This window comes from Mucilaginibacter sp. NFX135, assembly GCF_048565145.1.
In the GTDB taxonomy this organism is placed as follows: domain Bacteria; phylum Bacteroidota; class Bacteroidia; order Sphingobacteriales; family Sphingobacteriaceae; genus Mucilaginibacter.
The window spans coordinates 3,746,852-3,977,537 of record NZ_CP183412.1; the positions used below are offsets into that span (position 1 = coordinate 3,746,852).

149 protein-coding genes, 1 tRNA gene, 1 other RNA gene and 1 riboswitch (2 of these 152 cut by a window edge) are annotated in these 230,686 nt (G+C 41.5%); of the genes, 62 read left to right on the forward strand and 89 right to left on the reverse strand.

The features are described 5' to 3' along the window. Positions 1–140, forward strand: partial view of a cellulase family glycosylhydrolase gene (locus ACNURT_RS15710; protein ID WP_419698495.1) — the final stretch only. 1,558 nt of this gene lie to the left of the window's left edge; 140 of the gene's 1,698 nt are visible here — the last part of the coding sequence; its start codon lies beyond the left edge, outside the window; the stop codon is at positions 138–140. Between the two features lie 272 nt (positions 141–412). On the opposite strand, the gene ACNURT_RS15715 is transcribed toward ACNURT_RS15710, so the two are convergent. The 6 genes from ACNURT_RS15715 to ACNURT_RS15740 form a co-directional block, all read right to left on the reverse strand. Continuing rightward, complete coding sequence (locus ACNURT_RS15715) at positions 413–1,315, reverse strand: AraC family transcriptional regulator (RefSeq protein ID WP_419698496.1); 903 nt, start codon at positions 1,313–1,315, stop codon at positions 413–415. Between the two features lie 297 nt (positions 1,316–1,612). Next, on the reverse strand, positions 1,613–2,854 hold the full coding sequence (locus ACNURT_RS15720) for an NAD(P)/FAD-dependent oxidoreductase (RefSeq protein WP_419698497.1): 1,242 nt from the start codon (positions 2,852–2,854) through the stop codon (positions 1,613–1,615). Positions 2,855–2,898: 44 nt separating this feature from the next. Then, positions 2,899–3,900 carry a 4-hydroxyproline epimerase gene (locus ACNURT_RS15725; RefSeq protein WP_419698498.1) on the reverse strand — a complete coding sequence of 334 codons (1,002 nt, stop codon included), beginning with the start codon at positions 3,898–3,900 and terminating at the stop codon, positions 2,899–2,901. A gap of 8 nt (positions 3,901–3,908) precedes the next feature. Continuing rightward, the gene (locus ACNURT_RS15730) at positions 3,909–4,847 is read right to left on the reverse strand and encodes a dihydrodipicolinate synthase family protein (protein ID WP_419698499.1); all 939 of its coding nucleotides are present in this window, start codon (positions 4,845–4,847) and stop codon (positions 3,909–3,911) included. A gap of 433 nt (positions 4,848–5,280) precedes the next feature. Further along, positions 5,281–6,666, reverse strand: coding sequence for a SusD/RagB family nutrient-binding outer membrane lipoprotein (locus tag ACNURT_RS15735; protein WP_419698500.1), 1,386 nt, complete (start codon positions 6,664–6,666; stop codon positions 5,281–5,283). Positions 6,667–6,692: 26 nt separating this feature from the next. Next, positions 6,693–9,728 (reverse strand): SusC/RagA family TonB-linked outer membrane protein, encoded by a 3,036-nt coding sequence (locus ACNURT_RS15740; RefSeq protein WP_419698501.1) that lies wholly within the window; start codon positions 9,726–9,728, stop codon positions 6,693–6,695. Between the two features lie 363 nt (positions 9,729–10,091). Between ACNURT_RS15740 and ACNURT_RS15745 the strand changes: the two genes are divergently transcribed. From ACNURT_RS15745 to ACNURT_RS15755, 3 genes are all read left to right on the forward strand, one after another. Further along, positions 10,092–12,443 carry a beta-L-arabinofuranosidase domain-containing protein gene (locus ACNURT_RS15745; protein ID WP_419698502.1) on the forward strand — a complete coding sequence of 784 codons (2,352 nt, stop codon included), beginning with the start codon at positions 10,092–10,094 and terminating at the stop codon, positions 12,441–12,443. 27 nt (positions 12,444–12,470) lie between these two features. After that, on the forward strand, positions 12,471–14,873 hold the full coding sequence (locus ACNURT_RS15750; protein WP_419698503.1) for a glycoside hydrolase family 127 protein: 2,403 nt from the start codon (positions 12,471–12,473) through the stop codon (positions 14,871–14,873). 117 nt (positions 14,874–14,990) lie between these two features. Then, on the forward strand, positions 14,991–16,550 hold the full coding sequence (locus tag ACNURT_RS15755) for an MFS transporter (RefSeq protein ID WP_419698504.1): 1,560 nt from the start codon (positions 14,991–14,993) through the stop codon (positions 16,548–16,550). Here ACNURT_RS15755 and ACNURT_RS15760 read toward each other — a convergent pair. Then, positions 16,545–19,112 (reverse strand): M1 family metallopeptidase, encoded by a 2,568-nt coding sequence (locus ACNURT_RS15760; protein WP_419698505.1) that lies wholly within the window; start codon positions 19,110–19,112, stop codon positions 16,545–16,547. The two genes, ACNURT_RS15755 and ACNURT_RS15760, sit on opposite strands and share 6 nt — an antisense overlap. Positions 19,113–19,178: 66 nt before the next feature. Next, a complete protein-coding gene (locus tag ACNURT_RS15765; RefSeq protein WP_419698506.1) occupies positions 19,179–20,033 on the reverse strand; it encodes a LysR family transcriptional regulator in 855 nt (284 codons plus the stop codon). A 179-nt stretch (positions 20,034–20,212) separates the two neighbouring features. On the opposite strand from ACNURT_RS15765, the gene ACNURT_RS15770 reads away from it, so the two are divergent. The 4 genes from ACNURT_RS15770 (at position 20,213) to ACNURT_RS15785 (ending at position 22,556) form a co-directional block, all read left to right on the forward strand. After that, entirely contained in the window at positions 20,213–21,082 is an 870-nt protein-coding gene (locus ACNURT_RS15770) for an alpha/beta fold hydrolase (RefSeq protein WP_419698507.1), read from the forward strand. A gap of 146 nt (positions 21,083–21,228) precedes the next feature. Beyond that, positions 21,229–21,450 carry a hypothetical protein gene (locus ACNURT_RS15775; RefSeq protein WP_370997921.1) on the forward strand — a complete coding sequence of 74 codons (222 nt, stop codon included), beginning with the start codon at positions 21,229–21,231 and terminating at the stop codon, positions 21,448–21,450. Positions 21,451–21,656: 206 nt separating this feature from the next. After that, positions 21,657–22,133, forward strand: a complete 477-nt coding sequence (locus ACNURT_RS15780) for a VOC family protein (RefSeq protein WP_419698508.1) — start codon at positions 21,657–21,659, stop codon at positions 22,131–22,133. 30 nt (positions 22,134–22,163) lie between these two features. Next, complete coding sequence (locus ACNURT_RS15785; RefSeq protein WP_419698509.1) at positions 22,164–22,556, forward strand: iron chaperone; 393 nt, start codon at positions 22,164–22,166, stop codon at positions 22,554–22,556. Positions 22,557–22,607: 51 nt separating this feature from the next. On the opposite strand, the gene ACNURT_RS15790 is transcribed toward ACNURT_RS15785, so the two are convergent. Continuing rightward, positions 22,608–22,796, reverse strand: a complete 189-nt coding sequence (locus tag ACNURT_RS15790; protein WP_419698510.1) for a hypothetical protein — start codon at positions 22,794–22,796, stop codon at positions 22,608–22,610. Between the two features lie 156 nt (positions 22,797–22,952). Beyond that, positions 22,953–24,680, reverse strand: coding sequence for a glycoside hydrolase family 9 protein (locus tag ACNURT_RS15795; RefSeq protein WP_419698511.1), 1,728 nt, complete (start codon positions 24,678–24,680; stop codon positions 22,953–22,955). 439 nt (positions 24,681–25,119) lie between these two features. On the opposite strand from ACNURT_RS15795, the gene ACNURT_RS15800 reads away from it, so the two are divergent. Beyond that, positions 25,120–25,461: a hypothetical protein gene (locus ACNURT_RS15800; RefSeq protein WP_370997927.1), complete on the forward strand. Its 342-nt coding sequence runs from the start codon at positions 25,120–25,122 to the stop codon at positions 25,459–25,461. 34 nt (positions 25,462–25,495) lie between these two features. Here ACNURT_RS15800 and ACNURT_RS15805 read toward each other — a convergent pair whose 3' ends face one another. The 7 genes from ACNURT_RS15805 to ACNURT_RS15835 all read right to left on the reverse strand — a co-directional run bounded on the left by ACNURT_RS15805 (position 25,496) and on the right by ACNURT_RS15835 (position 36,339). Beyond that, positions 25,496–27,214, reverse strand: a complete 1,719-nt coding sequence (locus tag ACNURT_RS15805) for a beta-N-acetylhexosaminidase (protein WP_419698512.1) — start codon at positions 27,212–27,214, stop codon at positions 25,496–25,498. A 205-nt stretch (positions 27,215–27,419) separates the two neighbouring features. Further along, positions 27,420–28,841 carry an efflux transporter outer membrane subunit gene (locus ACNURT_RS15810; protein WP_419698513.1) on the reverse strand — a complete coding sequence of 474 codons (1,422 nt, stop codon included), beginning with the start codon at positions 28,839–28,841 and terminating at the stop codon, positions 27,420–27,422. A gap of 136 nt (positions 28,842–28,977) precedes the next feature. Continuing rightward, complete coding sequence (locus ACNURT_RS15815; RefSeq protein WP_370997930.1) at positions 28,978–32,175, reverse strand: efflux RND transporter permease subunit; 3,198 nt, start codon at positions 32,173–32,175, stop codon at positions 28,978–28,980. Between the two features lie 24 nt (positions 32,176–32,199). Beyond that, positions 32,200–33,342 (reverse strand): efflux RND transporter periplasmic adaptor subunit, encoded by a 1,143-nt coding sequence (locus ACNURT_RS15820; protein WP_370997931.1) that lies wholly within the window; start codon positions 33,340–33,342, stop codon positions 32,200–32,202. Between the two features lie 288 nt (positions 33,343–33,630). Continuing rightward, positions 33,631–34,236: a TetR/AcrR family transcriptional regulator gene (locus ACNURT_RS15825; protein WP_370997932.1), complete on the reverse strand. Its 606-nt coding sequence runs from the start codon at positions 34,234–34,236 to the stop codon at positions 33,631–33,633. Positions 34,237–34,427: 191 nt separating this feature from the next. After that, the gene (locus tag ACNURT_RS15830) at positions 34,428–34,952 is read right to left on the reverse strand and encodes a DinB family protein (RefSeq protein WP_419698514.1); all 525 of its coding nucleotides are present in this window, start codon (positions 34,950–34,952) and stop codon (positions 34,428–34,430) included. A gap of 217 nt (positions 34,953–35,169) precedes the next feature. Further along, complete coding sequence (locus tag ACNURT_RS15835) at positions 35,170–36,339, reverse strand: MFS transporter (protein WP_419698515.1); 1,170 nt, start codon at positions 36,337–36,339, stop codon at positions 35,170–35,172. Positions 36,340–36,572: 233 nt separating this feature from the next. Between ACNURT_RS15835 and ACNURT_RS15840 the strand changes: the two genes are divergently transcribed. After that, the gene (locus ACNURT_RS15840) at positions 36,573–37,733 is read left to right on the forward strand and encodes a putative sensor domain DACNV-containing protein (RefSeq protein ID WP_370997935.1); all 1,161 of its coding nucleotides are present in this window, start codon (positions 36,573–36,575) and stop codon (positions 37,731–37,733) included. A gap of 21 nt (positions 37,734–37,754) precedes the next feature. Here ACNURT_RS15840 and ACNURT_RS15845 read toward each other — a convergent pair whose 3' ends face one another. The 7 genes from ACNURT_RS15845 to ACNURT_RS15875 form a co-directional block, all read right to left on the reverse strand. Continuing rightward, complete coding sequence (locus ACNURT_RS15845; protein ID WP_419698516.1) at positions 37,755–38,255, reverse strand: hypothetical protein; 501 nt, start codon at positions 38,253–38,255, stop codon at positions 37,755–37,757. Positions 38,256–38,279: 24 nt separating this feature from the next. Further along, positions 38,280–40,868 (reverse strand): hypothetical protein, encoded by a 2,589-nt coding sequence (locus tag ACNURT_RS15850; RefSeq protein ID WP_419698517.1) that lies wholly within the window; start codon positions 40,866–40,868, stop codon positions 38,280–38,282. 51 nt (positions 40,869–40,919) lie between these two features. Beyond that, entirely contained in the window at positions 40,920–43,274 is a 2,355-nt protein-coding gene (locus tag ACNURT_RS15855) for a GAF domain-containing protein (protein ID WP_419698518.1), read from the reverse strand. A gap of 298 nt (positions 43,275–43,572) precedes the next feature. Further along, positions 43,573–44,466: an SdiA-regulated domain-containing protein gene (locus ACNURT_RS15860; protein WP_419698519.1), complete on the reverse strand. Its 894-nt coding sequence runs from the start codon at positions 44,464–44,466 to the stop codon at positions 43,573–43,575. After that, positions 44,453–46,498 carry a polyphosphate kinase 1 gene (ppk1, locus tag ACNURT_RS15865; RefSeq protein ID WP_419698520.1) on the reverse strand — a complete coding sequence of 682 codons (2,046 nt, stop codon included), beginning with the start codon at positions 46,496–46,498 and terminating at the stop codon, positions 44,453–44,455. The genes ACNURT_RS15860 and ppk1 overlap by 14 nt, the downstream gene beginning before the upstream one ends. A 25-nt stretch (positions 46,499–46,523) precedes the next feature. Then, complete coding sequence (locus ACNURT_RS15870) at positions 46,524–47,756, reverse strand: Pycsar system effector family protein (RefSeq protein ID WP_419698521.1); 1,233 nt, start codon at positions 47,754–47,756, stop codon at positions 46,524–46,526. Between the two features lie 462 nt (positions 47,757–48,218). Then, the gene (locus ACNURT_RS15875; RefSeq protein WP_419698522.1) at positions 48,219–51,236 is read right to left on the reverse strand and encodes a DUF2723 domain-containing protein; all 3,018 of its coding nucleotides are present in this window, start codon (positions 51,234–51,236) and stop codon (positions 48,219–48,221) included. A gap of 333 nt (positions 51,237–51,569) precedes the next feature. On the opposite strand from ACNURT_RS15875, the gene ACNURT_RS15880 reads away from it, so the two are divergent. Then, the gene (locus ACNURT_RS15880; RefSeq protein ID WP_419698523.1) at positions 51,570–53,195 is read left to right on the forward strand and encodes a gliding motility protein RemB; all 1,626 of its coding nucleotides are present in this window, start codon (positions 51,570–51,572) and stop codon (positions 53,193–53,195) included. Positions 53,196–53,294: 99 nt separating this feature from the next. On the opposite strand, the gene ACNURT_RS15885 is transcribed toward ACNURT_RS15880, so the two are convergent. The 4 genes from ACNURT_RS15885 to ACNURT_RS15900 form a co-directional block, all read right to left on the reverse strand. Further along, the gene (locus ACNURT_RS15885) at positions 53,295–55,424 is read right to left on the reverse strand and encodes a hybrid sensor histidine kinase/response regulator (protein WP_419698524.1); all 2,130 of its coding nucleotides are present in this window, start codon (positions 55,422–55,424) and stop codon (positions 53,295–53,297) included. Between the two features lie 343 nt (positions 55,425–55,767). Continuing rightward, a complete protein-coding gene (gene aqpZ, locus ACNURT_RS15890) occupies positions 55,768–56,475 on the reverse strand; it encodes an aquaporin Z (RefSeq protein WP_419698525.1) in 708 nt (235 codons plus the stop codon). A 414-nt stretch (positions 56,476–56,889) separates the two neighbouring features. Then, entirely contained in the window at positions 56,890–58,578 is a 1,689-nt protein-coding gene (locus ACNURT_RS15895) for a sodium:solute symporter family transporter (RefSeq protein WP_370997946.1), read from the reverse strand. Between the two features lie 150 nt (positions 58,579–58,728). Beyond that, positions 58,729–59,610, reverse strand: coding sequence for an inositol oxygenase family protein (locus ACNURT_RS15900; protein WP_370997947.1), 882 nt, complete (start codon positions 59,608–59,610; stop codon positions 58,729–58,731). Positions 59,611–59,880: 270 nt separating this feature from the next. On the opposite strand from ACNURT_RS15900, the gene ACNURT_RS15905 reads away from it, so the two are divergent. Then, the gene (locus ACNURT_RS15905) at positions 59,881–60,915 is read left to right on the forward strand and encodes a LacI family DNA-binding transcriptional regulator (RefSeq protein WP_419698526.1); all 1,035 of its coding nucleotides are present in this window, start codon (positions 59,881–59,883) and stop codon (positions 60,913–60,915) included. Positions 60,916–60,929: 14 nt separating this feature from the next. On the opposite strand, the gene ACNURT_RS15910 is transcribed toward ACNURT_RS15905, so the two are convergent. After that, positions 60,930–63,218, reverse strand: coding sequence for a GH92 family glycosyl hydrolase (locus tag ACNURT_RS15910; RefSeq protein ID WP_419698527.1), 2,289 nt, complete (start codon positions 63,216–63,218; stop codon positions 60,930–60,932). A gap of 329 nt (positions 63,219–63,547) precedes the next feature. Continuing rightward, positions 63,548–63,657: riboswitch (SAM riboswitch) on the forward strand. 120 nt (positions 63,658–63,777) lie between these two features. On the opposite strand from ACNURT_RS15910, the gene ACNURT_RS15915 reads away from it, so the two are divergent. The 13 genes from ACNURT_RS15915 (at position 63,778) to ACNURT_RS15975 (ending at position 89,378) form a co-directional block, all read left to right on the forward strand. Beyond that, a complete protein-coding gene (locus ACNURT_RS15915; protein ID WP_419698528.1) occupies positions 63,778–64,347 on the forward strand; it encodes a peroxiredoxin family protein in 570 nt (189 codons plus the stop codon). Between the two features lie 365 nt (positions 64,348–64,712). Further along, positions 64,713–67,895 (forward strand): SusC/RagA family TonB-linked outer membrane protein, encoded by a 3,183-nt coding sequence (locus ACNURT_RS15920; RefSeq protein WP_419698529.1) that lies wholly within the window; start codon positions 64,713–64,715, stop codon positions 67,893–67,895. A gap of 5 nt (positions 67,896–67,900) precedes the next feature. After that, the gene (locus ACNURT_RS15925; RefSeq protein ID WP_419698530.1) at positions 67,901–69,340 is read left to right on the forward strand and encodes a SusD/RagB family nutrient-binding outer membrane lipoprotein; all 1,440 of its coding nucleotides are present in this window, start codon (positions 67,901–67,903) and stop codon (positions 69,338–69,340) included. A gap of 801 nt (positions 69,341–70,141) precedes the next feature. After that, positions 70,142–77,197, forward strand: coding sequence for an SDR family NAD(P)-dependent oxidoreductase (locus ACNURT_RS15930; RefSeq protein ID WP_419698531.1), 7,056 nt, complete (start codon positions 70,142–70,144; stop codon positions 77,195–77,197). Between the two features lie 29 nt (positions 77,198–77,226). Beyond that, positions 77,227–81,510 (forward strand): beta-ketoacyl synthase N-terminal-like domain-containing protein, encoded by a 4,284-nt coding sequence (locus tag ACNURT_RS15935; RefSeq protein WP_419698532.1) that lies wholly within the window; start codon positions 77,227–77,229, stop codon positions 81,508–81,510. Further along, positions 81,498–81,797 (forward strand): acyl carrier protein, encoded by a 300-nt coding sequence (locus ACNURT_RS15940; protein ID WP_419698533.1) that lies wholly within the window; start codon positions 81,498–81,500, stop codon positions 81,795–81,797. Before ACNURT_RS15935 ends, ACNURT_RS15940 begins: the two co-directional genes overlap by 13 nt. Continuing rightward, on the forward strand, positions 81,788–82,549 hold the full coding sequence (locus ACNURT_RS15945; protein ID WP_419698534.1) for an alpha/beta fold hydrolase: 762 nt from the start codon (positions 81,788–81,790) through the stop codon (positions 82,547–82,549). Before ACNURT_RS15940 ends, ACNURT_RS15945 begins: the two co-directional genes overlap by 10 nt. Positions 82,550–82,575: 26 nt before the next feature. Continuing rightward, entirely contained in the window at positions 82,576–83,781 is a 1,206-nt protein-coding gene (locus ACNURT_RS15950) for a glycosyltransferase (protein ID WP_419698535.1), read from the forward strand. A 14-nt stretch (positions 83,782–83,795) separates the two neighbouring features. Next, positions 83,796–85,001 (forward strand): glycosyltransferase, encoded by a 1,206-nt coding sequence (locus ACNURT_RS15955; protein WP_419698536.1) that lies wholly within the window; start codon positions 83,796–83,798, stop codon positions 84,999–85,001. 34 nt (positions 85,002–85,035) lie between these two features. Next, the gene (locus ACNURT_RS15960) at positions 85,036–86,319 is read left to right on the forward strand and encodes a condensation domain-containing protein (protein WP_419698537.1); all 1,284 of its coding nucleotides are present in this window, start codon (positions 85,036–85,038) and stop codon (positions 86,317–86,319) included. Next, positions 86,316–87,596 (forward strand): condensation domain-containing protein, encoded by a 1,281-nt coding sequence (locus ACNURT_RS15965; RefSeq protein ID WP_419698538.1) that lies wholly within the window; start codon positions 86,316–86,318, stop codon positions 87,594–87,596. Before ACNURT_RS15960 ends, ACNURT_RS15965 begins: the two co-directional genes overlap by 4 nt. Continuing rightward, positions 87,593–88,864: a condensation domain-containing protein gene (locus tag ACNURT_RS15970; protein ID WP_419698539.1), complete on the forward strand. Its 1,272-nt coding sequence runs from the start codon at positions 87,593–87,595 to the stop codon at positions 88,862–88,864. Before ACNURT_RS15965 ends, ACNURT_RS15970 begins: the two co-directional genes overlap by 4 nt. Next, complete coding sequence (locus tag ACNURT_RS15975; protein WP_419698540.1) at positions 88,857–89,378, forward strand: hypothetical protein; 522 nt, start codon at positions 88,857–88,859, stop codon at positions 89,376–89,378. Before ACNURT_RS15970 ends, ACNURT_RS15975 begins: the two co-directional genes overlap by 8 nt. 3 nt (positions 89,379–89,381) lie before the next feature. Here the strand turns inward: ACNURT_RS15975 and ACNURT_RS15980 are convergent, their stop codons facing one another. The 9 genes from ACNURT_RS15980 to ACNURT_RS16020 all read right to left on the reverse strand — a co-directional run bounded on the left by ACNURT_RS15980 (position 89,382) and on the right by ACNURT_RS16020 (position 108,800). Then, a complete protein-coding gene (locus tag ACNURT_RS15980) occupies positions 89,382–92,657 on the reverse strand; it encodes a GH92 family glycosyl hydrolase (protein WP_419698541.1) in 3,276 nt (1,091 codons plus the stop codon). A 29-nt stretch (positions 92,658–92,686) separates the two neighbouring features. Further along, complete coding sequence (locus ACNURT_RS15985) at positions 92,687–93,814, reverse strand: acyltransferase family protein (RefSeq protein WP_419698542.1); 1,128 nt, start codon at positions 93,812–93,814, stop codon at positions 92,687–92,689. Between the two features lie 12 nt (positions 93,815–93,826). Further along, positions 93,827–96,772, reverse strand: coding sequence for a beta-galactosidase (locus ACNURT_RS15990; RefSeq protein WP_419698543.1), 2,946 nt, complete (start codon positions 96,770–96,772; stop codon positions 93,827–93,829). Between the two features lie 3 nt (positions 96,773–96,775). Continuing rightward, positions 96,776–98,977, reverse strand: a complete 2,202-nt coding sequence (locus tag ACNURT_RS15995; protein WP_419698544.1) for an alpha-N-acetylglucosaminidase — start codon at positions 98,975–98,977, stop codon at positions 96,776–96,778. Positions 98,978–99,156: 179 nt separating this feature from the next. Next, on the reverse strand, positions 99,157–100,632 hold the full coding sequence (locus ACNURT_RS16000; protein ID WP_419698545.1) for a RagB/SusD family nutrient uptake outer membrane protein: 1,476 nt from the start codon (positions 100,630–100,632) through the stop codon (positions 99,157–99,159). A gap of 4 nt (positions 100,633–100,636) precedes the next feature. After that, the gene (locus ACNURT_RS16005) at positions 100,637–103,903 is read right to left on the reverse strand and encodes a TonB-dependent receptor (protein ID WP_419698546.1); all 3,267 of its coding nucleotides are present in this window, start codon (positions 103,901–103,903) and stop codon (positions 100,637–100,639) included. Between the two features lie 285 nt (positions 103,904–104,188). Beyond that, the gene (locus tag ACNURT_RS16010) at positions 104,189–105,283 is read right to left on the reverse strand and encodes a FecR family protein (RefSeq protein WP_419698547.1); all 1,095 of its coding nucleotides are present in this window, start codon (positions 105,281–105,283) and stop codon (positions 104,189–104,191) included. Positions 105,284–105,375: 92 nt separating this feature from the next. Next, complete coding sequence (locus tag ACNURT_RS16015; protein ID WP_419698548.1) at positions 105,376–105,915, reverse strand: RNA polymerase sigma factor; 540 nt, start codon at positions 105,913–105,915, stop codon at positions 105,376–105,378. A 149-nt stretch (positions 105,916–106,064) separates the two neighbouring features. Further along, complete coding sequence (locus ACNURT_RS16020) at positions 106,065–108,800, reverse strand: alkaline phosphatase family protein (protein ID WP_419698549.1); 2,736 nt, start codon at positions 108,798–108,800, stop codon at positions 106,065–106,067. Positions 108,801–108,910: 110 nt separating this feature from the next. On the opposite strand from ACNURT_RS16020, the gene ACNURT_RS16025 reads away from it, so the two are divergent. Continuing rightward, a complete protein-coding gene (locus ACNURT_RS16025; RefSeq protein WP_419698550.1) occupies positions 108,911–109,372 on the forward strand; it encodes a DinB family protein in 462 nt (153 codons plus the stop codon). Positions 109,373–109,398: 26 nt separating this feature from the next. Here the strand turns inward: ACNURT_RS16025 and ACNURT_RS16030 are convergent, their stop codons facing one another. From ACNURT_RS16030 to ACNURT_RS16040, 3 genes are all read right to left on the reverse strand, one after another. Beyond that, complete coding sequence (locus ACNURT_RS16030; RefSeq protein ID WP_419698551.1) at positions 109,399–110,127, reverse strand: esterase family protein; 729 nt, start codon at positions 110,125–110,127, stop codon at positions 109,399–109,401. 32 nt (positions 110,128–110,159) lie between these two features. Then, a complete protein-coding gene (locus ACNURT_RS16035; RefSeq protein ID WP_370997975.1) occupies positions 110,160–110,771 on the reverse strand; it encodes a GDSL-type esterase/lipase family protein in 612 nt (203 codons plus the stop codon). 115 nt (positions 110,772–110,886) lie between these two features. Beyond that, positions 110,887–111,978: a phosphatidylinositol-specific phospholipase C1-like protein gene (locus tag ACNURT_RS16040; RefSeq protein WP_419698552.1), complete on the reverse strand. Its 1,092-nt coding sequence runs from the start codon at positions 111,976–111,978 to the stop codon at positions 110,887–110,889. A 222-nt stretch (positions 111,979–112,200) separates the two neighbouring features. Here ACNURT_RS16040 and ACNURT_RS16045 point away from each other — a divergent pair, with 222 nt between their 5' ends. Then, positions 112,201–113,079 (forward strand): nucleoside phosphorylase, encoded by an 879-nt coding sequence (locus ACNURT_RS16045; RefSeq protein WP_419698553.1) that lies wholly within the window; start codon positions 112,201–112,203, stop codon positions 113,077–113,079. 5 nt (positions 113,080–113,084) lie between these two features. On the opposite strand, the gene ACNURT_RS16050 is transcribed toward ACNURT_RS16045, so the two are convergent. Then, positions 113,085–113,714 (reverse strand): HAD family hydrolase, encoded by a 630-nt coding sequence (locus ACNURT_RS16050; protein ID WP_419698554.1) that lies wholly within the window; start codon positions 113,712–113,714, stop codon positions 113,085–113,087. Positions 113,715–113,778: 64 nt separating this feature from the next. Here ACNURT_RS16050 and ACNURT_RS16055 point away from each other — a divergent pair. Continuing rightward, positions 113,779–113,852: transfer RNA gene (locus ACNURT_RS16055), tRNA-Ile, on the forward strand. Between the two features lie 330 nt (positions 113,853–114,182). On the opposite strand, the gene ACNURT_RS16060 is transcribed toward ACNURT_RS16055, so the two are convergent. From ACNURT_RS16060 to ACNURT_RS16070, 3 genes are all read right to left on the reverse strand, one after another. Continuing rightward, complete coding sequence (locus ACNURT_RS16060) at positions 114,183–115,808, reverse strand: RagB/SusD family nutrient uptake outer membrane protein (RefSeq protein WP_419698555.1); 1,626 nt, start codon at positions 115,806–115,808, stop codon at positions 114,183–114,185. An 18-nt stretch (positions 115,809–115,826) separates the two neighbouring features. Further along, a complete protein-coding gene (locus ACNURT_RS16065; protein WP_419698556.1) occupies positions 115,827–118,871 on the reverse strand; it encodes a SusC/RagA family TonB-linked outer membrane protein in 3,045 nt (1,014 codons plus the stop codon). 380 nt (positions 118,872–119,251) lie between these two features. Next, on the reverse strand, positions 119,252–123,316 hold the full coding sequence (locus tag ACNURT_RS16070; RefSeq protein ID WP_419698557.1) for a hybrid sensor histidine kinase/response regulator transcription factor: 4,065 nt from the start codon (positions 123,314–123,316) through the stop codon (positions 119,252–119,254). Positions 123,317–123,576: 260 nt separating this feature from the next. On the opposite strand from ACNURT_RS16070, the gene ACNURT_RS16075 reads away from it, so the two are divergent. Then, positions 123,577–124,398, forward strand: coding sequence for a family 16 glycosylhydrolase (locus tag ACNURT_RS16075; protein ID WP_419698558.1), 822 nt, complete (start codon positions 123,577–123,579; stop codon positions 124,396–124,398). A gap of 382 nt (positions 124,399–124,780) precedes the next feature. Here the strand turns inward: ACNURT_RS16075 and ACNURT_RS16080 are convergent, their stop codons facing one another. From ACNURT_RS16080 to ACNURT_RS16155, 16 genes are all read right to left on the reverse strand, one after another. Continuing rightward, complete coding sequence (locus ACNURT_RS16080) at positions 124,781–127,552, reverse strand: glycoside hydrolase family 2 TIM barrel-domain containing protein (protein ID WP_419698559.1); 2,772 nt, start codon at positions 127,550–127,552, stop codon at positions 124,781–124,783. 266 nt (positions 127,553–127,818) lie between these two features. Beyond that, the gene (locus ACNURT_RS16085) at positions 127,819–129,741 is read right to left on the reverse strand and encodes a beta-L-arabinofuranosidase domain-containing protein (protein ID WP_419698560.1); all 1,923 of its coding nucleotides are present in this window, start codon (positions 129,739–129,741) and stop codon (positions 127,819–127,821) included. A 399-nt stretch (positions 129,742–130,140) separates the two neighbouring features. Beyond that, on the reverse strand, positions 130,141–130,578 hold the full coding sequence (locus ACNURT_RS16090; RefSeq protein WP_419698561.1) for a hypothetical protein: 438 nt from the start codon (positions 130,576–130,578) through the stop codon (positions 130,141–130,143). A gap of 41 nt (positions 130,579–130,619) precedes the next feature. Next, positions 130,620–132,092, reverse strand: a complete 1,473-nt coding sequence (locus ACNURT_RS16095) for a sialate O-acetylesterase (RefSeq protein ID WP_419698562.1) — start codon at positions 132,090–132,092, stop codon at positions 130,620–130,622. A 44-nt stretch (positions 132,093–132,136) separates the two neighbouring features. Next, on the reverse strand, positions 132,137–133,720 hold the full coding sequence (locus ACNURT_RS16100; RefSeq protein WP_419698563.1) for a glycoside hydrolase 43 family protein: 1,584 nt from the start codon (positions 133,718–133,720) through the stop codon (positions 132,137–132,139). 46 nt (positions 133,721–133,766) lie between these two features. Continuing rightward, complete coding sequence (locus tag ACNURT_RS16105; RefSeq protein ID WP_419698564.1) at positions 133,767–135,881, reverse strand: alpha-L-arabinofuranosidase C-terminal domain-containing protein; 2,115 nt, start codon at positions 135,879–135,881, stop codon at positions 133,767–133,769. A gap of 161 nt (positions 135,882–136,042) precedes the next feature. Beyond that, positions 136,043–138,199: a glycoside hydrolase family 3 C-terminal domain-containing protein gene (locus ACNURT_RS16110; protein WP_419698565.1), complete on the reverse strand. Its 2,157-nt coding sequence runs from the start codon at positions 138,197–138,199 to the stop codon at positions 136,043–136,045. A 55-nt stretch (positions 138,200–138,254) separates the two neighbouring features. Beyond that, positions 138,255–138,485 (reverse strand): hypothetical protein, encoded by a 231-nt coding sequence (locus tag ACNURT_RS16115; RefSeq protein ID WP_419698566.1) that lies wholly within the window; start codon positions 138,483–138,485, stop codon positions 138,255–138,257. A 564-nt stretch (positions 138,486–139,049) separates the two neighbouring features. Further along, a complete protein-coding gene (locus ACNURT_RS16120; RefSeq protein WP_419698567.1) occupies positions 139,050–140,822 on the reverse strand; it encodes a family 43 glycosylhydrolase in 1,773 nt (590 codons plus the stop codon). Positions 140,823–141,148: 326 nt separating this feature from the next. Next, positions 141,149–142,621 (reverse strand): cellulase family glycosylhydrolase, encoded by a 1,473-nt coding sequence (locus ACNURT_RS16125; protein ID WP_419698568.1) that lies wholly within the window; start codon positions 142,619–142,621, stop codon positions 141,149–141,151. A gap of 428 nt (positions 142,622–143,049) precedes the next feature. Further along, on the reverse strand, positions 143,050–143,601 hold the full coding sequence (locus tag ACNURT_RS16130) for a hypothetical protein (RefSeq protein WP_419698569.1): 552 nt from the start codon (positions 143,599–143,601) through the stop codon (positions 143,050–143,052). A gap of 184 nt (positions 143,602–143,785) precedes the next feature. Then, on the reverse strand, positions 143,786–145,300 hold the full coding sequence (locus ACNURT_RS16135; RefSeq protein ID WP_419698570.1) for a glycan-binding surface protein: 1,515 nt from the start codon (positions 145,298–145,300) through the stop codon (positions 143,786–143,788). A gap of 24 nt (positions 145,301–145,324) precedes the next feature. Next, entirely contained in the window at positions 145,325–146,914 is a 1,590-nt protein-coding gene (locus tag ACNURT_RS16140; RefSeq protein ID WP_419698571.1) for a RagB/SusD family nutrient uptake outer membrane protein, read from the reverse strand. Positions 146,915–146,945: 31 nt separating this feature from the next. Then, a complete protein-coding gene (locus ACNURT_RS16145) occupies positions 146,946–150,080 on the reverse strand; it encodes a SusC/RagA family TonB-linked outer membrane protein (protein WP_419698572.1) in 3,135 nt (1,044 codons plus the stop codon). Between the two features lie 600 nt (positions 150,081–150,680). Then, complete coding sequence (locus ACNURT_RS16150) at positions 150,681–154,892, reverse strand: two-component regulator propeller domain-containing protein (protein WP_419698573.1); 4,212 nt, start codon at positions 154,890–154,892, stop codon at positions 150,681–150,683. 393 nt (positions 154,893–155,285) lie between these two features. Next, positions 155,286–156,059: a helix-turn-helix domain-containing protein gene (locus ACNURT_RS16155; protein WP_419698574.1), complete on the reverse strand. Its 774-nt coding sequence runs from the start codon at positions 156,057–156,059 to the stop codon at positions 155,286–155,288. Between the two features lie 106 nt (positions 156,060–156,165). Here ACNURT_RS16155 and ACNURT_RS16160 point away from each other — a divergent pair, with 106 nt between their 5' ends. After that, positions 156,166–156,639, forward strand: coding sequence for a YybH family protein (locus ACNURT_RS16160; RefSeq protein ID WP_419698575.1), 474 nt, complete (start codon positions 156,166–156,168; stop codon positions 156,637–156,639). 108 nt (positions 156,640–156,747) lie between these two features. On the opposite strand, the gene ACNURT_RS16165 is transcribed toward ACNURT_RS16160, so the two are convergent. Beyond that, positions 156,748–157,725: an efflux RND transporter permease subunit gene (locus tag ACNURT_RS16165; protein ID WP_419702132.1), complete on the reverse strand. Its 978-nt coding sequence runs from the start codon at positions 157,723–157,725 to the stop codon at positions 156,748–156,750. 383 nt (positions 157,726–158,108) lie between these two features. Here ACNURT_RS16165 and ACNURT_RS16170 point away from each other — a divergent pair, with 383 nt between their 5' ends. The 13 genes from ACNURT_RS16170 (at position 158,109) to ACNURT_RS16230 (ending at position 175,295) form a co-directional block, all read left to right on the forward strand. Then, a complete protein-coding gene (locus ACNURT_RS16170; protein WP_419698576.1) occupies positions 158,109–158,696 on the forward strand; it encodes an RNA polymerase sigma-70 factor in 588 nt (195 codons plus the stop codon). Between the two features lie 98 nt (positions 158,697–158,794). Beyond that, complete coding sequence (locus ACNURT_RS16175) at positions 158,795–159,934, forward strand: FecR family protein (protein ID WP_419698577.1); 1,140 nt, start codon at positions 158,795–158,797, stop codon at positions 159,932–159,934. Between the two features lie 229 nt (positions 159,935–160,163). Continuing rightward, the gene (locus tag ACNURT_RS16180) at positions 160,164–163,637 is read left to right on the forward strand and encodes a SusC/RagA family TonB-linked outer membrane protein (RefSeq protein ID WP_419698578.1); all 3,474 of its coding nucleotides are present in this window, start codon (positions 160,164–160,166) and stop codon (positions 163,635–163,637) included. Between the two features lie 27 nt (positions 163,638–163,664). Next, on the forward strand, positions 163,665–165,590 hold the full coding sequence (locus ACNURT_RS16185; protein WP_419698579.1) for a RagB/SusD family nutrient uptake outer membrane protein: 1,926 nt from the start codon (positions 163,665–163,667) through the stop codon (positions 165,588–165,590). A gap of 39 nt (positions 165,591–165,629) precedes the next feature. Next, positions 165,630–166,859, forward strand: a complete 1,230-nt coding sequence (locus tag ACNURT_RS16190; protein WP_419698580.1) for a DUF5000 domain-containing lipoprotein — start codon at positions 165,630–165,632, stop codon at positions 166,857–166,859. A gap of 52 nt (positions 166,860–166,911) precedes the next feature. Beyond that, on the forward strand, positions 166,912–168,117 hold the full coding sequence (locus ACNURT_RS16195; RefSeq protein WP_419698581.1) for a DUF4998 domain-containing protein: 1,206 nt from the start codon (positions 166,912–166,914) through the stop codon (positions 168,115–168,117). Positions 168,118–168,373: 256 nt separating this feature from the next. Further along, on the forward strand, positions 168,374–168,739 hold the full coding sequence (locus ACNURT_RS16200; protein ID WP_419698582.1) for a transmembrane 220 family protein: 366 nt from the start codon (positions 168,374–168,376) through the stop codon (positions 168,737–168,739). Between the two features lie 78 nt (positions 168,740–168,817). Continuing rightward, a complete protein-coding gene (locus ACNURT_RS16205) occupies positions 168,818–169,627 on the forward strand; it encodes an EboA domain-containing protein (RefSeq protein ID WP_419698583.1) in 810 nt (269 codons plus the stop codon). A gap of 91 nt (positions 169,628–169,718) precedes the next feature. Then, on the forward strand, positions 169,719–170,624 hold the full coding sequence (locus tag ACNURT_RS16210; RefSeq protein ID WP_419698584.1) for a TatD family hydrolase: 906 nt from the start codon (positions 169,719–169,721) through the stop codon (positions 170,622–170,624). Between the two features lie 34 nt (positions 170,625–170,658). Then, positions 170,659–171,516, forward strand: a complete 858-nt coding sequence (gene eboC / locus ACNURT_RS16215) for a UbiA-like protein EboC (protein ID WP_419698585.1) — start codon at positions 170,659–170,661, stop codon at positions 171,514–171,516. A 7-nt stretch (positions 171,517–171,523) separates the two neighbouring features. Continuing rightward, positions 171,524–172,741: a 3-dehydroquinate synthase gene (locus ACNURT_RS16220; protein WP_419698586.1), complete on the forward strand. Its 1,218-nt coding sequence runs from the start codon at positions 171,524–171,526 to the stop codon at positions 172,739–172,741. Next, positions 172,738–173,949: a metabolite traffic protein EboE gene (eboE, locus tag ACNURT_RS16225; RefSeq protein ID WP_419698587.1), complete on the forward strand. Its 1,212-nt coding sequence runs from the start codon at positions 172,738–172,740 to the stop codon at positions 173,947–173,949. Before ACNURT_RS16220 ends, eboE begins: the two co-directional genes overlap by 4 nt. Next, a complete protein-coding gene (locus tag ACNURT_RS16230; protein WP_419698588.1) occupies positions 173,946–175,295 on the forward strand; it encodes an alkaline phosphatase family protein in 1,350 nt (449 codons plus the stop codon). The genes eboE and ACNURT_RS16230 overlap by 4 nt, the downstream gene beginning before the upstream one ends. A 30-nt stretch (positions 175,296–175,325) precedes the next feature. On the opposite strand, the gene ACNURT_RS16235 is transcribed toward ACNURT_RS16230, so the two are convergent. Both ACNURT_RS16235 and ACNURT_RS16240 read right to left on the reverse strand, forming a co-directional pair. Beyond that, complete coding sequence (locus ACNURT_RS16235) at positions 175,326–176,711, reverse strand: DNA/RNA non-specific endonuclease (RefSeq protein ID WP_419698589.1); 1,386 nt, start codon at positions 176,709–176,711, stop codon at positions 175,326–175,328. Between the two features lie 284 nt (positions 176,712–176,995). Next, a complete protein-coding gene (locus tag ACNURT_RS16240) occupies positions 176,996–178,198 on the reverse strand; it encodes a proline dehydrogenase family protein (protein ID WP_419698590.1) in 1,203 nt (400 codons plus the stop codon). Between the two features lie 58 nt (positions 178,199–178,256). On the opposite strand from ACNURT_RS16240, the gene ACNURT_RS16245 reads away from it, so the two are divergent. The 8 genes from ACNURT_RS16245 (at position 178,257) to ACNURT_RS16280 (ending at position 186,706) form a co-directional block, all read left to right on the forward strand. After that, positions 178,257–178,463 (forward strand): RNA-binding S4 domain-containing protein, encoded by a 207-nt coding sequence (locus tag ACNURT_RS16245; RefSeq protein ID WP_419698591.1) that lies wholly within the window; start codon positions 178,257–178,259, stop codon positions 178,461–178,463. Positions 178,464–178,465: 2 nt separating this feature from the next. Next, on the forward strand, positions 178,466–179,524 hold the full coding sequence (aroB, locus tag ACNURT_RS16250; RefSeq protein ID WP_419698592.1) for a 3-dehydroquinate synthase: 1,059 nt from the start codon (positions 178,466–178,468) through the stop codon (positions 179,522–179,524). A 1-nt stretch (position 179,525) separates the two neighbouring features. Then, positions 179,526–180,425, forward strand: coding sequence for a sterol desaturase family protein (locus ACNURT_RS16255; RefSeq protein WP_419698593.1), 900 nt, complete (start codon positions 179,526–179,528; stop codon positions 180,423–180,425). A 236-nt stretch (positions 180,426–180,661) separates the two neighbouring features. Continuing rightward, positions 180,662–181,564: a prephenate dehydratase gene (locus ACNURT_RS16260; RefSeq protein WP_370997784.1), complete on the forward strand. Its 903-nt coding sequence runs from the start codon at positions 180,662–180,664 to the stop codon at positions 181,562–181,564. Between the two features lie 84 nt (positions 181,565–181,648). Next, entirely contained in the window at positions 181,649–182,776 is a 1,128-nt protein-coding gene (locus ACNURT_RS16265; protein WP_172333190.1) for a chorismate mutase, read from the forward strand. A 12-nt stretch (positions 182,777–182,788) separates the two neighbouring features. Continuing rightward, positions 182,789–184,099, forward strand: coding sequence for a 3-phosphoshikimate 1-carboxyvinyltransferase (gene aroA / locus ACNURT_RS16270; RefSeq protein ID WP_419698594.1), 1,311 nt, complete (start codon positions 182,789–182,791; stop codon positions 184,097–184,099). 165 nt (positions 184,100–184,264) lie between these two features. Continuing rightward, the gene (aroC, locus tag ACNURT_RS16275) at positions 184,265–185,359 is read left to right on the forward strand and encodes a chorismate synthase (RefSeq protein ID WP_419698595.1); all 1,095 of its coding nucleotides are present in this window, start codon (positions 184,265–184,267) and stop codon (positions 185,357–185,359) included. A gap of 111 nt (positions 185,360–185,470) precedes the next feature. After that, positions 185,471–186,706 (forward strand): MFS transporter, encoded by a 1,236-nt coding sequence (locus tag ACNURT_RS16280; RefSeq protein WP_419698596.1) that lies wholly within the window; start codon positions 185,471–185,473, stop codon positions 186,704–186,706. Here ACNURT_RS16280 and ACNURT_RS16285 read toward each other — a convergent pair. Then, positions 186,703–187,218, reverse strand: coding sequence for a DinB family protein (locus tag ACNURT_RS16285; protein WP_419698597.1), 516 nt, complete (start codon positions 187,216–187,218; stop codon positions 186,703–186,705). The two genes, ACNURT_RS16280 and ACNURT_RS16285, sit on opposite strands and share 4 nt — an antisense overlap. A gap of 368 nt (positions 187,219–187,586) precedes the next feature. After that, entirely contained in the window at positions 187,587–189,098 is a 1,512-nt protein-coding gene (locus ACNURT_RS16290; protein ID WP_419698598.1) for an alpha/beta hydrolase-fold protein, read from the reverse strand. 311 nt (positions 189,099–189,409) lie between these two features. Between ACNURT_RS16290 and ACNURT_RS16295 the strand changes: the two genes are divergently transcribed. Then, positions 189,410–190,954, forward strand: a complete 1,545-nt coding sequence (locus tag ACNURT_RS16295; protein WP_419698599.1) for a L,D-transpeptidase family protein — start codon at positions 189,410–189,412, stop codon at positions 190,952–190,954. A 110-nt stretch (positions 190,955–191,064) separates the two neighbouring features. Here the strand turns inward: ACNURT_RS16295 and ACNURT_RS16300 are convergent, their stop codons facing one another. From ACNURT_RS16300 to ACNURT_RS16310, 3 genes are all read right to left on the reverse strand, one after another. Next, the gene (locus ACNURT_RS16300; RefSeq protein ID WP_419698600.1) at positions 191,065–191,850 is read right to left on the reverse strand and encodes a murein L,D-transpeptidase catalytic domain family protein; all 786 of its coding nucleotides are present in this window, start codon (positions 191,848–191,850) and stop codon (positions 191,065–191,067) included. Between the two features lie 588 nt (positions 191,851–192,438). Further along, positions 192,439–193,020 carry a nitroreductase family protein gene (locus ACNURT_RS16305; RefSeq protein WP_419698601.1) on the reverse strand — a complete coding sequence of 194 codons (582 nt, stop codon included), beginning with the start codon at positions 193,018–193,020 and terminating at the stop codon, positions 192,439–192,441. 212 nt (positions 193,021–193,232) lie between these two features. Next, the gene (locus ACNURT_RS16310; RefSeq protein WP_370997798.1) at positions 193,233–195,665 is read right to left on the reverse strand and encodes an alpha-ketoacid dehydrogenase subunit alpha/beta; all 2,433 of its coding nucleotides are present in this window, start codon (positions 195,663–195,665) and stop codon (positions 193,233–193,235) included. 158 nt (positions 195,666–195,823) lie between these two features. On the opposite strand from ACNURT_RS16310, the gene ACNURT_RS16315 reads away from it, so the two are divergent. Both ACNURT_RS16315 and ACNURT_RS16320 read left to right on the forward strand, forming a co-directional pair. Beyond that, positions 195,824–196,222, forward strand: coding sequence for a DUF1573 domain-containing protein (locus ACNURT_RS16315; RefSeq protein WP_076370587.1), 399 nt, complete (start codon positions 195,824–195,826; stop codon positions 196,220–196,222). 120 nt (positions 196,223–196,342) lie between these two features. Then, a complete protein-coding gene (locus tag ACNURT_RS16320) occupies positions 196,343–197,569 on the forward strand; it encodes a pyridoxal phosphate-dependent aminotransferase (protein ID WP_419698602.1) in 1,227 nt (408 codons plus the stop codon). A 78-nt stretch (positions 197,570–197,647) separates the two neighbouring features. Here ACNURT_RS16320 and ACNURT_RS16325 read toward each other — a convergent pair whose 3' ends face one another. From ACNURT_RS16325 to ACNURT_RS16340, 4 genes are all read right to left on the reverse strand, one after another. Then, a complete protein-coding gene (locus ACNURT_RS16325; RefSeq protein WP_370997808.1) occupies positions 197,648–198,040 on the reverse strand; it encodes a nuclear transport factor 2 family protein in 393 nt (130 codons plus the stop codon). Between the two features lie 69 nt (positions 198,041–198,109). Further along, the gene (locus ACNURT_RS16330) at positions 198,110–199,003 is read right to left on the reverse strand and encodes an MBL fold metallo-hydrolase (protein ID WP_370997809.1); all 894 of its coding nucleotides are present in this window, start codon (positions 199,001–199,003) and stop codon (positions 198,110–198,112) included. 83 nt (positions 199,004–199,086) lie between these two features. Beyond that, positions 199,087–199,668: a Crp/Fnr family transcriptional regulator gene (locus tag ACNURT_RS16335; protein ID WP_419698603.1), complete on the reverse strand. Its 582-nt coding sequence runs from the start codon at positions 199,666–199,668 to the stop codon at positions 199,087–199,089. Positions 199,669–199,964: 296 nt separating this feature from the next. Further along, positions 199,965–200,885 carry an NADP-dependent oxidoreductase gene (locus ACNURT_RS16340; protein WP_419698604.1) on the reverse strand — a complete coding sequence of 307 codons (921 nt, stop codon included), beginning with the start codon at positions 200,883–200,885 and terminating at the stop codon, positions 199,965–199,967. A 276-nt stretch (positions 200,886–201,161) separates the two neighbouring features. Between ACNURT_RS16340 and ACNURT_RS16345 the strand changes: the two genes are divergently transcribed. Continuing rightward, complete coding sequence (locus ACNURT_RS16345; RefSeq protein WP_419698605.1) at positions 201,162–203,561, forward strand: ABC transporter permease; 2,400 nt, start codon at positions 201,162–201,164, stop codon at positions 203,559–203,561. Between the two features lie 23 nt (positions 203,562–203,584). Here ACNURT_RS16345 and ACNURT_RS16350 read toward each other — a convergent pair whose 3' ends face one another. Both ACNURT_RS16350 and ACNURT_RS16355 read right to left on the reverse strand, forming a co-directional pair. Continuing rightward, positions 203,585–204,769 carry a DUF1624 domain-containing protein gene (locus ACNURT_RS16350; protein ID WP_419698606.1) on the reverse strand — a complete coding sequence of 395 codons (1,185 nt, stop codon included), beginning with the start codon at positions 204,767–204,769 and terminating at the stop codon, positions 203,585–203,587. A gap of 218 nt (positions 204,770–204,987) precedes the next feature. Then, entirely contained in the window at positions 204,988–205,740 is a 753-nt protein-coding gene (locus tag ACNURT_RS16355) for an SDR family NAD(P)-dependent oxidoreductase (RefSeq protein ID WP_419698607.1), read from the reverse strand. Positions 205,741–205,855: 115 nt separating this feature from the next. Here ACNURT_RS16355 and ACNURT_RS16360 point away from each other — a divergent pair, with 115 nt between their 5' ends. From ACNURT_RS16360 to ssrA, 4 genes are all read left to right on the forward strand, one after another. Then, a complete protein-coding gene (locus tag ACNURT_RS16360; RefSeq protein ID WP_419698608.1) occupies positions 205,856–206,218 on the forward strand; it encodes a winged helix-turn-helix transcriptional regulator in 363 nt (120 codons plus the stop codon). 12 nt (positions 206,219–206,230) lie between these two features. Next, complete coding sequence (locus ACNURT_RS16365) at positions 206,231–206,986, forward strand: DUF6882 domain-containing protein (RefSeq protein ID WP_419698609.1); 756 nt, start codon at positions 206,231–206,233, stop codon at positions 206,984–206,986. A gap of 124 nt (positions 206,987–207,110) precedes the next feature. Further along, positions 207,111–208,172, forward strand: a complete 1,062-nt coding sequence (locus ACNURT_RS16370; protein WP_419698610.1) for an acyltransferase — start codon at positions 207,111–207,113, stop codon at positions 208,170–208,172. 87 nt (positions 208,173–208,259) lie between these two features. Further along, positions 208,260–208,628, forward strand: a transfer-messenger RNA (tmRNA) gene (gene ssrA / locus ACNURT_RS16375). Positions 208,629–209,121: 493 nt separating this feature from the next. Here the strand turns inward: ssrA and ACNURT_RS16380 are convergent. Genes ACNURT_RS16380 through ACNURT_RS16390 form a run of 3 tightly spaced genes read right to left on the reverse strand, consistent with a single transcriptional unit; the run spans position 209,122 to position 211,292 of the window. After that, entirely contained in the window at positions 209,122–209,880 is a 759-nt protein-coding gene (locus tag ACNURT_RS16380; protein WP_419698611.1) for an SDR family NAD(P)-dependent oxidoreductase, read from the reverse strand. Between the two features lie 13 nt (positions 209,881–209,893). Beyond that, complete coding sequence (locus tag ACNURT_RS16385) at positions 209,894–210,523, reverse strand: NADPH-dependent F420 reductase (protein WP_419698612.1); 630 nt, start codon at positions 210,521–210,523, stop codon at positions 209,894–209,896. Positions 210,524–210,539: 16 nt separating this feature from the next. Further along, positions 210,540–211,292 carry a glucose 1-dehydrogenase gene (locus tag ACNURT_RS16390; protein ID WP_419698613.1) on the reverse strand — a complete coding sequence of 251 codons (753 nt, stop codon included), beginning with the start codon at positions 211,290–211,292 and terminating at the stop codon, positions 210,540–210,542. A gap of 108 nt (positions 211,293–211,400) precedes the next feature. On the opposite strand from ACNURT_RS16390, the gene ACNURT_RS16395 reads away from it, so the two are divergent. Then, positions 211,401–211,763: a winged helix-turn-helix transcriptional regulator gene (locus ACNURT_RS16395; protein WP_370997856.1), complete on the forward strand. Its 363-nt coding sequence runs from the start codon at positions 211,401–211,403 to the stop codon at positions 211,761–211,763. A gap of 471 nt (positions 211,764–212,234) precedes the next feature. On the opposite strand, the gene ACNURT_RS16400 is transcribed toward ACNURT_RS16395, so the two are convergent. The 11 genes from ACNURT_RS16400 to ACNURT_RS16450 form a co-directional block, all read right to left on the reverse strand. Then, a complete protein-coding gene (locus ACNURT_RS16400; protein WP_419698614.1) occupies positions 212,235–214,391 on the reverse strand; it encodes a GH92 family glycosyl hydrolase in 2,157 nt (718 codons plus the stop codon). A gap of 207 nt (positions 214,392–214,598) precedes the next feature. Then, positions 214,599–215,711 (reverse strand): bile acid:sodium symporter family protein, encoded by a 1,113-nt coding sequence (locus ACNURT_RS16405; RefSeq protein WP_419698615.1) that lies wholly within the window; start codon positions 215,709–215,711, stop codon positions 214,599–214,601. A 24-nt stretch (positions 215,712–215,735) separates the two neighbouring features. After that, a complete protein-coding gene (locus ACNURT_RS16410; protein ID WP_419698616.1) occupies positions 215,736–216,659 on the reverse strand; it encodes an RraA family protein in 924 nt (307 codons plus the stop codon). After that, positions 216,656–217,969 (reverse strand): amidohydrolase/deacetylase family metallohydrolase, encoded by a 1,314-nt coding sequence (locus ACNURT_RS16415; RefSeq protein ID WP_419698617.1) that lies wholly within the window; start codon positions 217,967–217,969, stop codon positions 216,656–216,658. The genes ACNURT_RS16410 and ACNURT_RS16415 overlap by 4 nt, the downstream gene beginning before the upstream one ends. A gap of 105 nt (positions 217,970–218,074) precedes the next feature. Further along, a complete protein-coding gene (locus ACNURT_RS16420; protein WP_419698618.1) occupies positions 218,075–219,286 on the reverse strand; it encodes an aminotransferase class V-fold PLP-dependent enzyme in 1,212 nt (403 codons plus the stop codon). 18 nt (positions 219,287–219,304) lie between these two features. After that, the gene (locus tag ACNURT_RS16425) at positions 219,305–219,760 is read right to left on the reverse strand and encodes a RidA family protein (RefSeq protein ID WP_419698619.1); all 456 of its coding nucleotides are present in this window, start codon (positions 219,758–219,760) and stop codon (positions 219,305–219,307) included. 58 nt (positions 219,761–219,818) lie between these two features. Beyond that, positions 219,819–221,351 carry a SusD/RagB family nutrient-binding outer membrane lipoprotein gene (locus ACNURT_RS16430; RefSeq protein ID WP_419698620.1) on the reverse strand — a complete coding sequence of 511 codons (1,533 nt, stop codon included), beginning with the start codon at positions 221,349–221,351 and terminating at the stop codon, positions 219,819–219,821. A gap of 18 nt (positions 221,352–221,369) precedes the next feature. Then, positions 221,370–224,618 carry a SusC/RagA family TonB-linked outer membrane protein gene (locus ACNURT_RS16435; RefSeq protein ID WP_370997864.1) on the reverse strand — a complete coding sequence of 1,083 codons (3,249 nt, stop codon included), beginning with the start codon at positions 224,616–224,618 and terminating at the stop codon, positions 221,370–221,372. Between the two features lie 322 nt (positions 224,619–224,940). Further along, on the reverse strand, positions 224,941–225,909 hold the full coding sequence (locus ACNURT_RS16440) for a FecR family protein (protein ID WP_419698621.1): 969 nt from the start codon (positions 225,907–225,909) through the stop codon (positions 224,941–224,943). 184 nt (positions 225,910–226,093) lie between these two features. Beyond that, positions 226,094–226,666, reverse strand: a complete 573-nt coding sequence (locus ACNURT_RS16445) for an RNA polymerase sigma factor (protein ID WP_419698622.1) — start codon at positions 226,664–226,666, stop codon at positions 226,094–226,096. Between the two features lie 144 nt (positions 226,667–226,810). Beyond that, complete coding sequence (locus ACNURT_RS16450) at positions 226,811–226,936, reverse strand: hypothetical protein (RefSeq protein WP_370997867.1); 126 nt, start codon at positions 226,934–226,936, stop codon at positions 226,811–226,813. Between the two features lie 61 nt (positions 226,937–226,997). Between ACNURT_RS16450 and ACNURT_RS16455 the strand changes: the two genes are divergently transcribed. Further along, positions 226,998–227,657 carry an adenylate/guanylate cyclase domain-containing protein gene (locus ACNURT_RS16455; protein ID WP_419698623.1) on the forward strand — a complete coding sequence of 220 codons (660 nt, stop codon included), beginning with the start codon at positions 226,998–227,000 and terminating at the stop codon, positions 227,655–227,657. Between the two features lie 251 nt (positions 227,658–227,908). Next, positions 227,909–230,686, forward strand: partial view of a SusC/RagA family TonB-linked outer membrane protein gene (locus ACNURT_RS16460; RefSeq protein ID WP_419698624.1) — the 5' portion only. 303 nt of this gene lie beyond the right edge of the window; the window shows 2,778 of its 3,081 coding nt (coding positions 1–2,778); it begins with the start codon at positions 227,909–227,911; its stop codon lies off the right edge, out of view.

Below are 230,686 nucleotides of genomic sequence, written 5' to 3' on the forward strand. Positions count from 1 at the left end.
ATGGATATTATAAGATCATTAACGCAAATAGCGGAAAAGCTTTGGATGTTTCGGGATCATCGCTTAATAACGGTGTTGCAATAGACCAATGGACTTACTCCGGAGGCCGCAACCAACAGTGGGCGTTTGTGAAAATCTAAATTAAAATACAACTACATTATTTTACAAAAATAAAATCTCTAATGCCTTTATTTCAAATAAGGTATTAGAGATTTTACATTGTTATACTACTATTCCATTATTTAATCGCATGGCAGAATGCGTACTGGCTAAAACTTCGGCCAACTCCATGACCGCCTAAATCTCGAATAACCGTATACCCGCTAATCTGAGAAATCGCCTCCAATAATATCTTTTGTAAAGTATCAATAAAGTGTTGTATGTCCTGAATATCCTCTCCTACTGCTATGTTTTAGCTGGCGGCCCTGTTCAGGTTTACCAAATTGCTGTGATAGGTATCCAGATAGCCGCGCGGCGAACTGCCAATAACGTATTTAAACACCCGGTTAAAATTGGTTATGCTGTTAAATCCACATTTATAGGCAATGGAGTTGATGCTTTCAAATTTATGGGCGATCAATTTTTTGCAAGCCTCATTAATCCTGATCTCATTTAAAAATGAAATAAAAGTATGACCAGTATGTTTTTTAAAGTAACGGCAAAATGACTCTGGCGTCATATAAGCTACTTTGGCTACATCTTCCAGCGTAATGGGATCGCTGTAATGCTGCATAATAAAATTATATATCTTCCCTATGCGTATACCCTCGTTTTCGGTAATACCGGGTAAATTGCCGTAGGAAGATAGCGGATCTAATTTATCTTTTAGATTTGTTAAGCCCTTCAACAGATATAAAAACTGTACAAGCTGATCGGAGCCTGAAGCATTTTTTAAGTTGATCATTATTTTTGTTATCTCATCAGTACTGTCAACCGGAATTTTAAACCCTTGCTGATGTTGTTGCATAAATATCCTGCCTTGAGCCATTTCCGGCAGATCAAACAAAGAGGCCAGCGCCCCTTCCGGATCAAAAAATATGGTTAAGGCTTCTACTTGCTTATGGGTATTCTGAGCAAAGTATTCAGGATTGCTTTTAAATACATGCGGCAAGTTTGCACCTAATAAAAACATATCACCCGCCGAATAATCATGCATATTGTTTCCAGCTATCAAAGTACCCTCCCCTTGCCGTATCCAGGTGATCTGGATCTCCTTATGCCGGTGCAGATATGGGTAATGATGAGGCAGACAAACTTTTTCTACTATCACACTTTTATCGTGGGGCAACGGGATGGTAAATTGCAAAACTTTCATCTTGATATGAATTAATTCTTCCTGAATTTACATTTACTTAACTTAAAAAACTAATAATTTGGAATAATAGGATAATATTAGGTTACTATTTGATAATTTATTGTGATAGGCAGATAAAAATTGCTTTAAAAATGAATGATCAATCCATTTTTTATTGTTAAATAAACAATTTTAAAACATACAATACTGAATATCAAATATGCATATTTATAATTGTATATTAAACAATTGTAAATACGCTATTAGTGGATACATCCTCAATAAAAGTATAAATAGTACGGATATTTTGAATTTACCCTACCGTTCGGGAGCAAATTCGTTGATGTTGATGGATGTTGGTTTGCCCGAAATAACCTCGGTCACCAGTAAACCTGTGGCTGCACCCAAACTTAAACCCATCATGCCGTGCCCGGTGGCTATGGTAAGGTTTGCGTATTTATTACTGCGACCAATGTAGGGTAACCCATCAGCTGAGGATGGCCTGAAGCCAAACCAGATATCTTTTTGCTGTGGAACTGACGGTTTAAGTTCGGGAAAATACTGTGGTACAGATTCCACTATCCCTTTTACCCTGCTCATGTTTACAAGGTTGTTCATCCGGTCAAGCTCCATGGTCCCGCCGTAGCGCAAGCCGCCGTTCATAGGTGTAATGGCAACTCTGGCTTCGGCCAGTAAAGCTGGGATCTGCATCATTTCCGTATTATCCTGAACATTGAAGGAGTATCCTTTGCCTGGCATCAGCAGAATTTTCAGTCCCAACAATTTGCCTATCGAGGGCGACGATGAACCACCAGCTACTACATATTCATCGGCAATAAATTCTTCTCCAAATGATAGTACACGGCTTACTTTGCCATTGAAAGTCTCAATTTTTGTAACCTCTTTATTGGTAACCAGGTTAACGCCTACAGTTCGTAAATACTTTAATAAAGCAGCCATTAACTTATTGGGCGAAAGATGCGCATCGCAACCATAATGTACGGCGCCTAATACATCCAGCTTAAGTTTGGGTTGCAGCTTCATGCAATCAGCAGGGCTAAGCAACTTCATATCCAAACCTAACTGTCGTCCCTTTTCAGCCATGTGAGCTTCTTCCTCCCCGGCTTTTTCGGTTTTATAAAACATCAGGATACCTTTTTCAACCAGATCAAATTCAAAATCAGGCTCCTTGCTCAATTCCTGATAAAGTTTTTTACTGAGTAAGGATAGTTCTGTTAAAGGTATAGCGGACTTTTCTACATGCGTCGCATTAGCCTTTTTCAGAAATTTAAGCCCCCATGATATTAATTCCGGATTTAGCGAGGGTTTCACATAAAACGGACTTTTACTGCTAAACATCCAGCGGATACCCTGGCTTACCATGCCGGGTGTGGCCAAAGGAATAAAATGGCTTGGTACAATCATACCGGCATTTCCATAGGAGCAATTATCGGTCATATCCCCTTTATCAACCACAGTAACCTGGTGCCCTGCTTTATGTAAATAATATGCAGAGCTCAAGCCAACAATCCCGCCGCCAATGATCAACACTTTAGCCATAATATATTTTGAGCTTTTGAAATATTTGATTTAGAAACAAAAGGTTATATCACTTGGAAACCATGTGCATATGGATCATCATCATCAATTTTGATGGTGTTGTATCCATAAACTTTGGCCCAGCCTTCCACACTTGGAATAATGGCATCTATATTATTGATTTTAACCACCTCTTCCACCCTGCCTGTGAATTTACTACCGATAATACTTTCATGTATAAATGGTTCGCCAACCTGTAGTTTTCCTTTGGCATGCCATTGCGCCATACGAGCAGACGTACCCGTGCCGCAAGGCGACCTATCGATAGCCTTATCGCCATAAAATACGGCATTCCTTGCGGTGGCATCATCGGATAATGTTGCCCCTGCCCAAAGGATATGTGTACAGGTATTGATGGTAGGATCCTGCGGATGCACAAACGTATATTTTTCATTGATGCGCTTGCGTAATACCTGACTCCAGGCAATCAATTGCCCGGCCGTATAATGTTCGATTCCGCCGAAGTTGGGCTGCGGGTCAACTATGGCGTAGTAATTTCCACCGTAGGAAACATCAATAGTGAGCATACCCAGATCAGGGCACTCTACCTGCAGATTTGTTGCCGCAAGATAAGCTGCCACATTTTTAAGCTTTACAGAGGTAACCTTTTTCCCCTCCTGTTTATACTCAATTAACACCAGTCCCGCTGGTGCTTCCATACGGATTATACCAGGTACTTTGGGTTGTATCAGGCCTTCTTCTACAGCAATGGTAATGGTTCCGATAGTGCCATGACCACACATGGGCAAGCATCCGCTGGTTTCAATAAACAAAACCGCCACATCGTTTTCGGGATCATGAGGTGGATACAGGATACTCCCCGACATCATATCATGCCCCCGGGGTTCAAACATTAAGCCTGTTCTGATCCAATCATACTCCTTTAAAAAATGCTGGCGCTTTTGGCTCATATTGTCGCCTTTGAGGGTCGGACCTCCCCCAGCCACCAACCTTACGGGGTTACCGCAGGTATGCGCATCTATACAAAAAAAAGTTTTACTGCCCATATGTTGTATTATATCACAGCCTCACTTATTTTACCCCAGCTGCCTACAGGCAATACCGGACGAACAGCAAGTGCATCACTGATGATCTTTTGAACTTTTTCACGCTCTGCCCCTACTAAAGGTAAACGTGGAGCGCGTACATTTTCGGTACCTATACCGGTTGCCACTTCTGCCAGTTTAATGTATTGTACCAGTTTAGGGTGGATATCCAGCTCCAACACCGGTAAAAACCAACGGTAAATAGCCAATGCTTCATCATATCTTTTGGCTTTAACCAAACGGTATATGGCCACAGTTTCTTTAGGGAAAGCATCAACCAGACCGGCTACCCAGCCATTGGCACCCATCACTAAGCTTTCCATAGCTAAGGGATCAACACCGGTTAATATTTTAAACCTGTCGCCAAAGCGGTTGATCATCCGGGTAACGTTTGACACATTGCGGGTTGATTCTTTTACCGCCTGTATATTATCATAAGCTGCAAGCTGTTCAAACATATTCAGGGTGATCTCCACCTTATAATCAACCGGGTTATTGTAGATCATGATGGGCAGCGGCGTGCTTTTAGCAATAGTGCTGATATAGGTTATCGTTTCGCGCTCCTCACTGTTGTAACGCATTGGCGGCAATAACATTAAGCCATCAGCGCCATTATCTAATGCTTTTTGCGCGCAGGTAACAGCCGCTTTGGTTGTTTGCTCCGCGATATTCAATATTACAGGTACTTTTCCATCGACAAAGGCTACTGTATGAGCAAGCAGGTCATATTTTTCCTGATCACTTAATACGCTTGCTTCGCCTAAAGAACCTCCCAGTATAAATCCGTCAACGCCGGCTTCCAGTTGGGCATTTAAGTTGATGTCAAAAGCGTCAAAGTCCAGTTCATCATTATCAGTAAATTTGGTAGTTACGGCGGGTAGTACGCCTTTCCAATCAAATGCTATCATTTTTAAATGTTTTTTTACAAAATTAGCGTTGTAACAAGTATTAATAGGCCAGTAATTTAACAGGTACTAACCATATTTTATCAAACAAAACCATTTTTAATACCGCTATCATGACAAATCATGGTGCATAAAACTTTTTAAAGCTTCAATTTTAACACTTTTTGTGCCATAATTGAGGTAAAAACAGCTTCAAAACTGTCAAAAACTAATGCAAAACCATCAATTTTAACACTTTTTAACAAATTTTGACATGTTTTTTTTACTTTAAAAAGTATTAATAATAACAATCAGATAACTACATTAAAAACAGATTTATAAGGCCTTTCGGAGCTTAACTAAAACGGCCCGGTTGCATTTTTTACATACAACCGGGCCGTTACCTATACAAATTAATTAGCAGGGTAAAAGACACAGTTTTTATTTGCTGCGATGCCTATTTTACATCCCACCAAACCCTGTCGGTTAGTTTGGCGCTTTGCTGGGGTTGCGGGTTTGATATAATTTCTGTTTGCGGATATAGCACCCTGCGCGGTATAGCTGATAAAGCATTTTTAACCGCGGGCAATACCGGGAAGCCTGTACGCCTGAAATCGGTAAAGTTCTCTAATGAAAGAAAATTCGCTATCCCCTTTTCTTCGATGATTAGCTGCTCTGCGTTAGCGGCAGTCAATGTCCTTGAAGCTATATAGGTATTCGCGTTAGTTGTACTCACCCCCAATTTTGTCATATGCGATGATATGGCACTTTGATAAATGGCCTGCGCACTACTAAAACCCGAAAGGATGAGCGTGGCTTCAGCTTTTATAAACAAGGCTTCGGAGTAGTTTACAATGTAATTACTTGCCCCTGCAGCGCCATAAAAGTCTCCTGGGCGCGAGTATTCTTCCAGCTGACCAATGGTACTCAAGCCCTGATCTAATCCCGTATAAAAGCCGGTAGCGGTTGCCGGGGCCACCATGATGGTTAAGCGTGGATCATTACGTGTTTTAAAACCATTAACCGCGGTACTGGCCATTACAATAGTGCTGGCTGATATAAAATTCTGTTGCCACGGATTTTCTGCACCGGCAGCGCCACCGTAGGCCATTTTAAAATCATCGTCATTTGATTGCATACCATTTGTAAGGGCTGTAAGGGCTAATTGTGCCTGTGTGGCAGCTGTATATCCAGGCGCTTTAGTCAAATGCAGATAGTAACGGGCTTTTAAGGTATAAGCCAGCTTTGTCCATTTACTCATATCACCTGCGTAAAAGAAATCATCTCCACCCGGACTTATAACGCCGTTTTTGGCAATGTCAGCAATACCAGCATCCAGCAAGCTTTGTATAGTAGTATAAATATCTTTTTGGGTATCATATACTGGTGTAAAATTAGCAGTTCCCTTAAAAGCTTGCGAGTACGGAATATCACCCCAAAGATCTGTTCCGGTGCCCAGGCAATAGGCCGTCAGGATCTTGGCAATGCCGGCATAGTTGGTTTTTCCGTCGGCAACGGCCTTTGCATTTAGGGTTACCAGGTTATTTAAGCAGTTCACATAAAGCGTCCTCCAATCATCATTCATATCGGTATTATACATTAAATAAGTGCCTGCATTGGGCGCTACCTGGTTCAACGCGGCCACCTGCATATATTCCTGTACAATTACGGCTACGTTGCCTGCATATAGTTTTGATGATATAGCTACTTCAACCGGGGCAAGTATCTGGGCTTCCGCCACATCAAGGGGCTGATTGGGATTAGTATTTACGTCAATATATTTTTTACAACCTGAAACACTTATCAGGATACATGACATTAAAATCATTGATATTTTTTTCATGATATTTTTTAATTGATAAATGATGATTAAAGGGTAAGCTTCATGCTAAAATCGATAGACCTGGATGTGGGTACAGAAAAGGAATAAATACCTTGCGAACCATTTGATGAACCGAACGAACTTACCTCAGGGTCGCCGCCAGTAAAGTGTGGCGCGTAGATCCACAGGTTACGCCCGGTTACGCTAAAGTTAACGGCTTTGAAAGGACTACCCCTCAACCATGATGGTTTTACAGTATAGCCCACGCTTACATTTCTTAATTTGATATAAGTACCATCCTGTATTACAGACTCGGTTACGCCGTTTATACGCTGATAATAAGCCTGTCCGTCAACAGCAACGGTATTAGCTTGTCCTGTTGCATCACTTACTCCCGGAACCACCCTTAACCCTCTGTTTTCGGTTACTTTAGGTGTTCCGTAAAAATATCCGTACCCATCCACGTTATTCTGGATATCGCCGCCTTTTTTAACGTCAAAGAAGAAATTGAAATTAAACTGCTTATACCTGATATTATTGGCAATTCCGCCCGTCCAATCAGGGTTAATATTACCTATAACACCCTGGTCGGCATCAGCATAAGGTAATCCGCTGGCATCAATGCGTAACTGCCCTTGTGCGGTACGTGCGTAGCGTGTACCATATATGGTTCCGTAAGGCTGGCCTACAATAATTGTAGTAAAGCCATTTCCGATCTGTTGCAGATCACCATCAATTGCCAGAACCTTATTCCGGATACGGCTGTAGTTGATGGTCACATTCCAGGTAAAGTCCTTTGTTTTCACTGGCACTACGTTCAATAACAGTTCAATACCCCGGTTTTGCATTATCCCGGTGTTTACAGTAGTACCGTCATAACCTGTTGATGGTGCAATACTCACGCCCGGGATTAAGCCATCTACCGTTTTTTTAGCAAAATAAGAAGCCTCTAAACTTATCCTGTTATTAAAAAACCCGGTTTCAAACCCTGCTTCAAATTCATTTATCCGCTCATTTTTCAAGTTAGGGTTACCCAGCGTGGGGCTCAGTAAAAATCCTGCCTGGCCGTTGTAAGGGAACGAAATGTTACGAATAATGTTATCTTTACTTTGAGTGAGATACGGAGTAGTAAGTGAATAAGGAACCACATTACTGCCGCCAACCGTAGCATAGGATATTCTGAATTTGCCCAGGTTCATGATATCCTGAAATTCTTTGGAGAAAAACTCAGAAAATATAAAGCTGGTAGCTACAGACCCATAAGGGTAAAAATTATGCGCTGTTGATAGTACAGAGCTTCCGTCATACCTGCCGGTTAAAGACAGGATCAGGAATTTTTTATACTCAATATTTGACTGCGCGTAGAACCCTATCTTCCGGATATTATATTGATTTTCAATAAAAGTAACCGTTGAAGCCGAACTGATATTATCCAGATCGGCTACTGAAAGCCCGACGCCATTGGCATAAGCAGTTTCTGTATATTGAGAATAAATATTATTCCCGATAACGCCATCAATATTAAAGTCACCAAACTGATGATTAGCGCTTACAATCAAGTCGTTATTAAATTGCCTGAAATTGGTATTGTTAACCACGATACGCCCGGTAGGGTTAGATACTGACTGCGCCGATTCATGGTATCTATCCTGTTCGGTATATACATCTGCGCCAAATCTTTCAGTCACGGTTAGCCATGTTAATGGTTTATAATCGGCTGTAAATGTTGGCAGAAAACGGTTTACGCCCGATTTATTGGAAATATTATCCAATACCCAGTAAGGATTGTTCCTGGAATAACGATACAAGCGCTGGGTGCCGTCTGCATTTTCATAAGGCAGCAGGTTATATGATATCGGGGCTGTAAAAATAGTCCATACAGGGCTCTCCAGTGCATAACCTTCGGGCAAGCGATCATTTTGGGAATTGGTATAATTTAGCTGGAATGTTGTAGTTAAATTTGGAAGGATCTGGGCGCTGTATTTGGCAAATACCGAGTTCCGCAGAAACTTGGTATTGGGCACCGTACCCTGCTGATTAAAATTAGAATAAGATATATAATAGTTAGAAGCCGCCCCACCACCGTTTACACTAAACACATTATTATAAGTATGCCCCGTTTTAAAAAACAGATCGGACTGGTTATATTTTTTTGCAGGCTGCCCGTTGATTTTTAAGGTATCCATTAAAGGTCCCCAGGAAGTGCTGGTTTTCTGATCATCACCATTATAATAAATACCATTGGTACCCTGGGCATATTTGCTTTGTATCTGCGGCAGCAGCGGGTTTTCGAAGGAGAAATCAGAAGTAAAATTAATGGTCGGTTTTTTATTGGCTGAGCCCGTTTTGGTAGTAATAATAATAACACCATTTGCACCCAACGAACCATATAAAGCTGTAGCCGCGGCACCTTTTAGCACGTTGATATTCTCAATTATGGAAGGATCAATGTCGGCTACCCTGCTGGAGCCGGGCCCTGAGTTGAGGTTTCCGGTTTCACTGTTATCTATCGGGATACCATCAACAACCATTAAAGCATCGTTATTTCCGTAAAACGATGATGCACCACGAACAACTATACGTGTTGAACTACCTGGGCTGCCCGATGAGCTGGTGATTTGTACACCGGATACTTTTCCGGCTATATCATTAACCAGGTTAGGGTCTTTACCCTGCACCAGGTCTGTGCCCTTAATTTCCTGGCTGCTGTAGGTTAATACTTTTTTGTCGCGCTTAATACCCAACGCGGTAACCACTACCTCGCTGAGTGTTTTATTATCTTCCTCTAAAATAATGTTAACGTTGCTGATATTGCTAACCTTAACTTCCTTCGCGGTATAACCAATAGCAGATACGCTGAGAATAACCGGGCCATTACTATCAATAGTAAATATCCCTTCGCTATTGGTGATGGTACCTTTACGCGTACCTTTTATTTTAACAGACGCACCTGGTATAGACAGGCCTTTTTCATCTGATACTTTCCCTTTTAACGTAATTATTTGCGCTTTGGCATTATAACCAAATACAAAAATGCCTAAAAAGAGCAAAACAAGCCTTTTGAATAATCGTTTTAGCTTCATAAATTAATTTTTGGGGTTAAAAAATTATTAATTAAGTCTGATCTTTCAGATCATGTAAAAATATTTACCCCAATAGCTAATTTTTTAGCAAAAATTCACCACAACTACCTACATATTATCATTATTAAAACAAAATCCCATAAAAACCACAAACATTTCAAACAAAATATCAGCAGAAGATCAGTTTACACCTTTAAATACTGCTCTTATTATTAAATAGCTCGTTAACTAACAGTGTAGTATCCTAAATCGGTTAAAATCCGATTATCACCAGCAAAATATCATCAATAATTATTCAGGATACCCGTGTAACTTTACTGTATGTTTAATTGTTATAATCACACGAATTTTGCAGCTTTGTTAATGAAATTTACTTTATCATTTATCATTTGCTTTACAGCTGCAATAAGCTTAAAGGCTCAATCATATGTGCCTGAGTGGAAGGATAGCCGGATAAAAATAAAACCCGTTGTAGCGATACAAGCCTATTCATTTGATCTGAAAGATGTTCAGCTGCTGGAAAGCCCATTTAAACAGGCCATGCAGGCAGATGCCGCTTATTTATTATCTATTCAGCCCGACCGCTTACTGTCCGGATTTCGCTCCCATTCCGGGTTAAAGCCTAAAGGTAAAATATATGAAGGCTGGGAATCATCGGGTTTGGCAGGCCACACGCTGGGGCATTACCTGTCGGCCATTTCCATGTATTACGCATCAACCCGTGACCCTCAATTTTTAAAGCGGATAAACTATATAGTTGCCGAACTTAATGAATGCCAAACCGCACGCAAAACAGGCTACGTTGGCGCTATCCCGAAAGAAGACACGATATGGGCTGAAGTTGCCAAAGGCGATATTCGCTCCCATGGCTTTGATCTAAACGGAGGATGGTCGCCCTGGTACACAGTGCATAAAGTGATGGCCGGACTTTTGGATGCCTATTTATATGGCCATAATGCCCAGGCGCTTAAAATATGCCAGGGCATGGCCGATTGGACGGGCGAAACCATTAAAAACCTGGACGATAACAAACTGCAAAAGATGCTGCTGTGCGAATATGGCGGCATGGCAGAAACGCTGGCAAACTTATATGCAATAACAGGCGACAGAAAATACCTCGATCTGTCGTACAAGTTTTATGATAAGCATATTTTAGATCCCCTGGCGCAAAAACAGGATATTTTACCTGGCAAGCACTCCAATACCCAAATACCCAAAATAATTGCCAGCGCCCGACGGTACGAGCTTACCGGCGATAAAAAAGACCAAACCATTGCTGGTTTCTTTTGGGAAACGGTAACGGGTCATCACTCCTATGCTACCGGTGGCAACAGCAACTATGAGTACCTAAGCGACCCAGATAAGCTGAATGATAAACTGACAGATAATACCACCGAAACCTGTAATACCTATAACATGCTTAAGCTCACTCGCCACTTATTTGCGGTTGCGCCATCAGCTGCATTGATGGATTATTACGAGAAGGCGTTATATAACCACATCCTTGCTTCGCAAAACCATAAGGATGGTATGATGTGTTATTTTATACCTCTTAGAATGGGCGGAACAAAACACTACAGCACTCCATTTGATGATTTTACCTGCTGCGTGGGCTCGGGGATGGAAAACCATGTAAAATATAACGAAAGCATATATTTCAGGGGTACCGACGGAAGTCTTTATGTTAACTTATTTATTCCTTCTGTATTAAACTGGAAAGATAAAGGCATTACTGTTAAACAAGAAAGTAATTTACCCACCAGCGACCACATTAACTTTACCGTTAACGCAGCTAAGCCCGCTACTTTCTCTATCCGCATCCGTAAACCTAAATGGAGCAGCCATGTAAGCATCCGCATCAATGGCAAACAACAGCAGCTTATCCCCAATGCACAAGGCTACTTTGTTTTAACTCGCAAATGGGGCAAAAACGATAAAATAGAATTAAATACCCCTGAAAATATCTATACTGAAGCGATGCCCGATAACGCGAACCGGCGCGCCATATTTTATGGTCCGGTATTGTTTGCCGGCGTTTTTGGCAATACCGAGCCTGATCCGTTGAAGGGTGTGCCCGTTTTTGTGACCAACGAAACCAACCCCAACAACTGGCTGCAAATGGTTGATAAAAACCAGTTGAGTTTTAGCACAGTAAATATTGCCCAACCAAATGAAGTTAAGCTCATCCCTTTTTATCAGACCCAAAACCAATATTACTCGGTTTACTGGGATGTATTCACGCCCGAAGCATGGGCAGTACAGCAAAAGGCTTATGACGAACAAAAGAAAAAACAACAGGAACTGGAAGCCCGCACTACCGATATTTTACGCGTAGGCGAAATGCAGCCCGAGCGCGATCATAATTTCAGCGGGGAAAATGCGACTACCGGCGAAGACCATCAGAAAAAATGGAGGTCGACAGAAAACGGCGGTTATCTTCAATACGAGATGAAAGTTGATGCCAACACCCGAAACACCTTGATTAATACCTATTGGGGAATGGATAACCGGGGTCGCACTTTTGATATATTGATTGATGGCGTGAAACTGGCTACCGAAGATCTGAACCAGTACAAAGAAAGCCGTTTTTACGATACCAGCTATACCATTCCGATAGAGCTTACCAAGGGCAAACAAAAGGTAACTATTAAGCTACTGCCCAAAAAGGATAACAGCGCGGGGCCAGTTTATGGGAGCAGGATGGTAAAAAATTAAATGAACCAATTACAAGAAACTAAATATATGATCAGTACAAGAAAAACGGTCTGCATGCTATCACTATCCATGACGGCATTTACAGGGCAGGTATTTTCGCAGCAAAAAGATTATCCTATACAACCTGTGGCGTTTACCAGTGTCCATGTAAACGATAATTTCTGGCAACCAAAAATGGAGGTTAATGCCAATGTAACCATTCCTTATGTATTGGCCCAATGTAAGGCAAACGGGCGCATGGATAACTTTTTAAGGGCTGCCAAAAAACTGGATGGCGATAAGCTAAGCGTATTCCCCTTTGATGATACCGATGTGTATAAAGCTATTGAAGGAGCCTCGTACTCTATGCAAAACAAAGCAAATCCCAAACTGGATAAATATATTGATACCCTTATCGGCATCATTGGTGCCGCCCAGGAACCTGATGGTTACCTGTATACTTTTCGCACGGTAAATGCAAAAAAACCGCATGAATGGATTGGCGCCAAACGCTGGGTACAAGAGGAAGTATTGAGCCACGAGCTGTATGATTGCGGGCATTTGTACGAAGCCGCGGTTGCCCATTACCAAGCCACCGGCAAACGGACACTGCTTAACATCGCCATAAAAAATGCAGATCTGCTGGTTAAGGTGTTCGGTCCGGGTAAGTTGGAGGAATATCCAGGTCATCAGATAGTAGAAATTGGCCTTTCGAAAATGTACCGGGTTACGGGCAACAAACAATATCTTGATCTGGCTAAATTTTTTCTGGATGTACGCGGCCCCAAGGGCGACGCCTACAATCAAGCCAACAAAAAAGTAGTTGACCAGCACGAGGCCGAAGGGCATGCCGTGAGGGCGGCTTACATGTACACCGGCATGGCAGATATCGCTGCCTTAACAGGTGATACCAAATATTTAACCGCTATTGATGATATCTGGGGTGATGTAGTTAACAAAAAACTATACATCACGGGCGGTATTGGCGCGACCTCTGATGGCGAAGCTTTTGGTGATGCATATCAGTTGCCAAACATGTCGGCTTATGCCGAAACCTGCGCCGCTATTGGTAATGTGTACTGGAATAGCCGGATGTTTTTGTTGCATGGCGATTCAAAATATATCGATGTACTGGAGAGAACGCTTTACAATGGCCTGCTTTCAGGCGTTTCTTTAAGCGGCGACCGTTTCTTTTACCCCAATCCACTGGCATCTATGTCGCAACACCAGCGCAGCGCCTGGATCAGCTGTGCCTGCTGTATCAGCAACATGACCCGCTTTTTGCCATCGTTGCCTGGTTACGTTTATGCTAAAAACAAAAATGATCTGTACATCAATCTGTTCATGGGCAACTCCAGCAATATCAAACTCACTTCGGGTAATGTTAATATTGTGCAAGCAACGGATTATCCATGGAAAGGTAAAGTCGATATTACCGTTAATCCTGAAAGAAACAGTGAATTTACTTTAAGGATACGCATACCCGGCTGGGCCAAACAACAGCCGGTACCAGGTAATTTGTACACTTTTATGGATAAAAAAGCATTGCCGGTTATGTTATCTATCAATGGTCAAGCCCAATCATTTGTTACAGAAAAAGGCTATGCGGTATTAAAACGCACCTGGAAAAAGGGCGATAAAGTATCCCTCCTGCTGCCAATGAAAACAGAAAAAGTATTAGCAAACCCGTTGGTAAAAGATGACAGGAGTCGTTTTGCATTTGAACGCGGCCCTGTTGTATACTGTTTAGAAGGCCCCGATAATAAAGACAGCCTGGTACAAAATATAATGATCGATACAAACGCCATTGCCAATGCAAATTATCATGCCGACCTGTTAAACGGCGTAGATGTAATAAGCGCAGATGGCAAAAGCACAAAACGCCAGTTAAACAGCGATCAGCTGATTGAAGCTAATCAGCAGGTAAAAGCTATCCCCTACTATGCCTGGGCAAACCGCGGCCCAAGTGAAATGACCGTGTGGATCCCTTACGAGGCTTCGGCTGCACGGCCTAAACCCGCGCCAACCATCGCGAGCACCAGCAAGGTAACATCATCCTTAAAAAACACACGGATGTACGCATCCATCAAAGATCAATATGAACCTGCCGACTCCAAAGACAACAGCTATCCTTACCTGCATTGGTGGCCGGCCAAAAACACCAGCGAGTATGTTCAATATGATTTTGATACCGCGCATACGGTTAGTGAATCAAAAGTTTACTGGTTTGATGATGGCCCATGGGGCGGCTGCCGCATACCGGCATCTTACAAAATACTCTACCTAAAAGATGGTCAATGGATACCGGTAAAAAACACTACACCTTACACCATTAGTAAAGATGGCTTTAACACCATAACTTTTGAACCGGTTAATACCACGGCTTTAAGAATGGAAATTCAGCTACCGGTGGATAATTCTTCCGGCATACATGAATGGGCTGTTAAATAACGATCATCTTGCTACAAAACACAAAGCCTTTAGTCATATTCTAAAGGCTTTTGTGTTTATAATATGAGTATTTTGTAATCGCCATTTGTTACATTTACATATACATTAACCTATTTTATGTCAACAGTATCCCTGGGCAGTTCTGCAGGCAAGTGGATCATGGTATCGTCGATCATGGCTTCGGCTATGGCTTTTATTGATGGTACGGCACTAAATGTAGTGTTGCCATCGTTGCAGCAAAGCCTGAATGCAACCGGTACCGACCTTTTTTGGATCCTGAATGCTTATTTGTTGATGCTGGCCGCGCTCATCATGATCGGTGGCGCCCTGGGCGACAAACTTGGCCGAAAAAAGATCTTCATGGTTGGGATTTTCATTTTTATTGTCGGCTCGGCTACCTGTGGCTTTGCGCCTGATGTTAAAGTGTTGATCGCCTGCCGGATGTTGCAAGGCATTGGCGGCGCGCTGATGATACCCGGTAGTTTATCCCTGATCTCGTCATCTATTGATGAAAAAGAACGGGGCAAAGCTATCGGTACATGGTCGGCTTTTACTACAGTGGTTACTTTGGGTGGGCCAATTTTAGGAGGAACTTTTGGCGATGCCGGTTTGTGGCGCTATATATTTTTCATCAACGTTCCGATTGGCATTGTGGCGCTTTTGATCTTGTGGCTTAAGGTAAAGGAAAGCCGCGATGAAGATTCTGACAAAGCCATTGATTTTCCAGGAGCTGTTTCTATCGCATTGGGTCTGGCTGCGCTTACCTTTGGCTTTTTACGGGCACCGGCAATGGGTTTTGGTCACTGGCAGGTTTATGTCTCCTTAACTGCAGGTATAATATTACTGGCCGCTTTTCTGCTTATTGAAAGTAAAAGCAGTCACCCGATGATGCCTTTAAAATTGTTCAGTAATATGACGTTCAGTGGTGTTAACCTGCTAACCTTTTTCCTGTATGCCGGTCTTAGCGCGGCCATGCTGTTTCTTTCGCTGAACCTGGTGCAGGCACAGGGCTATAGTCAGCTGCAATCCGGACTTACCTTTCTGCCATTTACAATACTGATGATCGTGATGGCCCGCATTGCGGGAGGTATTGCAGATAAACACGGGCCACGCTTGTTATTGATAGGCGGCCCTGCTACAACTGGTGTTGGTTTGCTCATCTTATCCTTTGTGCAACAAACTAATGGCCCGGCAGATTACTGGACCACTTTTTTTCCGGGCGTCATTGTTTTCGGTACAGGCATGTCATTTACCGTGGCTCCGCTTACAGCCGCGGTTATGGGTTCGGTAAGTGACCATTTTTCGGGAACAGCATCCGGGGTAAACAATGCCATCTCGCGTATCGCCAATGTCTTCGCTAATGCGATTTTGGGCGCGTTGGCGGTTCTGTTTTTCACGGGGGCATTGCAGCAGGACATCCAGCACATTCCCTTAAATGGGAAACAAAAGCAAGTGGTTATGGCACAAGCCACCAATCTGGGCGATGCTAAAGTGCCGGCGGGTTTCAATGATCATGATCAGCAGATTATAAAAAAGCTATACCGTAACGGTTTTATCAGTGTTTATGCCCGGGTGATGCAGCTATCCGCCTTACTTGCTTTTTTAGGCGCGTTGATGTCATTCCTGTTTATCAAGAATAATACGGTAAAAAAAGGTAAATCACCCGATGCTTCATAACAACTTTTGCGCCCTTAACAAGTTATCGGTATTCTGGAGTATTTTTGCTTTTAGCTTTGGATTATAGTTGGGGTGCGCGTTTAAAAAATCACTGACAACTTTAGCGGCCTGCTTATCCTGGTAGTAGCCAAACACAGCCTGCAACCATGATTGCGGGAAAAAGATATCCCCGGTTCTTTGGATCTCCTCCACCATCTCCAGGCTTTTCGACAGGTATTTCTCTGATGTTTTTTGCCTTAGCGGATGATGCAGATACACTAAGGCCGTAGTTACCCAAGCCTCTTTTTGCCGGTTCTTAGCGTCCTGTAAACTATTAAAAAAACGGTCTCTTTCCTGCTCATCCGGCGAGAGCGCCGGAATTAAAAACTCCAATCGTTTTTTGCGGTCTGCATTGGTTATCCTTGTCTCCTGCATCTGTAATACACCAGCTACCGAGTCACTTTTTAAAGCTATACTCAGCGCCAGGGAGGTATAATCGTCTTCATTTAACTTTACACCTACCGGTGGTTTTTGCTGCTGCCAAATGGTATAGATATTCTTATTAGCAGCTCCCGTTAAATAAACATCCTGATAGGCACGGAACAGCACTTTTTTATTATTGGGTTTTTCCTGCAGCTGTAATGCCGACCATAAACTATTCTCCAGTTCAGCAGCCATAGCATTGCGAACGGCAGGCTTGATAAATTCCCAGTAAATATTGCCTATGTAGCCGGTTAGCAACCTCAGGTTAGTTTCTTCCTTTTCTAAAACTAATCCTTTCGAAAAAATACTTAACAGCTCCTGGGGTTTAAAGTAGCGGCCGGCTAACATGTTTTCATAAGCTGATATATATAACGAGGCCCTTTGTAAAGGGTTAATGATCCGGAATAAACTATCGGCAATCCGCTTATCTACCGGGAACAAGCCATATCCTATCCCGTTTGAATTAAATATCGTGTACAATGGCTTATCAAGGCCTACCGCTTCTTTCAGGTCGATACTGGCGCCTTTCATATTCACAGTTATATTTTTAGTATAGGATGGGTAAACCAGGATTATGTTGAACGATTGCGGCCAAACACGCATTGCGCCAAACTCCGGGTACTGGGTGATCTTAAACGAGCTAATCTTATCGCCTGTATAGTTGATCTTTACGTCAAACACAGGTCGGCCGGGCTGATTTACCCAAACTTTATTCCAGGTGTACAGGTCGGTAGTGGTATGCTTGCTTAAAATGGCGATCAGATCATTCCAGGTGGCATTGCTATAGGCATATTTTTTAAGATACTCTTGTATGCCCTGTCTGAATTTTTCTTTTCCCATGAGCAGTTCCAGTTGCTGCATCATAATGGGCGCTTTATGATAAATGATATTCCCATACAGCGAACCAGCATCTTTCAGATTATCCAGATCCTGCCGGATGGGGTTGGCGCCTTTGGTACGATCGATACTATAAGCAGCCGGGTAATGATCCTGCAGGAATTTCAAATCAAAGGTTTCGCTGCCCATCAGTTTTTCGGTTATTTTGTCAGCCATAAAATTGGCAAACACCTCTTTCATCCATACATCATTGAACCATTGCATAGTTACCATATCACCAAACCACATGTGGGCGGTTTCATGCGAAAACAGATTTGATCGCGCAATGATCATATCTTTTGTTACCCCATCATCCAGAAATACCGCCGAAGCTTTATACTGCACCTCACCCGGGTGTTCCATGCCACCAAATTGAAAATCGGGTATGGCTATAAAACCTATTTTTTGAAAGGGGAATGGAATGCCCGTCCAGGTTTGTAAAAAGTCAATCGCATCTTTATGGGCTGTAAAAGTTGGGGCAATACTTAGTTTGATCTTGGCGGTATCCGTTTCACGGTATAAAAACTCTGCCTTTCTATCGCCTATAAGCTGTTTAACAACATTGAATCTCCCCGCCGCAAATGAAAACAGATAAGTGCTCAGCTTGTCAGACTTGTTAAATCTGTACGTTGTTCTCCCACTCCGGCTTAGAGAATCAATAATAATCCCATTGGCTAATGCCTTCCATCCTGCCGGCACGGTGAGCGTGAGCAGGTAATTAGCCTTCAGATCGGGCTGATCAAAGCAGGCAAAAACTGTTCGGGCCCGGTCGGGTACAAACAAGGCATACAAATAGTCGTCGTTGCGATTCAGGGATTGATCGCCGGTAGTAAATTGAAGAGAAATTATGTTTTTACCCACATGCAGATATTGGGAGGCTATCAGTAGATGCTCCTGCTCCAGGCTTACGGGTACTTGTTTACTGTTTACCTGCATACCATGAACTTTACCCGAATTTTGCTTCAAATCAAGCTGTAAAGGCTGATCGATATGCTTTAAAACCAGGCTGATTGACTCTCTTGCTTCAATACCTTTATTTTTATCGGCGGGAATATCAAAACTAAGCGTATATTGAAGGTTACTGATCACCGAGCGCCGGTACCGGGCCAATGCCAATGACACACCCGGTTCAACTACCGGCGCACTTACTTGTGCATAAGCTATTACAGCATTAAAAATCAGCAGAAACAAGATAGTACCGCGAGTGTATATTTTAAATATCATAGGGAAAATGTAACAGCCTGAAAGCAGGGTCATCAAATTTATAAAATTGAACCCGGTTGTTTATGATTAAAACAAATCCATAAATACTTTCAGGGCATTTGATTGTGGCAGATCTTTTCTATAAGCAATCAATGTGGTCAATAGGCCCTGGTCTCCATCGATAGGATATGTTTTTATTTTCCGGTTGTAATACATCTGGCTGAACAGTTCTTCAGGCATAATGGTGATACCTATCCCCGCCTCCACAAAATTCACTATTCCTTCCAGCGTATTGAGTACGGTGCACTGGTAATTAAAAATCCCCTGGATTTTCAACCATTCTTCCAGCTTGGGGCGATAGCTGCATCCTACATCAAAAACAACAATTTTTACCTGGCCTTTTTTGATGTATTCTGGCAGATCGGGATAATTTTCGGCGGTCGCGATAGCCAGCTTTTCTTCTTTAATGAGATGTACACCCAATTCAGGTGAAATAACCGGGGCAGCCACAAAGGCGGCATCAAGCTTATAATTCAACACATCATTAATCAAATTCATAGAATTATCAGCCCTGAAACTCAACATCACATCGGGGTATTTATCGGTAAATTCCCTTATCACACCCGGCACTTTAAGTGCCATTGTAGTTTCAATACAACCAATTTTAAGTGAGCCGGACAATTTATGAACATCCGATAACTCTTGTTTTAAGCTCTCAGTCATATGATTTAGTTTTTTACAGTACTGGATAAAGATCTCTCCCGCCGACGTGAGTTCTACCGTGCGCGATGTCCGTTTTAATAGCTGCACATTAAATTCTTCTTCCAGGCTTTTTATCCGTGCGGTCACATTTGATTGTACAGTGAACATGGCCTCAGCAGCCTTGGTAAAATTACCATGGATGGCCACCGCTTCAAATATTTTAAGGTCATTACTATTCATAAATCACTTTTTATGATTTTTTATATTATTATTAATCGTTTTTAACAATCAAATGTACGGTATAAATTTGAACTATGAAATCAATCACTCAAACAAAATGGCAGTTAATGTTACTGCTTTTCCTGTCCGGAGTTTTATCCGCACATGCTCAACAAATGAATACAATAAAAAACAATCAAATGATAACTACAGCCCTCCATTACAATTACGTTAAGACAAACGATTTGAATATTTTTTACCGGGAAGCCGGCCCAAAAGATGCGCCGGTTATCCTGCTGCTGCACGGGTACCCTACATCATCATTTATGTTTCGTAAACTGATACCTATACTGGCTGCCCAATACCACGTAATTGCTCCAGACCTGCCTGGTTTTGGCTACACAGAATCTCCTGATCCTGCTCAATATCATTACACTTTTGATAACCTGGCTAAAGCTATGCAAGGCTTTATAGATAATTTAAAGCTCAAACGCTTCGCGGTTTATATTTTTGATTATGGCGCTCCTACCGGTCTTCGCTTAGCGTTGGCTAATCCCGAAAAAATAACCGGCATTATATCACAAAACGGTAATGCTTATGAAGAAGGATTAGGTAATGCCTGGACCCCTATACAAAAGTATTGGAAAGATGAATCGACTGAAAACCGCAACACATTGAAAGAGTTTACCTCATCAAAAATGGTTAAATTTCAGTATCAGACCGGTGTAGCGGATACGTCACTGATCGAGCCGGAGGCGTATCTTGTTGATCAGCATTTTTTGGATTTGCCGGGGCATTTGGATATTCAGCTTGACCTGATGCTTGATTATCGCAGCAATGTGGCGCTTTATCCAAAATTCCAGGCTTATTTCAGGGATAAGAAGCCAAAGCTGCTGGCTGTATGGGGCAAAAACGACCCCTTCTTTTTACCTGCCGGAGCCGAAGCTTATAAAAGAGATAACCCTAACGCTAAAGTGAAATTTTATGATACCGGCCATTTTGCATTGGAAACTCATGCTCAGGAAATCGGTGCGGATATTTTGGAATTCATGAAAGATCTGCCTAAATAAACAGGACATCAGGATATAACCAATTACATGGTTTACTATATAAAGGGTTAATTTATCAACTTTAAGTTAGTTTTTTAAGCGAAGTGATGTTGGTTGATTGCATTAAAGTTTATACATTTGCTGCATTACAGTTTCACATCAAAAACATGAAAAGAATATTAGGGCTTTTAATCACAACAATAGGTATATTAGTAATAGGTGGCTTCTTTGTTTTCACACCCAACCACGCTTTTAACCCAGCCGATTCTGTTAGCGGCGTTCAAGCTTCTGCCGGAATCGTTTATGGCGGCTTTATTACTTTTGGTATTGGCATGGTTATGTTTATATCAACCTTGCCGTACGCAGGTGAAAAATCAAAAAATTCCTAATCGGATATAAATTTCTTTTTAGATATACAAAGGGCGGTCCATTAACAGACCGCCCTTTGCTTTTTAAGCATATTCCACAATACGCAATTCCCCCCGCATATTGTCATATTCACCCCCTTTTTAAAAGGATAGCTTCAGGTAACTTTGGTATAACAAAATAAACCAACAGCGTAAATTATTTTAAAACAAATTAAGGAGAATACATTATGCAAAAGATCACAACATGCCTTTGGTTCAACGGTAAAGTTGAAGAGGCGATTAACTTTTATACTTCGATATTTAAAAACTCAAAAACCTTAGACATCACCTATTATGGTGAAGGGCACCCGCAAATGAATGGAGATATACTGGTTGCCCGGTTTTTACTGGCTGGTCAGGAATTTATGATCCTGAACGGCGGACCTGGGTTTAAGTTCAATGAGGCTATATCACTATCTATCGCTTGCGAAACACAGGAAGAGATAGATTATTACTGGGACGCCTTACTTGCCGATGGCGGACAGGAGAGCCAATGCGGCTGGCTTAAAGACAAGTTCGGCCTGTCATGGCAGGTAAGTCCTATAGAAATTGAAGAAATGTTGCGCGATAAAGACCCCAAAAAGGCAAACAATGTAATGATGGCCATGATGAAAATGGTTAAAATTGACATCCAGACATTGCGCGACGCCTATGCGCAAGCCTGATAGATAATTAATTCGTTATATTTATCTGTTATGAGAGGTTCTGATTTTCCGCCACCACGTAATGCCGATGAATACATTGGGCAACAACCCGCAGCATTCAGGCCTGCGCTTGAAGAGCTAAGGCACATCATATTAACAACGGTACCACAGGCAACAGAAGTTATAAGCTACCAGTTGCCTTGTTACAAGTATCATTATATGCTGGTAGGGATTGGTACAAACAAAAAGTATTGCAGCTTTTATACCATGAGTCCGGGCCTGGTAAAATCAATGCAGGAGAATCTTAAAGGCGTGAAAGTGTCTGGTTCAACACTTCATTTCGCGCCGGGCGAACCTTTGCCTGTTGATCTCATCAAAAAGATCATAACAGAGCGGATGATCCAGAACGAGGTATTGGCTTTATCCAAAAAAAGTAAAAAATAGTTTTCATCTCTCAAGCGCTGTAACAGTGCTTGAGAGATATTTTTTCTTTCCTTAATCAACTTGGGCCTGACCATCGGTTTCGATCACTTCCAAACCTCCCCTTTCATTTACGCCATATTTCGAAAAAGTTTTAGCGCTTTGAGGCTGATCGGGTGTGTTTTCCCGCCGCCTGGAAGGGCCGCGAAATGGTAATATCAGGATACAGAGAAAAATGCAGACCTTCATTATAGCTATCAGCATAACATTGATTTAGCACGACTTAAACCGCCGCATTACAGCATAATAAAGCACATGATTGGTTGGGCTTTGCAGATATTTAGCCACGGTTGATTAGTCCCGGCTAACGACGGCTAAGATAAAAAAATGATGAATAATTATGAAATTTGTTCCTCAATGTTATTCGGGCTGTGCCATAGCCGTAATAGCTTGCAGGAACCAGGCTGCGTGCGGCAGCCATTGTTCTGTCCACCGCCATTCGTTGCCCTTGTCTTCTGTTTTAAAATCAATACCACTACCATCCGGGTTACCTTCTTTGCCGGTAATACCGTTGGATATTCCGCCTTTACCCGATCCATGACCAAAGCTTGAGCTCATGTAAGGCACATTATTTTTACCAAACTGATACATAAAACACATGGAATATGGGTTGCAACCCAGTATCCACGATAACTGATCAGAGGCGTAAATAGCCAGATCTTTTTTTACTCCCCAACCTCCCTTTTGCGGGTAAACCAAACGACCACCTACTATTGCGGCGGTAGCTAATGATCCTAACCTCGCGTTTTCACCCTGCCACCACCAACCAGTTTCGTTTTCATGCGGTATAAAAAAGCCATCTTTTATTTGATCGCCCAGGCGAAAAGTTTGACGGGCATAGCCAAATGGATTACTCACCTCATTGGTCACCCGCAGGTTGTAATCGAGAGCCTTCTTAATAACAGTTAGTGCTGCGGTTCTTTCGGTCTGCTCTTTTTCCTTACGTAGATAACGGCATAAAGCAATTATAGGTAAACCTGCATCAGATGCATGCCAAAATGGGCGTCCCTCATCATTACTGATAAAATAACCGGCAGGACTCATCCGCTTCTCGATATTTTTTGCCCGTTTGCGGGCCTCTTCATGATAAAACGAACTATCGGTAGCTATCCAGAGTTCGGTAGCTGCCATCAAAGCGCAGTAATCATCAATGATATTTTCCTTACCGTCATCGTCATATTTGGTATTATTAATGAGCAGGTGAGCAAAGGCTCGCTTAGCCGCTGCCAGATATTCAGCCGATTTATAGTCCCCGTCTTTTTTTAAAGTGGAGATGCGTGCCAGGGCAGCTATACCCATGCCCCCGCCTTCGCGAAAAGCACATTGATATTCATCCGTTGTAACACTGTTAGCCCTCAACCCTACTATGCGGCGGGCTTTTGGATCTTTACTAAAATAGCTAAAAACGGTCATATAAAAATAGCCTTCTTTAGATAGCGAACGCATGATGTAATCAGCGCCCCATAAGGCTTCATTGACCATACTGTCATCAACATGAAGCTGATGTAATAAGCCTGGTACGGTTTGCACCGCGTTCACCATTGACCAGGTAACCAGCGGAATTTGCTGCGGCGACATATAATTGGCATAAGCCAGGTGCGAAAAGTATTTACTCACATCGCCAGAGGCATCGCACCAGCCACCGTGTACATCCACCGTTTTGTTGCTACCAAAAAGAATCACGGCTTTATCAACATCAAGCTCGGTAGGTGTATTAGCTCTTTGCTTATTATAATAACTAATGATAGACGGAAGCGTATTTACAGCAAGCGCGTTCTCACTTATCTCAAAACCATCAGAATGATAAGACTTACCGTTTACGCTAATACTTATTTTATACTTACCGCTTTGTTTAAATGACGAAAAATCTGCCTGATAAAAAAAGGCTCCCTTAACCCAATCATTAATTTGTTGGGGGCCTTTTAGCGTGCCTGTAAAAACAGATTTCCCTGATAAATTGATCAGATTAAATGATAATCCGCTTAATTTAATATCGTTACGGATAACCGCTGTTTTTGCTCCCCGCACATCAAAAGCAACCTGGTTAATATAAATTATAGGTGCCGCTTTACCAATAAAAGTAAGCACGATTAAAAAACAGGTAAATAATGTTTTGAATTTGGAGATGCAGTTCATTTTTTGAAGACAAAAGTTTATATGCGCAAATTACAAATTAATATTCCCCATGAATTTTAAATGAAGGTCATTTACCCCTATATTACTTCTACAGCAGGCTAATCAGTACCCGAGCAACATATCAAATAACCGATCATACTGAATTTTCTTCATGAGAAATATTGAGCCGGAACTTTATTGAATAATATAAGTCCTTTACACATTAATTTACTTAGCTTTGAAAAATCATGCGGTAACATTATGGAGAGCCTGCGGCTCACAGTTGCCTTTAATTTAACAAACAATAGTTTTCAATAAATAGGATCAGGAAATATTGCCTGTTCTTATAATCGTTTTAATGCCCTTGTAGAATAATACCTCACAAGGGTTTCATTTTTTATAGAAGCATAGTATGGAAGAAAGAAAGTTTTTAGCTACCTGGCAAAGGTATATGCCGGTTATTCGTTTGCATTTGAAGAAAAGCCTGAATGAGGATCAGCAGTTTAAATTGAATATAACAGATTTTGAATCGGCGGGTGGCCGTAGCAAAACAGGGTATACTTTTAATATCAGTATGGAAAATGGTAAAGTGACCAATAACATCAGCGGCTCACCTGTAGCCCGGGACTTGTACGAAGCCATCAGAACCGACGAAGCAGTGAAAGCCTTACTACAAGATAAAAACGTTAAAATAAGTGTAGGCAAATCATTTATGCTGACCATAAAAACAACCCATCTTTCTACTTACAGATAGGTTTTAAATAGGCAAAAAGGAAATAACCGGCCGGTTATTTCCTTTTTTTATGGGATCTTTTCGAACTTTTATGACCCTTTTTTGAGCTGGCATATTTATTATGATTTATTTTCCCATGCCTTCTTTTTGAGGCATGACGAACGTACGACCGCGCTTTGACCAACTTAATGCGTGGCACAAAATCAACAACCTCGGGGTGAAGCGATGGCTCAAACGGATTATAATAGTAAATGCCGGCAGCATCATAATTTTTAAAATCGGCCTTTAATTTATCTGCAAATACCAGTTCGTTTTTTTGTTCAGGTAAAGTCCATGCAGCCTCGGCAAGCCCGGCTATTCGCGGGAAAAGCATAAAATCAAGGCGTTTTTCGGATTCAATGGTTTCTGTCCAGATATTAGCCTGTACGCCTACAATAAGTTTTGAATTTAGCTCATCAGCAGGCACTTGCCTGTCTGGGAAATTATAAACATCTGTTACCCTGTTAAATACCCCATTCCAATTCCTGCCGGCAACAAGGCCGGTGTCCTGCAAAAAATCAAAATAAAGAGGTAAACGTGGGCAAAGCACTACCTGGTAATTTTTTTGAAGCGCCAGGTGCAACTGGCCGGGAAGATTTTGCCGCCACCAAAAAATAATGGTTTTATCAGGGGGCAAGCTCCCTCCCGTAGCTTCATCCCAAGCCAGTATTTTGCTATTCAGGCTGGTAACGGTATCCGCCATCCGCTTAAAAAAGTATTGCTCCAATTGGTTAACACCATCAAAATTCTTTTTCTGCATCATACGCGCAATAGCGGTATCCAACGACCAGGCCTTAACACCATAAGCAACTTCATCACCACCCAAATGGATCATATGTGCCGGGAATAATGAATTGGTTTCCTTAATAATATCCGCCAGGTATTGGTAGGTGTTTTCATTGGCGGGGTTAAAGGTAAAATTGGGATAACCGGCCACACTCCCGCCAGTATATTCCGGATATGCCCTGTTGGCGGCAGTTGCATGTCCGGGCATATCAATTTCTGGTATTACTGTGATAAACCGTTGTCCTGCATAATCCACAATTTCGCGGATATCATTTTGGGTATAATACTCTGCTTCGGCAGATGTATCGCTGTAATTGCCCATACCACCTATGGTTGTCAGCTTAGGATATTTTTTTATCTCGATGCGCCATCCCTGCACATCAGTCAGGTGCCAGTGAAACTTATTTAGTTTATAATAAGCCATCCAATCAAGCAGTTGCTTTACCTTCTCTTTGCCAAAAAAATGCCTTGCCTCATCAAGCATAAGCCCACGCCATTGGTAACGTGGCGCATCTGTTATCTTACATGCTTGCAAACAGATATTTTTGTCATTATCTGCCTGCTGATCTTTTATCAGTTGCAGTAACGACATTAATCCATAAAAAACACCCTCTTTATTTGATGATGAAACCGTAATATGCTCCGGTGTGATATTTAAAGTATAAGCCCCGATTGTTTGCTGGTTGCTGCTTAATTTAAGGTCGATTAAACTTCCGGAGCCATTAACATTTTGTACAAGCGCTACACTTTTTGCTTTATGTACCTCTTTTTGGAAATAACTAACCAAAGCTAATAAGGAAGTATCAGTAGTACCGACGGTGGTGCTATTATTTAAATAAAATTGACCTTCCTGCTTATTAACCGACTGGGGTTGCGGGATGATGTTCAGGTTTTGAGCCCTTCCATAGGCAGCAATCAGAAGAAAGACTATTAATAGTTTAAATTTCATTCAATAAAAAGTTCAAATCAATCCGGGTGCCGCTATGATAGTAAAAATTCGGCTATTTTAAGATAATTTATTTACAATAACCGGCGCTCAGGCAAACTTTATTGAACCGCGCTTCAGTACATGTTCTTTTATACGTTCTTTTATAAAATAAAAGGCGACCCTGTTTTGGAGAGCCGCCTTTTATCATTTTATATTTGGGTTGTATTTATTTCCAACCACCGCCCACTGAGCGGTATAGGTCTGACACGGCATTTAAACGTGCATTTTTTACAGTTGCCAGATCAAGTTCGCTTTGCAATACATTGCTTTGAGCTGTGATTACTTCCAGGTAAGTTGCTTGTCCGTTTTTAAACAATAGGTTAGCATTGCTGGTAGCTTTTTGCAATGTGCTCACACGATCAGCAATAATGCCTTGTTGTGTTTTCAGCTTTTCAATTTTCACCAAAGCGTCAGATACTTCACCAACAGCATTTAAAACAGACTGACGGAACTGTAAAACAGTTTTTTCGCGATCAACCAGGGCAACTTTGTACTGGGTTTTTAATTGCCTGTGCTGTAATAATGGCTGAGCCACCGCACCAGCCACGGTACCAAACAAAGATGCAGGTATGGTAAACCAGTTGCTGGCTTTAAAGGTATTTAAACCACCGGTACCGGTAATAGTAAGCGAAGGATACATGTTAGCTTGTGCTATACCTACGTTTGCATTGGCAATGGTTAAGGCTAATTCTGCACTCTTCACATCTGGTCTGCGACTTACTACAGCTGATGGTACACCGGCCGATAGATTTTCAGGTATAGCAACCTCTTCTAAACGAACAGTACGTTCAACCCTGTCGGGAAGTGAGCCGGTTAATATTTTGATGGCATTCTCCTGAATAGCGATATTCTGTTCAAATCCCGGAATTAATTGAGCTGCGGATAAACGTTGAGCTTCGGCCTGCTGTACAGCTAATAATGTAGCTTGACCTGCATCAAACTGTAAACGGATAATGCGCAAAGTGCTGTCATTAAGCTTTACATTCTTTTGTGCTATAGCCAACTGATCATCCAGCATCAGCAGGTTATAATAACCTTGTGATACACTGGCCACAATATTAGTTTGGAGCAATTTTTTAGCTTCGGCTGTTTGAAGGTACGATGCCAGTGCCGATCTGCTTTGATTGCGGATCTTGCCCCAAATATCTGCTTCCCAGGTTAATCCAAGGTTTGCATTATAATCTTCAACATGCTTAGTACCAATGTTATACTGTGCAATACTTAGTCCTGTTATACTATTATTTGAAGGGCGGTTGGTATTAGCTGTTACGTTTAAGTTAAGCTCAGGAACGTAGTTCCATTTTACCTGCTTAAACAGTAACTGCGAAGCTTCGATGTTTTTAACAGCTATCTGCATATCGTAATTTTTAGCGATAGCGCTATCAATCAGTTTTTGCAGTGTAGCGTCGGTAAAAAAACTCTTCCATTGTATATCGGCAATGCTGCTGGTATCACTGGTATTGGCTGCGTTTCTGAAATTAGCAGGCAGCTCTGCTTTTGGAGTAGCCACATCCTTTGATACTTTACAGGCGCTTATAAAGGCAGCCATTAGTATTAAAAAGGAGTATGGATTTATATATCGTTTCATCCGAATAATTATTGAATTAGTGATTTCGTGAATTAATGATTTTCATTTTTAGTATCAAGCATCATGATTTCTCAAGCGCCGTATTCACGGTTATTAAAAAATCCTGATACTTAATACTCACTACTTGATACTAAAATTAATTTTTTGCCAGTTCAAGGTCCGTTACATGAACATCTTTACCATTATTACCTGCCGGTGCTTTAGGTGCTCCTGAAACTTTTTCCTGCAGATACTGGAATATCACAAATAGTACCGGTATAATGAACAAACCAAGGATTACACCTGAAAGCATACCACCTGCTGCACCTATACTGATGGAGTGGTTACCTTGTGCTGATGGGCCTGTAGCAATACTCATCGGGAACAAACCGAACACGAAAGCCAGTGAGGTCATGATGATAGGCCTTATCCTTAAGCGTGCTGCTTCTATGGCCGACTCAACCAAAGTATGCCCTGCTCTTCGCCGTTGTACTGCGTATTCTACAATAAGGATGGCGTTTTTGGCTAACAGACCAATGAGCATGATCAGGGCTACCTGTACATAGATGTTGTTTTCGATACCGGTTAAACCTAATACCACAAACACACCAAATATACCTGTAGGGATTGAAAGTATTACCGCCAATGGCAGAATATAGCTTTCATACTGTGCTGACAATAAGAAGTATACAAATATCAAACAAAGCATGAATATCACAGCTGATTGTCCGCCTGAGGAAATTTCCTCACGTGTTTGACCAGAGAACTCATAAGCATAACCATTTGGCAATTGTTCTTTAGCTGTTTCCTCTATCGCCTTAATGGCATCACCAGAGCTGAAGCCCGGTTTAGGGATAGCCTGAACCTCGATAGAGTTAAACAGGTTATAACGAGAGGCAGTTTCTGAACCATAAACACGGGTTAGTTTAACAAGCGTGTTAATAGGTACTGTTTCTCCTGCCTTGTTTTTAACAAACACGCGGTCAATAGATGCGGGGTCGGTCCTGTCGGCAATATCAGCCTGAACTATCACACGATAATATTTACCAAAGCGGTTAAAGTCTGAAGCTTGTGCTGTACCAAAGTAAGCCTGCATAGTTGATAAAATGTCTCTGACACTTACCCCTAACTGATTAGCCTTTTCATCATTAACTTCTAACTGTAATTGAGGATAATTGGCTTTATAGGAGGTAAAGGCATAAGCAATTGCCGGTTTTGCCATCAGCTTTCCAATAAAGTTATTGGCTACGCCGCTAAATTTATCCAATCTGCCATTGGTTCTATCCTGTAACTGTACGTCCATGGCCTCTACGTTACTAAATCCGGGAACAGTTGGGAAACTGAATACAAAGAAAGTACCGCTTGGTATGCCGGCTAATTTCCCTCTTATTATATTTTGTATATCATCAATATTCTTAACGGCCCCTCTGTCTTTATTAGGTTTTAACAGCAGGAAGATCTGACCTGCTGACGGACTGTTGGATAAGGTTAAAAAGTTAAAGCCAGATAATGCCATCACAAACCTTGCTGAAGGCAAAGCTCTCAACTCTTTTTCGGCCTGATTAATGATTTTGCTGGTATTGGCCAATGATGTTCCGGATGGTGTTGAAACAGCGATAGCCACAAAGCCCTGATCCTCGGTTGGAATAAAGCCTGTTTTTGTTCTGTTTACCAGGACAATTGTAGCAACAACTATTAATGCAAGTCCAGCCATACTGATCCATTTATTACGGATAAGGATCTTTAGAGCCCCAACGTATTTGGTGGTCATGTAATTAAAACCGCCGTTAAAGCCTGCATAGAATTTATCAACAAAGCTTTTCTTAGGTGCTTCGTGGCCATCTGCAGTATGCTTATTCTTTAAAAATAAAGCAGCCAAAGCAGGGCTCAGTGTTAACGCGTTAACAGCCGATATAATAATGGCGATAGCCATTGTTAATGCAAACTGCCTGTAAAATATACCCGTTGAGCCGGTCATAAAGCTAACCGGTAAAAACACAGCGGCCATAACCAGCGTAATAGATATAATTGCGCCGCTAATTTCGTGCATAGCCTCGGTAGTTGCCTCTTTTGGGGTAAGGCTCGGGTCATGCTCCATTTTAGCGTGTACCGCCTCCACCACCACAATCGCGTCATCCACCACAATACCGATGGCCAGTACAAGAGCGAATAAGGTTAAAAGGTTAACAGAGAAACCAAAGAGGTTCATGAAGAAGAAGGTACCAATAATGGCAACCGGAACCGCTATAGCCGGGATCAATGTTGACCTGAAGTCTTGCAGGAATATAAATACTACAATAAATACCAGTATAAAAGCTTCTACCAATGTATGCTCAACCTGGTCAATTGACTCATCAAGATCGGTTTTGGTACGATAAAACTGGTTGTATTTGATACCTGCCGGGAAATCCTTTGATAATTTTACCATCAACTTATCAATGGCAATCTGGATTTCGTTTGCGTTTGAGCCCGACAATTGTATAATACCAATAGTAATACCTTCAAACCCGTTTAAGCGGTTCACACTGCTATAGCTATATGCACCCAGTTCAACACGTGCTACATCTTTTAAACGCAACACAGAACCATCCGCATTTGCACGGATAGCGATATTTTGATATTCCTCTGGTGTGGTAAGCTTACCTTTATATTTAATTACATACTCAAATGCTTCATTACTGCGCTCACCTAATCTACCAGGCGCTGCTTCCAGGTTTTTGTCCTGTATGGCTGCCATCACTTCGGCGGGTGTAATTTTGTAAGTTGCCAATTGAGCAGGATTTAACCAAACACGCATGGAGTAATCCTTAATACCACCAAATACACTGGCAGAACCTACGCCCGGAATACGTTTGATCTCGGGAATAATATTGATCTGCGCATAGTTATTTACAAAGGTCGCGTCATATTTTTTTGGATCTTCTGAGTAAATACCCATAGCTCCAATAAAGCTATTTTGTTGTTTGGTAGTAGTTATACCATATTGTACAACTTCTGCGGGTAACTGGCTTGTTGCTTGTGAAACACGGTTTTGAACGTTCACCGCTGCCTGATCGGGGTTGGTGCCTTGTTGAAAGTAAACCGTGATGCCCAATGTACCATCATTACTGGCGGTGGAAGTCATGTACGTCATGTTTTCCACACCATTAATTGCTTCTTCCAATGACGGGGTCACGGAACGTAAAATAGTCTCGGCATTAGCGCCCGGATACACAGCTGAAACCAATACCGACGGAGGTGCGATATTTGGAAACCGCTCTAAGGGCAATTTTGTTAAACCAAGCACACCAACTATCACCAATAATATGGAGATAACAGTTGAGAGTACCGGTCTTTCTATAAATTTCTGAAACATGACTTTAAAGTTTAAGTGTATGTATTAGTTTTTTGTTACAGCGGCGTCGGCTACTTTACCTGTAGCTTTTTGAGGTTGGATCACCATACCCTCCTGTAATTTATCAACACCGCTTAACACAATCTGATCGCCTACTTTTACGCCGTCTTTAACCAGGTAATTGTCGCCGTTTTTGCCAACAATATTAATTTCCTGTTTTTTCACCTTGCTGCTATCGCCTACGGTAAATACAAACACCTTATCCTGCATATCAACAGTTGCTGATTCAGGTATTATTAAAGCATCTTTATGTTCCAGGCTTAAACGAACTTTACCGGTATTACCTGAGCGTATTAAACCTTGTGGGTTAGCAAAACTTGCACGTACGGTGATAGAACCAGTGTTTTTATCAAACTGACCATCAATCATATCTATTTTACCTTGTTTGGCATATTCAGTACCATCTGCTAATAGTAGTGACACTGATGGTAATTGTTTTAATTTTTCGCTTAAGGTTTGACCAGGATATTGTTCTTTAAAGTTTATAAAATCCTTTTCGCCTAATGAGAAATAAACACGTACGTCATGTACATCTGATAATTGGGTAAGTGCCTCAGCATCAGTTGGACCTACAAGGCTACCTTGTTTTTTAAGCAACCGGCCAATATAACCGCTTACCGGAGCTTTGATCAGCGTATAACCCAAATTGATTTGAGCAGCTGCAATGTTTGCTTTTGCTTGTTCAATATTTGCTTTGGAAACCAGATTGGTTGCTTTTGCTGTTTTTAACTGGTAGTCAGAAACTACTTTGTTTTCAACTAATGGAGTTAACTTATCAATTTCCAGTTGTGAATTGAGCTGGGTTGCTTCGGCAGCATGCAAAGTAGCGATCGCGTTATTTAAAGCTGCACGGTAAGGTTGCTCGTTAATTTTAAAGATTGGCTGACCGGCACTTACAAAAGCACCTTCGTCAACAAAAACTTTATCTAAAGTTCCGCTTACCTGCGGACGAATTTCTACATTAACAACCCCTTCTATTGATGCAGGGTATTCCTGGTAAGTAGTTTGTGTGCCTGCTGTAACAGCAGTTACGGGTAAAGATGGTGGCGGTGGAGCCTGTTGTGTTTGAGGCTTTGAAGAGCAACCATATAATGAAAGTGCTAAAAGCGCTAAAATGAAACTTTTCATAAATAATTAATTTTTGATGATGATAAATGATAGAGATTTAAATGACCATGCGGTCTGTATATATGTTGATTGAGTTGTGTTCATGTGTATATGATTGGTTATAAACAGCTAACCCTCCTGGCAAGCTGTGTTTGCATTAACAGCCTTATGCTTCTTAATACTGTTAATGAGTAGTATGTAAAAATTGATGTCCATGATGTATGTATTTATATGTTTGATAATAGATGTTTAAACTTTATATGTTTAACAGTGTTAAATGATTTAACATTGTTTTTATACGGACAAAATTTAAGCCCGTTCTATTGATTTAATGATTGTGCCGATAGCATCCTTTAATACCTGTTGGTTCATTTCGTCCGAGTAACCCCGGCGCAGGATATTAATCGAGATCAATCCGTGTACTACCGACCAAAAAGTGTAGTATTTTAAGCATACCATATCTTTGGTTGGGTTTTTAATGTGCATGAGTTCAATAATAGCCTGACTGAATTCGTTATAAGGGCCTTCTGACTCTTCGAGAGTTGCCACCATATCACAGCAGCAATTCATCTCTACCCCGAACATCAGTTGATAAAGCTCCTTGTTCTCCATCGCAAAATCCCAATAAGCCAACCACATGGCTTCCAACTGTTTTGCCGGCGATTCATGCTTGGCTCTCACCTCCTGTAAGTCCCTGGTCAATATCAGGTACCCCTTACGGGTAAGTTCTAACAGGATGGCCTCTTTGTTGGCAAAATATTCGTATATAATGGGTGCGGTATATTCAATCACATCGGCAATTTTACGCATGCTCAAAGCTTGCCAACCCTCCTCTTTTACAATATGGAGAGCAGCATCCAGGATGTTGATCCTGGTTTCTTCTTTTAAGCGTTGTATCCGTTCTTTGCTTGCCACTTTTTTACTTAATTAAATTATTTAACAGCGTTAAATTATTTTACAAAAACAACCGGGTTTTATTTTAGTTCCCGGTTTATTTTAACGCTTGTTAATTTATTTAACAGCGTTAGGCAAAAGTATAAAGGTTCTAAACTTTATTTACCATCTTTTTGTCAAATTCATTTCATTGAATTGTCAGGTAAAGTGCTTTAAGCGTTTGTTTTACTTAATAGGTAAACTAATTGCCCTAAATGATAGCCTTGGTGAATCGTTCTGTTGATCAGAATATTTAATTTATTACGATGTGGCTCACGCTCAAAGTCCTCTGCAGATACGGCGCTGTGTTTGGTAAACCACGCTTCGGCCGGTAACGCTTCCATCTTTTGTTTAAGCAGCGTATTCACTTCATTCCAATAGGCTTTCAGTTCTACAATTGATGGTCTTTCCAATTCTGCAGCTTCCGGATTCTTCAGAAACAGGTTATCCAATTCCGGGTGAAGCCTTTCACCAAGCTCCAGGTAAGTAAACATACCATCGCTTACACCGGTCAGGTGTCCCAACAGGTACACACCGCTGTTACGACCGGGTGCTGTTTGTGCAACCAGTTGCTCATCGCTCAATTTATCTACTAAAGTATTAAGGCGGGTGTTTTGCAGTTCCCAATTAGATATGGCCACCTTAATTGCTGTATTCAGCATTGATAGCGCATTGGTTTCGGTTATTGTATTGCTCATATTGTGGTGGTTTTGATGATTAAGAGCCCGGCTTTTTTGCCAGACTTTTAATTTTGATACAATTATAAGCTAACTCCGTAGTTTTACCCATCTGTCCTTGATTTCTGCACGAGATTTTACAAACCCATGATCTGTATATTAGGTTACACCAAAGCCGGTTATACAGCGTTATTCACCCCAATATTTATATGACCATATTGAGCAAATGTTTGGGCTTTTATGGTGTAACCACAGCCTCAGCCTGCGGTTTAAGTTTTGATACCATGATAATGATCAGGGCCCCAAAACCGGCTACAATGCCGAATGCACAACGTAGCCCGGCAGCTTGGGCTATAAAACCTACCGCCGGCGGAATGATCAAAAAGCCAAGATAACCTACGGTTGATATAGCGGCTAATGCTTGTCCGGTGTTCATACTTTGTGATTTACCAGCCATACTAAATACCAATGGCACCACACAGGATACTCCCATCCCCACCATAGCATAACCAACATACACGGTATAACTATATGGTAAAACGACAGAAAACAGCAGTCCTGTAAATATTAAAACACCACTAAAACTAAGCACCCTTTTAATACCAGCCGATGCCACCAGCTTATCGCCGGCAAACCGGCCGATGGTCATGGATACCATATATACCACAAATGCAGCCGTTGCCGCTGGTTTGGAGGCATGCAGTACTTTTTGAAAATAGATGCCGCTCCAGTCGTACATGGTATTCTCACAGGCCATGGATGCAAAGCAGATCAATGAAAATTTGATCAGGTGTTTATCGGGCAGGGTAAAAACCGACCGATTTATTTTATTTACAGGTTTTTCATAATAAGTATGAGGATAAAAGATCAATGTAATAATAATCATGCTGATTCCTATAAATAGTAAGTGATAAGATGGCGCCACGTTAAAGGATACCATCAAATATCCAACAGCAGCACCTGCAAAGCCGGCCATACTCCAGATACCATGGAATGTAACCATGATAGACCGGTCATAAAAACCCTGTACACTCACGGCTTGTGCATTAACCGAAAGGTTGAATATATTACGTGCCGAACCAAAGAAGAAAAGCAGCACAATCAGTTGCCATACATAAGCAGTAAAGCCTGGTAAGCAGAGTAAAAGATTAAAAGCTATAGCTCCCACCAGCATAATGCTCCGGCTGCTAAAGTGTTTCAACATTTTTGCGGTTATAGGTATGGTAAGCATCAAACCAATGGGTAAAGCAAACAACACCGCCCCTAACTGGCCTTCATTCAAATGTAACTGTTGCTGTATGGAGGGTATACGTGATGCCCAGGATGAATACCCAAAGCCCGAAATAAAAAAGAACACCCCGCAGGCAATTCGCAATTTCAATTTCCCGGGAGCTGTAACCTGATTCATATTTGTATTTAAAATGTGTATTTAAAATGGCAAAAGTATGGATAATTTATAAGTGCGGGCGCTTTGCCTGGTATATAGTAAATAAATAACCATATAAAGGCAACACCCCCTATATTACAAATCAATATTTTACTAAAACAGATTATCCTCCAATTGCAATTTTGACCTATTTGTTTGTGTCAGCAGGTAAATAGCGTTATTTTTGGTAACACAACAAGCCTCGCATAAGAAAAATGAAAACCAGCAGCACAACTTCTGAACCCACTTATAAAGCTGCCCGGGTTGTAGCACCCTCCATTGAAAGACATTTTAAACATTTTCACTCTTTGGTTAATGCTGAAGCTGATGCCGATGTTGCTGCCCCCACCCCAGACATCAGTATCATTGAAAATATAATCGATATAGCCTTTTGGGCGAGTTTGCGCCGGGAAGAAGGATATTCACCAAAGTTTACTTTGGCATTCCTGCCGCCCGAAAGTGCCGGGCAACCCCTGTTATTTGGTCATAAAATACCGCTTGCACCTAATATTCTCACCAAGTTTGCCTCTGCCGTTCAACAACCAGGCATACATTTAGGTGTTTGGATTGAGGATGGCGAGCTTTATGTTTGGGGTACTACATTGGCTATACCTGCTTATTGCTTTGTACTGGAAGTGATAGAACCGGGCTTACTGGTGATCAAACACCGCAGGGTTGACGGCTTCGGTAAATTTTTGAACATCGCTATTTTAAAAGGCGACGATATTAAAGTGGTCGACGAACAAGGTTCAACCCTATCCGACTGCCCTACTATACTCACCTCTATGCTCGATTTTACTTTACCATCATCCTGGAACGATCCGGTGAATGTTTTGGTACAATTGGCAGCTTCGATGCAGGCACACCGTCGTGGAGGGATCTTACTGGTAGTTCCTTCCGGCAACGACGATTGGATGGAGTCGATCATTACGCCGATATCATACCCGGTATCTCCGGCCTTCTCTGGTCTCACCGATCTGATGATACACGAAGGGATTGAAAAATACCATACCTCCTGGCAGGAAAAACTACGCCGGGCTGTAGATACGATCGGTGGACTAACATCTATAGATGGCGCAACGGTGATTAACGACAAGCATGAATTACTGGCCTTTGGCGCCAAGATCGGCCGGTCGTCCAAAAGCGTCCGTATTGAAGAAATTATCGTTACCGAACCTGTAGTTGGCTGTTCTACTCAAATAATACACCCGGCACAAAATGGTGGTACAAGGCATTTATCGGCGGCTCAATTTGTATTTGACCAAAAAGATGCCATAGCACTGGTAGCCTCACAGGATGGTCGATTTACAGTTTTTGCATGGTCTCCTGTTGTTGATATGGTACATGCGCATCAGATAGATATTTTGTTACTGTAAAGCTTAAAAGCAGCCGTTATACTAAATATTTTTATTTCTGAGTGTCCAAGCCGCTTCGTCCGTTTTAAATTGATGTTCAAATGCTTTGATCATCTTTATATACTCTGTTTTTTGAAATTGGTATGATAATTCCCTATAAAACCATTTTACCTCAGAGCCAACACTTTCAGGTTGCCAGTCTTTAGTAATATCCAGACCTAATCTATGCCATATTACTACATCATCCAAACATTCAATTTCTGCAACAATCAAAGTGCATGAAAAATCACGATCATCCGGGCACATTAAAATTGGACAAATAACTTTAGCATTGAAATCAGGAAGGATACGATTCCATACAAGATCACTTTCTATCTTAGATTCCATTGCAAAAAGTAAGGTTGGTATTGTTCCTTTATACATTTCGCCAGGATAAGATTCCTCCAGTTTTTCGTCCAACCACTCTCCATCAATCTTTATGTTCAGGAAGTCATCGTAAATTTCATAATCGCTTTTATCAAATTCCGCCTGTATTATGTTCATGAGAAAAATTATTAGGTGATCCCGTTAAAACCTGAACCCTATCGATATATAAGGCAAAGCTCCTTCTTTAGAAAAGCCAACCACCCCTTCAATCAATACCAATTGAGCCGGGATTAGGTAGATTCCCCCGCCGTAGCCATCATGCCATTGATCGGAAGATTCACCCGGTTGCCATACCCGACCCACATCATTAAAGCCGATAATACCCAATGAGCCAGGTAATAGGTAGGAGCTAAAATCAAGTACTTTCAGGCGCAGTTCCAGATTATTGTAGGCGATAGTTTTACCGGTGAACCTGTTGGTATGAAAACCACGGAAATTTTGTGCTCCGCCCAACTTCATCAATTGAAAATAAGCGGCATCGCCTACTGTGGTACCCAAACCAGTACGGTTGGCTATCACCAAAACAGAATCCCTGTCGGGGTTTAAATAGAAACTAAACTCAGACAAAATTTGCCCGTAGGTATTATGGCTTCCCGAGCCACCGCCAGAAAACCCGCTAATCGTTGTATTCCATAAAATTCCTTGCGTAGGTATAATCAACTTATTACGGGTATCCAGTTTGGCATTAGCGGTTATCCCTCCATAAACCTTGGTACCGAATACTTTTTCATTGGGATACGCCTGATTATAGTCATTCAAAAAGCGTTTACTGTTGTTTGATGCCTGGCTGTTATAAAACTGCCCGGCTACACCTGCGCTTAAACGCCAGTTACCATAGGTATGGTGCAATGAAACATCACCGGTTACGTAATCATACCGGTTACGGTAATAAGAGATCTTATGGTCATCTTTATTTTCAAAAACGGTGTTATTACCTATTCCAAAGAAGTTGCTGAGGTTATTAGGCCCTCTCGACAGTATATTAATACCAAAATCATTATTTCCTATAAGTTTCTTCCACTCGGCCACGTAGGTAAATAATAACGACTTCCGTTCCAACGAGTAATTGGTTAAAAACTCCTCCCTAAACGAATAAGGCTCCTTTCGAAAACCATGCTTTTCATAAGAAAAACCACCGATAAGCAGCACACCAATGTCATTACTGTAATTGGCTAAAATAATAGGCTCAAAACGATCAAATTTGTAACTGGTTTTATCATAACTGTTTACAGTGGTATCTGTTGACGTTTTATTTTTTGCCTGCGATGCCGGTGGTAGTTTGTTTTGCTGGTCGGAACGGTCATAGATGTACAAATTCCGTTTATTATGTAAACTATCGTTCACAGTAAAACTATCCATACCATCCCCGCCAACCATCCGTACTTTAATTGGCGAAGGCTGGTTACCTGTAACCGAAAACACATCATCACCAGCAAAACCATAAAGCCTGACTTCCTTGGTTACAGCAGGTGTAAATATACGGTGATAGGTTACCTTGTCGATACTGCCATCCTTTTTGATCTTGTTAACCGTTACCGTTAAATCGCCATTTAGTTCATTATGAACAGTGAATTGATCTGTTTTATCACTCGCCGGGATCTCCACCTCGCGCGATATAAAACGATAGTATTCCAATGCCTGTTTGGCCAATCCATTTCTCCTGGCTATCATCTTATCGGCTATCTCTTTACCCGAAAGCTGATAAATGGCATCAGGCATTAATTTCATAACCTTGTTGATCAGTTCATCTGTCAATTTGGATTGCACATAGCTAATCTGTTCTTTCCAATCGTCTTCGCTCAACTGATTTAAAAAGTAACGATCAAAATAGCGGGCGTTAAAATTCCAGCCATTGATATCCCTGATCTCGTCGCTATAACCTTGAAACTTTGATTTCAACCATTGATGGGCCACTATCCAGGGTAACACACCCGACGTTTTATAATACACCTGGTCGCGATCGCGAGGTACAGGCTCGTAAATGGTTTCGTGCTTGCCATCTATCTTTTCCCAGCGCCATTGATCCTCGTGTCTGTCCCAGTCGCCCAGGAGCATATCCAGCAGGCGTGCCCTTAAAATGGTCTTTTCATTAACCCGGTTGTCGTTATCCTCCTGCAGCTTTCGTTGTACTTTCGCGGTATTATCCGTTTTTTCGGCATCAAGGGGCTCCCGCTCCTCAAATAAAAAAACCTGATTGGCAAAATCTTTCCGGTAATCGCCCAATGCAGGATCATCGGGCACATAAACAATTTTGGGATTAGAATGCGGCACACCCAATGCCTGGGCCAGCGGCGGAACCGTAAGCGCCGAAAACGGATGTGCTGCCGACACCTGATCCTGCAATATATCTTTGGCTACAGTTGGTCTGAGATCGACCGGCAAACCCTTTTCCGGGTATTTTTGAATAGTACGCAACACCCATTGCTGCCCTGTTGAATCTTGCAGTCGCAATGATTTGGTTTGTTGTCCCCCGCCCTTTTGCAGAATTTTCAAGCCTCCTTTTTCTGTGGAGATATGAAATATGGGCAACTTAACCGGTGCAGCCCAAAGCTTCCGATAACTCTCGCCAAGAAAAAACCGGTGAGTTTTGCTTACACTATTATAAGTGGGCTCAATAGCCAATTTTATACTATCGCCTGTAACCTGTGCCTTTAAGCGCTGTGGGCTCAACAGAAAAATCCCCGTTAAAGAAAGGAATAATACTTTAAGCACATTTTTAGCAGGCCGCATGATCTGGTTTTTGTTAGCAATGGTAGCACCACTGCATATTACAAAATAGTTTTATTTTTCTAAAACTATTTCGTAATTAACACCTACTCTAAGCGCTTTTAAACCGGTAACACCCTGCAATTCTTCCAGTTCAAGCTGTTCCAGGTCATCCAGCAATATGTCCTCTTCCTGCAGGTATTTAATATATTCCAGATATTCGGCAGCTTCTGCCTGGTTAAAATAAACCATGGCAATTTTACCCGGTTGGGTCAACCGCTCAATTGTTCCGGCTATTAAAACCTTATCGATGCGTTTTTTGACCACCTCGTACCTGATATTATAGGCTCCTTCCACATCAAAACGTCTTTCATCGTTCCTGAAACTGATATCAATAGGATTTGAGTGTATAAATATCAGTTGTGTGGTTTGCAATGGCCTTGAAAGCTGCTCGGTTAATCCATGGGTAAGCCTGGCAATTTCGGCCATTGATTTAAGCTGCCATAAACGGATGTTTTTTAAATACAATACATCAAACATCTTTTCGGGAGCTATGGATTGCCCTATATAAATATCATATTCTACCCCATCGGTGCGAAATTTTTCAAAATAGCAAGGATATGACCCCTGTACTTCTTCCTGCGCCTGCTCCAGATAGTGATTGATAGAAGTATTAACAAGCTGCATAGACGCTTCCAGGTTGCGCCTGTGGGCATAAGAAAGGCCTTCTTCTTCGCCAAGTGAATCAAAATAACGATCTATTACCTCTTTTTCGTTGGGATAATTCTTCCGGAAATGATCAAGAAAGGGATTTACCTCATCATGCAAAAAACCATCAAGCATCAATTCGTCATTGGTGGTTATAAAGCCGTTCACCTTCTCCAGCCACTCTTCGCATTTATAAATCAGCCTGTCGGTTAATGTAAGGTGGATGTGCTTTTTTAATATGGTCAACGTTTCCATAATAGTGGTGAGCAGCGACTTTAGGTCTTCCTGCAAAGCACTATTACGCTCGATGGTGGAGTTACGGATATCAACTGCGCCGAACAAGGGGTATACATTATCAAAAACCACAGTCTCTATTTCCTGGTTTTTCTTTTTCCTGTTGCTTTTCCGCAAATAGTTCCAGGCCACCTCGTTAAACTTCCATTGAACGGATGGCTGCAACGAGGTAAATTTATCTTTGATGATGGTCTCTATGCGGGAGGTAAACTGGTCTATACTGTTTTGCAGTAACTGAGCTACTAACGGGATAGCAGCCTGTAACTTCGATAACAATTTTTCATAAAACACTATCTCCTGGTAAGAATAAACTTCCATGATACCGGCCATTTTTTTATTATAATAAACCGGGAAAATACCGTACGACTTAATACCTGCCTGCTTTAAAATATTAAGAAAGGGATGTTTTGAAACCTTTTCGTCGGTCAGCGACCGAAAGAATACAGGCTTGGGGTTTTGCTTATAATCGTCGGTAATGGCATAAAATGTTTCCTCGGCCAGGCTAAATTCCTTTGCGGATGAAATGAGCACACTTTGCGAACATTCGTTGGTATCGAATATTAATTTATTATTGACTGTTAAAAAGGGTAATAAGCCAAACTCAATAGCCGGGTTTTCGGAAAGCGTTTTAAGCGATTCGATGATCAGATCGTACTGGTCGGCTTCGTTATTGGAATGGTTTACGAGCTCATTACGGATGCTTTCTATGGCGTGGGGCAAGGTTACATCGGTAAGAGTTATTACCGTAAACCCTTCAAACTTAAAATTAGAGAGTGGTAGTATATCTTCTAAAACATCTATCCCTTCGTAATCATTAATATAGGGCTCAATGGCATCAAAATTGATCTCCGGTAAGTCGCCAGTCAATTTTATGTTAACAAACTGTGTGTTGGTCTGGATGTTGTAAAAGCGTGAAAGTCCGGTTTCAGGATCGGCATTGGTAAAAAGCATTTCGTTTTTTGACACCGCTGTAAAACCGTATAAGCGCTCCAGTATCAAATTGTATATAAACCGTTTCTGACGCTGACTAAATAGTTCGCCCTTACTAATATTCACTGCATGCAAGCCGGAATGATTACTGGAATGGAAATCGAAAAAAGCGTCGGTACTAAAGAATATTTTTTCGGGCACGGGTGTACTCAAAGCCCAAAAAAACTCTTTTTCGTTTAAAATAGGTGGTGTAAGTATGCTATAGATCAGCTCGAGCATTTCCCGGTACTTTTCAGCATCTTCTGGGTGCAAATCCAGATCAATACAAGTATCCTGTTCAAATTTATTTAATACATACCTGTAAAACTCGCTTTTAAGTGTTTTTTCGGTTTGTATGCGCTCCTTCAAATGCTCCACGAACGGATTAAATGACAGGCAAGTATTCACCTGACATAAAAAACAATCATCCTTATTTATATTTAAAATTTCTGTGTGCATTTTTATTTAATTATCCATGTTAAAAAACTAAAACTATTGAAAGATGTGGTAATATCTACCTTCAGTTTAGTCGGATATTCTTTTTGTTGCCGTTGCTTATTGCATCGCCCATAAATACATTTGCCTTGTCAAAGTTATAACTAACAATGGCTTTTGTAAGTAACAGATTTGTAATTAATCAATCTGTATTAACCTTACTATCAAAATCATAGTATTAGTTTAGTCATATTTTTGAGCGTTTTTATACCACCTGAGCAACTTTTGGTTAGATTAATTCATTACCTCTTTTATCATCAAATTACTTTATATAACTAAACTTTAATACGTTCCCGGCAGTAACAAGATCGCCTTCGTTTGAGATATAAAGATTATTATGATCGTCAAACGCGATCCCTTCAGGTTGATTAAATAACTTTGGGTTCAGGGTATAAACATTCTTGACATTCCAGGAAGCATCAGTAACAGCCAGCACCTTATTAACAGATGAAAGAACATACCACTCGTTGGTAATTAAGTTTTGGGCCAAAGCCGATGGGCGAAATGCGCCTTTCTTTTTGCCGGTTAATTGTTGTTCTATCGTTTTAACATCGATACTAAAACCACCTGCAGGTTTAACGGTGCCATCGCTTTGCAATTGTAAAATATAGCCACTACTAATCTTACGCTTATCGTTATCACAATTTTTGCATAATATATACAAGCGATTTGTTTTTTCATCGGCATACATGCCTTCATACTCCCCAGCGGGTACTACATCTTTTATCTTTTTCACACCTGGGATCTCTTTATTCCTTACCTGATTAAACGGGAAAGTAAACAATGTGCCATCGCTCCGTAATATGATCATATAATTATTGTCAATAGCAATATCTTCATAATCACCCGATTTGGCGAAACGGCTTTCACTCACCTTTTTATCACCTAATTTTAAATAATATACATTGCCATTTTCATCTTCCTCTGCATATAACGAATCGCTTTTACCATGCCTGAAAGCAATGCCCGATATCTCCGTTAAATTAATGTGCATATTATATTTTACCGGTTTATTCAGATTATAACCCTTAGGGTTTGCTATCACTTCTGGCTTACTGGTGCAGGATATACCCAGGAGTACTGCCGCGCTAACCAACACCATCATGGTGAAAGCAGTAACTTTCCTATTTATTTTGTTGTTTTTAAACTTTCTCATCAATTTTGTGCTGTAAAAGTTCATATATGCCCCGCTGCGAATGCACCAAAGGTTCATGCTTTTCGATACTTATGTTCTGCAACTCTTCATTGAGCATTACCGCCTGCACATTATCATTTAATTGCAGATCGATGATCTGCATGATCTCGGCCTTGATATCTTGATCATAAACAGGGAAACACACCTCGATGCGCCGGTAAATATTACGGTTCATCCAATCTGCCGAACCCAGGAAAACCTCCGGTTCATTGTTATTGTGAAAAATAAATATCCTTCCATGTTCCAGGTAACGATCAACAATACGGCGTACGGTAATGTTCTCGCTCATCCCTTTAACTCCAGGGATAATACAGCAAATACTGCGTACAATAAGCGATATCTTTACCCCGGCCTGTGAGGCTTCGTATAATTTGGAGATCAATATACGCTCTTCCAGGTTATTTAGCTTGATCGTGATAGCTCCCTCCAAACCTTTTTTAACATGGTTAATTTCCCGGTCAATCAGTTCTATAAACCGCTGTTGTAAATTAAACTGGGCCACCAGCAGATGTTTAAAATTGACAGGATAACCATCCGATGTTTTTGCTTTTTTACCAAGGAATATGAAAAGCAGCTCCATTTCACGAAGCAGGGCCGGGTTGGCCGTCATTAAAATATGATCGGTGTAAAAAGCCGCGGTGCTTTCGTTAAAGTTACCTGTGGCCAGCAAGCCGGCATATTTGATCCGGCCGTTCACCAATCTTTTGACTAAAGCAATTTTGGCATGCACCTTTAAGGCCTTATCGCTATAAATGATCTCGACACCGGCAGCCTTCATTTTTTTGGCCCATTTAATATTGTTAGCCTCATCAAACCGGGCTTTAAGTTCTACCATTACCCTCACCTTTTTACCATTGCAAGCCGCGCTGATGAGGGCATTTACAATGCGTGAATCGCTGGCTACCCGGTATAAGGTAACTGATATTTCCTCTACATCCTTATCAATAGCTGCTTCATTAAAAAAGCGTAGTATACTATTATACGATTGATAAGGCGCATGAAAAATATGGTCATGGTCTGCAATATGATCAAATAATGATTGCTGATCGATTAAACCTGTATTGACTATTGGTGACCAACGGGCATAACGTAAAGCGGGCAAATTAACAGGCAGCCCCATCAGATCTTTTAAATTATGATATGCGCCCCCTTCTACCACACTTGAACCCTGCAGGCCTAATTTTTCGGTTATGGAATGCAGGGTACGCAACGGAATACCCGGTTGATGCAGAAAGCGGGTAGCCATACCCATATCCCTTTTTAGCAATTGCTTTTCGATCTGTTCAGACAAGTCGCCATGATACTCGTCTTTCAAGTCGAGCTCGGCATCACGGGTTATTTTAAAGCTATAACACCCACTGACGGTTTCGCTGGTAAATAACCTGTCCAGATTAAACCTGATGATATCATCCAGAAATATAATATACTGTTGATCATCTGCTGATACGCTGTAAAAACGGGGTAATTGATTGGAGGGTATATTAAGTAGTATTGTTTTTTCCTTTTCTCCCTTTACATCAAGGGTGATTAAAAAATACAGGCGGTTGTTTTCTGGAAAGAACTTTTTCCCGGTTTCGGATAGGTCAACCGGCTGCAGAAAAGCCATCACCTGGCTAAAAAAGTAATCAGTTACCTTATCCCGCACCAACTCTAGAAGCGGCTCATTAAACAACAGATTTACCTTATTTTGTTTTAACAAGGGTATTAACCTGCCGGTGAACACTTGCCCAAACTTTTGTTGCTGTCGTTCAATCAGTTGCTGGGCTTCCAGCAAAACATCTTCCTTTTCGTGTGCAGCGCCTTTAGCCAGCTTATTTACAGCCAGTATAACTGGCATCCTTACCCGGTAAAACTCATCCAGATTTGAAGAAAATATCGAAAGAAAATTCACCCTTTCCATTACAGGTAGATCTTCCTTTTCGGCCTCCAGCAAAATACGCTCGTTAAATAGCAGCCAACTCAGGTCCCTGTCAAAAAATGAGTAATGATCCATAAAAGCAGATGTTTTGTTTAGCAGATTATATCAGTGATGAGATCAGGAAGGCCAATACCGAAATAATAAGACCGAACATGAATATATTATAAGAAACCCGCAATAACCTGTACTTTTTGCCCAGCACAACGCCCTGCGAATAATTATCACGGATAAGACTGCCGTATAAAAAATCTTTATCATCCATCATTTTCACCATGCCATCGCTATAATCATTCAATGACATACGATAAAAGTTACCAAAGAAAAGCAGGTTGACCGTCTTTTTCTCAATATCTTCGGGCGAAAAGGTACCGGGGGGGATTGATGGCCGTGTAGACAAGATGGAGAATATCATGGTGGTTAAACTTACCGTAAGCAGCATAAACGTAGGGATAAGCAAGTTGGAATGCTCATCAAGCTTCCGCAATACTAAACTGATGATGGCCGATAAAATGATGGAATTTACGGTAATCATGATATGGGCCTTATTGTCGGCCATATCGCTCAAACGCTGATGATTTGCCGAGCTGATACGAAACATGGTTTCGATACCCCTTTCCGGTTTATCACTTTTGTGTTTTTTTTCATGATGCTCCTCTTCTTTAGCAACAGCAGCTTCCACATGATCTATTTCAGTTATTACACCTTCAGTTTTTTCCTTTTTTTCGGCTTTTTCTTCCACATCCGTTTGTTTTTCCTTTAATTTCTCCAGGTTCTTTTGTTTCTGGTCATTAAGCAGCAGCTGGCAATAATCGGTAAAGTAATGATGCGATTCTAACAGCTCAATATTGCCGGCCCGCCAGGTATCTTTATTAATTTCCATGTGCCTGCAGGCTTCCAATTCCTTACGCATAAGCTTGCTTTTTTCCCTAAAATCATCTGTCCCCAGGTGAAACAGATCGGCATCGCACAAAATTTCTTCCAGCAAGTTGGTTGGTTTCTGGGGCATTTCAGTAGCCATAATACAGGCACTTACCTTGTCAATCACCGCGTTATCTACCTTTTTTTGCTTTAAAAAATGGGTCGCGTTCTCGGTGCTTTTTACCTCGTGATTGCTTTTGTCAACAAAGTAGCCGGTGTCATGAAACCATGCTGCTGAAAGCACTATAAAAAAGTCCTCGTCAGACAGTTGATAATGATTGGCGATCTGCGTTGCTGCGGCAACAACGTCTTTGGTATGTTTAAGATTATGGTATGCAAGTTCGGGATCATGATGCGCATCAAAATATGATATGACATCATGTTTTACCTCTTCTAACAAGTGTTGAAATGTCATGATAGCTTTTTATGGTTAAAGTACTCAAATTTATTTTAAAAATTAATATTTCCGGCAGGCCGTTAAATGTTCGTTGAATATTATTTAATATAGGCGTTTGAAAACTTTTTAAACCTCAAATTTTAACACTTTCCGGCTCAAAATCGTGGCAAAAACAGTTCGAAATCGTTCGAAAAACATTCATTTTAACACTTTTTAACAAATTTTAACGCAGTTTTGATCTGTTTTAAAAGGTTTAAAAAGTATTGGGTAATTGATAATCAAATAACTACACACCTAATAATCTGTTTTTGATTTATTTTACCTCTTAACAGAACGGCCTTGTTTTCTTTTTATCAGAAAACAAGGCCGTTGTACATACAAATATACTAAAATAAATAGCCATTTAAGCCCTTGGTTATAATGAAAACAGAAAAGCCATCCCATAATTGAGATGGCTTTTTGATATAGCTGAAATTTATATTATTGTCCACCACCCAAAATTGGTGCAAACTTTTTCATATAATCATTCAATTGTGCCTGTACCTTTTTATTGATATCGGCTTGTTTATTTTCTTTAGTAAAATCGGCTATGCCGTTTAGTATTTGCAAACTGATCTGTACATCGCGCATGTTTACGCTGCTGGAATTATCTGATAGCAGGTGATAGTTGTAATCCAACTGATCGGTAACGTAATCATCAATGCTGCTGGTAAGTCTTTTACCCAAAACCACATCATTAAGCTGAAATGCCAGCTGAGCCAGGAATAATTTGCGACCGGCAACATCAATGTATGGTGTAATGTCGGGCATTTCCTGGTCGTATTTATGCAGTGCTTTTAAAGCCAGATCGTTGTGACCTTCCTGCATCAGGTTTTGGATCAGATCAATAAACGTAGAGGCCATTACCGGGTAAAACATCGATGTTGATTCATGATCTAAATAACGGGCATTTTTAAAGTTGCCGAATTTAAACTTATTCATAATGTTATTATACATCACCATGGTATTGGTTTTGCCCAGCTGATCATGTTTGGTAGTATCCTTTTCAAAAGGGATCAGGTGGTAAGTAAAGCCCTCTTTATATAAATACGGCTGTAAACCTATCAGGTTATCGTTACCGATAGTAGTAGTAAAGCAGATCGGTCTTTTCCAGTGGTTATGCGCTAAAATATCCAGCATGGCAAGGTTGTCTTTGGTCACATAGTTTGAAGTGAATTTCCACTCCATTGATTTGGTGATCTTGGCTTTCTGATCGGCAGCAACTACCCCATTTTTAATTACTTCATCCGGATCAATGGTAATTTTAAAGTTTTTGGTTGGCAGATAGTTGCCCCAGTCGCCGCTTTGATATTGTACCTGGGCAGCTTTATCATCCGAAGAAATAAAGTCAAATACTTCCTTTACTTCTACCGGTCCGGCTATTTTCTGGTCGTTGTAGTAAATAATGTCCCTTACCCCCTCCTTATATTTATCATAAGGCATGGTGATAGGTAATGGTTCCGACTGGTTCATTTTTCCCTGCATCTGGCGGATGTACCAGTCGCCGGTAAACAGGCTCAGGTTAACAATACGCACATCCGGGCGGATGCCTTCCACTTCCTGATCATACCATAACGAGTAGGTATCATTATCGCCATAGGTAAACAATATGGCATTTGGTGGGCACGATATCAGGTAGTTATAAGCCATATCATGTGCGGTCCACTTGGTTGAACGGTCGTGATCTTTCCACTCCTTGCTGGCCAGCAGCACCGGAGCTAATAATAAACAGATCACGGTTGATCCGATAGCGGCGGTATTGGCATTGATGTATTTCCGTGCAAATTCGGCAATGGCAATAACACCCAAACCTATCCAGATAGCGAAGGCATAAAAAGAGCCCACGTATGAATAATCGCGCTCACGTGGCTGTATAGATGGCTGATTAACGTACAGCACAATGGCGAGTCCTGTAAAGAAGAATAACAACAATACAATAAGCGCATCTTTCTTTTTACGGTTAAGGTGATAAAACGCACCAATTAAGCCAATAATAAGCGGAAGCGCGTATAACGGTGTATAAGTTGTCCCGTGTAGCAATGATTTGGGTAGATTCTTATCGAAAAGGCCTGTAGTCCAGTTTCCATCGATACCACCAGTGCTCGTTTGCCCATCGGCATCATTGGTACGGCCCACAAAGTTCCACATAAAATAGCGCCAGTACATCTGGTACATTTGCCAGCTAAACATAAATTTCAGGTTATCGCCAAAGCCAGGCGCCTGGCCATCCGGAATGCGTAGCCACTCTTTATAAAACTGAACATCGTTGGGTTCGGTACTGTACATACGCGGGAACGGCGTTGTATGGCTGTACTCCGTCTCAATCTTTTTACCGGCATTCTCATACCTTGTTTTTCCTTTACGGTAAATAATGCTGCCTTCTTTCTGATCGGTAACGGTAGCATCATAATATGGACCACTTAATAAAGGAGTTTCGCCATATTGAATACGGTTTAAGTAACCGTAAAGCGTAAAAGCATTATCGGGATGAGAGTTATTCAGATCGGGGTTTGCAGTGGCCCTGATGGGGATATAGGCAAAAGCCGCATAGCCAAAATATATGAAGGCTACGCATAATAAAGCCAGATTAAGCGTTGGCTTTTTAGCACGGATACTATATATGATACCACCAACAAGCACCACAACAATTAATAAGATAAAGAAAAACGCGCCGCTGCCAAAACCAAGGCCCAATGAGTTTACAAAGAAAAGATCAAAATAGGCGGCAAATTTGATGGTATATCCCCTGATACCATACTGGACCAGCCCCAGGATAACAACACCGGCCAAAAATGCCAGGATGCCGTTTTTAACCGTAATCTTTTTACTTCTGCGGAAGAAGTATACCATAGCGATAGCGGGGATGGTTAACAAGTTAAGCAGGTGGATACCAATAGATAAACCTATAACATAGGCTATAAAAACCAGCCATTTATCGGCACCTTTTTCATCGGCATGTGCATCCCATTTTAATATGGCCCAAAATACAATAGCGGTACACAGGGATGATAATGCAAATACAATAGTTTCAACCGCCGAAAACCAAAAGGTATCGGTATAGGTAAAGGCCAATGCGCCAACCAGCCCCGCTCCCATGATCAGGATGAGGTTTGATTGTTCTACAACGTCATCGCGCTTATTTAAAAGCATTTTTTTGGCCAAGGCGGTTATCGTCCAAAACAGGAACATAATAGTTGCCCCGCTGGCCACTGCCGAACCTAAATTGGTAAAATAAGGCACTTTAGTATTATCGCCGAATGATAATAGCGAAAACAATTTGCCCAACATGGCAAAAACAGGATACCCGGGTTGGTGGGCCACCTGTAAACGGTAGGCACATGAAATAAATTCGCCGCAATCCCAAAAACTTACCGAGGGCTCCAATGTTAAAATGTAGGTAACAGAAGCTATAACAAAGCAAAGCCAGCCTAAAAGATTATTAATTTTTTTGTATTGCATTTATATATGGGTTCATTAGTTCACAGTTCATTGGTTTATTGGTTCATCTGTTCAATGTTCATTAGCAGGCTGCATATGAATAAGCATGCAGAGTTATTCGTTCAAAAACCAATGAATAATTGAACCAATAAACTAATGAACCAATAAGCGCGCAAATATCAGGATTTTTATAGCTTATTAAAAAAAAACAGTATCGTGCCACCAAATTTAACATAAATTAACTTTTACAGTCATTAATCTGTTATTTTGTAAAACAAATAAGGGTATTATTTCCTTAGGCAAATAAGCTTATCAAATTTTCATGTTAATATAAATAATGCTTACTTTGTTGTGATGCAAAAACTCTACTTCTTTCAGTATATAAAACTATTTTTATTAGCGGGCATCCTCCTGCTTTCCACTCAGATAAGTAACGCGCAATCTGTTTATTTACCACAGTCTTATCTGCTTTACCAAAAATTCAACGGCGATATATATAGTATAAAAACCTCATTTCATACATCCTTACGCCCTTTTCTGATCGATAGTGTGATCAATGGCACGTATGATTCTGTGATGAATATAGGCGTAAGTGATCAGCGTAAAACATGGCTTAGCCGCAAGTTGTTTAACGAGCATTTGTTTGACATACAAACAAAAGATTATACTTTTTACGGAGACGTTATTGCAGATTTATCGGTTGGGAGAGACTTTTCGGGCAAACGATCAACCTATTTGAATGCCCGGGGCTTTCAATTTGGAGGTACTGTAGGTACCAAATTCTCCTTTTACACGAGCGGTTTTGAAGATCAGGCCAAATTTCCGGATTATTATAACGACGTAGTAAACGCCAATGCTTTTATACCCGGCCAGGCTTATGCACGCCATTACAATGGCCAAAAGCAAGATTCTCAGGATTGGTCGTACGTTACCGCTATAGCATCTTACACCCCCATAAAACAACTGAACATTACGTTAGGTCAGGATAAAATGTTTGTAGGCGATGGGTACAGGTCATTGCTGCTTTCGGACTATGCGGCCAATATGCCTTTGTTAAGGGTTACCGCCAACCTGGGAAAGGTGCAATATATGATGGCCTGGGCATACCTGGAAGATCTTAAAGCACTCAAATTTGACCAGCTGGGAAGCAACAGACGCAAATGGGCTTTGTTTCATTATGTAGATTGGAACGTAAGTAACCGCGTATCATTGGGTTTCTTCAACGCCCTGATTACGCCGGAGGCTGATGACCAGGGAAACAGAAGGGGTTTTGATGTGAATTTTATCAATCCCCTGGTATTTTCCAGTGGCTTGGGATCATCCGGCTCGCCGAAGGATAATGTGTTTATGGGCTTTACAGGAAAGTACAAAGTATTTGACAAAACAGCCATTTATGGCCAGTTACTGCTCGACAGGTTTAAATTCAACAACTTCTTTTCGGGTAATAACCTTGATAATACCAATGGCGTACAACTGGGTATACGCGGAGCCGACATATTTAAGGTTAACCGTTTAAATTATCTTTTTGAGTTTAATACCGTAAAACCAAATACTTACACTAATACCAACACGCTTAATAATTATACCTTTTTTGGCGATCCGCTTGCTCACCCTTTCGGTGCCAATTTCAGGGAGTTTTTAGGGATCATCAATTACTCTATCGGCCGGTTTGATTTTCAGGGCCAGCTGGATTATGGAAAATATGGACTTGATGCTAACGAAACAGACAATAACGGGAAGTTACTCACCAAACCATATCCGGTGAACCCTAACCCAACTCCGGTTATAGGTCAGGGTATCAGCACACAACTTTACTATGGCGAGGGTACTGTATCGTTTTTGGTTAACCCTAAAACAAATCTCCGCATTGAAATCGGTGGCCTTTACCGACAGGAAAAGAATGCATTAAGTAATAACAAAACTACGCTGTTTACACTTGGGTTAAAAAGCGGTTTCCGGAATTTATATCACGATTTTTAGAGAACAAGTATCAAGTAGTTAGTATCAAGTATCACGACAAAATATCAGTAAGTCGAAAATCCTGATACTTGATACTAACTACTTGATACTGACTAAAACCTACAATTTCAGCGCGCTGATGATCTGTCGTACCAGTTCGGCTTCGGCAAATGGTTTGGTCACAAAACCCGAAAATCCTTTTTCCGAAATTTTTCCGGCATCCGATGGTTTCGAAGTACCACTTATAGCAATAACCGGCACTTTATTTAGCGGGGCCTTTAAATGCCTGATAGCCTCGATAAGTTCATGACCATCCATGGCAGGCATCTGGATATCGGTTAGTATAACAGTGATGGTTTCTTTAGCCAGGATATCTAATGCAGTTTCCCCGCTATTAGCCTGGTAAAATTTAATGTTCCATTTGCTGGTCATCATTTTCAGAAACATTAAACTCAATTCATTATCATCCACAGCAAGAATACTAATGCCACTTAGTAACGATAAAGGATCATCTATTTTTTGTTTAGCAACAGCAAGGCTGCCGGCTTCATATGGTATATAAAAACTAAATGTGCTCCCTTTACCTGCCGTGCTTTTTACACTGATTTGCCCCTTTTGCAGCTGAACCAACTGCTTACAGATATAAAGCCCTAGCCCTGTGCCGGTTTGACCTTTTGCAGAATTGGTTTGATAATATTTGGAAAAGAGATTGGCTTGCTGTTCGGTATTGATACCGGCGCCTGTATCGGTAATATCAACTACCAGCCGGCTTTCCTTATTGACCGATACCAGGGAAGCTTTTACAGTAACACTTCCCACATTGGTATACTTAATGGCATTACTCAGCAGATTAACCATTACTTGTTTAAGCCTGAAACTATCACCTAAAACCAGGGCGCTCCTATCTCCTTCAAAATGATATTCCAAATTGAGTTTCTTTTTGGTGGCACTAAACTCCATACTTTCTACTACCTCTTTCAATACAAAATCGGCATTAAAGGGATCTCGGTTGATCTTAAACTCACTATTCTCCATTTTGGCGGCATCAAGCGTATCATTCAGCGTCCGTAACAGCATATCAGACGAAAGCCTGATAGAGCCCAGCATATCTGCCTGCCGTGACGACAGGTTAGTTTGGCTGAAGATGTACAGAAAGCCCTTTATGGCGGTAAGCGGGTTGCGTATTTCATGACTCATGTGCTGCAGCAGATCCATTTTTTGCTGGGCAATGGTCACCGACCGTTGATTTTCCTGTCGTAACAAAGTTTCAGATACTCCCAGTTTCAATATAAATACAATGAGCAATGCAGCAAATATCAGTACCAGGAAAAGCGCGGCGAGATAAAAATTGTTTATTAACCGGGTGGTTTCCTGATAGTTTTTAAATGTCATCCCCTTAAACTCATTGGCGATGTTATAATTGATATCCTTTACACCGTTTATAATATTTTCGAGCTCATTACGGATATGAATATTAAGGGTTGTGAGATCCTTTTGTGTAGCCAGCAGTTTGATATTCCGTTCCTGCAGCTGTTTTAATTTTTGATTATAGTTCTTTTTATCCAGATAGGCCACTTTACGGGTAGCCGAATCAACCAATAAGTTTGTTCGGCTATGGTTAACTACAATAATGCTGGAGGATGTATTACTATTCTTATTGACGATAGCATCTTTGATCCGCCCGAAAAGCCCTTTCTTTTTGCCAATAATATCTTTCTTTATGGTATCTGATTTGCCCTCAATACTTTTTTTTCTGGGTCCGGAAGTCGTACTAATAACAACCGGTTCTTTACCTGCAGCTTCATTAAAATCGGCATAAACGGTAAGCAGGGAATCAAAACTGTGTTTAAGCTCATATAACTTACCCGATAGTTCTAATTTTTTAACACGCCAATACAATACCTTCTGATGTTGTTCATCCGTTAAGCCGGGTATATTAGCATGATTCCGAAGCAATGTATCAATCAGGTCAAATGCCTGTGAAAGTTTTATTTTATAAGCTTTACTTTTCGCGTCGTCGGTACTTAATAACGACTCCTGGAAATCATCTTCGGCCTCATGTAATAATAATAATGCCTGTTGCGGTCTTGATTGATCATATTCAACATCGTGTGCTAATTTTGAAAGATCCTGTAATTTGTTGGAGATGGAATTACGTACAAAAAGCGCGATGATGGCCAGGATAATAATCAATGCCAAAAACGCCAGCATGATCTTCCTCGATATTTTTTGAGTATATGTAGATTTCATTAAAAGCAGTAGCTAAGCAACCATGATGCCGGTATTTAATTGGCAAAATTTAAAGGCAATTATAGCATTTATAAAAGCCTGCCAAAGTATATTTCTAACTACTTGTAAGAATAAGTTTAAATTATAAACAATTAGATAAAAATACTAATCGTAAACGAAAATCAGAAGGAGTAAAATGATAGCATACATGGCTGGTATACAATAACCTTTTTAGGTGTTTAACTACTGAGGAGTAGCTGACTAATTATCTTTGTTAGAAACACTCATAAAAGAATGATCTTATGAGATACAACCAGGTCAAAACGGGATTAAGCATATTGACCTGGTTGTGTATTTTTTTATTTTACTTTCTTTCAAGTAATAAACGCCATACGGCAGCGCTTAATATGGCACCTAATATAGGAGCTACAATAAACAACCATAACTGGCCGATAGCCGCCCCGCCTACCAACAATGCCGGGCCAATGCTACGTGCCGGATTTACAGATACTCCTGTAACCATGATGCCAACTATATGAATAAGCACCAGGCTTAAACCTATGGACAGACCCGCGAAACCACCGTGTATATTTTTAGTAGATGTTGAACCAAAAATCACCAGCAGGAAGATAAAGGTGAATACCGTTTCGGCAATAAATCCGGATACTAAATTATAATGACCCGGCGAAAAAGCATCATAACCATTTTGCCCTAAACCATTGGCAGCTACGCTGTACCCATCTTTCCCCGATGCGATGAGTAATAAGATACCCGCGCCGGCAATAGCACCCAGTACCTGGGCAATAATGTAAATAACCGCTTCATTTGCTTTCATACGGCCGGCAACAACCATACCTATAGAAATGGCCGGATTAATATGGCAACCAGATATATGACCAATAGCATAAGCCATGGCCACAACTGATAAACCAAAAGCAAAAGAGATACCCAACAAACCAACACCACTTGTGCCGTTGGCACCGGCAATTACCGCGCTGCCGCAGCCCATCAAAACCAATACGAGTGTACCGAAAAATTCGGCAGAAAATTTTGAAAAAGTACTTGTTTCCATGTGAATTATAAAATTAGGTTAAAGGATCAGGCTATGATAACTAAATTACTACATCGGTTTAATTATTTAATAACCTGTATAATATATAAAGCTACACATTGTTATCACCAATTCGCATCAAATAAAATAAGTTTTCGATTAATATAAAATAATATCGACCGGTAACCGAACTCTGTCTACAGAAGTTTGAAGATTTCTCCTCACCATTATTAATCATATCATCAAGTCACGTTGGCTTAATTGGATATTTTATTCCTCATTGCTCTACCAAGAAGCTATAAGGATTAGGCAACAGAGATAATGCAAATTTTCGGCAAGCGCAAACCTGATATCCCGAAGTTGATCGAATGACACAAGGTGTTTTTCTATGAACTATGATCCATGAACTATGAACCATGATCCATAAACTAAAATCTACCAGAACCTCACGTAAATAGCTGATAATAATATCAATATTACCGCTATCAGAATAACTGATGATGGTTTTAGCTTAAACATCGATCTTTCAATAACGATAGCTTTGGCATTGATCACCTGACCTTTTAAACTAATGGCAACCATAGTAATACAAGTGATCAGGAACGACCAGCTCAGGGAGATAAAGAATGGTATCTCATATTCGCCATGCGCATTGCGAAATGCCGAGTACAATATCGTTTCGGGCCCAAACCACTCAACCGCGTACTTGTTGAAAAATACAGATGCAGCAAAACCAATCAATATCCCCATTACAGCGGCCGGAGCGGTGGTTCTTTTCCAGAACATCCCCAGCAGGAAAGTAGCTAATACGCCGGGACTTACAAAAGCCGAATACTTCTGCACAAAGGTATATCCGCCCTCGCTGCCGATGCCCAAAACATCATTCCAGGTAAATAATACAGCTATTAATAAACTCATTAAGATAGCCGCCCGGCCTGTCCAAACCATACTGCGTTCGCTGGCGTCTTTCTTGATGTACTTTTTATAGATATCCAGCGTAAAAATGGTGGCGATACTATTAACCTTACCCGCTAACGAGGCAACAATAGCAGCCGTTAAAACTGCTAATGACAACCCCTTTAAACCTGATGGCAAAAAGGACAGCATAGCAGAATAGGCTCCATCCTTCCCCCCGGCTAATTGTGGCAAATGCCCATTTTTATACAGAACAAAAGCAACAATGCCCGGTAGCATTACAATTACCGGCATCAGTATTTTTAATAAACTGGCAAATAAAATACCTGTCCGGGCCGTAGTGATGTTAGCGCCCAAAGCCCTTTGGGTAATATATTGATTACAGCCCCAATAATTTAAATTGCTGATCCACTGGCCGGAAACATACATGGCAAAACCCGGTAAGATCAGGTATTTGGTTATGGTTTCGGGCGAGGCACCGGCTGTTGGTTTTTTGAATATTAAGTGAAAGTGATCTGGCGCGTTTTTCAGTAACAAATTAAAGCCGGTAAGTACATTGGTGCCAAAGCCAAACTTTTCGCTTACGATGGTTAATGACAGATAAGTAATAGCCAGCCCGCCAACAATAAGTACACCTACCTGTATAACATCGGTATAACCTACCACCTGCATACCGCCCAGAGCTATAATAACCCCGAATATAGCCAGGCCGATCATGATCTGATGGAAATATTCGCCGCCCAGCAATCCGTTGATAGCTAAGGCACCCAGGAATAATATGGCGGTAAGATTGATAAACACATATAAAAGCAGCCAGAAAATCGACATCACCAGAGCCACTCCGCCGTTATACCTGTCTTGCAGGAATTGAGGCATGGTAAATATCTTATTCTTAATGTATATCGGCATAAAAAACACGGCCACAATGATCAGCGCAGCGGCACCTACCCATTCATATACGGCTACCGCTATCCCGGCAAAAAAACCATCGCCGCTCATGCCGATAAACTGCTCTGCGGATATATTGGAGGCTATAATGGAGGCGCCAATAGCCCACCAGGTAAGTGATCCTTCGGCCAGGAAAAAGCTGTGTGAGCTATTATTGGTTTCTTTTTTACGGCGGTTATAAATGTAGTATCCGTAACTGGCAACTATGATAAAATAGAAGAAAAAGACCAACAGATCGGCCGTAGAAATATGTTTCAGCATGAGTATTTTTTTGCAATAGGAAATTTAGGCCGGTTATTTTGAGGGCCGGTTCAATTTTTCAAATCTATGAAATAAAATGAATTGACATAACCGCCGGTGATATAATGTCGCCAGCGGTTATGTTAATGGGGTATTTATAGAAACGCCCGGTTAAAATTTCAGCGTTGCCGGTAAATATTTGGCAACCAGATCTTCATAGTACGGGCGCAATTTTTTCCAATCCGGTGGCACGGGACTCTTGGAATAAAGATCATACGGGTTAAACAGATCAACCGATTTAAATAACTGGTGATCATGAGGGGTCATTAAATGACTATAGGCGTTTTCCCGATGCTGCGGATAAAATGAGTGATAACGCAGCATATACAGTGCCTGCTCGGGCAGGTATGGCTTCATGATATGGTAAATATACTCATCGTGCCCCCAGGTCATGTGTACGTTCTCTAAACCGCAATTTGGCTCATAAACGCCATATTTGGTATTGTAACGAGGGTCATGGTGATCGGGGTTCTGATCAAAATATTCGGAGTAGACGATCTTATCAGAAAAAGCACAACCTACCGGGTAGCTATCACCCACAACTGCCCATTGAGGCTCGCCAAATAGACATAACACCTTACCCAGGTCATGGAAAAGGCCGGTCAGCACCATCCAATCCGGGCGACCGTCTGCACGGATAGCTTCAGATGTTTGTAGCAAGTGCTGTAACTGATCCAGGTCGGTATCCGGATCGGAGTCGTCAACCAATTGATTTAAAAAATCAAAGGCTTCCCAAACCGTCATTTCTTGCTTATCAAACGACAGATATTGCTGTTTTTTTTGCAATACAAAATCATAGGTTTGATTAATGTGTTGTAAACGATAAAATTCCCTCACACTATCTTTTGTGGTAGCTTCGTAGTCACGATATGCTTGCGTATCCCTACCGGCTGCAATGGAATTTGCATCCGGGTAGCGAACTAATAAATCATCTTCCCATTCTTCTATGGAATTTAGAGGGCCTTGTTCCGGCGTTCCGATTATCTTGCTCATGATGTTATAATTTAAAAGGAAATATAATTGGTAAACAATCCTTTATAGCTGGTTTTTTATAGCTGTGTTATACAAATTTGTCCATTTTTAGAATCAGATTTATCAAAAATACCGTATTTATTTGCTTAAACGTTTACTTAAACTGTAAAGGTGACAGCTATCTATTGACGCTTATTTTGCCTGCTATTTTATTACCTTGCTAAACTTTTTTATAGTTTAGCGATAAAAATCGCCTAACAGACAATTAAAATCCAGAAAACCAATACCCCGATGGCCGAAGCAAAAAGTAACAAAGTAAACATGAAAACACTGGCTAAGGTGTTAAATGTATCTATTGCAACTATATCAAAGGCACTCAGGGATAGTCATGACATAGGTGAGGAAACTAAGCAACGGGTTATAGAAACCGCCAAATTGCTGCACTATGTACCCAATCCTTACGCCAGCAGCCTCCGCAAACGATCAAGCAACACCATTGCCATTATCATCCCCGAGATTGCCGACAGTTTTTTTAGTCAGGCTATCAATGGCATTGAAAGTATTGTTGGCCAGGAAAAATACCACGCCCTTATTTATTTAACCCATGATAGCTACGAGCGTGAAGCGCAGATGTTCAACGACCTGAGCAGTGGCCGTGTAGATGGTGTGATCATGTCTGTTGCCAGCAATACCAAAGAGATCCGGCACATACAGGAGCTACAGCAAGCAGGTGTACCCATTGTTTTTTTCGACCGGGTTTGTGAGGATATTCCTACCGCCAAGATCAAAACCGATGATTTTAACAGTGCTTACATGGCCACCAAACACCTGCTTGAACGGGGTTGTAAAAACATATCGCTGGTTACTATTGAAGGCTATCCTTCTATTTTGCAGGCCCGTGAGGGTGGCTATAAAAAGGCGCTGACAGAATATCAGGTTAAATCCAAAGAAGAAAATATTATCAGCTGCTCCAATAAGTATAACCAGGAAAACATTGCTGTTTTAAAAGAACATATAATCACCGTAAAGCCTGATGGCATCATCGCTACGGTTGAACATTTGGCCACTACCACCTACCTGGCCTGCGAGGAGCTGCAACTAAACATACCTAATGATATCAAAGTGGTTTGTTTTACCAACCAGATCACTGCGGCCATCCTAAACCCACCACTTACTACGGTTTTACAACCGGCATATGATATGGGCCGCAAAGCTGCTGAACTATTATTCGGTCACCTGGCGGGGAAGCCAATACAGTTAGAAAAAGAAAATATCACACTCCCATCCAAACTGGTAGTCAGAGACTCTACTCGTGCCACCAACTAAGCAGTTTTCGATTCTTATAACTTCTGTGGTTTATCGGTCATGGTGAATGCCAACGTTCCCCCTTCGCTGATCGGTTTGTGCGAAATGGTAAAATCTTTTATTGGCGTACCGTTAAAGCTTACTTCCTTTACATATTTATTTTTGGCAGAGAGACCCGTAGCCTTAATGATCAGCTTTTTGCTATGCTGCAGGTTAAGCACTATATATGGGAATTGCGGCGCACCAATACTGTAAACTCCAGACGCAGGCGCTACCGGGTAAAAGCCCATTACATTAAAAATATACCATGCCGAAGTCTGGCCGCAATCATCATTTCCGTTGATACCTATAGCCGCGTTCCTGAAGTTCTGTGTCGAAGTATGTTCCCGAACCAGTTCCTGCGTTTTCCAGGGCATGCCGCAATAGTTAAACAGGTACAGGTAATGATGACCCGGCTCATTATCCGCACGATAGTGGCCCTCGCTAAAATTTTGGCTCAGTTTATTGGCAAAAGCCTTTTCACCGCCCATTAATTTGATCATTCCCGGAATATCATGCATGGCGCCGAAGGTATAGGTCCACTTGGTTCCTTCCGTAAAACCCGAATCTGGCTTGGCCGAAAAATGCCCGTCGGAATTACGGGGAGCCATAAAACCGGTTGCCTTATTGTACACATTCTGATAGTTTTTACTCCAGGCCATCAGCTGTTTATAATCCTCGTCTTTATCTAAACCTTTGGCTACCTGCGCCACAGCATAATCATCAATAGAATACTCAATGGTACGCGAAACCGATTCCCGGGTTTTATCTACGGGTATAAAGCCTAATTTATGATAGTTGGTGAGGCCACCACGGGCTTCAAAGCTCGTCCAAAGGTCACGGTCGCCCCAGCGTTTGTGGGCATCGCCATCCGGGGCTTCGTACGAGTCCTTATGCAGCGCTTCATAAGCCAGTTTGGTATCAAAACCATGGAAACCTTTTATATAGGCATCGGCCACAACAACATCTGCGTGAGTACCTATCATAATATTGGTATAGGTTGGATTTGGCCACATCGGCATCCAGCCACCCTCCTGGTACATCTGCAACAGCGATTGAACCATACCATCAACCCTCTTCGGCTGGATAAGCGTCAGCAGCGGGTGCAACGCCCTGAAAGTATCCCAAAGCGAATAATCATTGTACGATTCACCTTTGTGCACCTTATCGTCAAAGGCGCTGTAATATTTACCGTACTCCGAAAACTGTCTCGGAAACAGCATGGTATGGAATAAAGCGGTGTAAAAGATCGTCCGCTGATCCCTGCTTACCCTGCTTAACTGTATAACTTTTAGGGCCTGTTGCCATTGGTCGCGCGTGCTTTTTATTACCTGGTCAAAATCCCAGTCAGGGATCTCCTTTTTAAGGTTTTCGCGGGCCTGCTCCAGGCTGATAAATGACGTGGCTACTACTACCCTCACCTCGTCATTAGCCTTGGTACGGAACGATATAAAGGCCCCCATCCGGGTACCATATTGCTCATGACTGCCTTTGTTGATCACCTGCTTGTCCCAGGTACCATATTTTTTGATCTGCTTGTTAAACTTGATCACAAAATACCCTTTAAAATTCTTCAACTCAGGACCTAACTGTGCCGACTGCCGGTCGGGGTTATAACCTGTTATTTCGTTATTTACCGTATCTACGTGCACATAACCTTTTAGCTTTTTAATCCGTACGGTATAATCATTGGCCCAGTCCTTCAGCTCTGGGTTCAGGTTGATGCCCTGGATAATGATGTGCGCCTGATCGGCCTTGGGAAAAGTAAACCGGAACATACCACAGGTATTAGCGCCCGCTATTTCGGCTTTGATCTTCTCTGCCCCTGTAGTTTTTAGCTTTACCGAATAATAATAAGGTTTGGACACCTCATCTTTATGGCTGAAGGAAAGTACGCGCTCCTTTGGTAAAACACGTAATTTACCTACCTGCGGCATCACCGAAACATAGCCATAATCGCCCATCCATACGGTAGGTTGGTGGCTGGCCGCGAAACCGATAACCTTACTATCCTCATAGTGGTATACCATGTAGCTCATTTTGTTTTCGCGGGTTTGGGCTACAAAGTTGGTCATGGCAAAGGGTACGTTTACGCAGGGCATGGTGCCGCCACCACCATTGCCTTCCTCAAAATTTTTGGCAAAACCTTTTAGAGAAGTGCCTATCAACGGATCAACATAATCAACCTCGTCCAGTTGCTTTTTGGCGGCAGTGCTTTGGGCGAAATTATCCGCGTAAACAAAGGTTAGTAAGCCTAACAAGTAAATGCTACGTTTTAATTGCATAGTGAGCAGAAGGTATAATTGGTAAGCGACCTGACAGATCAAAAACAAATCTCTTATTTTAAGGTCATATTTCTCAAAAATAGTTGAATTATTTACTTAATCGTTTTCCTGATCTTTTGTTTTACCCGCCATCCATTTTCATGGGCGCTCAGTCTTGTGGAATCTGGAAATAAGTTCAGGATGACTTACTCTATTTCATCTATCTTCCTCTCTCCTTTTGCCACCCAATTGTAAGAAATAAGCGAAAATTACCAAATTAATATAAAGTCTATGGATTTAATAGAATTATTTATATGTTTGCAGCCGAAATCGTTCTTTATTTCATTTTTTAATTATCCAGAAAGACTGAGGGAAAGGCCCTGTGATGTCTTAGCAACCTGTACAGATTGTTATAAAGGTGCTAATTCCTATCTGCCATTATTTGCAGAAAAGATAATGATACGTCCACATTATACAGCTATAGGCTGTTCCAATATCCTCTCCATTATTTCTGTTTAATTGAAATCTGTTAATTTTTTATCCCTGGCTTAATTATAGCGGGCCTTATTTAATAAATTCAATGAACAACAAACTTTTACTCATAGTTTCTCTTTTCCTATCCACCGGCGTTGCCGTCCAGGCACAATCGGTACAGGCTGTAGATTCGGCTAATATCGATCGTGGTTATCTGGTAAAAGTTGGCGACCAGGCCCCAGATGATTTTGAATTGGTACTCACAAACGGTACCAAAACTACCCTAAAGCAGTTACGCGGCAAAGTAGTGATACTTCAGTTTACTGCCAGCTGGTGCAGTGTATGCCGCCAGGAAATGCCACACCTGCAAAAAGACATTTGGGAAGCTTACAAAGATCAGGGCCTGATATTGATTGGCGTCGATCGTGATGAGCCTTTGAAAAAAGTGCAGAAGTTTCACAGCGACATGAAGATCACCTATGATCTGGCACTTGATCCTGGTGCCGAAATTTTTGGAAGGTTTGCCAATAAAAAGAGCGGTGTTACCCGTAATGTCGTGATCAACCGCGAGGGCCGCATCGTTTATCTCACCCGCCTGTATGATCAGCAGGAGTTTGCCTCAATGGTTAAAGTGGTCGACGCTTTGGTGAATAACAAAACCGCATCTGTAAACTAAAATATATAATAAGGCATGTGTCGTTGATCCTGTCGTCACACTATTGCTATATCGATTTAACCAACAATCACACCGGATATGAAAACAAATTACATAACCTTAAACAACGCTTCTGTTTTGAACATTTACACTTTAACATCTGCTTCTACCCCTATGTCATCTATGCAAAACATGTGTTGCTGCTGTTAACTTACAGCGTTGCTTAGGTCGGTCAGGCTTTTTATCTCAGACAACACAACCCAATAATCAAAAATTTACAGTTTAAGGGAATGATATAGATCACCGGGTCATCAGATCTGCGGATGACTAAGCCTTTCATTTTTCCGGATGCTGTATGGTATCGTTAACATTCACAATCAATTACCATGTTTAAAAATTACAAACTACTACTGGCAATACTGTTGCCTTTTATTTTCATCCAAACGGTTGCAGCGCAATCTGTTAAAATAAGCGGAGTGGTAACCGCCAAGTCAGACGGGTTACCCTTGCCCGGCGTAAGTGTTTCTGTTAAAGGAACAACCAACGGTGTACAAACCAGCAGCGACGGTAAGTTTACCTTAAGCGCCAAGGTAAATGACGTGTTATGGATAACTTATATTGGTTTTACCACTAAAGAAATACCCGTTACCGGCAGCGACGCCCCGCTCCGTATCATCTTAGAAGAACAGGCCAATGCGCTGAACGAGGTGGTGATCACGGCGCTCAACATATCCAAAGATAAAAAGACGCTCGGCTATGCCGTGCAGGGTTTAAAATCGAAGGATATCTCCGAAGCCAAAGAAACCAACCTGGTGAATGCCTTAAGCGGCAAAATAGCCGGTGTAAACGTAACCAACAGCCAGGGCGATATGGGTTCATCACGTATCATCATCCGTGGTGAAACCTCTATTTCAGGTAATAACCAACCCTTGTTTGTGGTTGATGGTTTACCCGTTGATAACAGCCAGTTTTTAGGAACCGGTGGTTCAAGGGATTTTGCCAATGCTATTTCAGATCTTAACTCAGAAGATATTGAATCGCTTACTGTGCTAAAAGGGCCTAATGCTGCTGCACTTTATGGCTCGCGAGCTGCTAATGGTGTAATTTTAATAAAAACTAAAAGTGGAAAAGGCACCAAAGGCTTGGGAATTAATATTAATTCAAATACTTCGTTTTCCAATTTATTGGGTCTGCCCAAGTATCAAAATGAATACGGTCAGGGTTCAAACGGCAAATTCAGCTATGTGGATGGTAAAGGCGGTGGTGTAAATGATGGTGTGGATGAAAGCTGGGGTCCTGCCCTGGATGGTCAGCTGATCCCTCAATTTAACTCAAATGGTACACCCGTTCCCTTTATAGCCCATCCAGATAATGTACGCAGTTTTTTTAAAACAGGTGTAACATTAAATAATGGTATTTCACTGGCAAGCTCAGGTGATAAATATGATTTCAGATTAGGTTATAATAATCTGCATCAAACCGGGGTTATTCCTAATTCCGAACAGGGTCGCAACTCATTTATATTGAATGCCACTTACAAGATCACCCCTAAACTAACCTTAACCACCATTGCTAACTATATTAAAGATGATGCCGCCAATTTGCCAGGCTCAGGCGGTAAAAGAGCTACCAGTACTATGCTGCAATTTACATGGTTTGGTCGCCAGGTTGATGTAAGTCAGTTAAAAAATTATTTGGATGCCAATGGCAATACCTTTAACTGGAACAACAGCTATTACAGCAATCCATATTTTATGGCTTATGAAAATACAGTTGGACAAACAAAGAATCGTTTTATCGGTAGCGCGGAATTGAACTATAAGATCATCGACGGATTATCGGCAAACTTCCGTACCGGTACTGATTACTATAACGACCGCCGCAAGATCAAAATAGCCTATGGTACTAATGGTACTCCTTTTGGCTCATATGAAGAAGATGCTTACGATGTTACCGAAACCAACACCGAAGGCCGGTTACAGTATACCAAAAAGTTAAACGATGATTTTTCTATCGACGCCTTAATAGGTGGTAATATCAGGGTAAATCTATTAGAGAATCATGATCAAAAGGCACCCAAACTGGCTGTTAATGGTTTGTATACATTAAGCAACTCACGTGATCCGCTGATATCATCAAGCGCTTATTACAAATCTAAAAGGTATAGCTATTTTGCATCGGGCCAGATTGGATTCAGGAACTATGCTTTTTTAAACGTTACTGCACGCAACGATTGGTCATCTACACTTCCAAGAGCCAGTCTGTCATACTTCTACCCTTCTGTTAACGGAAGTTTGATATTATCAGAAGCGCTGGATATCAAGAGCGATGTATTGAGCTATTTAAAACTTCGTGGTGGCTGGTCAAAAGTTGGTAAAGACACTGACCCCTACAAACTGCTAAATACATATGATTTTACTGCTCCCTTTGGTTCAAATCCTCAGCAAAGTGCCAATAGCCTCAACCTTAATCCTAATTTAAAGCCAGAAACCACAACCTCTGCAGAAGCGGGATTTGAAGTAGGCTTTTTTAATGACAGGATCCGTTTGGATGCAAGCGTTTACAACACCAATAGTATTAATCAGATACTCAACGTAAATGTAAGCCAAACAACAGGTTATAGCCAAAACCTAATCAATGGCGGTACTATTAATAATAAAGGTTTGGAGTTGCAATTGGGCTTAACACCGGTAAAACTGAAAGATTTTAGCTGGGACATCAACGTCAATTACTCGCGCAACAAAAGTAAAGTTGTTTCGCTGGATAATGAGGGTCGCCTGCAAAGCTTTATCTTAGGATCTGATGGTACCGTACAGGTACTGGCAGCGATTGGACAGCCCTATGGCGCTATTTATGGTAATGCGTTTCAGCGAAATGCCAGCGGTCAGGTTGTTGTAAATGCCGATGGCACACCGGCCATTAATCCAACTATACAATACCTGGGTAAATATACACCAGACTGGTTGGGCAGCATCAATAACAGTTTTACTTATAAAGGCATTAATTTAAGCGTCCTGATTGATGCTCACATTGGTGGTTCTGTTTTTTCGGGTACTAACCAAACAGGGACCTATACCGGTATCCTGGCATCTACCCTGCCCGGTCGTGGCACAGCTAATGGCGGTATAAGTTATTACTATCCGGGCAATAATACATCAGGTACCGCAGTGCAGGTAAGCGGCAATGCCCCAGCTGGCGTAACGGTATATAATGATGGTATTGTTTATAACGGTGTAAAAGCTGATGGCAGCAAAAACACCACTATTTTACCGGCACAGGCATACTATAAATCACTAACCAATGCCGACGAGCCATTTGTTTACAGCGCTACCTATGTTAAATTAAGGGAAATAAAACTGGGTTATACCCTGCCTCAAAAATGGGCTAAAAGTATTGGTTTCCAGGGAGCGTCATTTGCCGTTGTGGGCCGTAACCTGCTGATCATCCACAAAAACGCGCCTAACATCGACCCCGAAACCGCCTTCAACACCGGCAATGGGCAAGGCCTGGAAGACCTAACCCTGCCTACTGTACGCAATATTGGTTTTAATGTTAACCTTAAATTCTAACAATCATGAAGCTTAAATATACATCCATTATACTATCAGGCACCTTGTTATTATCATTAGCATCGTGCAAAAAACAACTGGTTGATATTAACCAGAATCCCAATGCGACACAAAATCCACAACCTGATTACCTGCTTACAGGTGTTATCAAAAATATATCCGATACGTACTGGGGCGTAGAAGACAACATGGGTTCAAGTTTGCTTTTCGTACAAAATTGGTCCAAAATACAATATACCGATCCCGACCGATATATATTCACCAATACCTCATTCCAGGGCTTGTGGACAACCGCATATACCAAAGGGATCATTAACCTTAATAAGGTCATTTCAATAGCCGATGCACAAGCAAATCCTAATTACAAAGGTGTGGCGCTGGTATTGCGTTCATGGGTGTTTACTCTGTTGACCGATCAGTACGGTGACATTCCTTATAAACAAGCCATCAACATTGATCAATACCTTACTCCGGCTTATGATGCCCAAAAAGATGTTTATTTTGCCTTGCTTGATGATCTGAAGGCGGCCCAAGCTTCGCTTAACCCATCCGGTAAAGCCATTTTAGGTGATGTAATATACGGTGGTAATATTACCGCCTGGAAAAAATTCGCCAATTCGCTGCGCCTGCGTATAGCCCTGCGCATCGCTGATCGCGAGCCTGAAAAAGCAAAACAGGTACTGGCCGATGTACAGGCTGAAGGCAGCGGATACATCAACTCGAATAGCGAAATAGCTCAGCTGGTTTATGTAGATTCACCAAACCAAAACCCAATCAGCAACTTGTTTGATACTCGCGATGATTACCGTATCAGCAAAACTATAGTCGACCAGTTGTTTGCCCTTAACGATCCGCGATTACCTGTTTATGCCAGTCCGACAAAGGACGCTACCCCACAAACTTATGTTGGTGTGCCGAATGGCTTATTGGTTGGCGATGCCAGCGGTTTAGGACTAAGCAAAACGTCAAAACCGGGTACTTATTTCCTGGCGCCGCATGCCCCGGCAGTGATCATCAGTTATGCTGAAGTGCTGTTTGACCAGGCCGAGGCTGTAGCACGTGGCTTTATTGCCGGTAATGCCGCTGATCTGTATAATCAGGCGGTAACAGCCTCATTACAGCAATATGGGATCGGTGCCGCAGCTATAGCAACCTACGTCAATTCGGCAGCAGTTAAATATGATGCCTCGAATTATAAAAAGTCGATAGGTAATCAAAAATGGATAGCCCTGTTTGGTCAGGGATTAGAAGCCTTTGCAGAATGGCGCCGTTTGGATTACCCGCAGTTAAAACCTGCTGTAGCCGGCGCATTGAACGGAAAATTGCCGGTAAGGTTCATTTACCCGGGAACGGAGCAAACGCTAAATGGCGCAAGCTACAAAGCTGCCGTTGCCAACCAGGGTGCCGACGTGCTTACTACCAAACTTTGGTTTGATGTAAACTAAGCACATAAATAAGTACATATAAACAACAAGAGACCGTCTTTATGAGGCGGTCTCTTGTTGTTTATATGTACTTTAATTTCGCCGGCTTTCAGCAGGTTGGTTCTTTCGGAATCAAGAAAAACCGCGCTGAAAATCAGTCCATCCCGGCTCCTTATTTAAATACTTACACTTTAATTTATTTTTTAAACTATAGACAAATATTACTTTCAATTAGTACCACAAGCTGCTTTTTTCAAGCGCAAACTCCCACAATTCTCAAAAAATCAGATATGGATGCCACCGGGCGGGCTAATTTGCCCATTATATATATAATTAATTGATTATTAATAATTTATATGCTATTATAATTATTTCAGGCCAGATACAATGAAACAAAGGCAGCATTAAATAATTATTAACAAATTGTACAATTTTATAACAAAAATCAACTTATTTAACTCAGAGGAATTTATTTTTTAACCAATAATTACCATTATTATTTGAGGCAAATGCTTTAATGTTGCTGATAAACAGCATAATATTAGGCCATAGCTATATATTGAGGGGCTTTTTTTCCATTTTATTCTTTTTCTGTTCATTGTATTCACCATGCATAAATATAAAAATATAGTGGTATTATTGTATAATTAACAAGATTAAGATGCCTTTGTTATTAAATTATTACTTTTTGATTAAAGTATAAGATTAATTTATTATTTTTCATCTACCATAATATTTAGTGTTCTGTATATCCATCATCTGGGATTTAATGGTAGTTTTTGCAGATAGCCATCGATTTTGACATTTTACCTACCCTATACCATGAAAAAACGTGCAATAATTGGATTAACCCCCTTTGAAAAACCCGATGTATCGCTTGCACTTGATTTGCATTACGCCGGGGCTTTTCCTGTCCTGAGTCTTGGACTTGATAAAACTACCGCCGAAAAGGCGCTTGAAAATTTAGTAAGCCGTGGCTTAATCGATTTTGGCGTTTGTTTCACAACAAACGATATCATCGATATTAAACTTCCTGAACAGGTGAGCATGATCATTGCACCATTCGGGGTAAAGATCAAACAGCCAAAAAATACCGAGCTTGTTTATCAGGTGTACGATCTGGCTACTGCAAAACAGGCAAAAGCCCAGGGGGCTGCCGGCCTTATCATAAAGGGTAATGAAGGCGCGGGCAATGTGGCCTATGAATCTTCCTACATATTATTCCAGCGCGTTATTCAGGAAGTAAAGGATATCCCGGTTTGGGTACAGGGTGGTGTAGGTATACATACTGCTGCGGCATTATCTGCGCAAGGCGCAGCCGGTATCGTATTAGATAGCCAGCTGGCTCTATTCCCTGAATGTTCGGCGCCAAAAGAATTGAAGGAACTTTGTACCAAACTAAGCGGTACCGAAACCAAACTGATAGACAATTGCAGGGTACTGGTTCGCCCAAACTCTCCTGCCCTACCAGAAAACGCTACCTATAATGATCTTAAAGCTTTGTTCACCGATCTTAATCCGGAGAAAAGCTATATTCCGATGGGCCAGGACATCGCCCTGGCTACCGATCTGGTTAACCGTTACAAAAAATTAAACAAGCTTGTATTTGGTATCAAAGAAGCCATCTATGGCCACCTGAACCAGGCACGAGCGTTAAACGTGATCAGACCAAACAATGCTTTGGCCAAAGATCTGAATATAACCTATCCTATTGCTCAAGGCCCAATGACCCGCGTAAGTGACGTGGCTCCCTTTGCCGATGCTGTTGCTGAGGCCGGGGCCTTATCGTTCATCGCGCTATCTTTATTGAAAGGGCCCCGTGCCAAGGAGTTGGTGATGGACACTAAGAAACTTGCAGGTAATAAAACCTGGGGCGTAGGCATCCTCGGTTTTGCCCCACAGGAGCTGCGCGATGAGCAAATGCAATACATCCTGGAAGCTAAACCACCTGTAGTACTTATTGCAGGCGGCAGACCATCACAGGCTAAACCGCTTGAAAAAGTGGGTATAAAAACATTTTTACATGTTCCTTCCGTTTCCCTGCTGGACATGTTTTTGAAAGAAGGCGCCCGCCGCTTTGTTTTTGAAGGCCGCGAGTGTGGCGGCCACGTAGGCCCGCTATCAAGCATGGTGCTTTGGGAAAAACAAATTGAGCGCCTGTTAAAAGAAGATAAACCCGAAGAGATCAGCGTATTTTTTGCCGGTGGCATACATGATGCTTTCTCCTCAGCTTTTATAGCGATAATGGCCGCACCATTGGCGGCCAAAGGTGTAAAAGTAGGTGTGTTGATGGGTACCGCTTATTTATATACTAAAGAAGCTGTAATTACAGGTGCTATCCAGGATAAGTTCCAGGAGCAGGCCCTGCAAGCTAAAGACACCGTATTGCTGGAAACAGCGCCTGGCCATGAAACCCGCTGCCTGAATACTGCTTTCGCCGATTTCTTTAGTACAGAGAAAGCCAAACTGCAAGAGGCTGGTATCGACAAAAAAGAGATTTGGGAGAAACTGGAAAGCCTTAATGTGGGCAGGCTGCGCATAGCCGCCAAAGGTATTGAGCGCCGTGGCGATGAATTGGTAACCATCAACGAAGCCGATCAGCTTAGCTTGGGTATGTATATGATAGGCCAGATTGCCGTGATGCACAACAAGGTTATTTCTCTGCTGGAGCTGCACCAGGATGTTGCCGAAAACAATTATCAGTATATCCAGGAAGCTGCTTTACCTGCTGCGCCGGAGTCGACCGAGCGTTCGCTTGATGTGGCTATCGTGGGTATGGCGTGTATCTTTCCCGAAGCAAAGAATATTGAAGAATACTGGCGCAATATTATCTTAGGAAAAGATTGCGTGACCGAAGTACCTGACGAGCGCTGGAATAAAGCATTATATTACGATCCTACATCTACTGCCGATGATATGTCGCATTCCAAATGGGGCGGTTTTATTCCAAAGATCGATTTTGATCCGCTTGAATTTGGTATCCCGCCGCAATCACTGGCAGCTATTGAGCCAACACAACTGTTAACCTTAATGGTTGCTAAACAAGCGATGGAAAATGCCGGTTATGGCAGCGGTAACTTCGATCGTGATAATATCTCTGTAATTATTGGCGCTGAAGGTGGTAATGACCTGGCCAACAGCTATAGCTTCAGAGGTTATTACAAACAGGTATTTGGCGAGATCCCAGCCGAAGTAGATGCTGTCCTGCCAAAAACTACCGAAGATTCGTTCCCGGGTATCCTGGCTAACGTAATTTCTGGCCGTATCACCAACCGTATGGACTTTGGTGGTCGCAATTTTACGGTAGATGCTGCCTGCGCCTCGTCATTAGCTGCTATCGATCTGGCTTGCCAGGAGTTATTCCTCGAAAAATCAGACATGGTACTGGCAGGTGGCGCCGACTTACACAACGGTATTAACGACTACCTGATGTTTTCAAGCACCCATGCCCTATCCCGCAAGGGCCGCTGTGCCACATTTGATGGTGAAGCCGATGGTATTGCTTTGGGGGAAGGTGTAGCCATGATCGTGTTGAAAAGACATGAAGATGCCCTGCGCGATGGCGACCGGGTTTATGCCGTGATCAAAGGTGTTGGCGGATCAAGCGATGGCAAAGCGTTGGGCTTAACTGCTCCGCGCAAGATCGGACAGGTTCGTGCACTGGAACGTGCTTATGAACAAGCCGGTATCACTCCATCATTATTAGGATTGGTTGAGGCTCATGGTACAGGTACTGTAGTTGGTGATAAAACTGAATTAAGCGCGCTAACCGATATGCTGAATCAATCGGGCGCCCTTGCTGGTCAAACACACCTTGGTTCGGTAAAAACTCAGATCGGACATACCAAGTGCGCCGCTGGTTTAGCCGGATTGATCAAAGCAGCATTAGCAGTTTATCATGGTGTAAAACCACCAACCATCAACTTAAAAACACCAAACGCATTTTATAATCCGGAGACAAGTCCATTCGCTTTCCATACCGAAGCCGGTTTGTGGATGGAAGAGAAACGTTATGCCGGTGTAAGCGCATTCGGTTTTGGCGGTACCAACTTCCACGCCGTAATTGAAAGCGGCAGCCCGGTAACGACAGAAAATCCAGCTTTAACCTCATGGCCTTCGGAGCTTTTTGTTTTCCGCGGCGATACTTATGAAGAAGCGAAAACAAAATTAAATTCAGTAAAAGTGTTACTGGAGATAAACGGAAATATCGAACTGAGAGACATTGCCTTTAGCTTAGCGACCGAAAATACAAAACCGGTACAATTGAGCATCGTTGCCGATAATGCTGACGACCTGATGATGAAGGTTGAACTGGCCCTTTCCGGTATCGAAAGCAAAGACACATACATTGTTAAAAAGCAGGATGGTAAAGTGGCGTTTATGTTCCCGGGACAGGGAAGCCAGCGCATCAACATGGCGCGCGACCTTTTTGTGGTATTCCCGGCCATGCGTACGCTGCTTAAACAGCACCCGGAATATGAAAAAGTATTATTCCCGAACGCTGCCTTTGATGCAGAGCTGATAAAAGAACAAAAAGAAGCTATTAAAGATACCCGTATGGCACAGCCATTACTGGGTATGGTTGACCTGGCTCTGGCAAATTTCCTGAAAAACATAGGCATTGAGCCAGATATGGTTGCGGGTCATAGCTATGGTGAATTACCGGCGCTATGCTTTGCAGGTGCATTTGACGAGGACGAACTTGTAAAATTAAGCGCCAAACGTGCCCAATCTATTTTAGATGCGGTTGTTGACGGTGATGCCGGCGCGATGATAGCCGTAAATGCTACACAGGATGAATTGCAAAAGGTAATTGCAGGTTTAAAAGATATTTACCCGGTTAACTACAATTCACCATTACAGTGTGTAATTGCGGGCACTACCCCTGCCATACAAAACTTAATGGAAACGCTTAAAACGGCAAAAATATCGGCCAGGAAACTGGAAGTTGCCTGTGCGTTCCATAGTCCGCTGGTAGCCCGGTCAAAAGAATTGTATACAGAGGTGCTTGCCGGTGTAAACTTTAACGATCTGGCTCTGCCGGTATGGTCAAACACCACCGCCGCCGCATATCCTGTTAAAGCAAATGAAATAAAAGAACGTTTAAGCGATCACCTGGTAAAACCGGTAAAATTTGTTGAAGAAGTACAGCAAATGTATGCCGCAGGCGCCCGGATCTTTATAGAAGTTGGCCCCGGTAAAGTATTAACCGGTTTAACCAAAGCCTGCCTGGGTAAAGACGAGGTATTGTTGTATGCCGAAGATAACAGCCGCAACAAGATCACCCATCTGCTTTGTATGCTGGCAGATTATATGGCTACAGGCCGTAATATCCATATTGAAAAATTATTTGAAGGTCGTGGTGCTAAATTGTTAAACCTGGACGAACCCACTTTATACAAAAAGAGCGCTACTATTTGGTACGTAAATGGTCAGCAAGCCCTCCCTGCTAATGGAAAGCTGCCTGCTAACGGTGCCTTACCTATCATTGAACCTATAAAAATGAAAAACAACGAAGTACGAACTGAAACAACGCACACCGTCGTAAATTCGGGTGCGGAGCTGATGATGCAGGAATACCTGAACAGTATGAAAATGCTGATACAGGCCCAAAGAGATGTAATGATGTCTTTTTTAGGACAAAACCTCGCCCTGGGCAGCCCAATGGCTTATCAGCAGGCGCCGCAATATCAGCCGCAAACATTTGTTCAGCAACCTATCCCGGTAGCTGCCCCTGTTGAAGTTAAACAGGAAGTAAAAGCTATTGCTCAACCCGTAGCAACTCAGCCTGTTGTCGTACAAAAAGATGTTAAACAGATATTATTACAGGTAGTAAGTGACAAAACCGGTTACCCACAGGATATGCTCGGTATGGAGATGGACCTTGAAGCCGATCTGAGCATCGACTCGATCAAACGGGTAGAGATCATTGGTACTTTACGCACCGAGCTGGGCGGCTTTAGCAACAGCGAAAAAAGCGAAGACACCATGATGGAGCAACTGGCCGGTATCAAAACACTGAGTGGACTGGTTAGCTGGATCAACGAGAACACAGCGCAAGCTCCTGCCGCTGCTCCTGCTGCAATCAATGTAGAAGTAACTGTACAAACCACAACAAAAACAAAGTTTTCATTAGAAGACCTTAAAGCAGCTATACTATCTGTAGTAAGCGACAAAACCGGGTATCCGCAGGAAATGCTGGGCATGGACCTGGATATGGAAGCCGATCTAAGCATCGACTCAATCAAACGTATGGAGATCATCGGTGATCTGAAGCTAAAAGTAGGCTTTGGTAAAGCAAATGAGCAGAGCGATGATCTCATGGAAAAACTGGCCGCGATAAAAACGCTGAATGGCCTGGCCAACTGGATTTCTGAAATAGATTCAGAAACCGAAGGCCTTGTGACTGAAGCTAAAAAGATCATAGAAGAACCTGTAGCCGAAACAACAGCCGACGAAACATTGTCACGTTTACGTTTCGAACTTACCCCTACTAAACAAACAACCGCCGAAGACGCGATTATTAAAGGTAAACGCTTTGCCATCACTGATGATGGTGGTATACAGGCTATCAAGATCAAACATTTACTGGAACAGCATGGGGCCATGGCCGATATTGTGTATGCCGGCGGTGACCTGCAAGGTTACCAGGGGCTGATCATACTTAATATGTTCGCCTCACAAAAAACAGTGGGCATCATAGATCATTTTGCACTGATCAAGAAACTGGATTTTGAAACTGTAAAATGGGTTTATATCATATCAGATACCATGCTGCATCTGAATGAGTTTACCGACATCAGTTTATTAAGACGCTACCAGGGTTACCCGGGCTTCTTCAAAAGCCTCGACCGTGAGTTTGAGCAAACCAAATGCCGCGTTGTAAGTGTAGGTACACCGATGACCACAGAGGAAATTGCTGATGTTACGCTGAAGGAGATCCTGAATCCAGATAAACCATCGGAAGTGATCTATCGCGATCATCAAAGACATGTGATGGAACTGATCCCATCACAACTAATCACCGGTTTGGAAGAATCACACATTAAACTGGATAAAAAATCGGTAGTGATCGTATTTGGAGGGGCACAGGGTATTACTTCCGAGCTGATGATCCACTTCGCTAAAGATTATCCATGTACTTATATTTTAGTAGGACGCTCTGCCGATCCAAGAAAAGCGGAATCAAGTGCAGCTGATGCGCTGGAATCTAAAGATGAGATCCGCGCATATGTGATCAAACAAGGGGTCATTAAAAAACCCGCCGAAGTTGAACAGGAAACAGCACGTATCTACAAAAACAACCAGGTAATGCGCACCATCGCGCAAATGGAAGCCAGTGGTTCAACCGTAGTATACAAATCACTCGACCTGTGCGATGAGCAACGTTTGAGCAGCTTTATTGACGATACTTATGAAATATATGGCCGCATAGATGGTGTGGTACACGGTGCCGGTTTACTGGAAGATAAGCTATTCCAAAGCAAAACACCAGAATCATTTGGCCGCGTTTTCGATACCAAGGTAACACCATTGCGGATCCTGGCTGAGCAACTGCGTCCAGAAACCCAGTTTGTGATCCTGTTCTCGAGCATCGCTTCGGTTTATGGCAACCGCGGACAAACAGATTATGCCGCAGCCAACAGCGTGTTAGACAAGTACGCGTGGATACTTAACAAACGCATCAACGGTAAAGTAATGTCTATCAATTGGGGACCATGGAAGGGTGCCGGCATGGTATCGCCAACCCTCGAAAAAGAATACGAACGCCGTGGCATAGCGTTGATACCGCTGCAACATGGTCGCGAGATATTTTTAAATGAGTTAAAATATGGCAAAGAAAGCCAGGTATTAATTATGGCAGGTAACAACTGGTAATTATACATCGGTTAAACCACATTCCACATATGAAGAAAACGGATGTAGCAGTAATAGGGATGTCATGCATTTTTCCGGGAGCGGGCGATGTAGAAACCTTCTGGCAAAATATAATTAACCGGGTCGACTCAACCCAGACAGTGCCACCGGATCGTATTGATCCGGTGCATTTTAGTAAAGAGGGGTCGGCTGTAGATCGTTTTTACTGTAACCGCGGTGGCTTTATTCCCGATTACGAATTTGACCCTCGCCGTTTCGGCATTCTGCCGGTAGCCGTTGAAGGCACCGAGCCCGATCATTTGCTCACGCTGGACCTGGCCTATAAAGCATTGGAAGACGCGGGTGTATTTGCCCGTAACGCCACGCTCGATAAAACGGGTATCATTATTGGCAAAGGTAACTATACAGGCCCCGGTGCAACCCGTGCCATTGAAATAGTACGTACCGGCGAGCAAATCGCTTCCTTATTAAAAGAAATATTGCCCGGTTTGGGCGATGCCGAAGTAGAAAAAGTAAAACAAGAATTCCAGTTACGCAAAGGGCGTTTTAGCGCCGATACCGCTATGGGGCTTATCCCCAACCTGGTGGCATCGCTGGTAGCTAACCGCTTAAATCTTGGCGGCGTGGCATTTACATTGGATGCTGCCTGCGCCAGCTCGCTGATCGCGATTGACCATGGTGTACAGGAGCTGAATAGCGGCCGTTGCGATATGGTGATAGCCGGAGGTGTGCACACCGGGCAAAATGCCGCTTTCTGGAGCATATTTTCACAATTGGGGGCACTATCCCGCCAGGAAAAAATAAAACCTTTTGACGCGGCAGCCGATGGCTTGATCATTGGAGAAGGCTGTGGTTTTGTGGTTTTAAAACGCCTGGAAAATGCCATAAACGATAAAGACAAAATTTACGCCGTAATAAAAGGCGTTGGTGTAAGCAGCGATGGCAGCGGCACCAGCGTGATGAGCCCGGCGGTAAAAGGTCAGCTTAAAGCTATTGAACAGGCCTGGGAAAATGCCGGTGTACCGACAGATAAAATTGGTTACCTGGAAGCTCATGGCACAGGTACTCCACTCGGCGATAAAACCGAGCTGCAAACCCTGGCCCAGTTTTTTGGCCACCATCCCGAATTGCCTGATGCAGGTATCGGGTCTGTAAAATCAAACATCGGTCATGCCATGCCGGCCGCGGGTATCGCGGGTTTCATTAAAACCTGTTTGGCTTTGTATCATGATACTTTGCCTCCAACCCTGCATTGCGAAACGCCACTGGCCCAAATGGAAAAAACCCGATTTTCACCGGTACAAGCATCCCGTAGCTGGTCGGCATCAGGTTTGCCCAAATTTGCCGGTGTAAATGCTTTTGGTTTTGGTGGTATTAATGCTCACGTGGTATTAGAGGGCTTTAATGCTCCTAAAAAAGACGAAGTGTTGCTACTTGCCCGTGAAACTCACGATGCATTGATCACCGCACTGGAGACAGGAGACTTTAGCGAAGGTAAAGGCAATTTCCGCATAGCCTTATTTGACCCAACACCCGAAAGAATAAAAAAAGCAACCAAAATAGCTGCCAAAAACAATCCATGGCGCAATAAACAGGATATCTGGTATACCAATGCCCCATTGCTAAATGATGGCGGTAAAGTGGCCTTTGTGTTTCCTGGTTTGGATGGATTAGCAGGCGGTGAGATTTCAACCGTATCCAGCTACTTTAACATTGCACAAGATAACGATACCAAAGCTGACGGCTTATTAAGCGAAGCGTTAGGCATACTCAACAAAAGTAGTATCCTGGATACAGCCCTTAAACAATTGGGCGTAAAACCAGATATGAACGCCGGACACAGCCTGGGCGAATGGCTGGCGGCACGTTCATCAGAACTGGCCGAGGAAAGTTCGGTACTGGAATTGTTGGATGTATTGAATCCTGAGACATTCGAACTAAAAGATTCCCGTTTTATAGCCGTAGGTTGCGGTATAGATCAGTTGGAGCCTATTATGGCCGGCATTAAAGATGTATACCTATCGAACGATAATTGCCCGCAGCAGGTGATCCTTTGCGGCAGCAAACCCGCGTTAGATGAGTTGGTGCCGATATTAAAAGCAAAACAGATATTTCACCAGATACTGCCATTTCAATCGGGCTTCCACTCCCCTTTTGTGGCTGATAAACTAGATTTAATATTGGACGGAATGCGCAATATGCAGTTCCGCAAAACCACCACGCCATTATGGTCGGCTACCACACTGGATATTTACCCGGAAGGTTTTGAGGCCATCAGGCAGCTAAGTGCCGAGCACCTCATTAAGCCGGTGCGTTTCCGTGAGCTTACCGAAAAACTATATAGCGAAGGCGCCCGTGTTTTTATACAGGTTGGCTCCGGCGGACTTATTGGCTTTATCGACGATACTTTAAAAGGTAAAAGCTTCAGCACCATAGCATCAAACGTACCTACACGCCCGGGTTTAAACCAGCTACAAAGGGTATTGGCAGCCTTATTTGTGGAAGGTAAAGAAGTTGGGTTAGATTTTATGGGTCGTCAAAAGACCTCTTCGCCGGTTAAAACAAAAGGCATTAAACTGGAGTTGGGATCACCTATTATACATGACCTTGCCGGACTGAAAAATCTTGCCACAGTTAAACAAAAGGTTCCTGTAAACCATGAAGCTATGCTGGTTGATGTCGCCGACCCGATTATGCGGGCCTTCAGCGAAAACGTAGCGGAAATGGTGAGCATCCAGAACGAGATGATGCAGCTTTTCCAGAACAGGCCTGCACAACCTGTGGCAAGAGCTACAACATCATTGCCTGTTTCTGCTCCCTCGCCTCCTGCGGCACCACCGCAAACGGCAACTAATGCTCCGGCAAAACGGGTTTCTTTTTCTAAACAATTGGACGTTTCCCTTGATAACTGTCCTTACTTGATTGACCATTCCCTGCTTCGTCAACCCAAAGGCTGGCATTGCGTAGAAGATATGGATCCGGTGATACCGATGACTATGATATTTGAAATGTTTGGCGAAATAGCTGCCGAACAATCGCCTGGCGAACAGGTGCAAAAGATCATGAACATTAAGGTGTTCCAGTGGATGAACGTAGTAAAACCCTTCCGCGAAACCGTTACCGGCGAGTGGAAAGATCAGCAACGCGTTTACCTCGACCTGGATAAATTCGCCAATGCCGAAGTACAACTGGCCCGCGAACTTAGCCCGGCACCAGACAGGCATTTTGACGTAGGCGAACTGCTGGACATTCAGCGCACAGCCGAACAGATCTATGACGCGCACATGTTCCACGGCCCGCGTTACCAGGGTATCCGCTCCTTAACCGCTGTAGGCAAAAAAGGCATCACGGGTATTATTGAAGGTGATGCTGGTAAAGGCTCTCTGCTGGATAATGCGGGGCAACTATTCGGTTTATGGCTGCAATTAACGCTGACCAAAGATCGTATCGCATTCCCTGTAAAAATTCAGGATATCGAGTTTTTTGAACCAATGGAGGATCAAAAGGGTCAGTTTGAATGTACCTGCGTACTGACTGAACTAAACGATGAGTTTGCTACTGCTGATTTCGTAATGAAACGCGACGGCAAGATCTGGGCCATTATTACCGGCTGGCAAAACCGCCGATTGGAAATTGACGAACCACTTTGGAACGTATCTATGTCGCCATTGCATAACCGTTTATCGGAAGAGATAGCGCCGGGTATATTCATGTTCCACCAGGCGTATTCACGTGTGGTATCCTGGGATTTTATCCTGAAACGATACTTTAACCAGGATGAGAAAAAGCATCACAACACCCTGATGCCTAACAAACGCAAGATCTGGATGATCAGCCGTGTGGCGGTAAAAGATGCTGTGCGGAACCTGCTCAATAAACAAAAACTGCAGGCCTGCTATCCTATCACCTTTGAGATAAAGGCTGATGAACTAGGTAAGCCATATCCAAGTGGCGGTTTGGCTGATGGTATCCATATATCTATCGCCCATAAAGGTACCGACGCGGTTGGCATAGCACAATATGATAAACCCGTCGGTATCGATATAGAAACCATCGAAGACCGTGGCACAGGCTTTTTTGATATGGTATTTACTGAGGCAGAAAGCGCCTTACTGCAAGGCAAGGATGCAGCCGAATGGGCAACCCGCTTTTGGGTGGCTAAAGAGGCTTATGGCAAATACCTGGGCAAAGGCCTGCAGGGTAATCCCAAAGCATACGTAGTTGAGGAGATCAAAGGCGACGAACTACGCATTAATGACATTTACATCAAAACATTAAAACATAAAAACTACATAATCGGATGGACACAGTAGCATCAACAGGAAAATTGAACAAAGAAGAAATATTTGATCTGATGAAACAATTCATCACCGAAGTTATAGGTGAGGAATTTGTAGAGGAAATGGATATCATCCCCGAAAGTTCTTTCACTAAAGACCTTGAAATGGACAGCATCGAGATTGTGTCTTTTTCCGAAAAAATTAAAGCGCATTTTGGTGACCAGATCGATTTTACCGGATGGTTGTCATCCATGGATCTTGATCAGCTGATTAATTTGAACTTAGGTATGATCATCAATTACATTTACGAATGCCAGTAATCAAAGTAAATAACAGGGATGTACATATCCAGGAACTTAACAAAGGTGCGGCCGAAACCGTGCTACTGGTTCATGGCATGTTCAGTAACCTGTCTGTTTATTATTTTAATATAGCACCCATTCTGGCCGAGCATTTCCACGTGGTGATGTACGATCTGAAAAGTCATGGCATGAGCGAACGTACCCTGCATGGCTATGATCTGAACAGCATGACCGACGATCTGAATGCCCTGATGGAAGCTTTAAATTTAGATTCGGTATACCTGGCCGGCTATAGTTTTGGCGGATTGATCGCCTTGAAAATGGCCTTGCGCTTTCCAGAAAAGGTCAAAAAGCTGGTGGTTATTGAAGCGCCCGATCCTAAAGACGAGAAAGCACGTGGTATTATTGATGATTATAGCCGCGAGTTTTTGGAGCATTACGTGGAAAACTTCACCGACACAACCAAAGTAAAGATGGGTAAACGGCAGATGGAACGTAACCATCGCATGTATGAATACCTGTTTTACCAAACCAGTATCAAAAGTGATATGATAGCCGAAAAGGATTTTTTGGACGACCCGCAGATCATGCTTTTGAACAAGGCTACCTTATTACTTTACGGAACCGATTCCAATTGCCTGGAAACCGGCAAAGAGTTGAATGAAAAAATAAAAACGTCAGAGCTTACCCCTGTGCCTGGTGACCATAACATACCAATACAGGAACCTGTATTGATTGGTAATATGATCAATACATTTTTTAGGAATTAAACTTTACCCGCGAAAAACATATACCTATGGCGAAGTTTGTATTTATAGTACCACCTTTAACCGGGCATATCAACCCTACACTAAGCATGGGCGCTGTTCTATTAGAACGCGGCCACCGCGTAGGCTGGATAACGCTCGATGAGTCATTAGCTGCCAAACTCCCCACAGGCGGCGAGTTGCTCCACATCAGTTACGATGAAAATGATCAGCAGAAACGGGAAAGCGAACAATACCTGGATATTATCACCAAAAAGATAGTTTATGGCATTGATAGTCTTAAATTCCTGTATGAAGAGGTACTGATCCCCCTTAACCGCCATAGCTATGATGGTATTGCCTATTTGCTTGATCAATTTGAACCGGACCTGGTTATCACTGATCACCAGATGTTTGCCGGCGCTATTGCAGCTACTAACAAAAGGATACCCTATGCTACTTCGGTAACTGCTCCCGCTGCTATCAAAGTAATGGAGGAACTGCCCAAAATACATGAATGGGAAATGAACCAGGTAATAGGCTTGCAGCGGGAGTTTGGCGTTGACGCTGACACTCCAATAGTTTGCTCTGATCTGTTAACCATGGTGCTTACTTCACAGGCCTTTTTTGGCGATATGGAGTTAACACCCAACTACCGTTTTACCGGCCCTGTAATTAATCGCCCGGCTACCAAAACGGCCTTTAATTGGGATAGGTTGAAAGAAAGCGACAATCCTAAAATACTGATCAGCATAGGTACTACTTTTGACCACGAGCATAAAAAGAGCTTCTTTGCCAAGGTGATAGAAGCTTTTGGCAACGAGGATATTACCGCCGTAGTGGTTTCTGATCCCGATTTGTTTGAACAATGGCCTGTCAACTTTATTGTACAACGCCATGTGCCCCAGCTTGATCTGCTGCCTCATTTAAATGCCGTAGTTTGCCATGGCGGGCATAATACCGTTTGCGAAACCCTGTCTAATGGTTTACCTATGGTGGTTATTCCTATTGCCTATGATCAATCGCATGTGGCAGGCCGCGTGGTGCGCACTGGTGCCGGTGAACGCTTGAACTTTAATCGCTTTAAAGCTCATCACCTGAAAGAAGCAGTTAACACAGTATTGAACAACCCTGATTATAAAACCGCCGCCGAAACGATCAAAAGATCGTTCATAGAAGCCGGCGGAACGGAGACTGCGGCAGATATGCTTGAACAAGCCGCTGCAAAACAATCATTAGAAATATTAAAAAACTAACGCTACCATCTACCATGGCAAAATTTTTATTTGTTGTTCCACCATTTTTCGGGCATATCAGTCCAACATTAAGCATCGGTGCAAGTCTTATTGCTCGTGGCCATGAAGTAAAATGGCTGGGTATTACACCGCTGGCTGATAAACATATCCCTGCCGGCGGCGAGTTCATATATCCTGAAGCCGAACTGGAACCGCACCTGGACGAAATAAACCGGATCCTGAAACGTCAGGACGATGGTCCGGCCTGCTCAGGTCCGGAGGTTATGAAGTTGGCTTTGGAGGAAACTTACGTTCCATTTGCCCGCATCATGATGCCAGGACTAAGCAATTTTGTAGATGCCTGGAAACCCGATGTGATCATTAATGATTGTATAACCTTTGCAGGCGCTTTATGTGCCCATATTAAAGGCATCCCATCGGTAACAACTACACCTGTACCACCAGATGTGATGGGCGATACCGCCAACAGTGCCCCTAAAATTTTCGAATGGCAGCAAAACCTGGTAAAAGGCTTGCAGCAGGAATTTGGCGTTTATGGCGATGAGATCGTTATACACTCACATAAACTTAATATGGTATTTACTTCACAAGCCTTCGCGGGCTTTGATGTAGCAGAACCGCATATGAAATTTGTGGGCCCCGTAAAAGGCAGGCCCAATAATGCCGCTTTTGACTGGGAGAGGCTGGCAAAGGCTACTACACCAAAGGTATTTGTATCTTTAGGTACATTGCTGGTTGACATCCGCAAGGAATTTTTCCAGAAACTGATAACCGCTTTTGCAGATCAGCCGGTAACTATAGTAGCCGCCACCAATCCTGATATTTTTGAGGTATGGCCAGATAACTTTATCGTAAACGGCTTTGTACCTCAAACCGAGCTGATGCCGCACATGGACGCGGTGATCTGCCATGGTGGTTTTAATACCGTAAATGACACATTTATTAACGGATTGCCTATGCTGATCACTCCTATCGCCTATGATCATTTTCACACAGCAAAACTGATCGAGAACTCAGGTGCTGGTATAAGCATACGGTACAAACGTTTGCGTATTGCTGATCTGCGCGATACCGTTTTTGAACTGTTACAAAATCCAAAATATCGTGAGGCTGCCATAAAGGTAAATGAGACCTTTGTAGCCGCCGGTGGTAATGATAAGGCCGTACAGTTGCTGGAAGATTTTGCTGCTGCAGAATCTGTCCTGGCGCCTTTGAACTAACCACCAACCTAAACCTTTGACCAATTTGTTGCCTATGAGAAGAAAATTACTTTTGATTGAACGCGTTATGCATGGAGATGGGAACTACGTATTTAACGCGCTTTTACCGGTACGATTACGCGGTAATTTTTCAGAAACAGACATCCGGGTGGCGCTGGCAAGTCTGCAAAAAACACATGCCATGCTAAATGCAGTGGTACAAAATGACAAGAATGGAGAGCCCTGGTTTGTAGTTGATGACGAACGCCAGGTTAATATCCCAATACGTATTATGGAACGTATAGATAATGATGATTGGCAAACAGAATCGGTAAAGGAGTGGTCGGTACCTTTTAACAGTTACCGGGAACCGCTGATGCGCCTGGTATGGATCAAAGGCGAACCGGTTTCGGAAATTTTGCTGGTCATGCACCATTGTCTTTTTGATGGCCGTTCGGCATTGGTAATGCTCGAAGAGTTTTTGCAATTTCTGGATGATCCTGATGCCCGCATAGCTGTCGAGGCTCCCATATCCGGTATTGGCGATATTGTTCCGCCGGCGATGCTGAATAATAAGATACACCAGTTTATGGCCAAATTGCTATTTGGCATGGCTTCAATAGCCTTGTCGCTTATACCATCAAAAGATAAACAAGTAGAGAAAAAAAGGGATTTCCTGATCCATTGGCGGCTTGATCAGGAGCTTAGCTCGGCCCTGCTGGCCTGCTGCAAGTCAGAAAGGATCAAGGTAAACACCATCATGTGTGCCATCCTCTTAGATTCCTTTAAACAGGTTCTCAAAGAAAAAGCACTCAATAAGATCATGTGCCCTGTTGATATCCGCAATTTTAATCTGCAGATAAAAAAGAATAACATTTTTGCTTTTCCTTTAATGATACTGGTAACAGCTTTTCCGGGTCTTGATTTTTTCAGCAACGCGCGGGCTATGCAAAATGACATCGAAAGCAAAATGGCTAAACTTGATCCGTATAAACTTATCATGCTGTTAGAAGCCGCTCACGGGTCACTACCTAAAATAGTTAAATTTTTACGGAACCAGAAAGCGAATAAAGATTGCATGTTTTCTAACCTGGGTAAGCTGGATATACAGCAGCATTATAAACATTTTGAGGTGGAAACCATATTTAGCCCCTCAGTTATGGTACCTGAAGGGCATGCTACCGCGTTTACAACAACCACTTATGGTGGAGAGATGGATTTTTCTTTCATTAGCAATGAAGGGAGCCTTACTTATGAGGACGCCTTAGCTATCAAGGATAAAATGATGGAAACAATTTCTACATTAACCGGAACAACAGAAGAACTTAGTGTAGCATGAGAAGAAAACTACTATTTGGCGAAAGAATGTTGCACGGCGACGGTACACTGCCTTTCAATGGCGTTATACCATTTAGACTGCGCGGCGTTTTTGCGGAGGCCGACCTGCATTTCGCTTTAGGGAAAGTACAGGAAAAACACCCCTGGCTGAATGCCTTTGTGCAGAATGATGATCAACAACGGCCATGGTTTGTTATCGACCTGGCAAAACCAGTTAAGATTCCGGTGAGGATAATAGATCAGTTAAGTGATAACGATTGGCAAACAGAATCACACAGAGAATTGCTTACTCCGTTTAATACGGACAAAGGTCCGCTTTTACGCGTGGTATGGATAAAAGGCGATACTACATCAGATATGATCATCACCATCCATCATTGCTTATGCGATGGAGGTTCGGCCATGAGCATATTAGCTGAATTGCTACAGCTTTTAGACGATCCGACTACAGATATAGGCAAAGAAAATCCGATAAAAGGCATGGAAGATATTATTCCTCCGGCTATTTTAAATAACAAAGCGAAACAGATAAAGGCTAAAATGATTGGTGGGTTGGCCGCCGTAGCGCTGAAGCTGATGCCGGTAAAGAAAAACCCGGTCGATAGGAAAAGGGATTACCTGATCCACTGGAAATTTGATGAAAGCCTGAGTAAAGACCTGATCGTTTATTGTAAATCGGCTGGCATTACGGTAAATACCATGTTGTGTGGGGTGTTACTGGAAGCCTTTAAACAGGTGAGGAAAGACCAGGCGCATAACAAGGTTTCGTGCCCGGTTGATATTCGGAGATTTGCTCCCGAAATCAAAAAAGATCAGCTATTCGCGTTTGGTTTGATGATCGTACTTTCGGCACATGCAGGTTTGAATTTTTTAGACAATGTTAAGGCGATGCAAAAAGATGTCGACAAAAAATCGGCTAAACTTGACCCCTATGCCACTATGATGATGATGGAATCGGCGCACTCTGCTATGGATAACTTTACTAATTTGCTTAAAAACGGAAAATCAACAAATGATTGCATGTTTTCCAACCTGGGTAAAATCGATATCCCGTATCAATATCGCAACTTTGAGTTAGAAACGATATTCAGTCCGGCGGTGATTGGGCCATTAGGTAATACCACCACTATGGTAACATCTACCTATCGCGGCCAAATGGACTTTTCATTTATTGCCAGTGAGGGTTTTGTGCCGTATGAAGATGCCCTGGCTATAAAAGATAAGATGATAGCAATGATTAAAGAACAGATTGGTAACATAGCGGTAGCCGTAGCATGAAAAGAAAATTAATGATGGTGGAAAGAATTATGCACGTAGACGCGTCTACGCCGCTTAATTGTGTATTTACCGTCAAAATAGCAGGTAGCATTAATGCCGAAAACCTGCATACCGCCCTTGCAAAAGTTCAGCAAAAACACCCGCTTTTACGTGTACGGATAGATGAGGAACAAAAAGGTGACCCCTATTTCATAACCAATGAACAAGTTCGGTCCATCCCTGTACGCATAGCCGAACGCGTTACCGATGATGACTGGTTAAAGGAATCGGAAACAGAATGGTATAAGCTCTTTGATGGTGAAAATGTACCATTAGCCCGCATAGTCTGGATAAGATCGACCACTGTATCTGAGCTTTTACTGGTGATGCCGCATTGTGTTTGTGATGGCGGCACCTGCGTAGCTTTACTTAAGGAAATATTGAGTTTATTGGATAACCCTGAGCAGGAACTGGATACATACGCACCATTCAATTCGGTACAGGAGTTAATGCCTGATAGCTTTGATATTGCTAAAAATAAACGTAAAGGCCGGATCTACTCTTTTTTAGGCAGACTATTTTTCCTGTTTAAAAGTACCAGAAGTAAATTTGAGCCTGGAAGAAACTACGCCATACATTGGAAACTGGATGAAGAACACACCCTTGCCATAGCCGAAGCATGCAAAAATGCCGGTACATCGGTACATGCTGCTTTATGTGTAGCTTTTTTAAAAGCATTTCAGAAAGTGAGGGGGGGTAAAGCCCGCGGAAAAGTGATTAGTCCGGTAGATATCAGACGTTTTATCCCCGAGATAAAGCCCGATACGATGTTTGCTTTCGCGCCTATTGTAGAATTGACCGTTGATAAAAACACTGACATGGGTTTCTGGGATCAGGCGCGCAAAATAAAAACCGATTTGACCACCAAAATTGAAAACATGAACGCCTATGAAATGTTATGGATGGGCGAATACATGCACAAAACAGTAAAACGAATGATCGGGTTTTTAAAGACTACAGATGGCTCACATGACGTTACCTTATCAAACATGGGCAGACTTACCATTCCTGAAAAATACCAATCATTTGAAGTAGAAACTATTTATAGCCCAACGGTTGCTTTCCCCTGGCGCAACCCGAATACACTGGTGACCACCACTTTTAAAAACAGGATGGATTTCACTTTTATGTCAAATGATAATTTCCTTGAGGAGGCAGAGGCTTTAAAAATAAAAGCTGCAGCGATGGAACTGTTATTTGCCAACTTACAGCAATTATCGCATGCCTGAAAAACCAATACAAAAAACTACCTTAAAACGGTTTGCACAAAAGAAACTGCTGCAATACATTATACCTAATATTTTTTTTAATACCATTATTGCTTACGCCAGCTTTGCAAAATTAGGCTATACTCATCTGTTTGAGGGAGAACAAAGCCTGGCCAGGCTTACGCTGCCCATGTCGTTGTTTTTACCATTTATCCTTAGTCTGGATATACTTAAAAAGACGATACTCGCCGTTGAACAAGGGGCCATTGATTTAACCATCAGTGATGACCTGAATAAAAATAAATTTGCTATGCAAACAGCTATTATCAATGGTGTAAGTACACTGCTGATTGTTTTAGCGGTGATGTTAATTGCACAAGTAAGTTTACCCGCTCACTATAAATTCAACGGGCCAATAATGGCATATCTTGATGGTACATTGGCGGCGGCATATTCTATCATGTTTACCTATTTCCCTATCAGGAAACTAAGAAGGTATATGTCTAAACAGGTTGAAGTTCCTGTATCAGCTTAAAGCTTATTCATTTTCAGGTTCGTTCTTATAATTGCTTTGCTCTTTATTAAAAATATCCTGGATTTCAACGGCTGATAATGGCTGGGCAAAAATCTTGATGCCGTCCATATAGCCATGAAATATTCTTTCTGAAGGAAACTCTTCATTGCGCCCTAATTGCCATCTATTGTCTACCGATAAGTTCACGGGCCCCTCTACTGTAGATGTACCTACCAATTTGCCATCGATGTACACAGACAGTACATTACCATTACAAACACCAGCAATATGGTGCCAGTTCTGTCTCCAGTTTGCGGGAAGCTTTACGGTACAATCACCCCGTCCCCAGCCACCGGCAAAAAAGGTAAGCGTTTCGTTATTGCTCATTTGCAAAACATGGGTATCGCCTTTGGTAAGCATATCTACCAGTCCTATTCCTTTGCCTTCTGGATATACCCAGGTCATCATGGTGATGCTCTGCTCCAGCTTATCCAGGCTCGGCGCATTTGGTACTTCTACAAAACAATGATCACCCAGTAATAACCTTTTTCCTTTTCCGACTTCCAGGGGTTTGGAATGAATGATATGCGCGTTGTTCTCAAATCCTGAATGATCTGAAATAGGTTGATCATTATCTTTTGCAACGAGTGAAAGATCAAGTAATAGCGAACCTGTATCATCACCAAATACTTTATATACTGATGATACATCATTGATATATAAATCCTTAACCCCAGCCACTTTATCTTCAAAATGATGACTCCGGGTCTCACTTTCTCCCGGAGCGAGTTGCAAATGATCAGTATACAAAAGGGTGTTATTCAACTTTACAGGGATAGAAAATGACTGATCCTTGCCGGTCAGGTTTCTAATTGTGTAATTGATTTGCTGCTGGCTGTCGCAATGTATTAAGGGCCTGCTATTGATCCCATATATTTCAAAAGGATGCTGTACCGGCTGTTTGGGTTCATTAACCTCTACAATATTCCTCCCTGCATCATTTAAACCTATTGTTGTTTTTCCTAATCTGTATAATCTGCAGCTAATAGAATCAGTAATCCCACTTCCTTGTTGAACAAGATAGTTTTTGTTGGCGATGACCTTTCCGTCAGCATATATTCTGATGTTCTTGGTACCTGCCGCCCCCTTATTCTGTGCTGTAAACCTCAGCCATAATTGCTCATTCGGTTCAACTTGGGTTTTCTGCAAGCTATAATTGATAACTTTTATATCCGATGAGGTTTTTGTTTCTGATAACGCGATTGGATCTTTATCCGCAGGCCAGTTTTGCACGTTATTGCTCATGGTAAACCGCATTATACCGCCATTGGCGAGAGTTGCATGAGGTAAAACCAATTGTTCATATGCCTTGTCATTAACGGTTAAAGAACTTACGTATTTGTTGCCAGCCGATTGGTTTTTAGCCTCAATTGTCCACGTTTTATGAGTAGCCAAATGCAGGGTTACAGCTTGAAATAATGGCGCTCCTATAGCATATAACGGCTTGCCAGGACTTACCGGGAAAATCCCTAATGCATTAAATATATAGGCGCTTGACATAGCACCAAGGTCATCATTCCCAGGCAAACCCTCTGGTCGGTTTTTATATCGCAACAGCATAATATCCCTGCACCAGGCCTGTGTAAGGTCTGGTCGTCCGGCTGCATTAAACAAATAAGGCAGATGTATAACTGTTTCATTATCAAACAGTATAATATCATTTCTTAAAGTAGAATCTAAGCGATCAGAAAACGCTTTATTACCGCCCATAAGGTTCACCAGGTCTTTGGCATTGTGCGGCACAAAATAGGAATACACCCACTTGTCCCCTTCTTTATAACCCGACATACCGGGGTTTAGCTTAAAATCATTTCCTGATCGTGGTAGTAAAAACAAGTCGTCGGGATGAAATAGATTTCGATAATTTAAACCCCTATCCCACAAAAGCTGATAGTCGGCCTCATTATGCATTACCTCTTTGGCATACTGCGATAGCGCCCAGTCATCGTAAGCATATTCCACTGTACGGGTTACCGATTCAGAATTGGTATACGGCACATAACCTAAACGGTGGTATATAGGCATATCCCCCTGCACAAAAGGCGAGTCGACAATATTACTTTTCATGGCCTTATAAGCCAGTGCTTTATCAAAGCCGGTGATGCCTTTTAAATAAGCGTCTACAATAATAGGTATAGCATGATTGCCTGTCATACTCTCCGTGGGTAAATGACCTGTTTGTTTATAAATATCCAGCATCGATAAAATAATATCATTCTGCTTTTCGGGATACAGCAAACTCAATAAGGGGTGCAATGACCGGAAGGTATCCCATGGAGAAAATCCACCATATTGATATTTACCCGAAGCATGATGAACGGCTCCGTCATCTCCGCGATAATTACCATCCACATCAGAAATTACCCAGGGAATCAATAGCGAATGGTAAAGGGCGGTATAAAATATGGTTTTATTATTTTTGCTGGTATCGGTTATATCTACGGTAGATAATTGTTTAGTCCAATCACCGGCTGTACGTGCAATAAAAGCCTTAAAACTTAATTTGGCTATTTCCTTATCGATATTATTTTGAGCACTTGCAAAGTTTACAGTTGATGTGCTCAGCTTAAGTTCAATAACTTTTGCGACAGTGGTGGTCTTAAAAGTAAACAAATAGCCATCTTTTATCTTTTTCTTTTCGCTAAAAGCCTCACTCAAATTGATCACTGTGTTTAGCGCCGCTCCATGTATCACTTTTCCGGAAATGATGGTGATATCTCCTGCATTCCCAATAAAAACCTGTGCCTTTGTTTTAGCCGGAAATGTAAAACGCAATATTCCCGTGCGGGTGGATGCACTTGCTTCTGCTATGATATCATTATCGGTAAATTTTACCCGGTAATATCCCGGACGCGCTATCTCATTCTGATGCGAAAAGCGACTTTTATACATACCCGGTTCAAAATCACGTCCTTCCGTCACAGGCATAATAAATAAACGCCCTGCCGAACCTTCTGGAAAGCCACTATGATGTCCAAAACAGCTGAAATAGTAAATGGATGAATCGGTGTAGTTATACCCTCTGGCTCCTGTAACCCGTGTTTCCGGACTGATCTGGATAAAACCCGATGGGGCCACTGCACCGGGATATGTACCGCCATCGCCTCCCCAATGGGTGAGTACGCCGCTTTTGGTAGTCCCGATGAATGGATTTACGTATGATAAATTAGACCGGTTCTGTGCATTTACATTAATGGTAATAACAAACGATAACAACAGCAGCCAAACTGCCTTTTTCATAAGAGAGTACATTTCACACATACGTAAACTTATATTTTGATATAGATCTTTCTTTTATCCATCATATAACCTACCAGCCAGCAAAGCATCATATAACATAAAGCAAAAACCAGTGTACCAAATGCTCCCGGGAAAAGCGGCTGGTAAAATACCTGGTTTATCCAATCATAAAAGCTGAGGTTTGGCTTTACCCAAACAGTCGAAATAACGGTAAACAACAATTCTGACAGCAGGTATATTGCCAATGAATTCCGGCCAAAAACCAGGAAAAAGTTGGTACCGCGTTTGATATTCTTTAATTCAATGGCATAGATCAGTACCCCAATGATCACCAGATCGATCCCAATAGTAAGCAGGGTAAAGGTGCTTGTCCATAACTTTTTAGCCAACGGAAAAAACTGCGCCCAGAACAACGCTATGCCTATGAGACAAACTCCGGCTATTAATAACTTTGCTACCGATTCATAATTACGCCCTTTACGTTGAATATAGGCTCCTGCCAGGTAACCAGCTATTACATTTACAATGGCTGGCAAAGTACTCAGTAAACCTTCCGGATCAAAAGCTATCGGGCCGCCTTTATCGTGGTATAAATGCGCATTACCCATAATTAATATATCCAAACGGGTACCGGCATTGCCCAGCATGGTCATCTCTTTACCGGGTTCGCCAAGCAGCAATAAGAACACCCAGTATCCCAGCAAAAGTAAAATCGAGATAATAACCGCCATACGCTTTGAGCAATAGTGCACGATAAGCGAACCAAAAAAGTAACAAAGTGCTATACGTTGTAATACCCCCATAATGCGGGTATTGCCAAGCGGATTAAAAACCCAGCCACCGGCCTCGCGATGAAAGAAGGGAAACCAGTACATCAGGTAACCCAGTAAAAATATGATGAGCGTGCGTTTGCCTATTTTACGCAGAAAAGCACTGTTACTTTCAAACTTATTTTTGGAAAAACTCAGTGCATTCCCAACTGCGAACAAAAAAGAAGGAAAAACAAGATCGGTTGGCGTAAAACCGAACCAGGCGGCATGATCAAGCGGAGCCCATTGAACCGCGCCCGAACCGGGAGCATTTACGATAATCATGAAGCAGATGGTCATGCCCCTGAAAATATCAAGTGTTATAAACCTGTCTTTTGCTAAAGCCATATCTTTTAAATTTTATAGTTTTCCCTGAAGTGTATAAGTTATCCTGCCAGCCTTTTTCTCTGATCGTATGCTCACTTTATCCGGCCGGTTACCATTTTCATCATAAACTACCACTTGATTTATGCCGGCTTTTAACCAACACTCCGGTATATACATGCCGATATTACCAATTTTTTCGGGGTAACGTCCCAGGTTATGACCGTTTATCCAAACCGAGCCGTAACTTAAGCCATCTGTATGAACCCGCCATATCAGATGCTTGCCTTTTGGCTGCGGCACGGTAAACTGCGACCGGAAAAATTGCGGACCCTCAAATGAGGCTTTACCTGCTAATTTACTCCAGCCATCAACGGCATCTGGATTACCCGGGCCTCCAAACATTTTCCAATTGTGTAATACAGTAGCATCACCAATGCTGTTTACTTTTACAGGCTGATCTATACCGCCTTCGTTGGAGTAGTTTTCGATAAATAGCGTAAGCACGATTGGCTTTCTAAGTGTAGAGGTATCATTAATTTCCACAGTAAAAGGTAAATTCCAGCCCTTGTGTTGTGCTACCTGTTTACCATTGATAAATACGGTAGCGTCTTCGTCTACACTCCTGAAATTGATGGTAAGCTTATTAGGATTGCCCCCCTGAACCGGGATCGTAGTTTGAAACCAGCCAAAGCCCTCCTGTTTGTTAAATACATCATCGCCAATTTTATACTTTTTCCAGCTAAGGGTATCAAATGCCGGGATATTATTTTTTACGTCGATAACTTTTTCGGCTTGGGTAAAATACCAATTGTTGATGGTAGATATAAACGGTCCACCCTGTTTAAGCTGAACCGGGCCCGATAACCCTTTCTTGTCAACATCGGTGATCGATCCAATGTAGGCGGCCAATTTATCGCGACCATCATGTGCTGTAAATACAGCCAGCATATGTTTGCCTTTTTCCAGATCAAAAGTCACCTCACCCTCCCTAACTTTCCATTGAACGGTCTTCCTGCCATCTACAAAAGCGGTAGCTCTATCTCCACCGTCAACCTGCATAGTATACTTTCCTGATGCCGGTACATCAACCATGGTACGATACCAGGCATCGGCCGTCAAGTTATCATCTGCTCCCATTTGCTGAGGATCAGCAGAACTAAACCAGTTGGTATCATCATAAGCGGGCGCGGCGCAAACAGAAGCGTCCTTATTTTGCCATGGAGATAAACTTACGTTTGAGTTGTATTTTATACCCTGCTGATATACAGATTTTAACAACGATGAACTATTACTTTTATATAACCAAACTTGTCCATCTTTTTTACCTGTTAAAGGATATTCGGCAGTGGCTTGCAACTGACCATTTTGCAGTTTAACATCAGCCAGGTAAGATACACCACTGATGATAATATTTGAACCGGCCTGCTCCAAGATCCAGGTTTTATCCATTGCTTTGGCATCCGTTGTTAAAATACGGACGCGCTGTCCCCCCACTTCAAATGTATATTCACCGGGTTTGTCCCCTTGAGTAGTTATCAGATCGACATTACCATCACTTACTTTAAATCCGGTTGTTCCTTTAGGTATGGTTACTTTTCCTCCCGCCTTAAAATAAAGCATTATAGGACTACCTCTTTCGGCTTCGACCAAAATAGTGGTAGTATTTCCCTGCTTTACCAATCCGTAAATACGTGTAAACGCCCAGTTAAGTGTTACCTGGTTATTGATGATATAATTGTGCACCAGCGGATATATTTCGCCCGGAGCCAGCATTACAGTGGCTACAGGCATGTCGTTATCAACCTTAACCACCGCTTTAAGTGCTTTTTTACCTGGATTATCCAAAAATATAAGATCCCCAATGTCGGCTGATCTCGCTGTTACTTTTAAACTGCTATCTACCGCAATATCTTTATAAGCGGCTGTAGCATCGGTGCAATTCTCCAATATATCCTGAAAGCTGCGGGCAAAAAAAGCGGCGCGTTTAAAGCCGTAATAAATAGGCCGGAGATCGCCGGCCTGCCCAACTGCGGAGCCATAATCATAAGATGCAGCGTCTTCATCATTATTGGTATAACCAAAATTCGAGCCTCCATGAGCCATGTAATAGTTATATCCGCCACCACCGTGCGCTAATATTTTCCAGGTGCGCCGGGCATATACTGCTGAATCTGTTGGCTTAGCTCCATATTGAGAGTACCACACACTCCAAAATTCGGTTGAAAACCAGGGATTAGGTCGTTTAGGATCATCCAATGAGCCTTCTCCGGCGGGATCGCTGGCGTGGTGCAGACCGCTAAAAAAATAGGGCACCTGCAACCCTAAACTTAGTGCCTTGCTTTGCAGATGTTTAAAATAATTATCGGGGACAACAGTTCCCCAGCCATTATTATGCTCGTTTTCCAACTGTACTAAAATTACCGGGCCGCCTTTATTGATCTGCTGATTAAAAACGATAGGCAATAATTTGTCAAAGAAACGGTCGACGTATTTTTCAAACTCTGGGTTGTCCTCCCTTACACGCAATCCTGGTTTAAATTTCAACCATAAGGGGTAACCACCCAGATCCCACTCGGCGCAGGCATAAGGGCCTACCCGGGCAATAGCATACATATTCAGACTTTTTACGATAGATAAAAACGCGTTCAGGTCATGATCGCCGGTAAACTCAAATTTACCTTCATGAGGTTCATGAAAATTCCAAAAGGCATACACCTCCACACAATTAAAGCCAGCACGTTTTAATCGCAACAGTCTATCATGCCAAAGCTGATGTGGAATACGTGCATAGTCTAACCCTGCTGATGCCAGGAAAGTTCGTTTACCATTTATTAGAAATCCTTTACTATCAAAATTGATAAATGATTTAGCTGATTCCTGAGCCGGGAATATATGATCATTTATGATCTGGCTATAACCCACGTTGCTCACAACCAACATTGCAAAAACTAAAAGCGCGGTATAAAAACGTTTGTTCATTACTTAGCGTTGATAAGCTTGCTGAATTATAGGATTATATTTCTCAAATAATTGTTTGGATTTTTCCACAGAATTACCGCTGACGGTATTTGGATAAGCATTATCGTGCTTGTTTACCCATTGCCATTCCCAATCCTTTACTTGTTTGTCAAAAGCAAGCTCATCAAATTTACTGCCCGATGCAAGCGATTTATTTAACAGATCAAAGAACAAAGCCCAACGCTGCTTGTAATATCCTTTAATCAGCCCGGCCCATTGGCGATTGGAGTACTCACGCAAGCCGCTTTCTTTATCACCCCACAGCGTAACCAGGTCACGGGCATTAAACTCATACAAGTTCTTCTCTTTTTCGGTGATGCCATTGGCTCTTGCCTCAGTGATCCATTTACCTAACAGGAAATCTTTTCGGGTGCTTAGCAGCGCATCCATATCATCCATCAATTGTAAAAATCGGCTACTGTATTGCTTAAACTGTTCTTTATCTCCGGCCTGGTATGCTTTCACCATTTGCTGTTGCAGCGGACTTGCATAGTTGGCCAGTACTTGCCGCGTAATATCAACCAGATCATATTGAAAACCGTCGCTTTGTTTCAAACTGTCTGCAGCATTTACAAACAGCTGCCAGGCTTTAACCAATTGCGCAGGGTCATAATCCAATTTGGTTAATACCCTGTCGATAGTTTTTTTAAAGGTAGGCCGTGCAACAATAATAGATTCCGGACCTCCTTCTGTTAAACCACCGGAATACACCGTGTTTAGTAATATATGCCAGGCTTCATTTATCTGGGTATTGCTTTGACCGTAACGCCTTTGTGCATAGTTAACAAGCCATTTATCTGCATCTATGGGGGTATCACTCCAAACATTCTCCAGCATCAGGGCAAATAGGGCCGGATTCTGTTCGATGCCCTCAGGAGTAATGCCTATACCTCGCATGTTTTTTGATTCCGGATCGTGCAACGCTATCGCCGGATCGGCGGCTACGTGACGCATGCGGCCAAACAGGCTGATGTTACCACCAAAGTTTTGCAGCATACTCCAGATCCATGGTTTGCCGTAATAAGCTTCAGTGCGGTTCCAAACTGGATGCGCATCACTATACAGATCCAATACGATCATTTGTTCATTAGGTACAGCGTTTAATAAGGCCTTGATCTGCTGTGGTTGCCAGAATTTATTGTTATAATGGAACATCCAGCCTTGCATCACCCAAATTGCTTTGGGATCTGCTGCGGCCATGGAATTAAAAACCTTTTTGCTCATGCCATCCAGGTAAGTAGAATCATTTGTTGGCGGCACGTTTTCATTAAAAGTATCGGCAGAGTACAGGTGGTCTGTACCAAACTCTTGGGTTTGTGCCTCTATATATTTTTTACCGATGGTTTCAAACATCGGATCGTCGGGGTCAAGGATATATACATCGGGGAAACCGGCATCCCAGTTGGTTTTTTTAACCTTAGCACCGGGAAATTTATCTTTAAATGATGGTGGCACATGCCCAGTAAATGAAGACAGTACAGGTTTCATACCAAAGGAACGCTCACGCTCCAGTATTTTCTTTTGGAGTTCTTTATGAGAATCCATCCAATGCTGTGGCAGCGGACCACCCCAGGCATCAATGTTGCCCATCCAAAACCAGGCAAAATAAGCAGGACCGCTAAAAAACTCATCCAGTTGCTTATCAGTAAAGCCCATGCTTTTGTAAACATTTTGCCAAACGGCTTCTTCGCCTGTAATGGCCAGCGGCAGATTAATTCCATTTAAGGCCATCCAGTCTATCTCTTTTTGCCAACGGGCCCAATCCCACCAGGCCATGGAATAATTGTAGGTACAGTAATTTAAATAATAGCGATACTGATATGGTGTACTTTTATGAATCGGTCCTTTAACTAAGGGTAAGGTAGTTGGTAAATTAAGGTTTGTACCGTTCCAGCTGATATCACAAAAACAGTAATTTTTAAGATAATAGTTTAAGGCCGAGGCAATGGAAAGACCATTATTGCCCCGCAAAATTATTTTACCGTCCCTGCTGTCAAGTTCAAAAACATCTTTATCATTTTGCTGCGGAATAGCCTCGATAATAAAAGAACTGCTTTTGCCGGGAATAACCCGTTCAATAAAGGCGTATAATGCCTTTTGATCAACCTGTGCACTGGCACTTAAGCCAAATGCCATAACAACAAGTACAAGTAAATACTTTCTCATTTAATAGGGTATGTAACCTCACCTAAATCCTCTCCAAAGGAGAGGACTTTGATCGGCAAGATGATTAATTATTCTTTTAAAGCCCTTCTCCTTTGGAGAAGGGTTGGGATGAGGTCTCATAAAATACCGGCAATCAGAACAAAATATTGTCCTGATTACCAGTAATTATTTATCATCCGTTAAAAATTAGGATTCTGTATCAAAACACCCTTACTCTTATCAATTTCAACTTGTGGAAGCGGGAAATAGTAATTTTTAGGGCGAACAAATACAACATTCTTAGATTGATCTATCGGCGCTTTTGAGATAGGAAGATTGTATATCGCTGCTATATCTACGATCTTGTCTTTATCCCAACGCATCAGGTCCTGATGACGTTCGCCTTCGCCGGCTAATTCAACACGACGCTCATGGATCAACTCTTTCATGCCCGCGCCCGAAACCGGCTTTAATAAAGGTGAAGCACGATGTCTGATCTGGTTGATCAAGGCATCCCCTGCTCCAGCTCCTTGAGTACGGATAAGCGCCTCCGCTACCAGTAGATAGATATCTGCTGAACGCATTAATGGCACTGCGAAGGTATGGTCAACACCACCGCCTGCTGCGGCACTGTTAAATACCGCATATTTACGAAAAACATAACCGGTTGCAGAAAGATCTGCTGTAAAGGTAGTAAGACCCTTACCATCGCCGATGTCGATCTGATCACCAACGCCTAGCAACGTTGCAGCTTTACGTGAATCATTGGCTTCAAATTCATTGGCAAGCCCTTGTAATGGTTGACTAAAACCATACCCACCCCATGGCCGTGGGATGTAATATACAGTAAAGTCATTTTGAACAACACTTTGTAATGCCTGGATAGAGAAAAGTAACTCTGTACTATTTTCATTGGCACGGGTAAAATTATCCTGGTAATTAGCAGCCAGCGCATAATGTGCGTTAGATATGACTTGCTGTCCGGTTGCTATTGCTTCTGGAAACTTTTCCCAGTACATGTATAATTTGGTTAAAAACCCAAGGGCTGTTCCTTTACTTACACGACCACGATCTGCAGGACCATAGCTTTCAGGAAGTAAAGAAATTGCCTGTTTTAAATCAGACTCAATTTGTTTACGTACATCTTCTATCGGCGATTTAGGAACATTGAATAGCTGTTTGGAATAATCATCTTCGGTAATAATGGGCACATCACCATGAATGATCATCAAGCGCCAGTAACCAAAGGCCCTTAAAAAATAAGCTTCGCCCATGCTGCGATTTTTAACATCAGCAGAAATGGCGGTAATTTTAGGAATATTGATGATACAATTGGTAGAGCGATTGATCTCTTCATATCTCCATTTCCACGGATACCTGATGGCAGCGTTTGAAGCATCATACGTTAAATTTTCTATACCTTCATCCTCGCCATGATCTCCAGAACGCCAGTAATCATCAGAAGGAACATCAAAAGTACATTCGGCATGGCCAATATAATCTTCTTCCTCTAAAAGGCTGTAAATACCGCTTACTGCTTTTACAGCATCGGCTTCATTCCTGAAATAATTATCAGAGGTATAAACCCCTTGTTGATTAAGATCGAGCGCTTTTTTACAGGCACTATTAAACAAAGCCAGCGCTATTACTATATATAATATTTTGTTCGATTTCATGATTTTATAGTTTAGCTGTTAAACCGAATGTAATTGTCCGTACCGATGGGTATTGAGCTACATCAACACCTCGTTGTAAGTTGCCATTGGTGTAACCCAACTCTGGTGTATAGCCTTTGTATTTGGTGATGATAAATACATTCTGGCCTGAAGCGTATAACCTTACACTTTTTAGCGCCGCCTTTTTTGACCACATTGAAGGTAAAGTATAACCTAATGTTGCGTTTTTGAGACTGAAATAGTTCCCGTTTTCTACAAAGAGATCAGAGGTACGATAGTTATCGTTAGGATGATCAAGTGATAGTCTTGGTATGGTATTACTTGTTCCAGGGCCGGTCCAACGACCTAAATCCTCTGCATACAGGTTAAACGGATAGGTTGGGTCAATACCTTGCATCCTATCTGCGTTGTATAAGCTTACGCCAAATACACCTGTAAAATTTAATGACAGATCAAAACCTTTATATGACAGGCTGCCTTGTATACCTGCGGTTACATTTGGATTGGGATTACCCAATGTGGTACGGTCATTACCATCAATTAAACCATTGCCGTCCAGATCAAGGAAACGAACATCACCAGGTTTAATATTTGCTTTACGTGGATCATTTTTCAATGCAGGGTCGTTATCAATATCAGCCTGGGTTTGGTATAAACCATTAGTTTTCCATCCATAGAATGAAGCTATTGGCTGCCCTTGATAAGTTCTTGAAATCTCCTGGTTTGAGCGTCCGTAAAATGTAGATTGAATGAAAGTGCCCACACCGTTAAGCTGGGTTACTTTGTTTTTAATAAATGAAGCATTTGCGCCGATAGAGTACTTTAATTTATCGCCACCCTGGTAATTAAGTTCAACCTCGATACCTTTATTATTCATAGTACCGATATTTTGGTTAGGGATAGCTACCGATCCGGCCGAACCTACTACGGGCGGAGATATGAGCATATCTTTGGTATTCTTATTAAACCAGGTTAGTGTTGTATTTAGTTTGTTGCTTAAAAAGCCTGCCTCCAAACTAATATTTGTCATAGCAGCACGTTCCCAGGTGATATTGGGGTTTGCGATGGTGGTAACTGCGGCACCACTTACCCCTGTACCGCCAAAAACATATCCTCCATTTTCATAAGTGCTGCCAATGTTTATTAAACTTAAATATTGATAAGGATTGACATTCTGATTTCCCAATTCACCGTAGCCACCGGTTAATTTTAGGTTATTTATCCATGTTATATTTTTAATAAACTGCTCATTTGATAATCTCCATCCCAATGAAAAAGCTGGAAAGTAACCCCACTGTTTACCAGGAGCAAATTTAGATGATCCATCTGCACGAAAAGTGACGGTAGCCAAAAACCTACTATCGTAATCATAAAATAACCTCGCAAAACCCGATTGCAAAGATGAGGGTTGTACCGGTAAATTTGAATTGTATTGAAGATTACCTGTGTTAAGCACCCTTTGAGCCGGATCGGTATCATCATAGCCAATTCTCGAGGCATTAAAACCGAAATCCTTAAAATTTTGATAAGAGTAGCCACCGGTAAAAGTAACATGGCTTTTACCAAACACCTTATCATAAGTAAGGAAAGATTCCAGCAATTGAGAGGATACCTCTTCTTCACTTTGTGTTAACGAAGATGTAGGATTTGGTCTGGCCTGATTTACATCCGCTATACTAAAATTATAGTTACGGATCAGGGTACCGTCAAAAGCGTAATTAACCCTTAATTTTAAATCTTTTGTAAAAGTAACTTCCGCAAATGCATTTGCCAATGCCCTATATTTCTTGGTATACTTATCTGTTTCCTGAATTGTTGCATAAGGGCTGTTAATATCCCCCAACTGATTACCATTAACCCTAGATGTACCGTAAGTGCCATCAGGATTAACCAGTGGTATGGCAGGATTAAAACGCAAGGCAGAAAAAATCAAACCCGTTTGCGAACTATAATTGTCAAAGCCATTCTGATTACCATAAGTTAACTGAATGTTTTCACCAAGCTTTAGCCATGGTGTTATTTTATGTTCTGAATTGATACGGGTACTGTAACGCTTAAAATTGGTTTTATCTATGATGCCATCTTCATTATAAATAGACTGTGAAAAATAATAATTGGAGGTCTCATTACCGCCTTGTATAGTTACATCGCCTTCGGTTACATGCCCAGTACCCATAATGGCCCGCTGCCAATCGGTTCTTTGAGTCGCATAATATGAATCATTCCAAGGGTCGCCAATAGCAACACCGTCATTAGTATAACGCTCTCTTTTAAGCTGATACAACTGAGGTGCTGTTAATAACTTAATATACTTGGTTGAGTTGGAAAAACCACTGTAAAAATTAACCGTGGTGCCCAGTTTTTGATTGTATGTACCTTTCTTTGTAGTCACTAAAACCACTCCATTTGCTGCACGGGTACCATAAATAGCGCTCGAAGAAGCATCCTTCAAAATATCAACAGAGGCAATATCATTAGGGTTAATATCGCTTAATGCATCCGGGTTGCTGGTAGGTATCCCATCAATAACTATAAGCGGATTGGCATCATTAACGGTGCCTGTACCGCGTATCCTGATGCTCGGTGCTGCACCCGGCGAACCATCATTACGTACAATGTTTACACCACTGGCTCGGCCATCCAACGCCTGAGCGGCGCTACTTACCGGTAAATTTTGCAGATCAGCGCCTTTAACACTGGCCACAGAACCGGTAATATCAATTTTTTTACTTGTACCATAACCAACAACCACCACTTCATTTAATGCCGATGGCAAGGCATCCATTGTAATAGTTAAATTGTGGTTGCCTGCAATAGGCACTATCTTTTTGGCATAACCGATATAGGTTAACTCCAAAGTACCGTCGTCTGGTGCATTAATACTAAATGTACCATTAACATCGGTAGTGATACCCACATTGGTGCCTTGCAATTTAACGCTTACGCCTATCAGGGGCTCACCTGTTTTATCAACAACTTTACCTTTAATGATAGCCTGACGGCTGGCATCTTCCTGATTAGATATGATAACCACATGGTCATCAGTCATTTTATAGGAAAGTTTATTATCAATAAGGCTGCTTAGTATTTGATCAATCGTGGCATCCTTTACATCCAGATCAACCTTGCCAAGTTTTTTAATGGATGTGTAATTGTAAAAGAAACGATAATCACTTTGTTTTTGAATTTTGGTTAATATGCTGCTTACTTCGGTTTGCTTAATGCTAAGTGTAAACTTTTGTTGAGAATACACTGTTGCCGAAACTTGCATGCATGTAACCAGAATTAGGAGGAAAACTGCTTTCATCAGCAAAATAACTTTTAGACATACGGAGGCACCCTGAAGTGGAAATACCCTTCTTGTTTTTTTCATTACATTTGTTTTGAAAATTAATGGATAGAGTAAGCACTGTGTTACAACATCTTACTCTGTTAATAAAAATCCGATTTGTTTTTACAGGGAGGAGTGCCAGCTCTTCCCTTGTTTATTTGGATGTCAGGAATCTGATAAGTAATGCTTCAATGTCATACGCGTTAGTTTTAGGGGTTAGTTAAATTAATTTTGTTTCTCTTTTTTCGACAAATAAACCGTCTTTCCATCCATGCGGTAATTGAATGGAGTTGTTATTTCAATAATCCGAAGAGCATCCTGCAATGACTCTTTATCCAACAGGCCACTTATTTGTTCGGTTTCAAGCGCCTGGCTTTCAAACACAATCTGCACGTTATATTTTCGCTCTATTTGTTTAGCTACATCTTCAAATGGCTCATTAGTAAACAATATCCGACTATCAAGCCAGGCGGTTTCTTTGACCTCATCGGCTTTAACAGCTGGTAGTGTGATCACCTGGTATTCTACTTTTGCCTGGTTAAGAGTATTACCAGCCTGAGTGCGGGTTTGAGGCTCATTATTGGTAACTAATAGTTTTTCGTTAGGTAACAGTATAATGTTTTTCTCTGGGTTATTTCCAAGTTCAACCTGTACTTTACCTTTAAGTAGTGTAGTCTCGATATTTTTGTCGTTATTATAAGCCTTAACATTAAATACTGTTCCGAGTACTTTTACTGTTAAGTTGCTGGTGTGTACCAGAAAAGGTCTTTTAGCATTGTGGGTTACTTCAAAAAAGCCTTCACCGTTAAGCGTAACGTCTCTGGTATTTTTTGCGAATGTTTCGGGATAAGTAAAGGTACTCCCTGCATTCAGTATTACTTTAGTTCCATCCGGCATTACCAATTTCCGGGTTGTTCCATTAGGAACCCGAACTTCATGCATAACTAATCTTGCGGCCTGATCTGCCAATCGCAGTTTCCGTGTATACAACAAGCTACCTACCATACCTAACACTAAAACAGCCGCGGCCGCCCAACGCCAATGAAATAAAGGCTTTACCTTGCTTGCGTCATTAATAAAACCTTGATTTTTGTCTGTGCTTTTTATTTTATACCAAAGTTCTTCAAGCTTTGTACTGATATCTTTTTGTTTTACAGTATCAGCTTGTTTTGCGCTGCCCTTTAAAGCAGCAGTAACCTGGTACATTTTTTTTGATTCCGGAAACTGCTCAAGAAACGTGTTAAGTTCGGCTAATTCTTCAGCAGTGGCCGTTTTGCCCATACTTTTAGCCATTAACTCAATAAACCTGGATTTGCCCATAATAATTTGTATACTCCATAAGGACACACAACTATTGGTTTTTCCTAAAGGAAATAAAACTTTTTTTAAATAATTTAATCGAATGCCAGAGGTTATCTGCCGCCAAGCGCGTCGTCTAATTTTTTAATAGCGATGGCTAACTGAGCAAAAACGGTTTTATTGGAAAGGCCGAGAATGGCCGCCACTTCATTACAGGAAAGATCATCTTCCTTAACCATTTTAAATATGAGTTTGCAACGGGGGGGTAATAGGTTAACGGCATTCAAAACCCTTGTTTCTAACTCTTTACTAATAAGCAAATGAGAGGGATCGACAGATAACCGAAAATAATAGGTCTCGGTAAGTTGAAGTTCTTTAATTTTTTTGGTAGATGTGTTTCGTAAATGGTTCAAACAGGCATTCTTTATCAAAACATATAAATAAACCTGCAAATTCTTTATAGTATCCAGATTTGCACGGTTGGTCCATATTTTTAAAAAAGCATCATTTACAATCTCCTGCGCCACTTCCCTGTCGCCCAAAAACGAATAAGCAAATTTATTGAGCCTTGATTCGTGCAACTCATAAAGCTCATTAAATGCCGCTTCATCACCATTTATCTGAATACGACGAATATGTTCCTGTGTACTCACAACGGACGACATTTAATAACAGTCTAAATTAATTAAGAAATGTTTTGATAGGCAAATGTCTAAATTTATTATAACAAAACGTGGCATTATATTGGCCTATTTATATACTAAGCAGCATTTAAATACATTTCCGCTAAAAAATGGGCTGCCTAATCATCATTATCAGTGTCCTTTCCGGCCAGTTTAGCCGGGTATGCTTTTTTCCCTTTGGCCGCAAACCACAAAATACGGTTCATCACGTCATCATTTCCCCCATCAATATGATCATATTCTGGCCTTGATGATTGCTGCGCATAATGCAATGCCGCTCCTTTAAGGGAGGATAGTTTAGGGCTAAGTTTGTTTAATGGAATTTTATTTTTTACGGCTTGATAGGTATAGTTTGATGGTTTATTGGTAAAACAATCAAACATGGGTAAAGCGGTTGCATCAATGATATTCATTGGCGGTAAACCGAGTATCTGCTCAATGGAACGTACTATACAGGTTTGATTGTAGTTTTTACTAACCTTACTTTGCAGGCGGCTATAAGGACTTATCACAAAACCGGTAGTACGATATGCCGAAACGTGATCCCACCCAGCCTGTGAATCATCCTCGGTAACAAAAATCACCGTATTTTTCCAAAAACGACTCTTTGATACTGCTTCAACAATACGCCCAAGAGCCAGGTCATTATCAGCTACCATGGCATCGGGTGTAGGAAATCCGGGGCGTGTACCCACCGTATGATCGGCAGAAAGTGCCATGATCATTAGCTGGGGCAACTGATCACCGGGCTTTTTCTCATACTCATTTAATTCTTTAATAAAAGCCGAGGCTCGCAATTGTTCGTTGATCTTGTGTTCATCAGAACCGGGATAATTTTGCGACAACATAGGTCGTACCCTCGATATGGTACTCGTATTTTTGAATGCAAAAGGTTTACCCGCATTGTAATTGTTGTAAATATCGCTCCAGCTTAATTTTTCATCAAAATGAACCGCACAAGCTTCCCCGTATATCCTTACCGTTTTGCCATGGTCTGCCGCATTGTTCCATATAAAACCATTACCGTCATAAACCAATGCATCTTCCTGTACATGAGGATAACTACGGAACCACGATCGCACACTTTTTTCAACATAATCCGTTACCATAGCTGCATCTGTCCATTGATGACCTTCGGCAGAACATTTTCCGGATGCATAATAATTATCGAGCAACAAAAAATTACGGGCCAGATTATGCTGATTAGGTGTAACGCTATCTCCGTAGATGCATAATGATTTTGCTCCATTACCTTCAGGCATATCGCCTAAAACCTGGTCATAGGTACGATTTTCTTTAATAATGTAAAGCACGTGATTAAACACAGATGGTTCACCTATACGTTCAGGCACTGGTCGTGCAGGAACATTTTTCCGGGGCAATAGCTGAGCAATTTGCTGCCTGAAACTTAGGTTAAGGTCTTTTACCTTTTGAGTATATTGCTTTAACTGTGCCTCACCGGGGATTGGGATAATGGATACCGTCGCTTTTTGATGATGCGAATTGTATGCCTCCGGGCTACCCGCACTTATCTCACCATCTGCCCCGCCCTTATCCATTTCTTTGCTGCTTATACGCGAGCCTTCTCCTTCCAGATTGGTTACAAATAGCGTATTATTATCAACTGCAAGTCCGCCCGGGTAGGCTTCTGTAGGTATAAAACCCTTTACAATACTACTCCCTATGCCCTTTGTTGCCGCTTTTGATCCAAGTTTTACTATAGCAACCGCGTTATCAAGTCCATTGGCTACATATAAGATCGTACCTTCTTGGTTAATAGCCAAAGCGTTCGGGGTATCACCTATATAACTTTTTTTACCTGGATTTAACTTTACATCAATCGCATCAACACTTTGCAGAGCGTTTGTTGAGATAACCGATACCATATCGCTATTGCCATTGGCTACATAAACAAAGGCTTCATCTGCACTGCTAATTATTGCATTGGGGTGCAAACCAACCGGTATCTCTTTAATTACATCCCCTTTTTCTAAACTCATTACCATAACGGTACCCTGGGCGGTAGCTCCGGTTTTGGGATCAATATAGGTTTTGCCATATGGTACACCGGCGGTTTCCCTATTCACCGTATCAATGGCGTTGGGACCGGCCCAATTGGTTACAAAAATTTTGCCTTTAGCTATCACAATGCCATAAGGGGCAACTCCTGTAGGCTTTGTCCAGACAGTTTTATTGGTCGACAGATCAATTTTAACCAACTGATTATTGCCATTTAAAACCACATATAAAAAATCTACACCATTTTCGTTATTTATAGCCAGATCATTTGGTAAAGCCAAAGGCGATTCTCCTTCGGCTTTAAAAGTAAAGGTGTTTTTTATACTGATGCTTTCGCCATTCCAAATTGCCTGAAAAACATATGATTTAGAGTCTTTCCCTTTGCCGGCAGCTGCGCTCCAGAATATTTGTGTTTGATTACCTGTTTTTAAAACTTTTAATCCTGAGTAAGTACTGGAAAGCCCACGATACCGGGCATCCTGTTTATACGTCCAACGGGTTACCACTTTACTTAATACAGTATCAATTAAGGTTATCCCATACCTATCCTCAACAGCTATAAGTTTGCTGTTTGGTATAGGTCTTACATCCATGCTGTGGTTTTCGTCACCAGGATCACCAAATGAAACAACTTTGCCAACCGGGTCGACAATCCTGTTATAAGGCATTAAAACAGGCAATATGTTCCGATTTAGCGTACTGTCATCATAGGCGCTATGCATGTTCACCTGCTCATTAGCGGTTGACTGCTTATTCTTGTTTATGTTATGGCAAGCCATAACCGATATAGACAACCCTGAAATAAGGGTAAATATTTTGTGACTCTTGTTATTCATTTTTTTGTTCCTGGCCGGTAAATTATACTAACACTTTATAATGAAAGTTAAGCGATGCTAAATTATCATAATTGTTACTAATATTGTTTTAAATACAACCATAACTTGATATGAACCTCAGTAATTCTATAACAAGCAGACTAAAATTTCAGCATGAAACAATTGGCGAACTCATTTTTAATCTTGATGAGCAGCAATTGTTTAAAAGACCTCAGCCTGATAAATGGAATATCCATGATAACATTGCGCATTTAGCAAGATATCAACATGTATTTATTGAACGGATCAATCAAATTTTAAATACTGAAAACCCCTTGTTTGGCAGCTATAAAGCTGATAATGACCCGGAGTTTATAAGCTGGCAAAATAAATCTACAGAAGAACTGATACAACGAATCAGTGCAGACAGGCGTGATATCATACAATTGATCAATACGATTCCTGAAAATCAATCGGATAAAAAAGGATCGCACCCTTTTTTTGGAAATTTAAATATCATAAAATGGACTGAGCGATTCCTGCTACATGAAGCTCATCATCTTTTCACTATCATTAATTTAGTTAATCTGTAAGGAAGCAGCAGGCACATGCGAAGGTCCTATAAGTAATTGACTACCATTTGTCGCCATGAACGGGCCTGATGCGCTTCGCTATCCCAGATGTACAACGAATTATTAATCCCTTTCTCTGTTAACAGATTGCTTAATGTATAATTGTTATCCAGTAAAATATCATCCTTCCCTACTGTCAAAACTATATATAGCCGTCTAAGTACTTCAAGCTTATGCTCATCTGTTAAATTGGGTATATATTGTAATGGCATGTTAAAATATATATTCTCATCCCAATAACCTTCTAACAGATCTTCGTAGTGCCCTATTTTGGTTGCCAGATCGTATCGGCCGCTCATACCAACCACTTTACTGAATATACCCGGGTGCCTTAGCGATATATTTACCGCATGATAGGCTCCCAAGCTACAGCCTGCGGCAATTTTAAATGAATCGGGGTTTTTAACATCGATATATGGCATAACCTCCTCAAGAATATATTGCTCGTATTGAATGTGCCGTAATATTTTTACCGATGGATGAAATCCTGAGCTATAAAAACTTTCAGTATCACAACTATCCACGCAATAAACCTGGATATACCCATTTTCAATTTTATGACGTAGTGATTCAATCACACGCCAATTTTCATAATCATAAAATCGCCCCATTCTTGCCGGAAAAAACAGAACAGAGGCTCCGCTATGGCCAAATATCAGCATCTCCATATTTTTTTGAAGAACCGGGCTATACCATCGCGTGTATTCTCTGTTCATACTATATGCAAGATGCCTCTATGGTGTGATATTTATATTAATTCTGCATGAAAATTCTCTGAAAGCCGGGCATAAATAGTTTGTTTCCACAAAGCATACCCCTTTTTACTTAAATGGAGACCATCTGGTTGAAAATATTCTTTATCGGGATATCCATCTTTATTCAACATCTTGTTATATATATTGATGAACCTCCAATTATCATCCCGCTTAATGATCTCATTTTCAATAATATTATTGGTATACCGGAGTGAGTTTATGAGGTCCCAGCGCGCTATGCTGGGTTTAATGGAAACATAGTAACAAGGAATAGAGCCAAACCTTTGCGATATTTGGTTAGCAAGCTGTTCAAAAAAAATAAAAATCTCTTCGGGGTGCCTTCCATCGCCCAGATCATTATCACCTGCGTATACAACGATAGATTTAGCATCATAAGGAGCAACAACACGATCAAAAAACCAGGAACAGGCCGCAAGTGTTGAACCACCAAAGCCCAAATTAATTGGCTTAAAGGGCTTAAAGTCGTCAAATAGTGCATCCCACAGCCTTATCGATGAACTTCCATAGAACAGTGTTGACGGTTCATATGTTAGTTTTAATCTTTCTTTTTCAAGTCCTTTAACTTCTTCTTCGTACCAATACATACACTTAGCTATAATAGGGATAAAAGTATAAAATTACAGCTAAATGCCAAGATATACCAAAGTATTGCAGCTCAATTATTATTAATTCCTAGAAAACGATTATTTTAAGCGCGTTTTATTTTCCTGTGCCATTATTTTGCCGTGTATTATTAAACGCGGGGTTTAACCTAAAATATTTATTTCCTTCTTCAAAGTTTACTACGTAATCAGATTTAAAATGGGTGCTCTTCAAATAATAATCAGTAGTTATAATTTGTGCTCCTGAATTACAGGCGGCTATAAAATCACTTTTATCATTTGCACGGGCCTGTTCGGTATCTGAATCGGCACGGGTACGGATAATGTAGCCTTTTTTAACCAACTCCTTTATTTCAGGATCTTTAGGATTATTTCTGATCATCATAGCAGCCTCCGGATTGCCCGGGTCTGTATTGGTAAACAAAACCCTTCCTTTCAAGGATGGATGACCTTTAATGTACAGATCGCGGCAATCTTTAGTATTATCCATTATAAATATAAACTTGCCATGGGCTGCTTTTAATGTTGGCCAATTGCCATGCAACACAGCGCTTTCCAATGTCGCGTATTTACCCCGGATCATATCAGGAGTTATCAGACTATTGCCTAAACCGTCTCTGATATCCTGGTCCAACTCGTCAAGCGTTTGTTCAGTGAGCTTTTCAGGAGCAGTGCGATTTGGATCTTTTGGTTTCTCATCCTTAGGCTCCAGTGTAATAAAAATGGGATTATGATCGGGATGCGCATCAGACCATGTTTTTAACTGCTTTAAACCATCTTTAAAAGTTAAACAATGACTGCGAAAATCAAGATCAATGATATGAAATACTTTAAAACCTGGTTGTTTCATTTCACCTTCGGGATCAAATGGGGGTTGATCTTTCACCCAATCCAAACCTTTTGGATGTGCATACTTTCCTCCTTTTGAATCGGCATAAACATCAATTTCTAAATTTAACAATCCCATATTCAATTGATCTGATAAACCAATATGCTCGTAATCGATCTTTTCTGCAGCTTCGGGATTTTGTTGTTGAAAAACCTTAAATAACGTGGGATATATAGCTTCCTTATAGCTATTGTGTGATCCAATCACCTGTATTTTATTCATAGGTATGTTGTCATCACCATCACTCCACTGGCGCAGAGGCAAAATCAGTATCAAAAGTACACTTAAAAGGGTTTTCATATTTATGATATTAGGGAGTTGAATTTAATAGTTATAATCAAAGTTAAAAATTGCGTCAAAATTGCTTCTCAGATATTTCATTTAGATTAACTGTTCGTTAACAATGATAATAAACTAAAGGTTATGGAATAAAAATTAAACAATTATATTTATCTCAGTCAATACCACAAAAGCCCCTATTAGTTTTATTTGCTTAATTTATATCACCCAATAACAAATCACTTGGAAAGAATTTCATCAACCGATCTTATTTTAAATGACGATGGCAGCATCTACCATTTAAACCTGCTTCCGGAAGATATTAGCGACACTATTATTTTAGTTGGCGACCCTGACCGGGTGCCCAGGGTTAGTCGTTTTTTTGATCATATAGAATTAAAAAAAGGCAAACGCGAATTTATTACGCATACCGGTAGTATTGATAGTAAACGGATTTCGGTTATTTCAACAGGTATAGGCACTGATAATATAGACATCGTGTTAAATGAGCTGGATGCTCTTGTAAATATCGATCTGAATACGCGTTTACTCCATCCACAGCTTCGCAGTATCGACATTATTCGCATTGGTACTTCCGGCGCAGTACAACCTGATATTCCCATTGATAGCCTGCTGATATCGTCTGGTGCCTTTGGCTTAGACGCGCTTATGCATTTTTATGAATACCAGCTAGGTGATCACGACGAACAACTTTTACAGGCATTTCATGAAGCCATTACGGCCCACTTCGATCTTAAACCTTATTATGCCCCCGCAGGAGAAAAACTGCTCAAACAATTTGCAAACATAGCTTCGCGGGGTATAACACTTACCGCTCCAGGGTTTTATTCGCCACAGGGCCGACAAGTACGCGCAAAATCATCTACACCTAACCTGCTATCTATACTTTCATCCTTCAAGAGTTCCGATGGCTCGCAAATTACTAACATGGAAATGGAAACCGCGGGAATATATGGTCTTGCCGCTTGTTTGGGTCACCAGGCGCTTTCATTTAATGTGATTCTTGCCAACCGTTCAACAAATCAGTTCAGCAACGACCCGCTTAATATAATGGATCATTTTATTGAGTTGATACTAAATACTATTGGTAAGCAAAACTAAACTGTTTATAGTTTCTCTCTTTTAAAAAACTGTTGTAAAGTATCCGGTGCCGTCATTAAAAAGGTTTGTATCCCCAGCTTTTGCGCAACTGCCAAATGTTGGGGGCTATCATCAATAAACAGTGTTTCGGAAGGGTTAAGATCATTTTCTTTTAATACTAATTCAAAAATTGCTGGTTCAGGCTTACGTTTACCTGTTAAGTGAGAATAGTAAGCTTTTTCAAAAATGTGATCATTACCATCAAATCCGAAATCAGTTTTCAGATAGTTCATAATGTATTCGTAATGGATCTCATTGATATTACTTAACAAAAATGTGCGATACTTATCCTTTAAACTCAATAACAATTCATGGTTGCCTGCTTCAATTCCGAGCAACATGCTGTTCCAGGCAGCGTCAATTTGATCATTGGTAAGCTGATAATTACTTGTTTTTTGCCTGATATAGTCTCTGAATTGATCAGCAGTGACCTCTCCCCTGTCAAATTTATCAAAAATTTCATCCTGTTGTTTATGCCCAAAAAAATCAGCGGCATTATTGATACCCAACTCTTTCCAGGCTGCCTGGCCCTTCAAAAAGTCAAGACTAAATATAACGTTACCATAATCAAAAATGATATTTTTAATGTTTTCCATAAAAGCGTTTTGTAATTTGACGGCAAATATGTAAAATTGCACCCGCAAACAAAAACAAATAACCGCGCCTATAGCTCAGTCGGTTAGAGTAGAAGACTCATAATCTTTTGGTCCCTGGTTCGAGCCCAGGTGGGCGCACAAAACAATAGTTTTCAACTATGACAAACCCTGCAAATCGTTGATTTACAGGGTTTTTTCATTAATTATACCCGGAATAACTCGTCCTAAAGCCAAAGTTCTCCTTACTTATCCGACCACCTGTTTTGTTTATACCTTAGGTAACACAAACCTATTCAATGAATTGTTTTGGATTTAACCGAAATAAGCCATGCATTGCCAGGCAGTACACAGTAAATAAAAAAAGTAAACAGTATTTACGTATAGTCAAAGCCTGATCAATAAAACTATATTATACAGGTTTAAAGTAATAAATAAGGGCTTACCTACAAACCCTTATTTATTAAAAAATTAATAACCTGGATTCTGTTCTAAAACAGCATCCTTATTTAATTGAATTTCAGACAACGGGATAGGCAGTAGTAAATTTTTAGTTGCCAAACCTGTTGTTGGATGCTGTGCATCATTTGAATTAAGACGCAGGGAGCGTTCAACCAAAGTACCTGTTCGCATTAGTGTCATCCGGCGGTTTTCTTCAGCAATCAGTTCCCGGGCACGCTCATCCAACACAAAATTAAGGGTCATTTGGTCCGCCGTAACCTGTGGTGCATTTGCTCTTGTTCTCAATACATTAATTGATGCAGCAGCGTCGGCGGTTTTGCCTTGTTTTACCTGTGCTTCGGCCAGTAACAGGTAGGTTTCTCCTAAACGCATCATCATAAAATCCTTGATCATAGCGTAACCAAAAACATCATTAGGATCAAAAGCACCCCATTTTGTTGTGCTCGGACATATTTTATACAGGGTATCCGGACCGGTAAACGGCACCTGTTTGCCGTAAATATCGGGCTTGGTAATATCATTATAGTAATACCGGCGGCGTATATTGTACTGCGAGTTACGCATGTCGCCTGTTGGGTAAAGGCCATACAACACCCAGTTACTTAATCTGAGTCTGCCAATACTACGACCGCCTAAACTATCACAAATAACCAGTCCGCTGATATTGTAATAAGCAGCCCCCCATACCCGGCGCTGTTGTGCGGCATCAGTATTACCCCCTACTACTGTGCTTGGATTTTCCTGCTCCAGCACCCAAATAGCTTCGGTATTTCCCTGGGCGCGTCTTTCGTTACCGTAAACAAACATATCAGAATAATAATCACCTGCTGCACCTGCCCTCACACCATACCGGGTTTTGATCAGACTAAATTTACCGCTGTTAATAACAGCCTGTGCCTGCTGTTCGGCCAAATCATTTTTACCCATGCGTAAATAAACTTCGGCAAGCAACTGCATCGCCATATACTTGTTGGCACGGCCAACAGGTTTACCCTGCGAGTTTAATTTACCTGTACCCGCTGTTAGGTCAGCCAGATTACTAATGGCAAAGGTAAGATCGTTTACGATTTGTGCATTTACATCATCAAGAGATGCACGTACAAAATCTGTTTTGGGAGCGGTAATGGTATGTATAATCAGCGGTACTTTTCCAAAAAGCGTCGCAAGGTTGTTGTAAGCATAAGCCCTGAAAAATTTAGCCTCAGCAGCAAAAGCGTTTTTACCTATCTGGCTTATTTTAGTTGTTGAGGGGCTTTCCACACCGTCAACAATAATATTGGCATTATTTATCATTGAATAATATTTACCCCATATATAGGAGGCAGCCCCATCAGTTGATGTTAGTTGGGCATAATTGTAATAAGGTACTTCAATACCTTGCTGGTTGGCGGTAGCGTTGGCCACATCGGTACCTACCTGCCATACACTTGGCCAGCCTTGTGAACTTGAATAAGTTAAAATTGTGCTTTCGTAGTTATACAGACCAACAACAGAGGCTTCAAACCCAAGTGAATCTGTAAGTGTTAGCGGCGTATATGAGGAATATGGTTTTTCATCCAGGTAGTTTTTTTTACAGGACGCAAATGCAATAATAAGCACTGATACTGAAACCAATATTGTTGAATACTTTTTCATGTCTTTATAATTATCAGTTTATTTTAATGAAATATTTACACCTAAAACAAATGTGCGTGTTACAGGATAGTTATTGGTCCAATCGGAGGCATAAGCTTGTTGATTGGCTGATGAATTTGATGTTCCTCTTGTGTAAAAGGTTTGCTCAGGATCCCAGCCTATCCATTTGGTAAAGGTGTACAGGTTACGACCGCTTGCATAAAAAGTTAAACTGGCCAAGTGTGCTTTATCCAATAGTTTTTGCGGAACTACATAACTAAAGGTTACATCTTTTATACGGGTATAACTGGCATCGCGCGGGTAACCATATCCACGCGTATTAGTATACGACAATGCCTGAAATGAGTTATTGCCATTGGTAGGTGTCCAGTAACCTATTTCAGCAGGGGTATTTCTTCTGCCCGATTCATCTGCATAGTTCAGGTCGGCATTATTTCTCATCTGGCCCTGGGCGGTTTGAATGAATACACTCAGGTTAAACTGCTTATAATGAAATGTATTGGTTAATCCGCCAGTCCATTTAGGTGCGGTTTGGCCTTGTACTACTCTGTCATCCGCTGTAATTTTGCCGTCACCGTTAGTATCTTCAAACTTTAAATCGCCGGGTTTTGCGCCGGGATCTTGTTTAGATGCGTCCTCACCTGTTTGCCAAACGCCTGTCATCTTGTAATCATATATCACACTGATGGGCTGCCCGATAAACCACCGGTTACCCAAATCGTCCTTACCATCACCGTACAGGTTAACAATTTTATTACGATTAACTGCGTATACAATATTGCTTTCCCAACGGAAATTGCTTCCGGTTATGTTACGTGTAGTAAGTGTAACCTCAATACCCCTATTAGCCACCTTACCTATATTATCCAGTATTTTTGAATAGCCAGTTATAAGGGGCAGGCTCCTTTGCAGCAATAAGCCATAAGTGTGGGTTTTATAAGCGTCAACTGAACCGCTTACCCGGTTGTTAAATAATGAATAATCGACCCCGATATTAGTACCAACAGTTGTTTCCCAGTGCAAATTTGGGTTACCCAGGTTACTGGCCTGTATACCCGTAACACTAACACCATTAAAAGGAGATTTAACGGGACTATCAGTAGTAATAGTTTGGTAAACGCTGATAGCTTCGTTACCTGTTTTACCATAGGATGCCCTTAACTTTAAGCTATTGACTATTGATGAATTTTTCAGAAAATCCTCCTGGCTTATATTCCAACCTAAAGCTGCTGAAGGGAACCAACCATATTTTGTTGTGTTAGCACCAAATACAGATGAGCCGTCTCTGCGGGCCGTGAAAGTAAAAAGATAGCGGCTGTTATATGAATAGTTTATACGCCCCATTTGTGAATTAAGCGCGTAACGATCTGAATAAGTACCAAAAGCTGTTGTACCCGGAATACTCAGAGCTGATATGGTGTTACCAGCCCCAATGTTACTAAATGACAACAAATCATTTACATAACCACTTCCGGCAAAACTTGAAATAAAATACCGCCTTCGCTGGGCGCTGTAAAGGCCGGTAAGATCAAAATGATGTTTCCCTATATCCTTATTATAATACAAAAGGTTTTCAATGGTATATGAATTGGTTTCGGAGCTGGTTGCAGTAGCATAACCAAGCGGGGTATTGGCAAGGCGGCCGCTATAACTGTCAATACGCGTTGGTAAATAAGAGTAGCCTGCATTTACACGATATTTTAACCCTTTGAGTATACCCCCAAATTTTAGCTCGGCATAAGCATTCCCATTAAGGTTTATACTGCGGTTAACCTGATCAGTAACAAGTCCCAATAACGGGTTAGTATATAACAGCTCTGGATTCATGGGGTAAATTGCATAGGTACCGTCGGCATTATACTTATTACCATAAGGGCTCATGGCAGTGGCGAACAGTAAGTTAGCCCGACCACCATCATAATTATTATTGGTAAAAAAAGCAGATGTACCTACGGTTAAAAAATCGGTAACATTAACATCGAGATTTGAGCGAATGCTTATACGGTTATATTGATAGCCTTGTATTACACCTTTCTGCTTCATATAATCACCAGAAACATAATATTTAACATCGGGGTTACCACCTGATATGCTTAGGTTATGATCCTGCATAACGCCTTGCTGGGTTACTGCTTTCACCCAGTCTATGGTACGACCGGCCTGGTAATTAGGAAGTTCAGAACTATTAGGAACCGGGCTTGTTTGTTTTTGGCCGGTTTGCGACATGTAATCTGCATATTTTTGAATGTACGAAGCCGGGTCACGTGGTTCCAGAATATGTGCTATGTTCTCAACACCAGCATAAGCGTTATAACGGATCACAGGTTTACCACTGGTTCCTCTTTTTGTGGTAATCAGTATTACTCCGTTTGAACCATTAGTACCATAGATGGCTACTGCCGACGCATCTTTCAAGATTTCCATGGAGGCAATATCATTAGGATTAATATCATTAAGCGAACCACCGGTTTTACTAAGCGGGATACCATCAACCACCACATACGGACCAGTACCTGCGTTAATGGAGTTTTGCCCCCTCACAATAGCCGAGGGAGAGCTACCCGGTACGGATGAAGTAGTTGTTACGCTTACACCTGCAACGGCACCCTCAAGTGCCTGTAACACATTGGTAACCGGCAATTGCGATAAACGCGCTTTGGGCACTGACACCACTGAACCGGTTACATCTGAGCGTTTTTGGGTACCATAACCTACTACTACTACTTCATTCAGCTGCTTATCTTTATCTTCAAGTACTATGTTTATTAAGGCATGGTCTTTATCAACCTGTATGGTTTTGGTAACCATACTTACAAAGGATATATTTAGTGTGGCGCCGTCGTTTACTTCAATCTTAAAAACGCCATTTACATCAGTAACAGTAGTTTGACCAGTGCCTGCTACCTTAATGGTAGCACCGGGTAACACATTACCAGAGGCATCTTTTACAACGCCTTTAATATTAATTTTTGTTTGCGCATAGGTTATTTGGCTTATGCTTGTAAGCATTACCATTATTAGCCATATGGAAAAACGGGTTAAATAAGTAAATTTTATTTTCATAATTTTTAGGGTTAAATAAGTTTAATAATAATTAGGAGAATAAATAAGCGTTAACCTGACAGGTTTAATATCCTGCAGGTCAAAATCCAGTTACTGGTTTTTGAATGTTTCATGCTGATGGTTAGTTTATTATTGTTTAAGAAGAACAGTAAAAGCTGATACTATTACTAACTGGTTAAAACTAAATAAGCGTTATTTACCGTTGTGCGAGGGGGGTAAAACTATAAATTGTGGGGGTTAAAATACCTGTTTTAAGCATTTTTAGCCTTTTTGATGAGAATTCGAGAAAAATAAGTGTTAAAAGAACCTTTATTTTTTATTGTCATAGCCTCTGCTGTCCGTCAAAACCAATAAACGTTAGGCAGCAGAATAATCATTAATTATTTGACTGGGTTTTCCTTAACAAATTCACACATCCGGTAAGAGGTTTGAAAATTTGCCCTGTGTTTTTTTATAAACTCAGAAGGGTTTACACAAAACTGTTTGTTAAACTGTTCACGAAAATATTTCATATCGCTAAACCCAACCTGAAAGGCGGCTTCGTTAACATTACAATTGGTATGGATCAAAAGCTCAGCGGCTTTCCGCAGGCGCACAACCCTGATAAAATTATTAACAGACTGCCCGGTAATACCTTTAATTCTTTTAAAAAGTGTTGAATAACTTATACTCATTTCTTTTGCCAATACATCAACATCAAAAAGCTCGTCGGTAAAATTCTGTTCAATAACAGCGATACAATTGTTTAAAAAGTCCTTATGCTCCTGAGATATCTGCAGCGTTGCATTTTTTTGAGTAATTTCTTTATAAAAATACTTTTGCAGCTCGGTCTTGCTCCGTAAAACACTTTTGACACGGGCTATAAGCAACTCTTTTTCAAATGGTTTTCGCAAAAAGTCAATTGCCCCCTCCTCTATACTTTTCATCATAATATCAGGGGTAGCGTTACCGGTTAACAGAATAACTGGAATATGATTAATGGCTGGGTCTTCCTTTACCATCTTACATAATTCTAACCCATCTATACCATCCATCACAATATCGCTAATGACCACATCCGGGACATGCTTTTTTATCAGATCAAAACCAACTATACCATTATCAGCTTCAAAAACAGTATAATCAGGTATAAATATCTTCCTGATATAGCTTCTCATCTGATCATTATCATCAATGATGATAACAGAATGCTTGCCTGAAATGAATAATTCAAGCTTATTAATTCCTTCCTCCTGAACAATGGCATCTTTATTATCATGATCAATAAATTCATTAACATAAGTATAATCAGGCGTAATATCTTCAACCAACTGCTCAGTAGCAAAATGCTTTTTTCCTTTTGGTAAACTCAATACAAAAGTGGTTCCGCCAGTTACATTGTTTGAATAGCTGATATTGCCTTGATGAATTTCAATAAAAACCTTTACCAGGTATAAACCTATGCCAAAACCCGTTCTGAAGTAGTTTTTATCTTTGATCTGATAAAATTTATCAAATAATTTATCGCCTATATCTGTATTTATACCAATGCCGTTATCTGTGATTTTAAAATATACCTGCTCCTCGTCTTCCTGAATTATAATATTGATGACTCCACAGTCGGGTGTAAACTTAATAGCATTAGATATCAGGTTAAACAGGGCAGTTTCTATTTTTTCAAGATCGGCGTATACATCGATCTGGTCACAGGAGCTGTGAACGGTATAATTTATCTTTTTGATCCGGGCCTGATGAATAAAGCAGGCAAATACCTCATTACATAAATTTACAAAGTTTAATTTACTTACTTTCAGCTGTGTGTTTTCACTCTCTGTTTTTCTGAAAAGCAGCAGGTGATCAACCAAACCAAGCAGGCGGCGGGCATTGCTGTAAATAATATTCAACTCATCGGCATTGCCTTTATTTTGATTCAGCAGATCTTTAATGGGACTAATAATTAAAGTTAGCGGTGTTCTGAACTCGTGCGAAACGTTTGTAAAAAATGAAAGTTTCTTTTCATTAAGCTCTTTTTCTTTTTCCACCCTGAGGTTGGCAATCTCAATTTCAAATTGAAGTTTTGCCTGTCTTACGCGGTATGTCTTGAATACATATACAATTGCCGAAATAATAAATGCATACAATATATAGGCCCACCATGTCCGGTACCATGGCGGCATAACGATTACCTTAATTATCAGTTGTTTGGCCGTCCAATGCCCTTTAGTATCGGTTGCTTTAATTCTAAGTATATAATCTCCTTCATTTAAACGGGTATAATATGCCGTTTTGATTTTGCCTACATAATTCCAACCATGATCCCATCCTTCCAGGTAATAAGCGTAATCAATTTTATCAGAAAATGAGTATTCAAGCGCTGTATAATCAATCGTTAAAGTTGCCTGGTCATAGGGTAGTATAATTTTTTTGAGGTTAACTATGGGTTGATATCCTGTATGTGAACTATTGCCCTCAACATCAATGTTATTTATTTTCAACCCGGTTAAACGGAGACCGGGCTGATGGCTTCCGATCTGAATGCTATCCGGATTAAAAAGATTAAAACCGTTAATACCGCCAAAAAGCATTTTGCCCGATTGAAGTTTTAAAGCGGCATTGTAATTAAACTGATGGCTCTGCAAACCATCTGATACATTAAAGTTGGTAAACTTGTTGTTCTGGGGCGAATACTGCGTTAATCCATTGTAGGTACTGCACCACAAATTGTTTTTATCATCAACCAGCATATTAAGTATGGAGTTACTGGGCAGGCCATTAATTTGCGTATATCTTTTATAGGTATTGTGGTCAGGGTTATATAATAAAAGTCCGCCACCTTCTGTTCCAATCCATAAATGATGTGATTTATCCTCCGTGATTGATCGTATGGCGTATCCAATAGTAAAATATTGATGCTTTTTATTTTGAGTATCAATCTTAATTAAATGCGTATAATCACCGGCCCAAAGCCTTCCCTCCCGGTCTTCATATAACGAATGTATATCAACCAGGTTTTTATCAAACAGTTCAAACCTGTCTCTTTTGTTATTGTACAAATACAAGGCTCCCCCCCGTGTTGTTCCGGCCCACAAACGGTGGTGCGAATCTTCATATAACTTCCATAGGTTTTTATCAGCCCTTTTAGTATAAGTATTATAACAGGCATAGTGCTTAAAATGCCCCGTTGATTTGTTAAATAAATCAATCCCGCCGCAAAATGTGGCCACCCAGATATTATTATCATAGGTTTTAATGATACTGACAATAAAATTGCCGCTTAATGCGCCCCGCTGCTGATTGTGTACATAGTGGGTATAGGTGTTATTCTTGGTGTTCCAATAACTTAATCCTCCTCCATCTGTTCCGATCCAGATATTATCTAATTCATCTTCGCAAAAAGAAAGTATAAAATTATTGATGACTGTATTTTTTTTAAAAGGATCATGGCTATATCGATCAAAAGGCTTATTTTCAGGATCTACTATATTAACCCCTCCGCGTAGTGTTGCTATCCACTTTCTTGATTCCTTATCCTGATAAACCGCGTTTATAGCACCACTACGTAAAGATCCCTTTTCTTCGCCGGTTATTATATAGGTTAGCTTATTGGTATTGGTATTTAAAATATTTACCCCACCACCATTAGTGGCTATCCATAAATTTGCTTTTTCATCCAGGCTTAAATTGAAGATATTATCGCTGGTAAGTTTACTGTAGGGTGGGTTAAACCTGTTAATTTTCCGGGTATTGATATTACAGATATATAACCCGTTTTCAGTTCCTATCCAAATATGATTATGCCCGTCATCGATCAGGCAACTGGCAAATTGGAGTTGCCCGCTAAATTCAGTAATGCTGTTTTTTTGTATATCATACAGGCATAACCCAACATCCTTTACAAAGAGCCATAGACCTTTATTGGCTATTGCGAGAGCTTGTATATTATAATTATACTTTTTATTTAGAGCAACCTGCTGGTATAAATTTAGTTTTTTACTATAAATCAACAATCCTATTTCGTCAGCAGCAACATAAACATGACCAGCATTATCTGTAATCACTGCATTTATATTAGTGGTTATTTTTAATTTTTGAGAGCCCTGTGCTGGCTGATAATATTCAGGATAGAAATAAGCATCAGCATAATTATAGTACACAAGTCCCCTTTGTGTCCCAATTAATATTTTATCACCGGTGCCGCCAACGGCAGTAATATGATTATTGGTTAATGACCTGGTATTTCCCCATATATTTCTGAAAATCTTAAACTGATCACCGTCATACCGGTTCAATCCGTCATAAGTACCCATCCACATAAACCCATATCGATCCTGATAAATGCAGGTAACAGCATTGTTCGATAAGCCATTCTCAATACCTAAATACCTGATAGATTGATTAGTTCCTATCGCCAGGGCCGAATAGCATAAAAAAATAAAACAGGCACAAATGAATACTCCGCTCTTCAATATAAGTTTTGCCCGATAAAACATTTCACCTCAGTAAATAATTGGTCAATCAAATTTATTAAATACTGGGATGATTATATTCTCATATATTATCCCGATTAACTTTGTTCTTGGGTTGTAAACTTAAGTCTCTATAAACTCACCCCTATAATAGGCTGATTTGCCCCCGCTTAGGTCGACTTTTTTATACTTCATTTGTCACACCAATTAATAAGGAATACTGGGGAAGCAAACCAATTAACCAAAAAGAAATCTTATTTATGAAAAAATCAATTCACATGCTTACCGCGTTGGCTTTGTTTGTCACATTGCTGGCATGCAAAAAAGAAGCTAAACAGCAGATTCTAAATGTCGATCAATCTTCATCCACTTTAAAGGCGAATGCCGTTTCGTGGGTAAATGTTATTCCGGCTAATTCATTTAGCTCCTTTAGTACCTATTGGAACAATTTGTATCCCTGGGGATCAGATCATAATGGATCAGCCCGTATGCGTGCCGAAAACATCTCGGTATCAGGAGGCGTGCTTACTTTAACCAGCGCTCCCAGCGGCAGTGTTGGCAACAGTTCGTCATCCCCTTACCTCGCCATTCATTATTATTCGGGCACTATTTATGCCAAAACAGTACCCGTTGTTGATGATTCATGGCCTAAATGGCACTTTAAGGGAGAGTTTCAGTGCCCTTCGCAAACGGGCACATGGCCTGCGTTTTGGGTAACAGGGTCTACCAGCTGGCCACCAGAAAGCGATTTTATGGAATTTAAAGGAAGTTCAACATGCTGGACAAATACATACAAAAATGCCAGCGGTGGCTGGTCAAGTGTAGGTACAACAATCTCCAGCCCGGCTAACTGGCATACTTACTCGGTATACATGACAAAAACCAATGCAACCGATGTTTCGATAGAATACTGGATCGATGGTTCATTAAAAAGTACGCAAACCGGGGCTAATTTTGTTGGTAAGGGCTTGAATATTATTATTGACTATCAGATGGAAGGCTCGTCAGGGACGCCTGGCCCAACAGGAACTACTTCTATGTCTGCAAGAAACGTTATTGTTGAAAAGAGCGCCACGCTATAACATCTGTATAACTTCACCTTGCTTCCCCTGTATTTCTTACAAACTATACAAGTGGCTCTTATACAAACTTCATGAAAACAGCTAAAAACAAAAGCGACCTTAACTGTATTACTAAGGTCGCTTTTGTTATTGAGGTTGAATTCGGCCCCAAGAGGCTCTGATTAAGAGTCGCAAATAAACCGCCAAGTCTGGGTAGAAAATTATAGTTACTTCAAAGGATTTATGCTTTATTACCACAAACGAATAGTTATTGTTCGTTTATATGTTCTGAAAGAAGATAAACCTCAATCATTTCAAATGAAATTGTCTATCCAATAAGGCATTCTATTATTTAATGAAAACCTATTACTAAAGTATTCCATTTTTATTCGACAATCATCTTCTACTGAAAATCGAACCATAAACTACCCGTTACCGGCGAATAATTCAGAGCAACATTTTTTTGACTTTGCGGACCTAGTTTATTGGCAGTCTGAAATTTTGTTCCAATTGGACTTATGGTATGGAGGAATCCCAGGTTACCTTCCGGAAAAGGTGGATCAGTATTATCATTTCCTGTACCTGCAGCTTTTGCCGGTTTCAGCATTTGTAAATACATACCTTTTTGGTTAGTATACACGGTAAATGGAGCTTGCTTACTTTCAACAGTTACCCAATATACTTCGGCATGGTAGCCTTTAAATTCGGGATAGTTCCAACTTTCGCCAGTTATGGTATTATTATAAGCTTTGTGCCAAACGCCAAACTGCTGGCCTTTCAATCTGTTTTTCCAAACATGATATGGGCCGCGCCCCTCCCACTCCATCCCGGTTATCTGGTCTTCCGGATAATTAAAGGTAATACCCGAAAAATCAAATTCGCTCTTTTCATCAAACTGATAATCAAGCTTTGCCGGTTTGCCAGCGCTGAATGTCCATTTTATGTAAAGGCGAGGGCTTCCTTCATATACTGGTTCTACTATTTCATCATCGCCTACCATATAATGTTTGAATTGTTTAAGGATATGTTTTGCACCGGCTAAAGCAGGTCCGTCTTTTAAATCAATGGTTGACTTTGGAGTAATTACCTTTTGAAGATAGCCTGTTTGTGTATCAAAATAATAACTGATGCCATCGGCTTTAATCTCCAGACTCCCCCCCTGTTCATCGGCTACCGGTTTACCAACTGTTTGTGCCACAAATTTATCTATTATCTTTACAGGTGATTTTAATGGCCAGCTCCAGGTAAAGATCTCTTTGTTATCAGGGCCATAGGCTGTTAAGTACAATACATCACTGTTTGCTCTATTTGCAGGTAAATTTAGTTTTAAAAATCCCTTGCTCCCCGGTTCAAGATTTATAGGTGCAACCGTTCCGGATGCTGCAGTCTTACCCTGGAGATCACTACTCCCAGGTAAGGGTAAGGATACCAGTTTCCATTTAAAAGAGCATTTATTGAGGTTGGTATAAATATACCGGTTCTCTACCTCCAATTTACCATCAAATATTTCTGGAATAAAAGTTTTTTCAATCACCACGGGCGACCAGATTTCTTTGATCGTATAAAAGCTGCCTTCTTTTTCACGATGTGGGCCTAATATGCCATCAGGTGCGGCATTACCCTGTATGTCTACTTGCCCATTCCTGTCTGTACGTGCCACCCCTTCGTCATGAAATGACCATAAAAACCCGCCGCCGAAATACGGATGTTTGCACATCAGATTCCAAAAATCGTCTAATCCTGCACCCTGCCCGCCATCATATAAACCGTGCATAAATTCAGTTGGAAAAAACACCTCCTTACCATATAAAACTGAATTACTTACATAATTATAATCGGGATAGTGCTTGGTATCCGTTCCGTTGAATTTTTCCCAAGGATGAATTACGAGGCGATGCTGAGGGTCATATTTAGCAAATTCCGTATCCAGATCCGTATTCCAGCCTCCTTCGTTTCCATTATCCCATATCACGATAGATGGATGGTTTACATCTCTTACCACCAGTTCTTTTACCAACTTTTTCCCAACTTCGGTATCATATTTGGCTTGCCAGCCGGTTAATTCGTCCAATACAAAAAGGCCGAGCGAATCACAAACATCCAGAAAATGCTGATCGGGTGGATAATGCGACATCCTTACGGCGTTCATGTTCATTTCTTTCATCAGCTTAACATCCATCAGGCTGATATCCTTACTTAACGTACGACCAGACTCCGGCCATTCACTATGCCGGCATACACCTTTAAAAACAACTTTTTTGCCGTTTACATAAAAACCATCCTGTAGTCTTAACTCTGCTGTACGGAAACCCAAACGCTGTTTTATCACATGCACTACACCTTTTGGACCATTAACTGATACTACGAGGTTATATAAATTTGGCGACTCTGGGTTCCAGGGCAAAATATTGTTGACCTGCTGCTGCAGTGTTGTTTTCTGTTCGTTGCTGGCAACTTTCATACTGAAAGGTAAACCCACAGGTTGCCCGTTAAGCTTTTGTACCTGTGCTTTTATAATATGGCCGCTGTTTGCATTGGCGGTAAATACATCAAGCGTTAAAGAGCCGTTTGCTTTGGCATCAATAGCTAACCTGTCGATATATGTTTTGGGGACTATTTCAAGGTAAACTGGCCTGAAAATACCGCCGAATAACCAAAAATCAGCTTTACGCTCAGCCTGGTTAATGGATTCGTTTGTTGACCGTTTGCTAACCGTTACTTCCAATAAATTATCACCGTTATAATTTAGCAGTTGAGTAACATCATATTTAAACCGGTAAAAGCCACCCTGATGTATAGGACCCGCAAGCTTTCCATTTATCTTAACTTCAGTTTCGGTCATGGAAGCTTCAAAAACTATGAAAATATTTTTGGCAGCTACTGATGCCGATACTTTAAAATGATATTTATACTTTCCCTGCTCCTGGGGGTTTTGTGTGTCTTTATAATAATTATAAGTACCAAAGCCCTGCTGCTCCCAGTTTGAAGGGACAGCTATCTTACCCCATGAACCACTTTTTTGACCGGTATTTATATAAAAATCCCAGTCGACAGTGTGGTCCTTGTCTGTACCAGACAAATATTGATATTGTGTTTGCTGTGCTTTTGTTGATGATATTGACAGGCAAAACAAAAAACATAACACCAGCACTGCGTATTTTTGATATTTTTTCATAATCCTTTATAAATTATTAACCTTTGACAGCTGTTCCCATAAACCACATCAACTGCTTTAAGCCGACCAGGTGCATAAGGTACCGTAAATTCAGCTTTATGCTGCTATTCGTTAGTCGTTGGTAGCCAAGACCTTTTATCGAGGCATGGGCTATCTTTGCTTTACCGGTGAATGAGGAATGTAAATAGAGATATGGTAAGCTCTTTCTGTTTGTCATTTCAGGCAAATGTAAAGTGGGAGACCGGCTTTTCATAATTGTAGTTCGGTCATTTCAAATTCCAATAAAGTACGTAACGCTGTTTATCAATCTGGTAATAGGGAATCATAGTAATGGGCCTGGCTCCCACGTCTTTCGTTTCGAATGTAAGCTGCTTCCCCGCCAATGGTGTTAGCCACTCAGTCAATTTCCGTTTTTTTACGGTTAGCGAACTGATAACATCTTCTGGGATATTATATTTTACAAATTCCAGTTGGTCCTTAGCAAAAGGTGCAGGCGGATTTATTCCGTCGGTACCCATATCCCCCGCCAGCAATAATGGGCCGTAAGCGATTGCGGCCACCTTTGCATTATCATTTGCTGGGATCAATCGCAATGACATTGGAAAATTAACAACCACTTTATCACCGGTTTTCCATACTCTTTTTAACTCGATATAACTTCCGGGTTTTTCTGATATCTTAACCATTTTACCATTTATTGTAATCTTAGCACCTGACATTGCCCAATGCGGATATCGGATATATAACGAAAATGGAATCCGCGGTGGCGCTTCCTTTACGGTAAGGTTAGTCACACTTTCTTCGGGATAGCTGGTTTGTTGAACGATTTTAAAACCTTTCTCGCCCCAGTTCAATTCCGATGGGATAAACAGATTAACATAAATGCCATTATCCGTATGGTAATAAATACCTTCTGCATATTTAGCATGATTTTCAAAACCAGTGCCAACGCAACACCAAAAGGAGTCGTCGTGTGAACTATAAGTCTTGAACAAACCGGGCTTTAAGGATTGTAAGTAAGTCACCATACCGGTTCCCGCTTCCTGCGATGGTAATATATGATTGTATAAAGCACGCTCATAATAATCTGCATACTTTGCATCCGCCGTCCACGTAAACAAGTGGCGCGTCAGTTTTAGCATATTGTAGGTATTGCAGGTTTCGGTGGTAGTGGCGGTAATATGTTTCGAGATTTGATCAGGCGTAAAAAAAAATTCCTGATCGCTGTTACCGCCGGTTGCAAAGGTATGATGATCGATAACCGTCTGCCAAAAAAATTCAGCAATCGTTTTTAGCGTGTCATCATGTGTAAGTTCATATCCGCGCGCCGCACCTATTATTTTAGGAATTTGAGTATTAGCATGAAACCCTGCCAATTTATCTTCCTTGTTTGCTAAAGGGTCAAGAATAGCGTGATGATAAAAAAGTTCTGCTAATCTTTTATCGTTCTTGTTCCCCGTTATAGCATACAAATTATAGGCAACTTCACTCATTCCGCCAAACTCAGTTTTCTCCATTGTGCCCAATTGTTGAGGTGTTAAAGGCTCAAGCTTATGAAAAGCCCATCCGCTCATCTTTTCTGCAATATCCAAAGCCTGCTTGTTGCCTGCATACAGATACATATCGGTCAGTCCTGCCATCACTTTGTGGATCGTATACCAGGGTGCCCACACCCACTCACCCTTAATTGCCCGGTTGATAAATTGTTTTGGGAAAGCACTTAGGTAACCACCTTCATCCAAAACCTGCTGGCACTCCGCAAGTGCTGTCACCAACGAATCGGCTTTTTGTTTGTAAACCATCTCACCTGTTGAAGCGTACATCAACGCAAGTCCCGAAAGTATATGGCCCATAATATGTCCACGTAACTCACAATTTGGTGATTCCCATCCACCAAGAGGTTTAGCATTAGATGCGATACCGGCATTTAACCGCCAAGCATGCAACAAGCTTGCGTTACTAATGCTTAACATCCAGTTGGCATCGCGTTCCATATTATCTTTGAAACGGCTGTCTAACAATTTAATATTATTCAAGTTGAAACTTTGAGCTTTGGCAGTGATGTTCGGTTTAATCATCTCCATATGCTGATGTTGACCGATGTATTGAGAATATGCCGGTATGCTGAAAAACAATCCGATCGTAAAAATCCGGGTTTTGCGCAAAGCCTGCGCGGTAATTCGTTTCATATGTTGGTTTGTAATTAGTGTGAAAATAACAATAATATATTCACAGTAGCAATCACCTTTCAGAATATTTAGGAACTATAAAAGAACCAAACTGGTAGGTCCTTTTACGGAAATGCAGCTTCATGTGGACGTTCCGGAGCCATTGACCAGCTCGTTCCGGAATAAAAAACAAATTATTCCGAAACACACTTTGGCCATATTAATTAATTGACGATTAACCAGGCTTTTCTTATTGCTGACACAACTCGGTGCTCTAAAGAGTAAAGAATAGACTGACCAAACCTTCCAGAATGTTCATCAGGAAGTTTATTATTTTACTCATTTACGCATTTTTACTGTTATGTTATTGATTACTTTTGCTATTTTCATCAACCCGTTATTTGGAGTTTGTAAACCCAATCACTTTTGGGTAACTCCCTTCCATTCATCAGTTCTGAAGGGTACGGCCGGCAGCCCTTCTTTGTTAACAAGGTTACAAACGGGGTTGTCGGCCCACGCGTAACGTACAGCTACCGGTATATTTACCTTATCCGAACTAACTATCACCTTATCACCTTCGATCCTGGCCGATGCCCAATAGAATTTTTTATCATCTCCGGCAATCGCAAATCCTTTTAGTGAAGCAGTATCACGGGTTGCAAGCCCCGAACCGGTCTCAGTAAAACTTATGATTATATCTTTACCCCTGACAACGAAGTTTTTATACATTGGCCCCGAGGCGATAACATCTTTCCCATATACTTTTTTTTCCGCTATCAGCGCCAGCCTGCGTCCTACCTCCTGCTTATTTATCGGATGAATACTGCCGGCATCGCCAATATCTATTATGCAAGCCATGCCTGTGTTGGGTTGTGACAGTGTTAGTGTTTGTGCTTCCCTCAGTTCAGCCCATTCGCTTTCAGCAGGAAGCGGATTTTTTTTTTGAAGTTTGCCAACTGAACATATAAAAAAGGAAGGTTATCTTGATGCCAATGTTGTCGCCAGTCGTTGATCAGCATTGGGAATAATTTCCTATAGAGGTAAGCTTCAGTATCATTTGCCTCGCCCTGGTACCAGATAAACCCTTTGACCCCAAAAGGAATTAACGGATTAATCATGGAATTAAATAGTACCGCGGGGTAATTTTGATAATTGTGAATTTTAGGAGTGGCCGGTTCAATATTTGTTTTATACAACCATTTTCCTGCTAAAGAAATCTTAGCATCTTCACCGGCAATATAAATATTTTCGGCAGGAGGGTTCAATCCGCCGCCGCCCCACAGCATAGCCATTCTTATAGCAATGGTATTTTCCCCGTTTTTAACCAGGCCGGCCGGAATGGTATAAGATTGTTTTGGATTGCTATTCCAAATAGCTTTGCATATTTCGGCGCCGTTAAAATAAAGAGAGTAATTCATTTCAGGGTGACCAATATTCAATATCAATTGTTTTCCTGCAAAAGATGCGGGTAACACAATTTTTTTGCGTAACCACATCATCCCTTCATATTTTCCAATCCCAAAATCTTTAACCAGCCTGGGCATATCAACCGCAGTCCAGCCAGAATCATCGTACTCCGGTGATGGAACGGTTTTATCAGCATTATTCTGTGGATGATAAACGATGTCCCAAAAACGGATCATATCCAGGCTATCTTTTACAATATTGTTTTGAGTCAGGGTATCACTTGCGAGCATTTTTGCCCTGGTAGCAGACGATGAAAGCTGCATTTCCCGGCTTGTCCATGCCTGTACCGGCGTTCCGCCCCAGGTGCTTTGAATGATACCGATTGGTACGTTTTGTTCTTTATGAATCTTACGGGCAAAATAATAGGCCACGGCAGAGAACTGCTTTACATTATTTGGGTCGCATAGTTTCCATTTACCTGCTAAAAAATCAGATTGAGGAATAAGTTTAATATCGTGTTCTACAGTAAGAAAGCGGATTTGAGGAAAATCTGCTTTAGCAATTTCATTCGGAGCATCCTGCGCTTGCTGTACCTGCCATTCCATATTGGATTGACCCGAAGCTATCCATACATCCCCGATGAGAATCCCTGTTAATTTGATTGCAGAGTAGGGCTTTCCTGATTCAGAAATATTGAGATCATAAGAGCCACCTGCCTTAAACTTCGGCAAATACAATATCCATTTGCCGTCTTTACCGGTTTTTGCTTTTGTACTTGCTTTACCAAGCGTTGCAACAATCAAAGAACCCGGAGTTGCTTTACCCCAAACAGGAATGTTTATACCTCTTTGCAAAACCATATTATCGCCAAACACTTTTGCCAAAGTTACCTGGGCATAACCGGATGTTTGAAAAAAGTAGAATAGTGTAAAAAACACTAATAATATCCGTTTGTTTATTTTCATTGTTTTATTCAAGTAGCGTGAACGCTGATATTGTTGTTAGTTAATTAATAGGCTTTATTTTCAGGGGAAATGGAATCTGTTATATGAAAAAAGTCAAAGTCGGCCGCACCACCTATATCTTTTGTCGCATAATTAAACAAAGCAAAACGATAGCCCATGAAATGCGGGAAGGTATAGGCCATTTTTAATTGTGTGCCCAATGGTATCCACGTTTTCCCGTCCAGGCTATAAAAAAAATCAGCCACGTCTTTTCTGTTCGTAAAATTGCATTCAGCCTTAAAGTATACTACCTTTTGATTTAAGGGGATTTTTTGTGCTTCTACAGGTTTTCCAGTACTTGCATTGATCATGACGACGGCTTTGCTATCTCCGGTTATTTTGACACCTGCCAATCCGTAATTTTTTTGCAGAAGTCCCAAACCTGCAAAATCACCATCTTTCATATTAGAAACGTCGAGCGAAACTGTCCCGGAGCATACCGGGCCGATAGTGCGTTGTGTCAGTGAATTCCGTGCCGCCAGGAAATTGGTGTCAATCCTGCCAGTGGTGAGTCGTAAATACCCTTTCCGCGCGGTAACAGACCACAAGCTATTATCCGGGTTATGGTTCCATTGCCAAACCAGCGGTAATGCCCGTTCGCCTTTTTTACGGGTAAACTCGTCCGAAGCAACAATGCCCGGGATCAAACCTTTACCGGCCGGCAGGTCGAGTGTATCGGTCACTTTGCCGCCGGTGCCCAAAACGGGCCATCCATCCACCCATTTTACAGGGACCAAATAGGGAATACGGCCCACCGAGCCAAAATCACGGAACAAATAAGCATACCAGGCCCCATTTGGCGCTTCAACCAACCCACCTTGTGCCACACCCAGATCCTGAAGGCCAATTCGTCCTTCGTACGGACCGGTGATTTTATCTGCCCGGTGTATGATAACAGTGCGTACGTGGCCCGGTGGCCATGTAATATTGAAAAGGTAATATTTGCCGTTTATCTTAAACAGCTGAGAGCCCTCCGGACCGAGGCCGGTACCGCCCGAAGGCACGCCTGCCTTTTTAATGATAATTTTGTCCGTTCCGCCGGGTTTTATGCCAGAAAGATCGTCCTTTAATTCAACTAACCTTAAATCTCCGCTTCCGCTAATCATATACACTTTTCCGTCATCGTCAAAAAACAAGGAGTGATCACCCAGGTCAGGGGCAAATGACCTTGCTTTCCATGGACCTTTTTCGATATTTTTAGTACTGTAAATGTGCGTTTTATTGGTATTTGCAGAAAATGTGCTTACATAATAGGTACCATTATGGAAACGAATAGAACTTGCCCACGAACCCGCCCCATATGCGTTTTTACCATTTGTGAGATTTAATGCATCAACGTTTCCTAAAGTATCGTATGCATAATTCACCAGCTTCCAGTTCACCAGATCGTTCGACTTCATAATCGGTACACCGGGACTCATGTGCATCGTTGTGCTGCTCATATAATAGCTATTGCCTACACGTTCTATTGATATGTCTGGTACATCTGCATAAATAATAGGATTAGTGGCTTTTTGCGCGTATAAACACGGCGCTATAAGTGTGATAATTAAGGCCGTCATCCATAACCTGTAAATCGCATTTCTCATTCTGGCATTTGTTTTTTTGTCCTGATATATTCTTACCTGGTTTTAATTATTTAGTTAATGTATTTATTTGAAGCACGCTTACTGAGTATGGGTCGAAAGTCCTTGTGAATTTAGCGCCGGCCACTTTTATTTTGGAGGTAACCGGAACTATTTTTACCGGATCGCTAATTGTGTTCGTATCTTCGGGTTTATCACCTTTTATTACTACCAGGATACCCTCTGGTGATAAATTTCCGGCCCCTTTTAAATCAATATCAACCTGCTGCGGCTTTCCTGTTGCATTTACTACTTTAAGAAACAGTTTTCCTGTTTTGGTGTCCCGGGTAGCTACATAAAACATGGCTGGTATAGGTTCAGGCATTTTGTTCGCCGCGCTGTCTTGCTTAGTGGCAGGCCGCGTTTGGGTTGGTATATTGGCTCCCGCTATAGGCACCACTTTATTGCCGATATAGCTGTTAAACATCTTTTGCACATAATACGATGGTGAACCAAAACTTGTCAATGCATCATAACCTATCAGGTTTGACTCCCATTGCCATGCTTTCGGCGCGGTTGCGGTAGCCTTATTTACATTTGCCAATAAAGGCGCGTAGCATGAGCGGATAACGAGGTCTGAGTTACGTTCCATACCGGTCATCCACGCGGCATCACCGAGGGCAGCATTCAAAGTGGTGGTGGGCATGCCTTCCGTTGTTGCCCATTCACCTACAAACACTTTATATCCATTGCGGTCGTAGTTATCGTAATGTGCCGCGTCCTCTTCCATCCCCCAGGCATTCCGGTAATAATGTTCATCTACAATTTCGGGCTTGCGAATGGTTAATTTACCCCTGCTCCCAAGCCAATCCTTACCTCCGATGCTTGCAATACAGTGAAGGTTTGGATATTTGGCTTTAATGCCATCATAAAACTGGGCAAAACGTCCATCGTAACTGCCAGACGTGTCAAACCCGTCTTCATTACCAATCTCCACATAGCTGAGTTTAAAAGGCGCCGGGTGCCCATCTGCCGCGCGCTTAGCGCCCCAGTACGTGTGAACGTCGCCCGTAACATATTCAATTTCATCCAGCGCATCATCTACATATGGCTTTAAAAGCGGACCTGCGTCCACATGGTCCTCGTCGAGTGAATAGCCAGCATAAACGGCAAGCAGCGGTTCCATTTTCAGGTCTTCGCACCATTCTAAAAATTCAAGTAAGCCCATTCCATCAGAAGGGCGGTAGCCCCATGAGCCGGTATGACCGGGCCTCCCCTCAAGCGGCCCCAAAGTAGTTTTCCATGGAAATGCATCGTTCAATTTTGGACCTTCGAGGAAATTACCGCCGGGAAAACGTAAAAAACGGGGTTTCATATCAGCCAATAGCTTCATTATATCTATCCGGTTGCCATTCGGACGGTTATGATAAGTTGGTGGAAATAAAGACACGAGGTTAAAATAATAAACCCCGGTACGGTTTGTTGAAATAACAAAACGGGCGGCAGATGTTGGTTTAACATCTGCGCTTGTTGTTAATTTAAGTTCATATTTTTTCCAAAAGGTGCTTTTTACCAGATTAATAGTTCCCGAAGCATATACCGTTTTACCGTCATTGCTTTCTATACTTACGGTGATAGGCCCGGCCGTATTATCAGCAATTATCGGAACAGCAACTGTAGGCTTGGGATCCCATGGGCGGCCGGGGAGTGGTTTGCTTTCTGTGCCCTTAATATAAAAAGAAGCGTTATAAGTTGTATTAGGCAAAACAGGTATGCCCCAATAACCCTCATTTGCAATACCGGCCCGACCGCCGCCTGTATCCACTAATAGTCTCAAACAAGTAGTTAACGCGCTATTAATTGCATGGCGCCGCTGATCGATGGGTACATTGTCGGGGTTTGCGGCAACTAATTGAATTGTGGCCTTAGCGCCACCTTCCTTGATTACGCTCCATGCTTCCGGCGTATTTGGGTTGTCCTTAAATATCCGGTTTTTGATCAGCTCGGCATACAAACCTCCATCGTATGAATGGTTGATCTCTTCGGTCATCAACCCATACAGTTGCGGACTTACATTTGCACCGGGTTTAGTTAAATCAAGCGTAAGCTTAGGGTTTTGCGCTTTTAAACTTGTTGCAGTGAATAGAAACAGGCACAAGCTTGAAATGGATAATAACTTTTTCATCGTGAAATTTAATATTATTTATTGTGTTTTTCACACTTATTTTACAAAATCAACGGGGCATTCCCATTGAAAATTATTTCTGAGTTTATCAGCATTCCGATAGCCTGTATGTCCAGTTTACAGATTTTTCCATAAACTTCACACAGCTTTCTGAAATGAGCTTATTTAACCAGGATTTTTACTGTTTTTGAAATATTGCGTGATGAATTACCTAATTGAAGAACATATTCGCCGGCTTCCGCATTCCACGCTTTTTTTGATTCATCATAAAAAGCCAGGTCGGCAACCTTTACATCCAGTTCTACCGTTTTTGTTTCGTCGGGTTGCAGAAATACTTTTTCGAACCCTTTAAGTTCTTTTTCAGGGCGCAATACTGAACAAACCGGGTCACTTATATATAACTGCACCACTTCGGCTCCATATCTGCTTCCGGTATTTTTGATCCTAAACCGGGCATGGATGGTTTCATCTTTTTTATAGCTTGATTTGTCGGTGGAAAGTTTACTGAACGAAAAATCAGTATAGGAAAGACCATATCCAAAGGGAAACTGTGGTTCAATTTTCCTGGTATCATACCAGCGATATCCAACCAGCACACCTTCTTTGTAATCAGCTGTAGCACCGGTACCTGGATAAGTATTTAAGGCAGCAGCGGGAGAATCTTTTAAGGATACAGGAAAAGTAAACGGCAACTTACCCGACGGATTGATAACACCTTTTAGTACATCGGCCAGCGCGTTACCGGCTTCTGATCCGTTAAACCATGACCAGACAACCGTATGATTGGATCTTTTGATTTCATTCAGATCATATGGCGCGCCGGCCATCATGACGATAATGGTATTCGGATTAACGGCTGTAACCGCGTTAACTAATTCCTGCTCGCCAAAAGGCAGTTCCAGGCTTTTACGGTCATGGCCTTCACTCTCATATTCCCGATTTGAGCCGATACATAAAATAACCACATCGCTGGCCTTTGCAAGCGCTGCAGCCTCATCGATCAGCTTCTGATCGGGTTTATCATAGCCTCGGTTTTGTTCGTCGGTTTTACTTGCCAGGTAATTGGCCCTGTAACCCTGCGCAAAACTGATACCGGATGTTTTGCCAAACCTTGATTTTATGCCCTCCAGGGCGGTAACCTCATATTTGGCCTTTACTCCCGCGCCATACCCTCCCAGGGCAAATGTGCGTACCGCATTATCCCCGATTACTGCAATGCGTTTGATTGCGCTTGTTTTTAATGGCAATAAATGATTGTCGTTTTTTAGCAGAACGATGGATTCTGATGCGATATCATAAGCGGCTTTCGCATGTTCTGGCGTAGCTATTGATCCTTTAGGATGATCAGCACTCATGGAGGTATGGTACATGAGCCATAAAATCCTGCGCACTTTATCGTCAATCGTTTTTTCAGAAACCTGGCCCGCTTTTACAGCGGCAAGCAATGGCTGGGCAAAGTACCACCGGTCATACGGTCCGCTTGATCCCATTTCAATGTCAAGCCCGTTATTGGCCGCAGCAACTGTATGGTGCGTCCCGGCCCAGTCTGACATGACCACTCCTTTAAAGCCCCATTCATTTTTCAGCACCTTATTTAATAAAAAATCATTCTCGGAACACCAGTAACCATTCACCTTATTGTAGGCCGACATAACCGTGTAAGCATTCCCCTGCTGTACGGCTGCTTTAAAGGCCGGGAGATAGATCTCGCGTAAAGCCCTTTCATCAACTATCGTGTTTACGCTGTCGCGGTTAAGCTCCTGGTTATTGGCGGCAAAATGTTTTATACAGGCTGCTACATGCTGGCTTTGGATTCCTTTGACAGATTGAACAGCCAATTGGCTGTTCAGATAAGGGTCTTCGGAATAATATTCATAGGTACGGCCGCAAAGCGGCATCCTGCAAATATTGAATGCCGGTGCAAGCATGACCATCTTTTTACGGGCATTGGCTTCCTCCCCTATCACTACGCCATACCGGTTGGCCATTACAGGGTTCCAGGTGGCGGCTATTGCCGAACCATTTGGCAGGAACATGGCAGAATCGGTTGTCCAGTTAGCCGAGGCCCAATCAAAACGTTTTATCTCTTCGCGTACGCCCAATGGCCCGTCATCGCAGGTGAGCTCCGGGATACCTAAACGTGGTACGCCCCCTGAAGAAAACAAAGCGTTGCCATGCAGCATCCCTATTTTTTCTTCCAGCATCATTTTCCTGATGATCCTGTTGATCTTCGTGGTAAGCGCCACCTCACTTTTGCTTTGTGCCGAAACTCCGCCAGCCACCAAAAATGCCATTATACAGGCAATCGTATATTTCATAATTATTTATTCCTTTAGGTTTTAACACATGTTTAAGTAGCGTGTAGTTGAAATCTTATTTTGAAAGGTAACGCATCCCATAATGTTCTAAACACTTTTGAGTTAACTTCTTAATAAGAACCAAGCCCTCGTTACACATTTTTTTCGACTCAGACGTTAAGATAGGGTTACTGAAGATAATAGGGTGCTCTTTAAGCAAAATACCAATCGTATCAAAATTCTCTATCAAAGCTTTAATTTCACTTTCATTTAATTCTGGCGCTTTTGAAATAATTTGATTTTCCATATCCCCTTTTTAACCAGGTATCATTTGCCTCGGCAATCGTCATGCGTTCAAATAGATCACTGTTGATTTCTTTCAGCTTACTTTAATATTACACTTTGTGCAAAGGTTCATTGCCTGATGTTGAAAATAATTTGCAGATTTTTGTATCATATTTTAGTTAGCGTCCGCATTAAGATCTCCGATGTTGAAAACAGAATTGTGGTAGTTAAAAAAATGCCGGAACCTCTCGGTAAAGGCCCCTGGCATTCACTTATAAATAAACAACTAAACTCTCTCTCTTATTTAATTTTCATTACTTCTGATCTTTTATCGTAAAACTTAGCGTATTTTTAAAGTTTAGCTCGCCAGAAACGTACTGTCTTATCTGTTCACAGTACCGCTTCCAGTGAAAGCTTTAATCCAACATTACTGTTTATATCCTGCTTTTAATGGCATCCATCATACGCTGATCAAGCACTTTGCCTGGCTCTCAAAAGAAAGGCGTAACGGTTTCACCGAATCGGCAGCAACAGCCCTTTGATCGAACATCTGCTTATAAATAGCATCAATAAACCAGCAACCGGACTAATAAAATTTCCATTCATCAAACAAAAAACCCTCTCCATTAAATACAAAATAGATATTCCTTACTCCTTTATCTATGTTCAGTCCTATTTGCTTTGAGAGCGTAGTCCATTCCTTCGCATCACATACAAGAGAAACAAGAGCCGGGCCTTTAAGATTATTTACATAAACATCAATTGTACCTTTTCCTTTCACACGGGCTTCGAATTTGGCAGGAATCTGTTTGCTAAAATCGGCTCCCCGAACCATGAGACATTGTTTATCTATTTGTCCTTTGGCAACCATATTACCCACAACACCAACAGTATCGAACTGGACGTGCCCCGAAGTGCCTGCGGTGGTTTCTGCTTGCTGCAGAACGAACGGATTTAATAGATTAGTTTGTGACGGACCTTTAAAAGTTGCGTTGATCATGGGTATATTCACGCCCCCCCCTTCATCCACCGGTGCTTCTTCGATACCCACATTACGAAAACCACCCTTAGTGTTAAAATAATCCTGTAAATACATGGCATGGTAAGCAAGATAATATTTCCCTTTAAACTTGAACAAATGACTGTGATTGTTTGTCAAAGGCCCCACGTTAACGTCGCCGGTATTCTTAAAGTAATTATCGCGATACTTCCAACTATTCGGATCTAATGGTGTTTTACTCGTCATATAAGATATGTTGCATGCGGTTGGTTTAGCAATATTGCTATAAGGCCATTCAGTGCGTTCATCCCAACTCGTACAATAGCTATAAACCCAGGTTCCATTGATAAAATTAAGGTCGCTGGCCTCATTAAAATAAGGAGCGGGTATTTTAGAAATACTGCTGGCCAAACTGATCATATCTACTCCTAATTTGACGATTCTGGCATTATCCGGCATATATTTTGTTTTAGGCTTTCCGGCTCCAAAAACCAGCCAGCCTGTACCTTGGTCGTCAATCATAGCTCCGGGATCGAATGGAACATCGACATCTACACCGGGAACAGAATGGTCGACTATGTTCTTTCCTAATGGGTCTTTCCAGGGGCCAACGGGAGAGGTGGAAGTAAGCACGGCTGAGCCAGCACCGCTATTGGAGTAATACAAATAGAAGTGCGTCTTACCATCTGCTTCCAGTCTGGATGTAATGGAAGGCGCCCAGGACGTAAAAGTCCATGGCGCCAGCTTTGCTGTATTTATGAGGCCATGATAAGTCCAATTGACCATATCATCGGAAGACATCATGACCAGTGTACGGATATACTCGTAACTATTTTTCCCATCCTTTCCTACCTTCTCATACTGTTGTTGGTCATTCGTGGCATACACATAAATTCTTCCATTGTATTCTATAGCTGTTGGGTCGGCCGTAAACATAAAATCTAATAAAGGATTCCCATTATTGGTGAGAAGTTTCGGCGAAATTTTTGCGAATTTTGCTTCCAGATCTTCATTATCTGGCTGTGAAACTTGAATTTGCTTTATATCACCATTCGAAGCGTTGATAGTCACAATCGCCTCGCGGCCAGCCCCCGTGTTGTTAGCGTTCGCGGTTAATTTAAGCGTAACATTTCCCGGGCCTCCCGATGACTGACTTATGGTGAACCATGGAGATGAGATGTTGACCGCCGCTGTCCAATTACCATTTGTAGTAATGGAAAGATCAGAACTACTTCCTTTCGCCTCAAAAACAACTTGCAAAGAAGAAACAGTGAGTTGAGGCTTCATCGCTTTCTTTTTACAGGAAAAAGAAAGCGATGGGACCAAGAATAGTAAGACTAAAAATATACCTTTTTTCATATTTATTATATTGTTCATTTTTGTTAGGAGCTGTTTAAATTTGATTTGTTAAGAATGCTGTGAATGGTTTTGACAGGCAGATAAGCGAAGTTTCGCAGCTCTTATTGCATAAAATCACATCTTACAGACCTTAAAATGCTGCCAAGTCCTATCATAACATTTTTCAAATTACCTTTTTTAAGCAGTTTCTTAGTTTAATTTATCTTTTCACAATCAATATCAATTATATACGTTAAGCTAAATTTTTTAAAGTTAGCTCACCGGAAAACGGTACTGTATAGCCCATTCACAGTACCGCTGTTCCAGTAAAAGCTTTTAATCCACCATTACTGTTTATATCCTGCTTTAATGGCATCCATCATACGCTGGTCCTTTACCACATTATTAGATCTATCTAACATAAAACCTATCTCCCACCAGAATGGATGAAGGCCATTCGCAACAGCCGTTTTGGTCGCAAAAGTTGTCCAATAATCCACAGACTTGTTGTGCATATCCAGATCCTTAGGAAGATAATTGCTATTGGTGGCGGCAGTCCTCCTCCAGACAGCATATTCACCCAGCATCACAGGGATACCTTTATCAACAAACTTCTGTTTCATCATTTGTAATTCAGAAGTGATTGCATCCTCTTCTCCATAGGTGGCGTTACGGTCCGGCTCAATAGTAGAATGATTCCCGGCGCCCCAGTAATAAACCATTTTGCCCCAACTTGCATCTCCATCCGTTAAAATCGTAAATGCAGCAGGCGTGTAGTCATGCACCTCCACCATCAACTTGTTAGGGATCTTGTCTGTTGGGAGCGTATTCATCAAGTCATTAGTTTTATTAGGGTCGGTGTGAGGCCCCTGCACAACCAGCACCCGGTAACTGTTCCTGCCCCCGGTAGAGCGAACTGCATTAATAAATGTCTGGTGGTAACCATTGAGTATGGCCATCTGCTCGGCATTATCCGCCGCAGGTTCATTCGCGCCGGCAAATATAAGGTGCTCATCAAAATCACGCATGGTTGTAGCAATTTGCTCCCAAATGGCCTTTTGCATCGCATTAACGGAATCTTTCTTTAACGCATTGACATTATTTTCCAGCCAACCATTATCCCCGTGAGCATTAAGTATCACATACACATCATTAGCCACACACCATCCAACCACTTCTTTCACCCGCGCAAGCCAGGCCGGGTCAATTGTTGCCTTTTTCCGATCGCTTAAATGACTCCAAACCCAGTTACAGGGAATCCGTACAGCATTGAAACCTAAACTTTTTACAAATTTCACATACGATTCGGTCATTTTACTACTCTGCCAATCACCTTCGTTTGGAGACTCCATGGTATTACCAAAATTTAGCCCCATCTGCATTTTTGCTGCCAGTTGCACGGCGGTACTGGTCATTCCGGTCATATCTGGCGCTATAGGGAATGTATTATAACCTGGGTATAAGGTGGGGGCCTGAGAAACTATCACCCTTCTTGCCTGCCCGTTGGAAGAACTTATGAATAAAATACCAGAGCGGGATGCCGTTGTAGCATTTTGTGATAATGTTGTTAAATGAATAACAGTGTTGCCGCTTTGGCCTGATGTTGTACTTAATTGCAACCACGAAAAAACTGGGTTGTCGACGCTCCAATCGGCATTAACTGCAACGGTTATGTCCTGGCTTCCACCATCTCCTGTAAAATTTATTGTAGACGCACTAACTGTTAGTTGCGGGTCAAGAGTTTTCGCCTTTTTGCATGCCAAAAGAGCGATAATCGTAGTAAGAAATACTAAGGATTTAAAAAAACTGTTTATTTTCATTTTTGTCTTAATCTTTATTTAAAATACCCCACTGAACAATACTGTTCAGTGTTTTTTTTCTTCAGCCACAATAGGCGTATTAACGGAACGGTTTATATTAACTAAATCTGCCTATCCAAAGCTCTGCACCATTTTAACAGATTGATGGTCACTCCTAATCGCCCATAATTAATGGCATTCTCTTATCGGCAAACATTGATTTTTACTTATATCAACCTGAACTATATACAATCCTGATTTCAATGAAGATCCCATTGACAATTAGCTTAAAGTTTTATTGTCTCTACTTTTCTTCCAAGTATATCAAAAATGGAAACACAAAATGGTTGATCAGAATTTACAACTTCTCCTTTAAATTCGTTAACAAATGGAATTTAGATAAACCTTAATTGAATTGTCACATGATTAGTTCGATTCAATCGCCAGGCTTACTGCTTTCCAGTAATTATAAAATTATCAAACATTATAGCATTGGCATTCACAGTATTAGGATTCATTCTGAGGCTTATTGTTTTATAATTCCCTGAAGGCAAAGCAACCGATTTTGTTTCTTTAGACCACTTTCCACCACTAGCAACTGTAGGTAGAGTTACCCAAGAAGCACCGCCATCAATACTTGCTTCAATTTTTGGTACTACAGCATCTCCTGCATCTTCAACAACAAATTCATAAGACAGGTTTAAATTTGTAAAACCGGCCACATTGATATTAGGTATGGTAACAGCAGCACCTTTGGATTCTATTTTCAATAGAAATCCGTCACCCCACCCTTGACGCAAATTTATATTGGCATTGCCAGCGGTTTTTAAATCGACTCCACCATTCCATTTTCCTGCCTTTGTAGATGGTACAAATGAATACATATAGCCATCACTAACGGCCTTAACATTTGATTCAAAATTTTCGGCATACAGAGTTTGCTGTGCTTTGGCTAACATCCCTGTTGTTAGAGCCAAAAATAATAGTATGATTTTTTTCATGTTACTTGAGTTTTAAATATTAATAATTGTTCATTATTTGTTTGAAAAAATTGGTACAATAGTTTTAGGTAATAGCATTAAGGGCTTCTGCCAGATCTTTGTGCTTTTAAGGCTATTCTCATTTAGTCTCAAATTTTAATCAGTTAAAAAGCCCCACGGCGATATGCTGCCACGGGGCCTTAGCTTATTTAATTTTTACAACTCTTAAGTTATCAACGGCGCCATAAAAGCCGGTTGCGGTAGCAAAACCACCATAATTATGTAACCATATAAAGCACGTACCATTTCCTGAACTATCCAGTATATCAGAAAATTGTGTCATTGCAACACCTTTGCCATCGCCCAGATCAAGATCTGTTTTACGGAACTCCGTAAAAGGAACCGTCAGCGTCATCCAACCTTTTGTAGTGTAGGCTACCGTAGCAGTAGTCCCGGATCTTTTCCATGGTTCCCAACGATAAATAAATGTAGTTTTGCCGTTAACTTTAATATTAAGTGCACCTCCATTCCATGCTTTCGGAATACTTATTTCAAATTTTAATGCATAATTCTGAATAGAATCGCCCAAATTAGCTTGTGGAATCCATTGCTCCTTATCAAAGGCAAGTTGATAATCAGGCGGCCAACCATCACCATAGCCTTCTCCCGGCTGCAGAATATTGGTTTTTAGCACAGCAAAATTTGAAGTATTTCCGGGAAAATCAGGATTATATGGCAGCCACGATTGAGCATTAGCAGGGTTGCCGGTACTTTGGGTTCCACCATCCCAGCCTATCATACCCCACTTATCATTTTCTATATTGGCAATTATACCATGCACAAGATCGTGCACATTATACACGGTAGTACCCGTGCCAAACTCTGTAGTAACAGATACCGGCCCGCTTTGCGTTAGCGTTGGCAAAACGAAGCCAACATAACTCCCATCTTTTGATGAACTATAAGAAGTAACTGGCGTACCAGCAAAAGTTAGCTTTTGAACTCCTTTAAGATAGCTACCATAAATATAAACTGAATCGCCCGGGTTGGCATTTTCATTGGAAATACCCGCTATGACCGGGGTCGCAATTAGCTTAAAATTCACTGCACCGATTTTGGTGGTTACCAATACCCGATCATTGGTCGTTGCAGCCGGCATCAAAAATCCGATAGAAGTCCCGTTAGTGTCTAATTTAAACGACGGGATTGCTGTACCCCTATATGAAAAATTTCGAACAAAAAATAGATTTGCGCCATAAACATAAACAGAATCACCCGGGTTGGCATATATATTGGAAATTGTCCAAACAGCAGGTGCCGCCGGGCCTAATTTAAAAGAAAACGTTGTTGATCCGGCTGTTGTTCTATAGTCCACAGTATATAGCTTAGCAGTATCAATTTTTGCAAACTGTATGTTAGGTATTTGCACAACAGCACTGCCGGGGGCAAATAAAGCACCATTAAAAGAGGCGGGAACTCCGTCAAAATAAATTTGTGTTGCATTTTGCAAATTTTGCCCGGTTATAACCACCCATTGGCCATTTGCCACGGCGCTGTGTAAAACCGTATCATTAGGTGTGGCTACATAACTTTTAATAGCTGCGATAACCGGAGGAGCACTGCTGCCCCCGTCTGCATTCTTTTTGCAAGCCGGCAGTAAGGCCACTATCATAAAGACAAGTGACAAAAAATACAAGCTTAAGTATGATTTCTTTTTCATAACAATATATTTTTAATATTTTAATTAATAATAGGGTACCGGCGGCTGTGCCAATTTAGGGTCGGTGGTCAACTCAGATGAGGGAATTGGCAACGTAAATGAAGCGATAGTTGCCGGAAGCGTAACTGGCGGAGCAATAGTATCCCTTCTGGCTATCTTTGTTTTAGGATCATAAGTAAACGAAATCCGACCGTGATTAAGATCCTGATCATTAAGAAACTTCACAGCGTTAGTCGGATCGTAATAAGAATACCTAACCAGGTCTATCCAATATTGTCCTTCAAAAGCAAGTTCAACTCTTCTTTCCGTGCGTAGTAAAGTTGGGGTTATTGCAGTCACAATATCCACGCCGGCCCTTGCCCGCACAGCATTGAAATACTTTAGAGCATCACCATTACTTGTAGTACCATCGTTACCCAAAATAGCTTCGGCATATACCAAATACACATCGGCCAATCTAAGAATTGCATTATGTTCGGGAGATGACCAAGAATCCATTGTTGGCAAGTTGTTATCTTTTTCGGTGCCAACAATGTGTTTTTTCAGGCCTGTATTTTTTGCCGTATAACCACCACCGGCAGCATTCAATTCGGGATAAAAATCTCCGGTAAGCACAATAGTGGCTTTACGCCTTACCGTATCCTTAGCAGAATACATCTGGTATAAATCATAGCTTGGCGCTATGCCCTCCCATCCACCTTGTTGTTGAGGAGTAACTTTACCATCTGGCGCAAAATATTGTTGCAGGGCATTGCCAATACCATAACCCACGCCTCCGGCCCACTGGAGCGCGAACAATGATTCAGGGCTATCATTGTTTTGCACCTTGAAAAGATCATAATAGCTGGGAAACAAATTTAGCCCGCTATTTTTACACACATTGCCCGCATATTTTTTGGCACTATCCAGCAAAGCCTGGTCACGCGAACCGCTTTTGCCTAAACCTGCCATCGTCAAATATACTTTGCCCAGCATTCCCTGCGCCGACCAGGTAGTTACCCGGCCTTTTTCATCTGTTTTGGGAAGATATTGCGTTGCGTAAGTCAGGTCTTTAGTAACAAATTTATACACATCCGAAACAATATTACGAGGAAGCAGCGGGTCTTTTAACAGTTTGCTGTTGTCTTCAATAATTGGCACAGCCCCCCAATACACCGCCAGGTGATAATAAGCCACGGCACGAATAAATTTTGCCTCAGCTATGGCAGCATTTTTGTCTGTTGCCGAAATGGATGAAGATGCCTGTTGCTGTATGGCACTGATAACCGTATTACATTGCGCTATAACATTATACAACCCAACCCAACCATTTGTCACAAGGCCATTTTGGGCGGTAATAGTGCGTGTAAAAAGCTGTACCAAATCGCCATTATACGGAAAGCTGGCGGTACCCGCCAATACGTCGCCAAGTGGTATGTAGCCCTGTGTGTTCCATTGAAACCACTGCGAACCGGCGTACAGGCTTGCCGTAGCCAGCCGTAATTCGGAAGTGGTTTTGTAAAAATTATTAGAACTGATCTGTGAATTGGACGGACGGTCCAAAAAACTCTTTTTACATCCGGCTATTGCGGCAACACATAGCAGGATGGTGATAATTTTGTGAATTGATTTCATAAACAAATATTTTAAATCGATAATCGTTTTATTATTTCAAGGCTATGTTTGCACCAAAAGTGAATACTCTTGGCTGTGGGTAATAACCGCTGTCCCAACCTGCCTGAAGCGGGTTCCACGAACCTATCTCAGGATCCATGCCTTTATATTTTGTAATTATAAATGCGTTGGATACATTGACATATACCCTAACAGACCGCACAGCTATTTTTGATAAAAGGCTTTCTGGCAAGCGGTAACCTAAGGTGATATTTTTGCACCGCAGGAATGAACCATCCTCGATCATTAAACTATTAGGCCGGTTATTGGTATTGGTATTATCATTTCTCAACCCAAAAACAGTAGTGTTTGGATTGGTTACATATACATTGTTAACATCGGTTGCAGAGCCTTTGGGATCTACCAGAGCCAATTTGGCATAATTTAGTACCGATGTGAAAAAAGTGGCATGATTTCCCGGATCGGTTTGCTGTATAGCTATTTGATTGAATACTTTGTTGCCATAACTGCCGCTGAAGAAAATATTCAGGTCAAAATTTTTGTAGTCAAATGTATTATTGATACCATACTGGAATTTCGGGATTGGGGAGCCCAAAAAGGTTTGATCTTTTGAGTCGATAACACCGTCGCCGTTCAAATCCTTGAACATACGGTCGCCGTACCAAATACCACCACCTGCCGAAGAAACCGGATAAGGGTTACCATTGGGATCAGCAGGCCGGGCATGGTTTTGAAAATCACTTGGCTTTGAAAATATCCCATCAAATACATAGCCGTAAAATTCGCCAATAGGTTGGCCCACCACTGTTTTTTCGATTATATCATTAATTGTATAAGATTTTTGGCTTAAGTTAGCCATGTCTCCACCAGCACCTAAACTGGTCACTTTATTTTTATTTCGCGATATGGTAAAAGTAGATTTCCAGCTGAAATTTTTAGAAATAATATTGGTAGAGTTGATTTGGAAGTCGACCCCTTTGTTGCTTAGCGAGCCGACGTTGGCAAAAGGCGCTTGCATGGCCCCCGGCCCCCAACCCGCCACAGTACCAGAGTATTCTGGAAGCGGTACCTGTAATAAAAGGCCGTGTGTTTCGCGGTCGTAAACGTCTAATGAAAAACCTAACCGCCCGTTCCAGAACGATCCATCGATCCCGGCATTATAATAATCAGTTTTTTCCCACTTCACGGCTGCGTTTGCCAAATTGTTTTGAAACTGCGCTGTACCTGACAGACTGTTAGGCACCGATATGAGTTGGGTTACAAAAGTATTGCCCGGTATGCCTTGATTATTAGTTAGCCCATAACCAAGCCTCAGCTTCAATTCATTTATAGATTTTACGCCTTTTAAAAACGCCTCGTTATTAATTTTCCAGGCAAAGCCACCTGAATAGGTAGTAACCCAACGATTATTGGTGGGGAAATTTGAAGAACCATCGTTCCTTACATTCCCGGTGATCAGGTATCTGTCATCCCAGGAAAAATTGAGACGGCCGAACCAGGATTCCTGTGCATTGCCGCCAGTGGGGGTTGATTGTGAATTATCGCCCGAGTTTGTGGCCGTGCTGGCATCCCCGCCATTAATGGCCTGCACATTGTCTGAAGCAAAATTCCTTCGCGCGCCGTAAAGATATTCAAAAGTTCTCTCCTGCGATTCATGCCCCGCTAAGGCATCAATATGAAGTTTTTTGAAATTATGGTTATAAGTTAAAAAATTGCGTATTGCTATATAAAAATTTTGACCGGCATTTGAGGAACCGAAATTACGGCTGATACTACTTTTGCCAAAACTATAAGTTGGTGAATACCTATTTTCCGTATTAAAATCGAAATTACCAGATAGTTCGCTTCGCAGGTTTAGATCTCTGGTAAACTGTATTTCGGCGTACACATTGCCGAATATCTGATTATTCTTTCTCTGGTCTTTTACAATTTGGGCTAATGCCACCGGGTTGGCAACAGGCGCTACCCAACCGGCGGGGTCGGTAACGCCGCCGTAGGAACCATCAGGATTTTTTACCACAACATCAGGGCTAATGCTTAGCGCGGTGGCAATTACATTACCGGAGGTTGAATTTACACTTTCATTAACATGCGCCAACTGAAGGCTGGTCCCTATTTTTAGCCAATTAGTGGTTTTGTTATCTAAATTCAGCCTTACCGAGTATCTTTTAAAATCAGATCCAAGGGCTATCCCTTCCTGGTCAAAATACGAGGTTGATAGTAAATACTGCGTTCTGGCATCTCCGCCGCTTACCGTAAGCGTATGATTCATCATCGGAGCCTTCCGGAATAATTCTTTTTGCCAGTCGGTACCTGTGCCCAGGTATTGAGGGTTGACAAATTGGGGCCTGGTATCAAAGCCCCAGACAATGCCCCGGGCATTAATGATAGTAGCAAACTGCTGCAAATTCACCACAGGCATCCGCTTTAGTATTTCCTGATAACCTGTATAAAAATCATAAGTTATCTGCGGCGCTCCGGCTTTGCCCCTTTTTGTAGTGATAACAACTACGCCATTGGTTGCCTGCGAACCGTATATGGCTGTTGCCGAAGCATCTTTCAATACATCTATCGATTCTATTTCAGCAGGATTGATAGCATTTAATGGATTAGAACCGCTACCGGGATCACCAACCGGTGGAATAATGATACCATCTATGACGTACAATGGCGAATTTGAACCGCTTATTGAAGATACACCACGTATCTGGATAGATACGCCGCCACCGGGCTGACCCGATACCTGCTGGACCACTACACCTGCAACTTTACCCTGCAGGGCCTGATCAAACGTGGTGGGTTGGGTTTTGCGCAATTCGCTACCCGAGATGGAACTTATTGCCCCTGTAAGGTCTTTTCTTGCTCGCTTAGCAAAACCAACAACAACAACCTCGTCTAAGTTGCTGGATGTTGATTTGAGGGTAACATTAATTGCGCCAGCTTGCTTAACAGTTATTTCCTGCGGAGAATAGCCTAAAAAGTTAAAAACCAGCACCTTGCCAGGTTCAGCCGCTATAGAATAACTACCGTCAATACTGGATATAGACCCGAGGCCCGTCCCTTTAATTTTAATGCTTGCTCCGGGTATTGGCGCACCATCGTCGGCGCTTGTTATTTTGCCCGTAATATTTACGGTTTGCGCATGGGCAGAAAAATAAAGAAACATGCCCGTGATAAATAATGAAATCTGATATTTCACTCTTCTTTGTAAATTTTTATCCATCTTTTAAAAGGATTTTAAGGTTTGATAATTGGTTCATTGGTTTGGTTAGTAATTAATTGGTTTTTATTTCATTCATAATTTATTTTGTTATCATATCTTTTCAGATAGCCTAATACCCAAAACAACCTTTGGAAACTATTTACTGTTAGTTTCTTCACATGAAACGACTGCCCGAACAATCAGTTAAAAAACTTCAGTTGCAGTCAGACACATGTTTATTAATTCAAAAAAGTTAACTGTTGGTCCAATTGGTTATTGGTGGAACATTGTTTAAAAGCAACATCTTTAAACACATTACTTTGAACTTATATTCTGGGGAATGAAACTATGATTGTTAAAAAGAAAGGAATACCGAATTTGATAATGAATACAACCCAAAATGTTAACTACTTTACAATAATCTCAAAATCAATACTTTAAATCGTTAAAAAGCACCCCGCTTCATGATTTTTTTATTTTTTCACAAAATTTTGACTTCAGTGACAACAAATCTGGACTAATTGGCTGTCGTAACGCGGACAAGAAGGGGCTGGCAATAATTGGCTAAATTTGACTGTTCTTTTCTTCCAGTTTCTGTTGGCGAATTGAACTGACATAGGTGGAAGGAGGGATGTTATACTCATCCTTAAATGCTTTTGTAAAATATTTGGGCGAATTAAAGCCAACTTCGTAGCCAATCTGACTGATTGTCATTTGGCTGGTTTCAAGCAAATACACGGCTTTTTTTAGTCTTATAGAACGGATAAAGTCAACAGGCGACTTTCCCGTAAGCATTAAAACTTTTTTATAAAGCGATACCCGGCTCATATTCATCTTGCGGCTTAATTCATTTACCGAAAGGCTTTCGTTCGTTATATTGAATTCTATATATTCAACAATACACCTTAATAGTTTTTCATCTTCATTTTGTAAAGGAGTTTCCTGCAATTGCACATCTATCTGTTTTTTGTACGTGCGTTTATAGGTGTCTCGAAGGGTTAAGATATTTTTGATTTTTGAAAGCAATATTTCAAAATTAAATGGTTTTGTCATGTAATCATTCGCGCCAATTTCAAGGCCTTTTATCTGGTCTTCGTCACCCGTTAACGCGGTTAACAGTACAACGGGAATGTGCGAGGTACGTTTGTCATTCTTTAGTTTTTTGCACAATTCAATTCCTGTCATTTCAGGCATGCTGATATCACTTACAATGATATCAGGGTGTTGCGATAACGCCTTTTGCCAGCCTTCCCTCCCGTTCGAAGCTTCGATTAAAAAAAATGAATCTTTTAAATTGTCTTTCAGGTAAAAGCGAAAGTCATCGTTATCCTCTACTAAAAGAACTACCTGCCTTTTATTTGATAGCGGCTGTTTGACGATAATTTTACCCTCATTAGGAGTAATTTCGTTTGCGCTATTGCAATCAATGTCATTGTCTGATGGCAGGTCAATATTCCGATTGTTATAGATAACAAACGGCAATTTAATGATAAAACAACTTCCGTGATCAGGCTCACTCTCAACAGCTATTTCACCTCCGTGCATCTTCACAAACTCATGTGTAATTGCCAGGCCGATGCCGCTGCCCTGATTAATCATTGACTCCGGAATATCGTGTTGAAAAAAACGTTCGAAAATTTTACCTTGTTTTTCATGCGGAATACCAATACCGGTATCAATCACCTTAATTTCAAGCGGGGCGTCACCTATTTCGCGATCTACATTAAGCAAAACGCTTACCTGGCCGCCGGGAAGTGTAAATTTAAAGGCATTTGATAGCAGGTTAAACAATATCCTTTCTATCTTATCATGGTCAAAATCAGTAAACAACGAATCAATCGTGGTATCAAAAATAAAATTAATCTCTTTTTGTTCAGCGATATCAGTAAATGAAAGGTATATCTCGTTGATGAACTTCACAATATCTCCGGGCAGGTTATGCAGTTTCAACTCCTGAACTTCCATCTTCCTAAAATCAAGCAACTGGTTTACCATGTTCAACAATCGCCTGGCGTTTTTTCCAATCATGCCCAACTGTTGTTTCTGTTCCTGATCAGCTTGGGTAAGCATTTTTTCAACCGGTGCCATGATCAGCGAAATCGGAGTCCTGAACTCGTGACTTACGTTGGTCAAAAATTTAGTTTTCAGTTGATCAAGATCTTGCATTCGCTTAATCTCCTGCCGCTCCTGTTCAATTATCAATTTTGCTTCCTGTTTTTCTTTCTCTGCTATAAATTTTTCTTTCTCGGCAATGAATTGTCTTCTTATTTTTTGTATTCCGCGCCGTCGTATAAAAAAGAGAATCCCGGTTATCAGCAACAGGTAAATAACATAAGCTAAAGTAGATTTCCAGAACGGGGGCAATACCTTAATTTTTAATTTTATATAGCTGGGTTTCCATTTTCCCTCCTGGTTAATAGCCCGTACCTTAAAAGTATAATCGCCTCCATCAAGGTTGGTATAGGTTGCTTTCCGGGTAGCGTTATTTGCAGTAAGCCACCCTTTATCAAAACCTTCCATCATATACTGATGCGTTATTTTATTGGGGTTAAAGAAATTTAAGCCGGCAAATTCAATGGTGAATACATTTTCGCTGTGATTCAGCGTTATTTCCTGTGTGGCCGAAATTGCTTTAGATAATACGACATGGCCGTCAACTTCTTCATTGGCTGCTATACTTTTGTTGAATAGCTGAAAATCGGTGAAAATTAATTTAGGCTCATCTATATTCGGATGTATACTCTGTGGGTCGAAAATATTGAAGCCGTGCGAACCGCCAAATACTAATTCCCCTTTACTGGTTTTTAAAGCTGCATTTACCGTGAACTCTCTGCCTTGCAGGCCATCTGTTTCATCAAAGCTTTCAAATTGGAACTTATAAGTGCCATTGCCTGGTGTCAATGTTACCCGGCCCAGTCCTTTTGATGTACTTAGCCACATGGTCCCCCTGTTATCTTCCAATACATTCAAAATCTGGTTGTCGGGCAACCCGTCCTTTTTCTTCAGCGAGATAAAACGATTAGTTTCGGGGTTCAATATGCTCAATCCGTCCCTTGTCGCTATCCACATCAGGCCGCGGCTGTCCTGCGTAATATTATGGATATCATCATTGATCAAACCGTTAGGGTCGTTCTTCTTTTTATTATAATGTATAACGCTACGCCCATTTTTTAATATTTTATCTATCCCAAGGTATCCTCCTACCCAGAGATTACCTTTTGTGTCCTCAAAGAGTGTGGATATATAAGACGACCTTATATCTGTTTGCTTCAAGGGAGGGGAAAATATTTTTTTGTTTCTGTCAAATATTTGCAAACCCGCGGCAAAAGTGCCTATCCATAACCGGTTCGATGAATCTTCCAGAATATTCCATACCCGGTCATCAGCAATGCTCGTGGGCACCTTTTCATTATGTTTGTAATGAATAAATTTTCTTCCGTCGAAATGATCCAGGCCGCCAAAATACGTACCAATCCATAGTTGCTGGTCATGGTCGATACATAAGCTTACAATAATATCACTGCTGAGGCTATTGGGGTTTCCCGGATCGTGTTTATACTGGGTAAACTTGCCTGTTTTGCGATCAAAATAAATTAAACCACCTCCATTGGTCCCAATCCATAAATTACCTTTTTTATCCTCAGCAAATTTATTAACATCTTCAAAATTAAGACTCAGGGAATCTGAGGCGAAGTGTCTGTACAACGGGAACCTGATAATATTTTTATGATAATAACTTACCCCCTCTCTAAGCGTGCGAGCCCACATAATGCCTTTATTGTCTTTATAAAGCGCAACAGTGTTCTGTCCCAATGATTTTGCGTCATCTTCCCTATTTAATAAGTAAGTAATTTTTCCGCTTTTTTTATCCAATAAGTTTATGCCGCCATGATCAGTGGAGATCCATATAAGGCCGTCGTCGGCCTGAATAATATTAGTGATGTTGTTTGAGGTAAGCGGTGTTTCTGACGATTCTTTTGTGATGTACCGAAACCGTCCGGTACGACGGCTGTAATAATAAATGCCGGAATCCATATTGGGGTTAAACACCCAGAGATCGCCTTCACTATCGATAGTTATCGAGTAGTCCCTGTCTTTATTATTAGCAGCTTTTTTAAAAATATCGGTATGGTACGTAATTGCATTGCGTTTTACATCAAATAGCTCTACTACGCCGTCGTTATAAGCAAGCCATATATTGCCGGTTGTATCCTGCACGATGTCTGTAACAAAATTTGAATATAATGACGGGTTGGAAGTATGGTGATGATAATAACGCGTGGCAGTTCTTTTTAGTTCATTATACCTGTAAAGGCCCGAATTAGGGCACAAAAACCAAAAGTCGCCTTTCCCGTTATTAAGTATTTTTCTAATGGACGGAAACCCCGGAAGCTTGAAAGAATAAAGTACTGACGATACATCATTGTTAAACTGCTCCGTTTCGGGGTCATAAAAAGAATATCCAGCAGGGGTTGTTATCCATAATTTTTTGTCGGGCCCTTCCCCAATATTAACTATGTAATCCTCACTAATGGAATTTTCATTATTTACGTCGTGCTTGAATACTTTAAAAGTATAACCGTCATAACGGTTAAGGCCAGAAGCCGTGCCGAACCACATGAAGCCTTTGCGATCTTTAAATATGCAATTAACCTGGTTGTGTGATAGCCCGTTGCTTATATTAAGTCGTGAAAACTGATACTGGCGATTTTGCGCAAAATTGTTTGTGTAAGCAAAAAACAACACTGAAACGACAATATAAACTTTTACACGCATTAAAATTTAGTTGAGATCTTTGAAATTGGGAACCTGGCCTTTAGCAGGCCGGTACACTAAGATAGCATAAAAGTAAAATAAATTCGCAATTAACGAGATAAAATGGCAATTCCTTTATCTGATCACCGAAATATAAATAATCTACCCTGAAATTAATAAGTCGCCAATACTATGGTACTCATGCCCGAACTTACAGTGAAATAAAGCTTGTTACAGGTTGTCATTTAGCAGGCTATCCCGATCATCCGGTTTAAAAAAAAGCGGTGGCACACCTTAGTCTCCATTTTTTATCCTCTGTATCCTAGCAGTTATTGGATTTGAATTCGTAGTACTGCCTGATTCTTTCATTGTACCCAAATCCTGCCCGCTTTTCTGATGGAATACAGAATTATTCTAAAGTTTTTTCACCTGAGAGGGCGTTAAACCGGTATATGATTTAAATTCCTTAATAAAGTGCGCCTGATCATAATATCCGCATTCAAAAGCTATTGAAGTCAGCGATGCCTGGGATGAGCGTAATAACTCAAGGCTTCTATTAAACCGATGTACAGAAAAAAACTTTTGGGGAGTTATGCCAATCCAATCCATAAAAAGTTTCTGAATATACCGTTCAGAAAAACCATAGTACGCCGACAAGTTTTGTATGTGAAAACTATCTGTATTAGAAACGTAGCTGCACAAATGCTCTACTAATTTCAATTGGCGATTATTTTTTTTATTATTAATCAGCCGCTGAATTAAAAATGTTTCCAAAACTGCTACTTTGTGTTCTATAGAGCGTTGTTCCATTAAGCGATTATAAAAATCATCAGATTCTTTGTAGAAAATGTTACAGAGATCAATCGACTCGTTAGTAAAATCGGAAGCCGGATTTGGAAAGAAAAGCGAACTGGCATATGGCTGGAATCGTGTTATAATACACGTATTACCTTTCTTAAGAGCCGCCATGGTAGGAATTGTCCAATGTCCTAAAACTTCCAAATCAGGCACTTTCATTGAATTATTTCCACGGTGTCTAATAGTATCATTAGAGGAAATGTCTATACAGAGTTCTATACAGCCACTCGGATACATAACCTCCATGACATCCGCATCATGACGGCATGTCCAGTAATTCTTTACAAAAGGTTTTAAAATATCTGATGGAAAAAATACCCGATCTCTCATAAATAAAGATAATGATATTATGAAATATATCATTTGTTCGTTCTTTTACAATTTTTCTTGTAATCAGGGTTTTACTTTTGTTAAAAACAACTTAAAATTTATCAATATGGAAAATTGCAAAAAAACGCTGCTGGTTTTCTTCCTGGTATTAGGGCATTTTATTGTAAACGCTCAATCTGATAAGGAAAATACATTTTTAGCGGAAGCTAAAAAAGAAATTGCCGCGAGTAATGCTACCTATTTTATCGCAATTGCAAAAAATGACGGATCTATTCTTAATCATTATGCAGATGATGCTTGCTTGCTGCCACCTAACTCTCCTGTCCTATGTAGCCATGCTGAAATGGCAAATTTTTTTAAGGATGGGTATGAAAAATATGGTCTTAAAGGAGGTAAGTTCATCACCAAAAATATTTACGGAGATGGCCGGGAGTATGTTACCGAAGAGGGACTTTGGCAGTCTTTTGATGCTCATGGAAAAGTATTTGACGATGGCAAATTCTTAGTTCTTTGGAAAAAAACCAAAAATGGCTGGAAAATGTTCCGCGACTCATTCAGCAGTAACCGTACTCAAAAGTAAAACAAAAACTCCCTAACTAAATCTTGCTGTGATGTAATGTTTGTTAGGTTAAATGATTATAAGGGGACCATAGCGATGGCTATGGTCCCCTTATAATTTCTTTTGGATTTACTCATTTGCTTTATCGCCTTCTATTGCCGGTGGGATCAATTCATAAACAATCGGTGTTACAATTCGAGATAACAATGTGGAACTTATCAATCCTCCAATAAGCACTATTGCCAGTGGCGATATTAAAGGATTAGTAGAGATTGCGATCGGAATCAACCCACCTATCGCGGTTAAAGATGTCAATACAATTGGTAAAAACCGTACCTCTCCAGCTTCGCGGATAGCATCTTGCAGGCCCTTACCTTGTTGTCTTAACTGGTTGGTAAAATCTACCAGCAAGATCGTATTCTTCACTTCGATCCCTGCTAGTGCGATTAATCCGATGATAGCTACAAATGACAAAGAATTACCTGTAGCCCAAAGTGCGACTGCAGCTCCTACCACACCTAATGGTATTACAGAAAGGATGATCAATGTACTTTTAAATGTTTTAAATAACAAAACAAGGACTGCGATAAATACAAATACCGTAACCAGGATAATACTCATAAAACCACCAAAAGAATTGTTTTTTGATTCTACTTCACCGCCCATTTCATAGCTGTAGCCAGAAGGGAGTTTTAATTTATCCATTTTTTGAGTTACATCATCAATTACACGGCTAACTAAAAAGCTTTTCTGCACGTTGGCTTGTACAGATACAACCCGTTTTTTTTCCTGATGATTAATAACGGCCGGTGAGGCTTCCAATTGCAGATCTGCTACCTGTTTCAGGGGCAACGCGTTTCCCTGAGCATTATTTACATATAAATTCCTGAAGGCATCAATACTTGGGCGACCTTCCTTTATACGGGTGAGTAAAACGGTATAACCGTATTTATTATCATTATTGTAATAAGTCCCCATATCCAAACCGGTAACTGCTAATCTTGCAATTTGATCAACAGCTAAAGAGTTTACGCCTAATTGCTGTGCCTTTTCTTTATTTACCGCTATACGTATATCGCCTTTTAATAAGCTTACCGGGTTGTTTATATACCCGTATTAAAGGGATTCCATTCCGATTGATTACCACCCTTTAAAAATCGACTAAGATTTCCTGAATTTTACTACCTTAGCTATCCTGACTTGTTCAATTATAACCAATTTCATCTGTTGTAAACAAAAACAGTTTATTCATTATCAATAGCTTTTCTATTGATTTGAAATTTTAATATATTACCTGAACAAAAATTATTCAGAATATAATTTAGAATTGATGCTGCGCATGTTTATAGTATAATGTTTTATTTTAAATTAAAATATGGAAAAAATTTTACTTCAAATTTTGAGTGTGGCTTATTCGAATGATCTGCGTAACGTCATCCTGTGACTATTAATTTTACTATTGATACTTCAAGCTTAGGGCCCCTCTCCATATGTCGGATTATAGCCATTATACTGATGAGTTACTTACCTTTCATTTAAAAAAAGGTGAACAGGCTGCATTTACCGAAATTTATAACCGGTACTGGAAGCAAATGCTGGCTATTGCGTGGAATCATAGTAAAGACAGCGCGGTTGCTAAAGATATTGTTCATGATGTATTTATTTCACTGTGGGAAAAGTGTAATCAAGCTGAAATTAGGAATTTACCGGCCTTTCTTGCAGGCTCCATCAAATTAAGTATTTATCATTATTATCATAAAGAACAACGCCGCGGTGAACTTGTGCAGCAGCATTTGGATTTTGAAACTATGGCCTATACAGAAGATAAGCTGGATGCCCGTTTTCTACAACAGTATATCGACAGCATAGTAGAGGAACTTCCGGAAAAATGTCGTATGGTTTTCAGGTACAGCCGTGAAAATGGCATGAAAAACTCAGAGATCGCAACTGAGATGCAAATTACCGAAAAAGGTGTTGAGGCCAATCTTACCCGTGCCCTTAAGATTATCCGGGGAGGTCTTAAGAAATATGGTGGATTAATACTGATATCTTTCCAACTATACCGATCTATCTTTTAAAATCAATCAATGGTAGCTTTTGAATAAAAATTTATTTTAAAATGGATATAGGGTAAAACGTTTTTCATGTAACATACCATTATAAAGCGCAATACCAATTGAACCGCCAAACCATTTATAACTTAATACAAAAGCACCAGGAAGGCCGGGCCACTGCTTCAGAGAAGCAAGCTTTAACTAATTGGTACAATAAAGTTTCAAGCGAAGCATCTGAATTTCCGGAGGATGAAGATAGTGTTCACGAAGAAATACTAACACGGCTCCTGAGTGAGATCGGCTTTCCAAAATCCAGATCCTTCCGCTATAAAAATTGGGCAGTTGCAGCTTCCATATTAATGATTTTATCTGTTGGCGCCTTTTTTTTTGCTGGCAAACGCAGGCAAATCACAAATTCCATCATCACACTTAACCAGCAAATTAAACCTGGCAGTAACAAGGCTTTTTTGGTGTTAGCTAATGGAAAAAAAATATTCTTAGCCGATGTCAAGAATGGTAAGATAGCACAACAAGAAGGAAGTCAGGTGATCAAAACTACTGATGGGCAATTAGTGTATAATGACAATCCTGCCACACCTACCGATGGCTCATCCCAATACAATACCATAGAAACACCTAAAGGAGGGCAATATCAGTTGCTTTTGCCCGATGGAACCCGGGTGTGGCTTAATGCTGCATCTTCCTTAAAATATCCAGTAAGTTTTACTTCAGCCAAAGAAAGAAAAGTTGAATTAAGCGGCGAAGCCTATTTCGAGGTGGCGCATAACAAAAACATCCCATTTAGGGTAGTAACCGATAAACAATTGGTTGAAGTATTGGGCACTCATTTTAACGTAAATGCCTATCCCGATGAGCTTGATACCAAAACTACTTTATTAGAAGGTGCAGTTAAAATTACTGCTGGAGATAAAAATACGACGCTAAAACCTGGTCAGGAAGCTGACCTCACAGGCACACTCAAGGTATCAGAAGTTGATCCTCGTGATGCTATAGACTGGAAAAACGGCTTCTTCAGATTTGATGATGATCTGGAAATCGTTATGCGGCAAATAGCAAGGTGGTATGATGTAAAAATTATATATGATGACGAAAGCGTTAAAAAGGAACCATTAGTTGGAGTTACCGCCCGCTTTTCCGATATATCCATCTTATTGAAAAAGATAGAGCAAATAACTGATGTCAAGTTCATTATTGAGGGCTCCTCCATTAGAATTACCAAAAATAAACAAACCAAATTATAACCTGATTTAATTTAAACCGAGAAGAAAATGAAAGATTCAAGCTGACAAAAAGAAAATAGTTTAAAAGCAGGATCAGAGACACTCGCGATGTCTCTGACCTTAAAGCTTATTAAACTAAAATGCTATTGGAGATAACAATTTTAACATTAACCAGCCTAAACAAATGTACAAAAATTTTACTACAAACATTTGTACGCATTCGTGCTACACCAAGAAATTCCTTCTAATAATGAAACTAACGAGCCTTATACTCCTGCTTGCATTTATGCAGGTTAGCGCATCGGTCTTTTCGCAAAAAATAACTTACAAACAAAACGACGTTACACTAAAACGGCTTTTTAGTGAAATTAACCGGCAAACCGGGTATAATGTATTCTGGTCGCCTAAAGGGCCTCAAAAGAACTATACACTGAGTGTTGACTTTAAAAGTACCTCTCTTGAAGAGGTCTTGAACATAGCCCTTAAAACTTTCCGGCTCTCTTATATTATTGATGGTAAATCCATCATCATTAAAGAGGTCACTGTAACAAAACCCACTGTTACACCGGCTCTAATTATAGCCGATGTAACTATTACTGGATCTGTTAAGGATAGCAAGGGTGTGCCCCTGCCGGGTGTGAGTGTTGCTGTTGTGGGTAACTCCAAGCTGGGAACGGTAACGGATGTTAACGGTAAATTTATTTTAGATGTGAAAGACAATGCTATAATTAAATTAACTTTTGTAGGCTTTAAATCACAAACACTAACAGTAACACCCCAAACCAAAACATTTAATATTACACTGGAAGAAGACGTGCAAACTGCAGATGAAGTGGTTGTAACAGCCTACAACAGAAAACAGACACGTGAAGCCATAGTGGGATCTGTTACTACGGTAAAACCCGCCAATTTAAAAATACCGGCAAGTAACCTTACCAATGCGTTGGCGGGACAGGTTGCAGGTGTTATTGCCTACACGCCAAGCGGACAACCAGGACAGGATAACGCGCAATTCTTTATCAGGGGGGTAACTACATTTGGTTACAGGCAAAGCCCTTTAATATTGATTGATAACGTGGAGTTAACCGCAAATGACCTGGCGCGTTTAAATGTAGATGATATAGAAAGCTTTTCGATATTAAAAGACGCGAGTGCTACCGCTTTATATGGAGCCCGGGGAGGTAACGGTGTTATCCTGGTTAAAACAAAAGAAGGTAAGGTCGGCAAAGCACAAATTAATGTGAGGGTCGAAAACGCCAGATCTCAATCTGTAAAAAGTATTGAGCTTGCCGATCCTATAACTTACATGAAACTTTATAATGAGGCTACCATTACCCGTAATCCATTGGCCGAACGTCCTTTTACAGCTAATAAAATAGCCAATACAGAAGCTGCTATGAGGGGCGATCCGGGAAGCAATTCTTATGTTTACCCTGCTGTAGACTGGCTTGGTTTGTTATTTAAGAATCATACCAATACCCAGCGCGCAGACATGAGCATACAAGGCGGCGGCGGAGCTGCGCGCTATTATGTTGCCGGTTCATACAGCAATGATAACGGTATCTTAAGAACGGACATCAGGAATAATAATAACAACAACGTTAAGTTTACCAATTATCAGCTGCGTTCAAATATAAATATCAATGTAAGTGATAAAACAGAGCTTGTTGTTCGTCTGTCGGGCACATTTAACCAATATAACGGACCGCAAAGTGCTGATGGAGGCTTTTCAACCGATCTTTATAATGAGGCAACGCATACCAGTCCGGTTCTATTTCCGGCTTATTATGAGCCGGATTCTGCGAATCTGAATGTTAAACATATCCTCTTCGGTAATGTGCCCGGAACAAGTCCCAACACAACACAAACACGTAATCCGTATGCCGATCTGTTACGGGGGCATAAAAACTCCAACGAATCGAGATTGCTTGCCCAATTGGAGCTAAATCAAAATTTAGAATTTGTAACCCAGGGTTTAAATTTTCACGCCATTTTTAGTACAAACCGTTATGCCTACTTTGAATCAAGTATGGCCTATAACCCTTTTTATTATACGGTGGGCAATTATGATAAGGCATCAAATCAGTATACCTTACAATGGATAAATTCCCAGCCCGGACAGGCCCAGGAATATCTTAACTATAACCGCGATACCGGATCTGATAATCTGCAAACGCAGCTTTATCTGCAAGGGGTATTGGAGTACAGTAGAACCTTTGGTACTAACCATTCCATAAGCGGCGCTTTAATTGGCACTCGCCAACAGCAAGTATACTCCAACAACAAAGACCCTGATCTTCAACAATATACATTACAGTATTCATTACCATACCGTAATCAAACGCTTGCCGGCCGGGCCACTTACGCGTTTAAAAGTAAATATTTTCTGGAGTTTAACTTTGGTTATAACGGTTCTGAGCGGTTTTCTGATAACCACAGACTGGGTTTTTTCCCAACTATCGGCGCGTCATGGGTCCTATCCGAGGAGAAATTCTGGGGAGATCTGTATAATGTGTTTGACCGTTTTAAACTGCGCGCCAGTTACGGTTTAGTAGGTAATGACCAGATCAGCAACCGCAGATTCTTCTACTTGTCTGATGTGAATTTGAATGGTGGTGGCGGTGCCTCCTTCGGTACCAATAATAGTTATAGCCATGGCGGTGTTAGTATCAATAACTATGAAAATGATGATGTAACCTGGGAAAAATCTAAACAACTTAACCTGGGTGTAGAATTTACCGTTCTTAAAAACTTCAATGTAACTGCCGAAGTTTACAAAAACAATAAATATGATGTACTGCAAAACCGGAACAACATACCTTCAACCATGGGGTTGGAAGCAGCCATAGCTGCAAACATCGGCAAAGTAGAGTCGAAAGGTATTGATATCCAGATCGATGGTAAACGAAGTATCGGTAAGGATGGTTTTTTATCGGCAAGGGCGAATTTTACTTACACCGCGAACAAGTATGTTCAGTATGAAGAACCGAGTTACAATGAAAAATACCGGCTTTTAACCGGGCAACCGCTCAATCGCAATTTTGGTTATGTAGCCGAACGCCTATTTGTTGATGATGAGGAAGCCCGAAACTCACCAACGCAAATTTTTAGTACAAATGGCTTCCCGCCTCAAGGGGGCGATATTAAATATCGTGACCTTAATGGCGATGGCAAAATAGATGGCGCCGATCAAACATTCCTGGGCGATCCAAGCATCCCTCAAATAGTTTATGGTTTTGGTGTAAGTGGCGGCTGGCGCGGCTTTGATCTTTCGGCATTTTTCCAGGGACAGGCAAAGGTTTCTTTCTTTATTGACCCTGCCCGTACAAGCCCTTTTATTCAAAGTCCTGACAATTATTATAACGGTAATACACAATTATTGAAGGCTTATGCCGATAACCATTGGTCAGAAGATAACCAGAATTTATATGCTTTATACCCTCGATTGGGTATTAACGGCGCTCAAATAGAAAACAACAGGCAAAACAGTACCTGGTGGATGCGCGACGGTAGTTTTCTGAGGCTTAAATCGGCCGAGTTAGGATATACTCTACCGGCTAAAATTGCTAAAAGCTTAGGAGTAAAAAAGACCCGTATATACTTTAATGGTTTAAATCTGCTTACCTGGAGCCCCTTTAAAATGTGGGACCCGGAACTGGGCGGCAGAGGGTTTAACTATCCTATACAAAAGGTATTTAACATAGGTATAAATGTTAACCTGTAATTATTAACTGACAAATAGTTTAAGAATATGAAATCATATTACAAATATTTATTCATGGTAGCCTTGACAATTACCGGTGTATCATGTAAAAAGTACCTTGATGTTGTCCCTGATAATGTTGGCACTATTGATTATGCCTTCAGAAATCGTAACGAGGCCGAAAATTATCTTTTTGGATGTTACAATGCACTGCAAAACTTTGCTAACGTACAATCCAATGTAGGTTTTGTAACCTCGGGCGAAACTCTTTTTCCTAATGATCTTCAGGATAACAATAGTGTTAACACAATAGGTTTTAACCTGATACGCGGAACTCAAAGCGCCCAAAATCCTGCCCTTAATTATTGGGATGGACAGAATAGTGGCCAGGCATTGTTTGTGGCTATCAGAAAATGTAATACCATGCTCGAAAATATTGATAAGCCTATTGATCTGAGCGCGGCCGAAAAGGAAAGATGGATAGCTGAAACAAAATTTTTGAAAGCTTATTATAATTACTACCTCTTTAGGATGTATGGCCCTATACCTATAGTTGACGTAAACCTGCCCATTACCGCCACTACAGAAGAAACAAAAGTAAAAAGAGCACCCGCAGATTCCGTAGTAAATTACATAGTTAAATTGCTGGATCAGGCTATACCTGGCCTGCCTCCGGTTATTCAGAACCAGACGGAGGAATTGGGCCGGATAACAAAAACAATTGCTTTGTGTGTAAAGGCTGAAGTGCTGGCAACTGCAGCAAGTCCCCTATTTAATGGAAACCCCGACCTGGCATCATTAAGGAACAAAGATGGTCAGGCACTTTTTAATGGGACCTATGATGCTACCAAATGGGACAGAGCAGCTATCGCATGTTTTGATGCCATTAAAAGCGCCGAAGCAAACGGGAACAGGCTGCATGTGCAAAGCGATCTTACAGCAAACATTCCCGCAAGCCTTACCGATTCATTAAAGAAGGTATTAAACCTGCAAACTACCATTACCGATAAATGGGAAACAAATCCGGAACTAATATGGGCCTTAAACGGACATTTTGGATTTGGGAATCAGGAATATTTTATGCCAAGGTTAACCGCCGGAGCTGCAGGTAATTTAATAGCCCAGGGAACAATTGCAGCTCCAATAAGCCAGCAGGAATTGTTTTATACTAATAACGGAGTACCCATTAATGAAGATAAAACATGGGATTATACTAATCGATATGCTAAACAAACCGGCGACGATGCCAATAGATTTTATATCCACAACGGTTACGAAACTGTAAAGGCGCATTTTAACCGTGAACCCAGATTTTATGCCGATTTAGCCTTTGATGGTGGCGTATGGTATGGTAATGGAGTTTTAGGAGATGGTGAAAACGCCTTATATGTAGCAGGTAAAGGTCCGTCATCATTTGCGGGGCCTAAAGATAACATACGGCTAAATGTAACTGGTTACTGGCCCAAAAAACTCGTTAACTATTTAACAGTTTATGATAAAACCATGACTTGGGAAGATTTTCACCTGCCGGTAATAAGACTCGCGGGCATGTACTTATTGTATGCCGAAATCTTAAATGAGCAGGGAAAATCATCTGCAGAAGCTATACCCTACATTGATAAGGTTAGAACCAGGGCCGGTTTACCAGGTGTTGTTGAAGCGTGGACAAACTATTCGAAAACCCCAACCAAGTTTACAACAAAGGATGGTTTACGTCAAATAATACACCAGGAACGACGGATTGAACTGGCTTTTGAAGCACAAGCCGGATGGGATCTGCGCCGCTGGAAGGAATTACAAGATGTAATGACCAGACCACTGCAAGGGTGGAACGTTTTTGAAGAATCATTTGTGAATTATTATCGTGCGCGCACCATTGTAACGCCAGTTTTCAATAACAGGAACTACATATGGCCAATAAGGGCTGATAACCTGATAATTAATAATAATCTTGTTCAAAATCCAAACTGGTAACTGTATAACTAAAGGATTTTAAGAAATAATTGAAAAATTATGAAAAATATAAATAAATATTCATTGCAGCTCTTTCTGGGTTTGTTATTGATAGGTATAATTTCCTGCAAACGGAATGATGGTTTTAGTACAAGCCCGATCTCGACAGATAAAACCAAACCCGGGGTAGTTACCAATATTAAAGTGGATAATTTTAATGGGGGCTCATACATCACATATACGCTTCCCAGTTCAGATAATCTGCTGTATGTATTAGCCAAATATAGCATAAGAGATAAGGTTGCCAGAGAAACCAAATCATCATACTATAAAGATACTGTGGAAGTGAACGGTTTTGCTGAATCAAAGGATTACCAGGTTACCCTGTACGCGGTTAGCAAGGCCGAAGTAATGTCCGATCCGGTTACCGTTACCGTACGCCCTAAAACTCCTGTTTATCAATTGGTGAGGCCGAGCGCGGCTATATCGGCCGATTTTGGTGGTGTTAATGTAAAAGCATTGAATCCCCTGAAAAGAGATATTGGTGTAATTGTTACCGCTTTTAATGATGTAACAAAGTCAATGGAAGTAGAGGAGCAGCATTTTACTAAAGGTGATACCATTGATTTTTCTATAAGGGGCTTTAAATCAACTTCAAGGGATTTTGGAGTGTATATAACCGATGAATGGGGAAATATTTCAGATACTTTGAAAAAGAATTTGACTCCCTTATATGAAGAGTTACTGGATAAAAGCCAATTTGCAACCTATACTCTGCCAAGTGATGATGAGCTTTATGAGGGCGGAGGCTGGACAGTAAACAAATTATGGGATGGTAGCACAGATGACCCGGGATGGCATACCAATTCAAATTCAACGCCTCCTTTTACATGTACTTTTAGTGTGGGTAAAACTTATAAATTAAGTCGCTTTAAAATGTGGGGGCGCAAAGGTTTTGAATACGGGCATGGTAATCCACGTGATTTTAGTATTTGGGGATCTAATAAAACGTTACCCGCCGACGCTGCATTACCAATTACTGCTCCTGAAGGAACAGTTATAGGCGACTGGACAAATCTGGGTAATTATCACTGGCCGACACCGCCGTCAGGTTTGCCGCCAACAGCTATTAACCAAAGCGATAAAGATTTCTTTAATCAGGGCGCAGAGTTCAATATCCCATTTAATGCACCTTCGGTTAAATACTTACGTATCTCTATAGCAAAAACATGGTCGGGTGGTACCCTTGCACATATAATTGAAGTATCATTTTATGGTAAACCGGAATAATGCTCCGGTTTATAAAAACAGGAATGAATTAATTACTTATTAAAATAAGAACATGAAAAATCTTCTATATATGCTGTTTGGCTGTATGTTATTAATCACAATGTACGGTTGTAATAAAACACAAACAGACTTTAAAAATTTGCTGGGCAATCAGGAAGTTATTTATACCGGTGCGGTAAAGGCAGTAGTTACTCAGCCCGGCAATCTGCGGATAGGCCTTAAATGGAAATCAAGCTCAGATCCGAGTATAGTTAAATATGTAATATACTGGAATAACAAAGCCGACTCTCAAATAGTTAAAATTTCTACTAAAACAGATAGTGTAAGAACCACTATTACAGGGCTCAAGGAGTTTGTTTACACGTTCACCATATACTCTTTTGATGCAAAAGGCAATAAATCAATTCCTTTTGAGGTAAATAATATAAAGGTTTACGGTCCTGTTTATGCCGGCACCTTACTCAACAGGGCCTACAGTGGAGCAAACCCGTATAGAAACAACCCAAACGGATCGGTTACCCTGAATTTTACTACACCGGATACTATCAATATTAAAACGGTGATCAGGTATACCGATAGTTCGAATGCCACAATTGAGAAAACCCTTTTACCCGATAGTAGCTCTATTACGCTGCCCAACTATAAACAGGGTACCAAAATTCAATACCAGTCATATTATATTCCGGAACGCGCCGCTATCGATACGTTTGTGGTGAATAGGTTTGATGATTTTCCGGATATCGTGCTGCAGTATGTGCAATGCAATAAGTCGCTATTCAAATCCATATCGCTGCCAAATGATGTACATGCCGACTTTGGGACAAGTTTTGAAAAACTATGGGATGGCAGTGTAGGTCCTCAATCATACCCTAATATTTTCCACTCCAATGAATCGAAGTTGCCGCATCATTTTACATTTGACCTGGGCGCGGTATATAATTACCTGGCGCGTATTGAGGAAACCGGTCGCGATCAGTCACATAATCCTCTTGATTTTGAAGTATGGGGTATAGCCGACATCAGCAACGCTGCTACAACCTTACCGGGTACAGATCCGGGATGGACGGCTGAAATGAAAGCCAAAGGATGGACACTGCTCAAAGAGTGCGTACGTACCGATGATGGTAAACAAGCCATGAAGTTTGATTTCATCGGTAACCCGCCGCCGGTACGTTACATCCGGATAAGGGTTAAAACCAATACAAGCGGCGAAAACTATAGCAATATCAGTGAGCTCACGCTCTGGAATCTGCAATAAAACATTGATCAAAACATAAGAGGGCCTTTATATATGTAAAGGCCCTCTTATGTTTTGAAAAAGCATCCGCAGTTATATTTTCCACCTTAAACTCAGGCAAAATCACTCATGATTGCAAGTAAAAAAATTGAAATTTTCTTTTAAGAATTTTTACCCTCATATTAGCCACCGCAATCGATAACAAACCAGATATCATAACGTTTTGGATATATGGTTATCAGATCGTAATTGCATACCATAATTAATTCAAAATTTTATGATCCTAATTATCCTAAACATTATTTTTTGTTTATCATTTTTGGTATTTGCCTACCTCAATTTAAATGATGTTGATCCATGGCTTTGGGTGCCGATCTATCTGAGTGCTTCTATTAGCTGCGGACTGGTTGTCTTTGGTAAATATTATCATGCCATATGGCTTCTATTGGTGGCTTTTTATTTAATTTATGCGATAATCCTGTTTTTTGCTAAGGATGGTGTACGTGACTGGATTACAAAATATAAGAAGCCAAGCCTGGTTGAAAGCATGCAGGCCACCAAACCTTACATCGAGCAAACGCGCGAATTTTTTGGTTTATTGATCATTTCAGCTGCATTGCTGATCAATTATTTTGCCACGTGAGTATTTCATGCATATCCGTAATACTTCATTACTCACCTCATGATTTGATTTTTTATGTCTATTTATGATATAACAAAGATGGAAGCCACTATGGCAGGTATTATTAAAGATAATGTTTCGCCCGATACCTGGATGTGGCTTCAACAGTTCAAGAAGCTGCCAAATGATTATTCCGCGCTCAATACAGCGTTTATGATCATTCCGCGAAAAACAGGAAAATCAGCTGTAGACGTAACTATAGATCCATTCAAAAACTGGACTATTGACAGGCTATGCCGGGTATGGTTGCTTTTGCAATGGGACACTACAGATAAGGACAAATATTATCAAACCATTGATAGTTTGTTTTTATCAGCAGAAATGAATGAATCGGTGGCATTATATTCCGCGTTACCTTTTTTGGCTTACCCTGAGATATGGATAAAAAGATGCGCCGAAGGTATCCGAAGTAATATTGGCTCCGTTTTAGAGGCCATTATGTATAACAATCCGTATCCATCGGTATACCTGGATCAGGCAGCCTGGAATCAACTGATATTAAAAGCTTTTTTTACCGAAAAAAGTGTACCGCTAATAATTGGTCTGGATGAAAGGGCTAACAAAGAGCTGGCACAAATACTTAGTGATTATGCCCGGGAACGATGGGCGGCCGGCCGTAAGGTAAACCCTACATTATGGAGATTGGTGGCAGGATTTATTGATAATAAAATTTTTGAAGACATCAAAATTGGTCTTACTCATGATGATATGGCCGAAAAAGAAGCGATAGCGCTGGCTATTTCAGAATCCGGCTTTGAGCCTGCAAAGCAATGGTTAAGTAATATTCCTGAATTAAAGTCGATAGTAAGTGATAAAGCATTAAATTGGGATAAGGTATCTATAAATTAAAAATATAATTATGTGTTGCAGCCATTCGATAGAAAAAGATAAGGAGGAAAGAAAAACTCTTGAAGCATTTGATTTAAGTTCAATAAAAGGGATGAAGTTTTTTGATCCCCATGTTCACATGACCTCCCGTACTACAGATGACTACCAGGCCATGGCCGATGCCGGTGTTGTGGCGCTTATTGAACCTGCGTTTTGGCTGGGTCAGCCACGTACTGGTTTGGATAGCTTTAGAGATTATTATAGCAGCCTCATTGGTTGGGAGAGGTTTCGTTCATCTCAGTTTGGTATAAAGCATTACTGTACAATTGGATTGAATTCACGCGAAGCCAATAACGAACCTTTAGCCGAACAGGTGATGGAGCTTTTACCTTTGTTTGTTTACAAAGATGGCGTGGTTGGTATCGGCGAAATAGGTTTTGATGACAAAACAGTCGCTGAAGAGAAATATTACCGCCTGCAATTGGAGCTGGCCAAAGAAGCCGGTTTGCCCGTGCAAATTCATACTCCGCATCGCGATAAAAAAAGAGGTACCCAACGCAGTATGGATATTGCTTTGGAGCATGGTCTTGATCCATATAAAGTGATTGTTGATCATAACAATGAGGAAACCGTTAAAGAAGTGCTTGACAGGGGTTTTTGGGCTGCTTTTACTATCTATCCATTCACAAAAATGGGTAATGAACGTATGGTTGACATTGCTGCACAATATGGACCCGAGCGTATCATGATCAACTCAGCTGCCGATTGGGGTATCAGTGACCCACTGGCGGTTCCTAAAACTGCCGCATTGATGAAAATTCGCGGCTTGAACGATGCGGACATTGAGTTGATAACTTATCGCAATGCCATAACGGCATTTGCACAAAGCGGCCAGATTGATGAAGCCGATTTCGCGACTCCAAAGAACATCGATCAAACCGAGAAATTTGAGGGCAATACGATTTTACGTGGGGGGCAGCAACCGCGTATTGATAAATCTTCCATTATTATCAGCTAAAGTCATAGTGAAAAAGTTATTCATTTATTTACGAATGATGAGGCCTGCTAATATCGTTACCTCCGTGGCCGATGTATTAGCAGGTATTGCCATTGCCGGTGTGTTTACAGCCGCCGTTACAGGCCATTGGCTTTCCATAATATTATTATGTTGTTCAACAGCTTGTTTATACGGCGGCGGGATAGTTTTTAACGATGTTTTTGATGCCGATTTAGATCGCGTGGAGCGTCCTGAACGTGCTATACCAAGTGGATTAGTTACCTTAACCGAAGCATCGCTATTGGGCGCAATATTGCTTTTAACAGGCGTGATCCTGGCAGCTTTGCATAGCCTAACATCGGGATTATTTGCTTTAGCAATCGCGTTTTTCGCTTTATTGTACAATAAAGCGGGTAAGCATCACTCCTTTTTTGGCCCCTTAAACATGGGAATCTGCCGGGGCTTGAATCTATTACTGGGTATTAGTATAATCCCAGCCATGCTCTATACCCATTATTGGCTTGCCTGCATACCGGTTATTTACATATTTTCTATCACCATGACAAGCCGGGGTGAAGTACATGGCGGCAATCAAAAAAACCTATATATAGCAGCCGGCCTATACGCCATAGTTATAGGTTCCATTCTATATTTTTCCTTTATCAACCAGCAATGGTTATGGTCGCTTATTTTTCTGTTGCCATTTGCATGGATGATATTTAAGCCATTGACTAAGGCTATACAACAACCGATCGGCAAAAATATCGGCGCTGCAGTTAAAGCGGGAGTTATATCATTAATTTTGATGGATGCGGCCTGGGCAGTTACCTTCAGCTCTATTTACCCGGCTTTAGGTATCGCCGCCTTATTGCCGGTATCTATATGGTTGTCCAAAATTTTTGCTGTTACCTGATTTCATTATGCTCAATAATAAACTTCAATACCCATATTATATGGATACGCTACACCAATCATTTACTGTAAAGTTTAGTTATGATGCTTTTTTCACATCAGCACTTTTTGATGTTACCAATAAACTCATCAATGATTTTTTAATTGGTGCCAACCCTTCCGTTTCTGTAAAAAAAATTCTTTTTGTGATTGACGATGGTGTGGCCAATACTCATCCTGCTTTGGTTGGTCAAATAAAAGATTATTTTATTCAGCATAATCAAACGCAGTTAATACAGGATATATTGATTATTCCAGGTGGTGAAACAGTAAAAAACGATACCCGGTATTTGGACCAGGTTTTGGAAGCTATCAATACTCACGGGATAGACCGGCATTCTTTTGTGGCGGCCATAGGCGGAGGCGCTGTATTGGACATGGTTGGCTATGCTGCTACCATTAGCCACCGGGGCGTTAAACATATCCGGATACCTACTACCGTTCTATCGCAGAATGACTCCGGCATAGGCGTTAAAAACGGCGTTAATTATTTTAATAAGAAAAACTTCCTGGGTACATTCTCCCCTCCTCTCGCAGTTTTTAATGACGAATTGTTTTTGAGCTCACTATCAGACCGTGACTGGCGTTCAGGCATAGCAGAAGCCATAAAAGTTGCCCTGATCAAAGACCAAAGCTTTTTTATATGGCTGGAAGAAAACGCTGCCTTATTAGCACAGCGTGACAGGGTTGCTATGAACTATCAGATATGGAAATGCGCCCAATTACACCTGGAACATATCCGCGGTACTGATCCTTTTGAAAGCGGCTCTTCCCGCCCACTTGATTTTGGTCATTGGAGTGCGCACAAGTTAGAATATCTCACCAATTTTGAGATCAGGCATGGTGAGGCTGTTGCCATGGGAATCGCTTTAGATACCGTATACTCGAATTTATCAGGCCGTTTACCAACCGATGAGTCACAAAGGGTATTGAACCTGATCCAAAAACTGGGGTTTGAACTAACACATCCCTTATTGCAGGTTGAACAGGATGATAGCCCTATATTACTGGGTTTACAAGAGTTTCGCGAACATTTAGGCGGGCAATTAACAATCACCCTGCTAATAGCCATAGGCAAAGGCGAAGAGGTTCATGAAATTGATGCGGGAATAGTTAAAAAAGCAGGTGAAATTTTACAGGAGCTCAACCAGCAGGCAACCCACAACCTTTCATCTTCTATCTTATGAAATTAAATTCAGGTCATTTAACTTTCTGTACAAATATTTATGCCGGTGAAAGCTGGGCTGCTCATTTTGCCGTTTTAAAAGAAAGTTTCCCGGTGATTAAAAAAGACCTATCGCCTCATGAATCTATGGGAATAGGCCTCCGCCTTTCAAACCAAGCCAGTATAGAAATATTGCAGGATGATCATCTCCCGGAATTTAAACAATGGTTACAAGCGGTCGGTGGGTACGTTTTCACCATGAATGGCTTTCCTTATGGAGGTTTTCATCACACCCGGGTTAAAGACCAGGTACACGCGCCCGATTGGACTACTGATGAACGCGTTGCTTATACCACCCGGCTCTTTAATATACTGGCGCAATTATTACCAGAGGGGATGGATGGCGGGATTTCAACTTCTCCCTTAAGTTATAAACCCTGGTTTACAACTGCTGAAGAAAGTGAGCATGCTAAAAACGTCGCTACACAAAATATCTTGTCAGTGGCCGAAGCGCTACATCACATACTGGAGTCTACAGGTACTTTGTTACACCTGGATATTGAACCAGAACCGGATGGTTTTCTGGAATCAGGACCGGAATTTATCAGCTGGTTTGAAAACGATCTGCTTACTAAAGGAAAAATCTATTGTTCGGAAAAATTACATATAACCCTGGATGAAGCAGAGGCACTGTTGAAAAAGCACGTTTGTTTATGTTATGATGTTTGCCACTTTGCTATTGGTTATGAGCCGCATACAGCTATAATTGAGCAGCTCAGGGCAAAAGGTATTCAAATTGGCAAAATTCAAATTAGTGCCGCGTTAAAAACTCAGCTTCCGGCATCACCGGCCGAAAGATCAAAAGTACTTGACGAACTTTCGAAATTTGATGAACCTACCTATCTTCATCAGGTTATTGCCAAACGTAATGATGGTTCGCTGATACGTTATCCGGATCTTTCAGAAGCATTAGCAGATGGACAAAATCCGGATGTTACGGAGTGGCGTGCACATTTTCATGTCCCGATCTTTGAGGAAGACATGGGTATAGTCAAATCCACACAAACCGATATTACAGAAGTGCTTTCACTCCAAAAGAACAAACCTTTCACCCACCATCTGGAAGTAGAGACTTATACGTGGGAGGTTTTGCCTTCCTCGTTAAAAATACCCTTAAACGAATCAATTATTAGGGAATTGGCCTGGGTTAAAACAAAATTATCATCATGAATAAAACAGTAGTAATTGATATTGTAGGATTATCATCTTCGGTGATAGGACAACATACGCCATTTCTTCAAAAATATATCGCCCAAAAACAGCTAAGGACTATTGAACCATTGTTACCAGCGGTTACTACCGCGGTACAATCAACCTATTTAACTGGTAAATTTCCATCGGACACAGGCATTGTGGGGAATGGTTGGTATGATCATGCCGACAGCGAGGTAAAATTCTGGAAACAGTCAAACAAACTCGTTCAGGGCGAAAAAATATGGGATAAAGCCAAAAAGGAAGATCCATCCTTCACCTGTGCCAATATGTTCTGGTGGTATAATATGTATTCATCGGCAGATTATTCGGTAACCCCGCGTCCTAATTATTTGGCAGACGGGCGTAAATTACCCGATTGCTACTCGCATCCGGCTGAATTACGTGATCATTTACAAAATAAACTTGGGCAATTCCCTCTATTCCAATTTTGGGGGCCTGGCGCCAATATTAAATCAACCCAATGGATAGCGGACGCAGCCATGGAGAATGAAGAATTGCACAATCCTACGCTTACTTTGATCTATCTCCCTCACCTTGATTATTGCCTTCAGAAATTTGGGCCCGATCTGGCTAAAATTGATAAAGAACTGCAAGAGATTGACGGGGTGGTTGAACAGCTGGTAACCTTTTATCAAAACAAAGGAGCGCGTATTATCCTGCTTTCGGAATATGGTATTGCCCCGGTAGATAACCCTATTCACCTCAATCGCATATTAAGAGAACATGGTCTTTTACAAATCAGAACAGAGTGTGGACTGGAGCTGTTGGATGCCGGTGCATCCAAAGCATTTGCCGTGGCCGATCATCAGATAGCCCACATCTATATCAATGATAAAACGGTAATCGAAAAGGTAAAAGCCTTACTGGAAGGCATACCTGGTGTAGAATTGGTCCTTGATAAAACGGAACAGACTAAACATCATATCAACCATGAACGCTCAGGCGATCTGGTACTGATGGCGGCCGAAAAAAGTTGGTTTACCTACTATTTCTGGGTTGATGATGCCAAGGCGCCCGACTACGCACGAGTGGTTGACATTCACAAAAAACCCGGCTATGATCCGGTAGAGATGTTTATGACCTCCAAACTAAGAGCAGGATACAAACTTTTAAGAAAAAAAGCAGGCCTGAGGTATGTGATGGACGTTATACCACTTGATGCCACCTTAATAAAAGGATCACATGGCCGGATTGGTATTCCTGATGCTTATAAACCTATCATTATTACAGATAATAGTAATGATATCAAAAACATCAATGCGACTGATGTTTTTGATATCATATGGCAGCACCTGCATTAACCAGATATTATTTCTGCTTAATTTAGATGATTAGTTGGCCGTACCAGCGTCCCGCTTTGTTTCCAGTGCGGTACGTATACTAGCGGGCAAATTGGAAAACATGGTATAGCCTGTAGCGTTCTCGATATCTTTTACTGTAGTGATATACTGAGTCCAGTCTGTGCTGAGGGTGTTGATATTAGGTGTATTTACGGCTATCACCCGGGTATCAGTGGTAATACGACTCAAATCGTTATTTCCATTGGGGAGAACCACAATCACTTTCCAGATATTGGATGGCACAACTACATGTCCACCATCAACCGTGGTAGCAGAGCCACTGGAGCCAGTACCGCCTGAACCATAACTCCCCATCACTACATAGATCTCATTGCCTGCGGTTACTAAAGACCGGCCATAAGCTTCCAGGTTGGCCCAGGTATGCTCGTTATTATTGGGGGCCTGTGGAATCATATTATCCATTAAAAAAGTGGCTTGATTAGCCGCCGTGGTAGAAGTCCTGTCGGCGCTCGGGCAGTTATGTCCCCTGTCAAAACCCGAACCCGAATAGCTGGTATTGGATACTTCATACCAGCCGGCAGGTAAATTGGTATCTGCCCTAAAGTCATCAGAGCGGTCAATAGAACCTAATGATGTACTACCTACGTACCAGCTTACCCAATTGGGTACACCTTTATCACGATTGTAACTCTCGGTATAATAAGTCTGATCGATCAGGTAATTATCCGCATTAGCAGTACTGCTCGTGGCAGCACTTGGATTACCTAACAATAAGTTGGTATTATCAGCGGTTGAACTTCCTGATCCTCCACTGGTTCCACCTCCTGACCCACTGTCAAAGCTGTTGATGGTAAAATCATCAATGTTAATTCGGTTAGTACCACCAGAAGTCTTTCTCAGTTGAAAACGTAAAGAACCGGATTGGTTAACATTAAAAGTAGCCGTGTTTAACGTGGTGCTTGATGCGGTTATCTCGATAGAACCTACCTGTGTATAACTGCTTCCTCCGTTTGATGAAACCCATAACTGAAATGCCGAAGATCCGTCGGTACCATAAACCGCGTAATTCATAGTGACAGTTGAGGCTCCGGTACTGACATCAAAGTTCATACTTAATGTTCCGATATTACGGATCCGAACAGAGCGGCTGCCATTTTTCTGGTCAGAAGTACTGGTCCCGATCAAAGCGTCATCAAGATTCCAGGAGCCGCTATTCAATGCAACATCGGCTGCTGCATAACCGGTCTTTGATCCGGACTCAAAATCTTCATCAAAAGTTTGTACCACTGCCTGAGTTTTTGCCTTGGTACTGATCGTTGCAGGATCTGTTGGAATTGGGCTTACTAATGATTTCTGGCAGGATATCAATAGCAGTGATGAGATAAGGAGAACAAATGAAGACCGTTTTAATTGCATAATATTTAATTTAGTTTATAATGCAATAAAATTAAGCCAGGCAATATTAGCCCCTGATTAAATGATTGTTCTTTAATTATTAAGAAAAATAGAAGAATACCCCAATAAATTACCTTAATTCAATTCGACAAGCGCTCATTGTGACGTGTCAATATGAATTGACATTTAGTCAGCATGTAAACCCACTTTTTTGTTAATTGAGTCAATGATGACTCCGTATTTAACGATAATAAAAAAAGCCATTCCCTTTTAAAGAAATGGCTTTTTATGTTGTTATAAATAATTTATTGCTTCCGTCTTTTCCGTTCTTTTACAATCAAACTTAGCTCACGGCTCATTTGGCCGGCTATAGCTGTGTTTTCCTGCGCGCGCCTGAATAAGTAGGGCAATACAGCCTTTATTGGACCGTAAGGAACGTACTTGGCCACATTGTACTGAGCATCAGCCAGGTTAAAGCTCAGATTATCGCTCATTCCCAATAGTTGCGAAAAATACACGTGAGGATGTTTATGATCAATCCCTTTGGCGTCCAAAAGCTCGGCCAACAAACGGCAACTCTCTTCATTATGAGTACCTGCTATAAAAGCGATTTTATCGATATGGGTGGTACAGTAATCCAACGCAGAATCATAATCCAGATCGGTAGCCTTTTTATCCGGCTGAATTGGTGACGGATATCCGTTTTCAACAGCACGTTTACGTTCTTTTTCCATATAGGCACCACGCACAATTTTAGCTCCTAAAATAAAGCCTTCACTAACAGCAATTTCATGATCATTTAGTATAGATGCCAGCTTATCATGCCTGTACATTTGATAGGTATTATAAACTATCGCCGTTTTAGTATTAAAGCGGCTCATCATGGTCAGGGCTAAAAGATCAATGGTTTCCTGTATCCAGCTCTCTTCTGCATCTATCATTACCGGTACGTTATTGGCATGTGCCTTATCGCATATAGCCAATACTCTATTTTGTACTCTTTGCCATTCTTTTTCTTCCTCTGCATTAAGAGCAAGTTTGGCATCTAATTTCTCCAGCAACGCAAACCTGCCAACACCGGTTACCTTGAAAACAGTAAGCGGTACAGCCTTGTCCGAAGTTGCACGTTCTATAGTACGGATGATTTCATCACGGGTGCTGTCAAAAACCGCTTCATCGTCCTCTCCTTCTATAGAATAATCTAATATGGTACCAACTCCACCACTATTCAAATTCTTAATGGTATTATTACACTCAGTAATGGTTTCACCACCGCAAAAGTGTTTAAATATGGTTGCCTTGATCAGACTTTTGATAGGTAATCCTATTTTAATAGCAAAGTTTGTTACAGGAGGCCCTATCTTTACTAAAAAGTTAATATTGATTATCTTGAATAACCAGTAAGCCCGGTTAAGATCAGCATTGGATGAGTGACGGAAAGCGATTTCTGTATTTTCAAAAGAGGGCTTAACCTGTTGAGTTTTATTATTCGTTTGGTTAGAAAGCATCCGCAAAATTATAAAATGATATCTCAATATTCCATGAATAGTTTATTTTTGCCGCTCCATGACAGAATTTAAATTAATAGGCGACCATATTCCAATGATACAGCTGCTAAAAGCTGCCAACCTGGTATCAACAGGTGGAGAGGCACAAATAGTTGTAAGTGAAGGAGAAGTGAAATATAATGGAGAGGTTGACTATCGAAAACGCCTTAAAGTTAAACGTGGAGACGTTGTTGAATTTAGGGGAAATAAAATCCTGGTAATATGATCATGAATACCATTCAAAGCAACAACTATCCTATATATTTTAATCACAGCATCGACGAGCTGGTTAACTTTGTAAAAAAAGGAGCCTATTCTAAATTCTTTATTTTAACTGACGAAAATACCGGCGTTCATTGTTTACCTCTTGTAAAAAGTAAGTTAGATGAGCTTGGTGATTATGATCTTATTGAGATAAATGCCGGCGAAGAGAGCAAGGACATTGATTTTTGCATCGGCGTATGGAAAATGCTGATAGATTTTGGTGCCGACCGTAAAAGTTTAATGATAAACCTGGGCGGTGGTGTTGTAACCGATCTGGGGGGCTTTGCTGCCTCAACCTTTAAAAGGGGAATTGACTTTGTACATGTACCTACTACCCTGCTATCACAGGTAGATGCCTCCGTTGGTGGTAAAACAGGTATCGACATTGATAGTATCAAAAACATCGTAGGAACGTTTACTCAACCCAAAGCTGTATTTATTGAGTACGATTTTTTAAAAACCCTCCCCCCTCGTCAAATACTTTCGGGTCTGGCAGAAATGCTTAAACACGGCCTGATAACTGATGCTGCTTATTGGGACGAACTGAAGTCAAGCGATCTGAAAAACCCTGCACTTCAATTGGTTTATCGTTCTGTGGAGATAAAAAATGTGATCACTATTGAAGACCCTACAGAAAAAGGCATCCGGAAAGCTTTAAATTTTGGTCATACTATTGGTCATGCGGTTGAGACCAATTCATTGATCAACGATAAAGATCCACTATCTCATGGTGAAGCTATAGCTATCGGCATGGTCTGCGAATCATATCTTGCACACAAAAAAACAGGTTTAAGCTTAGAAGAGTTGAATGAGATTACCCGTGTATTCAGTGACCTTTATCCAAGATATACGATCAAAGAGAATGATTTTGATACCCTGTTTGCTATCATGCAAAAGGATAAAAAGAACCAGGATAATAAAATAAATTGCACTTTGCTTACTAAAATTGGGCAATGCAATATTGATAATATCTGTACAGAAGCCGAACTTCGTGAAAGTTTAATATATTACATTAATTTGTAAAATGTCTGAGTTAGATCCCCGGAATAGGGCCGCACTGGTGCTGATGGGTTTACTGGTGGTATTAACCATTGTTGAAATGGGGTTAAGCTACTGGGAAAATCGCAAATACTATGAAAAACGCGATACGTTCAATAATATCTACCTAACCTCAATCGCGGTAGTTACCAACCTTTTAGTTAAAGCCAGTACCTTTTTCATGCTGAGTTTTACTTATCAGTTCAGGCTTTTTCAAATACACAACGTTTATCTGTATTGGTTTGTACTGGTTGTTGTACAGGACTTTTTGTACTGGGTGCTGCATTACACCGGGCATTATTGCAGGCTTTTTTGGGCAATGCACGTAACGCATCACTCATCCGAGCATTTTAATTTAACCACAGGTTTCCGGTCGACAGTTTTTGAACCCTTTTACCGTACCTTTTTTTATTTGCCATTAGCGTTGATGGGGTTTAATGCCATTGATATTTTATATGCATATCTCATCACCCAGCTTTACGGCAATATAGTACACACCCAATATAAAGTAGCGCTCCCTAAATGGTACGGATGGCTTTTTGTAACACCGGCGCATCATAGGGTGCATCACGCCTCCAATATTCCGTACCTGGATAAAAACATGGGCATGATGCTTATCATCTGGGACAGAATGTTCAATACTTTCAGAGATGAAGACCTACCAGAACCGGTTAAATATGGGCTTACCAAACAACCGGAAGACATGGGCCCCGTGAATATTATTTTTCATGAGTGGAAAGCCCTCATCCATGATGTTAAATTTGCACCTGGTTTTAGGAATAAGATTGGGTACCTGTTAAATCCCCCTGGATGGAGCCATGATGGTAGTTCGCAAACAGCCCGCGCACTGCAACGTGAATACGAAAAACAAACTTTAGACAAATAAAATTTTGTTCAGCTTGTTTATTTCACAAAAAATAAAATTTTCTATTGACAAAAACATTTTTTACCGTACATTTACAGCGTAATAAAAAACAAATGAAATTCACAAGCGCATATTACTTCGGTTACTACTTTTACTTTAACAGTGAGAGCCGGGACTAATATGTACTTAACACACACATAAAGAACTTAAAAAGTCCCGGCACAAAATGCCGGGACTTTTTGCTTTAACAAGGGTTTATGAAGATAGAAAGACCAAGAGTTGCAATCCAGGGAATACGCGCTTCTTTTCACGAAGAAGCTGCTTTACGGTATTTTGGAGAGAACACGCAAACCATTGAATGTAACACATTTAAACAAACTTTTGAGACTCTAAAAAACAGAGAGGCAGATTATGTAGTGATGGCTATTGAGAATAGCATTGCCGGAAGTATATTGCCTAATTATACCCTATTACTTGATTATGGTTTCCCGGTGGTAGGCGAAATCTACTTGCCTATTCAACTGCATTTAATGGCATTGCCCGGTGTAAAATTTGAGGATATCAAGTATGTAACTTCCCATCCTATTGCTTTACGCCAGTGTGTTGATTTTTTTGATGAATACCCACATCTTAAAATTGTAGAAAGTAATGATACCGCTGCTTGTGCCAAACGTATCAGAGAAGAACAGTTAACTGACACAGTTGCCATTGCAAATTCACTTGCCGCCAAACTTTACGGATTGGATGTGCTGGAACGCCGCATAGAATCAAACAAAAAGAACTTTACCCGTTTCCTGATCCTTACCCACCATGATAACGTGGAAAAGAAGAACTCTAATAAAGCCTCACTTTGCTTTCAGGTAAGCAACAAAGTAGGCGCATTGGCCAAAGTGCTTAACATTTTTGCCGAAGAGGGTGTGAATATGAGCAAAATACAATCAATGCCTATTCTTGGTAAACGTAATGAATATAACTTTTACGTAGATATTGAATGGGACGAACCAAAACAATACGATGTATCAATAAGACAAATACTTAAATACACGCATAATTTTAACATACTTGGCGAATATGAAAGACATGATGATGAATTAACAACTCCCAAACCTCAAAAAAACGACCGGATACGAAAGTATATCAATATCCGCCGAAACATCTAAGACCCCGTAATTAATAAACAAGATTTAAACAAAATATAAAAACACACCGGTAAAAAACTAAAATGCCGGACAAATAACAAAACGATGAAATTGAATTTAAACATACAGCCGCTTCATACCTGGATCAAAACCGGAAAAGAACCATTGGTAATAGCAGGCCCTTGTAGCGCCGAAACTGAAGATCAATTAGTGGCTACAGCTCATTTATTGGCTCAAACCGGTCGTATCTCTGCATTACGTGCAGGTATCTGGAAACCACGTACTCGTCCGGGTGAATTTGAAGGCATTGGTAGCATAGGCCTGGAATGGCTGAAACGCGCTAAAGAAGAAACCGGATTGCCTACAGCTGTGGAAGTGGCAACGGCTAAACACGTAGAAGAGGCATTAAAAGCAGGTGTAGATATTTTATGGGTGGGTGCCCGTTCAACCGTTAACCCTTTCACGGTACAGGAAATTGCTGATGCTTTACAAGGTGTTGACGTGCCGGTAATGGTTAAAAACCCGGTAAACCCCGATCTTTCTTTATGGATAGGTGCGTTAGAGCGTATCAACAATGCGGGCATCACTAAACTGGCTGCTATTCACCGTGGGTTTTCATCTTATGAAAAATCAGCTTTCCGTAATGAACCAATGTGGGATATCGCCATCAATTTAAAAACACTGGCCCCTGAACTACCGATCATTAACGATCCAAGCCACATTTCTGGAAATCGCGACCTGATCGGTTACATTTCACAAAAAGCATTAGATCTTGATATGCAAGGTTTAATGATCGAATCGCATATCGATCCAAGCGTAGCCTGGACAGATGCCAAACAACAGGTTACCCCTGCTGCCTTAGCTGATATTATTGATCACCTGGCCTTACGTAAACCAGAGATCCGCAATGCAGAGTTAAATGACAAACTTGCTGAATTACGCAGCCAGATAGATAAAATTGACGACCTGGTTATTCAGAAAATAGCTGAGCGTATGCAAATTGCCGAGAAAATCGGTAACTACAAAAAGGACAACAATATCACCATTTTACAGGTAGGCCGTTGGGATGAGATCGTTCAAAAACGCACTAACTATGCAAAAGCGTTAAAGTTAGGTTCTGAATTTACCGAAAAATTATTAGAGCTTTTACACAGTGAGTCGATCCGCAGACAAACCGAGATCATGAACACCAATGAGGCCGGACAAGCAGCAGAAAAACTTACCCACGTATAATAGAATATTCTGATGCAAAACGTCATCCTGAAAAAAAGCAATAAGCAAATAAACGGAACGGTACATCTTACCGGATCAAAAAGCGAATGTAACCGTGCATTAGTGATTGAAGCTTTAAGCAATGGTAAGGTTAAAGTAGAGAACGTATCAGATGCCGCCGACGCGGTATTGCTGGCGGGTATATTGAGAAGTTCTGAGTCTGAAATTCTAAGTCTTGAGTCTAAAGTCTTAAGTCAGAATTCAAAAGACTCAGAACTCAAGACTCAAGACTCAAGACTTGTAGACATCGGCCCTGCCGGTACAGCTATGCGCTTTTTAACCGCCTATTTTGCTATACAGGATAATGAAGTCATATTAACCGGCAGCCAAAGGATGAAGGAAAGACCAATAGGCATATTGGTCGACGCGCTTAGAGAGTTAGGTGCCCATATTGATTATGAAGAAAAAGAGGGCTATCCCCCTATAAAACTAAAAGGCAGTTTCGGGCAGCTAACTAGTAAGATCAGTATTAAAGGTAACATCAGCAGTCAGTACATTACTGCCCTGTTACTCATCGCTGCGCGGCTGCCTTTTGGTTTGGAGCTTCATATTGAAGGTGAATTAACCTCTCGCCCATATGTAGAAATGACGCTTGCCATGCTGGAAACAGCCGGCATACAACACCAGTGGCAGGATAACGTTATTGCAATAGCAAATCAGGAATTTACTACCACTTCATTACACGTTGAACCAGATTGGAGCGCGGCGTCATACTGGTATGCCATAGCTGCACTGGCCGATCAGGCGGAATTGTTCTTAACCGGACTAACACCGTACAGCTTACAAGGTGATAGTGTGATCACCGAGATCATGGCTAATTTTGGCATCACTTCGCAGTTCAAAGATGGCGGTGTTCAGCTAACCAGGGAGCATAAACCTTTCAGCCACAAAATATTTGATCTGAAGGAATGTCCAGACCTTGCACAAACCATTGTTGTGGTATGTGCAGCTTTAGGACATGAAGCAGCTTTCACCGGCTTGGAAACCCTGAAAATAAAGGAAACTGACCGTATCTTAGCTTTGCAAACCGAACTGGCCAAAATGGGCGTAAAACTGATTGAGAATAACGAAGTATATCAGTTAGATTGCAGCGGAAAATTTATTCCGGAACGCATGTTTATCAATACCTATCATGATCACCGAATGGCTATGGCATTTGCACCGCTTGCTTTGATCATTCCTGAATTGGAGTTTGAAAATGCCCCGGTTGTTGATAAATCATATCCAGCCTTCTGGACCGACCTGGAAAAATTGGGTTTTGAAACTCAAGAAATAGAAGGATAAAGTAACCACGACGCGTCATTGCGAGCGATAGCGTGGCAATCCCCGACACACAGAGCAGCTTTGCTAATTGGGGGTTGCTTCGTACCTCGCAATGACGATTTAAATAAATAGATTTGCGATGAACCGTCTCAAATCTCATATCTAACACATCACATATTTAATACCATGGCAGGCAACTCATTCGGGCAAATATTCAGGATAACCACCTTTGGCGAATCACATGGTGAAGCTATTGGAGTAATTATTGATGGATGCCCAGCGCAATTACCGGTCGACCTGGACTACATTCAGGGTGAACTGGATAAACGCAAACCCGGTCAGTCAAAAATAACCACGCAGCGTAAAGAGAGCGATACTTTAAAGATCCTTTCAGGTGTATTTGAAGGTAAAACCACCGGTACACCAATAGCTATGCTGATTCCTAATGAAGATCAGCGCTCTAAAGATTACAGTCATAATGTGGACGTATTCCGTCCCTCCCATGCCGATTATACTTACCAAACCAAATATGGCATCCGCGATCATCGCGGTGGTGGTCGTTCATCCGCCCGTGAAACCGCTGCACGGGTTGCTGCAGGCGCTTTAGCCAAGCTTTTATTAAAAAGCCAGGGTATTGAAATAGCGGCCCATGTAAGCAGCGTAGGTACCATTAATGCGCCTAATGTAAGTATCGACAGTGTACAGGAATTTATTGACGAACGCGAAAAAAACATTGTACGCTGTGCCGATCCGGCAACCGCCGAAGAAATGATCGCCTTTATTGACAGTGTACGTAAAGACGGCGATACCGTTGGCGGTAAAATTAGTTGCCACATAAAAAACTGCCCTGTAGGCCTTGGCGAGCCGGTATTTGATAAGCTTCATGCCGATTTAGGTAAAGCTATGCTGAGCATCAACGCCGTACATGGCTTTGAATTTGGTTCGGGCTTTGCCGGCAGCGAAATGCGCGGATCAGAGCATAACGACATCTTTGTAAAATCACATTTAGGCGATATCAGCACCATTACTAACTTCTCTGGTGGCATACAAGGTGGAATCAGTAATGGAATGCCTATTGAGTTTAAAGTAGCTTTTAAACCGGTAGCTACGATTATGAAGAACCAGGCAACTATTGACAGCGAAGGCAATGTGGCCGAAATATCAGGCAAAGGTCGCCATGATCCTTGTGTGGTACCGCGCGCCGTACCTATTGTTGAAGCTATGGCCGCATTGGTCTTAGCCGATCACTGGCTCAGGAACAGGAATTCTATTTTAAGCTGAAAGCTCAAGGCATAAAGCCCAAAGCAACTTAAATAGTCCATAAAGCCCGGAGCCAAAAAGCTTTGGGCTTTTCGCCTTGAGCTTTCTGCTTATAATTATCTTTGTAAACCTATGCTAACCTCTGTCATCCAATTATACAAACAAGCTTATAGCGGACTATCTAAAAACAGCTGGTACCTGAGCATAGTGATGTTCATCAACCGGAGTGGAACTATGGTGGTGCCGTTTATGAGCATTTACACCATTCAGCAGCTGCATTTTACCATAGTACAATCAGGCTGGGTGATGGCATTTTTTGGTATCGGGGCTATATCCGGCGCGTTCATCGGCGGCAGACTGACCGATAAGATCGGCTTTTATGACATCCAGGTGGGCGCATTGCTTATTGGCGGCATATTATTCCTGATATTGGGTTATCAGCGTACTTTTCTGAGTGTAAGCATTGGCACTTTTATACTCAGTGTTTGTAACGAATCGTTTCGCCCGGCAAACTCCACAGCTATAGCGCATTACAGCAACGATGATAACAAGACCCGCTCCTACTCACTTAATAGGCTGGCAACCAATCTGGGTTGGGCCTTTGGCGGTGGATTAGGCGGTTTCCTGGCTTCATTCAATTACCGTTTACTTTTTTGGGTTGATGGCTGTACTAATATTTTTGCTGCGCTTTTACTACTAAAGCTGATGCCACGTGCAACGATCAGGAAAACGGTTAAAGAGCTGGCTGATAAAGCCGCAGCATCTACATCAGCCTATAAAGACGGTATTTACCTGGTGTTTATCTTATTATGTACTTTGTTCGCCACCTGCTTTTTTCAGTTCTTTATTATGCAACCTGTGTTTTATAAGATCCAATGGCATTTTAACGAACGTTTTATAGGCTTTCTGCTGGCTTTAAATGGCATACTCATCGTACTGATCGAGATGGTATTGATCCATAAATTGGAGGGCAAAAGAAACCCGCTTACTTATATTAGTGCAGGTATTATTATGGCCGGTATCAGCTTTGCACTATTGAATTTGCTTCCACATGCGGCATGGGTGGCTATATTAGTCGTTGTGATGATCACTTTTGGCGAGATCATGAGTATGCCTTTTATGAATGCCTACTGGATAAACCGTACTACCAATAACAACCGTGGCGAATATGCCGCATTGTATAGTATGTCGTGGTCAGCAGCGCAGATCATTGCTCCCGCAGTTGGCAGTCAGATCATCGCATATGGTGGCTTTAGCATGCTCTGGTGGGTATTAGGTTCGGTATGTCTGTTATCGGCTACCGGCTTTTTTGTGCTGAAAAAGCTTACACCAAACACCAGGCCTATGCTTATTGAAAAAACTAATTAACTATTATTTTTCAATACTTTAACCGTAACCAAAAGCTGCCCCAGATGCCTCATGGTATGCTCTGCGGCGTGTACATATAACCCAATTACGGTTGATGGCAATTGCGCCCTACCTACTCCACGCTCCTGTTTCAGTGTTTTCTCATCTGTTGTTATCAACTGAGCAATGGCTTTATCAACCTCGTTATCAAATAGTTTAACCATATCAGCTGTAGTTGTATTTTCGGCCACCTTCCCTTCGGATGACAGATAATCCAGCTGTTCTGCGGTAAGCGCTTCTCCCCTGGCATAGGTAAAAAGCCGGTTTAGCACACCGGCTAAATGCTGTAGATGAAAACCCGGCGACGCCATACCTTCCACCGTTTGCCATAATAGCTGATCCGGGAAACCGGCCATCAGTTCATGTAGTTCTTCCCTGGCCTGGAGCAGGGCTTGGGCCACGGGTTGAAGGAGTGCTGGCACATCATCCAAAGGCCCACGGAGCCAAACTTCGGTTTTGTTTTTTGCTGTCATCGTTTTTAGAAAATTGGTTTTGTTTTAAGCCTCCAAAAACTTTTTAAACCTTTAATTTTAACACTTTTTTAGGCAAAACAGGATAAAAAAGCGTGATTATTGTCCATTTTAACAAAGCTTTAACGCCATTTTAACACTTTTTAACAAATTTTTGATGAGTTTCGAAAGGTTTAAAAAGTATTAAATAACTAATGTTGAAATAACTACATGAAAAACGGTCAATTTTTGCTCCATTTTTCCTTTAACTAAAACAGCCCGGCTTTCTCTTGAAAAGAAAACCGGGCTGGTATGTTAAACAAATATACGCATTTAAGTCGACAATCTGAAGTTCAACATTGGCTTTGAACTTCCGACTCAGGACTTAGAACTTATTTCGCATCCCCGTAACGCAGTTCCATTGGTATGATGCCGCCGTTGCCGTTTTCGGGGGCGTAGAGAATATCGAGTGATGGTTTGCCTTGCTTCTCTAGGTATTCAACCTTGATGGGGTAAAATCCTTTTTGTAAAGGCAGCAGGTACGATTTAATACCTGCCGTTTGCTGAGTAAGTATCAATTGGTTATTGATGTACATCCTGGACTCACAGTCGCCGCGTAACCCAAAAATGTAATAGTCGGTTTGCGTTATTTCCAATTGTCCGTTAAATACACACGCGAAATTTTGCTGTTTGGGCAGTTTTTTGAGGTCAAAATCTTTACCCGCCCGACCTTTTTTAAGTGGCTTTAAGTTTTTAAAGTTGGGCAGGGTGTTCCAGTTACCTTCGTAGTAAGCATAGTTCCAGCCGCCAGGAGTAAAGTTTTTAAGTTGAGTGCCGACGGGCAAAATATTACCTATGGTAAAGTTTGCGCTGCCCTGCTGTTCGTAGCCCGGGCGATAGGTAAGCTCTTTCAAATTCAATTGCGTAGTATTAAGGAGCATAAGCTCATTGCCTTCCATTTTTGGCGATGTCATGGTAGGTTGGCTGCCATCGGTAGTATAATGAAGTTCTTTCACAAAATCGCCCTGAAAACGCATCTTAAAAGGTTTATCTTTCAGTAATATACCGCCCGCGGGGTAAAAATTTAAATCCTGCTTATTGTACCCGTGATAGGTTAACTTTAAACCATCATATACCGTGCGGAAGATCATACTGTTATGGGTTTCGTCATTATACAGCATCAGCTTATAATGAAACCCGGCGGGAGCGGCCTTTTTCAATATCGAATCCATGGCATTTACCCGCTGTTCTTTGGCCGGCTCTCCCTCTCGGCCGGTAATTAACAAAGTGGTATTCCTTAAGTCGATCTTACCTATGCTATCCCGTACCAGCTTGGGCAGGTAATCCTTATCCCACCAAAAGCTTGGATCGGCGAGCAGGTACGATTGAAAAAGCCGGGGTTCCTTCATCAGTGTATACATGCCAAACAATCCACCTAAGGAGCCACCATGATAAGTATTCATACCGGTAGTCCGGTACTTTTTGTTAATGTAAGGCATCAGCTCGGTTTTTATAAAGGCAATATAACGGGTGGCGCCGCCCGATTGCGGGTCCCCGTCTGTCCGGGTGGGTGTAAGATCGCGTCCTCGCATGTTTTGGCCTTGTAGCATGGTATTGGGCAGGCTCACCATAATATTAGCCGGTATAAACTGGATCTCTAAAAACCGCTCGATATTGCTTACTATCTGGGTATTCCATTCTCCGTCGGTAATATAGATCACATCGTATTTGATGGCGGCGGTATCACTGTAACCCTCCGGCAGTACAATTTCAATCGCCCGCTTTTCTTTGAGTATATTGGAATAAATAGTATCGCGGATAATATTTAACGATTTCAATTGCGCCAAAGCGCTGCTTGTTAAACAAACCAACAGGACAAAGAGCAGGGTAATAGATTTTTTCATATGATATAAATGTATTAAGGAACAGCTATGAAGTAGCCAAAATTGAGACTACACCCGGCAACAAAACGTTACAGCCAAAAGATCATTTAGCTTACTCCGTATCGCCGGAACTTCCCCCCTTTACCGTATCTTTGTATTTAAATATAGAAATGGCAGCCTTAAATGGTACACCTTATGATTTATACACCAGTAAGCATGAGCCAGAGTTCTGCCGTTTTTATATAAAACAGCGGTTTTAAAAAATAATCGTTGTCATTTTGCTTTGTGGTATGGCTATTGCTAACACAAGAATTATTAACTATACTTTTATCATGATTTTTGCCTTCTCAAAAAAGTCCCCCGTTTACCTGATAATTCTGGGTCTTTTTGTATCCCTGTTTGCTTTGCAAAGCTGCAAAAAAAAGCATTCAGCCATAGCCGATCAACTTTTTAAAGTTACCCAGAATAAAATATATGAAGATATTGATCCTGATACACTGGCCGCTACACTTAAAAAAGAGATCGAAAGTCAAAAATCAAAAATCGCCAATGAATCGGTGATCGATTCATTTCTCAAAAGAAATGATTACCAGCCTGTTCTGGTGATGAACCATTTTTTTAATGGCGACCTGGATATACTGCCCGATTATTTTGACAAGATAACCGAGCACGGGTTGAGCAAAAAACCTTACCATATTACAGCTATCCGAACCCTTGTTGCCAAACTTCATGACAAAAATGGCATCATGTCAACCAATGAAGCTTACCATGAACTTGCAAGGCTTGAATTACTTACCGCCAGCTCACTGATCAAATACTCCAATGCCCTACAATATGGGGTGGTGAATCCCCGGAAAATATTTTCCCGGTATTTTACTGCTACCAAACGACCGGATAGCATCAGCATGAGAAACGTATTGCTGGTAAAAGATTTAAAAGCATACCTCGACAGTATACAACCGGCCGACCCACAGTACAAGATCCTGCAAAAGGCTTACCTGAATGGTACTGTAATGGATGGTCTTTCGGCCGAGGAATCCAAACGGTATTTTTTGGTGAACATGGAACGTTTACGCTGGAAAAATAAACCAACGGAACAAAAATATGTGATTGTGAACATCCCCGATTTTAAACTGGATGTAATAGAAGATGGCAAATCGGTTTTAAACATGAAAGTGTGTGTGGGCCAGGGACGCAATATGGATGCACATGCTAGCCTGATTTCCTATGTGGATAGTGACCGGTATGATAAACCTTTCCCGCGCGAAACGCCGCAGCTAAACAGCGTAATCCATAGTGTTGAGGTAAACCCAACCTGGAATATTCCGCGAAGCATTGCTACCAAAGAGATCATCATTGAGGCCGCCGAAGACCCCTATTATCTATCCAACAAAAACATTGATGTGTACAAGGACGGAGTAAAAATTGAAGATCCGGAGACAATAGACTGGTCGACTGTAACCGCTGATAATCTGCAATATGATTTTAAACAACGACCCGGCGAGGAGAATTCATTGGGGAAAATAAAATTCCTGTTTAAAAACAGAAGTAGTGTGTACCTGCATGATACGCCCGCGAAATCAGCCTTCAGAAAAGCTATGCGTGCGGTAAGCCATGGCTGTGTACGCCTGGGCGACCCTCAGGGGCTGGCCAAGAACCTTTTTGGTGAGGGTGAGGATTATGATATCATTGCCAAAGATATGAGCGAGGATAACCCCGAACCTACCAATATCGGCCTGCCTAAAAAAACACCGATATACATTACCTACGTTACCTGTTGGGCAGATGATGCCGGGGTATTACAACACCGCCAGGATGTTTACGGGCTGGATATTGTGTTGTATGATCATTTAAAACCGTTGATGGGAGGTAATTGAAGAACAAGGATTTTTGGAACAAGGAACAAGGATTTTTCTTTTCAAGATAAAACACCTTTGCTATTTTGTCTTTGCTCTTTGTTCCAAAAATCCTTGTTCTCGATTTCATTTTACAGTCTTGCTAAATCAAAAGCGGTTGAATCTGCCGATATAAAGTTCAGCGGACCGCTTTCGTCAAGATATTTGGAGCTGTAGCTTTCGTCATTACCATTGATAAACAATACCGTTTTGCCTTTGATTGTATTGATCACCTTATCAATAACCCTGGGCGATACAGCAGGACAGCCGAAACTACGACCTACATATCCCTTACGGTTAATAGCAGCCTGGCTAACATAGCTGGCTCCATGAATCACGATATCGCGCATGCGTGCATTACCATTAAAGCCCTCATCCAGGCCGTCTAAATGTAAAGAGCGGCCATGCTTGCCCATGTAAACATTATCGGTAAGGTAAAAGCCCAAACTGCTTTGATGCGAGTCGTTCCTGTCAGAAAAATTGGTAGCCATTTCGTCACCACTACCCTGTCCGTGGGCCACCCAGGTATTGAGCAACAGCTGCTTGCTGAAAAGATCAATGATCCACATACGTTTTTCCCGGCTCGATTTGGTAAAATCGACCACAGTTAATACAGAACTGTTTTGTGGTAATTGGTGGGAGAGCTTTAAATTGGTATAACCTGTAACCGCTTTTTCAAATACATTAAACGCCAAACCGGTTTGCTGCAGGCTGGCCGTCTGGTATAAACTATTTACATACTGATTAAATAGTTCCCTTGCATTTAGAGTTGAATTTACTTTTCCGTCTGATTTGTTCGCACCTGCGGATCTCCAGCTGATAATGGTTGTGGCTAAAAATAGAACCGCGAATGTGACACACCATAAGTGTTTCCTCATACTTGTGTTGAGTTTAATTTTAAACAATAATTTAAATTAGCAACAGGTTAAGTCGGTAACTGACCGGATTAGGAGCCGGCCAATTACAAATGTATAATTTTTTACTTAAGTCAAAATCATTTTAGGATATTTTTTTACTAAAATGAAAATAAATTTAAGATAAAGCAATTAAGCCTTAATTTATACGGAGAAAAACGACTAAAAGTTAGGAATATTGTATGAGGGGGAAAATAAGCAGTGTGGAGACCGGATTTCCTCCCCTCTTGAGAGGGGCGCGTCTGGAAGGAGAATTGGGAGGGGTGTGTTAAACCAGCTGTAGATAAACACACCCCTCCATCCTCTCAAGAGGGGAATCGCACATATCCACCCCATTTTTTTCAAACACTTCAAAAAAGGCTGTCATGCCTGTCGAAGCATGGTGGGCAGGCCACTGCACACGCCCTTCGACGAGCTCAGGGTGACAGGCCTCTTTATTTTATCTCCAACATGTCATTGCGAGGCACGAAGCAATCTCATCGGATACAATCTATCGTATATGCGAGGTGATTGCCACGCTGCGCTCGTATGACATGGAAATTACCTTATATTTTACTTAACCCAATTGATCTTTTCTTCGAGCGGAGTGTTTCTTCTGCCTTCGGGGTACTGGTCGGCGTAGCCCAGGTATAGTACACCGATTACATTATCTTCTTCGCGCAGTTGCAAAAACTCCTTCATGCCGGGTTTTAGGATGGCCCCGCCCGTACTCCAGAATGAGGCCGCGTTTAGGGCTGTTGCTCCAAGCAATATGTTTTGGATAGCACTTGACACCGCTGCGATCTCTTCAAACGGTGGTATTTTAGGCAGATCGCCACGTTTCATCGTTACAATGATCACGTGTGAAACCTTATCACCCTGGTGTTGCAGATTGTAATAAGTAAGCTCATTAAAATCTTCAACACCAACGCCTTGTTTGTATATTTCGGCATGTTCACGGCAAAAATCAGCAGGGTTTTCATACACGATAAAGCGCCACGGTTCTGTATAACCATGAGTTGGCGCCCAATCGGCCAGTTCCAGCAAGGCAGCTACCTGCGCGTTAGGTATTTTTTGTCCGTTCATAGCAGCCGGCTTTACAGAACGGCGCGTTTTAATGATGTTTGATATAGTAGTGAATGTTGTAGAATCCATAATGTGTATGTAGAATAGAATGTCAGCAAACTTAAAGATTTAAGCGCAGAATTGAATGGAGAGGTGAAAAAAGCGTCATTGCGCAACGTGGCAATCCCCTACTTACTGAGCGGCTCTGCTTATCGGGGATTGCTTCGTACCTCGCAATGACGCGCGGAGGGTAAATCGCGAATTCAACAACTCACTAATTCGCTAATTCACTAAATCGCTAATTAAAAAATCGCTGGATATTTAGCGGGATTAGCTTCGTTCATCATGGCGTAAACCGCTTCGATCACATCATCAACAGATGGTTTGCTAAAATAATCGCCATCAGAACCATAAGGCGGACGGTGTTCCTTAGCGGTTAACGTTCTGGGTTGTGCATCAAGAGAATAGTAACCATTTTCGGTTTCCACTATTTTTTGAACAATATAGGCTGATGCCGCTCCGGGTACGTCTTCGTCGATAACTAATAATTTGCTGGTCTTTTTTAAAGAGGTACCGCAAACATTGTCGATATCAAAAGGGTACAGGGTTTGTGGATCAATAATTTCAATATGTATCCCCATTTTATCAAGCTCAACAGCAGCTTCCTGTACAATACGCAAGGTTGATCCGTAGGACACAACAGTGATGTCTCCCCCTTCTTTCAATATTTCAGCCTTACCTAACGGAATGGTAAATTCGCCCACATTTTCAGGAAGTTTTTCTTTCAGGCGGTAGCCATTCAAACTTTCGATCACAATGGCTGGTTCATCACCCCTTAGCAGCGTATTATACAAGCCTGCGGCCTGGGTCATGTTACGGGGCACGCAAATATGGAAACCACGCATCGAATTCACGATCAATCCCATTGGCGATCCTGAATGCCAGATCCCTTCAAGCCTGTGGCCGCGCGTGCGGATGATTAGTGGCGCTTTTTGTCCGCCTTTGGTGCGATAGCTTAAACTGGCTATATCATCGCACAAAACGGTCATAGCGTAAATGAGGTAATCCAGGTATTGGATTTCAGCAATGGGGCGCAAACCTCTCATAGCAAGCCCCATGCCTTGCCCGATGATGGTAGTTTCGCGGATGCCGGTATCGGTAATGCGCAGATCCCCGTATTTACTTTGCAAACCGGCAAAGCCCTGGTTAACATCGCCTATGGCGCCTACATCTTCGCCAAAGGCCACGATGCTTTTATCGCGCTCAAAGTTGGCATCAAAACAAGCATTCAATATCTCGCGACCATCCAGCAAGCGTGCATCTTCGCTATAAGTAACCGGTACAACAGGCACATTTAAAGGAGATTGCGGTGTTTCTGAAAATAATTTAGAATCATAACGCTCTTTATTTTTGATGGTCTCTGCTTTTAGCCAATCCAATAATACCTGTCTTTCAGCAACGCTTTCGTGCACGGTAAGGCGGAGAGCTTTGCGTACAGAACCAACAGTATCTTTCCGGCCGGCATCATAGCTTGACCGTAGTTCGGCAGCGATGTTATTGAGCTCCTCATTGGCAGACAACGTGTAGGCCAGGTTGTCAATTAAGCGTGCGGTTTCCTCAACTTCAACCTTGATGATATCGCCCAGCTCGGCGGCCGCTTCACGCTGACATTCACGTACATATTTTTTGGCTTCGGTTTCCAGCGCCTCCAGTTCGGTTTCATTAGCAATAGCCGATGAGATCATCCACTCGCGCATTTTCAGCAAACAATCGTGCTCATCTTCCCAGGCCAGGCGCTCTTTTGATTTATAACGCTCATGCGAGCCTGAAGTGGAGTGCCCCTGCGGCTGTGTCATCTCTACCACGTGTATCAATACCGGTACATGCTGCTCACGGCATATGTTAATGGCCCGTTCGTAAGTTTCGCAAAGGGCAATATAATCCCAGCCCCTTACTTTAAATATTTCATAACCGTTGGAGCCATTTTCGCGCTGAAAACCTTTCAGTATTTCAGAAATATCTTCTTTGGTAGTTTGCAGTTTAGCCGGAACGGAGATGGCGTAGGCATCGTCCCAAACCGAAATAGCCATAGGCACCTGCAGCACGCCAGCGGCATTAAAGGTTTCAAAAAACAAACCTTCGGATGTGGAACCGTTGCCGATAGAGCCAAAGGCAACCTCGTTACCACCTACAGAAAACTGTTTCAGGTATTCCAGCTCTTTATTCTGGCGATATAGTTTGGAAGCGTAAGCCAAACCCAGCAAGCGGGGCATGTGACCGCCCGTAGTTGAAATGTCTGACGAGCAATTCATGGTTTCGGCCTGGTTAACCCAGCTGCCGTCGGCATTAACAAAACGGGTGGCATAATGACAGTTCATTTGCCTGCCGCCCGAGGCGGGATCCTTTTCAATATCAGGGTTGGCATAAAGCTGGGCAAAAAACTCTTTGAGATTGCTCATACCGGTAGCAAACATAAAAGTTTGATCGCGGTAATATCCAGCGCGCCAGTCGCCGGCGCGGAAAGCTTTGGCCATGGCCAACTGGGCAACTTCCTTACCATCGCCAAAAATGCCAAACTTGGCCTTACCCGTTAAAACCTCTCTCCTGCCTATTAAACTTGCCTGCCGACTTTCGTAACCAATACGATAATCGTCAATCACAATTTTTTTGAAATCATCAAAACTTAGTTCTGCAGTATTAAATTTACTGGTTGCACGTAAGGTAGATTCGGGCATATATAATTTCGTTTAGACGGTAAAATTATAAAATTCTATTCTGTATTTTGCATACTGACGATAAAACATGGAGTTTAACTAATAGTTTTTAATTTAGGTTAAACCTTATATATTTGTTTTACGTTAAACCTTATATATTTGTATTAATCAAACAACATATGAAACAGATACTAATGATTTGCGCAGTAGTTTTAGGTTTTGCCTTTACTGCATCGGCACAGGATAGCCAAAAAGCGGAGTTTAAATTCAATGAAGAAAAACACGACTTTGGCAAAATACCTCAGGGTACTCCTGTAACCACCGTTTTTGAATTTACCAACGTTGGTAAAGAGCCTCTTATTTTGACAGAAGTAAGACCAACCTGCGGTTGTACTATCGCCGATTACACCAAAACGCCTGTAAAAGGTGGTGAAAAAGGCACTATCAAAATCACTTACAATGCTGCTGCCGCCGCACCTTTCAACAAAACTATTGTTGTAAAATCAAACGCGGTTACACCAGAAAAGTATCTGAACATTATTGGTGAGGTTGTAGCCAAACCAGCGTCGAGCAAATAAAGCTAAGCCCTTGCTTAGCGAGGGATTATAAAACTTTACAAAAAAGGCCCTTTTTCAAGGGTCTTTTTTCGTTTAGGAAAGTATGCAACAACAATACTTTCTTTTTTATTAATTTTGCACATGCCAAAAATATCTCAAAAAGGGCAGCGCATGCCCGCATCGCCTATACGTAAGCTAACACCTTATGCTGATAAAGCAAAGCTTGATGGTAAAAAAGTTTATCATCTGAACATTGGCCAGCCCGATATTGAAACTCCTGAAGGCATGCTGAATGCCATTAAAAATATTGACTTTAAGGTTTGGGCCTATACCCCATCCGAAGGCACACTCACCTACCGTAAAAAGCTTACAGAATATTATAACAAGCTGGGTTACAACATTACACCAGATAATATCATTGTAACCACCGGCGGTTCTGAAGCCATTACCATATCTATGATGGCATGCCTTGACCCGGGCGATGAAGTGATCATCCCGGAGCCTTTTTATGCTAATTACAACGGCTTTGCCAGCCAGAGTGATATTGTGGTAAAACCCATACTTTCTTTTATTGATAACGGGTTTGCCCTGCCCCCTATCAGTGAGTTTGAAAAACTGATAACCGATAAAACCAAGGCTATTATTATTTGCAATCCCAATAACCCTACAGGGTATTTATACTCTAAAGAGGAACTCGAAGCCTTAAAAGAACTGGCCCTAAAATATGATCTGTACCTGTTTTCGGACGAGGCATACCGGGAGTTTTGCTATGACGGCCGCACCTTTATTTCGCCCATGCACCTGGATGGACTGGACGAAAACGTAATCGTAATGGATACGGTAAGTAAACGTTACAGTGCCTGTGGCGCTCGTTTGGGTTGTTTAATCACCAAAAACAAGGCGGTTTTAAGCGCTGGTTTAAAATTTGCCCAGGCCCGCCTGAGCGCCGGTATGGTTGAACAAATTGCAGGTACCGCCGCGGTTGATACACCCGACAGCTATTTTGAAGCCGTAAATAAAGAATATACCAGCCGCCGGGATACGCTGGTAAGCGCATTGAACAAAATAGATGGCGTTTACTGCCCAAATCCGGGTGGTGCTTTTTACGTGGTAGCCAAATTACCTATTGATAATGCCGATAAATTTTGCCAATGGATGTTGGAAACCTTCAGCTATAATAACCAAACGGTGATGATGGCTCCTGCAACCGGCTTTTACAGCAGCCCAGGCGCAGGATATAACGAGGTACGCATGGCTTACGTTTTAAAAAACGAAGACCTGAAAAACGCAATGATCTGCCTGGAAGAAGCTCTGAAAGTTTACCCCGGACGCATGGTGAACAATGAACAGCTTGCCGAAAGCAGATAAAAATATATGTATATAACAACAAAACCCAATAATTATTGGGTTTTGTTGTTTTTAAGCTACTATGGATATAAAAAATATCTAATTTTTCATGGCGTCATTGACGGGTTGACTATCAACAAATTGTTCAAAACTCTTGATTTTCCCATCTTTCAATTTCCATACATGAGCAACTCTGGCTGCAAATGATTTACCTGTGATTTTGTAAGTCCCTGTATAGGTACCATATGCTACAACTTTATTGTCGCTCACAACATAGTCTTCTGGTGTAAATTTATAATCAATCCATTCGCTTCCCAAACGACTGAAAACATTTTTGGCGATGTTTTCCAGGCCGATGTAATTTCCTGCATAGGGGAAACCTTTGGCTTCGGTCCAGTTGATATCTTCGGCTACGTATTTAGCTAAATTTCTCCCATTTTCTTCTGAAGTTTTACCTTCATAAGTGCTTTTTATAATTGCAAGATCTGTCATTTTATTTTTTATTTAAAAGAACAACCTGACCGTGCAATAACATTGCCAGATTGAACAAGATTAATAATTTTACCATTTCATTTCGCCAGTGTTTACTTTCGCGCCTATTTGCAAGGCGATGTCAAAAGTAAGCGCAGGGTATTTTGATTTTAACGCAGCTATCAACGCTCCTGAGGTTTTATTGGTTTTTAAAGCCTCTTCATAGAACTGAATATAGCTTTTCGTGTGCTTTACGGCGCTCTCATCAAATGGACTTGCAGAATTAGCATGTGCAGGAACCACAATTGCCGGGTGTAATGCTTCAATTTTGTCTAAAACACTGATCCACTCTTTGCGGGCTTCTGTTGTTTGTGCATCAGCCATCCAAAGATGGAAAGTGGTTCCAAAAATATTAATACCGCCTACAACTGCTTTTATAGAAGGTATCCAGATAAAAGTTTTAGATGGAAATTCCTCCAAGCCTACAATCTCTAATTTCTGCCCTTCCAGATCAATGCTGTTTCCTTTTAAAACCTGGGGCAGAATAACATTTGATGTAATATTTTTACCCAATTGTGCTCCCCATACATCTAATTTCTTTTGAGCCGTCGCTTTAATATGCTCTACAGTTGCCGGTGCTGCATAAACAGTAACTTCCGGAAAGTATTTTTTAAACACTTCCAATCCGAAGTAAAAATCTGGATCGCCATAAGACACATAAATAGTGGTTAGTTTTTTATCGGAGTTTTTGATCTCCTGGGCAACTTTTTCGGCGTCTGCTAATGTAAATTGTGCGTCGATCAATACAGCATCTGTTTTTCCGGATATGATGACCGATGCCACTCCAAAACTATTTTCTGATGCATTGTAAACCTGAATTTTAAAATTGCTTGTTTCAATAGTTTTGAAACCTTGTGCCTGTACGTTCATACTGAATAAATTTAAGATGGTTAAGAATAATAAAGTTGAAATAATACGTTTCATGATTTTGCTGTTTAATAACAGCACAAAGATGCGATCATCTCATACTCAAAAACGTTGAACAAGTTCAATAAATGAGATCGGCATTATTTTTTACCGACTATCTTTTTCCTTATTTTACTTAAAAACTCGTGGCTAATTCCCAGGTAAGCCGCTATTTGAAGATTCGTAAGGCGGTTATAATGTGCTGGATATTTTTCAATGAAGTCAAGATAACGTTGGTCTGCAGTTTTGCTTAAATTGTCTATCATTCTTCTTTGCAAAGCAACATGCGTCTTTTGGGTCATTACTCTAAAGAGCTTTTCTATTTTGGGAATATTTGTATAAGCTCCCTCTTTATCTTTTTTTGAGATGAGCAATACTTCGCTGTCATCAAGGGCTTGTATAAAAAGCTGTGAAGGTTTTCCAGTGGTAAAACTATCAATATCCGTGATCCACCAATTTTCAACAGCAAAATAGAGTACTTGTTCAAAACCATTCTGATCAATATGATAAACACGAAAAAGCCCTTTCACCACAAATCCTTCAAACTTGCAAACCTCGCCCTCACTCAATAAAAAGCTTTTCTTTTTTATGATCATATTTTGAAACAGATCACAAAAAGCTTCCATTTCGGAGGTCGAAAGGGATATGTGTGTGTTTATATTCTGCTGGAGAAGGTTTGTCATTACGCTTGGTGGTATTAAAATTTCACTAAAGATTTGACATTGCTACCGCAAAGATTTAAAAACGTTAACATTCAGTACATTTCAAATGTACAAAAAGAGGTTAATGTTGAATATATAGAAATAAAAGCCTCCGGAAATTAATCCGAAGGCCTTGCTAAACGTTATTGATTTGATATAAAAACTTTCAAGCAAAGCGCAGATATTGCGAACGATTCAGAGAGATAGAGGGATTCGAGCCTTCGTCCAATTAACATATCATCAGGTAAGCTAAATCTTAAAATCAACAACAAGCTCTATTAACTTACCTGTAAGACCACTTTTCCATTAAGGCTCCCTGCCGTAACCAGGTCCTGTGCCTCAGCAGCAGTTTCAAGGCTAAGTACTTTGACTATCTGTGGAGTAATTTTATTTTCCTCGACTAACTTTTTACCGAATGCTAATTTCTCAAGCTTTGGCGCAGAATTGATGAACTCAGCAGAGATGCCATATTTTTCAGCTTCTTCATTTGAAGTAGGCATAACTATGCTAATTAATTTACCACCCTTTTTTACCACAGCGTATGATTTCCGCAGCGTTTCACCTCCTACTCCGTCTATAACCAGGTCAACATCATGCATTAATTTGCTAAAGTCTTGTGATTTATAGTCGATTGCTTCGTCGGCGCCTAATAATTTAATGAGATCCGCACCCTTTGCCGATGCTGTGCCAATTACATAAGCACCCAATGCTTTGGCCATCTGAACCAGCGCGATACCGACAGCACCTGCAGCTCCATGCACCAATACTTTTTGACCCGCTTGCAGATCCGCGCTCTCTATCAGTACGCTATAGGCGGTATTCAGCGGAACAGCCAGCGCTGCAGCTTCATTAAGGCTAACATTATCCGGGATCAAAGAAATATTTTTTTCATCCATCACAATATATTCAGCATAGGTACCGCCAAATGTGGTGGCGAATACCTTATCTCCTTTTTTTAACCGGGTTACATTCCCGCCGGTCTCTTCCACCGTTCCGGAGAAATCAGTACCTGGAACAAAGGGAATTGGAATAGGTATAAATTGCTGCATTGCACCCGAGCGGATTTTCATATCAAACGGATTAATAGTTGTAGCCGCTATTTTGATGAGCACCCGACCGGTTGCTGGTGCAGGTTTAGCCATGTTTTCTATTTTCAAAACGGATGAATCTCCGTACCCTGTCATTTGGATTGCTTTCATATTTTTTATAGTTAGTTATGTACAAATGTAACCGATTAGCATTCATGCCATATCTCTTACAGGTAAATAAAAACCAACCAAAATGCTTTTTAAATAATACAATATTTTTTGTCAGGTCTATCCGTTTTTGATACACAACAAGCAAGATCACGTTCGGTTCTGATACAGTACAAAACCCACATTATCTGCATAATTAATTAAAAATCAGATAATTAAAAACATGGCATGTATTTTAGAGCATCATTTTAATTTCCTAACCCTAAGAACGTTAAACTGATGATCAAGAACTATTTTAAAATAGCGTGGCGCAATATCTGGAAGAACAAAGCTTTCTCGGCCATTAACATTATAGGTTTGGCTGTGGGTATGGCCGCCTTTATGGTGATAACAATGTTTGTTGCTTATGAAAAGAGCTTTGATAATTTTCATACCAAAAACATTTACCGTTTAAATGAAGTGCAAACGGTTGGCCAGGAAGGTACAACGCAAAAGGTTGCACTATCTATGTTTCCGATGGGACAGGCTTTAAAAATGAAGTACCCGGAAATAAAAAATTTCACGAAGATAAAGTGGAATGAAAAATACCAGATGACCTATAACAACGAGCGCATGTTTTTGCCACAAGCATTTGCCGTCGACTCTACCTTTTTCCAGATCTTTGATTTTAAACTCATCAGCGGCGATAAAAAAACTGCGCTTGCAAAGCCTAATAGTATTTTACTTACCGAAAAAACAGCTAAAAAATTATTCGGAGATGCCAACCCTATCGGGAAAACGGTAACCCATTATGGTGATGATACTGTTTCTTTTGCCGTAACCGGAGTGCTTGCCAATATACCTCAAAACTCACAATTACAATTTGATGCCCTGTTTTCATTCAGCAGTATTTATAAACCCTGGATGTTTAAAAACTGGGGCGGCAATTGGCTAAACACCTATCTTGAACTTGCGCCAGGCACCGATCAGGCATTACTGGAAAAGAAATTCCCTGCCTTTATTACAGAGCATTTGGGTAAAGATGGCACCAAATATATGAAGCTGTTTTTGCTGCCTTTGAAGGATGTACACGCCAACTCGGCCGATATAGGTTTGGATTATATCAACTATCAGAAATTTGATAAAAAATCAACCAACCTGTTTGCCATTATCGCGCTCATCGTACTCATCATTGCCTGTGTTAATTTCATCAATCTTTCAACCGCCCGTTCGGCCGAGAGAGCCAAGGAAGTAGGCATCCGCAAATCTATAGGTGCTCATCGTTTCCAGCTGGCTTTTCAATTTTTAGGCGAAACAGTCCTGATCTCTTTCATCGCATTAATTTTTGCCATTGGCCTGGTTGAACTGGCCCTGCCTTATATCAATAACCTGAGCGACAGAAGCATAAATTTCAATGTATTCGGCAGTCTCGGCGCTATATTTTTTGTGTTTGGCGGCACGGTTCTTATCGGTCTCCTATCGGGCATCTACCCTGCTATTTACTTATCTTCGTTCCAGGCAGCCAAAGTTTTAAAGGGCTCTATACAAGTTGGGAAAGACAAAGGATTACTCCGGAATATACTGGTTGTTACTCAATTTAGCAGTGCTATTTTTTTGATGATTGCCACTGTATTTGTGTTAAGGCAATTAAGATTTATGCAAAAACAGGATCCCGGATACAATCGTGAACAAATAGTCAATATCCCTTTAGATAGGATCACCACCAAAAAATACGAGCTTTTTAAAGATGAATTACTAAACAGCACATTGGTATCTGGCGTAACCGCTTCGCAGGATATTTTAGGAAGCCATCTGGATCAAACAGGAGTATCATTTAAACCTGCGGATGGACCCAAGCAAGATTTTGGTACAACCTTGTTAGTGGTAGATGATAATTACCTTGATCTGTATAAAATAAAGTTGGCTGCAGGTCAAAATTTCTCTCAGGATAAAAAGCTCAACGGGCGGGAATATATTGTTAACGAAGCACTGGCAAAATCACTATTAAAAGATCATCCCAAAGCCCCCTTATCATCGTTAATAGGCTTACAGTTTGGCTTTGATTCATTAGGCACAATAAAAGGAGTAGCCAAAAACTTCAATTTTAACTCCTTACAATACAAAATTGAACCCATGTTTATGGTATGCGCGCATTCCTGGGATTTCAGAAATATCTCTGTTAAGATCAACGGTAATAATACCGCCGCGGCTATAGCCTTTATCAAATCGAAATGGAATAGCCTATATCCTGATTACCCATTTGAATATCAATTTCTGGACGATCACTTTAACGAGGTTTACAAGGCCGACAACCAGGTAAGCCAAATAGTCGGTATCCTTGCCGGGCTGGCTATTTTCATTTCCTGTTTAGGTTTATTTGGTTTGGCATCACATTCCGCCGAAAAAAGGGTGAAAGAGATCGGGGTACGAAAAGTGTTGGGCGCATCTGTACAGCGTATTGTGCTATTGCTTTCGGGTAATTTCCTGAAACTGGTTTTGATAGCCAATATCATTGCCTGGCCATTGGCCTGGTATGCTATGGATAAATGGCTATCGGGCTTTGCCTACCGTATCAACGTTACCTGGCTAACCTTTGCTTTTATAGCGCTTATATCGGTATTGATAGCGTTGGTTACCATAAGTTTTCAATCAATTAAAGCGGCAATTGCAAGCCCGGTAAAAAGTTTAAGGAGCGAATAATTACAATCATCAGTAAAAAAAATTTACAAATAACTCAACCACCATTTTTGTTTGTTGGCTTGTTTGTATGCGTCATAGCGTTTGCATAAAGGATATAAAGCAACAACTATGGCTGTCCAAATAAGGTAAGCTATCGGCAACGAAAATCCATAACCTTTAAGATTTGTGGTAAACCAAATAGGCTTGGTCAGGAACCATATTTTCCAATCCTGTCCTGGGATAAGGGCCGATGCAATAACTGCTATCAGGTGTATTACGTAGATGTGGATAAGATAATAGAACATGGGCACCCTGCCATATACTGAAATTATGTTTACAACGTACCCCCTTAATTTTTCGGTAAATGACAGGAATAAAAATGCCCCGCCCAGCGTCACTAAGAGATATAATAAAGACGGCGGGTATTTACTCACTTTAATAAATGACAGGAAAGTAAAGAACGCATCTTTTTGTACGCTCCATTTTACCGGATCGCCATATAAGTTGGTATAACGCAATGTCACAAACAAAACAATAGCTAAACTGCCGAGGATCAATAAATTCCGTTGTCTCTTATCGGCATCGTACCCAGCGGTGTACCATGCGCCCAAACAATAACCTAATGGCATTACTGCCATCAGCGGAACAATGGGATAACCGACTAAAAGAATTTCCTTGTGCCAGGTAAAAAATCGCTGGTCATGGATCAGCGCCCAGCCAAAAGCGGCTATCGAATTACCTTCCACATGCACATTATCCAACAGGTTATGCCCCGCTACTATAACAATGCAAATCCCCAGGATAAGCCTTTTTGGCAGGTGAATAAATGCCGACAGTATTACCATACTTATACCTAACGCCCAAATAGTTACAAACAAGAACATGGGGAACGCAATATTAAAATTCCAGGCAAAGTTAACCACGATCATTTCAAGAAAAACGAGCCACAGGCCTCTTTTTATAAGGAAAATTGATAATTCCTTTTTGGACTTTTTTTGCCCGATGAGATAGGCCGATGTTCCGGCAAGCAGCATAAATATTGGCGCGCAAAAATGGGTGATCCACCTGGTGAAAAATAATATGCCGCTTGTTTTTGTAAGATCAAGCGGATCAAACAGAAACGAGCCGGAGTATAAATAATCCCGCACATGGTCAAGCGCCATAATGATCATAATAGTGCCGCGAAGGAAATCAATGGAGGTTATCCGGTTCTTTACAATAGTGCTCATTCGGTTTGGGTATGAGCATAAAGATATTAATTTACTAAGCGAATTTCGGAAAATATCTGATCATTGACATTGTTATGAAAAAAGCAGGTAAATAACATAATCTTAATTGATGATCAGCCTAAGGCAAATAGTCCTGCCAAAAAGCACTATCACTACATCACTTTGCTACCCTTTTTAAGCGAAAATGATGTAATGATAGTGCTTGTTATTATAAATGATCAGAAAGCATAATGACGCATTCCGCCATCTACAATATTAACAGTACCGGTGATATATTTTGCACGAGGCGATACCAGGAAAGTGGCCATATTGGCTATATCCTGCGGTTCACCAAAATCACCCAGGGGTATTTCCCGGGCAGCAAATTCCTTTCGCGCTTCGGCAGTAAATATGCGGCGTACATTAGCAGTATCCAAAAGACCAGGCTGCAGGCAGTTGATCCTGATACCATGCTTACCCAATTGTGCCGACAGCTGTTTTGACCACATCGCGATGCTTGCTTTGGCTACCGCCGAAACATTCACGCTGCGCAGTTCATACGTGCTGGTAATGTTTAAAATAGCGCCTTGCTTACGCTCTATAAAATGGGGTAATAATTGTTGGGTCAGCTGCCGGTGACGGTCAAAGTCCATCGTCATCGACTCGCTCCAAGCCTCATCCGCCCCAATAACATCCAGCGGCTGACTGCGACCGGTATTGTTGATCAATATGTCAACCTCGCCCAAATTTAACAAAGCCGCCGCTGCAATTTTCTGCGGCGCATCAGGTGCAACAAAATCCTGTACCAATATAAGCGGTTCTTCGCCCCCGGCAGCTACTATTTCTTCCTGCAGGCTTTTTAGTAATTCTTTATTCCGGGCGGTTGCCAATACTTTAACGCCTTCTACAGCCAATTCTTTTGCTATTGCCCTGCCAAGTCCCTGGCTGGCGCCGGTCACTACCGCGTTTTTTCCTTTTAAATACAGATCCATAATTTTTATATTGCTATTTTGTTTGTTGTTAAAAAATTCTTTGTCAAAATTAGTGGGTAACCTTAAATTTGCATGGTAAGTAATTAGTTGTACGGTACTAACAAAAAAGTAACTAATGGCAGGAAGAAAGCAAACCTCAACCTATACCCGCAATGAAGTATGTGTAATTGATTGTGATTTAACCTACGCTGTTCATAAGCTTGGGGGCCGGTGGAAATTATTGATACTGGATAAGTTACGTACTAAAAAACGAAGGTTTAACGAGATCAAAAAAGAGTTTTCTTATATATCAGAACGCATGTTAACCCTGCAACTGCGGGCGCTGGAAGAAGACGGACTGGTGAAACGAACCGTTTTTGCAGAGGTACCACCAAGGGTAGAATACGAACTCACTGAGATGGCGCTTGAGCTTGGCCCAATCCTGAAACAGCTAAGTGCCTGGGGCGGCAAACAACGGAGTTTGGTAAAGAAAGACTAACGATCCGGTATTATGAATGTTTCCCAACTAAATTTTGATGATTACCAGGACAAATGCCTTAATGACATTTCATCGTTACAGGATGAGTTTATGAAATTATATGACATTGAGTGTTATGAAGAATGGTTTTACGATCAAGATATTGGTGTATTTAATTTTAAGTCGGATGATGGACGAAAGCTGTACTTTAAATATGTTGAGACCGGATCATTTTCAACAAACACCAATACTTGGAATTGGTCATGGAATAACGACTCCATTCCTAACAACGTTAAAGTACCTCTTAAAAAAGTAAAGGCTTTTGGAGAGGAAAATAAATTTGGGCAGTTAACCCAGGGACTAATTGATGGTGATGAATACACAGGTTGGGCAATGACCGCCATAACAGCAACGCTGCTGAATGCCATAGGTGTTTACAGAATCCCTCAAGAGCACCTTTTCATTTACTTCATATTTACAAATGAGCTAAGTGAGGAGACCTATAACTCACTTAAAGAGAAAGTCGTGCTTTGTGATTCACATGGTTCAGGCAGGTTAGCATTTGTCTGTCAGCATTTGAATAAGAACGAATATTCAGGTTTTCATGAAGCATTTGAATCAGACCCCTTAATTGAACCTGAAGACGATTATCAGGCCTGGTGTACTGAATGCGAAAATATAAGATTGCAAGAGGGCGAATGGAATGATGTATCAATGGAGTTTGCCAAAATTAAAGTTATTTGTAACCAATGTTATTTTGAGATTAAAAAAAGAAATCAAGGTGTGTAGTTATAAGTGCATAACATATTTCCCTCAAGTAACCCTTCGTTTTATAATTACTGTTTTTATATTTACCCGAATTTATAAAGGATAATGTGCCCAAAGCCTAAACCAGCTATTGCAGTTCTAAAAAATGATATTTAACCAGGAGAGCGCTCAGGGCACGCCGCAAAACATAACCTGGATAAATAACTTACGATTGATAGCCATGTTTGCTGTGGTGGTATTACACACAGCTTCACCCCTGCTTTTTTATCACAAAGGAAGCTCCATGCAGGATTGGCTGGTGGCCGATATCTACAATGCTTTAGTACGTTTTGCTGTGCCGGTTTTTGTGATGATAACCGGCGCTTTGCTACTTCACCGGGATTATGAACTGGATGATTTTTTGAAGAAACGACTTGGCAGGCTTATACCGCCTTTTCTTTTCTGGAGTACGGTTTATATACTTTACAGGTGTTATAATGAGGAATTTACTTTTACAAACAGCATCTGGGCCAACACCAAACTGATCTTACTCCAGTTTCAAACAGGCGCCTATTACCATCTGTGGTATGTATACTTATTGATAGGTTTATACTTATTTATCCCCATCATTGGTAAGTTTGTAAGGCAGGCATCGGAAAAAGAATTGTTATATTTTCTCGGGATCTGGCTTTTAACGGTATTGTTAAGCAAGCCATACTTAAGCGGCTTCGATACAGCTATTGACCTTCAAAACTTTACCGGTTACATGGGATACCTGGTGTTGGGGTACTATTTGGCTTACAAAAAATTTCGTATCCGCGGCATGGTTTATATCGCAGCTGCGATATTTGTTTTAACAGCGCTGATCATTATTGCTGGCACCCATTACCTGCTGCTAAAGAATCATGAGCTAAGCACTTTTTTTTATGAACCGATAAGTCCGTTCATCATCCTGCTCTCGGCAAGCGCGTTTTTGATCGCAAGGTATACTGTGGTCAAGTTAAATCCGGCATTGAATAAAATAGCGCAAAATACCGGAAAATTTACGCTGGGGATTTATTTCAGTCATGCGTTGATATTAACACTTTTTGATTTGGCAGATGTTAACTACGCCATTTTTACACCCATGTTAAGTATTCCTGTTATAGCTGTGTCATGTTTTTTATTGTCATGGCTTTTAGTTTATGTGATGAGTAAAATACCTTTTGTAAAACACCTTGTTGGGTAAAAGCGTTACTTAACTGCAAAGTATTTTCTGTATATTTGTACCCTTAACTGCAAACTGCCCACCGGCAAATGCAACTCTAATAAAAATGGGGTCGACCGGAATTGACAGGATGGAGATAAGTAAGTAAGCATGCAGCGCGTTGGGTGAATTAGCGCTTAAATCTGAACGCTCAAACTTACAAATGGCGAAAATAACTACGCCTTAGCTGCTTAATTTAGAATTAACCAGCTTTTGTCCCGCCGGTTTTCCGTTCTGTTGAATCGGCAATAGGGGCATCGAAAAACGGAACTGGCCAGCTTAATGGTGTGCAAAGCAGGCGAGATAAAGCACCTAAGGAAGACGGTACAGGTAAGCGACTGACCTTCCCCTTCCCTACAATTAAACAGAAGCTAAGCATGTAGAAAGCTTACCTTATACCATGTTTGGACGAGGGTTCGAATCCCTCCGGCTCCACTAAGTTCAATGTAAAACAGACTAAAGCCTGCAAATTAAATAATTGCGGGCTTTTGTTTTTTAGTCAAATGACTATGTTATTCACCATTTCGCAATAAAAAGGAGCGTAATTCGGTGACTAAATTTTGGATACTCCTTAACCACTAAAATAGATTATTGATTTGATAATCAATTTGTTAAAATTTTAAACATCTTGTACAGATGTGATTGCGAGCTTAATTTTGTTTCACTTTCAAAAACAAAAAACAAATAAGATTAATATTTCATTGCAATCAGCCTGAAATACAAAGCCCCTACACTCGCCGTTGGGGACTTTCACCTAAGTATTATGATCTGAAGAGCACACTGGTTCATAAAAAAGTATGTGATAAGTTAACACCAGAAATATTTATGAAACAAAAAATCCCTGCCTCCGGAAGAAACAGGGATTGAATGAAAATTATACTTTTGAAACCATTATTTTAATGTGTTTTGGCATTTTCTTGAGTTTACGAATTTAAAAGCCATACATGCCACCCGAAACGGAAATTTGCTCGCCTGTGATCCAAGCTGCATCATCGGAAGCCAAAAAGACGGCAGCTTTCGCGATATCTGCGGGTTGGCCCCTGCGGCCAAGTGGTGTTTTTTCGACAAACATTTTTTCATAGTCGCTGCCAGGAGTGACGCCTGCATTGGCGGCACCTTCCGTATTTGTAGCGCCCGGTAAAATAGAATTGATCCGAACGTTTTTAACACCCAACTCCTTAGATAAAGCAATAGTGAAGGCATCAAGCGCTGCTTTAGTTGAAGAGTATAATGACGCGTTCGGAAGAGGATACTTACTTGCACCGGAACTGATATTGATAATGTTTCCGCCCTTATTGCCAAAAAGTTTCAGCGCCGCCTGAATAGTCAATATAGGCCCTAAAACATTGACATTGAAACTTTGATGAAATGCCTCCACCGAAATCTGTTCAATAGGTGCGTATCCTTGAGCTACCGCGTTATTTACTAAAACGTCCAATGCGCCGAAAGTCTTTTTGGTTTCTTCAAACAGCCTGGTTACATCGGCTTCATTCGAAACATTGGCCTGTACAGCGATGGCCGTGCCGCCGTTATCCGTAATCTCCTTAACTACTTTATCTGCACCTTCTTTACTTGTGGCATAATTCACCACTACCTTTGCGCCGGCTGCGGCAAAGTGCTTGGCAATTGCTGCGCCTATTCCTTTCGATGCACCGGTAACTACCGCTACTTTGTTTTGTAATTTATTCATTGTTCCTATTATTTTAAGATTTAAACTTGATCAGGTCCTGGAAGATTAGCTGTCCCCAGGTATTTCCCAGCGCTTGTACCAGCAGTCCGCCTTCCGACAGCCCGCCAAGTTTAACTGCTGCGAAACCGAGATCTTCCGCAAGCGCTGCGATCTCCTCAGCTGCACCCTCATCGTCGCTTGCCAGGAACACGACTCTACTGCCGCCATGTACGGCCGGGTCCTTGTCAAGGATAGCAGCGCCTAAATGGTTGAAGCCTTTAACGAGTTTCCCACCGGTGAAAGCCTGCGCTACAAATTTGGCAGAAGGCAGCCCTCCCAACTTTTCGAGAGGTACGCCGTAGGCATTGGTCACATCGACGATGATCTTTCCCTGCCATTCAGGCAGCGCCTTTGCGACGTCCGGGTGCGACTCAAAACGCACCGCCAAAAAGATGACGTCCGCCTTGACGGCATCCGCCAGTGTTGCTGGAATGATCCCGGTTCCAATCTCGGCGGCCTCGGGTGCAAAGCTTTCCGGGTTACGCGTTGTAGCAACGGATACTTTGATGCCTCTACGGGCGAATGCCTTTGCCAGGGCCTTGCCAATCTTGCCAAAACCGATAATTGCGTAGCTTTTTGCTACCTTGTTTTGTGAATTATTCATTTTGAGAATTTTTAAATTATTTTGATAAATAGGTCATGCCGCCATCAACAAGGAGTTCGGCACCCAACATAAACGAAGAATCATCAGAGGCCAGGAAAACCGCTGTTTTACCAATGTCAGTCGGTTGCCCGATCCTGCCTATCGGCATTTGATCAGCAAAGTGTTTTTTTACCGCTTCCATTTGTTCTGCGGGAACAAACTTGTCAAATGCTGGTGTATCTGTGGTGCCTGGGGTGATCACATTTACCCTGATCTTTCTTTCTAAAAGGTCGCTTGAAAATCCTTTTGCTAAATAGATCACCGCCGCTTTTGCAGCGCCATAAAGCGTAAAATTCGCATACGCCCGATGTGCTGCATTTGACCCTATCAAAACAATAGAACCACCGTCATTCATATAAGGCAGTGCTTTTTGAACAGTGAAGTAAACACTTTTCAGGTTTAGATCAATGGCCTTATCAAACGCGTCTTCATCAAAAGTTGCCACAGTTCCTGCGGCTCCAGCACCTGCATTGGCAACAACGACGTCTATCTTACCAAACTTTTCGGCGGTTGCTGCAAACACCCTTTCCAGTTCGGCCAGGTTGGTCACATCGGCGTTGATGGCGATAAAATCATCCCCCAGTTTCACCACAGCGCTATCCAACGTTTCCTGATTCCTGCCGACGATAACTCCCGTTGCACCTTCATTCTTGAATTCCAGTGCAATGCCCAATCCAATGCCGCTATTACCACCTGTAATTACGGCTACTTTATTTGTTAATCTGCTCATTTTTAATTTAATATTAAATTTGTTTCGCAAAGTTACTATCATTAGTTTATATTTGTAACTAACATAGTTCATTCTGGTTACTGCGAGGTAACTACAAAATTTGAAAATATGAGAGACGAGAGATTTTGCGCTTCGAATTGCCCCTTTACGAGAGCTATCGGCACTATTGGCAATAAATGGAAACCGATCATCATTAATGTGATTGGCACCCGTACTGTTCGGTTTGGTCAGCTGGATTCCATTATACCGCTCATTTCAAGGAAAGTACTGACCGAACAACTTAAAGAGTTGGAAGAAGACGGACTACTGGAAAGATTGGCCTATAGGGAACTACCACCCAGGGTAGAATATAAGTTGTCTGAAAAAGGCTTAGCTTTTTTGCCAATTCTGGAAAGTATAAAAGAATGGAATTGCAAATATGAGATAGCTTTAACACCCAAAGAGACTGATAAAGTAACTTATGCCCAATAGTGTAAGATTAAATTGGGAATGAAAAAGTTCCGGGCATCTGATCCAAATGGCGAGTTTACAAGCAGTATATTGACAATATTAAGTATTGACAGCCTCAGCGGTATTGGCAGGCCGACATTCATTCGACTGGCCTCTGAAATCTATTAACCGTTGAAATGAAAACTGCTAAACACCCTAAGTAGCATGTGGGGCGATTGTTTTAAATCGTCCGGCTTTGCGGCTGAAAGTCAAAAAACACGTACACCCGTTTGAACCATACAGCTACGGCAGGAGGCTTCATTGCATCTGGCACTATCGCGCAGTTTTTTTTAAGCCGTCGGCCTCGCTGCCTCAGGCAGGTGTGAAATTCGTTCCTCATGATACACCTGCTTTTCCCATCACTCAAAATTATAATCCCATTTCACCACGTCCGGTAAAGTTACCTACCGGCGTAAAGCAACAATTAACATCAATTAATAAGTTATAAGTTTATTATTTTGTAATGATCTCAATTTTGCCCCCGCTATTAAACAAGCTGTTTGGTACAAAATAACCCTTAATTTTTTTGCCATTTACTTTTATAGCTGTTAAGATTCTCCCTTTTCCGGGTTTTGTTATAGTTAGTATTTTACCTGTATTTGTTTTCCATTTTATTTCATCTAAAAGCGGAACCGTAACAATATACTCCGGATCCGTTGCCGAAAACGGATAAAGACCCAACGCGCTGAATACATACCATGATGACATTTCCCCTGCATCATCCATACCGCTCAGCTCCAGTCCGTTATTACCTATGCCATATAAATTATTTAATATATGATCGATGATCTTCTGCGATTTCCAGGGCTTCCCGACAAAATAATAGGCAAAGGGCGCTTCATGATCCGGCTGGTTACCCTGGCAATATTGCCCTATCATAGTTTCTACATTTCTGGCAATGTAATGAGGGTTCCATGGCACGGTAAAAAACGAATCCAACTTTGCTTCAAAGTTTTTTGATCCGCCATACAGCTTAACCAACCCCGGCATATCATGAGGTGCGAAGAAAGAAACCTGCCAGGCATTTGCCTCCCTGTACATATACTCATAATAAGGATATTGTGGATTAAAATTTTTAACCCATTCCCCATTTTCTAACCGGCCTCTCATAAATTTGGTAAACGGATCAAATACATTTTTATAGTTTCCGGATCTTGCCATCAAGATTCTATAATTGGCCGTATCGCCCAATTTTTTTGCGATCTGGGCAAGGGAATAATCATCATATGAATATTCTAAGGTTTTTGATACGCCGGCTTTACCTTTGGTCTCTACATTGGGTTCGGCAACATCAGGATCTGATATATATCCTTTTTTAATGTATTCCGCTATAAATGGACGCGTTCCTCCTTCTACATTCGCATTTCTTAACAGCAATTGATAGGTACCTTTAATATCGAAGTTGTTGATACCCCTGAGATAAGCTCCTGCAATGGAGGATGCGGCATGATCTCCATGAAAAAAGGTAGGTATAAAACCAGTCTTATCACCTTTATCTTTCAGTGATTTAATAACATTAAGCGTAACATCAGGGCTGATAAGCTCCAAAAGCACATCCTTATTACGATAGGTATCCCATAACGAGGGTTCTGTATAGTAGGTAATGCCTGTTTTTACTACATTCTTTTTAATATCTGTAAATTCTCCGTTTACATCACTGCGTAATGCCGGCCACAGAAATGATCGGTACAGGCAAGAATAAAACATCTGTTTCTGTTTATAGGTTCCGCCTTTTACCTGGATAGATGACAATAATGTCTCCCACTTTTGGTTTGCCTCTTTCCGAACAACTTCAAATGTTTTATTGCCTATTTCTTTTTCCAGGTTTTTTTTCGCGTTTTCTACGCTTACAAATGACAAGCCTATTTTAAGTTCGACCGGCCTTGTACCTCCGTTCGCTAAATGAACTATGGCAAAGCCTGTTTGCTGACCTTCATCTTTCTTTTCTAATTTTTCAATCCGGGTATTCAGTAGCGCATAAAAATAAACGTTTTCGCCACTTTGAAAGCCTTGTAAAGCAAAGTCGCCCACCTGTTCAATCTTCCAGGTTGATACCCTGCTAAGGGCTTTGGACAAATCAAAAAGTATTTGCCGGTTGGTATTGTTTTTATATTCATATTGATGATAACCGCATCTTAAAGTAGACGTCAAACTCACATTGATGCCATAATCATCAAGGTATACCTGGTAAAAGCCGGGAGAAGCGCTTTCCTTTTTATGCGTAAACTTTGAACCAAATTGAGCACCCGGATTTGAAAGAGGCAGGATTGGGATATTACCTAAATTCCAATGCCCTTTGTTGGTATGCGTAAAGCCCACAATAACCGAGTCTTCATATTCATATCCAGCACCGGCAGGCTGAAATTTTGTCATTGGACTCAACTGAACCATAGCATTTGGCAACGAACTACCAGGAAAGGTGAGTCCTGACCACGCGCGCCAGCCTTTTGGTAATTCATAACCCAGGATTTTAGGATCAGTAACTCCCTCCGAGCCAATAAATGTATTTACATATTTTGTATAAGCCGTTGAGGTTTGGCTTTTACCAGCGGCAGATGCAAGCAACACTATCAGTATTATATTTAAAATGCTTTTAGCGAAATTTCTCATTCTTTAAAAATAAGGTGATTAAATGAATAGATCCAAATTGTAATCATTCTTTTGCATAACACAGTAATATATGCATTCTTCCTCCTCAATTTTTAGCATTCTATTTTCTTCGAATTCTAAGCTAAATCCATTTAAATCAAATAAAAAGCCTGTAAATGACGACTTACAGGCTTTTATTCCTAATTTGATCTTAATCTTTGATGATCATTAGGTAACCACTTGTGTTTCTTTTACGGCTGACGGGGCGATCGGTTTACGGTGCCAATAATTAGCCAGCAAGGAGCCGGTGATATTCATCAACGGACCAAATACGGCCGGGGCCAAACCAACGGTGGCTATTTTTCCCATTTCTTTTGCCAGACCAGACGCCAGTCCCCCATTCTGCATTCCAACTTCAATGGCCATGGTACGGCAGTCTCGTTCATCCATTTTAAACAAGCGGCCGGCCCAGTAGCCCAGCGTATAGCCCATCAGGTTATGGATGAGCACCAGTAAAACCAGCATAAAACCAATATTAAGCAAGCTGCTTCTTCCTGCAGCCGTAATGATCACAATGATGAACGCAATACCGAACATGGAAACCATAGGCATAGCATATTCCAGCCATCTTGCTCTTTTAAGCAGATATTTATTAAACAAAATGCCGGCGCCAATAGGCAGTATCACCATTTTGGTAATGTCCCACATCATTTTGTACATATCTATCTGGATAAAGGTACCACCCAAAAACTTCATGAGCATGGGTGTAAAAACAGGCGCCAGCATGGTTGAAACCGCGGTAATAGTAATTGACAAAGCCAGGTTGGCTTTTGCCAGGTATGATATCACGTTTGAAGCCATACCATTTGGAGAACAACCGATAAGGATAATGCCCGCCGCGATCTCTGGTGGGAAACCGCTCAGTTTGGCAAGTGTAAAGCCCAGTGCAGGCATGATCAAAAAATGGCTGAACACCCCAATAAATACGCCCTTGGGCATTTTTATAACACCGGCAAAGTCCTTGATACTCATAGACGTGCCCATACCAAACATAATCAACTGTATAAGCGGCGTGATGAGCGCCGCGAGTTTAAACCCGCTCACCTGTATAAAATGCTGCGGATAATACAAGGCCGTGGTAACCGCCGCGAAAATAATGAGTGTATAAGAAAAGCCTTTAAGCTGCTTAAATCCTCTGAACGAAATAGCCAGCGCTACAAAAAAAGCGATCAGGAATGGGCCGGTTTGTTCAATGCTTCCACGGAAAAAAAACGTACCTGCAACAAGCAGGCATATCGCCGATAAGCCTGCGGTTGTTTTATAAATATTTAAATTATTCAATTCATTATGGTTTAAGGTGAATAATTACCAGGTTCTTTTCTCCATAAAAGCATCCAGCTGCGTGCGGGTCATTTTTACTTTGCTGTCGCTTTGAACAAGCCATTTCAAAAATGCTTCCCTGATGGCGGGTGTCCACTGGCTGTCAATCTCGCCGGTACTATATGTCCCCGATTTAAGCATAGCGTGTCCAAACTCATCACGCAGGGCGATAAACTCGGCCGTAGCTACAACCTTTTCGGCTAAATGGGCCGGGATAAATAACACGCCTTCCTTTTCTGAAAGAACCAGGTCGCCGGGCATTACAATGGCATGCCCTATTCTAATTGGTGTATTTAGCCCCATTAACACCATTTCTTCCAAATAGGATGGATCAAAATCACGAACAAAGGCATTAAACCCAGGAATACTTTTCAAACCCTGCAGATCACGTGCTGAACCATCAAAGATAACCCCGTTACCCGATTTATTGAAGATGGAATTACCCAGGTTATCGCCTATTAACGTCCCTCCTTTTATTTTGCCAAAACCATCGGCCACATACACATCGCCTTTTTTCAGCACCTCAATTGGCCAGGCGTTGGTATTGCCTTTCCTGCCCTCTTTTACTCCCAGCGCCTTGATGTTTTTTTCCAAATCGGGCCTGCTGGGCATAAACATAGCGGTTACCGCCCTGCCAATTACAGGTACATCATCATTTACTAATTTCCAGTTGCCCTCAAACTGGTTGTTGTAACCTTCGTTCTTTAGCACGGTCCAGGCCTCTTCAATACCGATGTGCCTGGCCCGCTCCAACAGCTCGTCGGGTATTTTGGGTCGGCCATCGTCAAAGCGTTCGCCTTTCCATTCAGAAGTATAAAATATCAGTTGTTCTTTTGATATGGTTTGGGCCCTTACGCTTACAGCGCATAGCAACAATACCGGAAAACAGATCTTTAAAATGTTTCTCATTTGTTTATAGGTTTATCATTGGTTACAGAACTCTCCCTGGCAAGCGGCCTGCTATTAGGTATCCTTGGCGCTATTATCGGCGTGGCAATACCATTCAGATCATACACTATTCTACCCGCCCGAACGGTCATTTCACATTCCAGTTTCTTATCGGCGGTAATTTTGTACCCTGTATAATCAAACAAACCAAATTTACCTTTGCGAACACTTAAAATAGCAATATCGGCATCTGAACCTACAGAAAGATTTCCCAATTCCTCATGCTTAATTTCGTTGGCCGGATTAGAGGTGCTTACTCTGATCACTTCATAAAGGGGCATACCTATATTCAGGAATTTAGACATGGTAGTGAGCATATCCTTCATGGCATTATTCATACTGCCGGTATGAATATCCGTACTGATGGAGTTTGGAAAAAACCCATCCTTTACAGCCGGTATGGCCTGTGAAAACGCAAAGCTGATACCGCCATAACCCACATCAAAATAAATACCGCGCTTACGTGCTTCCCATACAAAGGGCTTTATTTTTTGCGTATTCTGGTCAACAATATACTCCCTGTTATCTAATTGTCCAAAACAGTGCGTAAAAATATCACCTGGGCGCAGATGTTTCATAAACAGCTCCTCGATAGACAGTGGCGGGTTACTCCCTCCAAAATCAATCATTACCGGCAAACCGCCAGCCATATTACCGGCTTCCACAGCATGATCAACCGGGGTCCATTCATGCCCTTCATAGTGCGCTACTTTAAACCCAACTACAATGTTCCGGTAACGACGGGCAACCAGCGCGGCCATTTTGGAGTCCATATCATTGGAGTTTTGCTCGTAACCACCACGCATGCCCTCGCCTACAATATTGATAAAGGCCAGCACCCGCGTTTGCGATTGATCTATAGTTTGGGCCTTAAATGTAGAAAAAGTACGCCAGCCCGAGCTGCCAGCATCAACCACGGTAGTAACGCCATTGCGAAAGGTAAAACCATCAGGCGGTAAAGCCAGGTTGCCGTTTTCATACTGATGATCGGGCTCGGTACCATAAAAATTGTGGGTATGAATATCGATGAGACCCGGTGTAACATACATACCGGTAGCGTCAACAACCTGCAGACCCAGTTTAGGGTTGATATTTTTGGCCACCAGCGCTATTTTGCCATCCTTTACTGCCACATCCATTTCGGCATCGATGTTATTTTTAGGGTCCATAACGTAGCCTCCTTTGATAACCACATTATAGAGGGATTGTGCCTTTAATGTCGTAATAGCCAGGCCTATGGCTGCTATTACCAGGAATATTCTTTTTTGCATTTCAAATCATTTTTAATTTAGGTAATGCAGGAAACCTGGGGCAATAGTTATCCTGTCGGAGCAGAAATACCTACTCCGTAAAGCAATAAATAAATGTAAACCAGCTTAAACCGCCTGTTGTAAAATGGCCTTTACACGGCTGGCAACTACATCGATCTGGTCGGGCCGTAACAGCACTACTCCAATAATCAACGTGTCATCGTGCCGGTTGGCAACTATACTTGGCGTGCCGCTTTTAAGGGCGACCAGTACATCCTTAGGGTTAGTTTTTATTTTGGTTTGATCCCAGGTAACATTTAAGCTTGGAAAAGCATTGGCCGGTCCGGGATTTACCACTACCTCGGTTTTTACCGTCGAAACCGCTTCTAATGTATTACCAATACGCTTTGCACGCTGCAGCCAGTCGTCCCATTCTTTATGGTGGTCTTTTTCCAGATAAGCCTTTAAAGCCGCGTACATGCCAAACATTTCCTCCTTGTTTACCTTCATAGGTCTGCCAATCGGTGCTTCATTGGGGCTGTGGTTCAGCCGTGCAGCGGTGATCAGATCTTTCCGGCCAAATAATAAACCGGCGCTTTGAGGCCCGTGGATCATTTTACCACCCGAAAAAGTTATCAGATCGAAGCCCATTTTTTGAAACTTAAACAAGTTCTCTACCGGCGGCACGTCTGCCGCGGCATCAATAAATGTAGGGATGTTGTGTTTTTTGGCAATCTTTACAAACTCCTCATGCGTAATGCTGCTTTTCTTTTCGCTGGCATTAAAAAACAAGGCCATCACGGTATTGCTGTTGATCGCGCTCTCCATACCCTCAGGTCCATCAACCTCAATAATTTTGGCTCCTGTGGTGCTTACTGCCTGGTCAAACAGGTAGCGATGCGTTTTCTGCATAATAACCTCGGGCCTTGGGCCGGGCAAATTGGGCAGTTGCTTGATTTTATCCTGATTGGTACCAGTTATAGCCGCTGCTGTACCTAAAACGATGGCGCATGATGCACCTGATGTTACCATGGCCGCTTCCACATGCAGCATTTCTGCTATCTTACCTCCTACCTTATCCTGCAGCTCGTACATATTGGCAAAATCATGTGAGGTTGAATTAATGGCCTCCAACACTTCCGGCAGCATCAGCGAACCTGATAAAAAGGTCATGGTTACCCCGGCGTTTATAACCGGGGTAACATCAAGTTCCTTAAAAAAGTCGCGTTTGGGCGCTGTTTTTGGTGTAGTAAGGGTATGTAAGGAGGCCGCTTTGCCTATAAATCCACTGGTTAAAGGGAGTATGGTAAGGCCTTTTAAAATATCTCTGCGTTTCATATAAATCTGTGTAATTTTCTATATGTAAGCGATACAATCCATTTCAACCAGGGAGTTTCCGGGTACGCCGCCTTTGGCTACGGCTACGGTTGTGCGTACCGGCGGATTTTTCCCAAACCTGCCTTTGTACACATCATTCATGCCCTGGTAATCGGCAATATCATTCAGAAAAACGGTAACTTTTAATACCTTTTCCATTGATGAGCCTGCTTTTTTGAGTTCTTTCTCCAACTCCTGCAATACAATTTCGGTGTGCGCCTTGATCTCAAAAGGCTCCACATGGGCACCTTTACCGGCTATAAAAATCATATTGCCCAGTTTGGTTGAGCCCGAAAACAGGGGTACATCCTGGTGTTTGGTAATATTGTTTACTTCTTTTTCGTCGTTGCTTACAACACCAGCTTTTGCAAAGCCAAATATTGAAATGCCTGCCGCCGAAGCCAGCAGTTTTTTTAAGATTGATCTTCTTTCCATGATTATGTTGTTTTTAGGTTATGTATAATTTTAAGGTATAAATGATACCCGGCCAGTATTAAGGACGATCCCACCACATGCGAGTCAGGAAATCGTCTGGACCCTGACGGGCAATGGCCGCGTTATAATTAGCTTTATTTAAATTTTGCTCGGTGGTCGGGTACAGCATCCGCCTGAATATTTTGCCCCCGGTAGCGTTACCTACATAGTTATTGGGCACTAATGCCGGGTAACCTGTACGCCTGTAGCTCGCAAACACTTCCTGTGAGTTAGGAAATACCCCAACCCAGAATTGCGTATAGATCTGTTCCATTTGAGCATTGAATGAGCCTGTGGTATTTAGCCGGTGATAGCTCAGGTAAGTTTGGATCTGGTTACTGCTGATAACACCCTGCGACCCAAACAACGCCCATTGACGCATAGACGCGCTGATGCCATTCTCATATAAACTACTCGTACTTGATGCGGTGTACCAGCCACGTAAAGCCGCTTCGGCCAGCAGAAAATTGGTTTCGGCATTGGTGAGCAACAAGTAAGGGCTATTTAGTTGTAAAATAGTATTGGGATTGGGTTCTGAATAAGTTACAAAAACGGCATCGGCAGGTTTAGCGCTCAGGCTTGATGACATACCTTTTTGTATCGCTGCTGTGGTATCCGCGGCTTTATTTAACCAAACCACAGAAACGGCTGCCATGCGGGGGTCATTATTGGTTTTTAAATAGTTAATAAACACATCCTGGTATTTACCACCTTCGGGATTGGATGTGCCGTTTGCACCTATAAAGTCGGCATTAAGCATATTGAGAGCAAGTGGGTTTTTGTTAATATCCTGACCGGCAGAAACGTAACCATTTACTTTAGCGATATCGGCATCCGCGGTGATCACACCACCGGCGATGGCTTTTTTTGCCCATGTTTCGGCACCGGCAATATCTACTTTGGTCATGCGCATGGCACAGCGCAGCATCAGGGAATAGGCAAACTTTTTCCATTTGTCTACATCGCCGTTATAGATCAGGTCGGCAGCACCAAATGTTGGTTTTGCCGCATTAAAGGAGGTCGCCGCTTCGCTCAGTTCCTTCAGTATATCGGCATAGATGTTCTTTTGCTCATCATACGCAGGCATGTAAATCGCATCAGTGAACCCTTTACCAGCTTGTGAATATGGAATATCGCCATAAAGATCTGTAATACGGCTAAAGCAGTAAGCGCGCCATATCCTGGCTGCCGATAACAGATTAACCTGATCCGGCTTACCGGTAACTGAAGTAATTACCTGAGTTATCTCATTGATCTCTTTTGGGTACGCGGTGTTAAACACCACCCATGATTGTGAGCTTTGGCTCAACACATACTTTGCGCCAAACCCGGCTACATCATTATAACTGGTGGTATATTGCATGGTACCCTGAAGCAGCACCTGAACGTCACCTGCTCCATCCAACACGGCTTTAGTAAATACAAAAGCCGGCGTAGGGTTAGCTGATGAATTGGGATTAGTATTGATAGCCTCAAAGTTTTTGTCGCACCCTTGCAGGCCATTACAGGCTATCAACAGGACTAACAATTTGGGAATAAAATATTTTTTCATGATGGTGGTTTTTCTGAATTAAAATTTAACCATGAGGTTTAAACCATAGCTTCTTGTTCTGGGCAGGCCGAATGATTCGAAACCCTGACTTGAGCCATTGGTAAAGCTCGACTCCGGATCGAAATTGTCTGTTTGCTTATAAATGGTTAGCAGGTTACGTGCGACAAATGAAACAGAGGCATTTTGTACGTTGATAGCCTTCAGCAGATCAGCCGGGATATTGTAACTAAATATAACCTGGCGAAGCTTTACAAAGCCCCCATCGTGCAAAAACAGCTCTGAATAGGACTTATAATTATCATAATAGCTGCGCAGATTTGATATAGGCACTGTTCTTGAATATGGGTTACCAGCCTGATCAACACCACTCAGCTGCAAACCGTTATCCCTGCCCGGCAGGGTTGTTTTCATTAAACCTAAACGGGTACCGTAAACTTCCATTAACGAGAAGATCTTATTCCCGAACTTACCATCAAGCAATACATTCAGGGAGAACCGCTTGTAACGGAAATCATTTGACCAGCCCATGGTTATGGGCGCTACGCCTTTGCCCAGAGTTTGCAATCCTGTTGCCACAGGTAAGCCGGTAGTGGCGTTAAATACGGTTTGGCCATTGGCATTTTTAAGGATACGGGTACCTACTATAGTACCATACGACTGACCAACAATATTATTGATATACGCCCAGCCATTAACAGACGAAGCCATCTGGATCTGATCGAGCCCGGCTGCCAGTCGTACCACCTCATTCTTGTTATAAGCAAAGTTGTAACTGGTATTCCAGCTAAAGCCTCCTGTTTTTATCGGAGTTCCGCTTAATAGCACCTCAATACCTTTGTTGCTTAGTTCGCCTACATTTAAAACCACATTATTGTAACCTGTGGTTCCGGAGATAGCTGTAGAAACGATGTCATTAGTAGTTTTACGATCATACAGGGTTATATCAAAACTTAAGCGGCTGTTAAATAATTTGGCCTCAATACCCGCCTCTGTTGTGGTAGAGGTGTAAGGGCGAAGCGTTGAATTAGAGATGGTTGTACTGGAAACATTTTGTATGGGCTGCCCCGAACTTGGCACCATGGTAAATGCCTGGTTAATTTGGTATGGATCTGGCGCACCACCGCCTACTTGTGCAAATGAGGCCCTTAACTTGGCGTAGTTGATTACCTGTGGTAATTTAAACGCCTCCGAAAGTACAAAGCTACCACCCACCGAAGGATAAAAGAGACTATTGTTTTTTGGGCTTAAAGTAGAGAACCAATCCTGGCGACCGGTAACGGTTAAATAAGCAAAATTCTTATACCCAATATCAGCCGAGCCCATCAATGAATTGATAGCCGTCTTATTATTTTTAGGCGTTGTGGAAATGGTTGAAAGGTTGGTTGAGCTGTAGAAATAAGGGATGATATAATTACTGCCTGTGATATTGCTTTCGTTATAAACAGACCGCTGCTGATTGCCCCCTACAAATGCTGTAAGAGCAAAATCCTTAGTTACTTTGCCATTGTAATTAAGCGTTAATAATCCGTTTGTTTCAGATGCATCAACCTTCAATTCACTATACTGGCCGTTTGGAACATACAGAGTACCGGTGGGCAGGATATACTTGTAGTTGTAATAATAAAAGTCGCGGCTCACAACACCTTTTAACGACAGATTCTTAATGATCTCATAAGTAAGCCCGGCCTGACCAATGAACCTGTTTTTGATATCATTCTCTTTAAACTTGTTGACTACAAAATAGCTGTTTGAGGCAATAGAGGCATCATTCCAGGCAATCTCGTTTCCATTGGCATCATAACCTGGCTTTAGCCATCTGATATCAGCAGTATTGGCAATCATATAGGGTGTCCAATTGGGGTTTCCCAAAGCATCACCGGCAGTGGTTCTGTTATGGGCGTTTTCAACGTTATATTGAGCTAATGCTTCCAGGTTGATGCGTTTACCCAGCTTGCTGTTAATGCTCAGGTTACCTGTTTTACGGTTATAATCTGTATTGGGAAGTACACTTTTACTATTGAGGTCAGAAGCCGAGAAGCGATAATTAATAGCCTCGGTACCACCCGTAAAAGCCAATGTGTTGGTAAATGTAGAGCCGGTTTGATAGAAATTTTTGATATTATCCCGCTGGGCGCTATATGGGTGTGTCAACCCATCAGCAGCAACATATGGCGAACCGTCAATTTTGGCACCGAAAGACCGGCGGCCTGTTTGTATAGCCTCTCCCTGTGTGGTTGGCTTTACACCGTTATCGCCCTGGCCGTACTCATATTGCCAATCCGGGAAAACAGCCGGCGTTTCCATCGTGTAGGATGAGTTATAATCAACGCCGATGCCTTTTTGTGCCCGCCCTTTTTTGGTGGTAATCAGGATAACGCCGTTGGCCGCCCTTGCTCCATAAAGCGCGGCAGCAGTACCACCTTTAAGTACACTGATAGATTCAATGTCATCGGGGTTAATCCCTGCTATGCCATCGCCGCGGTCAACGTTACCCGCACTGCCGTTTGTTGTGGCACTGCCCCCTGGTACCGAGTTTTCCAGGGGCATACCATTAATTACATACAGTGGCTGGTTACCGCCCGACAGCGAGCCGTTACCCCGGATAATAACCCGGCTTGATCCGCCCGGGCCGGTCGATAATCCTGTGGCATTTACACCGGCAACTTTACCGGTAAGGGCGTTAGCCACGTTGTTTTCACGAGCCTGTGTAAATTCATCGCCTTTTACTTCGGTAACAGAATAAGCCAGGGCCTTACGCTGACGTGAAATACCCAAAGCCGTAACAATTACCTCGTTAAGCTTACTTGCTTCCTCCTGTAAATGCACGTCGATGGTTTTACGGTTGCCTACCGCAATTTCCTGGGTCAGATACCCTATTGATGAAAACACGAGCACCGTATTGCCATCAGGTACATTAATACTATATCTGCCATCGGAGCCTGTACTGGTTGCAATTGCCGCACCTTTAATCCTTACGGTTACACCCGGCAATGCGCCGGTTTTATCGGTAACCTTACCCGTTACCTGAAATGCTAACGTTTTTTGCATTACCAGAATAGCGGAGGTGTGTTTCCTTTCTATCAGGATCATATTGCCTGATAATTGATAATCCATGCCCAGGGGATCAAATATCTTGGATAATACCAGGCTCAATTTTTCGTTTTTTACATCAATGGTTACTGTTTGATCTGTAACTATTTCGTTACTAAAAACAAAACTTAGCTTAATTGCCTTATTTATTTGCTTTAGTACATTTTTTACAGGCATGTTTGTCACTTTTAGCGAAATTGGAGTGTCTAAGTCCTGTATAGAGTGAATGACCGCGCTGGTTTTAAAGAAACAGACAGATAAAAAACCTGTAATTATGACTATCCTGTTGACAGCTTTGCGCAGCCGATTAGAGGACAATATTTTTTTTGTCATATATTTGAAGAAAATTTATAGTGAATAAATGCCCTTGCGGGAGCTATGAATTATCTGAGCTTTGGCTCGGTGAGGTTGGATGTGCTGGAATCACATTCAACCTTTTTTATGTCGTCGTTGTATATTTCTATAGGCAATCGGTTTTAAAAGTTATCATTCTATTTATTTAAAATAAGGTATATATATTTTTATCTACCCGGTATTTGGCATGTGTAAGCCTGGTGATCCCATTCAAAATATCGGGCAGGGTTTGATTTTGGAATATGGCTGTAATATGCCTGGAGGCGACACGAGGGTTATCTATCTCAATATTCACCGCATATTTATTGCTTAGCGCAATGGCTACATCAGCCAACGTAGCATCCTCAAACATCATCTTATCATCCATCCAGGCGATAGCATCTGTTGGATCGGCCATTCGGCTAACCGTTAGGGTTTTATTCTTTTGATCGGTTACCGCACATAACCCAGGTGTAAGTATAGCGTGTGCTTTGCTGCTTTGATCAATAACACCCACCTTTCCGGTTAAAACAGTTACTTTTTGAGGTCTCTGTTCATTGTAGGCACTAACCGTGAAAGTTGTACCTAAAACCTGTGTTCTTAACGCGCCCGAATAGATGATAAATGGTTTCTTACTATCATGTACTACTTCAAAATAAGCTTCACCCTTTAAATAAACTATTCGTTGTCCGTTACTAAACTTTTCCGGGTAACGTAAAGAGCTATTGGCATTTAGGGTAACCTGGGTACCATCGGCTAAAGTGACTACCTTGGTTTTGGCTGGCAAAGACTGAGCGGTTAAGTATTGGATGCTGTTAGCCGTCTTTTTATAAAAACCTATAGTACCTATCAGCAAGGCCAATGCAAAGCACGCCGCATATTTAAACAATACACGAGTATTAAAACGTTTGGGTGTTTTTTCTTTGATCCGGGCAGAAATATCGGTCCAACTTAAATTGTTTTCAATTGCAGACTGCGCCGATTTTTCCCAATTGTGTTTTAACACCTCATCAAAATCATCATTATTGGGCGAAGCTTTGAGCGTCAACATCAACTCATCAAATTCCTCGGGTGTGCAGGCATTGTTGATGTATTGGTTTAATAAGTATGATTTTCTTTGCTTATGATCCATCATTAACTGTGTGATTACATTAAAGACACAGCAAACACACAAACAGACTAATGCAAAATGAAAATTTTATTTTTTTTATTGCAGAATTCTAAAAATGTTATTCTACCCAACTTTGAAATACAGAATATAACCCATCAATAGTTGCTCTTTGGTAAAATTAAAATCAGCCAACAAAATAATATTTCTTTTAATACCTATATTTAATGAGCATGAAAATAAGAATGAGCGTTGGATCGATACCATGCTGGGTAAGATATCCTTTTATGGATGCCAAAGCCGAAAGCAGATGATTTTTGACCGTATGTTTTGATAAGTTTAACTGAGATGCGATGTCGTCATAGCTCAGATCGTTGTTTTTGCTCAGCTCATAAACCAACCTGCGTTGCGGGGATAGCTTGCTCACAGCCGCATGGATCAGTTTTTTATACTCAGACACCTGTACTGCCGATTCCGTATCATTATAACCCACCACAGCAATTTGCATCAAATGATTAGTAAGCCGCATATCGCTTGCCGCCTTTCTTAAATAATTTAATGAGTAATTGCGAACTACAGTATATATGTATCCGTCCAGATTTTTTACGTCACTTAACGCTTCGCGATTCTGCCAGATCTTAATGAATATCTCCTGGGTAATTTCTTCTGCTGCGTAATGAGATTTTGCTAAAGCATAAACCTGGGCATAAACCTGGCGGTTGTATTCCTCAAATACCCGTCTGAATTCAAACTCTGAATATGTTTTCGGGATATCGCTTTTCATTAAATCAGCAACAAGGTTCTTGTAATGTTTTAATAGTGATAAAAATTTTTATCTAATATAATGAAGGTTTTATTCATTCCAACAAATCATTACAAATTTCCTAACCTTTTGATGATGTTATATTAACTTAATGGAGTTCATGCTCTATCCAGCTACTTTTCTCTCCAGGTAAAGTTTACCGACCATATCCCGGCATTTACCGGGTAACAGCCCGGTTTCTCCGTTTTTGCTTTGCGGCAACAGGGCCATCAGGATAGTTTTGCCATACATCAAGCTGATCTTGTTTTGTGTCTGCTTAAAATGTTTTAATGCCTTAATCGTCTATACTATCATGGAAAATGATCAACTCATACTGAATCCTACCTTTGATTCGCCTGACCGGGAGCAGGAATTGGCTATCTTATTTTTGGATATCCGGAACTTTACCGGCTTGTTGGAAGCACAGGCTGGCCAAACCGTTATCCAGGTGGTTCGCCGTTTATTCACCGCCTTTAACCAGATCGTTAAGAATTTTGGCGGCAAAGTGGTGGAGATCGCCGGGGATAGTTTATACGCTGTGTTTGGTTTACAAAGCGAATTAAAAGAATCGGTGAACAATGCCTACCAGGCCTCTAAAGTTATGTTCCAGACTGTCAAACTTTTTAATGACGCCTATGCAGAACCTTATTATGGCGGCCCCTTGCAAATTGGTGTAGGTTTGCACGCGGGGAAAGTATTTGTAGGTGAATTCGGCCTGGATAACACGCCGCAATTATCTGTTACGGGTTTGCCTGTTAATATCGCATCAAGACTTCAGGCTAAAACCAAGGAGCTGAACAACGATATGATCATTTCTGAAGATGCATACCAGTTATTAACCGAAAATGAGGGCATCACCCTTCATCAAACCGTGAAACTGCAAGGCATTAGCCAGGATCAGCAGATCCGCTTAGCCGGCAAGCCTTATCACACACATCAGGAGCTTGACTATTTACTGGCCATTTCGGGATAGATACAACCAGACTAAACCAGATTTTTCGCTGTTCTCCTTTCCTCCAGAAAACCCATCTGTAGGTTTAATTACATTCTGTATACCTTCTCTCTCTCATTTTCCTATAATTAAACCCTTGCCTTCAGAGGCCGCTCTGGCTATCGGATCTGTCTGCATTTATAATTATGCAAAAATAAATTTGTTTGTATCTAAAAAGTTACTACTTTTATTTTTAGAATAGACCAGAATAGACCAATTAATTTAAATCAATTATGAAAAGAAAAGTACCTAAGAACCTGGGACTTGTTATGCTTTGCTGTGTTTTGCTGCTCAGCTTTCAACAAGTTTTTTCCCAACAAGTTAAAACCATTTCGGGTCACGTTAAAGATGAGCAAGGCTTGCCTATACCCTCAGTCAGCGTTAGTCTTGCCGGTACCACTCAAGGCACCACCACCGATGTCAATGGATCTTACAAAATCAACGCGCCCGAAAACGCCACCCTGGTGTTCTCCTTTTTGGGCTATGAGAAGAAGACAGTAAAGGTTACCGGCACCTGGGATGGAAATGTAACCATGACCGAAGACAAAAAGGCCAGGAACCTTAACGAAGTAGTGGTAGTAGCTTATGGAACTCAAAAAAAGGCAAACCTAACGGGCTCGGTAGCGGCAATTGGAGCAAAGGAACTTCAGGACCGCCCGGTTACCAACCTTAATGACGCGCTGCAAGGTACTATGGCCGGGGTCACCGTTACTACTACCGGCGGACAGCCAGGTTCAACCGGCAGCATTAATGTACGGGGCATTGGCACACCAAACAACAGCACCCCCATGGTGGTGATTGATGGCATCATTGGTAACCTTTCTGATGTAAACCCAAATGACGTACAATCAGTTTCTGTATTGAAAGACGCAGCCTCGGCAGCGATATACGGATCGCGGGCGGCCAACGGTGTTATACTGATTACCACCAAACGGGGTAAAAGCGGTAGAATGCAGGTAAATTATAACGCTTATGCGGGCAAGCAAAAGCCTACTAACCTACCCGATTTTTTGCCTTCCTGGCAAGCAGCCACACTGTATAACCAGGCTTTGGCAAACGAAGGTCAGGCTCCATACTGGACAGATAACGATATCACCTTGTTTAAAAACCAAACCGACCCGGACACACACCCTAATACCGACTGGCAGGGCTTTTTGTATAAAGGGAGCGGTTTTCAACAAAACCATGCCGTTAACATCAGCGGCGGAGATGATAAAACCCAATACGCTTTTTCCCTGGGTTATTTTCAGCAAAATGGTATCATACAGAAATCAAATTATAAAAGGTATTCAACCCGTATGAATATCAATTCGGCCATCACCAAAAATTTTAGCGTAAATGCCAATCTATCATTTTTATATGCCCCTACACAGGCACCTGATGGTTTAGGAGGCGGAGATATAGGCGGTATTATCGGTACAACAGCTGCCATGAGCAGCACGGTTGTAAATCAATACAAAAACGGTGTTTACAACTACCTTTCTTTTGGTAATCCGATTTCCTGGCTTAATTCACCAGGCTATAATAACAATCAAAATTCTCTTTTTACAGGTAATACGGGGCTTGATTGGGAACCGATCAAAGGGCTCCATTTTAAGCCATCATTCTCCTACCGGTATAATACCAACCCTGCGCAGGAATTTAAACCAGCGGATACTTATTATGATCCCAAGAACCCAACTGTAGTTTTAACAACTATCAGTCAAAGTTCAATAGTCAACACCAACTCTACCAATAATTACTATAATCTGCAGGCATTATTGGAATACGACAGGCACTTTGGCAAACATAGTATCAACATATTGGGCGGTAGCTCGCAGGAATTGACTACCTACCGGTACCTGTATGCTTACAGGCAAAATTTCCTTAACAGCTCCCTATCAGAAATAAACGCGGCGCCGTCGTTGGGTCAGCAAAATGCCGGTACTTCCAGTCAGTTAGCGCTGCTCTCTTATTTTGGCCGTGCCAGATATGCCTATGACGACAAATATCTGTTCGAAGCCAACCTGCGCGATGATGGTTCGTCCCGGTTCACCAACGGGCAACGCTGGGGGCTTTTTCCATCGTTTTCTGCCGGTTGGAACATCTCGAAAGAGCGCTTTTTCGGCTCTTTATCAGAGGCTATTCCCATGCTTAAACTGCGGGCTTCCTGGGGTAAGTTAGGTAACCAAACACTTGGTACTACAAATGGCCTTAATATTCCCTTCGCCTATCCGGCAATTTCGGTTGTATCAAGCGGGCAAAATTATTCATTTAACCAGACCCTTGCCCCTGGCATCGCGTTAAACAACGGCGCCAATGCATCCATTATCTGGGAAAAAACAACAACTAAAGACGTAGGTATAGATATGGAGCTACTGAATAGCAATTTGAGTTTTACGGCCGATTATTTTGTAAAAAACACCAACGACATATTATTACAACTGCCGGCCAGCAATGTATACGGCTTTACAACACCTTTCCAAAATGCCGGTGCGGTACGTAATTCGGGCTGGGAACTGGCTGCCTCATACAGAAACAAGATCGGGAATGTATCCTACAACGTTGCGGTTAACGCTTCATTCATCACCAATAAAATAACTGATCTGGCAGGTACCGGATCTATTTCAAGCGGAAGAGTTGTGGGTTACCCGCTCCAGGCATTTTACGGATACCAGGCAGAGGGTATTTTCCAGACACAACAACAGGTGAATGATCACGCCAAACAAAGCGGCGGCGTTATTGGCCCCGGCGATTTAATGTATAAAGACATCAGTGGCCCAAATGGCAAGCCCGATGGCGTTATCGACGGTAATGACCGGGTGTACCTGGGCTCGCCTTTTCCTAAAACCACCTTTGGTTTTACGCTGGGTGCAGGCTGGAAAGGATTTAACGTAACCGGCTTTTTCCAGGGAGCATTGGGGGTAAAGAATTATGTTCAGGGTTTTGAGCTGGGTTCATTACAGCAAGCCAACATAGGCAACCCTACCACAGCTTTACTGGATGCCTGGACGCCGACCAATACCTCGGCC

Excerpts from the sequence above, each read along its gene's own strand:
- ACNURT_RS15715 (WP_419698496.1), bottom strand. The coding sequence starts at position 1,315 with ATGAAAGTTTTGCAATTTACCATCCCGTTGCCCCACGATAAAAGTGTG.
- ACNURT_RS15720 (WP_419698497.1), bottom strand. The coding sequence starts at position 2,854 with ATGGCTAAAGTGTTGATCATTGGCGGCGGGATTGTTGGCTTGAGCTCT.
- ACNURT_RS15725 (WP_419698498.1), bottom strand. The coding sequence starts at position 3,900 with ATGGGCAGTAAAACTTTTTTTTGTATAGATGCGCATACCTGCGGTAAC.
- ACNURT_RS15730 (WP_419698499.1), bottom strand. The coding sequence starts at position 4,847 with ATGATAGCATTTGATTGGAAAGGCGTACTACCCGCCGTAACTACCAAA.
- ACNURT_RS15735 (WP_419698500.1), bottom strand. The coding sequence starts at position 6,666 with ATGAAAAAAATATCAATGATTTTAATGTCATGTATCCTGATAAGTGTT.
- ACNURT_RS15740 (WP_419698501.1), bottom strand. The coding sequence starts at position 9,728 with ATGAAGCTAAAACGATTATTCAAAAGGCTTGTTTTGCTCTTTTTAGGC.
- ACNURT_RS15745 (WP_419698502.1), top strand. The coding sequence starts at position 10,092 with ATGAAATTTACTTTATCATTTATCATTTGCTTTACAGCTGCAATAAGC.
- ACNURT_RS15750 (WP_419698503.1), top strand. The coding sequence starts at position 12,471 with ATGATCAGTACAAGAAAAACGGTCTGCATGCTATCACTATCCATGACG.
- ACNURT_RS15755 (WP_419698504.1), top strand. The coding sequence starts at position 14,991 with ATGTCAACAGTATCCCTGGGCAGTTCTGCAGGCAAGTGGATCATGGTA.
- ACNURT_RS15760 (WP_419698505.1), bottom strand. The coding sequence starts at position 19,112 with ATGATATTTAAAATATACACTCGCGGTACTATCTTGTTTCTGCTGATT.
- ACNURT_RS15765 (WP_419698506.1), bottom strand. The coding sequence starts at position 20,033 with ATGAATAGTAATGACCTTAAAATATTTGAAGCGGTGGCCATCCATGGT.
- ACNURT_RS15770 (WP_419698507.1), top strand. The coding sequence starts at position 20,213 with ATGATAACTACAGCCCTCCATTACAATTACGTTAAGACAAACGATTTG.
- ACNURT_RS15775 (WP_370997921.1), top strand. The coding sequence starts at position 21,229 with ATGAAAAGAATATTAGGGCTTTTAATCACAACAATAGGTATATTAGTA.
- ACNURT_RS15780 (WP_419698508.1), top strand. The coding sequence starts at position 21,657 with ATGCAAAAGATCACAACATGCCTTTGGTTCAACGGTAAAGTTGAAGAG.
- ACNURT_RS15785 (WP_419698509.1), top strand. The coding sequence starts at position 22,164 with ATGAGAGGTTCTGATTTTCCGCCACCACGTAATGCCGATGAATACATT.
- ACNURT_RS15790 (WP_419698510.1), bottom strand. The coding sequence starts at position 22,796 with ATGCTGATAGCTATAATGAAGGTCTGCATTTTTCTCTGTATCCTGATA.
- ACNURT_RS15800 (WP_370997927.1), top strand. The coding sequence starts at position 25,120 with ATGGAAGAAAGAAAGTTTTTAGCTACCTGGCAAAGGTATATGCCGGTT.
- ACNURT_RS15805 (WP_419698512.1), bottom strand. The coding sequence starts at position 27,214 with ATGAAATTTAAACTATTAATAGTCTTTCTTCTGATTGCTGCCTATGGA.
- ACNURT_RS15810 (WP_419698513.1), bottom strand. The coding sequence starts at position 28,841 with ATGAAACGATATATAAATCCATACTCCTTTTTAATACTAATGGCTGCC.
- ACNURT_RS15815 (WP_370997930.1), bottom strand. The coding sequence starts at position 32,175 with ATGTTTCAGAAATTTATAGAAAGACCGGTACTCTCAACTGTTATCTCC.
- ACNURT_RS15820 (WP_370997931.1), bottom strand. The coding sequence starts at position 33,342 with ATGAAAAGTTTCATTTTAGCGCTTTTAGCACTTTCATTATATGGTTGC.
- ACNURT_RS15830 (WP_419698514.1), bottom strand. The coding sequence starts at position 34,952 with ATGAGCAATACAATAACCGAAACCAATGCGCTATCAATGCTGAATACA.
- ACNURT_RS15835 (WP_419698515.1), bottom strand. The coding sequence starts at position 36,339 with ATGAATCAGGTTACAGCTCCCGGGAAATTGAAATTGCGAATTGCCTGC.
- ACNURT_RS15840 (WP_370997935.1), top strand. The coding sequence starts at position 36,573 with ATGAAAACCAGCAGCACAACTTCTGAACCCACTTATAAAGCTGCCCGG.
- ACNURT_RS15845 (WP_419698516.1), bottom strand. The coding sequence starts at position 38,255 with ATGAACATAATACAGGCGGAATTTGATAAAAGCGATTATGAAATTTAC.
- ACNURT_RS15850 (WP_419698517.1), bottom strand. The coding sequence starts at position 40,868 with ATGCGGCCTGCTAAAAATGTGCTTAAAGTATTATTCCTTTCTTTAACG.
- ACNURT_RS15855 (WP_419698518.1), bottom strand. The coding sequence starts at position 43,274 with ATGCACACAGAAATTTTAAATATAAATAAGGATGATTGTTTTTTATGT.
- ACNURT_RS15860 (WP_419698519.1), bottom strand. The coding sequence starts at position 44,466 with ATGAGAAAGTTTAAAAACAACAAAATAAATAGGAAAGTTACTGCTTTC.
- ppk1 (WP_419698520.1), bottom strand. The coding sequence starts at position 46,498 with ATGGATCATTACTCATTTTTTGACAGGGACCTGAGTTGGCTGCTATTT.
- ACNURT_RS15870 (WP_419698521.1), bottom strand. The coding sequence starts at position 47,756 with ATGACATTTCAACACTTGTTAGAAGAGGTAAAACATGATGTCATATCA.
- ACNURT_RS15875 (WP_419698522.1), bottom strand. The coding sequence starts at position 51,236 with ATGCAATACAAAAAAATTAATAATCTTTTAGGCTGGCTTTGCTTTGTT.
- ACNURT_RS15880 (WP_419698523.1), top strand. The coding sequence starts at position 51,570 with ATGCAAAAACTCTACTTCTTTCAGTATATAAAACTATTTTTATTAGCG.
- ACNURT_RS15885 (WP_419698524.1), bottom strand. The coding sequence starts at position 55,424 with ATGAAATCTACATATACTCAAAAAATATCGAGGAAGATCATGCTGGCG.
- aqpZ (WP_419698525.1), bottom strand. The coding sequence starts at position 56,475 with ATGGAAACAAGTACTTTTTCAAAATTTTCTGCCGAATTTTTCGGTACA.
- ACNURT_RS15895 (WP_370997946.1), bottom strand. The coding sequence starts at position 58,578 with ATGCTGAAACATATTTCTACGGCCGATCTGTTGGTCTTTTTCTTCTAT.
- ACNURT_RS15900 (WP_370997947.1), bottom strand. The coding sequence starts at position 59,610 with ATGAGCAAGATAATCGGAACGCCGGAACAAGGCCCTCTAAATTCCATA.
- ACNURT_RS15905 (WP_419698526.1), top strand. The coding sequence starts at position 59,881 with ATGGCCGAAGCAAAAAGTAACAAAGTAAACATGAAAACACTGGCTAAG.
- ACNURT_RS15910 (WP_419698527.1), bottom strand. The coding sequence starts at position 63,218 with ATGCAATTAAAACGTAGCATTTACTTGTTAGGCTTACTAACCTTTGTT.
- ACNURT_RS15915 (WP_419698528.1), top strand. The coding sequence starts at position 63,778 with ATGAACAACAAACTTTTACTCATAGTTTCTCTTTTCCTATCCACCGGC.
- ACNURT_RS15920 (WP_419698529.1), top strand. The coding sequence starts at position 64,713 with ATGTTTAAAAATTACAAACTACTACTGGCAATACTGTTGCCTTTTATT.
- ACNURT_RS15925 (WP_419698530.1), top strand. The coding sequence starts at position 67,901 with ATGAAGCTTAAATATACATCCATTATACTATCAGGCACCTTGTTATTA.
- ACNURT_RS15930 (WP_419698531.1), top strand. The coding sequence starts at position 70,142 with ATGAAAAAACGTGCAATAATTGGATTAACCCCCTTTGAAAAACCCGAT.
- ACNURT_RS15935 (WP_419698532.1), top strand. The coding sequence starts at position 77,227 with ATGAAGAAAACGGATGTAGCAGTAATAGGGATGTCATGCATTTTTCCG.
- ACNURT_RS15940 (WP_419698533.1), top strand. The coding sequence starts at position 81,498 with ATGGACACAGTAGCATCAACAGGAAAATTGAACAAAGAAGAAATATTT.
- ACNURT_RS15945 (WP_419698534.1), top strand. The coding sequence starts at position 81,788 with ATGCCAGTAATCAAAGTAAATAACAGGGATGTACATATCCAGGAACTT.
- ACNURT_RS15950 (WP_419698535.1), top strand. The coding sequence starts at position 82,576 with ATGGCGAAGTTTGTATTTATAGTACCACCTTTAACCGGGCATATCAAC.
- ACNURT_RS15955 (WP_419698536.1), top strand. The coding sequence starts at position 83,796 with ATGGCAAAATTTTTATTTGTTGTTCCACCATTTTTCGGGCATATCAGT.
- ACNURT_RS15960 (WP_419698537.1), top strand. The coding sequence starts at position 85,036 with ATGAGAAGAAAATTACTTTTGATTGAACGCGTTATGCATGGAGATGGG.
- ACNURT_RS15965 (WP_419698538.1), top strand. The coding sequence starts at position 86,316 with ATGAGAAGAAAACTACTATTTGGCGAAAGAATGTTGCACGGCGACGGT.
- ACNURT_RS15970 (WP_419698539.1), top strand. The coding sequence starts at position 87,593 with ATGAAAAGAAAATTAATGATGGTGGAAAGAATTATGCACGTAGACGCG.
- ACNURT_RS15975 (WP_419698540.1), top strand. The coding sequence starts at position 88,857 with ATGCCTGAAAAACCAATACAAAAAACTACCTTAAAACGGTTTGCACAA.
- ACNURT_RS15980 (WP_419698541.1), bottom strand. The coding sequence starts at position 92,657 with ATGAAAAAGGCAGTTTGGCTGCTGTTGTTATCGTTTGTTATTACCATT.
- ACNURT_RS15985 (WP_419698542.1), bottom strand. The coding sequence starts at position 93,814 with ATGGCTTTAGCAAAAGACAGGTTTATAACACTTGATATTTTCAGGGGC.
- ACNURT_RS15990 (WP_419698543.1), bottom strand. The coding sequence starts at position 96,772 with ATGAACAAACGTTTTTATACCGCGCTTTTAGTTTTTGCAATGTTGGTT.
- ACNURT_RS15995 (WP_419698544.1), bottom strand. The coding sequence starts at position 98,977 with ATGAGAAAGTATTTACTTGTACTTGTTGTTATGGCATTTGGCTTAAGT.
- ACNURT_RS16000 (WP_419698545.1), bottom strand. The coding sequence starts at position 100,632 with ATGAAATCGAACAAAATATTATATATAGTAATAGCGCTGGCTTTGTTT.
- ACNURT_RS16005 (WP_419698546.1), bottom strand. The coding sequence starts at position 103,903 with ATGCAAGTTTCGGCAACAGTGTATTCTCAACAAAAGTTTACACTTAGC.
- ACNURT_RS16010 (WP_419698547.1), bottom strand. The coding sequence starts at position 105,283 with ATGGGCAAATCCAGGTTTATTGAGTTAATGGCTAAAAGTATGGGCAAA.
- ACNURT_RS16020 (WP_419698549.1), bottom strand. The coding sequence starts at position 108,800 with ATGAATAACAAGAGTCACAAAATATTTACCCTTATTTCAGGGTTGTCT.
- ACNURT_RS16025 (WP_419698550.1), top strand. The coding sequence starts at position 108,911 with ATGAACCTCAGTAATTCTATAACAAGCAGACTAAAATTTCAGCATGAA.
- ACNURT_RS16030 (WP_419698551.1), bottom strand. The coding sequence starts at position 110,127 with ATGAACAGAGAATACACGCGATGGTATAGCCCGGTTCTTCAAAAAAAT.
- ACNURT_RS16035 (WP_370997975.1), bottom strand. The coding sequence starts at position 110,771 with ATGTATTGGTACGAAGAAGAAGTTAAAGGACTTGAAAAAGAAAGATTA.
- ACNURT_RS16040 (WP_419698552.1), bottom strand. The coding sequence starts at position 111,978 with ATGAAAACCCTTTTAAGTGTACTTTTGATACTGATTTTGCCTCTGCGC.
- ACNURT_RS16050 (WP_419698554.1), bottom strand. The coding sequence starts at position 113,714 with ATGGAAAACATTAAAAATATCATTTTTGATTATGGTAACGTTATATTT.
- ACNURT_RS16060 (WP_419698555.1), bottom strand. The coding sequence starts at position 115,808 with ATGAAAAAGTATTCAACAATATTGGTTTCAGTATCAGTGCTTATTATT.
- ACNURT_RS16065 (WP_419698556.1), bottom strand. The coding sequence starts at position 118,871 with ATGAAAATAAAATTTACTTATTTAACCCGTTTTTCCATATGGCTAATA.
- ACNURT_RS16075 (WP_419698558.1), top strand. The coding sequence starts at position 123,577 with ATGAAAAAATCAATTCACATGCTTACCGCGTTGGCTTTGTTTGTCACA.
- ACNURT_RS16080 (WP_419698559.1), bottom strand. The coding sequence starts at position 127,552 with ATGAAAAAATATCAAAAATACGCAGTGCTGGTGTTATGTTTTTTGTTT.
- ACNURT_RS16085 (WP_419698560.1), bottom strand. The coding sequence starts at position 129,741 with ATGAAACGAATTACCGCGCAGGCTTTGCGCAAAACCCGGATTTTTACG.
- ACNURT_RS16090 (WP_419698561.1), bottom strand. The coding sequence starts at position 130,578 with ATGGCTTGCATAATAGATATTGGCGATGCCGGCAGTATTCATCCGATA.
- ACNURT_RS16095 (WP_419698562.1), bottom strand. The coding sequence starts at position 132,092 with ATGAAAATAAACAAACGGATATTATTAGTGTTTTTTACACTATTCTAC.
- ACNURT_RS16100 (WP_419698563.1), bottom strand. The coding sequence starts at position 133,720 with ATGAGAAATGCGATTTACAGGTTATGGATGACGGCCTTAATTATCACA.
- ACNURT_RS16105 (WP_419698564.1), bottom strand. The coding sequence starts at position 135,881 with ATGAAAAAGTTATTATCCATTTCAAGCTTGTGCCTGTTTCTATTCACT.
- ACNURT_RS16110 (WP_419698565.1), bottom strand. The coding sequence starts at position 138,199 with ATGAAATATACGATTGCCTGTATAATGGCATTTTTGGTGGCTGGCGGA.
- ACNURT_RS16115 (WP_419698566.1), bottom strand. The coding sequence starts at position 138,485 with ATGGAAAATCAAATTATTTCAAAAGCGCCAGAATTAAATGAAAGTGAA.
- ACNURT_RS16120 (WP_419698567.1), bottom strand. The coding sequence starts at position 140,822 with ATGAAAAAAGGTATATTTTTAGTCTTACTATTCTTGGTCCCATCGCTT.
- ACNURT_RS16125 (WP_419698568.1), bottom strand. The coding sequence starts at position 142,621 with ATGAAAATAAACAGTTTTTTTAAATCCTTAGTATTTCTTACTACGATT.
- ACNURT_RS16130 (WP_419698569.1), bottom strand. The coding sequence starts at position 143,601 with ATGAAAAAAATCATACTATTATTTTTGGCTCTAACAACAGGGATGTTA.
- ACNURT_RS16135 (WP_419698570.1), bottom strand. The coding sequence starts at position 145,300 with ATGAAAAAGAAATCATACTTAAGCTTGTATTTTTTGTCACTTGTCTTT.
- ACNURT_RS16140 (WP_419698571.1), bottom strand. The coding sequence starts at position 146,914 with ATGAAATCAATTCACAAAATTATCACCATCCTGCTATGTGTTGCCGCA.
- ACNURT_RS16145 (WP_419698572.1), bottom strand. The coding sequence starts at position 150,080 with ATGTTTCTTTATTTTTCTGCCCATGCGCAAACCGTAAATATTACGGGC.
- ACNURT_RS16150 (WP_419698573.1), bottom strand. The coding sequence starts at position 154,892 with ATGCGTGTAAAAGTTTATATTGTCGTTTCAGTGTTGTTTTTTGCTTAC.
- ACNURT_RS16155 (WP_419698574.1), bottom strand. The coding sequence starts at position 156,059 with ATGAGAGATCGGGTATTTTTTCCATCAGATATTTTAAAACCTTTTGTA.
- ACNURT_RS16160 (WP_419698575.1), top strand. The coding sequence starts at position 156,166 with ATGGAAAATTGCAAAAAAACGCTGCTGGTTTTCTTCCTGGTATTAGGG.
- ACNURT_RS16170 (WP_419698576.1), top strand. The coding sequence starts at position 158,109 with ATGTCGGATTATAGCCATTATACTGATGAGTTACTTACCTTTCATTTA.
- ACNURT_RS16180 (WP_419698578.1), top strand. The coding sequence starts at position 160,164 with ATGAAACTAACGAGCCTTATACTCCTGCTTGCATTTATGCAGGTTAGC.
- ACNURT_RS16185 (WP_419698579.1), top strand. The coding sequence starts at position 163,665 with ATGAAATCATATTACAAATATTTATTCATGGTAGCCTTGACAATTACC.
- ACNURT_RS16190 (WP_419698580.1), top strand. The coding sequence starts at position 165,630 with ATGAAAAATATAAATAAATATTCATTGCAGCTCTTTCTGGGTTTGTTA.
- ACNURT_RS16195 (WP_419698581.1), top strand. The coding sequence starts at position 166,912 with ATGAAAAATCTTCTATATATGCTGTTTGGCTGTATGTTATTAATCACA.
- ACNURT_RS16200 (WP_419698582.1), top strand. The coding sequence starts at position 168,374 with ATGATCCTAATTATCCTAAACATTATTTTTTGTTTATCATTTTTGGTA.
- ACNURT_RS16205 (WP_419698583.1), top strand. The coding sequence starts at position 168,818 with ATGGAAGCCACTATGGCAGGTATTATTAAAGATAATGTTTCGCCCGAT.
- ACNURT_RS16210 (WP_419698584.1), top strand. The coding sequence starts at position 169,719 with ATGAAGTTTTTTGATCCCCATGTTCACATGACCTCCCGTACTACAGAT.
- eboC (WP_419698585.1), top strand. The coding sequence starts at position 170,659 with ATGATGAGGCCTGCTAATATCGTTACCTCCGTGGCCGATGTATTAGCA.
- ACNURT_RS16220 (WP_419698586.1), top strand. The coding sequence starts at position 171,524 with ATGCTCAATAATAAACTTCAATACCCATATTATATGGATACGCTACAC.
- eboE (WP_419698587.1), top strand. The coding sequence starts at position 172,738 with ATGAAATTAAATTCAGGTCATTTAACTTTCTGTACAAATATTTATGCC.
- ACNURT_RS16230 (WP_419698588.1), top strand. The coding sequence starts at position 173,946 with ATGAATAAAACAGTAGTAATTGATATTGTAGGATTATCATCTTCGGTG.
- ACNURT_RS16235 (WP_419698589.1), bottom strand. The coding sequence starts at position 176,711 with ATGCAATTAAAACGGTCTTCATTTGTTCTCCTTATCTCATCACTGCTA.
- ACNURT_RS16240 (WP_419698590.1), bottom strand. The coding sequence starts at position 178,198 with ATGCTTTCTAACCAAACGAATAATAAAACTCAACAGGTTAAGCCCTCT.
- ACNURT_RS16245 (WP_419698591.1), top strand. The coding sequence starts at position 178,257 with ATGACAGAATTTAAATTAATAGGCGACCATATTCCAATGATACAGCTG.
- aroB (WP_419698592.1), top strand. The coding sequence starts at position 178,466 with ATGAATACCATTCAAAGCAACAACTATCCTATATATTTTAATCACAGC.
- ACNURT_RS16255 (WP_419698593.1), top strand. The coding sequence starts at position 179,526 with ATGTCTGAGTTAGATCCCCGGAATAGGGCCGCACTGGTGCTGATGGGT.
- ACNURT_RS16260 (WP_370997784.1), top strand. The coding sequence starts at position 180,662 with ATGAAGATAGAAAGACCAAGAGTTGCAATCCAGGGAATACGCGCTTCT.
- ACNURT_RS16265 (WP_172333190.1), top strand. The coding sequence starts at position 181,649 with ATGAAATTGAATTTAAACATACAGCCGCTTCATACCTGGATCAAAACC.
- aroA (WP_419698594.1), top strand. The coding sequence starts at position 182,789 with ATGCAAAACGTCATCCTGAAAAAAAGCAATAAGCAAATAAACGGAACG.
- aroC (WP_419698595.1), top strand. The coding sequence starts at position 184,265 with ATGGCAGGCAACTCATTCGGGCAAATATTCAGGATAACCACCTTTGGC.
- ACNURT_RS16280 (WP_419698596.1), top strand. The coding sequence starts at position 185,471 with ATGCTAACCTCTGTCATCCAATTATACAAACAAGCTTATAGCGGACTA.
- ACNURT_RS16285 (WP_419698597.1), bottom strand. The coding sequence starts at position 187,218 with ATGACAGCAAAAAACAAAACCGAAGTTTGGCTCCGTGGGCCTTTGGAT.
- ACNURT_RS16290 (WP_419698598.1), bottom strand. The coding sequence starts at position 189,098 with ATGAAAAAATCTATTACCCTGCTCTTTGTCCTGTTGGTTTGTTTAACA.
- ACNURT_RS16295 (WP_419698599.1), top strand. The coding sequence starts at position 189,410 with ATGATTTTTGCCTTCTCAAAAAAGTCCCCCGTTTACCTGATAATTCTG.
- ACNURT_RS16300 (WP_419698600.1), bottom strand. The coding sequence starts at position 191,850 with ATGAGGAAACACTTATGGTGTGTCACATTCGCGGTTCTATTTTTAGCC.
- ACNURT_RS16305 (WP_419698601.1), bottom strand. The coding sequence starts at position 193,020 with ATGGATTCTACAACATTCACTACTATATCAAACATCATTAAAACGCGC.
- ACNURT_RS16310 (WP_370997798.1), bottom strand. The coding sequence starts at position 195,665 with ATGCCCGAATCTACCTTACGTGCAACCAGTAAATTTAATACTGCAGAA.
- ACNURT_RS16315 (WP_076370587.1), top strand. The coding sequence starts at position 195,824 with ATGAAACAGATACTAATGATTTGCGCAGTAGTTTTAGGTTTTGCCTTT.
- ACNURT_RS16320 (WP_419698602.1), top strand. The coding sequence starts at position 196,343 with ATGCCAAAAATATCTCAAAAAGGGCAGCGCATGCCCGCATCGCCTATA.
- ACNURT_RS16325 (WP_370997808.1), bottom strand. The coding sequence starts at position 198,040 with ATGACAGATCTTGCAATTATAAAAAGCACTTATGAAGGTAAAACTTCA.
- ACNURT_RS16330 (WP_370997809.1), bottom strand. The coding sequence starts at position 199,003 with ATGAAACGTATTATTTCAACTTTATTATTCTTAACCATCTTAAATTTA.
- ACNURT_RS16335 (WP_419698603.1), bottom strand. The coding sequence starts at position 199,668 with ATGACAAACCTTCTCCAGCAGAATATAAACACACACATATCCCTTTCG.
- ACNURT_RS16340 (WP_419698604.1), bottom strand. The coding sequence starts at position 200,885 with ATGAAAGCAATCCAAATGACAGGGTACGGAGATTCATCCGTTTTGAAA.
- ACNURT_RS16345 (WP_419698605.1), top strand. The coding sequence starts at position 201,162 with ATGATCAAGAACTATTTTAAAATAGCGTGGCGCAATATCTGGAAGAAC.
- ACNURT_RS16350 (WP_419698606.1), bottom strand. The coding sequence starts at position 204,769 with ATGAGCACTATTGTAAAGAACCGGATAACCTCCATTGATTTCCTTCGC.
- ACNURT_RS16355 (WP_419698607.1), bottom strand. The coding sequence starts at position 205,740 with ATGGATCTGTATTTAAAAGGAAAAAACGCGGTAGTGACCGGCGCCAGC.
- ACNURT_RS16360 (WP_419698608.1), top strand. The coding sequence starts at position 205,856 with ATGGCAGGAAGAAAGCAAACCTCAACCTATACCCGCAATGAAGTATGT.
- ACNURT_RS16365 (WP_419698609.1), top strand. The coding sequence starts at position 206,231 with ATGAATGTTTCCCAACTAAATTTTGATGATTACCAGGACAAATGCCTT.
- ACNURT_RS16370 (WP_419698610.1), top strand. The coding sequence starts at position 207,111 with ATGATATTTAACCAGGAGAGCGCTCAGGGCACGCCGCAAAACATAACC.
- ACNURT_RS16380 (WP_419698611.1), bottom strand. The coding sequence starts at position 209,880 with ATGAATAAATTACAAAACAAAGTAGCGGTAGTTACCGGTGCATCGAAA.
- ACNURT_RS16385 (WP_419698612.1), bottom strand. The coding sequence starts at position 210,523 with ATGAATAATTCACAAAACAAGGTAGCAAAAAGCTACGCAATTATCGGT.
- ACNURT_RS16390 (WP_419698613.1), bottom strand. The coding sequence starts at position 211,292 with ATGAGCAGATTAACAAATAAAGTAGCCGTAATTACAGGTGGTAATAGC.
- ACNURT_RS16395 (WP_370997856.1), top strand. The coding sequence starts at position 211,401 with ATGAGAGACGAGAGATTTTGCGCTTCGAATTGCCCCTTTACGAGAGCT.
- ACNURT_RS16400 (WP_419698614.1), bottom strand. The coding sequence starts at position 214,391 with ATGAGAAATTTCGCTAAAAGCATTTTAAATATAATACTGATAGTGTTG.
- ACNURT_RS16410 (WP_419698616.1), bottom strand. The coding sequence starts at position 216,659 with ATGAGAAACATTTTAAAGATCTGTTTTCCGGTATTGTTGCTATGCGCT.
- ACNURT_RS16415 (WP_419698617.1), bottom strand. The coding sequence starts at position 217,969 with ATGCAAAAAAGAATATTCCTGGTAATAGCAGCCATAGGCCTGGCTATT.
- ACNURT_RS16420 (WP_419698618.1), bottom strand. The coding sequence starts at position 219,286 with ATGAAACGCAGAGATATTTTAAAAGGCCTTACCATACTCCCTTTAACC.
- ACNURT_RS16425 (WP_419698619.1), bottom strand. The coding sequence starts at position 219,760 with ATGGAAAGAAGATCAATCTTAAAAAAACTGCTGGCTTCGGCGGCAGGC.
- ACNURT_RS16430 (WP_419698620.1), bottom strand. The coding sequence starts at position 221,351 with ATGAAAAAATATTTTATTCCCAAATTGTTAGTCCTGTTGATAGCCTGT.
- ACNURT_RS16435 (WP_370997864.1), bottom strand. The coding sequence starts at position 224,618 with ATGCCTGTAAAAAATGTACTAAAGCAAATAAATAAGGCAATTAAGCTA.
- ACNURT_RS16440 (WP_419698621.1), bottom strand. The coding sequence starts at position 225,909 with ATGATGGATCATAAGCAAAGAAAATCATACTTATTAAACCAATACATC.
- ACNURT_RS16445 (WP_419698622.1), bottom strand. The coding sequence starts at position 226,666 with ATGAAAAGCGATATCCCGAAAACATATTCAGAGTTTGAATTCAGACGG.
- ACNURT_RS16450 (WP_370997867.1), bottom strand. The coding sequence starts at position 226,936 with ATGTATGGCAAAACTATCCTGATGGCCCTGTTGCCGCAAAGCAAAAAC.
- ACNURT_RS16455 (WP_419698623.1), top strand. The coding sequence starts at position 226,998 with ATGGAAAATGATCAACTCATACTGAATCCTACCTTTGATTCGCCTGAC.